This window comes from Streptomyces massasporeus, assembly GCF_014648995.1.
Lineage (GTDB): Bacteria > Actinomycetota > Actinomycetes > Streptomycetales > Streptomycetaceae > Streptomyces > Streptomyces massasporeus.
Genome location: NZ_BMSE01000003.1, coordinates 284,989 through 500,116, shown reverse-complemented (window position 1 = coordinate 500,116; position 215,128 = coordinate 284,989). Strand labels below are relative to the sequence as shown.

General features: G+C 71.9%; 191 protein-coding genes, 1 tRNA gene, 1 rRNA gene and 3 pseudogenes (1 of these 196 cut by a window edge). 119 read left to right on the top strand and 77 right to left on the bottom strand.

The window, feature by feature from the left end; all coding sequences use genetic code 11:
- Positions 1 to 143: 143 nt before the first annotated feature.
- The 3 genes from rrf to IE153_RS41350 all read left to right on the top strand — a co-directional run bounded on the left by rrf (position 144) and on the right by IE153_RS41350 (position 2,502).
- Positions 144 to 260 (top strand): 5S ribosomal RNA (gene rrf, locus IE153_RS11555).
- A gap of 233 nt (positions 261 to 493) precedes the next feature.
- On the top strand, positions 494 to 1,837 hold the full coding sequence (locus IE153_RS41355) for an RAD23 family protein (RefSeq protein ID WP_194532038.1): 1,344 nt from the start codon (positions 494 to 496) through the stop codon (positions 1,835 to 1,837).
- Positions 1,729 to 2,502, top strand: coding sequence for a tetratricopeptide repeat protein (locus IE153_RS41350; RefSeq protein WP_194532037.1), 774 nt, complete (start codon positions 1,729 to 1,731; stop codon positions 2,500 to 2,502). Before IE153_RS41355 ends, IE153_RS41350 begins: the two co-directional genes overlap by 109 nt.
- Before the next feature lie 82 nt (positions 2,503 to 2,584).
- On the opposite strand, the gene IE153_RS11545 is transcribed toward IE153_RS41350, so the two are convergent.
- Entirely contained in the window at positions 2,585 to 3,877 is a 1,293-nt protein-coding gene (locus IE153_RS11545; RefSeq protein WP_189589612.1) for a DUF1015 domain-containing protein, read from the bottom strand.
- A gap of 72 nt (positions 3,878 to 3,949) precedes the next feature.
- Between IE153_RS11545 and IE153_RS11540 the strand changes: the two genes are divergently transcribed.
- The 4 genes from IE153_RS11540 to IE153_RS11525 all read left to right on the top strand — a co-directional run bounded on the left by IE153_RS11540 (position 3,950) and on the right by IE153_RS11525 (position 8,094).
- Positions 3,950 to 4,981 carry an HAD hydrolase-like protein gene (locus IE153_RS11540; protein WP_189589611.1) on the top strand — a complete coding sequence of 344 codons (1,032 nt, stop codon included), beginning with the start codon at positions 3,950 to 3,952 and terminating at the stop codon, positions 4,979 to 4,981.
- Between the two features lie 142 nt (positions 4,982 to 5,123).
- Entirely contained in the window at positions 5,124 to 6,167 is a 1,044-nt protein-coding gene (locus IE153_RS11535; protein ID WP_189589610.1) for a FecCD family ABC transporter permease, read from the top strand.
- Positions 6,164 to 7,204: a FecCD family ABC transporter permease gene (locus IE153_RS11530; protein WP_189589609.1), complete on the top strand. Its 1,041-nt coding sequence runs from the start codon at positions 6,164 to 6,166 to the stop codon at positions 7,202 to 7,204. Before IE153_RS11535 ends, IE153_RS11530 begins: the two co-directional genes overlap by 4 nt.
- Positions 7,201 to 8,094 (top strand): ABC transporter ATP-binding protein, encoded by an 894-nt coding sequence (locus tag IE153_RS11525; RefSeq protein ID WP_189589608.1) that lies wholly within the window; start codon positions 7,201 to 7,203, stop codon positions 8,092 to 8,094. Before IE153_RS11530 ends, IE153_RS11525 begins: the two co-directional genes overlap by 4 nt.
- On the opposite strand, the gene IE153_RS11520 is transcribed toward IE153_RS11525, so the two are convergent.
- A complete protein-coding gene (locus tag IE153_RS11520; protein WP_189589607.1) occupies positions 8,078 to 8,425 on the bottom strand; it encodes a sterol-binding protein in 348 nt (115 codons plus the stop codon). The genes IE153_RS11525 and IE153_RS11520 overlap by 17 nt on opposite strands.
- A 42-nt stretch (positions 8,426 to 8,467) precedes the next feature.
- Here IE153_RS11520 and IE153_RS11515 point away from each other — a divergent pair, with 42 nt between their 5' ends.
- The 5 genes from IE153_RS11515 to IE153_RS11495 all read left to right on the top strand — a co-directional run bounded on the left by IE153_RS11515 (position 8,468) and on the right by IE153_RS11495 (position 13,711).
- Positions 8,468 to 8,743, top strand: a complete 276-nt coding sequence (locus IE153_RS11515) for a hypothetical protein (protein ID WP_189589606.1) — start codon at positions 8,468 to 8,470, stop codon at positions 8,741 to 8,743.
- A gap of 7 nt (positions 8,744 to 8,750) precedes the next feature.
- The gene (locus tag IE153_RS11510; protein WP_189589605.1) at positions 8,751 to 9,566 is read left to right on the top strand and encodes a TlyA family RNA methyltransferase; all 816 of its coding nucleotides are present in this window, start codon (positions 8,751 to 8,753) and stop codon (positions 9,564 to 9,566) included.
- On the top strand, positions 9,563 to 10,468 hold the full coding sequence (locus tag IE153_RS11505) for an NAD kinase (protein ID WP_031112347.1): 906 nt from the start codon (positions 9,563 to 9,565) through the stop codon (positions 10,466 to 10,468). Before IE153_RS11510 ends, IE153_RS11505 begins: the two co-directional genes overlap by 4 nt.
- A 170-nt stretch (positions 10,469 to 10,638) precedes the next feature.
- Positions 10,639 to 12,357, top strand: a complete 1,719-nt coding sequence (gene recN, locus IE153_RS11500; RefSeq protein ID WP_189589642.1) for a DNA repair protein RecN — start codon at positions 10,639 to 10,641, stop codon at positions 12,355 to 12,357.
- A gap of 211 nt (positions 12,358 to 12,568) precedes the next feature.
- Positions 12,569 to 13,711: a glycosyltransferase family 4 protein gene (locus tag IE153_RS11495; RefSeq protein WP_189589604.1), complete on the top strand. Its 1,143-nt coding sequence runs from the start codon at positions 12,569 to 12,571 to the stop codon at positions 13,709 to 13,711.
- A gap of 14 nt (positions 13,712 to 13,725) precedes the next feature.
- Here IE153_RS11495 and IE153_RS11490 read toward each other — a convergent pair whose 3' ends face one another.
- On the bottom strand, positions 13,726 to 15,369 hold the full coding sequence (locus IE153_RS11490; RefSeq protein WP_189589603.1) for a PucR family transcriptional regulator: 1,644 nt from the start codon (positions 15,367 to 15,369) through the stop codon (positions 13,726 to 13,728).
- Positions 15,370 to 15,517: 148 nt separating this feature from the next.
- On the opposite strand from IE153_RS11490, the gene IE153_RS11485 reads away from it, so the two are divergent.
- Positions 15,518 to 16,474, top strand: a complete 957-nt coding sequence (locus IE153_RS11485; protein ID WP_189589602.1) for an LLM class F420-dependent oxidoreductase — start codon at positions 15,518 to 15,520, stop codon at positions 16,472 to 16,474.
- 192 nt (positions 16,475 to 16,666) lie between these two features.
- Here IE153_RS11485 and IE153_RS11480 read toward each other — a convergent pair whose 3' ends face one another.
- Positions 16,667 to 18,469 (bottom strand): glycoside hydrolase family 15 protein, encoded by a 1,803-nt coding sequence (locus IE153_RS11480; protein ID WP_189589641.1) that lies wholly within the window; start codon positions 18,467 to 18,469, stop codon positions 16,667 to 16,669.
- Positions 18,470 to 18,997: 528 nt separating this feature from the next.
- Between IE153_RS11480 and pyrG the strand changes: the two genes are divergently transcribed.
- The 11 genes from pyrG (at position 18,998) to IE153_RS11425 (ending at position 32,235) form a co-directional block, all read left to right on the top strand.
- On the top strand, positions 18,998 to 20,656 hold the full coding sequence (gene pyrG / locus IE153_RS11475) for a CTP synthase (protein ID WP_189589640.1): 1,659 nt from the start codon (positions 18,998 to 19,000) through the stop codon (positions 20,654 to 20,656).
- A 94-nt stretch (positions 20,657 to 20,750) separates the two neighbouring features.
- Entirely contained in the window at positions 20,751 to 21,377 is a 627-nt protein-coding gene (locus tag IE153_RS11470) for an NUDIX domain-containing protein (RefSeq protein WP_189589601.1), read from the top strand.
- A gap of 318 nt (positions 21,378 to 21,695) precedes the next feature.
- Positions 21,696 to 23,735, top strand: a complete 2,040-nt coding sequence (locus tag IE153_RS11465) for a tetratricopeptide repeat protein (protein WP_189589600.1) — start codon at positions 21,696 to 21,698, stop codon at positions 23,733 to 23,735.
- Between the two features lie 137 nt (positions 23,736 to 23,872).
- Positions 23,873 to 24,997 (top strand): alanine dehydrogenase, encoded by a 1,125-nt coding sequence (gene ald, locus IE153_RS11460; RefSeq protein ID WP_179878801.1) that lies wholly within the window; start codon positions 23,873 to 23,875, stop codon positions 24,995 to 24,997.
- Between the two features lie 412 nt (positions 24,998 to 25,409).
- A complete protein-coding gene (locus IE153_RS11455; protein ID WP_078625596.1) occupies positions 25,410 to 26,537 on the top strand; it encodes a ParA family protein in 1,128 nt (375 codons plus the stop codon).
- Positions 26,522 to 27,100, top strand: coding sequence for a hypothetical protein (locus IE153_RS11450; protein ID WP_189589599.1), 579 nt, complete (start codon positions 26,522 to 26,524; stop codon positions 27,098 to 27,100). The genes IE153_RS11455 and IE153_RS11450 overlap by 16 nt, the downstream gene beginning before the upstream one ends.
- Positions 27,101 to 27,550: 450 nt before the next feature.
- Complete coding sequence (locus tag IE153_RS11445) at positions 27,551 to 28,612, top strand: segregation and condensation protein A (RefSeq protein ID WP_189589639.1); 1,062 nt, start codon at positions 27,551 to 27,553, stop codon at positions 28,610 to 28,612.
- Positions 28,609 to 29,295, top strand: coding sequence for an SMC-Scp complex subunit ScpB (scpB, locus tag IE153_RS11440; protein ID WP_189589598.1), 687 nt, complete (start codon positions 28,609 to 28,611; stop codon positions 29,293 to 29,295). Before IE153_RS11445 ends, scpB begins: the two co-directional genes overlap by 4 nt.
- The gene (locus IE153_RS11435) at positions 29,295 to 30,413 is read left to right on the top strand and encodes a pseudouridine synthase (RefSeq protein WP_031106757.1); all 1,119 of its coding nucleotides are present in this window, start codon (positions 29,295 to 29,297) and stop codon (positions 30,411 to 30,413) included. Before scpB ends, IE153_RS11435 begins: the two co-directional genes overlap by 1 nt.
- Positions 30,414 to 30,499: 86 nt before the next feature.
- Positions 30,500 to 31,219, top strand: a complete 720-nt coding sequence (locus IE153_RS11430; protein WP_189589638.1) for an NUDIX hydrolase — start codon at positions 30,500 to 30,502, stop codon at positions 31,217 to 31,219.
- A complete protein-coding gene (locus IE153_RS11425) occupies positions 31,216 to 32,235 on the top strand; it encodes an ADP-ribosylglycohydrolase family protein (RefSeq protein WP_189589597.1) in 1,020 nt (339 codons plus the stop codon). The genes IE153_RS11430 and IE153_RS11425 overlap by 4 nt, the downstream gene beginning before the upstream one ends.
- A 24-nt stretch (positions 32,236 to 32,259) precedes the next feature.
- Here the strand turns inward: IE153_RS11425 and IE153_RS11420 are convergent, their stop codons facing one another.
- Complete coding sequence (locus IE153_RS11420) at positions 32,260 to 32,700, bottom strand: Rieske (2Fe-2S) protein (RefSeq protein WP_189589596.1); 441 nt, start codon at positions 32,698 to 32,700, stop codon at positions 32,260 to 32,262.
- A gap of 180 nt (positions 32,701 to 32,880) precedes the next feature.
- Here IE153_RS11420 and aroH point away from each other — a divergent pair, with 180 nt between their 5' ends.
- From aroH to der, 5 genes are all read left to right on the top strand, one after another.
- Positions 32,881 to 33,243, top strand: coding sequence for a chorismate mutase (aroH, locus tag IE153_RS11415; RefSeq protein ID WP_031106761.1), 363 nt, complete (start codon positions 32,881 to 32,883; stop codon positions 33,241 to 33,243).
- Positions 33,240 to 34,325, top strand: coding sequence for a prephenate dehydrogenase (locus IE153_RS11410; protein ID WP_189589595.1), 1,086 nt, complete (start codon positions 33,240 to 33,242; stop codon positions 34,323 to 34,325). Before aroH ends, IE153_RS11410 begins: the two co-directional genes overlap by 4 nt.
- A gap of 116 nt (positions 34,326 to 34,441) precedes the next feature.
- Positions 34,442 to 35,122: a (d)CMP kinase gene (gene cmk / locus IE153_RS11405; protein WP_189589594.1), complete on the top strand. Its 681-nt coding sequence runs from the start codon at positions 34,442 to 34,444 to the stop codon at positions 35,120 to 35,122.
- Positions 35,119 to 35,766: a lysophospholipid acyltransferase family protein gene (locus IE153_RS11400; protein WP_189589593.1), complete on the top strand. Its 648-nt coding sequence runs from the start codon at positions 35,119 to 35,121 to the stop codon at positions 35,764 to 35,766. The genes cmk and IE153_RS11400 overlap by 4 nt, the downstream gene beginning before the upstream one ends.
- Positions 35,767 to 35,844: 78 nt before the next feature.
- On the top strand, positions 35,845 to 37,338 hold the full coding sequence (der, locus tag IE153_RS11395) for a ribosome biogenesis GTPase Der (protein WP_185009574.1): 1,494 nt from the start codon (positions 35,845 to 35,847) through the stop codon (positions 37,336 to 37,338).
- A 61-nt stretch (positions 37,339 to 37,399) separates the two neighbouring features.
- Here the strand turns inward: der and IE153_RS11390 are convergent, their stop codons facing one another.
- Together IE153_RS11390 and IE153_RS11385 are read right to left on the bottom strand one after the other, a co-directional pair.
- Positions 37,400 to 37,789: a hypothetical protein gene (locus IE153_RS11390; RefSeq protein ID WP_189589592.1), complete on the bottom strand. Its 390-nt coding sequence runs from the start codon at positions 37,787 to 37,789 to the stop codon at positions 37,400 to 37,402.
- 85 nt (positions 37,790 to 37,874) lie between these two features.
- On the bottom strand, positions 37,875 to 38,657 hold the full coding sequence (locus IE153_RS11385) for a DUF8842 C-terminal domain-containing protein (RefSeq protein ID WP_189589591.1): 783 nt from the start codon (positions 38,655 to 38,657) through the stop codon (positions 37,875 to 37,877).
- 544 nt (positions 38,658 to 39,201) lie between these two features.
- Between IE153_RS11385 and IE153_RS11380 the strand changes: the two genes are divergently transcribed.
- The gene (locus tag IE153_RS11380) at positions 39,202 to 39,834 is read left to right on the top strand and encodes a LysM peptidoglycan-binding domain-containing protein (RefSeq protein ID WP_189589590.1); all 633 of its coding nucleotides are present in this window, start codon (positions 39,202 to 39,204) and stop codon (positions 39,832 to 39,834) included.
- Between the two features lie 72 nt (positions 39,835 to 39,906).
- On the opposite strand, the gene IE153_RS11375 is transcribed toward IE153_RS11380, so the two are convergent.
- The 3 genes from IE153_RS11375 to IE153_RS11365 are packed head-to-tail and all read right to left on the bottom strand — an operon-like array spanning position 39,907 to position 43,978.
- Complete coding sequence (locus tag IE153_RS11375; RefSeq protein WP_189589589.1) at positions 39,907 to 40,548, bottom strand: ABC transporter ATP-binding protein; 642 nt, start codon at positions 40,546 to 40,548, stop codon at positions 39,907 to 39,909.
- Complete coding sequence (locus IE153_RS11370; RefSeq protein ID WP_189589588.1) at positions 40,545 to 43,502, bottom strand: ABC transporter permease subunit; 2,958 nt, start codon at positions 43,500 to 43,502, stop codon at positions 40,545 to 40,547. The genes IE153_RS11375 and IE153_RS11370 overlap by 4 nt, the downstream gene beginning before the upstream one ends.
- Entirely contained in the window at positions 43,502 to 43,978 is a 477-nt protein-coding gene (locus tag IE153_RS11365) for a hypothetical protein (protein ID WP_189589587.1), read from the bottom strand. The genes IE153_RS11370 and IE153_RS11365 overlap by 1 nt, the downstream gene beginning before the upstream one ends.
- 145 nt (positions 43,979 to 44,123) lie before the next feature.
- On the opposite strand from IE153_RS11365, the gene IE153_RS11360 reads away from it, so the two are divergent.
- From IE153_RS11360 to IE153_RS11350, 3 genes are read left to right on the top strand one after another with little or no spacing between them, the layout of a single operon-like run.
- Positions 44,124 to 44,687, top strand: coding sequence for an MTB12 C-terminal domain-containing protein (locus IE153_RS11360; protein ID WP_189589586.1), 564 nt, complete (start codon positions 44,124 to 44,126; stop codon positions 44,685 to 44,687).
- Positions 44,662 to 45,948, top strand: a complete 1,287-nt coding sequence (locus IE153_RS11355; protein ID WP_189589585.1) for an ABC transporter substrate-binding protein — start codon at positions 44,662 to 44,664, stop codon at positions 45,946 to 45,948. Before IE153_RS11360 ends, IE153_RS11355 begins: the two co-directional genes overlap by 26 nt.
- A gap of 38 nt (positions 45,949 to 45,986) precedes the next feature.
- Positions 45,987 to 47,027 (top strand): helix-turn-helix transcriptional regulator, encoded by a 1,041-nt coding sequence (locus tag IE153_RS11350; RefSeq protein WP_189589584.1) that lies wholly within the window; start codon positions 45,987 to 45,989, stop codon positions 47,025 to 47,027.
- Here the strand turns inward: IE153_RS11350 and ctaD are convergent.
- Positions 47,026 to 48,597: pseudogene (ctaD, locus tag IE153_RS11345) on the bottom strand (aa3-type cytochrome oxidase subunit I); the annotation flags it as partial. The gene IE153_RS11350 and the pseudogene ctaD sit on opposite strands and share 2 nt — an antisense overlap.
- A gap of 427 nt (positions 48,598 to 49,024) precedes the next feature.
- Between ctaD and IE153_RS11340 the strand changes: the two are divergent.
- Complete coding sequence (locus tag IE153_RS11340; protein WP_031108765.1) at positions 49,025 to 49,240, top strand: hypothetical protein; 216 nt, start codon at positions 49,025 to 49,027, stop codon at positions 49,238 to 49,240.
- Between the two features lie 76 nt (positions 49,241 to 49,316).
- Here IE153_RS11340 and IE153_RS11335 read toward each other — a convergent pair whose 3' ends face one another.
- The gene (locus IE153_RS11335; protein ID WP_189589583.1) at positions 49,317 to 50,312 is read right to left on the bottom strand and encodes a phosphatase PAP2 family protein; all 996 of its coding nucleotides are present in this window, start codon (positions 50,310 to 50,312) and stop codon (positions 49,317 to 49,319) included.
- Positions 50,313 to 50,539: 227 nt separating this feature from the next.
- Positions 50,540 to 51,763 (bottom strand): mannosyltransferase family protein, encoded by a 1,224-nt coding sequence (locus tag IE153_RS11330; protein WP_189589582.1) that lies wholly within the window; start codon positions 51,761 to 51,763, stop codon positions 50,540 to 50,542.
- Between the two features lie 263 nt (positions 51,764 to 52,026).
- On the opposite strand from IE153_RS11330, the gene IE153_RS11325 reads away from it, so the two are divergent.
- Both IE153_RS11325 and IE153_RS11320 read left to right on the top strand, forming a co-directional pair.
- Complete coding sequence (locus IE153_RS11325) at positions 52,027 to 53,628, top strand: MFS transporter (protein ID WP_189589581.1); 1,602 nt, start codon at positions 52,027 to 52,029, stop codon at positions 53,626 to 53,628.
- 682 nt (positions 53,629 to 54,310) lie between these two features.
- Entirely contained in the window at positions 54,311 to 55,501 is a 1,191-nt protein-coding gene (locus IE153_RS11320) for an acyl-CoA dehydrogenase family protein (protein ID WP_189589580.1), read from the top strand.
- A 52-nt stretch (positions 55,502 to 55,553) separates the two neighbouring features.
- Here the strand turns inward: IE153_RS11320 and IE153_RS11315 are convergent, their stop codons facing one another.
- A complete protein-coding gene (locus IE153_RS11315; RefSeq protein ID WP_030850887.1) occupies positions 55,554 to 55,994 on the bottom strand; it encodes a cell division protein SepF in 441 nt (146 codons plus the stop codon).
- A gap of 289 nt (positions 55,995 to 56,283) precedes the next feature.
- Between IE153_RS11315 and IE153_RS11310 the strand changes: the two genes are divergently transcribed.
- The 4 genes and pseudogenes from IE153_RS11310 to IE153_RS11295 all read left to right on the top strand — a co-directional run bounded on the left by IE153_RS11310 (position 56,284) and on the right by IE153_RS11295 (position 61,067).
- The gene (locus tag IE153_RS11310) at positions 56,284 to 57,531 is read left to right on the top strand and encodes a DUF5685 family protein (protein WP_189589579.1); all 1,248 of its coding nucleotides are present in this window, start codon (positions 56,284 to 56,286) and stop codon (positions 57,529 to 57,531) included.
- A gap of 85 nt (positions 57,532 to 57,616) precedes the next feature.
- Positions 57,617 to 58,434, top strand: a pseudogene (locus tag IE153_RS11305) (DUF1684 domain-containing protein).
- A gap of 239 nt (positions 58,435 to 58,673) precedes the next feature.
- Positions 58,674 to 59,579 (top strand): S1 family peptidase, encoded by a 906-nt coding sequence (locus tag IE153_RS11300; protein WP_031109251.1) that lies wholly within the window; start codon positions 58,674 to 58,676, stop codon positions 59,577 to 59,579.
- A 405-nt stretch (positions 59,580 to 59,984) separates the two neighbouring features.
- Positions 59,985 to 61,067, top strand: coding sequence for a S1 family peptidase (locus IE153_RS11295; protein ID WP_189589578.1), 1,083 nt, complete (start codon positions 59,985 to 59,987; stop codon positions 61,065 to 61,067).
- A 320-nt stretch (positions 61,068 to 61,387) separates the two neighbouring features.
- Here the strand turns inward: IE153_RS11295 and IE153_RS11290 are convergent, their stop codons facing one another.
- Positions 61,388 to 62,401: a DUF3533 domain-containing protein gene (locus IE153_RS11290; RefSeq protein ID WP_189589577.1), complete on the bottom strand. Its 1,014-nt coding sequence runs from the start codon at positions 62,399 to 62,401 to the stop codon at positions 61,388 to 61,390.
- Positions 62,402 to 62,555: 154 nt separating this feature from the next.
- Here IE153_RS11290 and IE153_RS11285 point away from each other — a divergent pair, with 154 nt between their 5' ends.
- Both IE153_RS11285 and IE153_RS11280 read left to right on the top strand, forming a co-directional pair.
- Entirely contained in the window at positions 62,556 to 66,083 is a 3,528-nt protein-coding gene (locus IE153_RS11285; protein ID WP_189589576.1) for a DNA polymerase III subunit alpha, read from the top strand.
- Positions 66,080 to 67,063: a DNA polymerase Y family protein gene (locus IE153_RS11280; protein ID WP_189589575.1), complete on the top strand. Its 984-nt coding sequence runs from the start codon at positions 66,080 to 66,082 to the stop codon at positions 67,061 to 67,063. Before IE153_RS11285 ends, IE153_RS11280 begins: the two co-directional genes overlap by 4 nt.
- A 16-nt stretch (positions 67,064 to 67,079) precedes the next feature.
- Here IE153_RS11280 and IE153_RS11275 read toward each other — a convergent pair whose 3' ends face one another.
- Positions 67,080 to 67,454 carry a cupin domain-containing protein gene (locus IE153_RS11275; RefSeq protein ID WP_189589574.1) on the bottom strand — a complete coding sequence of 125 codons (375 nt, stop codon included), beginning with the start codon at positions 67,452 to 67,454 and terminating at the stop codon, positions 67,080 to 67,082.
- Positions 67,455 to 67,533: 79 nt separating this feature from the next.
- On the opposite strand from IE153_RS11275, the gene IE153_RS11270 reads away from it, so the two are divergent.
- Both IE153_RS11270 and IE153_RS11265 read left to right on the top strand, forming a co-directional pair.
- On the top strand, positions 67,534 to 67,980 hold the full coding sequence (locus tag IE153_RS11270; RefSeq protein WP_189589573.1) for a MarR family winged helix-turn-helix transcriptional regulator: 447 nt from the start codon (positions 67,534 to 67,536) through the stop codon (positions 67,978 to 67,980).
- Between the two features lie 172 nt (positions 67,981 to 68,152).
- Positions 68,153 to 69,013, top strand: a complete 861-nt coding sequence (locus tag IE153_RS11265; RefSeq protein ID WP_189589572.1) for an esterase/lipase family protein — start codon at positions 68,153 to 68,155, stop codon at positions 69,011 to 69,013.
- Between the two features lie 107 nt (positions 69,014 to 69,120).
- On the opposite strand, the gene IE153_RS11260 is transcribed toward IE153_RS11265, so the two are convergent.
- Positions 69,121 to 70,143, bottom strand: a complete 1,023-nt coding sequence (locus tag IE153_RS11260; RefSeq protein ID WP_189589571.1) for a lytic polysaccharide monooxygenase auxiliary activity family 9 protein — start codon at positions 70,141 to 70,143, stop codon at positions 69,121 to 69,123.
- 180 nt (positions 70,144 to 70,323) lie between these two features.
- Here IE153_RS11260 and IE153_RS11255 point away from each other — a divergent pair, with 180 nt between their 5' ends.
- Complete coding sequence (locus IE153_RS11255) at positions 70,324 to 70,773, top strand: GNAT family N-acetyltransferase (RefSeq protein WP_189589570.1); 450 nt, start codon at positions 70,324 to 70,326, stop codon at positions 70,771 to 70,773.
- A gap of 30 nt (positions 70,774 to 70,803) precedes the next feature.
- Here IE153_RS11255 and IE153_RS42340 read toward each other — a convergent pair whose 3' ends face one another.
- Positions 70,804 to 70,938 (bottom strand): hypothetical protein, encoded by a 135-nt coding sequence (locus IE153_RS42340; protein WP_268251758.1) that lies wholly within the window; start codon positions 70,936 to 70,938, stop codon positions 70,804 to 70,806.
- Positions 70,939 to 71,077: 139 nt separating this feature from the next.
- Between IE153_RS42340 and IE153_RS11250 the strand changes: the two genes are divergently transcribed.
- Complete coding sequence (locus tag IE153_RS11250) at positions 71,078 to 71,710, top strand: class I SAM-dependent methyltransferase (RefSeq protein WP_189589569.1); 633 nt, start codon at positions 71,078 to 71,080, stop codon at positions 71,708 to 71,710.
- Here IE153_RS11250 and IE153_RS11245 read toward each other — a convergent pair.
- Both IE153_RS11245 and IE153_RS11240 read right to left on the bottom strand, forming a co-directional pair.
- A complete protein-coding gene (locus IE153_RS11245) occupies positions 71,669 to 72,169 on the bottom strand; it encodes a ribonuclease FAU-1 family protein (protein ID WP_189589568.1) in 501 nt (166 codons plus the stop codon). The genes IE153_RS11250 and IE153_RS11245 overlap by 42 nt on opposite strands.
- A complete protein-coding gene (locus tag IE153_RS11240; protein ID WP_189589567.1) occupies positions 72,150 to 73,079 on the bottom strand; it encodes a GNAT family N-acetyltransferase in 930 nt (309 codons plus the stop codon). Before IE153_RS11240 ends, IE153_RS11245 begins: the two co-directional genes overlap by 20 nt.
- Positions 73,080 to 73,150: 71 nt before the next feature.
- Between IE153_RS11240 and IE153_RS11235 the strand changes: the two genes are divergently transcribed.
- On the top strand, positions 73,151 to 73,519 hold the full coding sequence (locus tag IE153_RS11235) for a GntR family transcriptional regulator (RefSeq protein ID WP_031109570.1): 369 nt from the start codon (positions 73,151 to 73,153) through the stop codon (positions 73,517 to 73,519).
- Between the two features lie 174 nt (positions 73,520 to 73,693).
- Here IE153_RS11235 and IE153_RS11230 read toward each other — a convergent pair whose 3' ends face one another.
- From IE153_RS11230 to IE153_RS11205, 6 genes are all read right to left on the bottom strand, one after another.
- The gene (locus tag IE153_RS11230; protein ID WP_189589566.1) at positions 73,694 to 74,467 is read right to left on the bottom strand and encodes a DUF72 domain-containing protein; all 774 of its coding nucleotides are present in this window, start codon (positions 74,465 to 74,467) and stop codon (positions 73,694 to 73,696) included.
- 33 nt (positions 74,468 to 74,500) lie between these two features.
- Entirely contained in the window at positions 74,501 to 75,595 is a 1,095-nt protein-coding gene (locus IE153_RS11225) for a DUF5925 domain-containing protein (protein WP_189589565.1), read from the bottom strand.
- 76 nt (positions 75,596 to 75,671) lie between these two features.
- Complete coding sequence (locus IE153_RS11220) at positions 75,672 to 76,445, bottom strand: polysaccharide deacetylase family protein (protein ID WP_189589637.1); 774 nt, start codon at positions 76,443 to 76,445, stop codon at positions 75,672 to 75,674.
- A 25-nt stretch (positions 76,446 to 76,470) separates the two neighbouring features.
- Positions 76,471 to 77,469 (bottom strand): glycosyltransferase family 2 protein, encoded by a 999-nt coding sequence (locus tag IE153_RS11215; protein WP_189589564.1) that lies wholly within the window; start codon positions 77,467 to 77,469, stop codon positions 76,471 to 76,473.
- Positions 77,466 to 78,287: a glycosyltransferase family 2 protein gene (locus IE153_RS11210; protein ID WP_185009508.1), complete on the bottom strand. Its 822-nt coding sequence runs from the start codon at positions 78,285 to 78,287 to the stop codon at positions 77,466 to 77,468. The genes IE153_RS11215 and IE153_RS11210 overlap by 4 nt, the downstream gene beginning before the upstream one ends.
- 479 nt (positions 78,288 to 78,766) lie before the next feature.
- On the bottom strand, positions 78,767 to 79,972 hold the full coding sequence (locus IE153_RS11205; RefSeq protein ID WP_189589563.1) for a S8 family peptidase: 1,206 nt from the start codon (positions 79,970 to 79,972) through the stop codon (positions 78,767 to 78,769).
- A gap of 337 nt (positions 79,973 to 80,309) precedes the next feature.
- Between IE153_RS11205 and IE153_RS11200 the strand changes: the two genes are divergently transcribed.
- Positions 80,310 to 81,116: an SGNH/GDSL hydrolase family protein gene (locus tag IE153_RS11200; RefSeq protein WP_189589562.1), complete on the top strand. Its 807-nt coding sequence runs from the start codon at positions 80,310 to 80,312 to the stop codon at positions 81,114 to 81,116.
- 4 nt (positions 81,117 to 81,120) lie between these two features.
- Here the strand turns inward: IE153_RS11200 and IE153_RS11195 are convergent, their stop codons facing one another.
- From IE153_RS11195 to IE153_RS11180, 4 genes are all read right to left on the bottom strand, one after another.
- Complete coding sequence (locus tag IE153_RS11195; protein ID WP_229828965.1) at positions 81,121 to 82,758, bottom strand: serine/threonine-protein kinase; 1,638 nt, start codon at positions 82,756 to 82,758, stop codon at positions 81,121 to 81,123.
- 114 nt (positions 82,759 to 82,872) lie between these two features.
- Complete coding sequence (locus IE153_RS11190; RefSeq protein WP_189589561.1) at positions 82,873 to 84,477, bottom strand: HoxN/HupN/NixA family nickel/cobalt transporter; 1,605 nt, start codon at positions 84,475 to 84,477, stop codon at positions 82,873 to 82,875.
- Positions 84,474 to 86,093, bottom strand: coding sequence for a tetratricopeptide repeat protein (locus IE153_RS11185; RefSeq protein ID WP_189589560.1), 1,620 nt, complete (start codon positions 86,091 to 86,093; stop codon positions 84,474 to 84,476). The genes IE153_RS11190 and IE153_RS11185 overlap by 4 nt, the downstream gene beginning before the upstream one ends.
- Before the next feature lie 106 nt (positions 86,094 to 86,199).
- Positions 86,200 to 87,732, bottom strand: coding sequence for a DUF4331 domain-containing protein (locus IE153_RS11180; RefSeq protein WP_189589559.1), 1,533 nt, complete (start codon positions 87,730 to 87,732; stop codon positions 86,200 to 86,202).
- 227 nt (positions 87,733 to 87,959) lie between these two features.
- Here IE153_RS11180 and IE153_RS11175 point away from each other — a divergent pair, with 227 nt between their 5' ends.
- The 3 genes from IE153_RS11175 (at position 87,960) to IE153_RS11165 (ending at position 89,710) form a co-directional block, all read left to right on the top strand.
- Positions 87,960 to 88,502 (top strand): sigma-70 family RNA polymerase sigma factor, encoded by a 543-nt coding sequence (locus IE153_RS11175; RefSeq protein ID WP_030850800.1) that lies wholly within the window; start codon positions 87,960 to 87,962, stop codon positions 88,500 to 88,502.
- Positions 88,499 to 89,317 carry an anti-sigma factor gene (locus IE153_RS11170; RefSeq protein ID WP_189589558.1) on the top strand — a complete coding sequence of 273 codons (819 nt, stop codon included), beginning with the start codon at positions 88,499 to 88,501 and terminating at the stop codon, positions 89,315 to 89,317. The genes IE153_RS11175 and IE153_RS11170 overlap by 4 nt, the downstream gene beginning before the upstream one ends.
- A 126-nt stretch (positions 89,318 to 89,443) precedes the next feature.
- Positions 89,444 to 89,710 (top strand): hypothetical protein, encoded by a 267-nt coding sequence (locus IE153_RS11165; protein ID WP_030850794.1) that lies wholly within the window; start codon positions 89,444 to 89,446, stop codon positions 89,708 to 89,710.
- A 178-nt stretch (positions 89,711 to 89,888) separates the two neighbouring features.
- Here IE153_RS11165 and IE153_RS11160 read toward each other — a convergent pair whose 3' ends face one another.
- Entirely contained in the window at positions 89,889 to 90,671 is a 783-nt protein-coding gene (locus IE153_RS11160; protein ID WP_189589557.1) for an ABC transporter permease, read from the bottom strand.
- Complete coding sequence (locus tag IE153_RS11155; RefSeq protein ID WP_189589556.1) at positions 90,668 to 91,633, bottom strand: ATP-binding cassette domain-containing protein; 966 nt, start codon at positions 91,631 to 91,633, stop codon at positions 90,668 to 90,670. Before IE153_RS11155 ends, IE153_RS11160 begins: the two co-directional genes overlap by 4 nt.
- Positions 91,634 to 91,696: 63 nt before the next feature.
- Here IE153_RS11155 and IE153_RS11150 point away from each other — a divergent pair, with 63 nt between their 5' ends.
- Positions 91,697 to 92,422 carry a TetR/AcrR family transcriptional regulator gene (locus IE153_RS11150; RefSeq protein ID WP_189589555.1) on the top strand — a complete coding sequence of 242 codons (726 nt, stop codon included), beginning with the start codon at positions 91,697 to 91,699 and terminating at the stop codon, positions 92,420 to 92,422.
- A 24-nt stretch (positions 92,423 to 92,446) separates the two neighbouring features.
- Here the strand turns inward: IE153_RS11150 and IE153_RS11145 are convergent, their stop codons facing one another.
- The 3 genes from IE153_RS11145 to hmgA all read right to left on the bottom strand — a co-directional run bounded on the left by IE153_RS11145 (position 92,447) and on the right by hmgA (position 95,871).
- A complete protein-coding gene (locus IE153_RS11145) occupies positions 92,447 to 93,604 on the bottom strand; it encodes a type ISP restriction/modification enzyme (RefSeq protein WP_189589554.1) in 1,158 nt (385 codons plus the stop codon).
- Positions 93,605 to 93,698: 94 nt separating this feature from the next.
- Positions 93,699 to 94,448 (bottom strand): GntR family transcriptional regulator, encoded by a 750-nt coding sequence (locus IE153_RS11140; protein WP_189589553.1) that lies wholly within the window; start codon positions 94,446 to 94,448, stop codon positions 93,699 to 93,701.
- Between the two features lie 43 nt (positions 94,449 to 94,491).
- Positions 94,492 to 95,871 carry a homogentisate 1,2-dioxygenase gene (hmgA, locus tag IE153_RS11135; RefSeq protein WP_189589552.1) on the bottom strand — a complete coding sequence of 460 codons (1,380 nt, stop codon included), beginning with the start codon at positions 95,869 to 95,871 and terminating at the stop codon, positions 94,492 to 94,494.
- 154 nt (positions 95,872 to 96,025) lie between these two features.
- On the opposite strand from hmgA, the gene IE153_RS11130 reads away from it, so the two are divergent.
- From IE153_RS11130 to IE153_RS11080, 11 genes are all read left to right on the top strand, one after another.
- Entirely contained in the window at positions 96,026 to 96,622 is a 597-nt protein-coding gene (locus IE153_RS11130; protein WP_189589551.1) for a hypothetical protein, read from the top strand.
- On the top strand, positions 96,619 to 97,236 hold the full coding sequence (locus IE153_RS11125; RefSeq protein WP_189589550.1) for a TetR/AcrR family transcriptional regulator: 618 nt from the start codon (positions 96,619 to 96,621) through the stop codon (positions 97,234 to 97,236). Before IE153_RS11130 ends, IE153_RS11125 begins: the two co-directional genes overlap by 4 nt.
- 161 nt (positions 97,237 to 97,397) lie before the next feature.
- A complete protein-coding gene (locus tag IE153_RS11120; protein WP_189589549.1) occupies positions 97,398 to 99,665 on the top strand; it encodes a molybdopterin oxidoreductase family protein in 2,268 nt (755 codons plus the stop codon).
- Positions 99,666 to 99,800: 135 nt separating this feature from the next.
- Positions 99,801 to 101,243, top strand: a complete 1,443-nt coding sequence (locus tag IE153_RS11115; RefSeq protein WP_189589548.1) for a CitMHS family transporter — start codon at positions 99,801 to 99,803, stop codon at positions 101,241 to 101,243.
- Positions 101,244 to 101,265: 22 nt separating this feature from the next.
- Complete coding sequence (locus IE153_RS11110; protein WP_189589547.1) at positions 101,266 to 102,570, top strand: MFS transporter; 1,305 nt, start codon at positions 101,266 to 101,268, stop codon at positions 102,568 to 102,570.
- 100 nt (positions 102,571 to 102,670) lie between these two features.
- Positions 102,671 to 103,258: a hypothetical protein gene (locus IE153_RS11105; protein WP_438817912.1), complete on the top strand. Its 588-nt coding sequence runs from the start codon at positions 102,671 to 102,673 to the stop codon at positions 103,256 to 103,258.
- Between the two features lie 568 nt (positions 103,259 to 103,826).
- A complete protein-coding gene (locus IE153_RS42875; RefSeq protein WP_438817911.1) occupies positions 103,827 to 104,819 on the top strand; it encodes a class F sortase in 993 nt (330 codons plus the stop codon).
- A gap of 197 nt (positions 104,820 to 105,016) precedes the next feature.
- Positions 105,017 to 106,354: an ABC transporter ATP-binding protein gene (locus tag IE153_RS11095; protein ID WP_189589545.1), complete on the top strand. Its 1,338-nt coding sequence runs from the start codon at positions 105,017 to 105,019 to the stop codon at positions 106,352 to 106,354.
- A 122-nt stretch (positions 106,355 to 106,476) separates the two neighbouring features.
- Positions 106,477 to 107,865 carry an aldehyde dehydrogenase family protein gene (locus IE153_RS11090; protein WP_189589544.1) on the top strand — a complete coding sequence of 463 codons (1,389 nt, stop codon included), beginning with the start codon at positions 106,477 to 106,479 and terminating at the stop codon, positions 107,863 to 107,865.
- 19 nt (positions 107,866 to 107,884) lie between these two features.
- Positions 107,885 to 108,967, top strand: coding sequence for a Zn-dependent alcohol dehydrogenase (locus IE153_RS11085; RefSeq protein WP_189589543.1), 1,083 nt, complete (start codon positions 107,885 to 107,887; stop codon positions 108,965 to 108,967).
- Positions 108,968 to 109,160: 193 nt separating this feature from the next.
- Positions 109,161 to 110,618 (top strand): MFS transporter, encoded by a 1,458-nt coding sequence (locus tag IE153_RS11080; protein WP_189589542.1) that lies wholly within the window; start codon positions 109,161 to 109,163, stop codon positions 110,616 to 110,618.
- Here IE153_RS11080 and IE153_RS11075 read toward each other — a convergent pair.
- From IE153_RS11075 to IE153_RS11065, 3 genes are all read right to left on the bottom strand, one after another.
- A complete protein-coding gene (locus IE153_RS11075) occupies positions 110,607 to 111,575 on the bottom strand; it encodes a DMT family transporter (protein WP_189589634.1) in 969 nt (322 codons plus the stop codon). The genes IE153_RS11080 and IE153_RS11075 overlap by 12 nt on opposite strands.
- 475 nt (positions 111,576 to 112,050) lie before the next feature.
- The gene (locus IE153_RS11070) at positions 112,051 to 112,761 is read right to left on the bottom strand and encodes an ArsR/SmtB family transcription factor (protein ID WP_189589541.1); all 711 of its coding nucleotides are present in this window, start codon (positions 112,759 to 112,761) and stop codon (positions 112,051 to 112,053) included.
- Between the two features lie 57 nt (positions 112,762 to 112,818).
- Positions 112,819 to 113,469: a TetR/AcrR family transcriptional regulator gene (locus tag IE153_RS11065; RefSeq protein WP_189589540.1), complete on the bottom strand. Its 651-nt coding sequence runs from the start codon at positions 113,467 to 113,469 to the stop codon at positions 112,819 to 112,821.
- A 67-nt stretch (positions 113,470 to 113,536) separates the two neighbouring features.
- On the opposite strand from IE153_RS11065, the gene IE153_RS11060 reads away from it, so the two are divergent.
- Positions 113,537 to 114,688, top strand: coding sequence for an acyl-CoA dehydrogenase family protein (locus IE153_RS11060; RefSeq protein ID WP_189589539.1), 1,152 nt, complete (start codon positions 113,537 to 113,539; stop codon positions 114,686 to 114,688).
- Positions 114,689 to 114,735: 47 nt separating this feature from the next.
- Here the strand turns inward: IE153_RS11060 and IE153_RS11055 are convergent, their stop codons facing one another.
- A complete protein-coding gene (locus tag IE153_RS11055) occupies positions 114,736 to 115,080 on the bottom strand; it encodes a DUF6234 family protein (protein WP_189589538.1) in 345 nt (114 codons plus the stop codon).
- A 327-nt stretch (positions 115,081 to 115,407) separates the two neighbouring features.
- Here IE153_RS11055 and IE153_RS11050 point away from each other — a divergent pair, with 327 nt between their 5' ends.
- Both IE153_RS11050 and IE153_RS11045 read left to right on the top strand, forming a co-directional pair.
- Positions 115,408 to 115,659 carry a YiaA/YiaB family inner membrane protein gene (locus IE153_RS11050; protein ID WP_185009469.1) on the top strand — a complete coding sequence of 84 codons (252 nt, stop codon included), beginning with the start codon at positions 115,408 to 115,410 and terminating at the stop codon, positions 115,657 to 115,659.
- Positions 115,660 to 115,729: 70 nt separating this feature from the next.
- Positions 115,730 to 116,365, top strand: coding sequence for a TetR/AcrR family transcriptional regulator (locus tag IE153_RS11045; protein ID WP_097215719.1), 636 nt, complete (start codon positions 115,730 to 115,732; stop codon positions 116,363 to 116,365).
- 18 nt (positions 116,366 to 116,383) lie between these two features.
- Here IE153_RS11045 and IE153_RS11040 read toward each other — a convergent pair whose 3' ends face one another.
- Positions 116,384 to 116,845 carry a MaoC family dehydratase gene (locus tag IE153_RS11040; protein ID WP_184913200.1) on the bottom strand — a complete coding sequence of 154 codons (462 nt, stop codon included), beginning with the start codon at positions 116,843 to 116,845 and terminating at the stop codon, positions 116,384 to 116,386.
- Between the two features lie 109 nt (positions 116,846 to 116,954).
- Between IE153_RS11040 and soxR the strand changes: the two genes are divergently transcribed.
- On the top strand, positions 116,955 to 117,422 hold the full coding sequence (gene soxR / locus IE153_RS11035; RefSeq protein ID WP_189589537.1) for a redox-sensitive transcriptional activator SoxR: 468 nt from the start codon (positions 116,955 to 116,957) through the stop codon (positions 117,420 to 117,422).
- Here soxR and IE153_RS11030 read toward each other — a convergent pair.
- A complete protein-coding gene (locus tag IE153_RS11030; protein ID WP_189589633.1) occupies positions 117,379 to 118,146 on the bottom strand; it encodes a 3-keto-5-aminohexanoate cleavage protein in 768 nt (255 codons plus the stop codon). The two genes, soxR and IE153_RS11030, sit on opposite strands and share 44 nt — an antisense overlap.
- Before the next feature lie 75 nt (positions 118,147 to 118,221).
- Positions 118,222 to 118,824 (bottom strand): hypothetical protein, encoded by a 603-nt coding sequence (locus tag IE153_RS11025; protein ID WP_031107668.1) that lies wholly within the window; start codon positions 118,822 to 118,824, stop codon positions 118,222 to 118,224.
- A 263-nt stretch (positions 118,825 to 119,087) separates the two neighbouring features.
- Between IE153_RS11025 and IE153_RS11020 the strand changes: the two genes are divergently transcribed.
- Complete coding sequence (locus IE153_RS11020; protein ID WP_189589536.1) at positions 119,088 to 121,886, top strand: penicillin acylase family protein; 2,799 nt, start codon at positions 119,088 to 119,090, stop codon at positions 121,884 to 121,886.
- A gap of 53 nt (positions 121,887 to 121,939) precedes the next feature.
- Here the strand turns inward: IE153_RS11020 and IE153_RS11015 are convergent, their stop codons facing one another.
- Both IE153_RS11015 and IE153_RS11010 read right to left on the bottom strand, forming a co-directional pair.
- Complete coding sequence (locus IE153_RS11015; RefSeq protein WP_189589535.1) at positions 121,940 to 123,256, bottom strand: serine-threonine protein kinase; 1,317 nt, start codon at positions 123,254 to 123,256, stop codon at positions 121,940 to 121,942.
- Positions 123,257 to 123,347: 91 nt separating this feature from the next.
- Positions 123,348 to 124,583, bottom strand: a complete 1,236-nt coding sequence (locus tag IE153_RS11010) for an exo-beta-N-acetylmuramidase NamZ family protein (RefSeq protein ID WP_189589534.1) — start codon at positions 124,581 to 124,583, stop codon at positions 123,348 to 123,350.
- 466 nt (positions 124,584 to 125,049) lie between these two features.
- On the opposite strand from IE153_RS11010, the gene IE153_RS11005 reads away from it, so the two are divergent.
- The 3 genes from IE153_RS11005 to IE153_RS10995 are packed head-to-tail and all read left to right on the top strand — an operon-like array spanning position 125,050 to position 128,106.
- Positions 125,050 to 125,823 carry an SDR family oxidoreductase gene (locus tag IE153_RS11005; protein ID WP_189589533.1) on the top strand — a complete coding sequence of 258 codons (774 nt, stop codon included), beginning with the start codon at positions 125,050 to 125,052 and terminating at the stop codon, positions 125,821 to 125,823.
- On the top strand, positions 125,820 to 127,484 hold the full coding sequence (locus tag IE153_RS11000; protein WP_189589532.1) for a class I adenylate-forming enzyme family protein: 1,665 nt from the start codon (positions 125,820 to 125,822) through the stop codon (positions 127,482 to 127,484). Before IE153_RS11005 ends, IE153_RS11000 begins: the two co-directional genes overlap by 4 nt.
- A 28-nt stretch (positions 127,485 to 127,512) precedes the next feature.
- Positions 127,513 to 128,106: a TetR/AcrR family transcriptional regulator gene (locus IE153_RS10995; RefSeq protein ID WP_030848475.1), complete on the top strand. Its 594-nt coding sequence runs from the start codon at positions 127,513 to 127,515 to the stop codon at positions 128,104 to 128,106.
- A gap of 18 nt (positions 128,107 to 128,124) precedes the next feature.
- Here the strand turns inward: IE153_RS10995 and IE153_RS10990 are convergent, their stop codons facing one another.
- The 5 genes from IE153_RS10990 to IE153_RS10970 all read right to left on the bottom strand — a co-directional run bounded on the left by IE153_RS10990 (position 128,125) and on the right by IE153_RS10970 (position 133,785).
- The gene (locus IE153_RS10990) at positions 128,125 to 128,475 is read right to left on the bottom strand and encodes an STAS domain-containing protein (protein WP_229828964.1); all 351 of its coding nucleotides are present in this window, start codon (positions 128,473 to 128,475) and stop codon (positions 128,125 to 128,127) included.
- A 23-nt stretch (positions 128,476 to 128,498) separates the two neighbouring features.
- Positions 128,499 to 129,605, bottom strand: coding sequence for a cobalamin B12-binding domain-containing protein (locus tag IE153_RS10985; RefSeq protein ID WP_189589531.1), 1,107 nt, complete (start codon positions 129,603 to 129,605; stop codon positions 128,499 to 128,501).
- Complete coding sequence (locus tag IE153_RS10980) at positions 129,602 to 131,218, bottom strand: PP2C family protein-serine/threonine phosphatase (protein WP_189589530.1); 1,617 nt, start codon at positions 131,216 to 131,218, stop codon at positions 129,602 to 129,604. The genes IE153_RS10985 and IE153_RS10980 overlap by 4 nt, the downstream gene beginning before the upstream one ends.
- Before the next feature lie 312 nt (positions 131,219 to 131,530).
- Complete coding sequence (locus IE153_RS10975; protein WP_189589529.1) at positions 131,531 to 132,745, bottom strand: acyl-CoA dehydrogenase; 1,215 nt, start codon at positions 132,743 to 132,745, stop codon at positions 131,531 to 131,533.
- Between the two features lie 5 nt (positions 132,746 to 132,750).
- The gene (locus tag IE153_RS10970) at positions 132,751 to 133,785 is read right to left on the bottom strand and encodes a phosphotransferase family protein (RefSeq protein WP_189589528.1); all 1,035 of its coding nucleotides are present in this window, start codon (positions 133,783 to 133,785) and stop codon (positions 132,751 to 132,753) included.
- A 201-nt stretch (positions 133,786 to 133,986) separates the two neighbouring features.
- Between IE153_RS10970 and IE153_RS10965 the strand changes: the two genes are divergently transcribed.
- A complete protein-coding gene (locus tag IE153_RS10965; protein WP_189589527.1) occupies positions 133,987 to 134,937 on the top strand; it encodes an NADP-dependent oxidoreductase in 951 nt (316 codons plus the stop codon).
- An 84-nt stretch (positions 134,938 to 135,021) separates the two neighbouring features.
- Here the strand turns inward: IE153_RS10965 and IE153_RS10960 are convergent, their stop codons facing one another.
- The 4 genes from IE153_RS10960 to IE153_RS10945 form a co-directional block, all read right to left on the bottom strand.
- Positions 135,022 to 135,357 carry a DUF202 domain-containing protein gene (locus tag IE153_RS10960; RefSeq protein ID WP_097215707.1) on the bottom strand — a complete coding sequence of 112 codons (336 nt, stop codon included), beginning with the start codon at positions 135,355 to 135,357 and terminating at the stop codon, positions 135,022 to 135,024.
- Between the two features lie 353 nt (positions 135,358 to 135,710).
- Positions 135,711 to 136,103: a YidH family protein gene (locus tag IE153_RS10955; RefSeq protein ID WP_189589526.1), complete on the bottom strand. Its 393-nt coding sequence runs from the start codon at positions 136,101 to 136,103 to the stop codon at positions 135,711 to 135,713.
- 38 nt (positions 136,104 to 136,141) lie between these two features.
- Complete coding sequence (locus IE153_RS10950; RefSeq protein ID WP_189589525.1) at positions 136,142 to 136,657, bottom strand: NUDIX hydrolase; 516 nt, start codon at positions 136,655 to 136,657, stop codon at positions 136,142 to 136,144.
- A gap of 71 nt (positions 136,658 to 136,728) precedes the next feature.
- Positions 136,729 to 137,634 carry a DMT family transporter gene (locus tag IE153_RS10945; protein ID WP_189589524.1) on the bottom strand — a complete coding sequence of 302 codons (906 nt, stop codon included), beginning with the start codon at positions 137,632 to 137,634 and terminating at the stop codon, positions 136,729 to 136,731.
- A gap of 363 nt (positions 137,635 to 137,997) precedes the next feature.
- Between IE153_RS10945 and IE153_RS10940 the strand changes: the two genes are divergently transcribed.
- The 6 genes from IE153_RS10940 (at position 137,998) to IE153_RS10915 (ending at position 144,764) form a co-directional block, all read left to right on the top strand.
- On the top strand, positions 137,998 to 138,948 hold the full coding sequence (locus tag IE153_RS10940) for a hypothetical protein (RefSeq protein WP_189589631.1): 951 nt from the start codon (positions 137,998 to 138,000) through the stop codon (positions 138,946 to 138,948).
- A gap of 33 nt (positions 138,949 to 138,981) precedes the next feature.
- Positions 138,982 to 140,517, top strand: coding sequence for an APC family permease (locus IE153_RS10935; RefSeq protein ID WP_189589523.1), 1,536 nt, complete (start codon positions 138,982 to 138,984; stop codon positions 140,515 to 140,517).
- 111 nt (positions 140,518 to 140,628) lie between these two features.
- The gene (locus tag IE153_RS10930; RefSeq protein WP_189589630.1) at positions 140,629 to 141,354 is read left to right on the top strand and encodes a molybdopterin-dependent oxidoreductase; all 726 of its coding nucleotides are present in this window, start codon (positions 140,629 to 140,631) and stop codon (positions 141,352 to 141,354) included.
- Positions 141,338 to 141,961 carry a cytochrome b/b6 domain-containing protein gene (locus tag IE153_RS10925; protein ID WP_189589522.1) on the top strand — a complete coding sequence of 208 codons (624 nt, stop codon included), beginning with the start codon at positions 141,338 to 141,340 and terminating at the stop codon, positions 141,959 to 141,961. Before IE153_RS10930 ends, IE153_RS10925 begins: the two co-directional genes overlap by 17 nt.
- A 363-nt stretch (positions 141,962 to 142,324) precedes the next feature.
- The gene (locus tag IE153_RS10920) at positions 142,325 to 142,771 is read left to right on the top strand and encodes a hypothetical protein (RefSeq protein ID WP_189589521.1); all 447 of its coding nucleotides are present in this window, start codon (positions 142,325 to 142,327) and stop codon (positions 142,769 to 142,771) included.
- On the top strand, positions 142,761 to 144,764 hold the full coding sequence (locus IE153_RS10915; RefSeq protein WP_189589520.1) for a hypothetical protein: 2,004 nt from the start codon (positions 142,761 to 142,763) through the stop codon (positions 144,762 to 144,764). Before IE153_RS10920 ends, IE153_RS10915 begins: the two co-directional genes overlap by 11 nt.
- A gap of 22 nt (positions 144,765 to 144,786) precedes the next feature.
- Here the strand turns inward: IE153_RS10915 and IE153_RS10910 are convergent, their stop codons facing one another.
- The 4 genes from IE153_RS10910 to IE153_RS10895 are packed head-to-tail and all read right to left on the bottom strand — an operon-like array spanning position 144,787 to position 148,576.
- The gene (locus tag IE153_RS10910; RefSeq protein WP_189589519.1) at positions 144,787 to 145,812 is read right to left on the bottom strand and encodes an L-idonate 5-dehydrogenase; all 1,026 of its coding nucleotides are present in this window, start codon (positions 145,810 to 145,812) and stop codon (positions 144,787 to 144,789) included.
- 20 nt (positions 145,813 to 145,832) lie between these two features.
- Positions 145,833 to 146,597: an SDR family oxidoreductase gene (locus IE153_RS10905; RefSeq protein ID WP_189589518.1), complete on the bottom strand. Its 765-nt coding sequence runs from the start codon at positions 146,595 to 146,597 to the stop codon at positions 145,833 to 145,835.
- A 13-nt stretch (positions 146,598 to 146,610) separates the two neighbouring features.
- Complete coding sequence (locus tag IE153_RS10900) at positions 146,611 to 148,008, bottom strand: GntT/GntP/DsdX family permease (RefSeq protein ID WP_030848513.1); 1,398 nt, start codon at positions 148,006 to 148,008, stop codon at positions 146,611 to 146,613.
- Between the two features lie 49 nt (positions 148,009 to 148,057).
- Positions 148,058 to 148,576 (bottom strand): gluconokinase, encoded by a 519-nt coding sequence (locus tag IE153_RS10895; protein ID WP_189589517.1) that lies wholly within the window; start codon positions 148,574 to 148,576, stop codon positions 148,058 to 148,060.
- A gap of 138 nt (positions 148,577 to 148,714) precedes the next feature.
- Between IE153_RS10895 and IE153_RS10890 the strand changes: the two genes are divergently transcribed.
- Entirely contained in the window at positions 148,715 to 149,416 is a 702-nt protein-coding gene (locus IE153_RS10890; protein ID WP_189589516.1) for a FadR/GntR family transcriptional regulator, read from the top strand.
- Between the two features lie 3 nt (positions 149,417 to 149,419).
- Here IE153_RS10890 and IE153_RS10885 read toward each other — a convergent pair whose 3' ends face one another.
- Both IE153_RS10885 and IE153_RS10880 read right to left on the bottom strand, forming a co-directional pair.
- A complete protein-coding gene (locus IE153_RS10885; protein WP_189589515.1) occupies positions 149,420 to 149,794 on the bottom strand; it encodes a YchJ family protein in 375 nt (124 codons plus the stop codon).
- A 63-nt stretch (positions 149,795 to 149,857) separates the two neighbouring features.
- Positions 149,858 to 149,942 (bottom strand) — tRNA-Leu (locus IE153_RS10880).
- A gap of 196 nt (positions 149,943 to 150,138) precedes the next feature.
- On the opposite strand from IE153_RS10880, the gene IE153_RS10875 reads away from it, so the two are divergent.
- From IE153_RS10875 to IE153_RS42565, 3 genes are all read left to right on the top strand, one after another.
- Positions 150,139 to 151,464 carry a M20/M25/M40 family metallo-hydrolase gene (locus IE153_RS10875; protein WP_031108618.1) on the top strand — a complete coding sequence of 442 codons (1,326 nt, stop codon included), beginning with the start codon at positions 150,139 to 150,141 and terminating at the stop codon, positions 151,462 to 151,464.
- Between the two features lie 149 nt (positions 151,465 to 151,613).
- Entirely contained in the window at positions 151,614 to 151,847 is a 234-nt protein-coding gene (gene chpH / locus IE153_RS10870; RefSeq protein WP_030608446.1) for a chaplin ChpH, read from the top strand.
- 131 nt (positions 151,848 to 151,978) lie between these two features.
- Positions 151,979 to 152,836, top strand: a complete 858-nt coding sequence (locus IE153_RS42565; RefSeq protein WP_189589514.1) for a chaplin — start codon at positions 151,979 to 151,981, stop codon at positions 152,834 to 152,836.
- Positions 152,837 to 152,913: 77 nt separating this feature from the next.
- Here the strand turns inward: IE153_RS42565 and IE153_RS10860 are convergent, their stop codons facing one another.
- The gene (locus IE153_RS10860; RefSeq protein ID WP_030848528.1) at positions 152,914 to 153,102 is read right to left on the bottom strand and encodes a DUF5703 family protein; all 189 of its coding nucleotides are present in this window, start codon (positions 153,100 to 153,102) and stop codon (positions 152,914 to 152,916) included.
- 47 nt (positions 153,103 to 153,149) lie between these two features.
- Here IE153_RS10860 and IE153_RS10855 point away from each other — a divergent pair, with 47 nt between their 5' ends.
- Positions 153,150 to 153,872 carry a hypothetical protein gene (locus tag IE153_RS10855; RefSeq protein WP_189589513.1) on the top strand — a complete coding sequence of 241 codons (723 nt, stop codon included), beginning with the start codon at positions 153,150 to 153,152 and terminating at the stop codon, positions 153,870 to 153,872.
- A gap of 63 nt (positions 153,873 to 153,935) precedes the next feature.
- On the opposite strand, the gene IE153_RS10850 is transcribed toward IE153_RS10855, so the two are convergent.
- From IE153_RS10850 to IE153_RS10840, 3 genes and pseudogenes are all read right to left on the bottom strand, one after another.
- Entirely contained in the window at positions 153,936 to 156,560 is a 2,625-nt protein-coding gene (locus IE153_RS10850) for a helix-hairpin-helix domain-containing protein (protein WP_229828963.1), read from the bottom strand.
- Positions 156,557 to 157,543 carry an aldo/keto reductase gene (locus tag IE153_RS10845; RefSeq protein ID WP_189589512.1) on the bottom strand — a complete coding sequence of 329 codons (987 nt, stop codon included), beginning with the start codon at positions 157,541 to 157,543 and terminating at the stop codon, positions 156,557 to 156,559. Before IE153_RS10845 ends, IE153_RS10850 begins: the two co-directional genes overlap by 4 nt.
- Before the next feature lie 123 nt (positions 157,544 to 157,666).
- Positions 157,667 to 158,767 (bottom strand): annotated as a pseudogene (locus IE153_RS10840) (pectate lyase family protein); the annotation flags it as partial.
- A gap of 223 nt (positions 158,768 to 158,990) precedes the next feature.
- Here IE153_RS10840 and IE153_RS10835 point away from each other — a divergent pair.
- Both IE153_RS10835 and IE153_RS10830 read left to right on the top strand, forming a co-directional pair.
- On the top strand, positions 158,991 to 160,046 hold the full coding sequence (locus tag IE153_RS10835) for an LLM class F420-dependent oxidoreductase (protein ID WP_189589510.1): 1,056 nt from the start codon (positions 158,991 to 158,993) through the stop codon (positions 160,044 to 160,046).
- Between the two features lie 265 nt (positions 160,047 to 160,311).
- Positions 160,312 to 161,100, top strand: coding sequence for a ferritin-like domain-containing protein (locus tag IE153_RS10830; protein ID WP_189589509.1), 789 nt, complete (start codon positions 160,312 to 160,314; stop codon positions 161,098 to 161,100).
- 10 nt (positions 161,101 to 161,110) lie between these two features.
- Here the strand turns inward: IE153_RS10830 and corA are convergent, their stop codons facing one another.
- Positions 161,111 to 162,106 carry a magnesium/cobalt transporter CorA gene (gene corA, locus IE153_RS10825; RefSeq protein ID WP_189589508.1) on the bottom strand — a complete coding sequence of 332 codons (996 nt, stop codon included), beginning with the start codon at positions 162,104 to 162,106 and terminating at the stop codon, positions 161,111 to 161,113.
- A 61-nt stretch (positions 162,107 to 162,167) separates the two neighbouring features.
- Between corA and IE153_RS10820 the strand changes: the two genes are divergently transcribed.
- The 4 genes from IE153_RS10820 (at position 162,168) to mshC (ending at position 165,639) form a co-directional block, all read left to right on the top strand.
- Positions 162,168 to 162,854, top strand: coding sequence for a histidine phosphatase family protein (locus IE153_RS10820; protein ID WP_189589507.1), 687 nt, complete (start codon positions 162,168 to 162,170; stop codon positions 162,852 to 162,854).
- Between the two features lie 78 nt (positions 162,855 to 162,932).
- Positions 162,933 to 163,520 (top strand): DUF3090 domain-containing protein, encoded by a 588-nt coding sequence (locus IE153_RS10815; RefSeq protein WP_031103749.1) that lies wholly within the window; start codon positions 162,933 to 162,935, stop codon positions 163,518 to 163,520.
- The gene (locus IE153_RS10810; RefSeq protein ID WP_189589506.1) at positions 163,484 to 164,314 is read left to right on the top strand and encodes an SCO1664 family protein; all 831 of its coding nucleotides are present in this window, start codon (positions 163,484 to 163,486) and stop codon (positions 164,312 to 164,314) included. The genes IE153_RS10815 and IE153_RS10810 overlap by 37 nt, the downstream gene beginning before the upstream one ends.
- Before the next feature lie 95 nt (positions 164,315 to 164,409).
- Complete coding sequence (gene mshC, locus IE153_RS10805; RefSeq protein WP_189589505.1) at positions 164,410 to 165,639, top strand: cysteine--1-D-myo-inosityl 2-amino-2-deoxy-alpha-D-glucopyranoside ligase; 1,230 nt, start codon at positions 164,410 to 164,412, stop codon at positions 165,637 to 165,639.
- A 73-nt stretch (positions 165,640 to 165,712) separates the two neighbouring features.
- On the opposite strand, the gene IE153_RS10800 is transcribed toward mshC, so the two are convergent.
- The 6 genes from IE153_RS10800 to IE153_RS10775 form a co-directional block, all read right to left on the bottom strand.
- A complete protein-coding gene (locus tag IE153_RS10800) occupies positions 165,713 to 166,696 on the bottom strand; it encodes a PAC2 family protein (RefSeq protein WP_189589504.1) in 984 nt (327 codons plus the stop codon).
- A gap of 158 nt (positions 166,697 to 166,854) precedes the next feature.
- Positions 166,855 to 167,526 carry a FadR/GntR family transcriptional regulator gene (locus IE153_RS10795; protein ID WP_097215682.1) on the bottom strand — a complete coding sequence of 224 codons (672 nt, stop codon included), beginning with the start codon at positions 167,524 to 167,526 and terminating at the stop codon, positions 166,855 to 166,857.
- Positions 167,527 to 167,654: 128 nt separating this feature from the next.
- Positions 167,655 to 169,271 (bottom strand): glycerol-3-phosphate dehydrogenase/oxidase, encoded by a 1,617-nt coding sequence (locus tag IE153_RS10790; protein ID WP_189589503.1) that lies wholly within the window; start codon positions 169,269 to 169,271, stop codon positions 167,655 to 167,657.
- Between the two features lie 8 nt (positions 169,272 to 169,279).
- Entirely contained in the window at positions 169,280 to 170,818 is a 1,539-nt protein-coding gene (glpK, locus tag IE153_RS10785) for a glycerol kinase GlpK (protein ID WP_189589502.1), read from the bottom strand.
- Positions 170,819 to 170,903: 85 nt separating this feature from the next.
- Entirely contained in the window at positions 170,904 to 171,695 is a 792-nt protein-coding gene (locus IE153_RS10780; protein ID WP_189589501.1) for an MIP/aquaporin family protein, read from the bottom strand.
- 262 nt (positions 171,696 to 171,957) lie between these two features.
- Positions 171,958 to 172,731: an IclR family transcriptional regulator gene (locus IE153_RS10775; RefSeq protein WP_189589500.1), complete on the bottom strand. Its 774-nt coding sequence runs from the start codon at positions 172,729 to 172,731 to the stop codon at positions 171,958 to 171,960.
- Positions 172,732 to 173,033: 302 nt separating this feature from the next.
- Between IE153_RS10775 and metH the strand changes: the two genes are divergently transcribed.
- From metH to IE153_RS10755, 4 genes are all read left to right on the top strand, one after another.
- Positions 173,034 to 176,549: a methionine synthase gene (gene metH / locus IE153_RS10770; RefSeq protein WP_189589499.1), complete on the top strand. Its 3,516-nt coding sequence runs from the start codon at positions 173,034 to 173,036 to the stop codon at positions 176,547 to 176,549.
- Between the two features lie 158 nt (positions 176,550 to 176,707).
- On the top strand, positions 176,708 to 177,409 hold the full coding sequence (locus IE153_RS10765; RefSeq protein ID WP_189589498.1) for an HAD family hydrolase: 702 nt from the start codon (positions 176,708 to 176,710) through the stop codon (positions 177,407 to 177,409).
- A 409-nt stretch (positions 177,410 to 177,818) separates the two neighbouring features.
- Positions 177,819 to 179,423, top strand: a complete 1,605-nt coding sequence (locus IE153_RS10760; RefSeq protein ID WP_189589497.1) for an ABC transporter substrate-binding protein — start codon at positions 177,819 to 177,821, stop codon at positions 179,421 to 179,423.
- A 108-nt stretch (positions 179,424 to 179,531) separates the two neighbouring features.
- A complete protein-coding gene (locus IE153_RS10755; protein WP_189589496.1) occupies positions 179,532 to 181,115 on the top strand; it encodes an ABC transporter substrate-binding protein in 1,584 nt (527 codons plus the stop codon).
- Between the two features lie 71 nt (positions 181,116 to 181,186).
- Here the strand turns inward: IE153_RS10755 and IE153_RS10750 are convergent, their stop codons facing one another.
- On the bottom strand, positions 181,187 to 181,858 hold the full coding sequence (locus IE153_RS10750; protein ID WP_097215673.1) for a response regulator: 672 nt from the start codon (positions 181,856 to 181,858) through the stop codon (positions 181,187 to 181,189).
- Positions 181,859 to 181,912: 54 nt separating this feature from the next.
- On the bottom strand, positions 181,913 to 182,938 hold the full coding sequence (locus IE153_RS10745; protein ID WP_229828962.1) for a RecB family exonuclease: 1,026 nt from the start codon (positions 182,936 to 182,938) through the stop codon (positions 181,913 to 181,915).
- A 187-nt stretch (positions 182,939 to 183,125) separates the two neighbouring features.
- On the opposite strand from IE153_RS10745, the gene IE153_RS10740 reads away from it, so the two are divergent.
- From IE153_RS10740 to IE153_RS10730, 3 genes are all read left to right on the top strand, one after another.
- A complete protein-coding gene (locus IE153_RS10740) occupies positions 183,126 to 185,063 on the top strand; it encodes a site-2 protease family protein (protein WP_189589495.1) in 1,938 nt (645 codons plus the stop codon).
- Between the two features lie 38 nt (positions 185,064 to 185,101).
- A complete protein-coding gene (locus tag IE153_RS10735) occupies positions 185,102 to 186,004 on the top strand; it encodes a tRNA (adenine-N1)-methyltransferase (protein WP_031108685.1) in 903 nt (300 codons plus the stop codon).
- 318 nt (positions 186,005 to 186,322) lie between these two features.
- Positions 186,323 to 186,901 carry a hypothetical protein gene (locus tag IE153_RS10730; protein WP_189589494.1) on the top strand — a complete coding sequence of 193 codons (579 nt, stop codon included), beginning with the start codon at positions 186,323 to 186,325 and terminating at the stop codon, positions 186,899 to 186,901.
- A gap of 59 nt (positions 186,902 to 186,960) precedes the next feature.
- Here IE153_RS10730 and IE153_RS10725 read toward each other — a convergent pair whose 3' ends face one another.
- Entirely contained in the window at positions 186,961 to 187,266 is a 306-nt protein-coding gene (locus tag IE153_RS10725; protein WP_031108683.1) for a ferredoxin, read from the bottom strand.
- Positions 187,267 to 187,511: 245 nt separating this feature from the next.
- On the opposite strand from IE153_RS10725, the gene arc reads away from it, so the two are divergent.
- The 5 genes from arc to prcA all read left to right on the top strand — a co-directional run bounded on the left by arc (position 187,512) and on the right by prcA (position 193,413).
- Positions 187,512 to 189,278 (top strand): proteasome ATPase, encoded by a 1,767-nt coding sequence (gene arc, locus IE153_RS10720; protein ID WP_030848606.1) that lies wholly within the window; start codon positions 187,512 to 187,514, stop codon positions 189,276 to 189,278.
- A 234-nt stretch (positions 189,279 to 189,512) separates the two neighbouring features.
- Complete coding sequence (gene dop, locus IE153_RS10715; protein ID WP_356236037.1) at positions 189,513 to 191,024, top strand: depupylase/deamidase Dop; 1,512 nt, start codon at positions 189,513 to 189,515, stop codon at positions 191,022 to 191,024.
- Positions 191,025 to 191,202: 178 nt separating this feature from the next.
- Positions 191,203 to 191,421 carry a ubiquitin-like protein Pup gene (locus IE153_RS10710; RefSeq protein ID WP_185009365.1) on the top strand — a complete coding sequence of 73 codons (219 nt, stop codon included), beginning with the start codon at positions 191,203 to 191,205 and terminating at the stop codon, positions 191,419 to 191,421.
- 335 nt (positions 191,422 to 191,756) lie between these two features.
- Positions 191,757 to 192,602 carry a proteasome subunit beta gene (gene prcB, locus IE153_RS10705; RefSeq protein WP_189589493.1) on the top strand — a complete coding sequence of 282 codons (846 nt, stop codon included), beginning with the start codon at positions 191,757 to 191,759 and terminating at the stop codon, positions 192,600 to 192,602.
- 67 nt (positions 192,603 to 192,669) lie between these two features.
- Positions 192,670 to 193,413, top strand: a complete 744-nt coding sequence (gene prcA, locus IE153_RS10700) for a proteasome subunit alpha (protein ID WP_189589492.1) — start codon at positions 192,670 to 192,672, stop codon at positions 193,411 to 193,413.
- Positions 193,414 to 193,813: 400 nt separating this feature from the next.
- Here the strand turns inward: prcA and IE153_RS10695 are convergent, their stop codons facing one another.
- Positions 193,814 to 194,866 carry a LacI family DNA-binding transcriptional regulator gene (locus IE153_RS10695; protein WP_189589491.1) on the bottom strand — a complete coding sequence of 351 codons (1,053 nt, stop codon included), beginning with the start codon at positions 194,864 to 194,866 and terminating at the stop codon, positions 193,814 to 193,816.
- Positions 194,867 to 194,921: 55 nt separating this feature from the next.
- On the opposite strand from IE153_RS10695, the gene IE153_RS10690 reads away from it, so the two are divergent.
- From IE153_RS10690 to IE153_RS10610, 17 genes are all read left to right on the top strand, one after another.
- Positions 194,922 to 196,181, top strand: coding sequence for an MFS transporter (locus IE153_RS10690; protein ID WP_189589490.1), 1,260 nt, complete (start codon positions 194,922 to 194,924; stop codon positions 196,179 to 196,181).
- A 9-nt stretch (positions 196,182 to 196,190) separates the two neighbouring features.
- A complete protein-coding gene (gene pafA, locus IE153_RS10685) occupies positions 196,191 to 197,552 on the top strand; it encodes a Pup--protein ligase (RefSeq protein ID WP_031106199.1) in 1,362 nt (453 codons plus the stop codon).
- A 189-nt stretch (positions 197,553 to 197,741) separates the two neighbouring features.
- Complete coding sequence (locus tag IE153_RS10680) at positions 197,742 to 198,722, top strand: FKBP-type peptidyl-prolyl cis-trans isomerase (RefSeq protein WP_189589489.1); 981 nt, start codon at positions 197,742 to 197,744, stop codon at positions 198,720 to 198,722.
- A 56-nt stretch (positions 198,723 to 198,778) separates the two neighbouring features.
- A complete protein-coding gene (locus IE153_RS10675; RefSeq protein ID WP_189589488.1) occupies positions 198,779 to 199,150 on the top strand; it encodes an FKBP-type peptidyl-prolyl cis-trans isomerase in 372 nt (123 codons plus the stop codon).
- A gap of 128 nt (positions 199,151 to 199,278) precedes the next feature.
- Positions 199,279 to 200,256 (top strand): helix-turn-helix transcriptional regulator, encoded by a 978-nt coding sequence (locus IE153_RS10670; RefSeq protein WP_031106196.1) that lies wholly within the window; start codon positions 199,279 to 199,281, stop codon positions 200,254 to 200,256.
- A 17-nt stretch (positions 200,257 to 200,273) separates the two neighbouring features.
- Positions 200,274 to 201,350, top strand: coding sequence for a helix-turn-helix transcriptional regulator (locus IE153_RS10665; protein WP_229828961.1), 1,077 nt, complete (start codon positions 200,274 to 200,276; stop codon positions 201,348 to 201,350).
- A gap of 103 nt (positions 201,351 to 201,453) precedes the next feature.
- Positions 201,454 to 201,750, top strand: a complete 297-nt coding sequence (locus IE153_RS10660; protein WP_189589487.1) for a hypothetical protein — start codon at positions 201,454 to 201,456, stop codon at positions 201,748 to 201,750.
- 45 nt (positions 201,751 to 201,795) lie between these two features.
- On the top strand, positions 201,796 to 201,990 hold the full coding sequence (locus IE153_RS10655) for a G protein-coupled receptor family protein (RefSeq protein WP_097215657.1): 195 nt from the start codon (positions 201,796 to 201,798) through the stop codon (positions 201,988 to 201,990).
- Positions 201,991 to 202,248: 258 nt separating this feature from the next.
- Entirely contained in the window at positions 202,249 to 202,530 is a 282-nt protein-coding gene (tatA, locus tag IE153_RS10650; RefSeq protein ID WP_030848648.1) for a Sec-independent protein translocase subunit TatA, read from the top strand.
- Positions 202,531 to 202,577: 47 nt separating this feature from the next.
- Positions 202,578 to 203,540, top strand: a complete 963-nt coding sequence (gene tatC / locus IE153_RS10645; protein WP_189589486.1) for a twin-arginine translocase subunit TatC — start codon at positions 202,578 to 202,580, stop codon at positions 203,538 to 203,540.
- A gap of 31 nt (positions 203,541 to 203,571) precedes the next feature.
- Entirely contained in the window at positions 203,572 to 204,462 is an 891-nt protein-coding gene (locus tag IE153_RS10640) for a diacylglycerol kinase (protein ID WP_189589485.1), read from the top strand.
- A 56-nt stretch (positions 204,463 to 204,518) separates the two neighbouring features.
- Positions 204,519 to 207,368, top strand: coding sequence for a DEAD/DEAH box helicase (locus tag IE153_RS10635; RefSeq protein ID WP_189589484.1), 2,850 nt, complete (start codon positions 204,519 to 204,521; stop codon positions 207,366 to 207,368).
- 375 nt (positions 207,369 to 207,743) lie between these two features.
- Complete coding sequence (locus tag IE153_RS10630) at positions 207,744 to 209,384, top strand: sensor histidine kinase (RefSeq protein ID WP_189589483.1); 1,641 nt, start codon at positions 207,744 to 207,746, stop codon at positions 209,382 to 209,384.
- On the top strand, positions 209,381 to 209,788 hold the full coding sequence (locus IE153_RS10625) for a roadblock/LC7 domain-containing protein (RefSeq protein ID WP_030848665.1): 408 nt from the start codon (positions 209,381 to 209,383) through the stop codon (positions 209,786 to 209,788). The genes IE153_RS10630 and IE153_RS10625 overlap by 4 nt, the downstream gene beginning before the upstream one ends.
- A complete protein-coding gene (locus IE153_RS10620; protein WP_097215651.1) occupies positions 209,785 to 210,183 on the top strand; it encodes a DUF742 domain-containing protein in 399 nt (132 codons plus the stop codon). Before IE153_RS10625 ends, IE153_RS10620 begins: the two co-directional genes overlap by 4 nt.
- Entirely contained in the window at positions 210,164 to 210,784 is a 621-nt protein-coding gene (locus IE153_RS10615; RefSeq protein WP_031108857.1) for a GTP-binding protein, read from the top strand. The genes IE153_RS10620 and IE153_RS10615 overlap by 20 nt, the downstream gene beginning before the upstream one ends.
- Positions 210,785 to 210,845: 61 nt before the next feature.
- Positions 210,846 to 212,390 (top strand): cytochrome P450, encoded by a 1,545-nt coding sequence (locus IE153_RS10610; RefSeq protein ID WP_189589482.1) that lies wholly within the window; start codon positions 210,846 to 210,848, stop codon positions 212,388 to 212,390.
- Here the strand turns inward: IE153_RS10610 and IE153_RS10605 are convergent.
- Entirely contained in the window at positions 212,384 to 213,376 is a 993-nt protein-coding gene (locus tag IE153_RS10605; RefSeq protein WP_189589481.1) for an RluA family pseudouridine synthase, read from the bottom strand. The two genes, IE153_RS10610 and IE153_RS10605, sit on opposite strands and share 7 nt — an antisense overlap.
- Positions 213,377 to 213,592: 216 nt before the next feature.
- Here IE153_RS10605 and IE153_RS10600 point away from each other — a divergent pair, with 216 nt between their 5' ends.
- A complete protein-coding gene (locus IE153_RS10600; RefSeq protein ID WP_189589480.1) occupies positions 213,593 to 214,174 on the top strand; it encodes a GNAT family N-acetyltransferase in 582 nt (193 codons plus the stop codon).
- Between the two features lie 29 nt (positions 214,175 to 214,203).
- On the opposite strand, the gene IE153_RS10595 is transcribed toward IE153_RS10600, so the two are convergent.
- Together IE153_RS10595 and IE153_RS10590 are read right to left on the bottom strand one after the other, a co-directional pair.
- On the bottom strand, positions 214,204 to 215,046 hold the full coding sequence (locus tag IE153_RS10595; protein WP_189589479.1) for a siderophore-interacting protein: 843 nt from the start codon (positions 215,044 to 215,046) through the stop codon (positions 214,204 to 214,206).
- A gap of 79 nt (positions 215,047 to 215,125) precedes the next feature.
- Positions 215,126 to 215,128 carry the 3' end of a 5'-3' exonuclease gene (locus tag IE153_RS10590; RefSeq protein ID WP_229828967.1) on the bottom strand. 927 nt of this gene lie beyond the right edge of the window, so only the last 3 of its 930 coding nucleotides appear in the window; its start codon lies beyond the right edge, outside the window; the stop codon is at positions 215,126 to 215,128.

Sequence of the window (215,128 nt, the reverse complement as noted above, 5' to 3'; positions counted from 1 at the left end):
GGAGTTGACCGGTACTAATAGGCCGAGGGCTTGTCCTCAGTTGCTCGCGTCCACTGTGTTAGTTCTGAGACAACGAACAGTTGTCGGCTTTGAGCAGAACAAACAATTAAAGAGTGTGCTTGTTCGCTCGAAACCATTAGGGTTTCGGTGGTTATAGCGTAGGGGAAACGCCCGGTTACATTTCGAACCCGGAAGCTAAGCCTTACAGCGCCGATGGTACTGCAGGGGGGACCCTGTGGGAGAGTAGGACGCCGCCGAACAATCTTTGGAAGGACCCTTGGTCCCAGCGTTCAGCTGGGACCAAGGGTCCTTTTTGTTTTTGCAGTGCGCGCCGGGCACCCGGCTGCGCGAGAATGACTTGCGGTACCGAAGACAGGAGTCACCATGTCCACCAACTCTCCCGACGACCGACCGGAGCGCGACCAGCGGCGACGGGAGGGGGACCGGAGCGACCGCAACGACCGCGGCGGTCAGCGCGGGGGCCGCGGGGACCGTGGAGGCTTCCGCCGCGACGACCGGGGCGGCAACGACCGTGGGGGCTACGGACGTCGTGAAGGCGACCGCGGGGACCGCGGCGACCGCGGTGATCGCGGTGATCGCGGTGATCGCCCCGAGCGTGGCGAACGTGGCGGCTTCCGCCGTGATGACAGCCGTGGTGGTGACAGCCGTGGTGGTGACAGCCGTGGTGGTGACAGCCGTGGTGGTGGGTACGGCCGGCGTGACGACCGCGACCGCGGCGGCTTCCGTCGCGACGACCGGGGCGACCGTCCCCCCTTCCGGCGTGACGACCGCGACGACCGTGGTGAGCGTCGCGACGACCGGGACCGTGGTGGTTTCCGTCGTGACGACAACCGTGGCGGTGACAGCCGTGGTGGTGGGTACGGCCGGCGTGACGACCGTGACCGTGGACCGCGCAGGGACGACCGAGGCGACCGGCCTGCCTTCCGGCGCGACGACCGCGGTGACCGCCCCGCCTTCCGCCGTGACGACCGGGGCGACCGGCCTGCCTTCCGGCGCGACGACCGCGGTGACCGCCCCGCCTTCCGCCGTGACGACCGGGGCGACCGTCCCCCCTTCCGGCGCGACGACCGTCGGGATGACAGGCGGGACGACCGCCGTGATGACCGGCGTGGCGAGAGGCGTGACGGCGATCGCGGTGGGTTCCCCCGCCGTGACGACCGCCGCGACGACCGCCGTGACGACCGTGGTGGCTTCCGTCGCGACGACAACCGCGACCGTGGCTTCCGTAGCGACGACCGGGACCGTTCCAGGGACGGCGACCGCGGCTTCCGGCGTGACGACCGTGGTGGTTTCCGCGGCCGCGACGACCGCCGTGACGACCGCCGTGACGACCGCCGTGACGACCGACGCGACGAGCGGCGTGGAGACGACCGTGGGGAGCGCGGCGGATTCCGGCGCGACGACGCGGGTCGGGGCGGGCGCCCCGGCTTCCGGCGCGACGACGGCCCCCGCAGCGACCGTGGCGATTTCCGGCGGGACGACAACCGCGGTGACCGCGGTGACCGCGGTGGTTTCCGCGGACGTGACGACCGCCGTGACGACCGCGGCGGACGCGGTCCCCGACGGGATGACCGGGGCGACCGAGGCTTCCGGCGTGAGGGCGACCGGCGTGACGGCGACCGGGGCGGCTTCCGCGGTCGGGACGACCGGCGTGGTCCCGGCCGGTTCCGTGAGGAGCGGGAGCGGGACAGGGAGCCCATCAAGCGGCTGCCGATCCCCGAGGACGTCACGGGCGACGAGATCGACAAGGACGTACGGCAGGAGCTGCAGAGCCTGCCCAAGACGCTCGCGGAGGACGTCGCCAGGAACCTGGTGATGGTCGCGCGGCTCCTCGACGAGGACCCCGAGGGCGCGTACGGCTACTCCAGGGTGGCGCTGCGGCTGGCGTCGCGTGTCGCTGCCGTACGGGAGGCAGCCGGGTTCGCCGCGTACGCCAACCAGAAGTACGGCGAGGCGCTGGCCGAGTTCCGGGCCGCGAAGCGGATGACCGGGAACATCGACCTGTGGCCCGTCATGGCCGACTGCGAGCGTGGGCTCGAGCGGCCGGAGAAGGCGCTCGACATGGCCGGGGCGCCCGAGGTGCACAAGCTCGACAAGGCCGGCCAGGTCGAGATGCGGCTCGTCGCGGCCGGTGCGCGGCGGGACCTGGGGCAGCTGGACGCGGCCATCGTGACGCTGCAGAGCCCGGAGCTGGCCGCCAACGCCGTGCAGCCGTGGACCGCGCGCCTGCGCTACGCCTACGCAGACGCGCTGCTCGCCGCCGGACGGGAGAGCGAGGCGCGGGAGTGGTTCGCCAAGGCCGTCGAGGCCGACCGCGACGGCAGCACCGACGCCTCGGACCGGCTCGCCGAGCTTGACGGCGTGGAGTTCGTGGACGCCATGGCCGGCGACGCGGACGAGGTCGAGAACGACCAGGTCCCGGCTTCGGACACGCCGAAGGCCGACGAGGTCGAGGACGAGGGCGAGAACGACAAGGACTGACGTCCGTAGGAGAAGGGGCGGGATCCCGGCCGTGAGGCTTGGGGTCCCGCCCCTTCGTCATGTCGTAGCCGGCTTTCGCCTGTCAGAGATCCAGCGCCCGCAGTACCAGGCCCGTCGCCGGCTTCGGCCCGAACGAAGTCGACTTGCGGGGCATCGTGACGCCCTGGCGAGCCAGGTCGCGGACGACCTCCTCGCGGACCGGGTGCATCAGGACGGCCGTGCCGCCGTCGCGTTCCGCCTTCTCCACCGTGGCCGCCGTGTCGTGGATGTAGGCGATGTGGGCCGGGGAGTCCTCGGAGATGCGCCAGACGTGCTCAAGGAGCGTGGCGTGCAGGACCGTCGCGTCCAGGGTGCGCCAGGCGGCGGGGCGGTCGGCAGGGATCGTACGGGCCAGCAGGCCCGGATCCGGCTGGTCCACCAGGTGGAAGGCGCCGTCGCCGGCCAGCAGGAACGCGTTGCCGGCGCAGGCCGCGTCCGCGAGCGTGTCGAGGGCCTCGGCCAGCGGGACTTCGAGACGGCGCACGCGGAAGTGGCCTTCCAGGGCGGCCACGGCGTCACCGACCGGCAGGTCGTGCAGGAGGCGGTGGATGGCGCGGACCCGAAGGGGGTAGCGGGCCGTGTCGACGAGGAGGACCAGGCCGTGGTCCCACGGGCTGGGGGAGGGGTGCTCCGTGCGGAGTCGGCGGTAGGTCGCCCAGCGGTGGTGGCCGTCGGCGATGAGGGCCTGGTGCCGCGCCAGGTCCGACTGGATCGCGGCCAGGTCGTCGGGGTCGGTGACCGACCACAGACGATGGCTGAAACCGTCCTCCGTGGTGGTGGCGAGGAGTGGGGGCCGGTCGGCGGTGCGCTCGATCAGGTCCGCCGTGGTGGTCGTCGAGCTGTCACCCCGGTAGGTGAGCAGCAGGGGTTCGAGGTTGGCCGACGTGGCGCGCATGAGGGCGGCGCGGTCGGCGACGACGTGCGGCATGACGTCCTCGTGCGGCAGCACCACCTGCTCGGCGGGGTCGGAGACGCGCAGGGCGCCGATGATGCCGCGTTGCAGCATGCCGTTGCCGTCCTGCTGCTCGTAGACGTAGAGCCCGGGTTCCGGGTCGGTGGTCAGAACGCCCTCGGACAGCCAGCGGCGCAGGGTGTCGGCGGCCTGTTCGTTGCGGGCGCTGGGCGTCGCGGCCTGGGGGAGGATCAGGCGGACGATGTTGTGCGGGTCGGCGGACTCGAGGTGGTGCAGGCCGTCGGGGCGCACCACGACGTCGTACGGCGGGGATGTGACGGCGGCAAGGCTGCCGACCCGGTCGGGGTCGTAACGAAGGCCTCGGAACGGGGTGAGTTCCAGGCCTCGGTGCGCCGTTGCCTCCGAGTGACCTGCTGTCTTCATCAGGGCATCGTACGGCTGTCGGTGGCATGGGGGATGATCGGGGGAAAGCCGTCGAACGAGGAGCGATGCGGGATGAGCCGGAGCGTCAGGACGAGGCCCGAGGGCAGTGGGCAGGCCCTGAGCGAGGCGTACGACACGGCCCTGCTCGATCTGGACGGTGTGGTGTACGCGGGCGGGAACGCGATCGCTCACGCGGTCGAGTCGCTGGCGACGGCCCGGGAGGGCGGTATGCGCCTGGCGTACGTGACGAACAACGCGCTGCGGACCCCGGACACCGTGGCCGAGCATCTGACGGAGTTGGGGATACCGACGGGTGCGGAGGACGTCATCACCTCGGCGCAGGCGGTCGCGCGGCTGATCAGCGAGCAGGTGCCGCAGGGCGCCCGCGTGCTGGTGATCGGCGGTGAGGGGCTGCGGGTCGCGCTGCGCGAGCGCGGGCTGGTGCCCGTGGAGTCGGCGGACGACGATCCGGCGGCGGTGGTGCAGGGGTTCGGTGGTCCGGATCTGCCGTGGGGCCGGTTCGCCGAGGCGTCCTACGCGGTGGCGCGCGGTGTGCCGTGGTTCGCGTCCAACACCGACCTGACGATTCCGAGCGGGCGCGGGATCGCGCCGGGCAACGGAGCCGCGGTGGAGGTCGTGCGGATCGCCACGGGCGCGGAGCCGCAGGTCGCGGGCAAGCCGCTGCCTCCCATGCACCGGGAGACCATCCTGCGCACCGGTGCGCAGCGGCCGCTGGTGGTCGGGGACCGGCTGGACACGGACATCGAGGGCGCGTTCAACGGGGAGGTCGACTCGCTGCTCGTCCTGACCGGTGTGACCGACGGCGCGCAGCTGCTGGCCGCGCCGCCGCAGCACCGGCCGACGTATGTGGACGCCGATCTGCGCGGGATGCTCGGCGGTCAGCCGGACGTCGTCGGGGCCGGCGAGGGCGGGTTCCGGTGCGGCGGCTGGACGGCGACGTCCGGGTCGGACCGGCTGGAGCTCGACGGAGAGGGTGAGGCTCTGGACGGGCTGCGCGCGCTGTGTGCCGTGGCGTGGACGACGGCCGGTGAGGGTGTGTGTGAGCTGGACGGGGGGAAGGCGCTGGCGCGGCTGGGTCTCTGAGTGCCTGTCAGTGCCTGTCAGTGCTTGGGGTGCGGCTGCGCGGCCGGGTACTCGTCGGGCAGCCGTGGCCGAGCCAGGCCTCCCCGGGCCGGGTCGGGAATCCGAATCTTGCTCGAATGCGAGGGTAGGCTAACCTAACTGCGTGTTGGTCGAGAGTCCCCCCGAACAGCGCGCGGAGACCGCCCCCGCGCCCCCGACCCGACGGGCGGTCCGAGCCTTCGGGCTCCTCCTGTCCGTCGTGCTCCTCGTGCTCGTCGCGCTGGCGAGTATCGCGATCGGAGCGAAAGAGCTGTCGCTCGGGCAGGTCTGGCACGGCCTGTTCGTGGACTCGGGGACCTACGGGGACGTCGTCGTGGCGGAGCGGCTGTCGCGGACGCTGCTCGGGCTGCTCGCCGGCGCCGCTCTCGGCCTGGCCGGGGCGGTGCTGCAGGCCCTCACGCGCAACCCGCTGGCCGATCCCGGACTGCTCGGCATCAATGCGGGAGCGTCCGCCGCGGTCGTCACGGCCATCACGTACCTCGGGGTCACCTCGCTCAGCGGCTACGTCTGGTTCGCGTTCTTCGGCGCGGCCGCGGTCGGGGCGCTGGTCTGGTTCCTCGGTGGCAGCCGGGGTGCGACGCCGGTGCGGCTCGCGCTCGCCGGCACGGCCATCAGCGCCGCGCTGTACGGCTACCTCCAAGCCGTGATGATCATGGACGAGGCTGCGCTCGGCAAGATGCGCTTCTGGACGGTCGGTTCGCTGGCCTCGGCCACGAACTCGACCATCACGCAGGTCCTGCCGTTCCTGCTGGCCGGCACGGTCCTGGCCCTCGCCCTGGCCCGGCCGCTCAACGCCATGGCCATGGGCGACGACACCGCCAAGGCCCTCGGCGCCAACCTCAACCGCACGCGGGCGCTGTCCATGCTGGCCGCGACGGTGCTGTGCGGAGCCGCGACCGCCGCCTGCGGGCCGATCGTGTTCGTCGGGCTGATGGTGCCGCACGTCGTGCGCTCCTTCACCGGACCCGACCTGCGCTGGATCCTGCCGTACGCGGCGATCCTGTCGCCCGTGCTGCTGCTCGGCGCCGATGTCGTCGGCCGGATCGTGGCCCGGCCCTCGGAACTCCAGGTGGGCATCGTCACCGCGATCCTCGGCGGACCGGTGTTCATCTATCTCGTACGACGGCGGAGGACGGCGCAGCTGTGAAGACCACCAACCGTGCCGTGCGGACCCCGGGCGGGCTCTCGATACGCCTGGACGCACGGGCCGTCACCGTCGTGCTCCTGCTGCTCGTCACGGCGCTCGCGGCGAGTGTCGTGCTCATCGGCACCGGCGACTTCCCGATCCCGGCCGCCGACGTGCTGCGGACGCTGGTCGGCGAGGGCAATCCGGGCCAGGAGTTCATCGTCAACGAGCTGCGGCTGCCGCGGGTCCTGGTCGGGCTGCTGGTCGGCGCCTCGCTGGGACTCGGGGGCGCGCTGTTCCAGGCCATCTCCCGCAACCCGCTGGGCAGTCCGGACGTGCTCGGTCTCGGGCAGGGGGCGACGGCCGGCGCCCTCGCGGTGATCGTGCTGACCTCCGGCAGCGCCAACCAGGTCGCCGTCGGGGCGCTGGTGGGCGGCCTGGTGACCGGCCTCGCCATCTACGTGCTCGCCTGGAAGCGGGGGGTGCACGGCTACCGGCTGGTCCTGGTCGGCATCGGCGTCTCCGCGATCGTCACGGCCGTCAACGGCTATCTGCTGACCAAGTCCGACATCGTGGACGCGACCCGCGCGGTCGTGTGGATGACCGGGTCCCTCGACGGCCGGGACTGGGACCAGGTGTGGCCGCTGCTCGCACTGACCGCCGTGCTGGTGCCGCTCGTCCTCGTCAACGCGCGGGGGCTGCGGATGATGGAGATGGGCGACGACGTGTCGTACGCCCTCGGGGTGCGGGTCGAGCGGGTGCGGCTGCTGCTGATGGTGGCGGCGGTGCTGCTCACCGCGTCCGCCACCGCCGCGGCCGGCCCCGTCAGCTTCGTCGCGCTCACCGCGCCGCAGCTGGCCCGGCGCCTGACCCGCTCGCCCGGGCCGAACCTGCTGCCCTCGCTGTGCATGGGCGCCACCCTGCTGGTCGTCGCCGACTGGGTCTCGCAGCGGGCGTTCGGCTCCGAGCAGCTGCCCGTGGGCGTGGTCACCGGCGTGCTCGGCGGGGTCTACCTGCTGTGGCTGCTGGTCAGCGAGCGCAGGGCGGGCCGGATATGAGGGCCGGCAAGAGCGCCGAGAGCAGCACCAGCAGCGGACTGAACAACCGAAGGAGCCCCGTGAACCGCCTGTCCGCCGAGAACGTCACCCTCGCCTACGACCAGCGGGTCATCGCCGAGCACCTGTCGGTGGAGATACCCGACCAGTCGTTCACGGTGATCGTCGGCCCCAACGCCTGCGGCAAGTCGACGCTGCTGCGGGCGCTGTCGCGGATGCTCAAGCCGAGCGAGGGCCGGGTGCTGCTGGACGGGAACGTCATCCAGTCGATGCCCGCCAAGAAGGTCGCGCGGACCCTCGGCCTGCTGCCCCAGTCGTCCGTCGCGCCCGACGGCATCACGGTCGCCGACCTCGTCGGCCGCGGCCGCTACCCGCACCAGGGCATCCTGCGCCAGTGGTCGACGCAGGACGAGCGGGTCGTCCAGGAGTCCATGCGGCAGACGGGCGTCGCCGAGCTCGGCGACCGCTACGTCGACGAGCTCTCGGGTGGTCAGCGTCAGCGCGTGTGGATCGCCATGGCCCTCGCCCAGCAGACGCCGCTGCTGCTGCTCGACGAGCCGACGACGTACCTGGACATCCAGCACCAGATCGACGTCCTGGACCTGTGCGCCGAGCTGCACGAGGAGCAGGGGCGCACGCTCGTCGCCGTGCTGCACGACCTGAACCACGCCGCCCGTTACGCCACCCACCTCATCGCCCTGCGCGAGGGCCGGGTCATCGCCGAGGGCGCGCCGAAGGACATCGTCACGGCGGAACTGGTCGAGGAGGTCTTCGGGCTGCGCTGCCAGGTCATCGACGACCCGGAGACGGGCACACCGCTGGTCGTGCCTGCGGCCCGCAAGGCCCGGGCCGGGACCGCGGGCGGGAAGGTCGCGGCTACAGAAGCTTCCTGAGCTGGAGCAGGTCCCGCACGCCCGCGTGCAGCTTCACCCGGCCGGAGCCCCAGGCCTTGGCGAAGTGCAGCTCCCCGCCGACCAGGGCCACCAGGTCGTCGCCCGTCATGGCGAGTCTGATCTCGGCCCTGCCGGGCGGCGGCCCCGGCACGGTGTCGTGCACCTCGATCCGCCCGCCGCGCATCCGGCCGACGAAGGTGATGTCGAGGTCCGTGATGTGGCAGCTCACCGAGCGGTCCAGGGCCGCGGCGTCGCGGACGTCCCCTTCGGCGCGCTGCATGTTGTCCGAGAGCTTGTCGAGTGCGCTGCGGCACTCCTCGATCGTGGCCATCGCGGTCGACGGTACCGCAGCGGTTCGCGGTAGCGTCGGGGCATGGACGACGCAGTTCCCGAGGCCCCTCCGGCGGCGGAGGAGGAGCCGGCGTACGACCCCGCCGCCCCCGCTCCCCTGAACGTGCCCCGCACGCCCACCGGCGACGCCGAGGTGGACGCCGCCCTGGGCCGGCTCGGCGATGCGGACCACCTCGCCACGGACGGGCATGTCGAGGTGTACGAGGATGTACACCGGGGGCTGCGCGACGCGCTCACCGCGCTCGACGCCCGCCCGGGACCTCCGGCGCCCCCGACGCCGCCTGGACCTAGGAGCTGAACCGAACGTGGCAGGAGTCGCACGTCGCCGTCTGGACGCGGAGCTGGTCCGCCGGAAGCTCGCGCGCTCGCGTGAGCACGCCGCGCAGCTGATCGCCGCGGGGCGGGTCTCCGTCGGCAAGACCGTCGCGACCAAACCCGCCACGCAGGTGGAGACCGCGGCCGCGATCCTGGTGGCCCAGGACGACGGCGACCCGGACTACGTCTCGCGCGGCGGCCACAAGCTGGCCGGGGCGCTCGCCGTGTTCGGTCCGCAGGGGCTGCCCGTCGAGGGGCGCAGGGCGCTCGACGCGGGCGCCTCCACCGGCGGTTTCACCGATGTCCTGCTGCGGGCGGGCGCCGCCCACGTCGTCGCCGTGGACGTCGGATACGGACAACTCGCGTGGTCCCTCCAGAAGGATGAACGCGTCACCGTCAAGGACCGTACGAACGTACGCGAGTTGACGCTTGAAGCGATCGATGGGGAGCCAGTGGATCTTGTCGTGGGGGATCTGTCCTTCATCCCGCTCGGGCTGGTCCTGCCCGCCTTGGTGCGGTGCGTGAAGCCGGACGCCGACCTGGTGATGATGGTCAAGCCGCAGTTCGAGGTGGGGAAGGAGCGCCTCGGCAGCGGGGGAGTGGTACGCAGCACCCAGCTGCGGGCCGAAGCGGTTCGGGGGGTGGCCGAGAAGGCCTGGGGGCTGGGGCTCGGGGTGAGGGGCGTGACGGCCAGTCCGCTGCCCGGGCCGTCGGGGAATGTCGAATACTTCTTGTGGCTGCGGTCCGGGGCACCGGCACTGGACCCGGCCGAGGCAGACCGTGCAGTGGCGGAGGGGCCGCGTTGACCGAGAACCGAGCTCGTACTGTTTTCCTGCTCGCCCACACCGGCCGGCCCGCGGCCGTGCGCAGTGCCGAGCTCGTGGTGAAGGGGCTGCTGCGCTCCGGTCTGGGCGTGCGCGTCCTGGAGGCCGAGGCGCGGGACCTGCCCCTGCCGGCGGAGGTGGAGCTGGTCAAGGAGGCCACTCCGCAGTGCCTCGACGGGTGCGAGCTGCTCATCGTGCTGGGCGGCGACGGCACGCTGCTGCGCGGCGCCGAGTTCGCGCGGGCCTCGGGCGTGCCGATGCTCGGCGTCAACCTCGGGCGCGTCGGGTTCCTCGCGGAGGCCGAGCGGGACGACCTCGACAAGGTCGTCGACCGGGTGGTGACCAAGGCGTACGAGGTCGAGGAACGGATGACCGTCGACGTCGTCGTGCACCGCAACGGGGACATCGTGCACACGGACTGGGCGCTGAACGAGGCGGCCGTGCAGAAGGTGTCCGCCGAGCGGATGCTGGAGATCGTCCTGGAGATCGACGGGCGGCCGGTGACGGGCTTCGGCTGCGACGGGATCGTCTGCGCGACGCCCACGGGGTCGACGGCGTACGCCTTCTCCGCGGGCGGGCCGGTGGTGTGGCCGGAGGTCGAGGCGCTGCTGATGGTGCCGATCTCCGCGCACGCGCTGTTCGCGAAGCCGCTCGTGACATCGCCGGATTCCGTGTTGGCTGTGGAGGTTCTGCCCCACATTCCGCCGGGTGTGCTGTGGTGCGACGGGCGGCGGACCGTGGAGTTGCCGCCGGGAGCGCGGGTGGAGGTCCGGCGGGGGGCTGTACCGGTGCGGCTGGCGCGGCTGCATCACGCGTCCTTCACGGACCGGCTGGTGGCCAAGTTCGCGCTGCCTGTTTCCGGGTGGCGGGGAGCGCCTCACTAGCGGTTTGTGGGGGTGGTTCCGCTTCGTCGGCGGGTGCGGGTGGATTGTGGCTGTTCGCGCAGTTCCCCGCGCCCCCAAGGAAGGGGCGCCGCCACACTCGTGGGTGACAAGAGTGGGCCAGTCGCAATCCGTGGCTAGGACCTCGTAAGGTCGTGTCCGTGCTGGAGGAGATGCGGATACGGTCGCTGGGCGTGATTGACGACGCCGTGGTCGAGCTGTCGCCCGGGTTCACCGCGGTCACGGGTGAGACGGGTGCGGGCAAGACCATGGTGGTCACCAGCCTGGGGTTGCTGCTGGGCGGGCGGGCCGACCCCGCGCTCGTGCGGATCGGGGCCGGCAAGGCCGTCGTGGAGGGGCGGATCACCGTTCCCCGCGATGCCACGGCCGCGGTACGCGCCGAGGAGGCTGGGGCGGAGCTCGACGACGGGGCCCTGCTGATCAGCCGTACCGTTTCCGCCGAGGGGCGCTCGCGGGCGCACCTGGGCGGGCGCAGCGTGCCCGTGGGCGTGCTGGCCGAGCTCGCCGACGAGCTGGTGGCCGTGCACGGGCAGACCGACCAGCAGGGGCTGCTCAAGCTGTCCCGGCAGCGGCAGGCGCTCGACCGGTACGCGGGCGACGCGGTCGGCGGACCGCTGGCCAAATACGGCGAGGCGTACAAGCGGCTGCGGGCCGTCTCCGCCGAACTCGACGAGATCACCACCCGGGCGCGTGAACGGGCCCAGGAGGCCGACCTGCTGCGCTTCGGGCTCGACGAGATCGCCGCCGTCGAACCCCGCGCCGGTGAGGACGTGGAGCTGGCCGAGGAGGCCGAGCGGCTCGGGCACGCCGAGGCGCTGGCGTCCGCCGCCGCGGCCGCGCACGCCGCCCTCGCGGGCAACCCGGAGGACCCGGAGGGCGTCGACGCCGGGACGCTCGTCGCGGGCTCCCAGCGGGCCCTGGACGCCGTACGGTCGCACGATCCGGCGCTGGCCGCGCTCGCGGACCGCATCGGGGAGATCGGGATCCTGCTCCGCGACGCGGCGGGGGACCTGGCGGGCTATGCCGACGACCTGGACGCCGATCCGCTGCGGCTTTCGGCCGTCGAGGAGCGGCGGGCCGCGCTCACCGGGCTGACGCGCAAGTACGGCGAGGACATCGCCACCGTGCTGGCATGGGCCGAGCAGAGCGCCGCCCGGCTGACCGAACTCGACGGCGACGACGAGCGGATCGGGGAGCTGACCGCCGAGCGGGACGCCCTGCGGTCGGAACTGGGCGGGCTGGCGCAGGCGTTGACGGATGCCCGGACGGAGGCCGCCGAGCGGTTCGCCGCAGCCGTGACCGCCGAGCTGGCCTCCCTCGCCATGCCGCACGCACGCGTGTCCTTCGACATCCGGCAGACCGAGGACCCCGAGGGCGTCGAGGTCGGCGGCCGTCCGGTCGCCTACGGTCCCGCCGGCGCCGACGAGGTCGAGCTGCTGCTCGCCCCGCACCCGGGCGCGCCGCCCCGGCCGATCGCCAAGGGCGCGTCCGGCGGCGAACTGTCGCGGGTGATGTTGGCCGTGGAGGTCGTGTTCGCGGGGACGGACCCCGTGCCGACGTACCTCTTCGACGAGGTCGACGCCGGGGTCGGCGGCAAGGCGGCGGTCGAGATCGGCCGACGGCTCGCACGGCTGGCGAAGAGCGCGCAGGTCGTGGTCGTGACGCACCTGCCCCAGGTGGCCGCCTTCGCCGACCGGCAGCTGCTGGTGGAGAAGACCAACGACGGGTCCGTGACCCGCTCGGGCGTCAAGGTCCTCGAGGGCGAGGACCGGGTTCGGGAGCTGTCCCGCATGCTCGCCGGCCAGGAGGACTCCGAGACGGCCCGGGCGCACGCGGAGGAGCTGCTCGCGGCGGCCCGGGCGGACGGCTAGCAGTCAGCGGCGCACCGGCGGCGGTGCGGCACGGCCGGGCGGGTCGCCCGAATTTCACTCGTGTGGGTGACCCGGTCCGGCGCATTCCCCCGCTGCCGCGCCCCGCTGTCGCGCCGCTGGGGTTCCGGCGTTCCCGGAACCCCCGTATGTCCTGGCATCCTTGGCGGAGTACGCGTCGTGACCGCCCGACCCGAACCAGGAGCCCGGCCACGTGACCCCCGTGAGCAGCCCCTCACCGCACGGCCAGTTGCCGCTGCGCACCGTGCAGGTGCTGGGCGGAGGCAATGCCGCCAGCAGTGCGCATGTGCGCTCGCTGGCCGCGGGGCTCGTCGCGCGGGGCGTGAAGGTCACGGTGTGCGCCCCTTATGAGGCCGACCGCGCCTATGACTTCAGCGGTGTCGGGGCCGACCACGTGCACGTGCCGCGCAGCAGTGACCCGGTGTCGGTGGCGGCCCTGCGGGCGGCCTGCGCCAACGCCGATCTGGTGCATGCGCACGGACTGCACGCCTCCTTCCGCACCGTGCTGGCCCTCAGCGGCCGGCGGGTGCGGACCCCGCTGGTCGTGACGTGGCACGACCGGGCGCACGCCGACGGCGCGCGTGCCCACATGCTGCGGGTCCTGGAGCGCAGGGTCGTGAAGGCGGCCACCGTCGTGCTGGGCACGACCTCGCCGCTCGTGGACCGGGCCCGGCTCACCGGCGCGCGGGACGCACGGCTCGCGGCCGTCGCGCTGCCCGGCCCCCGCAGGCCCCTCGAACCCGACGACCCCGACCGGCTGCGGCCCAAGGTGCGTGCCGAACTCGGCGCCATCGGACGGCCCTTGCTGATCGCCGTCGGCTCCCTGGAACGGCACCGCGGATACGACGTGCTGCTGGACGCCGCGCGCGCCTGGCGCCGGCTCGATCCCGTGCCCCTGGTCGTGATCGCGGGGGAGGGGCCGCTGCGCGGTGAACTCCAGGGGCGGATCGAGGAGGAGGGGCTGCCGGTCCGGCTCATCGGGCGCCGCGACGACGTCACCGACCTGCTCGCCGCCGCCGACCTCGCCCTGCTGCCGAGCCGCTGGGAGGCGCGCTCCGTCCTCGCCCAGGAGGCCCTCCACGCGCGCGTGCCGCTCGTCGCGACGAACGTCGGCGGCATCCCCGAACTCGTCGGCGACGCGGCCGAACTCGTCCCGTACGGGGACGCGAAGGCCCTCGCCGAATCCGTCGTACGGCTCCTCGGCGACCGGGCCCGCCGGGACACGCTGACCGCCAAGGGCGCCCGGCAGGCGGCCAGCTGGCCGACCGAGGACGAGACGGTCGCCCAAGTGCTCAGCGTGTACGACGAGTTGACCCAGCCCCGGCCCCTCCCGTAGCAGCCCCGGCAGCCCTACGGGACGTGTCTGCGGGCCCGCAGGGCCAGGCTCAGGGCCAGGACCGTCTGCGGGTCGTCCAGGTCCGTCCCCAGCAACTCCCCGATGCGCGCCAGCCGGTTGTACAGGGTCTGCCGGTTCAGATGCAGCTCCCGGGCCGTCTCCGCCTTGCGCCCGGCGTGGGCGAGGTAGGTCGTCAACGTGGGCAGCAGCGGCGGCCGGGAGCGGCGGTCGTGCTCCAGGAGCGGGCCGAGGGCCCGGTCGACGAAGGCCGCCAGGTCCGGATGGTCGCGCAACCGCCACAGCAGCAGGTCGATGTCGAGGCGGCGGGCGTCGTACCAGGGCCGGTCCGGCAGACCCTGCGCCGCCGTGGCCGTCTCGGCCGCGTGCCGCAGCCCCGAGGCCACGGCCGGCCAGCCGCCGGCCGTCCCCACGACCACCACGGGCGGCTGTCCGCCCGGCCGCGGCATCCCCGCCCGGCCCACGCCGGCCCGCAGCGCCGCCGCGACCCGGTCCGCGACAGCGGCCCGCTCCGATTCCGCCCGCAGCCCGAGCAGCACCAGCACCCGGCTCTCCACCGGCCGCACGCCCAGCAGCACCGGCACCCCCACCGACGCCAGCTCCTCCGAGAGGGCCCGGGCCAGCACCGCCCAGCCGCCACCGGGGGACAGGGCGTCCCCGAGCCGCATCACCACCGGCAGCAGCGGCCCTTCGCCCGGCCGGAAGCCCAGCACTCGTGCCTGCGCCGGGGCGTCCTCGGCCGTCACCCGGCCCTCGGCGAGGTCGGTGAGGAAGTCGCCCCGCCCGCGCGCCGCCAGCTCCTCCTCCTGGCGGGCCTGCATCAGCACCACGGCCAGGATGCCCGCGGCCCGCTCGGCCGCCATCCGGTGCACCGGCGCCTGGGGCGTGCGCACGGGCAGCAGGACCAGACGCGCCCGGACGCCCCCGCTGCCGGGCCCGCCGCCCGGCACGTCCACCAGCACCGATCCCGCGAGCGGCGGCTCGTCCTTGTGCTGGCCGCGCAGCCCCTCCCACACCTGGAGCGGGTCCGCGCCCTCGGGACCGGCCCCGGCCGCGTACAGCAACTGCCCGTCCGCCGTCTCCAGGAACACGGGATTTCCGGCGAAGTCGGCCAGGATGCCCAGCACCTGGGGCACACCGCCGCCGCCCAGCACGGCCTGTGTGCACCGCCGGTGCACCTCCTCGGCCCGCTGGAGCAGGGCGTAGTGGCCGTTGACGATCTCGGTGTGGACCTCCTCCGTGACCGTCACGAACGGCACCTCGCGGTGCAGCTGGACCAGTGGCAGCCCGGCCGCGCGTGCCGTGTCGACGAGGGCCGCGGGCAGCCGGGTGAAGCGCGGACCGAGCTCCACGACCAGGGCCGCGATGCCGCGCTCGGCCAGGGTGCGCACGAACGCCCGCTGCTCGGCGGGGCGGGTGCCCAGGCCGTAGCCCGTGGTCAGCAGGAGCTCGCCGCCCTTGAGCAGGGAGGCGATGTGCGGCACCTCTCCGGCGTGCACCCAGCGCACGGTCCGCCCGAGCCGCTCCGCGCCCGCCAGCACCTCGGGCAGCCCGCTGCGCAGCCCCGGCAGCTCCAGCGCCCGCTGCACGGTGATCCCGGCGCCCTGGGTGTCGTAACCGCTGTCCGTCCCGCTGTCCATGTGCCGGACGCTACCCGCGCGGGTGCCTCCCGGACATCTCCGGACGGGCACCGGGACGATCACTTCCCGGATCCCGCGGTGGATCTCTCCGGACCACGGCGTGGATCTCCCCGGAATACCGCGTGCTCGACCGGGTACGGGCGCCCCCATGGACATGAGTGTGGTCGCGGTGGGGCGGGAGGACGACGGTCCGGTCGAGGAGCCGCTGCGGGTCGCGGTGCTCGCCGACCGGCTCGGGTACCGGGAGGTGTGGGCGGGCGAGGGACCCACGTGGGACTCGTTCGTCCTGGCGACGGCGATCGGCGCCGCCACCGAGCGGGTCGCGCTGACCGCCGGGCCCGTGCCGGTGTCGGTGCGCGACCCGCTGACCATCGTCCGGGGCGCCGCCTCCACCGCGGCCGTCACCGGCCGGCCCGTCGGCGTGGCCCTGGGCACCTCCAGCAAACGCGTCGTCGAGGGCGTGCACGGCCGGCCGCGCACCCGGCCCGCCGCCGCCCTCGCGGAGTCGGCGGCGACCGTACGGGCGCTGATGCACGGCACGCCCGGCGAGCCGATCGTGCCCGGCAGCGGCTTTCCGCGCCGGCTGCCGCCGCCCGGAGGCACGGTCACCGTCGCCGCGTTCGGGGAGAAGGCGGTCGCCGCGGCCGTCGCGCACGCCGACCGGATGCTGCTCGACATCGTCTCGCCCGAGCAGGTCCGGATGCTGCGGGAGCGGATGCTCGCCGCCGCCGAGAAGGTGGGCCGCACGCCGCCGAAGCTGGCCGCCTGGCTGCCCGCCGCCGTGGACCCGGAGCCGGAGTCGCTCACCCAGGTTCTGCGCAGCGTCGTCGGCTATCTCGCCGTGCCGGGCTACAGCGACATGTTCGTCGACGCGGGGTTCGCCGAGGTCGTCGAGCTGGCCGCCAAGGGCGCCGACGCCGACACCCTGCTGCGGGCCCTGCCACCCGAGGCCGCCGGCACGGTCGCCCTCGTCGGCGACACGGACACCGTCCGCGTCCGCATCGCCGCCTACGCCGAGGCCGGACTCGACGAGATAGCCCTCGTTCCGGCCACGGCCGGGGATCCGGCGGGGGAACGCACGCTCACGGCCCTCAGGCCGGAGTGAGGCCCGCGAGGCCATGGCGAGGCCCCGCGAGGGCCGGAGTGGCACACCTGCCAGGGCCGGAGTGCGGCCCGCGATGAAGGCCGCAGTGAGGCGGGGGCCCCGCGAGGGCCGCGGTGAGACCCCTGCGAAGACCGGCGTGCCACACCGGCGAGGGGACGGAGTGAGGCCCCGGCCCTCCGCGGGCCGCCCCGCTCAGCCGCCGTACGCGCCCGAAGCCGTCAGACGCAGAGCCGTGTCGATGAGCGGCACATGGCTGAAGGCCTGCGGGAAGTTGCCCACCTGGCGCTGCAGGCGTGGGTCCCACTCCTCGGCCAGCAGACCGAGGTCGTTGCGCAGGGACAGCAGCTTCTCGAACAGCTTGCGGGCCTCGTCCACGCGGCCGATCATCGCCAGGTCGTCGGCCATCCAGAACGAGCAGGCCAGGAACGCGCCCTCGTCGCCGGGCAGACCGTCGACGTTCTCGTCGCCGCTGGTGGTCGGGTAGCGCAGGATGAAGCCGTCCGACGTGGACAGCTCACGCTGGATCGCCTCGATCGTGCCGATGACCCGCTTGTCGTCCGGCGGCAGGAAGCCCATCTGCGGGATCAGCAGCAGGGAGGCGTCCAGCTCCTTCGAGCCGTACGACTGGGTGAAGGTGTTGCGCTCCTTGTCGTAGCCCCGCTCGCACACGTCCCGGTGGATGTCGTCGCGCAGCTCGCGCCAGCGCTCCAGCGGGCCGTCCGCGTCACCGGACTCGATCAGCTTGATCGTGCGGTCGACCGCGACCCAGGCCATCACCTTGGAGTGCACGAAGTGGCGGCGCGGGCCGCGCACCTCCCAGATGCCCTCGTCCGGCTCCTGCCAGTGGTCCTCCAGGTAGCGGATCAGCTTCAGCTGGAGCAGCGAGGCGTAGTCGTTGCGTGCGAGGCCCGTCATGTGGGCCAGGTGCAGGGCCTCGGTGACTTCGCCGTACACGTCCAGCTGGAGCTGGTGGGCCGCGCCGTTGCCGACCCGGACCGGGCCGGAGTTCTCGTAGCCCGGCAGCCAGTCCAGCTCCGCCTCGCCGAGCTCGCGCTCGCCGGCGATGCCGTACATGATCTGCAGGTTCTCCGGGTCGCCGGCCACCGCCCGCAGCAGCCACTCGCGCCAGGCGCGGGCCTCCTCGCGGTAGCCGGTGCGCAGCAGCGAGGACAGCGTGATCGCCGCGTCGCGCAGCCAGGTGTAGCGGTAGTCCCAGTTGCGGACGCCGCCGATGTCTTCCGGCAGGGAGGTGGTCGGCGCGGCGACGATGCCGCCGGTCGGGGCGTACGTCAGGGCCTTCAGCGTGATCAGCGAGCGGACCACGGCCTCCCGGTAGGGGCCGTGGTACGTACAGTGGTCGACCCACTCGCGCCAGAAGTCCTCCGTCGCCTCCAGCGACTGCTCCGGCTCCGGCAGCGGCGGCGGCTCCTTGTGCGAGGGCTCCCAGGAGATCGTGAACGCGATCCGGTCACCCGGCGCGACCGTGAAGTCCGCGTAGGTCGTCAGCGACTTGCCGTAGGTCTCCGCGTATGTGTCGAACCACACGGAGTCGGGGCCCGCCACGGCGACCGTGCGCCCCTCGTGCTTGTGCACCCACGGCACCACCCGCCCGTAGGAGAACCGCATCCTGAGCGCCGAGCGCATCGGCACCCGGCCCGAGACGCCCTCCACGATCCGGATCAGCTGCGGGGCGCCGTCACGCGGCGGCATGAAGTCCGTCACCCGGACCGTGCCCCGCTGGGTGTCCCACTCGGACTCAAGGATCAGCGAGTCGCCCCGGTAGCTGCGTCGCGCGGCGGTGGGTGGCTGCTGGTCGGAGGCGTACGCGGGGCCCAGCCGCCAGAATCCGTGCTCCTCGGTGCCCAGCAGGCCGGCGAAGATGGCGTGCGAGTCGAAGCGGGGCAGGCACAGCCAGTCGACTGTGCCGTCCCGGCAGACCAGAGCGGCGGTCTGCATGTCTCCGATGAGTGCGTAGTCTTCGATGCGCCCGGCCACGTGCAACTCCAGTCGAACGGCCACGTCACCCCACGAGGGGGCTGTCGCTAGTGCGGTCAAGGGGGGGTTTCAGCAGGTCTTGCGTTGCGTCATTGAGCGATGAAGCAAAACAGGTCACTCAGCCGTGATGCAAAGCGCCAATTGTTGCTCAACGAACCGACGAGCTCACGTTGTTCCGGTGCTTACGGGCGGGGGGTGGTGCCGTTGGGCCGGACGGGCTCGGCAGCGAGTGTCCGAGCAGGATACGACGCACGCAGATGATCCGGGTGCCCGTCCAGGCAAGGTGGGTACGCCGAACGAGTGAGCAAGGGGTGAGGGACCGGTGACGGTGATCGTCTCCGTGTCGGGATGTGTGCGGAGCGTGGCCGGAAGCCGTCGCCCCGCGGCGCTGATACGCTGGTAGCCCGTGGACCGGTGGGCCCCTTCCCGACAGGGAACCCCCGAACCGCAGCGACGGCGCCCCGGAGTTTTCCGGCAGGCAGCCGCACCGCACCCCCAGACCGCGACCACGGGAGCCCCGTCTTGGCCATGCCGCCCGCCGCTTTTCGTAATTCGACGACCAAGCACATCTTCGTCACCGGGGGTGTCGCCTCCTCGCTCGGCAAAGGCCTGACGGCCTCCAGCCTCGGCATGCTGCTCAAGGCCCGCGGTCTGCGCGTCGTGATGCAGAAGCTCGACCCGTACCTGAACGTCGACCCCGGCACGATGAACCCCTTCCAGCACGGTGAGGTGTTCGTCACGAACGACGGCGCCGAGACCGACCTGGACATCGGCCACTACGAGCGTTTCCTCGACCGCGACCTCGACGGTTCCGCCAACGTCACCACAGGTCAGGTGTACAACACCGTGATCGCCAAGGAGCGGCGCGGCGAGTACCTGGGTGACACCGTGCAGGTCATCCCGCACATCACCAACGAGATCAAGCACCGCATCCGCCGCATGGCGACGGACGAGGTCGACGTCGTGATCACCGAGGTCGGCGGCACGGTCGGCGACATCGAGTCGCTGCCGTTCCTGGAGACCGTCCGGCAGGTCCGTCACGAGGTCGGCCGTGACAACGTCTTCGTCGTCCATATCTCGCTCCTGCCGTACATCGGCCCCTCGGGTGAGTTGAAGACGAAGCCCACCCAGCACTCGGTTGCGGCCCTGCGCAACATCGGTATCCAGCCGGACGCGATCGTGCTGCGCTGCGACCGCGAGGTGCCCACCGCTATCAAGCGGAAGATCTCGCTGATGTGCGACGTCGACGAGGCCGCCGTCGTGGCCTGCCCCGACGCCCGCTCGATCTACGACATCCCGAAGACCGTGCACGGCGAGGGCCTGGACGCCTACGTCGTCCGCAAGCTGGACCTGCCGTTCCGCGACGTGGACTGGACGACCTGGGACGACCTGCTCGACCGCGTCCACAACCCCGACCACGAGATCACCCTCGCCCTGGTCGGCAAGTACATCGACCTGCCCGACGCCTACCTGTCGGTCACCGAGGCGCTGCGCGCCGGCGGCTTCGCCAACAAGGCCCGCGTCAAGATCAAGTGGGTCACCTCCGACGACTGCAAGACCCCGGCGGGCGCGGCCCAGCAGCTCGGCGACGTCGACGGCATCTGCATCCCCGGCGGCTTCGGCGACCGCGGCGTGCTCGGCAAGGTCGGCGCGATCAAGTACGCCCGCGAGAACAAGATCCCGCTGCTCGGCCTCTGTCTCGGCCTGCAGTGCATCGTGATCGAGGCCGCGCGCAACCTGGCCGACATCACCGACGCCAACTCCACCGAGTTCGACCCGGCCACCGGCCACCCCGTCATCTCCACCATGGCGGAGCAGCTCGACATCGTCGCCGGTGAGGGTGACATGGGCGGCACCATGCGGCTCGGCATGTATCCGGCGAAGCTGGCCGAGGGCTCGATCGTGCGCGAGGTGTACGACGGCAAGGAGTACGTCGAGGAGCGCCACCGGCACCGCTACGAGGTGAACAACGCCTACCGTGCCGAGCTGGAGAAGACGGCGGGCATCCAGTTCTCCGGCACCTCCCCGGACGGCAAGCTCGTCGAGTACGTCGAGTATCCGCGCGACGTCCACCCGTACCTGGTCGCCACGCAGGCCCACCCGGAGCTGCGCTCCCGGCCGACGCGTCCGCACCCGCTGTTCGCCGGGCTCGTCAAGGCCTCGGTCGAGCGGAAGACTTCGAAGTAACACACCAGTTGTACGGTGGCCGGGGTGCATCCCTTCAAAGGGTGTGCACCCCGGTTTCGTTTCGGCAGGTCGCGCGGCACGTGGAAGGACAGGCATGACGATCAAGGACACCCCGGAGGAGTGGGAGATCCGGGCGACGGAGACCCCCTTCACGGGCAACAAGACCTCCGTGCGCACCGACGACGTGGTCATGCCCGACGGCACGGTGGTCGGCCGGGACTACCAGGTCCACCCCGGCTCCGTGGCCGTCCTCGCCCTCGACGAGGCCGACCGTGTGCTGGTCCTGCGCCAGTACCGCCACCCCGTCCGCCACAAGCTGTGGGAGATCCCGGCCGGACTGCTCGACGTCCCCGGCGAGAACCCGCTGCACGCCGCGCAGCGCGAGCTGTACGAGGAGGCGCACGTCAAGGCCGAGGACTGGCGGGTGCTGACCGACGTCTACACCACGCCCGGCGGCTGCGACGAGGCCGTCCGGATCTTCCTCGCGCGCGATCTGTCCGAGGCCGAGGGCGAACGCTTCGCGGTCGAGGAGGAAGAGGCGGACATGGAACTCGACCGGGCGCCGGTGGCGGACCTCGTCCGGGGTGTCCTGGCCGGCGAGCTCCACAACAACTGCCTCGTCGTGGGCGTGCTGTCCCTGGTCGCCGCGCGCGATGGCGACGGCCTGGACGCCCTGCGTCCGGCACAGGCGCCCTGGCCGGCGCGTCCGTTCGAGGCGTAGGCGCTCCGTTCGAGGCGTAGGCGCTCCGCTCGGGGCGGTGCGAGGGGTGGGTGCCGCGACGGTCGTCCGTCGTGTGCGGCGTCGTCGTGGCCGGTCGCGCCCACGCGGCGGAGCCGCAGATCAGGCACAGCCCCGCGCCCCTTTCGGGGCGCGACCTCCCGCTGTCGGTCCTACGATCTGCTGATCCGATCGGGGGAACTGGTCGTCCCGCCCGCCGTGCTCCACCCGGGACGTTGCAGAGCGTGAACTAGGCTCTGTGGCACGCCCGAACCGGAGTCCCGGCGGGCTCGCGTGTGCGGTGGGACGGGAGTGTGGCCCGTGACGGATCAGGTCGTGGAGACAGGCGACGTGCGGCCGACCGGGCGCACTGCCGGGGAGATCGAGTTCCTGGGCCGCACACGGGAGTTGAAGGAACTGCGCGCCGACATCGAGCGTGCCGGACTGGACACCCTGGCCGGCCGCAAAGCCCCCCGCGCGCGCGTGCTGCTCATCGCCGGCCGGCCCGGCTCGGGCCGCACCGCACTCGCCGAGGAACTCGTCCGGCAGGTCGCGGACCGTTACCCCGACGGGGTACTGCGCGCAAGCCTCACCGAACCCGACGGCACCCCCGTCCCCGTCGGACGCGCTGCCCGGGACCTCCTCACCGTCCTGGACGAGCAGGCACCGGCCGGGGCCTGCGAGGACGACCTCACCGACGCCCTGCGCACCTCCCTGGCCGACCGCCGGGTCCTGCTCCTGCTGGACGACGCGGCCGATGCCGAGCAGGTCGACGCCCTGCTGCCCGACACACCGGACTGCCTCGTCGTCGCGGTCTCCGAAGGCCCGCTGACCGGCATCTCCGACGTCCGCCCCTGCACCCTGGGCGGTCTGGACGCCAAGTCCGGGGTGGAGCTGCTGACCCGTCACACCGGCTCGGTCCGCATCACCGTCGACCCCCGGGCCGCCGAGGGCCTCGCCGAGGAGTGCCAGGGGCAGCCCGCCGCGCTGATGCTGGCGGGTGGCTGGCTCGCGGCCCGCCCCAAGGCCGCCGTCTCCGACCTCGCCAAGCAGCTGCGCGCCGAGGACACCGAGGGCACCGCCCTGACCCGGGTCTTCCGGCTCGCCCACGCCGCCCTGCCCGCGACCGCGGCCCGGATGCTGCGCCTGCTCGCCCTCGCCCCGGCCGGGCTGGTCGACCCGCAGACGGCCTCCGCCCTCGTCGGGTCCTCGGTCGGCAGCGCCCGCACCCTCCTCGACGACTTCGTCGCCCTGGGCTTCCTGCACGCGGTGGACTCCCCGCTGCCGCAGTACGAGGTGCCCGGCTGCCTGCACCCGCAGCTGCGGATCCTCGCCGAGCACCACGAACGCCCCGCCGAGCTCCAGCTGGCCCGCGCCCGCATGCTGGAGCGGACCGTGCGGCTGCTCCAGGCCTGCCGGGCCATCACCGAGACCGACAGCCCCCAGGCCCGCCAGAAACTCCTCGACATGCCGCGCGCCCTGCGCTTCCCCACCCCGCGGGCCGCCGCCGACTGGCTGCGCCTGACCCGGCCCGCCCTGCTGGCCTCGGCCCGGCTCGCGGTCGCCGACGGCGAGCTCGACACCCTGGCACGACGGCTCATGTCCCAGCTGGTCCGGGCGATGGCGGCGCACATCGGCACCCAGGCCGCCGCGCCCGACCTCTATGACATCCACCGTATGGTCCTCGGCATCGCCGAGCGCCGGAACCTGCCCCGCGAGCGCGCCGCCGCCCTGCTGAACCTTGGCGACCTCGACGCCCGCACCGGCCGAACGGCCGACGCGCTGACGCGCTACCGCGCCGCGCTGGACGCCGGGCGCGAGGTGAACGACCCCTACGCGACCGGCCGCGCGATGGAATCCGTAGGCGGCGCGCACCTGGACCTCGGCGACTTCGACCGGGCCGCCGACTGGTTCGGGCGCGCCCTGGTCGAGCGGCTCGCCCGGGACGAGCGCGCGGAGGCCGCCCGGCTCTACGGGCGGATCGCCGCCGCCCACACCTTCGCCGGCCGCTACGGCGAAGCCATGCGGAACTGGCGCGCGGCGATCGCCGGACACCGCAAGAACGGCGACCTGGCCGCCCAGGCGCGGGCCCTGAGCGAGCTGGCACGGGTCCAGGAGTACGCGGGCCGCCCGGAGGAGTCGCTGCGCACCTGCCGGGAGGCCGTGGAGTGGGCCCGGCGCGCGGAGGATCCGCGGTTGCAGGCGGCCCTGCACCTGCGGGTCGCCGACACCCTCGAACACCTCGGTGACCCTGCCTCGGCAGCGCTGCACCGGGGCGCCGCCGAGCGGATTCTCGGCGACTCAAACCTTCAAAATGACCCTGACGCCTGCGAAATCCGTACCGCATCAGTCGAAGATTGATGCAATGAAAGGCTAGACAGCGAGAACACCTTCATTAGACTGGCTCTGCCGCACGTTCTCCTGCGGTCTCTCCCGGTGTGCCCGTGCGTGCCCGGGTATGTCTTAGTAAGACCCCCATACCCTCTGAGCCAAGGACCGTGATCGACGTGAAGGTCGGCATCCCCCGCGAGGTCAAGAACAACGAGTTCCGGGTGGCCATCACCCCCGCCGGCGTGCACGAGCTGGTGCGCCATGGCCACCAGGTCGTCATCGAGCGCGACGCCGGCGTCGGCTCCTCGATCACGAACGAGGAGTACGTCGCCGCCGGCGGGCGGATCCTGGACACCGCCGACGAGGTGTGGGCCACCGCCGACCTGCTGCTGAAGGTCAAGGAGCCCATCGCCGAGGAGTACCACCGCCTCCGCAAGGACCAGACGCTCTTCACCTACCTGCACCTGGCCGCCTCCAAGGAGTGCACGGACGCCCTGCTGGAGTCCGGCACCACCGCCATCGCCTACGAGACCGTCGAGCTGCCCAGCCGCGCGCTGCCGCTGCTCGCCCCGATGTCCGAGGTCGCGGGCCGGCTGGCCCCGCAGGTCGGCGCCTACCACCTGATGCGCGCCAACGGTGGCCGGGGTGTGCTGCCCGGCGGCGTCCCCGGCGTGCTGGCCGGCCGCGCCGTCGTGATCGGCGGCGGTGTCTCCGGCTGGAACGCCGCGCAGATCGCCATCGGCATGGGCTTCCACGTGACCCTGCTCGACAAGGACATCAACAAGCTCCGCGAGGCGGACAAGGTCTTCGGCACGAAGATCCAGACCGTCGTCTCCAACGCCTTCGAGCTGGAGAAGGCCTGCCTGGAGGCCGACCTCGTCATCGGCGCCGTGCTGATCCCGGGCGCCAAGGCCCCGAAGCTGGTCACCAATGAGCTCGTCTCGCGGATGAAGCCCGGAAGTGTCCTTGTCGACATCGCGATCGACCAGGGCGGCTGCTTCGAGGACTCCCGCCCGACCACCCACGCCGAGCCGGCCTTCCGAGTCCACAACTCGGTCTTCTACTGCGTCGCCAACATGCCCGGCGCGGTGCCGAACACCTCCACCTACGCGCTGACCAACGCGACGCTGCCGTACATCGTCGAGCTGGCCAACCACGGCTGGGCGGACGCGCTGCGCCGCGACCCGGCGCTGGCCAAGGGCCTCAACACGCATGACGGCAAGGTCGTTTACCGCGAGGTCGCCGAGGCGCACGGCGTGGAGCACGTGGAGCTGACCTCGCTGCTCGGCTGAGCCCCCACAGCCGCAAAGTCGGCTAAGTGACCAACCGGCAAAGGCGATACGTCAACCCCGGTCGTCAACGCCGCGCACCCGGCCGGACCTTGCCGACAAGGTCCGGCCGGATGTGTGTATGGTCACTTCGCGATTCTCGCGCAACTCGCCTCGAACGTAACCCTTCAACCGATTCGCACACCGGTGAAACCTGCCGTGCGACGGCCGTACGCCCTTGACAGCGGGATGTTTCATTGCCGACACATCGGGCCGGGTCCGGCGGATTGTGTTGCTGCGGACGCCCGACACGCCATAGAGTCGCCAGCTGTCGGCATGGTGCCACGCTGACCTGTCTAGAAGTTTCCTGGTCACCAAGGAGGTAAGACGACTTGTGAATGAGTCGACATTTACTCCCGGGGGTGGCCAACCAGGAATGCCTGCACGGGACCAGGAGCCCGCGGGATTCGCGGCTGTCGGCTCCGTCGCTGTGCGCACCTTCGCAGCCCACCAGAGTCAGCAGGCGACTCACACAGCACACCAGAAGATGGATGGCCATCACGTGAACGCCATGGCCGGCGACGGAAGTGGCGCGCCCCACAACCACTTCGCCGACTACGACGAACTGCCCGAGGGGCACTTCTACGACCCCGACGCGGAGTACGAGCCCGATCCCGAGTACGCGGCCACTCTCGCGCCCGACGCGGCCAGACAGCGCCGCGAGCGCGTCGGCCCGACCGGGCGTCCGCTGCCGTACTTCCCGATCCCGGGCCCGCTGCCCGAGCACGGACCCGCGAAGATCATCGCGATGTGCAACCAGAAGGGCGGCGTCGGCAAGACCACGTCGACCATCAACCTGGGTGCCGCGCTCGCGGAGTACGGACGCCGGGTCCTGCTCGTGGACTTCGACCCGCAGGGCGCGCTGTCGGTCGGACTCGGTGTCAACCCGATGGAGCTCGACCTCACCGTCTACAACCTGCTCATGGAGCGGGGGATGGCGGCCGACGAGGTGCTGTTGAAGACGGCGGTCCCCAACATGGACCTGCTGCCCAGCAACATCGACCTGTCGGCGGCCGAGGTCCAGCTCGTCTCCGAGGTCGCCCGTGAGTCGACGCTGCAGCGCGCCCTGAAGCCGCTGCTGCCCGACTACGACTTCATCGTCATCGACTGCCAACCCTCGCTCGGCCTGCTCACGGTGAACGCCCTGACGGCCGCGCACAAGGTGATAGTGCCTCTGGAGTGCGAGTTCTTCGCGCTGCGTGGTGTGGCCCTGCTGACGGAGACCATCGAGAAGGTCCAGGAACGGCTCAACCCGGAGCTGGAGCTCGACGGCATCCTCGCCACGATGTACGACTCGCGCACGGTGCACAGCCGTGAGGTGCTCGCGCGTGTGGTCGAGGCGTTCGACGACCACGTCTACCACACGGTCATCGGGCGCACGGTCCGCTTCCCGGAGACCACGGTCGCCGGTGAGCCGATCACCACGTACGCCTCCAACTCCGTCGGTGCCGCCGCCTATCGCCAGCTCGCCAGGGAGGTGCTCGCCCGGTGTCACGCCGAGTGAGTCTGCCGGGGGCCGACGAACTCTTCCGTACGACAGGGGGGATGGCGCTTCAGTCGTCCCAGCCCAGGCGTCAGGCCAACGGCGACGCCCGGGTGCCCGCTCCGGCGGGGGAGGGCGACGCGGCGGCCGCGGCCGCGGAGGACGCGCCGCAGTCGGTGCCCGCGCAGGGCGGTGACGGTGAGGGTCCGGAGCACGTCGCGGCGGACGCGGAGCCGGCCGAGGCCGGGGAGGCCCACAGCCGTTCCGCGGCCGCCGAGCGCTCCGGCTCCGCCCGTCAGCAGACGGCGCAGGAAGGTTCTGCCGCAGGGGCCGGGCCCCGCAAGCGCGGTCGGAGTCCCTCGCGCCGCCCGAGCGGCCGTGAGCGGCACGACGAGAAGATCACGGTGTACGTGTCGGCCGAGGAACTCATGGACCTCGAGCACGCCCGTCTGGTGCTCCGCGGCGAGCACGGCCTGGCCGTGGACCGCGGACGCATCGTCCGCGAGGCGGTCGCGGTGGTCCTCGCCGACCTGGAGTCGCGCGGAGACGCCAGCATCCTGGTACGACGACTGCGCGGGCGGTAGCGGTAGCCTGCGGGGGCCATGACCTCGAACGCTTCCCCACCTCCCCCCGGCGGCCCGGCCGGCCGCCGGCGTGCGCTGGGGAGGGGGCCGGAGGCTCCGTCGGCTGAGCCGAGCGAGGCCGAGCCGCCCACCTCACCGGAGGAAGCCGGCCCCGCTGCTCTGCCGGTCGAGCGGACCGGGACCGAGGCGGCCGAGTCGCCCGGGCCCTCCGTGGATGGTGACGGGACGGCTTCGCCGGTCGAGCCGCGGGCGGAGACGGTCCCGTACGGGGCGTCGCCCGCGGGTGAGAGCGTCGCGCCCGCGGGGCTCGCTGCTCCGGTGGCCGAGCCGGGTTCCTCGCCCCACAGCTCCGGGCCCGTGACCGAGCGGGCCGGATCCCTGAAGGCCACGGCCCCCGGGCCGGTGGACACGGCCGGGCCCATGGCACTGCCTGCGGAGGCCGCCGGGCCCATGGCGCTGCCTGCGGACGTGGTCGAACCCATCGAGCCGACCGCGGACGCGGCCGGGCCGGTGGCGCCGCCTGCGGACCCGGCCGGGCCCGTCGCGCCGCCTGCGGACGCGGCCGGGACTGTGGTCGTGGGGGAGGCGAGCGGGAGTGGTGCCGAGGCGCGGGCCGCCGATGTGGTGACCGTGTCCGAGGGGTCTTCCGCATCCGCCCCGAGCCCCATGCCCCCTGCCGGTAACACCGACGCGTCGGTTGACGACGGGGTCTTCAAGGTTCGGCTCGCGAACTTCGAGGGGCCCTTCGATCTGCTGTTGCAGTTGATCTCGCGGCACAAGATGGACGTCACCGAGGTCGCGCTGTCGAAGGTGACCGACGAGTTCATGGCCCACATCCGGGCGATGGGGCCGGACTGGGACCTGGACGAGACGACCGAGTTCCTGGTCGTCGCCGCCACCCTGCTCGATCTGAAGGCCGCGCGGCTGCTGCCCGCCGCCGAGGTCGAGGACGAGGGCGATCTCGCGCTGCTCGAAGCACGGGACCTGTTGTTCGCCCGGCTGCTGCAGTACCGCGCCTACAAGCAGATCGCCGACATCTTCAGCGGGCGGCTCGACGACGAGGCCCGGCGCTACCCCCGTACCGTCGGCCTCGAAGCGCACCACGCCGAGCTGCTGCCCGACGTCGTCATCAGCATCGGGGCGGAAGGATTCGCCAAGCTCGCCGTGAAGGCGATGCAGCCGCGGCCCAAGCCGCAGGTCTACGTGGACCACATCCACGCCCCGCTGGTCAGCGTGCAGGAGCAGGCGCAGATCGTCGTGGCCCGGCTCAGGGAGCTCGGCGAGGCCGGCTTCCGGGACCTCGTGGCGGACACCGACGACACCCTGACCGTCGTGGCGAGGTTCCTCGCCCTGCTGGAGCTGTACCGCGAGAAGGCCGTCGCGCTGGAGCAGGAGACCCCGCTCGGGGACCTGCTCGTGCGGTGGACCGGCGGGGACGGGGACGAGACCCCGACCGTGACCGACGAGTTCGACCGGCCGCCCGAGCCGCCGAAGGAGGAGAAGAAGGCGTGAGCGAGCTGACGACCGACCTGCCGGCCGGTCCGCGTACCGTCGCCGACCTCGATCTGAAACCGGCCCTGGAGGCCGTCCTCATGGTCGTGGACGAGCCCGCGACCGAGGAGCACCTCGCGAAGATACTGGAGCGGCCGAAGCGGCAGATCGCCGACGCCCTGCGCGAGCTGGCCGACGAGTACACCGTCCAGGGCCGCGGTTTCGAGCTGCGGTACGTCGCGAACGGCTGGCGCTTCTACACGCGGGCCGCCTACGCCCCGGCCGTCGAGCGCTTCGTCCTGGACGGCCAGCAGGCCCGCCTCACCCAGGCCGCCCTGGAGACCCTGGCGGTCGTCGCCTACCGGCAGCCGGTCAGCCGCAGCCGGGTCTCGGCCGTCCGCGGAGTCAACTGCGACGGTGTCATGCGCACCCTCCTCCAGCGCGGTCTGATAGAGGAGGCGGGCACGGAACCCGAAACAGGTGCGATCCTGTACAGGACGACGAACTACTTCCTGGAGCGGATGGGCCTGCGCGGTCTGGACGAGCTCCCGGAGCTCGCGCCCTTCCTCCCGGAGGCGGAGGCGATCGAGGCCGAGACCCAGGAAGGCGTACCGTCGTTCGACCCGGACGCGCCTGACGACGACGTGCCGGGCAGCCCGGTGAGCCCGGGGACCCACGACGAAGACGACCAGACGGAACTTTGATGCGAAGCAGCAGCGGCAGGAACAGCAGCGGAAACAACGGCGGGAGCCGTGGTGGCAACAGCGGCGGCCGCGGCGGGAGTGGTGGTGGTCGCGGCAACTTCCGCGGCGCCGGCAACAACCGCGACGACAAGCAGGGCAGTGGCCGTCCGAAGAAGCCGCGCCCGGAGGAGCGCCGCTACGACGTGGGCCCCGGGGCGACCAAGGACGGCCCCAAGGCCGGGCGTGGCGGCGCGGCCCGCGGTGGCGCCAAGGGCGGCCCCAAGCAGCCCCAGAAGCCGGGGCGCACGGCCCCGGCGCGCCCCCGTGAGTACGAGGCGCAGATCGAGGAGCGCAACCGCGACCGGTACGCCGGGAAGAAGGAGGTCAAGCTCCCGAAGACCTTCCCCGGCGCCGAGCAGGAGGGCGAGCGGCTGCAGAAGGTCCTCGCCCGCGCGGGCTTCGGCTCCCGGCGCTCCTGTGAGGAGCTGATCGAGCAGGCCCGCGTCGAGATCAACGGCGAGATCGTCCTGGAGCAGGGGCGGCGTGTCGACCCGGAGAAGGACGAGATCAAGGTCGACGGCCTGACCGTCGCCACACAGAGCTACCAGTTCTTCTCGCTCAACAAGCCCGCCGGTGTCGTGTCCACCATGGAGGACCCGGAGGGCCGGCAGTGCCTCGGTGACTACGTCACCAACCGTGAGACGCGGCTCTTCCACGTCGGCCGGCTCGACACCGAGACCGAGGGCGTCATCCTGCTCACCAACCACGGCGAGCTGGCCCACCGGCTGACCCACCCGAAGTACGGCGTGAAGAAGACCTACCTCGCGCACATCGTCGGGCCCATCCCGCGTGACCTGGGCAAGCAGCTCAAGGACGGCATCCAGCTGGAGGACGGCTACGCCCGCGCGGACCACTTCCGGGTCGTCCAGCAGACCGGCAAGAACTACCTCGTCGAGGTCACCCTCCACGAGGGCCGCAAGCACATCGTGCGCCGGATGCTCGCGGAGGCCGGTTTCCCGGTCGACAAGCTGGTCCGGGTCTCCTTCGGGCCGATCACCCTGGGCGACCAGAAGTCGGGCTGGCTGCGGCGGCTGTCCAACACGGAGGTCGGCATGCTGATGCAGGAGGTCGACCTCTAGAGGCCGGACCTCTCCGAGGGCTTGTGAGCGACCCGCACCCCCTTTATAGTCGCACTGACTATTAAAGGGGGTGTTCGGTGTTCGCCATGAACGGCTACGACAAGTACGCCCACGAGCCCTTCGCCGTCACCGTCGACCTCGCCGTGTTCACCCTCCGGGAGGGCGCGCTGCACGTGCTGCTCGTCGAGCGCGGGCAGGAGCCGTACGCCGGGCACTGGGCGCTGCCCGGCGGATTCCTGCAGCCGGACGAGTCGGCGGAGACGGCCGCCCGGCGTGAACTCGCCGAGGAAACAGGCCTGTCCGACGTCTCGGGGCTGCATCTGGAGCAGCTGCGGACCTACAGCGAGCCCGGCCGAGACCCCCGGATGCGGGTCGTCTCGGTCGCCTTCGCGGCGCTGCTGCCCGACGCCCCCGAGGCGCACGGCGGCAGCGACGCGGCGCAGGCCCGCTGGGTGCCGTACGCCACGGCGGGGCCGCTCGCCTTCGACCACGACCGCATCCTGGCCGACGCCCACGACCGCGTCGGAGCCAAGCTCGAGTACACCTGCCTCGCCACCGCCTTCTGCGCGCCCGAGTTCACCCTCGGCGAGCTCCAGCAGGTCTACGAGACCGTGTGGGGCACCGAGCTCGACCGGCCCAACTTCCGGCGCAAGGTGCTCGCCACGCCGGGCTTCGTCGCACCCGTTCCCGGCGCCGCGCGACTGACCGGCGGCCGCGGCAAACCCGCCGCGCTGTACCGCGCCGGCACCGCCACCGCCCTCCACCCGCCTCTCCTCCGGCCCGCCCGGGAAGGACGCCCCGCATGACCACGCTCGTCCACAAGCAAGCCGCCACCGGAGCGCTGACGGGCCTGGCCCTCGGCGACGCGCTGGGCTATCCCACCGAGTTCGACGACGTCCCCGCGATCCTCGCCAAGTGCGGGCCATGGCGGGAGATGGAGCTGCCGAAGCGCGCCATGGTCTCGGACGACACCCAGATGACACTGGCGCTGGGTCACGCGGTGCGGACCGCGATGGACCGCGGGGTGCTTGCCCCGCTGCGACTGGTGCGGCCCCTGCGCGAGGAGTTCGTGAACTGGTACCAGTCCCCGGAGAACAACCGGGCTCCGGGCCGCACCTGCATGAAGGCCTGCTACCTGCTGAAGGACGAATCCCGCCCCTGGCAGGACGCCAGCCAGACCGAATCCAAGGGCTGCGGTGCCAACATGCGCGTCGCGCCGCTGGGCCTGGTGTCCGGCCTGAGCGACGAACAGCGCGCGGGTGCCGCCCAGTTGCAGTCCGCCCTCACCCACGGGCACCCCACCGCGCTCGCCGCGTCCGACCTCACCGCGCACGCCGTACGCCTGCTCGCGCAGGGTGCGGAGCCGACCGGGCTGATCGGCCTGCTCCGCTCGTACGCCCTGGAGAACCGCGGCCACTACCACGAGCGCTGGCTCGGCGACCTGTGGCGGCGGGCCGGGGACCCCGGCCCCGGGCAGTTCATCGCGCGCGGCTGGGACGAGTGCCTGGAGGTCCTCGAACGGCTCCAGCACGCCGTGCGCACCGTCTCGCCGGAGACCGACCCCTGTCTGGCCACCGGCGAGGGCTGGATCGCCGAGGAGGCCCTGGCGACCGGGCTGCTGTGCTTCCTGCTCTTCGTCGACGAACCGGTGACCGCCCTGCGTCGCGCCGCCTGCACCGCCGGCGACTCGGACTCGATCGCCTGCCTGACGGGCGCCTTCGCGGGCGCCTACCTGGGCGCGGAGGCCTGGCCCACCGAATGGGCCGACCGCATCGAGTACCGGACCGACCTGCTCACTCTCGGGGCGCTGTGGGACGCGTGACGCCGCGGCCCCGGTCGCGGACCCTCACGTCAGGCGAACCGAGTTCCCCTCCACCGTGATCTTCTCGGCGGGCAACGGCCGGGTCGCCGGGCCGTGCGCCACCGCGCCGTCGGCGACGCGGAACTTGCTGCCGTGGCAGGGGCAGTTGATGGTGCCGTCGGAGACGGTGGACACCAGGCAGCGCTGGTGGGTGCAGATCGCCGAGAAGGCCTTGAACTGCCCCTGCTCCGGCTGGGTCACCACGACTTCTTCGTCCTTGAAGATCTTGCCGCCGCCGACCGGGATCTCGTCGATGTTCGCCAGGACCTGGCCGGCGGGCCCGCTCGTCGCGTCCCCGCCGGTGGGGGACTGTGTCGACGTGGAGCCGCTGTCGTCTCCTCCTCCGCCGCAGGCCGTGACGAGCGCCGCCGCGCCGGTCGCGCCCGTCGCGAGGAGAACCGTGCGGCGCGTGGTCTCGTAGGTCATGTCGTCACTCCGAAAGTGCCAAAGAGGGGTGAATCGGAAATTTCCATCATCTTGGCACTGAACCTACCCAAAGAGGCCGATCCTGGCGTCTCACCGGGCGGGCGCCGCGCACCCGGGCCGCCCGGGCTGACTAGGCTGGTCGGACGTAGAGCGACACGCACGTCAGCAAGGAGCATCGCCGTGGCGGTACGAGCGGTCCGGGGCGCCGTCCAACTCGAACGGGACGAGGCCGGGCACATGGACGAGCAGGTCGGAGCCCTGCTCACGGAGATCCTGGAGCGCAACGATCTCGCCGCCGACGACCTGATCAGCATCTGGTTCACGGCCACGCCCGACCTGCACAGCGACTTCCCGGCCGCCGCCGCCCGCAAGCTGGGCATCGTCGACGTGCCCCTCATCTGCGCCCAGGAGCTGGACATCGAAGGCGCCATGCCGCGCGTCGTCCGGGTCCTCGCGCACATCGAGTCCGACCGGCCCCGCGCCGACATCGCCCACGTCTACCTCGGTGCCGCCGCCGCCCTGCGCAAGGACATCGCCCAGTGAGGACCGCACTCGTCATCGGCACCGGCCTGATCGGGACGTCCGCCGCCCTGGCCCTGTCCCAGCGGGGCGTCACCGTGCACCTCGCCGATCCGGACCCGGAGCAGGCTCGTACGGCGGCCGCCCTCGGCGCCGGCACGGACGAGGTGCCGGACGGGCCCGTCGACCTCGTGATCGTCGCCGCCCCGCCCGCGCACGTGGCGGACGTGCTCACCGACGCCATCAGCCGCGGTGCCGGACGCGGCTACCTCGACGTCGCCAGCGTGAAGGGAGGGCCGCGCCGCGAGCTGGAGGCACGCGGCCTCGACCTGTCCGCGTACATCGGCTCGCACCCCATGTCGGGCCGTGAGAAGTCCGGACCGCTGGCCGCGACCGGCGATCTCTTCGAGGGCCGCCCCTGGGTGCTGACCCCGACCCGGGACACCGACACCGAGGTGCTGAACCTCGCCCTCGAGCTGGTCTCGCACTGCCGGGCCGTGCCGGTCGTCATGGACGCCGACGCCCACGACCGTGCCGTCGCCCTCGTCTCCCACATGCCCCACCTGGTCTCCAGCCTGGTCGCCGCGCGGCTGGAGCACGCCGAGGAGTCCGCCGTACGGCTGTGCGGGCAGGGCATCCGGGACGTGACGCGGATCGCCGCCTCCGACCCCCGGATGTGGATCGACATCCTCTCCGCGAACCCCGCGCCGGTCGCCGACCTGCTCACGGACGTCGCCGCCGACCTGGAGGAGACCGTGCGGGCCCTGCGCGCCCTGCAGTCCTCCGACGACCACAAGCGCCGCGAGGGCGCCGGCGGTATCGAGGACGTGCTGCGGCGCGGCAACGCCGGGCAGGTCCGCGTCCCCGGCAAGCACGGCTCCGCGCCCCGGGCCTACGAGGTCGTGGCCGTGCTCATCGACGACCAGCCGGGACAGCTGGCCCGGATCTTCGCCGACGCGGGCCTGGCCGGCGTCAACATCGAGGACGTACGGATCGAGCACGCCACGGGGCAGCAGGCCGGTCTGGTGCAGCTGATGGTGGAGCCGAAGGCGGCCCCGGTCCTGAGCGCCGCGCTGCGGGAGAGGGGCTGGGCGCTCCGGCAGTAGGCGGGACGCAGGGGGCCGGCCGACGCGCGGCCGGACGAGTGACGCGAACCCAGTAACCTTGTGCGGGGCACTCTCGCCCTCACCCCCGCCGAGCCCGGTCCAGGAAGGTCCCCACTGTGGAAAGCGCCACGCCAGTGATTGTCGCCATCGACGGCCCCGCCGGCACCGGCAAGTCGAGCACCTCGAAGGCCGTGGCGGCCCAGCTCGGGCTGAGCTATCTGGACACCGGCGCCCAGTACCGGGCGATCACCTGGTGGATGGTGAGCAACGGCATCGACATAGACGACCCGTCCGCCATCGCCGCCGCCGCGGGCAAGCCCGAGATCGTCTCCGGCACCGACCCGGAGGGCCCGACCATCACGGTCGACGGCGTGGACGTGGCCGGTCCGATCCGCACCCAGGAGGTCTCCTCCAAGGTCAGCGCGGTCAGCGCGGTGCCCGAGGTGCGCACCCGGATCACCGAGCTGCAGCGCTCGATCGCCGCCTCCGCCGAGCAGGGCATCGTCGTCGAGGGCCGGGACATCGGCACGACCGTGCTGCCGGACGCCGACCTCAAGATCTTCCTCACCGCCTCCCCGGAGGCGCGTGCCGCCCGCCGCAGTGGCGAGCTGAAGGGCTCCGACGTCCACTCCACCCGCGAGGCCCTGATCAAGCGGGACGCCGCCGACTCCAGCCGCAAGGCCTCCCCGCTCGCCAAGGCGGACGACGCCGTCGAGGTGGACACCACCGAGCTCACGCTGGCCCAGGTCATCGAGTGCGTCGTCACCCTCGTCGAGGAGAAGCGGGCCGGAAAGTGACCGAGCTGCCTTCGGCGCGGGGTGCCGAGGTCGGGCGGCGCATCGGCGTCGGCCTGATGTACGGGCTGTGGAAGCCGCGTGTGCTCGGCGCCTGGCGGGTGCCCGCGAGCGGCCCGGTGATCTTCGCGGTCAACCACTCCCACAACATCGACGGTCCGATGGTCATGGGTGTGGCGCCCCGGCCGACCCACTTCCTGATCAAGAAGGAAGCGTTCATCGGACCGCTGGACCCCTTCCTGCTCGGCATCGGGCAGGTGAAGGTCGACCGCGACACCACCGACCGCACGGCGATCACCCAGGCGCTCGGCGTCCTGGCCGAAGGCGGCGTGCTCGGCATCTTCCCGGAGGGCACCCGGGGCGAGGGCGACTTCGCGTCGCTGCGCGCCGGCCTCGCGTACTTCGCGGTGCGCAGCGACGCTCCGATCGTCCCGGTGGCCGTGCTGGGAAGTTCCGACAAGCCCGGACGGTTGATAAAGGGGCTGCCTCCGCTGCGCTCCCGCGTCGACGTCGTCTTCGGAGAGCCCTTCGAGGCGGGCGACGGCAGCGGCCGCCGGACGCGCAAGGCGCTGGACGAGGCGACCGGGCGCATCCAGAAGCAGCTCGCGGCCCACCTGGAAAACGCCAGGCGCCTCACCGGGCGCTAGACGACACTGAGTAGTGGATCAGCCCGGAACAGCGGGTACTCCACCGACCACCACGATGAACGACGAGGTACGGACTTCATGAACGACCACATCCAGCCCGACGGCTCGGACGCGTCCGAGGGCGCGCTCGAGCATGACCACGGGGCGCTCGGCGACGCCGAGTTCGCGGAGTTCATGGAGCTCGCCGCGGAGGAGGGCTTCGACCCCGAGGACGTCGAGGGCGCCATCGAGGCGGCGGGCCACGGCCCGCTGCCCGTGCTCGCCGTCGTCGGCCGCCCCAATGTCGGCAAGTCGACTCTGGTGAACCGGATCATCGGACGCCGCGAAGCCGTCGTCGAGGACAAGCCCGGCGTCACCCGCGACCGCGTCACCTACGAGGCCGAGTGGGCCGGCCGCCGCTTCAAGGTCGTCGACACCGGAGGCTGGGAGCAGGACGTCCTCGGCATCGACGCCTCCGTCGCCGCCCAGGCCGAGTACGCCATCGAGGCCGCCGACGCGGTCGTCTTCGTCGTCGACGCCAAGGTCGGCGCCACCGACACCGACGAGGCCGTCGTCCGGCTGCTGCGCAAGGCCGGCAAGCCGGTCGTGCTGTGCGCCAACAAGGTGGACGGCCCGAGCGGCGAGGCCGACGCCTCCTACCTGTGGTCGCTGGGCCTGGGGGAGCCGCACCCGGTCTCCGCACTGCACGGCCGAGGCACCGGCGACATGCTCGACCAGGTCCTCGAAGTGCTCCCCGAGGCGCCGCGCGAGACGTTCGGCGGGGGCGGCATCGGCGGCCCGCGCCGCATCGCCCTGATCGGACGCCCGAACGTCGGCAAGTCCTCGCTGCTGAACAAGGTGGCGGGCGAGGAGCGCGTCGTCGTCAACGAGCTGGCGGGCACCACCCGTGACCCGGTCGACGAGCTGATCGAACTCGGCGGCGTCACCTGGAAGTTCGTCGACACGGCGGGCATCCGCAAGCGCGTCCACCTCCAGCAGGGCGCTGACTACTACGCCTCGCTGCGCACGGCGGCCGCCGTCGAGAAGGCGGAGGTCGCGGTCATCCTGATCGACGGCTCCGAGTCCATCTCGGTGCAGGACCAGCGGATCGTCACCATGGCCGTCGAGGCGGGCCGCGCGATCGTCCTCGCCTACAACAAGTGGGACACCCTCGACGAGGAGCGCCGCTACTACCTGGAGCGGGAGATCGAGACCGAGCTCGGCCAGGTCACGTGGGCGCCGCGGGTCAACGTCTCGGCGCGCACCGGGCGGCACATGGAGAAGCTGGTCCCGGCGATCGAGACGGCCCTGGCGGGCTGGGAGACCCGGGTCCCGACGGGCCGGCTGAACGCCTTCCTCGGTGAGCTCGTCGCCGCCCACCCGCACCCGGTCCGGGGCGGCAAGCAGCCCCGCATCCTGTTCGGCACGCAGGCGGGCACCAAGCCGCCGCGGTTCGTGCTGTTCGCCTCCGGCTTCATCGAGGCCGGTTACCGGCGCTTCATCGAGCGCCGCCTGCGCGAGGAGTTCGGCTTCGACGGGACGCCGATCCACATCTCCGTGCGGGTGCGCGAGAAGCGCGGCAAGAAGAAGTAACGCGAGAACACCGGAAAGGGCGGCCCCGACGGGGCCGCCCTTTCCGGTGTCCGCTTCTCGCTCAGACGCCGCGCCGCCCCGGCGGCAGCCCGGCGGGCACGTAGTGCATCCCCGTGCCGTGCGAGCCGATGGTGCCGACGCGCTGCCACTGCGGCTGCTGCCCGGCGGCATGACGGGCGCTCTGGGCGCCCGCGCTGTAGGCGCTGTACGAGCTGCCGTACGACCCGCCCCCGTACGAGCCCGAACCGTGCGGGGTGTTCCCGAAGGCGGTGAAGCCCAGCTTCTCCTCGCCGCTGCGATCGCCGGGCAGTGCGCGGAAGGACTTGACGTACTCGGTGTAGAGCGCGTCGTAGATCGGCGTGGCCGATGGGCCGCCCTGGGAGTCCTGAGCCGATCGCGCGGACGGGATCGGCGAGAAGGAGTGGCGGCGGGGAACGTCGTATTCGTGCACGTATGTCCAAACGACCCCGCGGGTCAAGGGATGCGGCCCTGGTACGGCTTTCGCGGGTGTAGGGGCTGCGCGGGTGACGCGGGGCTCAGGTGCCGGCCAGCGGCAGCGCCGAGGCGACCAGCTTGCCGTTGGCCGCCGCCTTGTCCAGCGCGTCCCGCAGCAGGTCCTCGCGCGGCTGACGGCCGACCGAGCCGACGGGCGCGGCGAACATCAGCACCTGCTGGTGCTTGTTGGCGGCCGCGCGCCAGGGGTCGGTCACCTGGAGCGGCTGGTGCGCCTGCCACCAGGCCACCGGCTGGCCGCCGTTGCTGCCCGGCTGGAGCACCGCGTGCAGCTGGCCCACGGCGAGCAGCACCGACCAGCCGTGCAGCACCGGCGGTACGGCGGACAGGTCGGTCAGGGGCATGAAGCCCTGCTCGATGAGCAGCGGCAGGAATTCGTCGCCGGCCCCGGTCGTGCCGGGCCGGGCGATGGGCCCCGTCGGCTCCACCACCAGGGCCGGGTGCAGCTCCCCGCCGATCAGGACGAGCCCGCTGGTCACGCCGAGCACCGCCTGCTCGGGCACCATCTTGTCGGGCTCCAGGTCGACGGTGTCGCCGGTGATGGACTTCACGGCGCCCCGCAACTGCTCCTCGGTGACCTGCACGACCTGCGAGGGCAGGCAGCCGGCGTGGGCGAAGGCGAGGACGGCGGTCTCGTCCCCGATGAACAGGACGGTGCTGGTGCGCTCCTGCTCCGAGTCGCCCGGAGTGCGGCACGACGTGCAGTCGTAGCTGCCCGGAGCGGTCTCTCCGGCGAGCAGGCGGTCGGCTTCTTCGTCGCCGATCTCGGCGCGTACCTCGTCGCTGACGTCGAGCATGCGCGGCACGGGTGGCTCCCTCGGGGATGCGGTGCGTGGCAAAGCCGGGTGGCTCCCGGCCCGTGGTCCGGGTAGGTCCCGGCTCATGAAGAAGACAACGGGCGATCTGTGGCGGGAGTCACGCCCCAGGGCGAATGGAATCGAACCAACCAGCGCACAGGGTCACGCTCGGAGCGGAATCCCGCACTCACCGTCAACTCGCCGTTGTGGCAAGGGTCTTGAGAGGGTGAAGTGGGTCACAGATCGTCGGGAGGGTGGGCCGACAAATCCGGAAATCCGCGAATGAAGTGGGTGTCCGGAAATAGCCGTTACCCGAGGTATTACCGAACTGGCCTGCCAGGACGGGCGACTGGTTGATGGAAGCCGCCGGCCTCCTTAGATTCCTCCGCCGTGTGCAACGAGCACCGCTCGGGTACGTCCACCGGCCGCCGGGTTCCCAGGAACCGGGCGCAGTACCGCTCCGGTGGACGGGGCGAGCGCGACCCCCGCGCCCCATGGCGCGGGAGCAGCGCTCCGCCTTGGGGGAAGCCCGGGTGTTCCGAGAGGGACCTACATGTCCGAATGTGCCGATACCACTCGCTCCACCGCCCGGAAGAACCAGGTTCGAACGACGGCGGTCCTCGCCGGGGCCGCACTGCTCGCGCCCCTCGGACTGCTGGCCGCGACCGGAAACGCCGCGGCGGCCGACAGCGGAGTGTGGGACCGCATCGCCCAGTGCGAGAGCGGCGGCGACTGGCACATCAACACCGGCAACGGCTACTACGGCGGACTCCAGTTCGCCCCCTCCACCTGGAACGCCTACGGCGGCACGGCCTACGCGCCCACCGCCGACCGGGCGAGCAGGTCCCAGCAGATAGCCGTCGCCACCAAGGTCCAGCGCGCCCAGGGATGGGGCGCCTGGCCGACCTGCTCGGCACGCGCCGGGGCGAGCGGCGGCGCACCCGCAGCCGACCCGGTCACCTCCACCCAACAGGCCCCGGCGAAACCGTCGAAGGCGCCGGCGCGTTCCACGGAACACGCGGACCGCGGCTCCTCCCGCGGTGACTACACCGTCCGCCGGGGCGACACGCTGAGCGGCGTCGCCGCCCGGCACGGGACCACCTGGCAGCGCCTCTATGCCGCCAACAAGGCCGCCATCGGCGGAGATCCCGACGTGATCGTGCCCGGCCTGCGCCTCGAGTTCTGAGCCGCTGCTCCCCCTCGCCGGGACACGGGCCCCGTCCGGTCGACCGACCGGGCGGGGTCTCGGCGTCCCGGATCACCCCTCGAGCTCACCCGCCTCCCCGGCGAACACGACGGCCCCGCGGCGCAGTTCGTAGACGATCGCGGGCCTTCCCCGCAGGGCGGGCGGCAGCCGCTGCTCGGCGACCACCACGCACGCGTCGAGCGCGCCCAGCAGCGCGTACGTCCGGGCCGCGACCGCGGGCGACATGCCCTGGGCGGGCTCGTCGACGAGCACCACGCGCGCCCGGGCGAGCAGCGCCCGGGAGAGGGCGAGCATCCGCTGCTCCCCGCCGGAGAGAGTGCCGGCGCGCCGCTGCAGCAGGGGCCGCAGCTGCGGGTAGGCGTCGAGGGCCACGGCGGGGTCGCGCGCGGCGAGTTCGAGGTTCTCGCGCACGGTGAGCGAGCCGAACACGGCCCGCCGCTCCGGCACCAGGCACATGCCGCGCCGGGCGCGTTCGTAGGCGGGTACGCGGGTCACGTCGGCGCCGTCCCACAGCACCGCGCCGCCCGACAGGGGCACCGTGCCCGCCAGGGCGCGCAGGGCGGTGGTGCGGCCGGAGCCGTTGCGGCCCAGCAGCACGGTGAGGCCCGGGCCGGGGGCGGTGAGGCCGACGCCGTGCAGGGCCTCCAGGGGGCCGTAGCGCACGCGCGCGTGGCGCAGGGCGACGGTCGTCATCGGCCGGCCTCCGGCTCCAGGGCGTCCAGGACCCGTGCGGGCGGGCCGGAGGCGACGATCCGGCCCGCGGCCATCACGTGCACGACGTCGGCGAGACCGGCCACCAGATCCAGGTCGTGCTCCACGACGAGGAGAGCCGTGCCCTCGGCGGCCAGCGCCTTCAGGACCCGGGCCAGGGCGGACACCTCGGCGGTGTCCAGACCCGCGGCGGGTTCGTCGAGGAGGAGGACGCGGGGGCTGCCCGCGAGGACCCGGGCCAGTTCGACGCGGCGCAGCGTCCCGGTGGGCAGCCCGGCGGCGGGCAGCGCGCGCACGGGGCCGTCGAGGCCGAGCAGCCTGAGGGTGCGCTCCACGGCGCCCGGGTCGGTCACCCGCCCCTGCTCGGCACCCACCCGCACGTTCTCGGCCACGGTCAGCGTGGGGAAGACGGCCAGTTGCTGGAAGGTGCGTGCGACACCGAGCCGGGTGCGGGCGTGGGCGGGCAGCGCGGTGATGTCCCGCCCGCCGAGCCGCACCGTCCCGCGCGCGGGCTGCAGCGTCCCTGCCAGACAGTGGAACAGGGTGCTCTTCCCGGCCCCGTTGGGCCCCACGACCGCCGTGACCCGGCCGGGGGAGAGGTCCAGATCCACCCCGTCGAGGGCGGTGAAGCGGCCGTAGTGCGCGTGGAGGTGGCGGGCGGTGAGAAGGAGACCGGCGGGCGCGGTGGCGGTGGTCGGTCCCGTGGACGAGGGCGCGCCGCCGCCGGGCGCCGCCGGGCGCGGCCGAGGGCCGGAAGAGGGGCCGAGGGTCGTGCCGGCCCGGGTGGCGGAGGAGGGCCCGGACGTCTCTGGCGTCGCCTCCGCCCTGGCGGCTGCGGAGGAGCCGGGTGGCTCGGGGCCCCTCTCGGGCCCTCCGGCCGACGGGTGGCCGTCGTTGCTCGGCAGGTGGGTGGCGGCACGGCCCGACGGGCCGCGTCCCGAACGGCCCGCGTCGCCCCGCGGGACCGATCCGCTCACGTCGCCCCGGAGTCCGCGTCGGCCCCCCGCTCCCGCGCCCTGCGCCCCGCGTGTCACGCCCGTCGCGCCGCGCGGCACCGGTGCCCTGCGGACCGTCTCCGGCGCCGCCGGGCGCAGCCTTCCGCGGGCTCGGGCCCCCACCGCCGTCAGGGCCGGGACGCGGCGCGGCCGCAGGCGTTCCGCCGCGGTGCGCAGGGCCTCGTACGGGCCGCCGGGGAAACGGCCCACCAGGATCGCCAGGATGCCGATGAGGGCCGCCGCGAACCCGCCGCGGGTGCCCGCGTCCAGCCCGACCAGGAGAGCCGCCGCGGCGAGGGCGCCGAGCGTGCTGTCGGCGCCCAGCACCACCACCGCCGCGAACCACAGCAGGCCCCGCACGGGGTCGTAGGCGGCGGCGTCGAACGCACGCAGGCCCATGCCGAGCATGCCGCCGCCCAGCGCGGCCAGCGCGGCGCCCGCGACGAAGGCCAGCAGCTTCAGGGAGGGCACGCCGACGCCCGCCGCCTGCGCGCCCCGCTCGTGATCCCGCATGGCGGCCAGGGCCCGGCCCGTCCGCCCCCGGCGCAGCGTGTGCGCCGCCAGCAGTGCGACCGCGAGCAGCAGCAGCTCCAGGACGTAGTAGGCCCGGTCCCCCTCGAAGCCCGCGGGGCGGCCCAGCGACAGGCCCGCGGTGGCGTACGGCTGGGCGAAGACGAAGCGGCTCACCCCCACCCCGACCGCGAACGTCGCCAGTGCCAGCGCCAGGCCCCGGCGGCCGATCGCCGGCCAGCCCGTCAGCAGACCGAGCGGCGCCACCAGGACCACCGCCACCGCGAGAGCGGCCAGTTCCGGCAGCGCGGGCAGCCCCGGGAAACGGCCCGCCGCCAGCAGGGCCGTGAACAGGGCGCCCAGGCCCGCGTACGCCGCCTGCCCCAGCGAGATCTGCCCGCCGCGGCCGGTGACCACCACCAGGGACAGCAGGATCACGGCCAGCGCCGGGACCTGGACCGAGGTGTGCAGGTCCCGGCCGGCGAGCCCCAGCGGCAGCAGGAACAGCACGAGCACCACGATCCAGGCACCCGGAGGGGTCGGCACACACGCCGTGGCCGTGCGGGGCAGCGCGTCCCGCTCCCCGACGCCCGGCAGGACCAGGGCCGCGATCAGCAGCGCGACGACGAACAGGTTCGTGCCGGCCGCCTGGAGCAGCGGCTCGGCCCAGCCCGAGGGGTGCAGCCGGGTCAGCTGGCTCTGCGCCACCCCGATGCCCAGCGCGACGACCACCGCGAGGGTCAGACTCCGCATCCGGGCGGCCACCGCGACCGCGACGACCTCCATCACGAGCAGCGAAAGACCGTACGGGTCGAGCCGCACGTACGGCGCCAGCAGCACACCCGTCAGACCGGCCGTGAACGAGCCGAACGCCCACCCCGTGGCCGCGACCCGGTCCGCGTCGATGCCGCCCAGCTCGGCGAGCCGCCGGTCGTCGACCACGGCTCGCAGCTCCCGCCCGAACCGCGTCCGGTGGACCACCGCCGCGACCCCGGCGGCCAACACCAGCACCACCGCCAGCTGCCCCCACGGCTCGTCCGGCACCAGCACCGGCGCGTCGTCCCGCGCCCCCTGCCCCCACAGCAGCGCCGCCCCGCCCACCAGCAGCACGAACACCCCGATGGACGCCACCAGCGTCTGCGCCGGATCACCGCCCAGGACCGCCAGGGGCCGGAACACGAACCGTTCCAGGACCACACCCAGCCCCGGCGCCAGCACCAGCAGCGTCACCGCCGCCCCGAGCCACAGCGGCCAGCCCCACTCGACCACGCACTGCCGCAGCACGTACGCGCACACCATCGCGATCGCGCCGTGCGCGAAGTTCAGCACGCCCGTCGCGCGGTACGTCACGATCAGGCCGATCCCGGTCAGCGCCGCCGCACTGCCGACCGAGAGCCCGGCGAGCGTGAGGTCGTACGTCAGCGAGGACATCAGTCGGCTTCTTCGGCCGGCTCGCAGATCGGGCACGGATCCAGCTCGCCGCCGGCCACCAGCTCGGAGTCCACCGGGACCGCCTCCGCCTTGCCCGCGACCAGCGGGCAGTCCGCGCGGTGCCACAGGGTGCCGCCCGGCACCATCAGCAGGTCGCCGCTGACCGCGAGCGGCGCGAGCGCGGCCCGCCCGGTCTCCTCCGGCCCGGCCGGCCCGTCCTCCACCAGCAGGCCGTACAGCTCCTCCACGCGCCGGGCGGCGATCGACTCCCGGCCGCGGGCCAGCAGCACCGCCCCGGCGATGATCAGCGCGCCGCCGGGGATCGTGCAGGAGGCCAGGTAGGGCAGCTGCCGTTCGGCGTAACGCTCGCCGGAGACTCCGTACCAGCCGACGACGCACAGCACCGCGCCGGCGGCCAGGGCCGCCCAGCCGGCCCACAGGACGGGATGCACGGTCCGCAGTCGGCTGGTCCGCATCGCTGGCTCCCACACGTCGGAATCGGCTGTGCGTGCGTCGGGCTGCCTGTTCAAGTCCGCCGATCGCTTGCACTATGCCCTGTGGAAGCTGACCCTGAAAGCACCGGGCGCGCATGGCCCGGACCGACACCCGGTGGTGAGCCAGATGGTTCTCGGCAGCGACCTCAAGCGGGGGAACGCGACGGGGGGTCCACGCACCGCGGGACGGGGCACGGCGATCGCAGCCGCCCTGGTTCTGGCCTTGGCCCCGGCCCTCGCGGCATGCAGCGACGACTACGGCGGCGGCAGCTCGAGCACCCCGCCCACACCGACCTCGGAGCGCACCACGAGCGCCCCGGCCAGCGCACCGGCGGACCGGGCCGCGGCGGAGGCGGAGGTCAGGCAGAACTGGGAGAAGTTCTTCGATCCGAAGACCTCGACCGAGGAGAAGCAGGCCATCCTGCAGAACGGCGACCGGATGGGCCCGGTCCTCCAGGCCTTCAGCGGCGACGAGCGCGGCGGGCAGGTCCAGGCGAAGGTCACCAAGGTCGAGTTCACCTCGGCGACGGAGGCGGAGGTGACGTACACGCTCACCCTGAAGGGGGCCACCGCTCTGCCGAACGCCTCCGGGACAGCCGTCGAGGAGGAGGGCACCTGGAAGGTGTCCGTCAAGGCGCTGTGCTCGCTGGTGCAGATGAGCGGCAATGGGTCGCCGGTCCCGGGTTGCTGAGATTCTCGTCGCCGTCCTGCTGCTCGCCCTGAGCGCGGCCTGCGGCAGCCGGCTCCCGGAGAGCGACTTCGAGCACGACGACCGCACCCCCGCGCCCCGCGACGCCACGCCCCTGCGGGTCGGCATCATCACCAGCGCCACCAGCCCGGTCGGCGGCAGCGCCTTCACCGGCCCGCGCGACGGCGCCCGGGCCTTCTTCGACCGGCTCAACGCGCGCGGGGGCGTCGACGGGCGCCGGGTCGAGGTGCGCACGTGCGACGACGGCGGCAGCGGCGTGGGCAACAACGAATGCGTGCACAAGCTCGTCGAGGAGGACGAGGTCGTCGCCCTGGTCGCCACGACCGCCCTGGACTACGCGGGCGCCTCCCGCGTCTCCCGCGCGGGCGTCCCCGACATCGGCGGCCAGCCCATCGGCACCGCCTACGACGCCTACCCGCACCTCTACGGCATCTACGGCAGCCTCGCCCCCCGCGACGGCACCCCCGGCTGGGACGGCACGCTGTACGGCGGCACCGAGGTCTACCGCTACTTCAAACGCGAGCACGGCGCCCGCACCGCCGCCGTCGTCTCCTACAACCAGTCCGCCTCGGCCGCCTATGCCCGGCTCGTCGAACGCGGCCTGCGCGCCGAGGGCTACAAGGTCGTCACCGAGCAGGTCGACTTCGCCCTGCCCAACTTCCGCGCCGTCGCCGCCGACCTCAAGGAACGGGGCGCCGACCTGGTGTTCGACGCCATCGACGGGCACGGCAACGCCCGGCTCTGCCAGGCCATGGACGAGGCCGGCGCCCACGTCACCGCCAAGGTGACCAACGTGCAGAACTGGACGTCCACCGTCGCCGACGACTACAAGGACGCCCCGCGCTGCCGCAACGCCCTGTGGGCGACCGGCGCCAGCCGCAACTTCGAGGACACCGCCCACCCGGCCGTACGGGAGTTCCGCGAGGCGACGAAGGACCTGAAGACGCACTCCCAGTGGCAGCTGGAGGGGTGGGCCGCCGCGCGGTGGTTCACGGACGCGGCGACGTCCTGCGCGGCCACGGGCATCACGCGCGCGTGCGTCGACGCCCACATGAACCGCAGCCAGGGCTACACCGCCGGAGGACTGCTGCTCCCCGTCCGCTTCGACCGCCTGCCCGAGCCCCCGAGGACCAGCCGGACCTGCCTGTCGGTGGCCCGCTGGCAGGACGGCGAGGGCTGGGTCGGGCAGGGGGACATGAACCGCACCTGCTTCACCGTCCCGCAACTGGCCTACGCGCCTTGAGGACAACAGCTGTCCGCAAGGCCTGACAGACTCGCCCCATGTTGGAGACCTCGGCCCGCCTGCTGCGTCTGCTGTCCCTGCTCCAGGCCCACCGCGAGTGGTCCGGCGCCGACCTGGCCGGCCGGCTCGGCGTCAGCGCCCGCACCCTGCGCCGGGACGTCGACCGGCTGCGCGAACTCGGCTACCCGGTCAACGCCAGCCCCGGCACCGGCGGCGGCTACCAGCTCGGCGCCGGAGCCGAACTGCCGCCGCTGCTCCTGGACGACGACGAGGCCGTCGCCGTGGCGGTCGGACTGCGCACCGCCGCCGGACAGGGCATCGACGGCATCGGCGAGACCTCGGTACGCGCCCTCGCCAAGCTGGAGCAGGTGCTGCCGAACCGGCTGCGCCGCCGCGTGGGCGCCCTGAACGCCGTCACCGTGCCGATGCTGCGCAGCACGCTGCCCTCCTCGGTCGACCCGGCCGTGCTCACCGAACTCGCCCACCTGTGCCGGGACGCCGAACGGCTGCGCTTCGAATACCGCGGCCACGACGGCACCCCCACCCGCCGCAGCGTCGAGCCGCACCGCCTGGTGTGCACCGAACGCCGCTGGTACCTGGTCGCCTGGGACCTCGACCGCGACGACTGGCGTACGTTCCGCGTGGACCGCGTCACGCCCAGGCCCCCGCACGGGCCGCGCTTCGTGCCGCGCGACCCGCCGGCCGAGGACCTGGCCGCCTACGTCTCCCAGGGCGTCTCCACACGCGCGTACGCCACCCACGCCCTCGTGCGGCTCCTGGCGCCCCTGGAGGAGGCCGTCCAGCGCATCTCGCCCTCCGCCGGGGTGCTGGAGGCGGAGAGCGCGGACACCTGCCTGTTGCGCTGCGGCGCCGGCAGTCTCGATGTGATGGTCATCCACGTGATGATGCTGGGCTTCGACTTCGAGGTGCTGGAGCCGGTCGAGCTGGTCGAGGCGATCAGGAGGACTCGGGACCGGCTTGATGGCGCTCTGGCTCGGGCTGCGCAGTCACCGCCGCGTACTGCGGATGGTGCAGGTCGAACGCCGGGGACTCGGAGCGGATCCGGGGCAGCGTCGTGAAGTTGTGCCGCGGCGGCGGGCACGAGGTCGCCCACTCCAGGGAACGGCCGAAGCCCCAGGGGTCGTCGACCTCGACCTTCTCGCCGTACTTGGCGGTCTTCCACACGTTGTAGAGGAACGGCAGCGTCGAGATGCCGAGCAGGAACGCACCGATCGTCGACACGGTGTTGAGCGCGGTGAACCCGTCCGCGGCGAGGTAGTCCGCATACCGGCGGGGCATGCCCTCGGCGCCCAGCCAGTGCTGCACCAGGAACGTGGTGTGGAAGCCGACGAACAGCGCCCAGAACTGGATCTTGCCGAGCCGTTCGTCGAGCATCTTCCCGGTGAACTTCGGCCACCAGAAGTAGAAGCCGGCGAAGATCGCGAAGACGACCGTACCGAAGACGACGTAGTGGAAGTGCGCGACCACGAAGTACGAGTCCGTCACGTGGAAGTCCATCGGCGGCGACGCCAGGATCACCCCGGTCAGCCCGCCGAACAGGAACGTCACCAGGAAGCCCGTCGCCCACAGCATCGGCGTCTCGAAGGACAGCGAGCCCTTGAGCATGGTGCCGGCCCAGTTGAAGAACTTCACACCCGTCGGCACCGCGATCAGGAAGCTCACGAAGGAGAAGAACGGCAGCAGCACCGCGCCCGTGGCGAACATGTGGTGCGCCCACACGACCATCGACAGGCCCGTGATCGCCATCGTCGCGCCGACCAGCGTCAGATAGCCGAACAACGGCTTGCGGCTGAAGACCGGGATGATCTCCGTGATGATGCCGAAGAACGGCAGCGCGATGATGTACACCTCGGGATGGCCGAAGAACCAGAACAGGTGCTGCCACAGGATCGCCCCGCCGTTGGCCGCGTCGAAGACCTGCGCGCCGAACCGCCGGTCCGCCTCCAGCACCAGCAGCGCCGCCGCGAGCACCGGGAACGCCATCAGGATCAGGATCGATGTGAACAGGGTGTTCCACACGAAGATCGGCATCCGGAACATCGTCATGCCCGGGGCGCGCATCCCGATGATGGTGGTGATGAAGTTGACCGCGCCGAGGATCGTGCCGAAGCCCGACAGCGCGAGCCCCATGATCCACAGATCGGCCCCGAGACCCGGCGAGCGCTCCGCGCTGTTGAGCGGGGCGTAGGCGAACCAGCCGAAGTCGGCGGGCCCGGAGGGCACCAGCAGCGAACCGAGCACGATCAGCCCGCCGAACAGGAACAGCCAGTACGACAACATGTTGAGCCGCGGGAAGGCGACGTCGGGCGCGCCGATCTGCAACGGCATCAGCTCGTTCGCGAAGCCCGCGAAGCTCGGTGTCGCGAACAGCAGCAGCATGATCGTGCCGTGCATCGTGAACGCCTGGTTGAACTGCTCGTTGTCGATGATCTGCAGGCCCGGGCGGGCGAGCTCGGCGCGCATCAGCAGCGCCATCACCCCGGCGATCAGGAAGAACAGGAACGACGTGACCAGGTAGAGATGGCCGATCTTCTTGTGGTCCGTCGTCGTCAGCCAGTCGACCACCACCCGTCCGTGCCGCGTGCGCGGTACGGAGGGCGCCGCGGCCTGTACGGTCTGCGTCCCCATCGCTCGCTCGCCCCTTCGCTCATCGCGTGCCGGGCCCGCCGCAGCCCGCGCCCCACCTGCCCGCGAGCTCACGCCATGATGCTCGCGTCACCGCGCGCTCCGACAGGGGGCGTACCGGCCTCTCGGCGCCGAAGCCATGCATTTCCCGTACCGCGCCGACGCCGCCGAGCCGGTGCGGCACCGGAAAGGAATGGAGCCTCACCGGCACTTCTCCCGGCACTTTCCGCCGGGCTTTTCCATGAGCTCATGTGACACGCGGGAATTGCGATCGAATGCCTGCGGAAGGCGTACGGAACCGCTCGTCCGTGTGACGGGTGATGCCCGAAACTCCTGTCGTGATCTTGTGACAGAAGCGTGACCGGAGGCGGACAGTGACCGGCCGGGCCCCGGACTTCCGCGCTCGCCGGGCAGGACATAGCGTGGCGGCATGGCACCGACTCCGACACCTCCCACGGAACCCGACGACAGCCCGGACACCTACGTCGGCCTGGAGGCCGGCCGGGCCGAACGCCTCGCTCGTGAGCGCGGCTGGCCGACGGTGCGCGCGCTGCCGTCCGGGGCGATCATCACCATGGAGTACCGCGTGGGCCGGCTGAACTTCGAGGTCAAGGGCGGCCGGGTGGCGCGGGCCTGGAAGGGCTGAGACCCGGCGAAGGCCCCGGTTCCGCAGCGGAACCGGGGCCTTCGCCATGCCGGACAGGGTGCGCGCCGTCCCGTGGTCAGCCGCCCGTCACGGGGCGGGCCGACGGGGTCGAGCCGCGCGGGTGGCGCTCCGGGTGCGGCGGGCGACGGCTGCCGGCCGGGGTGGTCGGCGTGCGCTCCGAGCGAGTGGTGTGCGGGCCCGGCGCCAGGTAGACCGGGGCCCGGGGTGAGTGGGCCGCGACGTCGTCACGGTCGGCCGGCACCGGCGTGACCAGCACGGGCGGCGCACCGGCCGGGGCGGCCGGGGTGCGGCGCCGACGGGCCCGCAGACGGTCGCGCAGGTCGAAGATCGCGTCCTCGGCACGGGCGATCAGCGGCTCGAACCACGGCAGACCGAGCAGGATCAGCAGACCCGCGGTCCAGCCGAGGAGCACATCGCTCAGCCAGTGCGTACCGAGGTAGACGGTGGCCATCCCGACGCCGAGCGAGGTCACCGCGGACACGGCGGACAGCCAGCGCTGCGCTCTCGCGCTGGACGCCAGGTAGGCCAGGATTCCCCAGGTCACCACGGCATTCGCGGTGTGACCGCTCGGAAATATATCGCCGCCGAGCCACATCTCGTTCGAGCCGATCGTGGTCGCGTAGTGCGGTCCCAGGCGCCCCATGCCGTACTTGGCCGCGCCGACCGTGATGTTCAGCAGCAGCAGTGAGACGCCGAGCGCGAGCAGCGGCCGCAGGGTGTGCTGCCGCCAGGAGCGCCAGCCCAGCCAGGCCGCGACCATCACGGCGGTCGGGCCGCGCTGGCCGAGGACCACGTAGTAGTCGACGAACCAGTGGATCTCCGACCACTGCTGGTACGGGCGGAAGAACATGACCTGCCAGTCGAGCCGGACCAGCCAGGACGTGATCACCACGGCCCACACGATCGCGCCGTAGAAGGCCAGGGTCGCCGCGAAGAGCACGATGCGGTGCCTGCTCATCTTCGGCACATCGATGTGGGCCGGTCGTTCCGGCTCACGGTCCAGCCGGGCGAACACCCGGTCCAGACGGGTGAGCTTCGGTTCGGTACGCACCCAATCGACGTTACAGCGAGTGAGCTCAGATCCCGGGCGAATCAACGGCTTTGTGATGACGATGTGATGTGGGATTCCTCTCAGGAGGGGGTTTATTTCCAGCGAATCTGTAATCGTCGGCCGCCGTGGCCTTCAATTCCTTTGATCATTCCGGATGGGGGTTTTATTGCGCTTTTGAATTCGTTCACCGGGGCATGGCGCGGAATTCCCCTCGCGCTCACAGCGGGTCAGGGGGGACCGGAGCCGTTCAGCCAGAACGCCCCGTACACCGCGGAGGCCACCGCCACGACCCCGAGCACCGCCGCTGACCTGCGGATACGCGCTCCGGCCAAGGCCGGCGCGAGAGGCAGGAGCAGGGGGAAGGCGGGCAGCAGAAGACGCGGTTTCGAGCCGAAGTAGCTCGACGCGCACAGGGCCAGCACGGTCACGACCCCCGTGTAGACCAGCAGCGGCAGCGGCTGGCGCTGACGTACTCCGGTCACATACAGCCAGATGACTGACGCGACCCCGATGATCAGCCCCATACCGGCCAGAGCCGCCGGGAACGACGTGAACTTGTCGGCGACGAACCGGGCGAAGGCCCAGCCGCCGTCGAAGCCGTTGCGCCATCCGGCCTGGACGTCCAGATAGCCCAGCGGGCCCGTGCCGGTGTGGTGCCCGACCCAGAGCACGTAGCCGGCGGTACCGAGCGGCGCCAGGACCATGCCGAGGATCCGCCGGAGCCGGGTACCGGGGCCGGCCGGGGCTTCCGGGCCGGGCGGGGCGTCGGGGGCGTCCTGCGTGTTCCGGGAACCCGCGGCGGCCGCGCGGCTGTCCCGTGCGAAGGAGGCCAGCGCCGCCACCCACACCGCGGCCACCACGGCCAGTCCCACCGGACGGGTCAGTCCCGCGAACAGGGCCAGCGTGCCCGCCGTCACCCAGCGGCCGGTCAGCACCGCGTACAGCGACCATGCCGCGAGCGCCGTGAACAGGGACTCGCTGTACGCCATCGACTGCACGATCCCGACCGGCAGCACGGCCCACAGCAGCACCGCGCACACCCCGGCCCGGCGGCCGTACACACGGTCCGCCACCGCGAAGATCCCCCAGGCCGCGGCGAGCGAGGAGACCAGGCTGACGAGGAACCCGCCGTCCGCGTACGACAGCGGAGACACCGCCGCCACCAGCCGCTCCAGCCAGGGCAGCAGCGGGAAGAACGCCAGGTTCGAGTGCACGTCCCCGTTCGCCAGCCGCACCTCGTAGCCGTAGCCGAGCTCGGCGACCCTGACGTACCAGAGCGCGTCCCAGCGGGCGGTCAGCAGCGTGTACGCGCTCTTGTCCCGCGCCGCGCTCCACAGGAACAGGGCCAGCAGGCCCAGGGCGCGGACGGCCACGTATCCGGCGAGCGCCGGGGCCGCCCGGCGCAGCGCCCCGGCGCGGGTCGGAGCCGCGCGCGTCTCAAGATCCGTCACGCGCCCGATTATCGACCCGGGCCGGAACCATCCGGTCGGCCGGGGCGTGGACGACGTAGGAGGTTGTGGCGTACGCCACAACCTTCCGCCGGAGGTGTGAGAGGTCCGCCACTGGTCTCCGTCGAGGACTCGCGTACTCTGACGTGTCACTCGCTTTTCGTTTGCGCGGGCCGGGGACCACCGCTCCTCTCCGGCCGAGTCGCGGGGGCGTCCCCCACCCCGTGAGCCCGCCGATCGCGAGGAAGCTTCTGGGAGGTACGTACATGTCCGGGACGACCACGGCCGCCGCTGCGCTGCGCCGTCGGGCGGCCGGGGCCGGTGCCAACCGCTGGGTGGTGCTCGTCGTCCTCTGCGTCAGCCTGCTGCTGGTCGCCGTCGACGCCACCGTGCTGCACGTGGCGGTCCCCGCCGTCACCGAGGACCTGAGGCCCGGCGGAATCGAGCTGCTCTGGATCGTCGACGTCTACCCACTGGTCTGCGCCTCGCTGCTGATCCTGTTCGGCACGCTGGGCGACCGCGTCGGCCGCCGAAGAGTCCTGCTCCTCGGATACGCGCTGTTCGGCGTCGCCTCCGGCCTCGCGGCCCTGGCCGACAGCGCCCAGGTGCTGATCGTGGCGCGGGCGCTGCTCGGCGTGGGCGGCGCGATGATCATGCCCGCGACCCTCTCGATCCTGCGGCAGGTCTTCCCGGACCGGCGCGAACGGGCGCTCGCGATCGGCATCTGGAGCGCCGTGGCCGCGGTCGGCGCGGCGGTCGGTCCGCTGCTCGGCGGCTTCCTGCTGGAGCACTTCTGGTGGGGCTCGGTGTTCCTCGTCAACATTCCGTTGATGCTGGTCAGCCTTCCGGTAGGACGACTGCTGCTGCCCGAGTCGAAGGGTGACGGCAGGGGCCCCTGGGACGTGGTCGGTGCCCTGATGGCGGCGGCCGGGCTGTTCGGTGTCGTGCTCGGCGTGAAGCGGCTCGGCAGCGGGGAGTCCCTGGGCAGCCTGCTCACCGTGCCGTCGCTGGTGGTGGGCGCCGCGCTGCTGGCCGCCTTCGTACGGCGGCAGCGGCGGCGGGCATATCCGCTGGTGGACCTCAAGATGTTCGCGCGACCGGCGTTCAGCACGTCCGTCGGATGCATCGTGCTGGCGATGCTCGCGCTGGTGGGTCTGGAACTGATCGCGGCGCAGTACCTGCAGCTGGTGCTCGGGCTGTCGCCGCTGGAGACCGGGCTGCGGCTGCTGCCGCTGACATTCGCGGCGATGGCGGCCGGGCTGGCCGGGGCGCGGATGCTGCGGCGGTTCGGGCCACGGCGGATGGTGTGCGCCGGGTTCTGCCTCACGGCGTTCGCGGTGGTGCTGCTGACGGCGCTGGGCCGGACCGACGACTGTGCGCTGATGGTAAGCGGGTTCGTCCTGCTCGGCTTCGGGCTGGAGACGACGCTCTTCGGGGCGTACGAGTCGATGCTGAGCGAGGCGCCGCAGGAGCAGGCCGGTGGGGCGGCGGCGATCGGGGAGACGTCGTACCAGCTCGGCGCGGGGATCGGGATCGCCCTGCTCGGCACGGTGATGAACGCGGCCTACGCGCCCGGGCTGTCCGGGGTGCCCGGGGTTCCGGCGTCGGCGTCCTCCTCGGCGGGGCATTCGCTGGGGGAGGCGTACGAGGTCGCCGCGCAGCTGGGCGGGTCCGCCGGTGCCGCGCTGCGGCATGCCGCCCGGGACGCGTTCGTGCACGGGCTGCATGTGACGTTGCTGGTGAGTGCGGGGTTGTTGGTGCTCGGGGCGGTGATGGCGTTGCGGTTGCCGCGGGCCATGCAGTGCGAGCCGGGACCGGTGGAGCTCCCTGCCCCCAGGGACGCGGCGGAGTCACGCGTCTCGGTCTGACGCCCTGGTGTCGCCCACCCACGCGCCACCCGTGACTGCCGACCGAGAGGCTGGGGTCGCCCGTCGGGGCACCGCGCCGTCGGCGGCTTGCGGTGGGAGGGCTGCGGGGGCGGGCCGTCTGCGGGGGCGGGCCGTCTGCCTCGGACTGCGGCTGGGAGCCGGGACCGGGCTGTGCGCGGGAGAGGCTGGTGCGCGCTGGCCCCGGGGGAGGCAGATGTGCGCTGGGCCCGGGGGAGGCTGGTGCGCGCTGGGCCCCGGGGAGGCTGGGGCGAACGCGGCGGGGCTGCCTGGTACGGCACCGGCACCCGGTGTTCGGCGCACGGCGCCGCACTCGGCCCCGGCCGGGCCGGCCTGCTCGCCGGAACACCGCATTCGGCCTGGAATCCGGCGCCCGGCGTCTGGTGCGGCACCGGCGCCCGGCGTCGGGTCGTGGCACCAGCGCCGGCACCTGGTGATCGGTGCACCACGCCGCACCCGGTCCCGGTCCCGGTCCCGTCGTCGGGCTGATCTGTGTCCGTCACTCGCTGTTTCCTTGATCCACGGCTCTCGGATGTCCGCGGTGTGGTGGTGGCCACTGGCGAGTTCCGCTCACAGGTGGCAGCTATGGGTGGTGCGTGGGTGGGCGGACGTCGTAGCGTCTTGGCTAGCGGTGCTAGTTAAAGAGTCTCGGAGGGTGTCGATCATGTCCCGTTCGTCCAAGCTGCCTCCCTTCGATCCCGTCGATCCCCTCGGCCTGGACGACCTGCTGGAGCCGGAGGACCTCGGGATCAGGGACACCGTGCGGGCCTGGGCCGCCGACCGGGTGCTGCCGTACGTCGCCGAGTGGTACGAGAAGGGGGAGCTGCCGGGGATCCGGGAGCTGGCCAAGGAGCTCGGCGGTATCGGTGCCCTCGGGATGTCCCTGGAGGGGTACGGCTGCGCCGGCGCGTCAGCCGTGCAGTACGGGCTCGCCTGCCTGGAGCTGGAGGCCGCCGACTCCGGCATCCGCTCCCTCGTCTCCGTGCAGGGCTCCCTGGCCATGTACGCGATCCACCGCTTCGGCAGCGAGGAGCAGAAGCAGCAGTGGCTGCCGCGTATGGCCGCCGGCGAGGTCATCGGCTGCTTCGGGCTCACCGAGCCCGACCACGGCTCCGACCCCGCCGCCATGCGGACGCACGCCAAGCGCGACGGCTCCGACTGGATCCTCAACGGCCGCAAGATGTGGATCACCAACGGGTCGGTCGCCGGCGTCGCCGTCGTGTGGGCGCGGACCGAGGACGGGATCCGCGGGTTCGCGGTGCCCACCGACAGCCGCGGGTTCTCCGCTCCCGAGATCAAGCACAAGTGGTCCCTCAGGGCCTCCGTCACCAGCGAGCTCGTGCTCGACGACGTGCGGCTGCCCGCCGAGGCCGTCCTTCCGGAGGTCACCGGCCTGCGCGGACCCCTGAGCTGTCTGTCCCACGCCCGGTACGGAATCGTCTGGGGCGCCATGGGCGCGGCCCGCAGCAGTTTCGAGACCGCGGTCGACTACGCGAAGTCGCGGGAGCAGTTCGGGCGGCCCATCGGCGGTTTCCAGCTCACCCAGGCCAAACTCGCCGACATGGCGGTCGAACTGCACAAGGGGATTCTGCTCGCCCATCATCTGGGGCGGCGGATGGACGCCGGCCGCCTGCGTCCCGAGCAGGTCAGCTTCGGCAAGCTCAACAACGTCCGGGAAGCGATCGAGATCTGCCGCACGGCCCGGACCATTCTCGGCGCCAACGGGATCTCGCTCGAATACCCCGTGATGCGGCACGCGACCAACCTCGAGTCGGTGCTCACCTACGAGGGCACCGTCGAGATGCACCAGCTCGTGCTGGGCAAGGCGCTCACCGGACTCGATGCCTTCCGGTAGGCCGGTCCGGTAATCCCTGCGCGAGGAGGCAGGGCCGGTGAGCGGCCCTGCCTCAGCTCTGGTTGAAGAAGCCGTCCGTGCGGTGCCCGGCCGGATCGCCGTTGACGATCTCCGTGTTCGCCGGGGTCAGCAGGAACACGCGCGTCGACACTCTCTCGATCGAACCGCGCAGGCCGAAGATCAGCCCGGCCGCGAAGTCGACCACACGCTTGGCGTCGGAGGCCTCCATGGCGGTGAGGTTCATGATGACCGGCACGCCCTCGCGGAACAGCTCGCCGATGGCGCGTGCGTCCCGGAAGCTGTCCGGGGTCACCGTGCCGATGCGGCGGCCCTTCTCCTCGGCCACGTCCGAGGCCACCTTGACGCGCGGATCGGTGACCCAGGCTTCCCCGGGCTCGTTTCCGTCGGAGTAGTCGTCGTCGTCGTAGTAACGCTCGTCTTCGTTGTCGTCGACGAGGCCAAGCCAGGCACTTGCCTTGCGTACCGATCCCATGGACGCCTCCTCTCACAGCGGTCTTTCTGCTTTCCGCATCCCTATGGTCGTCCATGATGCGGATGGCGCGCCAAGTGGATAGACGCCGCACGGGGGGTTTGTGACGGTACTGGTGCACAGCGAATCCGTCGAGAGTCCGTGTGTCCCAAGGGCCGTTTCCCAAACGGCTGCTGACTGTGAGTGAAATATGATTCTTCTCGGCGTACGGGTGACAGCCGGGGCGTACGGGTGAATGCGGGGCCGGTACGATGCCGCAGCTCAACGTCGTCATGGAGTTCGGGGGAGCGTCGTGTTCGGAATCGTCAGGCCTTGTAGACACCGGCTCGGGGAGAAGCTCACCAGCCAGTGGATGGCGCATTTGTGCGGGCTTTGCCTCGCATTGCGCGGCGATCATGGGCAGTTCGCCCGGATTGTCACGAACTATGATGGGCTGCTTGTCTCTGTTTTGACGGAGGCTCAGGCGAAGACGGGCGGCGGTGGCCGGCGTACGGCCGGGCCGTGCCCGCTACGCGGCATGCGCACCGCCTCCGTCGCGCACGGCGAGGGTGCCCGGCTCGCGGCGGCGGTGTCCCTGGTGCTGGCCTCGGCGAAGGTGCGCGACCACGTCACCGACGGTGACGGGCTGTTGGCCCGCAAACCGGTGGCGCGTGCCGCGCGCCGGGTCGCCGTGAGTTGGGACACGGCCGGTGCGCGGACCGGCTCCGCTGTGGGATTCGACACCGCGCTCCTGGTCGACGCCGTGGACCGGCAGGCCGGGATCGAGGCGCTGGCCGGGCCCGGGACGCCGCTCCTGACCATCACCGAACCGACCGAGACCGCGACCGCCGCGGCCTTCGCGCACACCGCGGTCCTCGCCGGCCGGCCGGACAACGCCGGGCCGCTCGCCGAGGCCGGGCGGCTCTTCGGGCGGCTCGCGCATCTGCTGGACGCCGTGGAGGACCTGCACGCTGATGCCGCGTCAGGCGCCTGGAACCCGATCGCCGCGACCGGCACCTCACTGATGGAGGTCCGGCGGCTGGCCGACGACGCGGTGCACGGCGTGCGGCTCGCGCTGCGCGACGCCGAGTTCACCGACGCGCAGCTCGTGCATCTGCTGCTCGTGCACGAACTGCGGCGCTCGGTCGACCGCGCGTTCGGCACGGTGCCGGTCTGCGCCTCCCACCAGGGCGGCGGACCCCACGGACAGCAGCCGCCGGGACCGTACGGGCAGCAGCCGCAGGGGCCCTACGGCTCCCCGCAGCACCCGTACGCGGGCGGTGGCGGGAATCCGTACACCGGTGGGGGAGGGGCGTACGGCGGCGACGGATTCGGCGGTGGATTCGGTGGCGGTGGCTACGGTGGGGGCGTTCCGGCGCCCCAGCCGCCCCGCCGGCGTGGGTTCTGGGCGGGCTGCGGGATGTTCTGGCTGCTGTGCTGCACCTGCAAGATGTGCTGCGCCAAGGAGTACGAGGGGCCGTGGTCCCGTAAGAAGCGCGAGGGCGTCTGCCGGGACTGTGACTGCGACGGGTGCGACTGCTGCTGCCCCTGCGACGGCTGACCCCGGCTGACCCGTTCGCGACCGTCGGCCCCGCGATCGCCGGCCCTACGACGGTCGGCCCGTCCCATGTGGCAGGGTCGGCCGTATGGCGACGGACGCTTCCGAGGACTGGCAGCGGTGGCACGAGCGACGCGTCGCGACGGTGTCGGCGCCGTACGGACCCCTCGCGCTCATCGGCACCCTCCCCCAGTGCCTGAACGGCCTGGGGGCACCCCCAGGCTCGAGGACTATCCGGACGGTCGACTTCCGGACATCCCCGGGTCCTGGCGGGCCGACGGCCACGCGGTGGTGCTGACCGCCCCCGAGGCGGACGGACTCACCGTGGACGGACAGCCCTTCGGCGGCGAGGTGCGGCTCGCGGCCGACCCGGGGCCCGCGAGCGAGGCCCGGGTGGCGTACGGGGAGCGGCGGCTGGTCGTGCTGGTGCGCGAGGGGGCGTGGGGCGTGCGGGACTTCGATCCGGAATCCTCCGCACGCCGGGCGTTCGACGGACTGCGCGTCACGCCGTACGACCCGCGCTGGGCGGTGCCCGGGCGCTTCACGCCGTACGACACCGGCCGTACTACGGTCCGGGTGCCGAACGCCGACGGGCGGGAGCGCGGGCTCGGGCCCGGCGGGGAACTGGTCTTCGAGCTGGAGGGGCGGGAGCTGAGCCTTCAGGTGTCGCTCCAGGGCGACGGCTCGCTGTGGGCCGTGTTCGCCGACGCCACCAGCGGGAGCGGCAGTTACCGCTTCCGGTTCCTGCACCCCGCCGCGCCGGACGCCGAGGGGCGTACGACGGTCGACTTCAACCGCGCGCTGCTGCCGCCGTGCGCCTTCGCCGACCACTTCGTCTGCCCCTTCCCGCCGCCGGGGAACACGCTGGACGTCGAGGTCGCGGCGGGGGAGCGCACGACGGCGTGACGTTGGGGCGGGGGTGCGGAGGCCGGCCGGGGGCGGCCGGGGGGCGGCTCAGTAAAGAACACTCAAAGGTTGAAGTCCGAAAGGCACTCTTGCGCCGACCGGCCGTTCGGCCGAATACTCCCCCTCAGCGCTTGTCAGGGGCACGGCGTGTTCGGAATCCGGACAGCCGGCCTCAGGCTGCGCCTCACGGGCCCGAAACCCCACGAGGGCCCCCGACTTCCTTTGTGGAGGAACGAAAAGTGAGGATCAAGCGCACCACCCCTCGCAGTGGCATTTCGAGACGGACCCGGCTGATCGCCGTTTCCACCGGCCTCGTTGCCGCCGCAGCGATCGCGATCCCCAGCGCGAACGCGTCCGACGCCCCCACCACCTTCAGCGCCGCCGAGCTCAAGAGCGCCAGCGGCTCGTTGCTGAAGGCCGACATCCCGGGTACCGCCTGGGCCGTCGACAGCAAGACCAACCGCGTGCTCCTGACCGTGGACAGCACGGTCACGCAGGCCGAGATAGCGAAGATCAAGCAGCAGGCCGGCGGCAACGCCGACGCGCTCACGATCAAGCGCACCCCGGGCAAGTTCAACAAGCTCATCCAGGGCGGTGACGCCATCTATGCGAGTAGCTGGCGCTGCTCCCTCGGCTTCAACGTCCGTGCCAGCAACGGCACCGAGTACTTCCTGACCGCCGGTCACTGCACCGACGGCGCGGGCACCTGGTACTCCAACTCCGGCCGCACCACGGTCATCGGCTCCACCGCCGGCTCCAGCTTCCCGGGCAACGACTACGGCCTCGTGCGCTACAGCGGGTCCGTCAGCCGTCCCGGTACCGCGAACGGCGTGGACATCACGCGCGCGGCCACCCCGAGCGTGGGCACCACCGTCATCCGCGACGGCTCCACGACCGGTACGCACAGCGGTCGTGTCACGGCCCTCAACGCCACCGTCAACTACGGCGGCGGGGACATCGTGTCCGGCCTGATCCAGACCACGGTCTGCGCCGAGCCCGGTGACTCCGGCGGCTCGCTCTACGGCAGCAACGGCACGGCGTACGGTCTGACCTCCGGCGGCAGCGGCAACTGCTCCTCCGGTGGCACGACGTTCTTCCAGCCCGTCACGGAGGCCCTGAGCGCCTACGGCGTCAGCGTCTACTAGGTCGTCCGCCAGGTCCCCGGCGGCAGTTCGCAGCACTTCACGGCTCATCGCCCCCGCGCGCGACGCGTGCGGGGGCTTCGTGTTGTTTGCGGGGGTTCGGGCTGTGTGCGGGCGGCTCTTCGAACCGGCCGTCAAGGGGGCGAAATTCAGCCACGTGTAGACCTCACAGAGTGGGCACACATTACTCGCGCGTAATGTTTGCAGTGTGAACGCGCGGGAGTTGGGTCCGATTTGATCGCGGACGGTCAATATGACGGGGCGTGCGAAGCGCTGTCTACGCGCGTCTCGAACTCACCCTTGTGTGCTCCCCGTTGTCCTCGGAATAGTGGGCGCTCGTCAACGAAGCCTTCCGGCTCGTGAGGTCCCCACAACCTCTCGCGCCGACCCCCCACAGGAGGACAGAAGTTGAAGCACCGACGCATACCCAAGCGGCGTGCAGTCGTGGCAGGCGCGGGCATGGCCGCGCTGGTTGCCGCGGGAGTGACGTTCCAGACCGCGAACGCCAGTGAGACCCCTGAGGCCTCCGCACCCCGGACCCTGTCGGTCACGGCGGCCGGAAAGCTCGCCTCGACGCTGGCCGAGGACCTCGGTGGCGACGCGGCCGGGACGTACTACGACACGAAGAGCAAGAGCCTCGTGGTGAACGTGCTCGACGAGGCCGCCGCGCAGGCCGTCGAGAAGGCGGGCGCCAAGGCGAGAGTCGTGGCCAACTCCCTCGCCGAGCTCAAGAGCGCCCGCAGCACGCTGAAGCAGGACGCGACGATCCCGGGCACCGCCTGGGTGACCGACCCGACGACGAACAAGGTCGTCGTGACCGCCGACCGCACGGTGTCCAAGGCCGAGTGGACGACGCTGACGAAGGTCGTGGACGGGCTCGGGGCGAAGGCCGAACTCAAGCGGTCGAAGGGGGAGTACAAGCCCTTCATCGCCGGTGGCGACGCGATCACCGGTGGCAGCGGGCGCTGCTCGCTGGGCTTCAACGTGGTCAAGGGCGGCGAGCCGTTCTTCCTGACCGCCGGGCACTGCACCGAGGGCATCTCCACGTGGTCGGACTCCAGCGGCAAGGAGATCGGCACCAACGCGGACTCCCAGTTCCCGGACAACGACTACGGGCTGGTCAAGTACACCGCGGAGGTTGCTCACCCGAGTGAGGTGAACCTGTACAACGGGTCCACCCAGAAGATCTCGGGTGCGGCGGACGCGACCGTCGGCATGGCGGTGACCCGGAGCGGGTCGACCACGCAGGTGCACGAGGGCAAGGTCACGGGGCTGGACGCCACCGTGAACTACGGCAACGGCGACATCGTGAACGGGCTGATCCAGACCGACGTGTGCGCGGAGCCGGGTGACAGTGGCGGGTCGCTGTTCTCGGGCGACAAGGCGGTCGGGCTCACGTCCGGTGGCAGCGGTGACTGCACCTCGGGCGGGGAGACGTTCTTCCAGCCGGTGACCGAGGCGCTGTCGGCGACCGGGACCGAGATCGGCTGACGCTCGGAGTTTGTGGAGCCCTGCCCCTTGTGAGGGGTGGGGCTTTCCGCTGTGTGTGGCGGGCTGTGGGGGTGCGCGTGCGTTTCGGGTGGCGCCGGGTGGGGGGTGTGTGCGTTTCGGGTGGCGCCGGGTGGGGGTTGCCGCCTGCGCCTTGGCGTTGGGTGTGGGTCGGGGCCGCGCCGGGGGGTGTCCGTCCTCGGAACGGCGCGATGGACCTTCATACCGACTGACTGTCCGTTGACGCGCCAACCGCTGCGGGCGGACACCCCCCGACACGGCCCCTTCTCGCCGTACGCGGGTGCGGGTCGTCGTTGGCTGGGTTACGTCGCGTTTGCGCGCCTTCTTACCGTGGCCGCCGCCAGGGTGATCGCCGTTCCCGCCACCGCCCACGCTGTCAGGACCAGGAGTGATGCCGTCATCGCGTTGTTGTCGAAGTAGGCGATGGAGCGCGTCGACCAGGTGCCGGCGCCCGGGGGGAGGGCTGGGCCGATCGCCTTCCAGAAGGGTGGGAGGAGGGGCGGGGGGAGGGCGCCGCCCGCGCTGGGGTTGCCGAGGATGACCACCAGCAGGATGACCAGGCCGATGCCGATCGTGCCGAAGACGCCCTGGAGGGCGAGGGTGGCCGCGCCCACGGCGAAGATGATCAGGGTGCCCAGGCCCCAGAGGGCCGCGGTGCTGCCCGGCAGGGCGTCCAGGATCGGGCCGGTGATGAGGGCTCCGCCGAGACCGCCGGTGATCGCGACCAGGGCCATGACCGCCAGGCGGATCGCGGCGCGGGTGGGGTTGGAGGGTTTCGCCCCGGCGCTGATGGCCAGGGCCGCGGCGCCCAGGTAGCCGCCCACGCACCAGCCGATCACCAGGTAGAAGGACGAGAGTCCGTTGGGGTCGTGGGGCGCGGACGGGATCACGTCGATCGTCCGGATCGTGCGCCGCTCGGACTTCTCCAGGGTGGTGACGAGGGCTGTCAGCGTGGTGGAGAGGACCCTGCCGCCGCCGGAGGCGACCAGGAGGGTGTCGGTGCTGCCCCTGGGATCGATGATCAGGGCCGCGTCGATGTCGCGCTGGGTGAGCTGGTTCCGTGCCGTTGCCTCGTCGGGCAGGGCGCGAGGGTCCAGGGGGGAGCCGGGGAGGCGTTCGAGTCGGGTGATCGTCTGTGCGGCCGCGGCCTGGGGGGCGACGAGACCGAAGGGCACGTCCTTGGGTTTCGGGTCGTGCAGCGCTCCCACGTACGAGGCGATGAACAGCAGCTGGAGCGCGATCACACCGACGATGAGCAGGGTGGCCCGCGGGGTGACGGCGTCTCTCACCTCGGCGAGGAACGAGCTGTGCGGCATGCCTCCACGGTCGGGGGATATGGGGTGTTTCCGCAGGTGGGGCGGGGCCGAACGGATGTCGCACATACATTCGAGGATGGGGGTATGGTGGGGGTGAGGTAGTTGGGAACAGATGTTCGAGAGCTGGTGTGGCTCACGAGTACGGGAGGTGCGTGTGCCGGGCTTCACGCATCTGCACACCGTCTCCGGGTTCTCGTTGCGCTATGGAGCCTCGCACCCGGAGCGGCTGGCCGAACGTGCCTCCGAGCGGGGCATGGACGCCCTGGCGCTGACCGATCGCGACACGCTCGCCGGTGCGGTCAGGTTCTCGAAGGCCTGCGGGAAGGCGGGAGTCCGGCCGCTGTTCGGGGTCGATCTGGCGGTGGCGGGCACGGAGCCCGGGGTTGAGCGGCGGCGGCGGACGCCGGTGCGGGGTGGTGCCTTTGTCGACGAGTCGGCTCCCCGCGTGACCTTTCTTGCCCGGGACGGTGCCCGGGGGTGGGGGGAGCTGTGCCGGCTCGTCTCGGCTGCCCATGAAGGGGAGGGGACGCCCCTGCTGCCCTGGGGGCGCAATCATGCCGAGGGGCTGACCGTGCTGCTCGGGCCCGCATCGGACGTCGGGCGCGCCCTGGCCGCGGGGCGGCCCGACCGGGCGGCGCGGCTGCTCGTGCCCTGGCGGGAGGTCTACGGCGACGGCCTGCGGCTGGAGGCCGTCTGGCACGGCCGGGAGGGGACGGGGCCGGGGTCGCTGCGGCTGGCCGCCCGTACCGTCGGGTTCGCCGCCGAGCAGCGCATCCGGCCCGTGCTCACCAACGCGGTGCGGTACGCCGACCCGGGGCTCGGGCCGGTCGCCGACGTGCTGGACGCCGCCCGGCGGCTGGTGCCCATCGACCCGGCCAAGGGGCTGGACTCCGGTGCGGCCTGGCTCAAGGGCGCCGGGGACATGGTCGGTGTGGCGGAGCGGATCGTGGAAGCCGCGGGGTTCCGTCGGGAGACCGCTCACCGGCTGGTGGAGCAGACGGAGGCCACGGCCGCCGAGTGCCTGGTCGACCCCGAGGACGATCTAGGGATCGGCACCGTCCACTTTCCCGAGCCGCATCTGGTCGGCGCGGGGCGCCGCACCGCCCAGCGGACGCTGGCCTCGCGGGCGGCGGCCGGGATGGTGCTGCGCGGGTACGACCGGCGGCCGGAGTACTGGGAGCGGATGCACCACGAGCTGGACATCATCGCCCACCACGGATTCGCCTCCTACTTCCTGACCGTCTCCCAGGTGGTGGAGGACGTACGGACGATGGGCGTCCGGGTCGCCGCCCGCGGGTCCGGGGCCGGGTCGCTCGTCAACCATCTGCTCGGTATCGCGCACGCCGACCCGATCGAGCACCGGCTGCTGATGGAACGCTTCCTGTCGAAGGAACGGGTCGTGCTGCCCGACATCGACATCGACGTGGAGTCCGCGCGCCGGCTGGAGGTCTACCGCGCGATCATCGGCCGGTTCGGCACCGAACGGGTCGCGACGGTCGCGATGCCGGAGACGTACCGCGTGCGGCATGCGATCCGGGATGTGGGCGCCGCCCTGTCCATGGACCCGGCCGAGATCGACCGGGTCGCCAAGTCCTTTCCCCATATCCGGGCGCGGGACGCCCGTGCGGCGCTGGAGGAACTGCCCGAGCTGCGCGCGCTGGCCGGGGAGAAGGAGAAGTACGGGAGGCTGTGGGAGCTGGTCGAGGCGCTGGACGCCCTGCCGCGCGGGGTGGCCATGCATCCGTGCGGGGTGCTGCTGTCGGACGCCTCGCTGCTCGCGCGTACGCCGGTCATGCCGACCAGTGGCGAGGGCTTTCCGATGTCGCAGTTCGACAAGGACGACGTCGAGGACCTCGGGCTGCTGAAGCTCGATGTGCTGGGTGTGCGGATGCAGTCGGCCATGGCGCACGCGGTGGGGGAGGTGGAGCGGGTGTCGGGGGTGAGGGTCGATCTGGACGCCCTGCCGCCGGGGGATCCGGAGACGTACCGGTTGGTCCAGTCCACCGAGACGCTCGGGTGCTTCCAGATCGAGTCGCCCGGTCAGCGGGATCTGGTCGGGCGGCTCCAGCCGGCCACGTTCCACGACCTCGTCGTCGACATCTCGCTGTTCCGGCCCGGGCCGGTCGCCGCCGACATGGTGCGGCCGTTCATCGAGGCACGGCACGGGCGGGCGCCGATCCGTTATCCGCACCCTGATCTGGAGGGGCCGCTGCGGGACACGTACGGGGTCGTCGTCTTCCACGAGCAGATCATCGACATCGTCGACATCATGACCGGCTGCGGGCGCGGCGAGGCGGACCGGGTGCGGCGCGGGCTGTCGGACGCTGAGTCCCAGGCGCGGATCAAGGTGTGGTTCGCGCAGCACGCGGGGGCGAACGGCTATGACGCGGAAACGATTCAGCGGACCTGGGAGATCGTCGAGGCCTTCGGTTCGTACGGATTCTGCAAGGCGCACGCGGTCGCCTTCGCCGTGCCGACCTACCAGTCGGCGTGGCTGAAAACGCATCACCCTGCCGCCTTCTATGCCGGGCTGCTGACGCATGATCCCGGGATGTACCCGAAGCGGCTGCTGCTGGCGGACGCGCGGCGGCGGGGGGTGCCGGTGCTGCCGTTGGACGTGAACGCGTCGGGAGTCGCCCACCGTATCGAACTGGTGTCCGGTAAATGGGGGCTGCGGTTGGCCCTCTCCGATGTCCACGGCATCAGCGAGGCCGAGGCGGCGCGGATCGCCGAGGGGCAGCCGTACGACTCGCTGGTCGACTTCTGGGAGCGGGGTCGGCCCAGTCGTCCGCTGGCCCAGCGGCTCGCGCAGGTGGGAGCGCTGGACGCGTTCGGCGCCAACCGCCGTGATCTGCAACTGCATCTGACCGAGCTGCACCGGGGCGCCCGGGGCGGGGGCGGTGGCCAGTTGCCGTTGGCCGGAGGGCGCAGGACCGCGCCGGCCGGGCTGCCCGACCTCACCTCCTCGGAGCGGCTCAGCGCCGAGCTGGGCGTGCTGTCCATGGACGCCTCGCGCAATCTGATGGACGACCACCGTGTCTTCCTCGACGAGTTGGGCGTCGTCTCGGCGCGCCGGCTGCGCGAGGCCCGGCACGGGGAGACCGTGCTGGTCGCGGGCGCCAAGGCGGCCACCCAGACGCCGCCGATCCGGTCCGGCAAGCGCGTCATCTTCTCCACCCTGGACGACGGCACGGGCCTGGTCGACCTCGCCTTCTTCGACGACTCCCACGACGCCTGCGCCCACACCGTCTTCCACTCCTGGCTGCTGCTGGTGCGCGGGGTGGTGCAGCGCCGCGGCCCGCGCAGCCTCAGCGTGGTGGGCGCCGCCGCATGGAACCTCGCGGACCTGCTGGAAGTGCGCCGGGAGGAGGGGCTGGAGGGGGTCGCGGCCCGGCTGGCCGGACCCGGCCCCCGTGATTCAAGCGAGGAGGGTTCCGGCGCCGGCGGTTCCGGCGACGGCGGTTCCGGTGACGACGGCGAGGGAGCCGTGCGGCGGCGGCTCGCCGGGTCGGACGGTGCGCCCGCGCCGACGGGTTCCGCGGCCGAGGGTCCGATGGAGCAGCGGAAGATCCGCATGTCCACGGGGTACGAGATGCACCCCTGGGCCGATCTGCGTCCGGCGGGCGAAGGACCCGCGAACACAAGGAAGTTGTGGCACCAGAGTCCGGGGAGTGCGGGATGACCATCCTCTGCGTACGTTTCCAGCTGCCTCCGGCGAGCGAGGCGGATCTGCCCCATCTGCTCGGGATGCTCGAGGAGTTCACCCCCGTCGTCCAGGCCCTGCCACCGGACGGGGCGCTGGCCGACCTGCGCGGTGCCGAGAGATACTTCCGGCGGGACGCCGTCGAACTGGCCTCGGTGATCCGGGTGCGGTCGCTCGCGCTGCACGGCGTCGACTGCGTGATCGGGGCCGGGCCCGGGCCGATGCTGGCACGGATGGCGCTGCGCGACGCGGCCCCCGGGGTGACGCGTACGGTGCCCGACGAGCCGGACGCCATCGCGGAGTTCCTCGCGGATCAACCCGTCGCCGCGCTGCCCGGTGTGGGCACCGCGACCGCTCGCACACTGGGCGACTACGGCCTCGACACCCTCGGCCGGGTCGCCGCCGCGCCGCTGTCCACGCTGCAACGGTTGATCGGCGCGAAAGCCGGCCGTGAGCTGCGCGAGAAGGCGAACGGCGTCGACCGCGGCCGGGTGGTGCCGAACGCCGTCTCCCGGTCCCTCGCGGCGGAACGCCCCTTCGGGCGCGACGAGCTGGACCCGGAGCGGCACCGCCGGGCGCTGCTGTCGGCCGCCGAGGAGATCGGCGCCCGGCTGCGCGCCCTGGAGAAGGTCTGCCGCACGCTCACCCTCACCGTGCGCTACGCCGACCGGTCCGCCACCACCCGCAGCCGCACCCTGACCGAACCGACCGCGCACTCCCCGGCACTGACCAGGGCCGCGTACGGCATGTACGAGGCACTCGGGCTGCAGCGGGCCCGGGTGCGGGCCATCGCCCTGCGCGCCGAGGGGCTCGACCCCGCCGACCAGGCCTCCCACCAGCTGACCTTCGACCCGGTGGACGAGAAGGTCCGCCGTATCGAGGAGATCGCGGACCAGGCGCGGGCGAAGTTCGGTCCGCGGGCGGTGATGCCCGGGGGACTAGGGGGGAGGGCGGCGTAGCTCCCTCCCTGTGACGTCAGTTGGCCCACGGCGGCACGATGCGGGTGCCGTCGGCCAGCCGTGCCTCCAGGCCGACGGAGGTGGTGACCCAGGAGTACGCGGTCCGGTCGGTCGGGTTCTCGACGGTCAGGGTGGCGCCGGGGTTGATGATCACCGTGTCGCCCGCGGCGATCCGCTCGGTGTGGCCGTCGAGGGTGATCAGCAGCTCGCCGTCGAGCAGATGGAAGATCTCCTCCCGGCTGACCGTGTGCGCGGGCGCCTTGAGGCCGGGCGGGATCTCACCGCGCCAGGCGCAGAGCTCCTTGCTGCCGCTGCCCGGGGTGGCGTACGAGACGAAACGGGCGCCGTGGATCTCGTGGACGACGGCTTCGGACGATCGGACGATGGGCACGATGCCTCCAAGTGGTCAAGTAGCTTGACTATATAGTCAAGCTACTTGACCGTCACGTCAAGGGTGTTTCAATGCATGCGTGCAGAACTCCGAGGCCATGGCCCTGTCCGCCGCCCTGCTCGCCGTCGCCGGCGGGCTCACGCAACGCATCCACGAGGGCGTGCTCGCCCGCGGTTTCGAAGGGGTGCGACCCGCGCACGGCTTCGCCTTCGCCCGGCTCGCCCCGGACGGCGCCACGGTCACCGACCTCGCCGCCCACCTCGGGGTGACCAAGCAGGCCGCGAGCCAGCTCGTCGACGAGATGGTGCGCAAGGGATACGCCGAGCGGCGGCCGCACCCCGAGGACGCGCGGGCGCGGCTGGTCGTGCTGACCGAGCGGGGGTGGGCCTGCACCCGGGCCGCGGAGGAGGCGGCCGCGGAAGCCGTGCGGGAGTGGGGAGCCCTGCTGGGGGAGCGGGAAGTGCGCTCGCTGGGTCGGCAGTTGCTGCGCATCGCGCCGCACGGGCCCATCCGGCCTGCCTGGTGAAGGCGTGTCGGCCGGAGTCTCGCGCGCCGGTTACCACCGCGAGTTTTTACTGACGCGTAACTTCCCAGTTTGACTACTCGCCCGTAACTTGACGAGTGAACAGCATCCTCGTGATCCGGATCACAGGGCCCCGTGCCGTCGCATCCCCCTTGAGCCGCAAGGAGATCACCCGATGCTGCCCTGGAAGCGAGTGCTCAGACCCCTGTCCGCGCTGCTGCTGACCGCCGCCGCCCTCACCGTCCCCGCCGCCACCGCCCAGGCCGCCGGCGCCCCGAGCTCCGGCTGGAACGACTACTCCTGCAAGCCGTCCGCCGCCCACCCCCGCCCCGTCGTCCTCGTCCACGGCACCCTCGGGAACTCCGTCGACAACTGGCTGGGCCTCGCCCCCTACCTGAAGGTCCGCGGCTACTGCGTCTTCTCCCTCGACTACGGCCAGTTGGAGGGCGTCCCCTTCTTCCACGGCCTCGGACCCGCCGAGAAGTCCGCCGGGCAGCTGAAGGACTTCGTCGACAAGGTGCTCGCCGCGACCGGAGCCGCCGAGACCGACGTCGTCGGGCACTCTCAGGGCGGCATGATGCCCCGCTACTACCTGAAGTTCCTCGGCGGAGCCGCCAAGGTGAACGCCCTGGTCGGCATCGCGCCCAGCAACCACGGCACCGACCTGAACGGATTCACCGAGCTGCTGCCCTACTTCCCGGGCGCGGCGGACCTGCTGTCGAAGAACACCCCCGCCCTCGCCGACCAGGTCACCGGCTCCGCCTTCCTCACCAAGCTCAACGCGGGCGGCGACACCGTGCCCGGCGTGCGGTACACCGTCATCGCCACCCAGTACGACGAGGTGGTCACGCCGTGGCGCAGCCAGTACCTGAACGGGCCGGACGTGCGCAACGTCCTGCTCCAGGACCTGTGCTCCGTCGACCTGTCCGAGCACGTGGCCGTCGGGCTGCTGGACCGGGTCGTCTTCCACGAGGTGGCCAACGCCCTCGATCCGGGGCGTGCCACGCCCACCACCTGCCTTTCGGCCTTCGAATGACACGTGTCACCCGTTGACGTGTCGCCCGTTGACACGTGCCAGGGAAACGTTTCGGGGCCTGTCCGGCCTGAGCCGCCGGACAGGCCCCGGGTCGTGGGGCGGTGAGGTCAGCGGCCCTGTCGGCCGCCGCTCACCGTCCGGCGCCTGGCCGAGAGGAACAGCGCCGAGGCGCCCAGGGCCAGCGCCGCCGCGCCGCCGATCGCGACGTACGGGGTGGTGCTGTCACCGCCGGTCTCGGCGAGGTTCTCCGTGGCACCGGCCGCCTCGGGCCGGTTGGGCGCGGGCGCGGCGGCCTTCGGCCGGTTCGGGGTGCTCTCCTTCGGAGCCGCGGCCGGCTCCGCCGAGGTGCTGGGGTCGTTGTCGCCGTGCCCGTGGTGCTCGACGGTCGACTTGGCGTTGCCGTCCTTGATCTGCTTCTCGCTGGGAGCGGAGGCGGACGGGGCCGGAGCGGCGCCGCCTGCCGCACTGCCGGCGCCGCCTGTCGCGCCGCCACCGCCACCGAAGCTGACGTCCGAGCAGGAGTAGAACGCCTCCGGGCTGTCCGACCGCTGCCAGACCGCGTACAGCAGGTGCTTGCCGGAGCGCTGGGGCAGGGTGCCGGAGAAGGTGTAGAAACCGCCGGCGGCGGCCGGGTCGGTGGACGTCGCGACCGGCTTCGCGAGATCCAGGTCCTTCCAGGCGAGCGGCTTGGCCGGGTTGTAGCCGGGCTTGGTGATGTAGACCTTGAAGGTGCCCTTGTGAGGGGCCGTCACGCGGTACTTGAAGGTGTGCGAGCCGCTGCGGACGCCGGTCGCGGGCCAGTCGGCGCGGGGGAGGTCGAGCCCCTTGAACTCCGCGTTGTTCGCGCTGCAGAGCTTGCCGTCCGGTATGAGCTGCTGGTGCCGACCGCCCGCGTCGCCGATGCGGATGCCGTTCCAGTCGTAGAGGGCCTGGGTGCCGCCCGCCGCGACCGCCGCCTTGCACGCGGCCGACTTCGGGCTCTCGGGGCCCTCGGCGTAGCACTGCGAGACCCGGCTGACCGGGTCGCCCATCGAACCGTGCGCGGCGGCCGGGGCGGCGGTCAGCGCGGTCAGGGCGAGCGGGAGGCTGCCGAGGGCTGCGACGGTGGCCACCTGGCGACGTGCGGGCATGCGGGAACTCCTCGAACGGTTCATGGGACAGGTCCGGGCCCGGGTGGGCCGGATCCCGTGGGGTGATCCGAAGCTAGCCCGTGAGAACCGTGAAATCGCCTGCTGAGGGCGGGTGGAGGAGATCCTTATGGCCCGCTTAAGGGAGTGTTCGGACTGGCATCAGGTAGGTACCGTCGCGGCATGGCAGACGAGGACATCCGGCCGGCCGGGGCCGCCGACGTACCGGTCGTCGCGGACGTGATCGACGCGGCCTTCCGCCCCTACATCGCGCGCATCGGGCGGGTTCCGCAGCCCATGGAGGAGGACCACGCGGCGAACGTGGCCGCGGGCAAGGTGTTCGTGACGGGCGATCCCGTGACCGGGCTCGTCGTGGTCGAGGCGTTCGCGGACCATCTCTTCCTCGACATCATCGCCGTCCACCCCTCCGCGCACGGCGGGGGAGTGGGGCGGCGGCTGCTGCGGTTCGTGGACGCACACGCGCGTGCGCTCGGGCTGCCCGAGGTCAGGCTCTACACGAACGCGCTGATGTGGGAGAACCAGAAGATCTATCCGAGATACGGCTACGAACTGGTGGAGCGTCGGATGGACGGGCCCTACGACCGCGTCCACTACCGCAAGCGGCTGCTCTGAGGCGTGCGTCTCATGATCGGTACCGGCCGTTCAGGCGTCCGGCCACCAGGTGCGGGCGATGTCCTTGCGGACCTCCGGGCGCCCCGCGGGGCACTCGTCGGCCTCTTCACGGATCCGGCGGAGATCCGTCTTCTTCAGGGGCTTCTGCACGGTCACACGGCGCATGGCTGCCTCCTTAAGGGGCTACCGGGTTCCGCGTTCTCACGGGGGTAGACCTTTCGGGGGAGAGTTACTCATCGCTCCTGGTCTGTCAGTGGCGGCAGTCACGATTCGAGTGTCAGTGGCGGGTGTCACTCTTGGGCCCATGACCAACGTGGACTGGGACTCCGAGGCCGCCTCCTTCGACGAGGAGCCGGACCACGGCCTACGTGACCCCGAGGTGCGCCGCGCCTGGGCCGGACGGCTGCGCGGCTGGCTGCCCGGGCGGGCGGGAGACGTCCTCGATCTCGGCTGCGGCACCGGCAGCCTGTCACTCCTCGCGTCCGAGCAGGGTCACCGGGTGACGGGCGTGGACCTCTCCCCGGCCATGGTGGCGCTCGCCCGGGAGAAGCTCGCCGGGCGCGACGCGGTGTTCCTCGTGGGGAACGCCGCCTCACCGCCGGTCGGGGAGCAGCGCTTCGACACCGTGCTCGTCCGGCACGTCCTGTGGGCCCTGCCCGACCCCGGCCGCGCCCTGAGGCACTGGCGCGGGCTGCTGCGGCCGGGCGGGCGGCTCGTGCTGGTCGAGGGCGTGTGGGGCGGCATCGAGCCGGTCGGCATACCCGCCGAGCGGCTCACCGCACTGCTCGACCCGATCGCCGGACCGGTGCGTGTGGAGCGGCTCTCGGACGACCCGCTGCTGTGGGGCGGGGAGGTGACGGACGAGCGGTACGCGGTGGTCGCCGAGATCCGCCCGTCAGGCCAGGAGCGCGGTGAACCCGCCGCTGCGGGCCAGTGACTCCAGTTCGTCGAGCGCGGCCAGGGCGGCCCGCGCCGCCTCCGGATCCGACGCGCCGAGACCGCTCTCGGCGAACTCGTCCTCGTCCAGGCGCCGCACGTCCGTGCCGTCCGCGGAGCGCCACAGGTCCAGGTCGAGATCCTCCACGACCAGCTCCGGGCCGGAGCGCCGCGCGGGGCGGGTGACGTCGCAGTACCAGCCCTTCAGCGCGCCCGCGGCGGAGCGGACCTCCTTCACCGCGTACCAGCGGTCGCGCCAGTAGTACTCCGTGAAGACGTCCCCGGGCTCGAAGCGCACGAACCCGAAGTCGCGGACGCCGGAGCCCGCCCAGGGTGCGCGGACCGCCACACGCGTCCCGTCGTCCGCCAGCAGCTCACCGGTGTAACGAATCTTGGTACGGCCCGCCTTGACGAGCACGACCTCCAGCCGCGCGGGCAGGTCAGCCGAGTTCGCGGACATAGCGCACCTCCTTCGCGCAGATCTCGTAGCCGAACCACTTGTTGATGGCGATCATCGGCTCGTTGCCGGTGTCGTTGCCGGTGAACGCCTGCGTGCATCCCGCCGCGCGGGCGCGGTGCAGGGAGTCGTTCTTGGCGAGCTTCGCCAGGCCCCGGCCGCGGAACTCCCGGGCGGTGCCGGTCATGGCCGTGGCATAGCGGGACGCGCCGTCGGTGTACGCCACGCTGAACGCGGCGGGCCGGCCGCCGACGACCGCGACCGTGGTCAGATCGCGGTTCAGGAGCGGGTGCTTCCAGTGCTCCTCGAGCCAGGCCTCGTAGTCGGTGAACTCGACGTCGATGTCGCTCGGTTCGTCCGTCGACGTCGCCGCGTCCAGTTCGAACATCGGGCGCGGGTCGTCCGCGAAGTCGGCGGCCGTGCGCAGCTCGACGCCGGAGGGGACGTCCGCTCGGGGCGGCAGCGTGCCCGTCGCCAGGTCCAGGCGCAGGAACCAGGCGGAACGGCTGGCCCGGAAGCCGTGCCGCTCGGCGAAGGCGCGGTTGTCCGGCTCGTCCAGCACCCAGGCGAACAGCTTCGTGACGCCCAGGCGCCCCAGGCGCTCCTCGGCGGTGCGCAGCAGGAGCGAACCGGCGCCGCGGTTCCTGCGGTCGGGGCGCACATAGATGTTGGCCGAGCCCTGGCCCGGTTCGGGACTGTCGTGGGCGACGCTGACCTGGGCGGTGCCGATGATCTCACCGTCCTCCTCGGCGACGAGCTGCCCGAAGTGGGCGTCGGGGTGGACGTGCGTCAGGGTGTGCACCACGGACTCGGGTGTGGAGAGCATGTACGGCAAGGCGAGGCGGCGGGTGTCGGAGAACCCCTCGGCATCGGCTCGGACGTCGGGGCGCAGGTCGCGCACGATCACGGTCATGGAGGCGCACGCTACGCGTGGAGCCGACCGGGGTGCCTCTCATTTTCCGCCGGGTGCGCGACAATCGGCCTGTGACCTTGAAGATCGACATCGACGACAGTGCCCCGCCCTACGAGCAGGTGCGGGCGCGGATCTCCGAGCAGGCGCGGTCGGGTGCCCTGCCGGTGGGCTACCGCCTGCCGACCGTGCGAGGGCTGGCCGAGTCGCTGGGCCTCGCCGCGAACACGGTCGCCAAGGCGTACCGGGCGCTGGAGGCGGACGGGGTGATCGAGACGCGGGGCCGCAACGGCACGTTCGTGGCCGCCGCCGGCTCGGCGGCCGACCGCGAGCTGGCCTCGGCCGCGCAGGCCTATGCGGAGCGCGCCAGGAGGCTCGGGCTCACGGAGGCCGATGCGCTGGCGGCGGTACGCGATGCCCTGCGGGCGGCTTACGGGGAGTAGGGCGTCGGGCTTGCTGCTCGGGTTCGGTTGTCGTCCGGGTACGGGCCGGTGGGGCTTGTTCGCGCAGTTCCCCGCGCCCCTAGAGGGCGTCGCCCTAGGGGCGCGGGGAACTGCGCGACCGGCCACAACGGCGCCGCAGTCGGCGTACGGCCTTCCGCGGCGGAGAAGATCGGTTCAGCCGGCCCGCGTCAGACGGCCCGGCGTCCGCGTGATGTCCAGCCCCGCAGACCTCCCCGCCCGTGCGAACGCCATCGCGTCCTCCACCGCCGCGCCGCCCGGGTCGTTGTTGAAGTACGCGTGGACGTCCTCGCCGCCGGACCACGTCGTGGCGATGCGGTCGAGCCAGGTGGCCAGCGAGCGGCGGCCGTAGCGGGGCCAGGGGTGGGCGCGGCCCTGGTGGAAGCGGACGTAGCCCCAGTCGGTGGTGCGCCACAAGGGGGTCGCCGGGCGGGCCAGGATGTCGGCCCAGCACAGGGCGGCGCGCCGGGACTCCAGGACGCGGCGGACCTCCGGTGTCCACCAGGAGTCGTGGCGCGGCTCGACCGCGACCCGCGTCGAGGCCGGGAAGCAGGCCAGGCACGCGTCCAGCAGGCCCGGGTCGGCGCGCAGGGTGGGCGGCAGCTGGAGCAGGACCGGGCCGAGCCGGTCGCCGAGACCCGCCGCGTGGCTCATCAGGCGGCGCACCGGCTCCTCAGGGTCCTTGAGCCGCTTGATGTGGGTCAGATAGCGGCTGGCCTTGACCGCCACGACGAAATCCCCGGGCACCCGCCCCCGCCAGTCCTCGAACGTCTCGCGCGCGGGCAGCCGGTAGAAGGCGTTGTTGATCTCGACGGTGGCGAAGTGCCGCGTGTACTCCTCCAGCCAGAGCCGCACCGGCAGCCCGGACGGGTACAGGACGTCCCGCCAGTCCTTGTACTGCCATCCGGACGTGCCGACGAACAGGGTCATACACCCATCAAAACACCGGTGGGTGTGGACCTCCTACAGATACAGGCCCGCGTCGACGCCCCCGCGCGGCTCCGGCAGGGACGTCGGGGACGTGCCCCGGCGCAGCGCGTAGAGCTCCGCCAGCGTCGCGCCCTCGCGGCCGACGCCCTCCTCCTGGCCCAGCCAGGTCACCGCCTCGCGGCGGGTCAGCGGACCGACCTCGATCCGGGCGAGGCAGCGGCCCGGGCGGACCACGGCCGGGTGCAGGCGCTCGAGGTCCTCGTTGGTCGTGACGCCGACCAGGACGTTGCGGCCCTGGCCGAGCAGGCCGTCCGTCAGGTTCAGCAGCCTCGACAGGGCCTGGCCCGCCGTGTGCTTGGCCTCGCCGCGGATCAGCTCGTCGCAGTCCTCCAGGAGCAGCAGCCGCCAGCGGCCCTTGCCCGTGGCGTCCTCCTCGCCGATGGCGATGTCCATGAGGTAGCCGACGTCGGAGAAGAGCCGCTCGGGGTCCAGGACGCAGTCCACCTGGCACCAGTCGCGCCAGGACCGGGCCAGCGTCCGCAGCGCCGAGGTCTTGCCGGTGCCCGGCGGGCCGTGCAGCAGCAGGAGCCGGCCCGCGATGTCCTCGGGGGTCGTCTTCATCAGACGGTCCATGGCGTCCGCCACCGGCGCGGTGTAGTTGGACCGGACCTCGTCCCAGGTGCCCGCCGCGATCTGACGGGTGGTGCGGTGCGGGCCCCGGCGTGGGGAGACGTACCAGAAGCCCATCGTGACGTTCTCCGGCTGCGGTTCGGGCTCGTCCGCCGCGCCGTCCGTGGCCTGGTCGAGGATCTTCTTCGCGAGGTCCTCGCCGGTCGCCGTCACCGTGACGTCGGCGCCACGGTTCCAGCGGGAGACCAGCAGCGTCCAGCCGTCGCCCTCGGCGAGCGTCGCGCTGCGGTCGTCGTCCCGGGCGACGCGCAGCACCCGGGCGCCGGGCGGCAGCAGCGTCGCACCGGACCGCACGCGGTCGATGTTCACCGCGTGGGAGTACGGCTGCTCGCCCGTCGCGAAGCGGCCGAGGAACAGCGCGTCGACGACGTCGGACGGGGAGTCGGAGTCGTCGACGTTGAGCCGGATCGGCAGCGCCTCGTGCGGGTTTCCAGACATGCCCGCCATGATCCGGCACGGGGACGCCGCGTGCACCCGGTTTCCAGGTGCACGCGGCATGTCGCCCCCGTGCAGGTCAGCCCACGGAGCGGGAGACCAGCCGGCGAGCCTGCCGAACCCTGCGGACGACGGCGTACCCCTTGGTCAGGACACGGTCCCCGGCGAACGTACGGGCGATCGCACGGCCCTCGACGACCCGCTCGAACTCCTCGATCTCCGTGCTGCGGCGCACCGTCACCCGCCGCAGCGCGTACGGCCCCTGCGCGCGCCGCGCGAGGCCGTTGCCGACGGCGAGGGCCTGGGCGTAGCCCGTCTCGCGCACCGCCTGCCGGACCCGGCGGCTGGAGTAGCCGTAGGGGTAGGCGAACGAGGCCGGGACGGTGCCCAGTTGGTCCGAGACGATCTCCTTGCAGTGGATCAGCTCGAACCGCAGGGTGGCGTCGGAGACCTGGTCGAGCTGCGGGTGGCTGTGGCTGTGCCCGCCGATCTCGACGCCCGCCGCCGCGAGTTCGCGCACCTGGTCCCAGTCCAGCATGGTGTCCAGGCCGCCGCCGGTGTCGTACGGCCCCCGGAGCCACCCGGTCGAGACGAACAGGGTGGCCGGGAAGCCGTGCTTGGCGAGCGCGGGGAGGGCGTGCCGGTGCACGCCCTCGTAGCCGTCGTCGAAGGTGATGAGGACGGGCCGCTCGGGCAGCGCGCGGCCGGAGCGCCAGCACGCCGCCAGTCCGGCCGTGGTGACCGGCGTGAGACCCCGGTCGGCGAGCACCGCCATCTGCTCGGCGAACGCCTCCGGGGTCACCGACAGGGCGCGGGTCGCCTCGTTCGGGTCGGTCGCCACCGCGTGGTACATGAGGATCGGTACGCGTGCGTCGGCGTCACTCACGGGCCGCCACCTCCACCTCGGGTACCCGGAACGTGGTCCCGCCCCGGCGCGCCCGGACGCTGCCGACGACGTAACCGCCCGCCGCCGTCAGCACCCCGGCCACGATCGCCCCCGCCCGGCCCGCCCCGCCCGGCCGGGCCAGCAGGGCGTCCCGCAGACCGCGGGCCACCCCGGCCGGCAGGACCCGGGTGGCGTACCGGCGCTCCGACTCCAGGCCCTTCTCGGCGCCGACGCTGCGCGCCACCAGCGCCTTGGACAGGCCCTCGGCGTAGGTGCGGGTGCGGAAGTAGCGGAAGTGCTCACGGATCTCGGGCACCCGGTGGTGGATCACCGCCCGGTCGTCGATCAGCAGCACCGCGTCGGGCCGGGCCCGGCTGAGGCGGATGCACAGTTCCGTCTCCTCGCAGCCCAGCGGGCGTTTGTCGCCGTCCCGGCCGATGCCGGTGGCGAAGCCGCCCGCCGCGTCGAAGGCGCTGCGGCGGAACGAGGCGTTGCCGCCGAGCACGTTGCGCACCCGCACCCGGCCGCGCGGCAGGCCCCGGTACGTGCAGCCCACCACCCAGTCGAACTCCTCCGGGAACCAGTCCGGCCGCCGCCCCGACGCCCAGACCGGCATCGTGCGCCCGCCCACCGCCATCACCCGGTCGTCGGTGTACGCCTCGGCGAAGTGCCGCAGCCAGTCGCGCTCGGCCACGGCGTCGTCGTCGAGGAAGGCCACGATCTCGCCGCGGGCCGCGGCGATGCCGGTGTTGCGGCCGGCGGACAGGCCGCGGGGGCCCGCGTTGGCGAGCACCCGCACCACGGCGTCGTCGGAGGACTCCTTGTACTCCTTGGCCAGCCGCTCCCGGAGCGTCTCGTTGTGATCGACGACCAGCAGCGTCTCCAGGGCCGGACGTGACTGCGCGTGGACCGAGGAGACCGCGGCGAGGATGTCCTCCCAGCGGTCCTCGGTGTACGCGCAGATCACGACGGAGATGCCGGGACTGCTCAAGACACCTCTCCCCGCATCGCGTCCAGCATCGGAGACTGGGGCGAACGGCGGCGCAGCGCACGGCGGTTGGAGCGCTCCTGAAGGATCACCCGGAGCACGCGCAGTCCGTCCCGCACGGCCCGCAGATTGCTGACGCCGTGGATGCGGAGGTACTCGTGGCTCGGGATCTCCTGCACCTTCAGCCCGGCCTTGACGACGCGGATGTTCATCAGGGTCTCGACCTCGAAGCCGGTGCAGTCGAGGTCGATCTTGTCGAGGCAGTGCCGCCAGAACGCGTTGTAGCCGTAGCAGAGGTCGGTGTAGCGGGCGCCGAACTTGCGGTTGACGACCGTGCACAGCGCCCAGTTGCCGAGCTTGCGGATGAAGGTCATGTCGTCGGTGCCGCCGCCGTTGGCGAAGCGGGAGCCCTTGGCGAAGTCCGCGCCGGAGACCAGGGCGGAGACGTAACTGAGGATCTCGCCCCCGTCCGCCGATCCGTCCGCGTCGACCATCACGATGATGTCGCCGGTGCAGGCCTGGAACCCGGTGATCAGGGCGTCGCCCTTGCCCTTGCCGCGCTGCTCGACGACCTTCACCTCGGGCCACAGCTCGCGGGCCACCTGGACGGTGTTGTCGGTGGAGTTGCCGTCGACCAGGACCACTTCGTGTATCCAGTCGGGCAGGGACTTGAAGACGTACGGAAGGTTCTCCGCCTCGTTCATGGCCGGGATGACCACGCTCACCGGCGGCGCGATGGCCAGGTGTGAGGAGACGGGCCGGTACTTCCCGGCGACCGGCGGATGCTGCTCCGCGGCGGCCGGCTGCAGAACTGAGCTCATGAGTCTGGTCCCTCTCGTCCGGTGGACCGCCCCCCCAGGGCAGTCCGGATCCAATCCGGTTCGAAAGGGGGGTTCTCACTCGAGGCACGCCGACATGGAACTTCGGGCACGCCGGGTGAGCTGGCAAAGCTGGCCGGCCGCGAAAACGGCAGCCGACCGCGCGGCACGGCCCGGTCACCACGTGCGGTCACCGAGCACGGCACCCCCCTACCGCGCCCCGCGCCGGTTCGTCGCGGTCCTTGAGCCCTCCCCTAGAGCCGCGTACTGACGGACCGATGCGGGTGAGATGTATGACGGTATTGACGATTGAACCCGTATGGCAAGACCTGGAACGGCCGCTCACGTTTTTGTTGGTTTGGCCGTTGCGTCAGACGCCTTGTGCGACGCAAGTTGCACGTTCCCGTCCCATAAACATGCGTTCCCCGGAGGCGATCAGGGCCTCCGGGGAACACGTGTTCAGGTGCCGGTGCGAACGTCGGTCACTGCACGATCTGCAGCAGCCGGTTCGGCGAGCCGGAACCCGCGCTGGTGACCTTGCCGGTGACGGCGCCGTTCACCAGGGCCGTGGCGACCTGGGCCGGGGTGGACGAGGTGTGACCGGCCAGGTAGACCGCCGCCGCGCCCGCGACGTGCGGGGTCGCCATCGAGGTGCCGGAGATGGTGTTGGTCGCGGTGTCGCTGGTGTGCCAGCCGGCCGTGATGGAGGAGCCGGGCGCGAAGATGTCCAGGGCGGAGCCGTAGTTGGAGTAGCTCGCCTTGGCGTCGGTGCTGGTGGTGGCGCCGACCGTGATGGCCTCGGCGACCCGGGCGGGGGAGGACGAGGAGGCGGTGGTGCTGCTGTTGCCCGCGGCGACGGCGTACGTGACACCGCTGGCTATGGAGTTGCGGACGGCCGTGTCCAGGGTGGCGGAGGCGCCGCCGCCGAGCGACATGTTGGCGACCGAGGGGCCGGAGTGGTTCTGCGTGACCCAGTCGATGCCCGCGATCACACCGGCCGTGGTGCCGGAGCCGCTGTTGTTCAGCACCCGCACCCCCACGATCTTCGCCTTCTTGGCGACACCGTAGGTCGTGCCCGCGATCGTGGTGGCCACATGGGTGCCGTGGCCGTTGCCGTCGGAGGCGTTGTTGTCGCCGTCGACCGCGTCGTAGCCGTGTGAGGCACGGCCGCTGATCTGCTGGTGGGTGATGCGCACACCGGTGTCGATCACATAGACCGTCACACCGCTGCCCGCGCTGTCCGGGTAGGTGTAGGTGCCGGACAGCGGGAGCGAGGCCTGGTCGACGCGGTCCAGGCCCCAGGGGGCGTTCGTCTGGGTGGCGGCGAGCGTGACGCGCTGGTTCTGCTCGACGGAGGCCACCGCCGGGTCGGCGGCGAGCTGCCTGGCCTCGGCGGCGGAGAGGGTGGCGGAGTAGCCGTTCAGTGCCTTGCCGAACGTCTTGTCGACCGCCCCGCCGTACTCCTTCACCAGACCCTTGCCCGCGGCCGAGGACGCCTTCAGGCCCGCGCTCTTCTTGAGCGTGACGAGGTAGCTGTCCTTGATCGCGGTCGGGGCGTCCGCGGCGAGCACCCGGCCCTCGGCGGGTGCGGCCTGGGCGGGAAGCGTGGTGAGCCCGCCCACGAGGGCGGCGGTCGCCAGCGAGGTGAGGGCGGCGAACCCGAGTCTCTTGCTGCGCAGTTGTGCCATTACGAGGGAGTCCTCCTCTAGGCGGCGCGCGCCTGGGTGGGGCGCGCGTCATGTGGGGGATGTGCGCGTGCTCGCGCACACGGGCCGGGGAGCGTCGCGTTCCGCTCCCGGCCGGAGTAAAGCGTCAGCCAACTACCGGCGTAGAACAAGAGAGTTGAGAATCCGTCAATAAATTTGTCATGTCCGCGCAACAGGGGAGGTGGATGCGTAACACAACCCGTCGTGAACAGGCCACGTGAAGCCGGGAAGAGCCGAAAAGGCTTGGCATGGACACTTCCTGTCAACACGCGTAGCTGCTACGACGGTTATGGCAGAGATCCTGCTAAAGGGAGGTTCCATGAGACGTTCCCGACTTGTCGTCCTCGTGAGCTCGCTCCTCCTCGCCGTCGGCACCGCCCTCACCGGGGCAGCGACGGCGCAGGCGTCCTCACTCGCTGCAACTGGCGGCTATGTGGCGCTCGGTGACTCCTATTCCTCGGGAGTCGGAGCCGGCAGCTACATCAGTTCCAGCGGCGACTGCAAGCGCAGCACCAAGGCCTACCCCTACCTCTGGGCCGCCGCCCACTCACCCTCGACCTTCGACTTCACCGCCTGCTCGGGCGCCCGAACGGGTGATGTTCTGGCGAATCAGCTCACCCCGCTCAGCGCCTCCACCGCCCTCGTCTCGATCAGCGTCGGCGGCAACGACGCCGGATTCGCCGACGTCATGACGACCTGCGTGACCCAGTCCGACAGCTCCTGCGTCTCCCGCATCAACACCGCCCGCGCGTACGTCGACTCCACGCTGCCCGGCAACCTCGACGGCGTGTACTCGGCCATCCGCTCCAAGGCCCCCGCCGCCCGGGTCGTCGTCCTCGGCTACCCCCGCTTCTACAAGCTCGGCGCCACCTGCCTCGGTCTGTCCGAGACCAAGCGCAAGGCCATCAACGACGCCTCCGACCACCTCAACACCGCCATCGCCAAGCGCGCAGCGAACCACGGCTTCGCCTTCGGCGACGTACGCACCACCTTCACCGGCCACGAGATCTGCTCCGGCGACTCCTGGCTGCACAGCGTCAGCTGGCTGAACATCGGCGAGTCGTACCACCCGAAGGCACCCGGCCAGTCGGGCGGCTATCTGCCCGTGCTCAACAGCAACGACTGACCGCTCAGCCGGAGTCCGAATCCGGATTCGACTCCGGATCCGAGCCCGAGTCCGGGTCCGTGCCGGAGGGAGAAGGGGAGGCCCCGCCCGTCGGGGTCTCCGTCTCGCACGTCACCGAGAACGGCACCGACTCGGACGTCGTCCGCACCGGCTCGCGCACCTCCACGCTGATCTCGTTCTCGAACGTCCCGCTCTCCGCCTCGGTCGTCACCCGCACCGTGTCCCGCTTCGAACGGCCGCCGCCCTCCGCGAACGACAGCGTCTTCCAGCCCCCGTCGAGGACCTGGCCGTCCTGGGTCACCCAGCGGTAGCTCACCTCGGCCGGCAGCCGGCCCACCGTGAGCGTCGCCGTGAACTCGGGCGCCTGGGCGTTCGGCGGCGGACACGGGCCCGCATAATCCGTACGCCTGCCCTGAAGGGCGACCCGCACCGACTGCGGCGGCGGACTGCTCTCCTTCGACTCGCTCGGGGTCGGCGACGGGCTGGACTTCTCCTTCCCGGTGCTGCGCGGCGGGCTCTTGATCGCCGTGGGCGTACCGTCCCCGGCGCCCTGGTCGTTGCCGTCCGAACCGTCCCCGTTGTTCAGCAGCGCGTACGTCAGCCCGCCCACCGTGAGCGCCAGCGCGATCACACCCGCGACCAGCACCCGCCCGGTCCTGCGCTCCCCGTCCCGGCCGGTGGCCCTCGTGGTCGCGGTCGACCCGGACGACGCCGGACGGCCCGGGAACGGCATCGGGGGCGTGGGAGCGGGCTCGGGGTGGCCCACGACCGTCGGCGGGAACGGAACCGCCCGCGTGGTGTCCGCACGAGGCGAACCCCCTGCGGCGACGATCCGCAGATCCTCCTCGGCCCGCTCGGGCGGCAGCCGCTGCTCCGGATCCTTGCGCAGCAGCCCCTCGATCACCGGGGCGAGCGGCCCCGCCCGGTACGGCGGCGGCAACTCCTCGTCGACGATCGCCCGCAACGTGCTCAGCGGGGTGTCGTGGCGGAAGGGGGAGTGGCCCTCGACCGCCGCGTACAGCAGCACCCCGAGCGACCACAGGTCCGACTCCGGGCCCGGCGTACGGCCCAGCGCCCGCTCCGGGGCGAGGAACTCGGGCGAGCCGATGACCTCCCCGGTCATGGTCAGCGCCGAGCTGCCCTCGACCATGGCGATGCCGAAGTCGGTGAGCACGATCCGGCCGTCGTTCGAGATCAGCACGTTGGCCGGCTTCACGTCGCGGTGCAGTACCCCGGCCTCGTGCGCGGACCGCAGCGCGGCAAGCACCTCGGCGCCGATGTGCGCGGCGCGCTGCGGTGCCATCGGGCCCTCGGCGTCGAGGACCTCGGCCAGGGAGAGGCCGCGGACCAGTTCCATGACGATCCACGGCCGGCCGTCGTCCGTGGCCACGTCGTACACGGTCACCACGTTGCGGTTGGCGACCCGGGCCGCCGCCCACGCCTCCCGCTCCAGTCGCGCGTACATCCGCTGCACGTCGTCGCCCGCCAGGCCGGACGGGGCGCGCACCTCCTTGACGGCGACCTCGCGGTGCAGCACCTCGTCGCGGGCGCGCCACACCGTTCCCATGCCGCCCTCGCCCAGCGGTGCCAGGAGCCGGTAGCGGCCCGCGATCACACGCTCATGGCCCGGTTCTTCGAACACGGCGCCCCCATTCGCAGCCGGGCGAAATCTTCATGGGGTGTGTCTTCCCCATGAGGTCGGTTTTCCTCACGACGTCCGCTTTTCTCCTGACACCCGATGTCTCACGAACGTAACTCAGCCGAGTGCGGATGCCGCCCCCTTGAACACCAGTCCGGCGCCGAGAACCACCACGGCGAAGGCCGAACCGAGCGGTGCGGTGCGGCGCACCAGGGCCGCCATCGGGCCCCCCGTCCAGCGGGGGCGCCGGTCCAGGAGCCGGGTCATGCCGCTGCCCGCCTTGACGACGGCGTACCCGGCGGCCGTGAGGGTGAGCGCCAGTCCGACGCCGTACGCGACGACGAGGAGCAGACCGAACCAGGCCTGCCCGAGGGCGGCGGCGCCGACCAGCACCACCACGGCGGACGGGCTGGGCACGAGGCCGCCCGCGAAGCCCATGAGGATCGTGCCGCGCAGGGTGGGGGCGATGGCGTGGCTGTGGGTGGAACCGCCGTGGGTGTGCTCGACCGTGTGGGGGTGGGAGTGGGGGTGGCTGTGATCGTGCGGGTGGTCGTGGCTGTGCTTGTGGTCGTGGTCGTGCTTGCCGTGATGGCCGTGGTCGTGGGTGTGGCCGTCGTGGTCGTGGGTGTGGCTTCCGTGGCCGTGAGGGTGGCCGTGCTGATGACCGTGCGGGTGGTGGGTGTGCGCGCGGTTGCGCAGGGCGCGGCGGACCAGGCTCGCGCCCGCCAGCGTCACCAGGAGGCCGCTGGCGACGCCGAGCCAGGCGATCACCGAGGGCGCCGCCGCCGAGCCGGCCGTGACCAGCAGGCCCAGGGCGACCACGCCCAGGGTGTGCGTGATGGTCACCGAGGCGGCCATGGGCAGGACGTCCTTCATCCTCGCCTGGCCGCCCCGGGCGGCCGCCGTCGCGGCCATGATGGTCTTGCCGTGGCCGGGGGCGAGCGCGTGCATCGCACCCAGGACGACGGCGATGAGCAGGGCCAGCGCGGCGAAGCCGGCGGTGAGGTCCTGCCGGGCCACCAGGTCGTCCAGGGCGCGCGTCCAGCGGTCCGCGCCGCGCGGGAGCACGGAGGCCGCGGGGGCGTCCGACTCCTCCTCGGCCAGGGCGGCGCCGCCGGGGCGCACCCGCAGGGCGGCCGATGCGGTGTCGGCCGGGGAGGACAGCAACTCCTCCGGGTAGCTGGTCAGCTCGTCCGATATCGACTTCTCCGGCACGTCCGAGGCCGCGAGCGTCATACGGTCGCCCCGCGCCGTGATCTCCCGCCAGCCCGGGCCGGTCGAGGCACCCGCGCCGCGGAAGCCGAGGGACAGGGTCTTCTCGCCCGACGGGAGCGGCGCGGTCAGCTCGCACTCCACACGGAGGGTGTCGAGCCCCGCCTGCCCGGGCCGCACGCGCGCGTGGCTGCGCTCGGCGGTGAGGGCGACCGCGCGTCCGTCGACGGTCGCGCGGCTGTCCTCGGCGGCCGTGGCGCACCGCTCGCGGGCCCACATGGCGATGCCCAGCCTCTCGATGTCCGGCCCGGCCTGGGTCGCCGGGATCTCGGCGAGGTCCTCGACGTGATGGACGCGCAGCTCGCCGGGGGCCGCGACCAGGCCGTCGTAGCGGTTGACGGTGAAGTTGCCCAGCGGGTGGGCGCTCGCCGTGGCGGCGGGCAGCAGGGTGAGCGCGCAGGCGGCCGTGAGGACGGCGGCGCCGGACGCGAACAGCCGGCGCAGGGTCACCGGTTCCCCTCCAGGTCCTTGAGTGCGGTACGGGCCTCACGTGCGCCGAGCGGCGAGAAGCCGGGGTTCAGGTCCAGCGCGGCCTTCAGGTGCGTGCGGGCCTCGCGCTTGTCGCCGGTGGCGCGCTCGATGACGCCGCGGTGGTAGAGGAAGACGGCGTTGCGGTAGCCGGTGGCGGTCGCCCGGCGGGCGTACGGCAGGGCCTCCTCGTCCCGGCCGTTGACGTGCAGGGCCCAGGCGAGGGCGTCCGCGGTGTGCACGCTGTGGCGGCGGTCCCACTCGGCGCGGGCGGCGCGCAGGGCCTCCTTCTCGTCGCCGTGGTCGGCGGCGGCCAGGGCCGTCTCGAGGTCGGTGTTGGCGCCGCCGGCGCGGGCGAGGGCCGTCCAGGCGTCGACGAGGGCGTACTGGTCGCCGGCCTTCGCCCGGTCGCCGTCGGCGCCGCGGTCCTCGTACAGCTCGCCGAGGGCGACGAGCGGGCCGGGGAGCGGGAACCGGCCGACGACCTGCTCCAGCCCCCGCACGGCCGCCGTCCGCTCCCCGCTCGCGGCCTGGGCGCGGGCGCGGCCCTCCAGGGCGGGCAGGTACGCGTCGTCGGCGGCGAGGGCACGGGCGTAGTGGTCGAGGGCCGTCTTGTACTCGCCCTGGTTCCAGTCGAGTTGGCCGAGGGCGGTGGCGACGTACGCGACGTCGGCCGGCGCGTGCGCCGAGCTCAGGGCGCGCTCCAGCACCTCACGCGCCGTGCGGACGTCGCCGCGCAGCTCGCGCACGTACGCGTACCGCGTGAAGACGGGGATCCCGGGGCGCCTGTCGTCGGCGGTGTCGGCGGCCTTCGCGGCGTCGTCGTACCGGCCGAGTTCGACGAGGGCGTCGATACGGGTGCACAGGGCGCGTTCGTTGTAGGGGTTCTGCTTCAGGGCCCGGTCGGCGTGGGTCAGGGCGCCGGGGAAGTCGTGCCGCGCGGCGGCGAGGGCGGCCTGCCCCGCCAGGGCCTGGTCGTTGCCGGGCTCCAGCCCGAGGGACCGCTTCAGGGCGCGCTGCGCCTGCGGATACCGGGAGGGGTCGCCCTTCGTGCGGGCCTGCTCGACGTAGGCGATCCCGAGGGTGGCCCAGCTGCCGAAGTCCTTGGGCTGGGCCCGGAGATGCTTCTGCAGGGAGGCGATTCCCGCGTCGAGATCCCCCCGGGCGAGATCGCCGGGCGACAACGCCCCGGCCGCCGAGACGGCGTCGACCCCGGCCCCGCGGTCCTGCCCACCCCCGGCCGCGATGGCCCCACCGGTCACCGCGACCGCCAGCAGCACGGCACACCCCGCCAGATGCAGAGCCCGCCACCGCCGCCCCCCGTCGGCGGCCCGCCGCACCGCGACGACCCGCTGACCGGAGTCGGCCTCGGCCTTGTCCCCTTTCTCTTCCTTGCCCTCGGCCTCGACGTCGGCCTTGCCCTCGGCCTCGACGTCGGCCTTGCCCTCGGCCTCGACGTCGGCCTTGCCCTCGGCCTCGCCTTCGCCGGCCGGAGGAGGGGTGCGCGCGTCGTCACCGGCGCAGGGCTCCGGGGCCGTCGACGGCGCGTGGTCGTCGTCGGGCCTCTCCGGTGTGCTGTCGGTCGTACGCGGAGGCATGACCTCTCCTCGATCGGATGTGCTGGTGGGGGAGTGGAGTCGGCGGCGCGGCCCGCGCCGTGGGGGACGGGGAACGGGCCGCGCCGGTTCGTGAGTGCGGAGCGGGTCAGTAGGCCCGGTTCCGCATGCGGCGCCACCACATCAGGGCCGCGCCGATCAGGACGATGCCGCCCGCCCCGGCGCCCGCGGAGGCGGCCATCAGGCGCGTGTCGTCCGAACCCTCGGCGCCGGCCGGCTGGAGGGCGTCGCCCAGCTGGCTGCGGACGTCGTTGCCGCCGTCCACGCCCTTGGCGAGCGGGCCGCGCGAACCCTCGGTCGGCAGGGCCACGTACGGGAAGGACTTCTCGAACTTCTTGTCGTTCTTGTCGACCGCGTCACCGAGGTCGTTCTTCGCGCCCAGCAGTTCGCCCTCGACGACCTGGAGCGAGGCGTCGATCACGTCGTCGCTGAGGCGACGGCCGTTCGGGAAGCCCGCGTTGTCACCGTCCAGGACGCCCAGCCGCTTGGGCTTGGCGGCCGGCTTGATGGACGTGTTGAGCCGCAGCTGCTCCGACGGCGTCACGTGCGGCGGCTGGTTGAGGTCCTTGACGCCCTTGAGGAAGACGTCGACCAGGTCGTTGCGCGGCTCGGCCGGCGCCGGGATCTTGTAGATCGCCTCGATGAGCTTGGGCAGCTCCGGGTTGGTGACGTTCTCCAGGAACTCGGCGTCGTCCCGCGGCGTGGACGCGTTGAACTTGTCCTTGTCCTTCAGCGGGTTGACGACCTCGTTCACCAGCGGGTTGCCCAGGCGCGACACCTGGGAGAAGTAGCCCTTGGCGTTCTTGCGCTGGGTCGTCGACCAGACGCCGACGACCGGCTGCTCGTGCGACTCGGTGATGAAGCTGTTGGGCACCTGGAGGGCGATCGAGTTGACGTTGTAGCCCTTGAGGGTGTCGTTGCCGACCTCGGAGAGGTTCCCGCCGTACAGCAGGTCGAAGACGCGCAGGTCCAGGAAGAACGGGTCGTCGGCCTGCCCGGCGAACGTCTGGGCGCCCCCGGCGAGTTTGTGGACCGCCTGCTTGCGCAGGGTGTGGTAGTCCGGCATCGACGCCTTGCCCACGTTCGACGGCGCCACCGGCACGTCGTCGGCGACCTTGGTCTTCGACACGGCCTTGAGGTTCTTCAGCTTGATCAGTTCGAGGTCGTACGTCTGCGTGATGTTGAGGTCGGGGTCGTCGAGGCTCTCGACCGGGCCCGTGTTGTAGAGGAACGTCTTGTCGTTCTTCGTATGAGTCTTGAACGTGTACCGGAACAGCAGGTCTTCCTGCGCGTCCCCGTTGCTGTCGATGCGCAGGTCGTACTGGGCGTCCTCGGCGAACGGGAAGAAGTTGGGCCCGCCGGCCGGTTCCTCGAAGGGGATCCAGTTCGCGACGATGGTCGTCGTGTCCGGCTTGTCCGGGCTGACGAACGCGTACACGTCGGTGTTGTCGTACTGCGGGGTCCCCGAGATCAGCGGGGCTTCGCGGTGGCTGGAGGCGGAGGCCTCCTCAGGGGCCAGCGCGGTCACACCGGCGGCGGCGAGCCCGCCGGTGGCCAGCGCACCACAGATCACGGTCGCGATGCTCCGGCGCCCCGCGCCGGTCCTGAAGGTAGGTGTCATGCCGTCCGTCCTCGGTGCCAACTTGCCTGACACACGCCATTCGGAGTGGTCGGCAGAGCGGATTGGTCGAATCTCAAACGTTCTTACGGCGAGTGGGGAAAGTTGTTTCATCGCCGGGCGACCCGCGTTTTCGGCGCGCTGATCCGTAACACCGTCCGGAGGTGTGTGCGTTGCGAATGCCTCGCGTGAGGGGACAGGCCCGGTGCGGCCTCGGAGAGGGGGACCGAGTGGAGGCGGACGAGCTGCTGCTGCTCGTGGCAGGTGGGGACCAGAAGGCGTTCGAGGAGCTGTACGGAGTGGTGTCCGGCCCGGTGTTCGGACTCGTACGGCGCGTGGTGCGCGACCCCGCCCAGTCGGAGGAGGTGGCTCAGGAGGTGCTGCTCGAACTGTGGCGCTCCGCGGCGAAGTTCGACCCCGGCCGGGGCAGCGCGATGTCCTGGATCCTCACCCTCGCCCACCGCCGCGCCGTCGACCGGGTCCGCAGCGCCCGGGCGGCCGGGGAGCGCGAGCAGCGCGAGGCACTGCGCGCGAACCAGCCCGCCTTCGACCAGGTCACTGAGGAGGTCGAGGCCGGCCTCGAACGCGAGTGGGTGCGCCGCTGCCTGGACCGGCTCACCGTGCTGCAACGCCAGTCGGTCACCCTCGCCTACTACGAGGGCTACACGTACCGTGAAGTGGCCGAGCAGCTCTCCCTGCCGCTGGGCACCGTCAAGACGCGCATGCGGGACGGGCTGACCCGGATGCGCGAGTGCCTGGGAGGAGTGGCATGAGCCTCTTCCGCCGCGAGGACCTTCACTCGCTCGCCGCGCCCTACGCGCTGGACGCCCTCGAACCCCCGGAGCGGGTCCGCTTCCGGAAGCACCTTCGGGACTGCGACCGCTGCGCCGCCGAGGTGCGCGCCCTGACCGAGGACGCCGTCCGGCTCGCCTGGTCCACCACCGCCCCGCCCCCGGCCGCGCTGCGCGACCGGGTCATGCTCGCCGTACGGACGACTCCGCAGGACCCGGCGCCCCAGGGCGCGGCGCGTGAGCCGGCCCGGACGCGGGCGACGCAGCTGCCGCCGCACGTCTGGGGCAACCAGCCGCCGCCACGGCAGCGGCAGCGGCGCCGGATCCCGCTGTTCGTGCCCTTCGCCACAGCCACCGCCGCCGCGGCCCTCGTCGTCGCCTCGCTGTTCGCCGTGCAGGCGAACCGGACCCAGGACCGGCTGACCGCCGAGCAAGATCGGTCACGTGAGATCGCCCACGTTCTGGCAGCTCCGGACGCCCGTGCGAGCAGTGGCCGGGACGGCCGGGGCCGCACCATCGGAGTGGTCGCTTCGGCCACGGAGGGGAGCGCGGTGATCACCCTCGGCGGATACGGAACGCCCACGGGCGGCCGCGTGCACCAGTTGTGGCTCATGCGCCCGGGCGCGCAACCACGCTCCCTCGGGCTCTTCGAGGGCGACACGCCCCTGGTCGCAACGGGTTTGGGCACCTCCGCGACGTCACTGGCCGTGACCGTCGAGCCCGGCGGGGGATCGTCGCAGCCCACTACCCAGCCGATCGTCCAACTCGCCCTGAAATCTGTTGGATTCGGAGAGTAATCGGAGATACATCGTCAACCCCCTTATGGGGAAGGTGAATCCTGTGACCGCGATACACGAGTGCCCGGACGGGGCGATAGGGTTAACCTGCCCGGGCCGGGTGGACTCGTACGGGTGGGGAGTGACATGGATCAGATAACAGTGCGCAGCAGGGCCAGGGTCCCTGCGATCACCTGCGGGAGCAGCGCGACCAGTTCGCGCCTCGACCGCCACCTCTCGGTGCTGGGCGGCCCTGCCGTCCCCCAGCGGGAGACGGTCGAGGCGACCTCGCTGATGCGGGAACTGACCGCGCGTCAGCCGCACGACCGCAGTGGCAGGGGCGCGCGCGTGCGTCGCGTCTCGCTCTTCGCGCCGCTGCGCCGACTGCGCCGCTCGCTGTTCGGCAGCAGGTAGGGGTCCGCGCTCGGGCGGTCACACCGCCCCTGGCGCAGCGCTGCGACACTCGTCGTCCGTCATCCCCGCGGCTTCGCAGCGACGCCAGGTGTGTTCCCGAGCGCGGCACGCCCCCTGTCGGTGCCTCATCCCCGCCCGGCAGTGACCGGGGGCCACGTCCGCGGCTCAGGCCGCCCGTTCACCGCTCCCCGTGCGCGTACTGGCGCACGGCCAGCGGCACGAACACCCCGAGCAGTACGGCGCACCACAGCAGCGACCCCGCGACCGGGTGGGCCACCGGCCAGGCCGCCCCGTCGGGCACCGGCGCGTTGCCGAAGAGGTCCCGCAGGGCCGTGGCCACCGCGCTGATCGGATTCCACTCCGCGACCGTCCGCAGCCAGCCCGGCAGCCCGCTCGTCGGGATGTAGGCGCTGGACAGCAGCGGCAGCAGGAAGGTCGCACCGCCCAGCTGACCGGCCGCCTCCTCGTTGCGGGTGAGCAGGCCGAGGTAGATCCCGGCCCAGGTGCACGCGAAGCGGAACAGCAGCAGCAGCGCGAACGCCCCCAGAGCCGCGAGCGGGCTGCCCTCGATCCGCCAGCCCACGGCGAGGCCCACCAGCAGGAACGGCACGGTCCCCGCGGCCGTGGCCACGAGGTCCGCCGCGGCCTGCCCCAGCGGCACCGCCGCCCGGCTCATCGGCAGCGTACGGAAGCGGTTCGTCACGCCCCGGTGCGTGTCCCCGGCCGCCTGGAACATGCCGGTCATGATCCCGCCCGAGGCGGTCGCCACCAGCAGGCCCGGCACCAGGAACGACCGGTACGCCTCGCCCGGTACCGCCAGCGCGCTGCCGAAGACGTAGCCGAAGAACAGCAGCATGCTGATCGGCATGACCTGGGTGAGGATCAGCAGCCCCGGGTTGTTCCGCATCCGCAGCAGCTGGCGGCCCAGCATGGCGGTCCCGTCGTACGCCAGCATGCTCATGCGGCACGCTCCTTCTCGTCGGTCGTCTCGGTCGAGGTCTCCGTCAGGCGCAGGAACACGTCGTCGAGGGTCGGCGGGCGCAGGCTCACGTCGAGCAGTGGCACGCCCGCCGTGTCCAGGGCGCGCACCAGCAGCGGGATCGTGAGCGTCGGGTCCTTGCTGACCGCGCCGACGGCGTTGCGCTCGTGGTCGAACGACGGCTGCGCGCCCGTCAGCCGGTCGAGTACGGCCGCGGCCCTCGCGAGCACGTCCGCGTCCGGCACGACGACCTCGGCGTGCGCCCCGACGAGCGACTTGAGCTGTGCCGGGGACCCGGTGTGCGCGACCCGGCCCCGGTCCACCAGAGCGATGTCGTCGGCCAGTTGGTCGGCCTCCTCCAGGTACTGGGTGGTGAGCAGCACGGTCGTGCCCTCGGCGGTCAGGCCGCGCACCACGTCCCAGATGAGGGTGCGGCTGGCCGGGTCGAGGCCGGTCGTCGGCTCGTCCAGGAACAGCACGTCGGGGCGGCGGATCAGGCTCGCCGCGAGGTCCAGGCGGCGGCGCATGCCGCCGGAGTAGGTGGACGCGGGACGGTCGGCGGCCTCGGCCAGGCCGAAGCGGTCGAGGAGGTCCGCGGTCCGGGCGGCCGGGCCGCGCACCCGGTGCAGCCGGCCGAACAGCTGGAGGCTCTGGCGCCCGGTGAGGTCCCCGTCGATCGAGGTGTCCTGCCCGGTGACACCGATCCGGGCGCGTACGGCGGCGGGCTCGCGAACGAGGTCGTGCCCCGCGACCCGGGCGGAACCCGCGTCCGGCCGCAGCAGCGTCGTCAACAGCCGTACGGCCGTCGTCTTGCCCGCCCCGTTCGGCCCGAGGACCCCGCAGACCGTCCCCTCGGCGATCGCGAGGTCCAGCCCCCGCAGGGCATGGACCTCCCCGAACCGCTTCTCCAGACCTTCACTAAGTACAGCGTACGTAGAAGTCATGGCATGACCATAGCGCACTACGTACGCTGTACGTAACTAGGATGGTGGTCGAGGTGATGATCGATGGCGGGCCGAGCGGCCGTACCCGAAGTGATCTGGGCGCGCCCCGAGCGCACCGGCCGCGGGCCGAAGCCGGCGTTCACCCGCGCCGACATCGCGGCGGCGGCGGTGCGGATCGCCGACGCGGACGGGCTGGACGGGGTGACGATGCGCCATGTCGCCACCGAACTGGGCTGCGGCACCATGTCGCTGTACAACTACGTCCCCCGCAAGGAGGACCTGTACGAGCTGATGATCGACGCCGTCGGCGCCGAGCACGAGATGTTCGAGCCCACCGGCGACTGGCGCGCCGACATGCTCCGCAACGCGGAGGAGACGCGCGCGATCATGTACCGCCACACCTGGGTGCCGCGTCTGATGCCGGGGGTGTTCGGCTTCAGCCCCAACACCCTGCGCTACTTGGAGCACTGCCTGGCCTGTCTCGAACCGCTCGACGTGCCGGCCGGCACGAAGACGGAACTGATCGCGCTCCTCAACGGCGTCGTGACGACCTACACCGGGAACGAGATCGCGACCGCAGAGCGCACCCGCTCGATGCCGTGGACGGCGGAGGAGGAGAACGCGGTCCGCATGGCCTATCTCGGCAGCCAGATCGCCACCGGCGCCTATCCGCGGATGACGGCGGCCTTCACGGAGCAGAGCGGGCCGGTCGACCTGGAGGCCGTGTTCAGACGGGCGCTCGAACGCGTCCTGGACGCCTTCGACCCCGAGTCGCGCCAAAGCGGCTAGCGCGGCCTAAAGCAGCTGGCGCGGCTAGAGCAGCGCCAGTTGCCCCTCGGGGCCCTCCTCGGGCCCCTCCAGCACCGACGCCGGGCGGCGGGCCGCGCTCGGCACCGGGAGGACGCCGGCCTTGCCCAGCTCCGACGCCGTGACCGGGTCGGGGAGCTCCGGCTCCTCCAGCGGGCGCAGTTCGGCCAGGAGCGCGAGGACGGTGACCAGCTCCAGCAGCTCCGACGTCCAGACCTGGGGCCAGGTGGCGGGACGGATCGCCGCCAGCGTGCCCGGCTCGGGGACGGCGACGCGGGTCGCGAACCACTGCTCCAGGACGCGCACTCCGCCCACCTCGAAGTCCCAGGCCTGCGGCGGCACCGGGGAGATGCGGCCCTCGTCCAGGAACAGGGCCTCCTCGTCCCGGTCGTAGCGCAGCGTCACGGGCCGGGAGGGCAGCGGAGCGCGGACATAGGGACGGCGGCCGCCGGGCAGCTTCGGGCGTTCGCCGTCACGGAGCATCAGCCACAGCATCCGGTGCCCCAGCTCCAGACCCCGCTCCCACGCGTCGGCGTCCCCGGTGAGCGGGACGGTGAGGTCCGGGCGGGCCGTGGCCGTGATCCAGGCGAGCACGTCCAGCGGCGCCGGGGCGCTGCCCAGCCTGCCGCCCAGGTGCTCCAGCAGACCCGGGGCCAGATTCGGCTCGCCGCCGCCCGGGCGGCGGAACAGCGGGCGGACCCGGCCGGGACGGAGCAGCGGGAGCAGCGAGGTGACGAACAGGGGAGGGGCGGCCCCGGGCGCCTCCACCACGAAGACCTGCCGCCCGTCCGCCACCCGCCACAGCTCCGGGCGGGCCGCGTCGATCAGCCGCTGGTCGGGGATCAGCCACTGCTCGTCGTAGGGCGCGAGCAGCACGCGCACCGGCTCCGGGCAGGGCCCCGAGGCGCGCACCAGCTTCTCCGTGCCGCCGCTGCCGCTCCGGCCCGGCAACCGGCCGACCGCCGTGTGCAGCGTGCGCGACCGCGTCGGCTCGAACAGCGACTCGCGGTCGGGGCCCTCGGCCTTGACCAGGGCGTCCCAGCGGGCCTTCAGGGACCCCGCGTCGGGGGCCGCCGGCCAGCCCCGGCCGAGCCGCGGCGGTGCGACGGACCACGGCATGAGGTCCGCCAGCAGCGGAGCGTCGTCGTGCGTCACGCTGGGCATCGTACGACGTATCCAGCGCCCCTGAGGGGCGCGGGGAACGGCGCCACCGGCCCCCACCGGCGCGCCGACGGACGCGGTGCTTCCAGCGGAGCGCTCACGTGGCGTCCAGGGTCACCGTGAAGGAGAACCGGTCCCCCCGGTAGTGGATGACGGCCACGTCCAGAGGCCGTCCGTCGGCGTCGTACGTCACCCCGGTGTAGTGCAGGATCGGGCTCAGCAGGGGGACTTGGAGCAGCTTCGAGGTCTCCGGGTCGGCCAGCCGCGCCTCCACCGTGTCCGTGATGCGGCTGATGTCCGCCCCCACCGCGTCCCGCAGCACCTTGGTCATGGGCCACCGGACGAGGTCGTCCAGGTCGATCCGCGCGGCCAGTTCGGGGCGCACGTAGTTGCGGGCGTGGTTCGTCGGCTCACCGGTCTTCTCGTCGCTGCGCAGCCGGTGGTACGTCGACACCTCCCGGACATCCGGGAAGAACTCGGCGAGTTCGCCCGGCACGGACGCGCTGCCGTGGTCCAGCAGTTCGGTCGTCATGCCGGACTGCTGGGCCACGATGGCGTCCACCGAGCCGAGCAGGCGCACCGGGGAACCCCGGCGCGCGTGCGGCTCGATGAACGTGCCCCGCCTGCGGTGGCGCGAGATCAGCCCCTCGTCCTCCAGCTCCTTCAACGCCTGCCGCATCGTCAGCACGCTCACGCCGTAGTGCCCGGCCAGCTGCTCCTCGGTGGGCAGCCGCAGCGGGTCCTGGGGCGAGCGGCCGAGGATCGAGGCGCGCAGCGACTGCGACACCTGGTACCACAGCGGCAGCTTGCGGTTCAGGACGATGGAATCCGGGGCGAAGGAGGTCACGGGCCATCCGTACCGGTAGGAAATGATCAGTGCAAGGGGCCCCCTAGGGGCGGAAGTGCCGCTCCAGGCCCTGCCAGACGTCGTCGTAGCGCTGCTGGAGGTGTTCCGCGCGTGCCGCGTGCGGGGTGAGGGTGAGTGGCCAGCGCGTCTCGAACATGAACGCCAGACCGTCGTCGATCTTCTGTGGCTTCAGCTCCGCGGCGCTCGCCCGGTCGAACGTCTCCCGGTCCGGGCCGTGCGCCGACATCATGTTGTGCAGCGAACCGCCGCCCGGCACGAAACCCCCCTTTCCGGCCGTCTTCGCGTCGTACGCGCCCTCGATCAGGCCCATGTACTCGGTCATCACGTTCCGGTGGAAGTACGGCGGCCGGAACGTGTCCTCGCCCACCAGCCAGCGCGGCGCGAACACCACGAAGTCGACACCGGCCAGCCCCGGGGTGTCCGACGGGGACGTCAGCACCGTGAAGATCGACGGGTCGGGGTGGTCGTAGGTGATGGTGCCGAGCACATTGAAGCGCCGCAGGTCATAGACGTACGGCACATGGTTGCCGTGCCAGGCGACGACGTCGAGCGGGGAGTGGTCGTAGGTGGCCGTCCACAGGTTGCCGCAGAACTTGTTCACCACCTCCACCGGGCCCTCGACGTCCTCGTACGCCGCCACCGGTGCGCGGAAGTCCCGGGGGTTGGCGAGCCCGTTGGCGCCGATCGGACCCAGGTCGGGGAGGCGGAAGGGGGCGCCGTAGTTCTCGCACACATAGCCGCGGGCCGTCGGGCTCTGCCCGCCGTCGGACGCCGTGTCCAGGAGCTCCACACGGAAGCGGACCCCACGGGGAACGAGCGCCACATGTCCCGGCTCCACATGGAGCAGCCCGAACTCGGTGTGCAGCAGCAGCCCGCCGCGCTCCGGGACGATCAGCAACTCTCCGTCGGCGTCGCTGAACACCCGGTCCATCGAGGCGTTGGCCGAGTAGAGGTGCACGGCGATGCCGGTCCGCTGGGTGGCGTCACCGTTGCCGCCCAGGGTCCACAGGCCCGCCAGGAAGTCGGTCTCGGGCGCCGGGTCGGGCAGCGGGTTCCAGCGCAGGCGGTTGGGGTCGGGCACGGTCTGGGTGAAGGGGGCGGTGCGGATCGAGCCGCTGTGGGTCCGGGTGAACGCCGGGTGCGCCGCCGAGGGGCGGATCCGGTACAGCCACGAGCGGCGGTTGTGCGCCCGCGGTTCGGTGAACGCCGAACCGCTCAGCTGCTCCGCGTACAGCCCGAGCGGGGCCCGCTGGGGCGAGTTGCGGCCTTCGGGCAGCGCGCCCGGGACGGCCTCCGAGCTGTGCTCGTTGCCGAAGCCGGAGAGGTAGGTCAGCCCTTCGGCGGTCTTCCGCGCTCCTCCAGGCTCGAACCCGCTCGCGCGGGTGGTGCCCCCATCGCCCATGATCGCTGCTCCCTTGCCGTTTGATTCCTATGCAGTACCGTAGGATTGCGATTTCCCCGACGCAAGAGGGGCGCGCGGCATCCTCTCGACGGATGACCTGAACCCGACTTGAGAACGATCCGCCGGGCCGGACGTGTGTTCTACGCTCCCGGACATGACGTGGACACGGAGACCCCTTGCCGCGCTCGCGGTCTGTGTCCTCCTGCTGGCCGGATCCGCGGGCTGCGGCTCCGGCGACGCCCGGGAGGGTGCCGGGTCGGCGACACCGGTGGGCAAGATCCTTGAGGACCGGGACCAGGAGGGGCGGCCCTATCGCGAGGTCGGCCAGGAGGAGGCCCCCGACGTCGGCATCGAGGTGCAGCCCGACGCCGCCGGCGGCTGGGACGTGCGCCTGAGCGTGCGGAACTTCCGCTTCTCTCCGGCCGGTGCGGCGGCCCGCGCGGTGGCCGGACGGGGTCTCGCGCGCCTCTTCGTCGACGGCCGTCCCGTCGCCCGGCTGCGCGCCTCCGCCTACCGCCTGGACACCCGCCTCGTGCCGCGCGGCACCCACCGCGTCACGGCCCGCCTCTACGCCGACGACGGCACCGTGTGGGCGGTGGACGGAAAGCCCGTGGAGAGCACGGCCGACATCACGTCCTCGGAGCCCGGCCCGGGCGTCTCGCCGGACACGGCCTCCCGGCGCAAGGCCCGGACGCAGGGCGCGGGCACCGGGGGGCGAGGTTCACCCGGCCGCGCCGGAGGGGCATCATGAAGCCCGTGCCCCCCGCGACATCGCTCCGTCGTGCGCCCGTGCAGCGGCGCAGTGCCGAACGTCTGACCCGGATCCTCGACGCCTGCGCCGATCTCCTCGACGAGGTCGGCTACGACGCCCTGAGCACCCGTGCCGTAGCCCAGCGGGCCTCGGTCCCGATCGGTTCGGTCTACCGCTTCTTCGGCAACAAGCGCCAGATGGCCGACGCGCTGGCGCAGCGCAACCTGGAGCGGTACACCGTGCGCGTCACCGAGCGCCTGCGGCAGACCGGTGAGAACGAGGGCTGGCGCACGGCCATGGACGTCGTGCTCGACGAGTACCTGGAGATGAAGCGCACCGCGCCCGGCTTCTCCCTCGTCGACTTCGGCAACCAGATCCCGGTCGGTGCCCGCGCCGAACCCAACCGCCGCGTCGCCGACCGCCTCACCGAGCTCCTCTCCGGATACCTGGACCGCGAGCCCGACGAGAATCTGCGCCGCGTCTTCCTCATCGCCGTCGAGACCGCCGACACCCTCGTGCACCTGGCATTCCGGGTCGCGCCGGAGGGGGACGAGCGGATCATCGACGAGGCCCGGGAGATGCTGCGGGCCTATCTGGCCCGGGTGCTCGACTGACCTGGATCCCCCGAGGGTCTCCGCTGCCCGACCGACCGAATCCCCCGAGGGTCTCCGCTGCCCGACCGACCGAATCCCCCGAGGGCCTCCCCACCGTGCATACCGGTCGGTATGCTCGGGCGCGTCAGCGCGTCACCGTAGCCGCCGCCCCGGGAGGACCCGTGTCCCGCACCGCCCTGCGTATCTGCCCCCTGTGCGAGGCCACCTGCGGCCTGACCCTCACCATCGAGGGCACGCGCGTCACCCACGCCCGCGGTGACCGCGACGACGTGTTCAGCCAGGGCTTCATCTGTCCCAAGGGCGCCTCCTTCGGGGCCGTCGACTCCGACCCCGACCGGCTGCGCACCCCGCTCGTGCGACGGGACGGCGAGCTGCGCGAGGCCACCTGGGAGGAGGCCTTCGACGCGGTCGCCGCCGGCATCCGGCCCGTCGTGGAGCGGCACGGCCCGAACTCCGTCGGGGTCGTCCTCGGCAACCCCAACGTGCACACCATGGCCGGTGCCCTCTACCCGACCGTCCTGCTCGCCGGGCTCGGCACCCGCAGCATCTTCACCGCCTCCACGGTCGACCAGATGCCCAAGCACGTCTCCAGCGGCCTCCTCTTCGGTGACGCCAACGCCATCCCGGTGCCCGACCTCGACCGCACCGACCATCTGCTCCTGATCGGCGCCAACCCGCTGGAGTCCAACGGCAGTCTGTGCACCGCCCCCGACTTCCCCGGAAAGCTGAAGGCCCTCAAGGCCCGCGGCGGCACCCTCGTCGTGATCGACCCGCGGCGCACCCGCACCGCGAAGCTCGCCGACCGGCACGTTGCCGTCCGGCCCGGCACCGACGCGCTGCTGCTGGCGGCGATGGCCCAGGTGCTCTACGACGAGGGCCTCGTCGACCCGACGCCGCACGTCCAGGGCATCGAGGAACTCGCCGGTGAACTGAGGGAGTTCACGCCCGAGGCGGTCGCGGAGGCCTGTGACGTCGAGGCCGGCGTCATCCGCACCCTCGCCCGCGAGCTGGCCGCCGCCCCCACCGCCGCCGTCTATGGCCGGATCGGCAGCTGCACCGTCCCGCACGGCACCCTGGCCAGCTGGCTCGTCGACGTCCTGAACATCCTCACCGGCAACCTCGACCGGCCCGGCGGCGCGCTCTTCCCGCAGGCCGCCACCGACAAGACCCCGCGCCCCGCCGGACCCGGCCGCGGCTTCGCCCTCGGGCGCTGGCACTCCCGGGTGAGCCGGCACCCCGAGGCGAAGGGCGAACTGCCGCTCTCCGCCCTCGCGGAGGAGATCGACACCGCCACCGAGGAGGGCGAGCCGGTGCGCGCCCTGATCGCCGTCGCCGCCAACCCCGTGCTGTCCGCGCCCGACGGCGACCGCCTCGACAAGGCCCTCGACTCGCTCGACTTCATGGTCAGCGTCGACCCGTACCTCAACGAGACCTCGCGCCACGCCGACGTGGTCCTGCCCCCGCCCCCGCCCTCCCAGAGCCCGCACCACGACTTCGCCTTCAACACCCTCGCCGTGCGCAACCAGGTCCGCTACACCCGCCCCGCGATCCCCCTGGAACCCGGCCGCATGGCGGAGACGGAGATCCTGGCCCGGCTGATCCTGGCCGTCACCGGCATGCACGGAGCCGACCCGGCGGCCGTCGACCACATGGTCATCGACCAGACCCTCGGCAAGGCGGTGAAGGAGCCGCACTCGCCGGTCCACGGCGGCGACCCGCGCGAGCTCGCGGGCCGGCTCACCGGCGACACCGGCCCCGAGCGACGGCTCGACATGATGCTGCGCCTCGGCCCCTACGGCGACGGCTTCGGCGTACGACCGGACGGGCTCAGCCTGGAGAAGCTGCTCGCGCACCCGCACGGCATCGACCTCGGCCCGCTCGAACCCCGCCTGCCGCAGCCCCTGAAGACCCGCAGCGGCCGGGTGGAGCTGCTGCCCGGCCCGATCGCGGACGACCTGCCCCGCCTGCGCGCGGCCCTCGCCGAACGCCCCGAGGGACTCGTCCTGGTCGGCCGCCGTCATCTGCGCTCCAACAACAGCTGGATGCACAACGTGCCCGCCCTCACCGGCGGCTCGAACCGCTGCACCCTGCACATCCACCCCGAGGACGCCGAGCGGCTGGGCGTGCAGAACGCGGAGCCGGTGCGGGTGAAGGGCGCCGGGGGAGAGGTGACGGTGAAGGCCGAGGTCACCGACGCGGTCCGCCGGGGTGTGGTGAGCCTGCCGCACGGCTGGGGCCACGACCGTCCCGGCACCCGCCTCAGCCACGCCTCGACCGACCCCGGCGTCAACGTCAACCAGCTCCTCGACGGCCGTCTGCTCGACCCGCTGTCGGGCAACGCGGTTCTCAACGGCGTACCCGTCGAGGTCGCCCCCGGGACCGCGCCGGAATCCCCCGCAGTGACCGAAAAGCTCACCGCTCTGACCTGAGCAAAGCTGTGACCAGCAGTTTTGCGCTTATTGCTCGCACGTCAACGTCTTGTTAACGCTGCTTGAACGCACCTAACGTCTCGGACACCGCCGGCCCTGGTGGGATGTTCAAGGGCGAACGTTAGGTATCCACTCATGCTGACCATCCTCGGCTTCGCCATGATCGCGACCTTCCTGGTCCTGATCATGATGAAGAAGATGTCGCCGATCGCGGCGCTCGTGCTGATTCCCGCGCTGTTCTGCGTGTTCGTCGGCAAGGGCGCCCACCTCGGCGACTACGTCCTCGACGGCGTGACCGACCTCGCCCCCACCGCGGCGATGCTCATGTTCGCGATCGTCTACTTCGGCGTGATGATCGATGTCGGTCTCTTCGACCCGATCGTCCGCGGCATTCTCAAATTCTGCAAAGCCGACCCGATGCGGATCGTCGTCGGCACCGCCGTGCTCGCCGCGATCGTGTCGCTGGACGGCGACGGCTCGACGACCTTCATGATCACCGTCTCGGCGATGTACCCGCTGTACAAGCGCCTGAAGATGAGCCTGGTCGTGATGACCGGTGTCGCCGCCATGGCCAACGGCGTGATGAACACCCTTCCGTGGGGCGGCCCGACCGCCCGCGCCGCGACCGCGCTGAAGCTCGACGCCAGCGACATCTTCGTCCCGATGATCCCGGCGCTCCTGGTGGGCCTGCTCTTCGTCTTCGTCCTCTCCTACGTCCTCGGTGTGCGCGAGCGCCGGCGGCTGGGCGTGCTGACGCTGGACGACGTGCTGGAGGAGGAGAAGGAGACCGAGACGGTCCTCGTCGGTTCCGGCGGCTCCGGCGACGGCAAGGTCTCCATGCGCAAGGGCGCCGCGGCCGGTGCGGGTGGCACGGGCTCCGGCACGGACGCTCCCGAGGGCGCCAAGGACTCCGCTGACTCCGCTGACGACGACGGCTTCCAGGGCCTCGACCCGAACCGGGAGACCCTGCGCCCCAAGCTCTACTGGTTCAACGCGCTCCTCACGGTCTCCCTGCTCACCGCCATGATCATGGAGTGGCTGCCGATCCCGGTGCTGTTCCTGATCGGCGCCGCGCTCGCCCTCTCCGTGAACTTCCCGCACATCCCCGCCCAGAGGGCCCGCCTGGCCGCCCACGCCGACAACGTCCTGAACGTCTCCGGCATGGTCTTCGCCGCCGCCGTCTTCACCGGCGTCCTCCAGGGCACCGGCATGGTCGACCAGATGGCCAAGTGGATGGTGGACGTCATCCCCGGCAGCATGGGCCCGCACATGGCCCTCGTCACCGGCATCCTGAGCCTGCCGCTCACGTACTTCATGTCGAACGACGGCTTCTACTTCGGTGTCCTGCCCGTCCTGGCCGAGGCCGGTGCCGCGCACGGGGTCACCCCGCTGGAGATGGCCCGCGCCTCGCTGGTCGGCCAGCCGCTGCACATGTCCAGCCCGCTCGTGCCGGCCGTCTACGTCCTGGTCGGCATGGCCAAGGTGGAGTTCGGCGACCACACCAAGTTCGTCGTGAAGTGGGCCGCCCTCACCTGCCTGGTCATCCTCGGCGCGGGCATGCTGTTCGGGATCATCTAGCCACCCCATGGAGGACGTCGTCGTGAGGCCCGGTGGGAACCGCGGCTGGCTGCTCCGCCTCGTCATCGCCTTCAGCTTCGCGCAGGGGGCGGTGTCGATGGCCCGGCCCGCCGTCTCCTACCGGGCCCTCGCGCTGGGCGCGGACGAGCGCGCGATCGGTGTGATCGCCGGTGTCTACGCGCTGCTGCCCCTGTTCGCCGCCGTGCCCCTGGGCCGCCGCACCGACCACGGACGCTGCGCGCCCCTGCTGCCGGTCGGTGTGGTGCTCATATCGGGCGGCTGCGCCCTCAGCGGCGTCGCCGGCTCCCTGTGGACGATGGCCCTGTGGAGCGGGGTGATGGGCCTCGGGCACCTGTGCTTCGTCATCGGCTCCCAGTCCCTGGTCGCCCGCCAGTCCGCGCCGCACGAACAGGACCGTAACTTCGGCCACTTCACCATCGGCGCCGCCCTCGGCCAGCTGGTCGGCCCGGTCGCCGCGGGCGCGCTGATCGGCGGCGGCGACATGGCCGGCAGCAGCGCGCTGGCCCTGATCGTGGCGGGTGCGACGGCGGCGGTCGCGTTCACCTCGCTGTGGCGCATAGAGCACCGCCGTGCGGCGTCCGCGTCCCGCCCGGACAAGGGCGACCGGATCCCGGTCGGGGGCATCCTGCGCACCCGGGGGGTGCCGGCGGGCATCTTCATCAGCCTCGCCGTGCTGTCCGCGACGGACATCCTGACCGCGTACCTGCCGGTGGTCGGCGAACACCGGGGCATCGCGCCGTCCGTGATCGGCGTCCTGCTCAGTCTGCGCGCCGCGGCGACGATCGCCTGCCGCATGGTGCTCACGCCCCTGCTGCGGCTGCTCGGCCGGACCCTGCTGCTGACCCTCACCTGTCTGCTCGCCGCCCTGCTCTGCGCGGGCATCGCCCTGCCGGTGCCGGTGTGGGCGCTCGGCCTGCTGCTGGCCGCGCTGGGCTTCTGCCTGGGGGTCGGTCAGCCGCTGTCCATGACGACGGTCGTCCAGGCCGCCCCCGACGACGCCCGCTCCACGGCGCTGGCCCTGCGCCTGACCGGCAACCGGCTCGGCCAGGTCGCCGCGCCCGCCGCGGCGGGACTGATCGCCGGAGTCGCGGGTGTGGCGGCGCCGTTCGTGATGCTGGGCGTGCTGTTGCTGCTGTCGGCCGGGGTCGCGGTGCGGTCGCCGAGGGAGCCGGCGGCGCCGGAGGAGACGGGCGACCCTGATGAGCCGGACGAGCCCGACGCTTCGGAGGAGGCGGGCGGCGAGGTTCCCGAGGCACGCAGAGGCCTCAGGCGTGGGGTGTCGCTGCGCCGGAAGAGCGATATCTGACGCGTCGTAGGGCGGTGCGGCGGCCTTTTCGACCGTGAGGTGACAGAGAGTCAGGTGACGAGGTGTTTGTATGTAAATCATCTGACTTGGAGGCATGTTCATGCCCGTCGTACCCCTCGCGCGTCGTGCCGGCACCCGCACCGCCGTCCTCGCCGCCCTCACCCTCGCAGGGACCGCCCTGAGCGGGGTGTCCGCCGTCGCCGCTCCGATCCCGGGGGACAACGGAGACGTCAAGATCCACGCCAGCACGACGGCCGCGGCCAATCAGCGCAACGACCCGAAGGTCTGCGACTTCTACCTCGCCGCGTTCAACTTCGACGCGGGCGAGAGGGTCAACTGGACCATCCAGACCCAGCCCGAGGTCCCGGGCGGGGCCACGCGCACCGGCACCTTCACCGCCGACGCGACCGGCGCGGGCCGTACCACGGCCGTCGACCTGCCCAACGGGCAGTACAAGCTGACGTGGCTCACCGACCAGGCCCACGGCGCGGGCAAGTTCAAGGTGTTCAAGGTCGACTGCCCGACCTCGAAGCCGACCACGCCGGTCGGCGGCCCGCCCGCGGGCGGTGGCGGCATCGCCCGCGGTGAGGCCTTCACGCCGGTCACCGGCGCGGCCGCGGTCGGCCTGGCCGCCGTCGCCGGGACGGTCTGGTTCCGGCTCCGTCGCCGCCCCGATGGCGCCGCGTAAGGCACGATCCGCGGAACGCTCCACCCCCCGGCCGGGACGGGGCGGGGACGCGCTCGGTCCCGACGCCGGGCCGGAGCGGCGGAGTGGAGGCGGTGCCGGACCCGGCGCCGCCTCGGCGGTTCGGCGTGGCGGCGGTTCGGCGGTTCGGCGTGGAGCCGGTTCGGGCGTCGGTGTCGGAATCGGTTCGGGTTCCGGTTTCGGTTCCGCCGGCGCGCCGGCGGGGCGGCGCGGGGGAGGGGCCGGGGCTGCGGCTGCTCCGCCGGGCCGACGGGGTGCTGCCGCCGGCCTCGGGGCCCGGGGCGCCGGTTCGGGTGCCGCATCCACCGCCGCTCCGGTGCGTCGGCGTGGGCCTGGTGCTGCCGATGTTCCGGGGTTTCGCCGGGGGGCCGGCTCTGCTGCGGACCCCCGGGCCCGGCGTGGTTCCGGCTCCGGTGCCGGTTCCGGAGCCGTCCCGGCGGGGCGGTACGCAGCTGCCCCCGGCGCCCCTGGCACCCCCGGCGCGTGGCCCCCACGGCGCCGTAGGCCCTGGCGCCGGAGGCGTGCCTATCGGCTGACGCGGACGATCGTGGTGGCCGTTTCGCTGCTGGTGGTGGTCGGCGTCTCCTGGGACAGGGGCGAAGACCCCGGCGGCACGGTCACGGCCCTCCCGCCGGACTTCACCACGGCCGCCCACCCGGCGGGCTCCGGCACGGGGACGGCCGCCCTGCCCGGGGCGTCCGGCGCAGGCGACGCTGCCCTGCCCGGGGCCTCCGTCGCAGGTGAGGCCGCCCTACCGCGCCCCTCGGGCACCGGCACCGGCGCCGCTGCTCGGCCGGCCGACCCCCACGCCCCCGCCGGCCCCCGCACCGGCCCACCCCGGCCCCCCGCATCCCCTGCGCCCCCGGCCCGCGCCCCCGGGCCCGTCGGCAAAGCCCCCCGCACCCAAGGGCCTCGGCCCCCGGACGGCGGCGTCATCAACACCCCCCGGAGTCCAGCGCCCCGCACCCCCAACCCCGCCACGCCCCCGCCCCACCCCCGACCCGCAGCCGCCGCTCCCCGCCCCGCTCCCAAGCCCGCCGCCCCCGCCGTCCGCAAGCCCCGCCCCGCGGCAGGCCCCCGCCCCCTGCCCCGCTCCCGGGCCACCCGCCTCCTCATCCCCTACCTCCGCCTCGACGCCCCGGTCATGGACCTCGGCCTCGACCGCGACCGCCGCCTCACCGCACCGCCGGACGACGACCCCAAGCTCGTCGGCTGGTACCGGCACGGCGCCTCGCCCGGCGAGCAGGGCACCGCCGTGGCCGTCGGACACCTGGACACGGACAGCGGACCGGCCGTCTTCGCCGGGCTGCCCGAGCTGAAGCGGGGCCGGATCGTCAAGGCCCGCCGCGCCGACGGGCGGATCGCCGTCTACACGGTCGACAACATCAGGTCGTACGAGAAGGCGCACTTCCCCAGCCAGGAGGTGTACGGCGCCCGGGGCCGTCCCGAGCTGCGCCTGATCACCTGCGGCGGCAGCTACGACCGCAGGAAGGGCTACTCCGGGAACGTGGTCGTCTTCGCCCACCTCACCGGCATCCGCTGACCCGGACCGCTCCCGGCCGACGGCCTGACCGGACCGTCGGCCTTCTCACCAGATGGACCGAAGCCCCCGATCTTGTCCGGTGTCTTCCCCAGGCCGCACACATTCCGTTAACTTCCGTGACCCACAGCCCCGTACGACCCGCACGGGGCTTCCGACCGCGGAGCACCAGCGCCCTGATGACCCCTCGGGGGCACCTCATGACACGCGCCATCTCCCTGCACGATGTGAGCAAGTCCTACACGCGGGGCGCCCGCGTGGTGGACCGGCTGTCGCTGGACATCACGCCCGGCGAGTTCCTCGTGCTGCTCGGCCCGTCCGGCTGCGGCAAGTCCACCGTGCTCAGAATGATCGCCGGGCTGGAGGAGATCGACGAGGGCCGACTGCTGCTCGACGGCGAGTACGCCAACGACCTGCCGCCGTCCGGCCGGGACATGGCGATGGTCTTCCAGAACTTCGCCCTGTACCCGAACATGACCAGCCGCGCGAACATCGGGTTCCCGCTGCGCATCGAGGATCCGGGCGCGGACCCCCGACCGCGGGTCGACGCCACCGCCCGCATGCTCGGCATCGAGGACCTCCTCGACCGGCTGCCCGGCCAGCTCTCCGGCGGCGAACGCCAGCGGGTCGCCATGGGCCGGGCCATCGCCCGCCACCCCTCCGCGTTCCTGATGGACGAGCCGCTGTCCAACCTCGACGCCAAGCTCCGCACCCATCTGCGGGCCGAGATCTCCCGGCTCACCCAGGAGCTGGGCGTCACCACGATCTACGTCACCCACGACCAGGCCGAGGCCATGTCGCTCGGCGACCGGGTCGCCGTGCTGCGCGGCGGTGTGCTCCAGCAGGTCGACAGCCCCCGCGTGGTCTACGCGCTGCCCAGCAACGTCTTCGTCGCCGCGTTCATCGGCACCCCGCGCATCAATCTGCTGCGCGGCCTGGTGCGTGCCCCGCTCGACGGGGCGATGACCATCAGCCTGGGCAAGCAGTTCCTGCGCCTGCCCGAGCCGCTCTCCCTGGACCACCAGCTGCTGCGCGTCCAGCAGGGCCGCGAGGTCATCGTCGGGCTGCGCTCCGAGGCCGTCCGGATCGCCAAGCACAGCGCGGCCCGCCCCGGCGAGGTGCCGATCACCGGCCTGGTCGAGCACGTGGAGTTCCAGGGGCACGAGATCCTCGTCCACTTCGACACGGGCTCCAGCCCCGCCGTCGTCCCCGAACTGGAGGCCCCGCGCCCCCGCCCCGGACGTCCCGCCCGGCGGCGCCGCCGCGACGGCTCGGTGCTCACGCGGCTCCGGGAGCGGTCCGGGGCCGGGCGGGCCGGACCCGTGATCGCCCTGGACCACCCGGAGCCCGCCGCCGTCCCCGCGACCGCCGAAGCGCGCCTGCCCGGCGATCTCATCGTCCGCACCACCCCGGACCTGGCCCTCCGGCACGGCATGCAGGTGCCGCTCCTCGTGGACCTCGCCCACCTCTTCATCTTCGACCAGCACGGCGACCGGATCTGCCCGCACCCGGACCGGCTGCCCGACCTGGGGGAGTGAGGAGCGGCACATCCGGGGGTGACCGTCCGCGTGCTCTGATGACCGGTGGTGTCTGGCGCCAGAAAACTATCGTCGCTAGTTTATGTGCCGGACGACGACGCCCCGCCCCCGGAGGAAGCGCGATGAAGGCACACGACGGCATGTACATCGACGGCGCCTGGCGCCCCGCCGCCGGCCAGGACGTGATCGAGGTCGTGAACCCGGTCGACGAGCAGGTCATCGGCACGGTCCCGGCGGGCACCGCCGAGGACGTCGACGCCGCCGTACGGGCCGCCCGCGCCGCCCTGCCGGACTGGGCCGCGACCCCGCCCGCCGAGCGCGCGGCGCGCCTGGCCGCGCTGCGGGACGTGCTCGTGACCCGCGCCGACGAGATCGCCGAGACCGTCACGGCCGAACTCGGCTCCCCGCTGAAGTTCTCGCAGGCCGTCCACGCGGGCGTGCCGATCGCGGTGGCGGGCTCCTACGCCGAGCTCGCGGCGACGTACGCCTTCGAGGAGAAGACCGGCAACTCGGTCGTGCACCAGGAGCCGGTCGGTGTCGTGGCCGCGATCACGCCCTGGAACTACCCGCTGCACCAGATCGTCGCCAAGGTCGCCCCGGCCCTCGCGGCCGGCTGCACGGTCGTGGTGAAGCCCGCCGAGGACACTCCGCTGGTCGCCCGGCTGTTCGCCGGCGCCGTGCACGAGGCCGGGCTCCCGGCGGGCGTCTTCAACCTGGTCACCGGCCTCGGCCCGGTCGCGGGACAGGCCCTCGCCGAGCACCCGGGCGTCGACCTGGTCTCCTTCACCGGCTCCACCGCCGTCGGACGGCAGATCGCCGCGATCGCCGCCGGGCAGATCAAGAAGGTCGCCCTGGAACTGGGCGGCAAGTCGGCCAACGTCATCCTCCCGAGCGCCGACCTGGCCAAGGCGGTCAACGTCGGCGTCGCCAACGTCATGTCCAACTCCGGGCAGACGTGCAGCGCCTGGACGCGGATGCTGGTCCACCGCGACCGCTACGACGAGGCCGTCGAGCTCGCCGCTGCCGCCGCCGCCAAGTACGGCGACCGCATCGGCCCGGTCGTCAACGCCAAACAGCAGGACCGGGTGCGCGGCTACATCGAGAAGGGCGTGGCGGAAGGCGCCCGCCTGGTCGCCGGCGGCCCCGAAGCCCCGCGCGAACAGGGATACTTCGTCGCCCCGACCGTCTTCGCCGACGTCACCCCGGACATGACCATCGCGCAGGAGGAGATCTTCGGCCCGGTCCTGTCGATCCTGAAGTACGAGGACGAGGAGGACGCCCTGCGCATCGCCAACGGCACGGTGTACGGCCTGGCCGGCGCCGTCTGGGCCGGTGACGAGGCCGAGGCGGTGGCGTTCGCGCGCCGGATGGAGACCGGTCAGGTCGACATCAACGGCGGCCGCTTCAACCCGCTCGCGCCCTTCGGTGGCTACAAGCAGTCCGGCGTGGGCCGCGAACTCGGCGTGCACGGCCTGGCCGAGTACCTCCAGACCAAGTCCCTCCAGTTCTAGTCAGGGAGTCCCTTCCGTCATGGCTGTCCGCGCCGCCGTCCTGCCCGCCATCGGCTCCCCGCTGGAGATCACCGGCATCGACCTGCCCGACCCCGGACCCGGCCAGGTCCGCGTCCGGCTCGCCGCCGCCGGGGTCTGCCACTCCGACCTGTCCCTGTCCGACGGCACCATGCGCGTGCCCGTCCCCGCCGTCCTCGGCCACGAGGGCGCCGGCACGGTCGTCGCCGTCGGCGAGGGCGTCGGTCACGTCTCGCCCGGCGACGGGGTCGTCCTCAACTGGGCCCCGTCCTGCGGCGCCTGCCACGCCTGCTCGCTCGGTGAGGTGTGGCTGTGCGCCAACGCCCTCAGCGGCGCCGCCGACGTCTACGCCCGCACCACCGAGGGCACCGACCTCCACCCCGGCCTGAACGTCGCCGCGTTCGCCGAGGAGACGGTCGTCTCCGCGTCCTGCGTCCTGCCGGTCCCGGACGGCGTCCCGCTGACCGACGCGGCCCTCCTCGGCTGCGCCGTCCTCACCGGCTACGGCGCCGTCCACCACTCCGCCCGGGTCCGGGCCGGCGAGACGGTCGCGGTGTTCGGCGTCGGGGGAGTGGGCCTCTCCGCCCTCCAGGCCGCCCGGATCGCGGGTGCCTCGAAGATCGTCGCGGTGGACGTGTCCGCCGAGAAGGAAGAGCTGGCCAGGGCGGCGGGCGCCACCGACTACGTCGTCGCCTCCGACACCACCGCCCGTGAGATCCGCGGCCTCACCGGCAAGCAGGGCGTCGACGTCGCCGTGGAGTGTGCCGGACGCGCGGTCAGCATCCGCGCGGCCTGGGACTCGACCCGGCGCGGCGGCCGCACCACGGTCGTCGGCATCGGCGGCAAGGACCAGCAGGTCACCTTCAACGCCCTGGAGATCTTCCACTGGGGCCGCACCCTCTCCGGCTGCGTCTACGGCAACTCCGACCCGGCTCAGGACCTCCCGGTCCTGGCCGAGCACATCCGGGCGGGCCGCCTCGACCTGAGCGCGCTGGTGACCGAGCGCATCTCCCTGGACGGCATTCCGGCGGCCTTCGAGAACATGCTCGCGGGCAAGGGCGGACGGGCCCTGGTCGTCTTCTAGCCCCGGCTCCGACGCACCCCGGCCATCTCGCGAGGCCGGGGTCTTCGGCATGTCCGGGCCCGCGGTCGATGCCAAGTACAGGCAAAACTCCTGGTGCGCGACCCGTTGACGGGCATACCGTCCGGTCAGTACGTTCCCCGGAACTCGAGCCACCCCCCGTTCCGTCCCCCGCACCCCCCGGAGCGTGCACCGCATGGACACGGCACCTTCCGCTCAGCCCGTCACGACCACGCCCGCCGTCGGCAACCGCCGACGGGTGGCCACCGCGGCGGCGCTCGCCTCGGCCGTCGAGTGGTACGACTACTTCGTCTTCGGCATCGCCGCCGCCCTCGTGCTCGGCGACCTCTACTTCCCCGCCGGCAGCGCCACGGCAGGCGTCCTCGCCTCGTTCGCGACCTTCGCCGTCGGCTTCCTCGCCCGCCCCATCGGCGGCATCGTCGCCGGCCACCTCGGCGACAAGCGCGGCCGCAAGCCGATGCTCGTCCTCGCGCTCACGCTCATGGGCGTGTCCACCACGGCCATCGGCCTGCTGCCGACCTACGACACGATCGGCGTGGCCGCCCCGATCCTGCTCGTCCTGCTCCGGGTCGCGCAGGGCGTCGCCGTCGGCGCCCAGTGGGGCGGCGCGATGCTCCTGGCCACCGAGTACGCCCCCGAGGGCAAGCGCGGTGTCTACGGCAGCGTCGTCCAGCTCGGCGTCCCCATCGGCGTCGTCACCGCCAACACCGTCTTCCTGCTGGCCGGAGCCCTCACCACCGACTCGGCGTTCGCGGCCTGGGGCTGGCGCGTGCCGTTCCTGGTCGGGCTGCTGGTCCTCGCCCTCGCCTGGTACATCCACACGCGCGTCGAGGAGACCCCGGCGTTCCGCGAGGCCGAGCGGGCGCTCGCCGAGCAGGAGAAGACCGAGCAGAGCTCGCCGCTGCGCACGATCCTGCGCGGCCACCTCGGCACCGTGTTCCTGGCCGGCGGCTCCTTCGCCGTGAACACCGCCACCTTCTACATCCTCATCACCGGCGTCCTCGACTACACGACCCGCGAGCTGGACATGAAGAAGAGTGCGGTGCTCACCGTCTCGCTCTGCGTCAGCCTCACCCAGCTCGTACTGATCCCGGCAGCCGCGGCGCTCTCCGACCGCGTCGGCCGCATCCGGATCTACGCCCTCGGCGCGGCCGGCATCGCCCTGTGGGCCGTACCGCTCTTCCTGCTGATCGACACGGGCTCACTGCTGTGGCTCGCGGTCGGCACGTTCGTCGCCAGCTGCTTCCTGAGCATCATGTACGGCCCCCAGGCCGCCCTCTTCGCCGAGCTGTTCACGCCGGAGATGCGCTACACCGGCGCCTCTCTCGGCTACCAGATCGCGGCCGTCGCGGGAGGCGGGCTCGCACCCTTCATGATGGTGCTGCTGCTGGAGGCGACGGGCACGTCGATGGCGGTGTCCGGGTACATCGTCGCGCTCTCGGTGATCGCCCTGGTGTCGATCAAGATCCTCGCGGACCGGGCGCGCGCGGTGGAGCCGTCGGCGGCCGCCGAGTCCGGGTCGAACGCCGAGACGGAGACGAGCGCCGAGACAGAGACGACATCGGAGCCGGAGACGAAGTCGGAGCCGCAGATGAAGGCCGAGACGGAGACGAAGGCCGAATCAGCGGGCTGAGTCCTCGGCCTCCTCGGGCCGTGGCTCCGGAACCGCTCCCGGAGCCGCGGCCCGCGCCGCCGCCCGCGACCTCGACCGGGACACCGCCACACCGGCCAGGCACAGCACACCGCCCACCAGCGTGAGCACCCCCGGCACCTCGCCGAGGAACAGCCACGACATCAGGACGACCAGCGCGGGTGCCGCGTACGTCGTCGCGCCCATCTTGCTCGCGGTCGTGCGGGACAGGGCGTATGCCCACGTCGTGAAGGCCAGCGCGGTCGGGAAGACGCCCAGGTAGACCATGTTGAGCGTCGCCGAGGCGGGCGCCGACGCGGCCTCCTGGACGAGCTGCCCCGCGAACGGCAGGCACAGCACCGCGCCGACCAGGCAGCCGAACGTCGTCACCTGCAGCGGGCTCGCCGTGCCCAGTGCCGGCTTCTGCGCCACGACACCACCGGCGTACGCGATCGCCGCCAGGAGGCACAGCACCACCCCGAGCACCGAGGAACCGCCCTCGCCCGACATCGACAGACCCACCGTCACGGCACCGGCGAACGACACCGCCATCCCCGCCAGCAGCCGCGGCGGCATCGGGTCGCCGAGCAGCCGGGCCCCGAGCAGGGCGATGAGGATCGGCCCGGTGTTCACGACCAGGGCGGCCGTACCCGCGTCGACCTGCTGCTCGCCCCAGTTGAGGGCGACCATGTAGAAGCCGAACCACAGCAGCCCCGATATCGCGATGCCGCGCCAGGCCGAGCGCGGCGGCAGCCCCTCCCGCCGCAACAGGCAGATCACCCCCAGCGTCAGCGCCCCGGCCAGCAGCCGCCCGAGCGCCAGCGCACCCGGCGAGTACGCGTCACCAGCGCTGCGGATCGAGACGAAGGCGGAGGCCCACAGCACGACGGTGACCGCGGCCGCACCGGCGGCCAGCAGCTCCGCCCGCCGGGCGGGAGGGGACGGGGAGGTGTTCGACATCATGCTCCAGAGGCTAGGAGGGGGAGGGGGCCGGAAGCTCGCGGATTTCGGACGGTGCACCAGCCGCGGCCGGAAAGCCGCCGGGGCGGTCGGAGGGGTTGCCGTGCCGGGGCAGGTCGGGGTGCTGTGTGTGGTCGGAGGGCGTGGTGCCGGGGCTGATCGGGGTTCTGCGGGTGGTCGGAGGGCGTGGTGCCGGGGGTTGCAGAGCCCTGCGCGGCGGGGAGCGGTGCCGGGGTTCGCCGGGGCGCCGTGCGTGGTCCAAGAGGCGTGGTGCCGGGCCAGAGGGGGCGTCGTGCCGGGCCGGAAGCGGCGTCGTGCCGGGTCGGTCGGGTTGTCATGCCGGGCCGGAGGGGCGTGCTGTCGGGCCAGAGGGGGCGTCATGCCGGGTCGGTCGGGTTGTCGTGCCGGGCCGGAGGGGCGTGGTGCCGGGCCAGAGGAGGGCATGGCGCCGGGTCGGACCCGGAGCCGTGCGGGGCTATCGCAACGCCACCGCCTCCACCCCCAGCAGATCCCACAGGGCCCGTTCACCGGCCGCCGTCACCTTCACGGCCCGCTCCGAGCCGATGCGCACGCACCAGCCCGTGTCCAGGGCGTGCCGGCACAGGGCCGCGCCCGCGACGCCCGCCAGGTGAGGGCGGCGTTCGGTCCAGTCGAGACAGGCCCGGGCCAGGGGACGACGGCCCCGCCGCTCCAGGCCGATCCCGGCCGACGCGAACCACGCCAGCCCGGCGTCGGTGAGCGCGAACCCCGTCTCCTGCTCCAGCAGCCCGCGTGCCGTCAGCGCGTCGGTGACCGCGATGCCGAGCCGCCCGGCGAGATGGTCGTAGCAGGTGCGGCCCCGGGCCATCGCCGAGCCGGCGCTCGACTCCCGAAGATTCCGCGGCCGTACGGCCGCGCCCGGAGAGACCTGGGCGGCCAGGTCCTCCACCAACTGGGCGACGCGGGTGTCGGCCAGCCGGACGTACCGGTGGCGGCCCTGGCGCTCCTCGGCGAGCAGCCCGCCCGCGACGAGCCGGCCCAGATGCTCGCTCAGCGTCGACGCGGCCACGCCCGCGTGCCGTGCCAGCTCGCTCGCGGTCCAGGCCCGCCCGTCCAGCAGCGCCAGCAGACACGCGGCCCGGGTCTCGTCGGCGAACAGCGCGGCGAGCCGTGCCAGGGCCGTCGCCTGCGGGTCCCTCGTCGTCATGCCCCCAGCATGGAACACGGACGGTTCGGCCACCGCCGAAGTGTCCGTGGCGTGGCCCTACGCCGTGCGCCGCACCTGCTCGTACTGCCGCGCCAGCCCGTCGAGCAGGGCCGTCAGCCCGGTCTCGAAGGCGCGCTCGTCGATCTTCTCCTGCTGCTCGGCGAGGAGATGGGCCTGCTGGAGATGGGGGTAGTCGGCGGGGTCGTAGGCGCTCGCGTCGTCCACGAAACCCCCGGCGAAGGATCCGAGCGCGGAGCCCATCACGAAGTACCGCATCAGCGCGCCGATGGACGTGGCCTGCGCCGGCGGCCAGCCCGCGGCGACCATCGCGCCGTAGACGGCGTCCGCGAGGCGCAGTCCGGCCGGGCGGCGGCCGGGACCGCGGGCCAGCACCGGCACGATGTTCGGGTGGTCGCGCAGGGCGGCCCGGTAGGAGACGGCCCAGTCGTGCAGCGCGGTCCGCCAGTCCCGGCCGTCCTGGAACATCGACAGGTCCACCTGGCCGCTCACGGAGTCGGCGACCGCCTCCAGGATCTCGTCCTTGGTGCGGAAGTGGTTGTACAGCGAGGGCCCGCTGACGCCCAGTTCGGCGGCGAGCCGCCGCGTGGAGACGGCGGCCAGACCCTCCGCGTCCACGAGCGCGCGGGCCGTCTCGACGATCCGGTCGGTGCTGAGCAAGGGCTTGCGCGGTCGGGCCATGGCGCACATAGTAGGGCTGCACGGCAAAACTAGCAGTGCTAATTTAAAGGTACGGCTTTCAATGGGGTGACCTGTGGTGAATCTGGAGCTCAGTGAGGAGCAGAGCGCGGCCCGGCAGCTCGCGCGGGACTTCGTGGAGCGCGAGATCACCCCGCACGTCGTCGCGTGGGACCGCGCCGAGGAGGTCGACCGGGCGATCGTGAAGAAGCTCGGCGAGGTCGGCTTCCTGGGCCTGACGATCGACGAGGAGTACGGCGGCTCCGGCGGCGATCACCTCGCGTACTGCCTGGTCACGGAGGAGCTGGGCCGCGGCGACTCATCGGTGCGCGGCATCGTCTCGGTCTCCCTCGGGCTGGTCGCCAAGACCGTCGCCGCCTACGGGAGCGAGGAGCAGAAGCGCCGCTGGCTGCCCGGGCTGACGTCCGGCGCGTCGGTCGGCTGCTTCGGCCTGACCGAGCCGGGCACGGGCTCGGACGCGGGCAGTCTCGCGACCCGGGCGGTACGGGACGGTGACGACTACGTCCTGGGCGGCACCAAGATGTTCATCACCAACGGCACCTGGGCCGACGTCGTCCTGCTCTTCGCCCGCTCCACGGACGCCCCCGGCCACAAGGGCGTCTCCGCCTTCCTCGTCCCCACCGACACGCCCGGCCTGACCCGCCGCACCATCCACGGCAAGCTCGGGCTGCGCGGCCAGGCCACCGCCGAACTCGTCCTGGAGGACGTGCGCGTACCGGCCTCCGCCCTGCTGGGGGAGGAGGGCAAGGGCTTCTCGATCGCCATGTCGGCCCTCGCGAAGGGCCGGATGTCGGTCGCGGCGGGCTGCGTGGGCATAGCCCAGGCCGCCCTGGACGTGGCCGTGCGGTACGCGGGGGAGCGCGAGCAGTTCGGCAGGACCATCGCCCACCACCAGCTCGTCCAGGAGCTGCTCAGCGACATCGCCCTCGACGTCGACGCCGCCCGCCTGCTCACCTGGCGGGTCGCCGACCTGATCGACCGGGGGCAGCCGTTCGCCGTGGAGTCGTCCAAGGCCAAGCTGTTCGCCTCGGAGGCCGCCGTCCGCGCCGCGAACAACGCGCTCCAGGTCTTCGGCGGCTACGGCTACATCGACGAGTACCCGGCGGGCAAGCTGCTGCGGGACGCCCGGGTGATGACCCTCTACGAGGGCACGAGCCAGATCCAGAAGCTGGTCATCGGGCGGGCACTGACGGGGGTTTCGGCCTTCTGAGCCGCCGTCGCCGTCCGCCTCGTGCCGCGGTGCCCCAGCCGCCGGCCCTACCGGTCGGTCACGGGGTCCGGTGGGGCGCAGGGCGTCCCGGCCCTCGTCGGGCAAGTCGGCAGCGGTGCCGGGTGGGCGCGCTCGTACTCCGCGTGCCAGGCCGTGATCGTGAAGAGCAGCGCCATGGCTGCGATGAGCAGTTGGACCGCTCCCGCGTAGGGGTGTGCCGTGCGCAGGAAGACCGCGGCGACCACGAGGACCCCCAGTGTGAACCCGCCGAGCCAGAGGACAGGTACCCAGTCCATCGCGGGTGCCCCGGATCGCTCATCGGCGCGGCCCCATCCACGGACGCTCAACGACAGCCCCAGCAGGATGGCGACCGGGATTTCGATGAGCAGCACGATCAGACTGACGCAGCCCCCCGCGAACCCGTCGCCTCGCGAAACCGAAGGCCCGCCGGGGCGGCACCGGGGCGTCGGTGAGTGCGGGCTCGGCTCGACGTTCATGACCACAGTTTCGAAGGCCGAGCCGTGCCCCGCACTGCGGTTCACCAGGCCGCAATCGAGTCGTGTCCGACCTGAACACCCACGGCCGACGCGGGTGTGACGGCCAGGCGCTCCGGGATCACCGCCGAACGCGACCGGAGCGGACCGTGAAGAACAAGCTGAGTACCCGTCTGAGTACCACGGCGGATGTGGCGCGGGCCACGTCCGCCGATGCTTTCCCCCATGAGTGACACACCGGGCAAGCAGCAGAACACGGCCGCCTTCTACGGCCAGGCCGTCGCCTCCTTCGCCGTCGCCATGGCGGCCACCGCCATCGGCATCTACCAGCTGAGCGCCGACGCCTGGGTGCGGGCCTTCCTCGCCATCGCCGTCCTGTACCTGGTCACCTCGGCCTTCACTCTCTCCAAGGTGATCCGGGACCGGCAGGAGAGCGCAGGGGCGGCCCCCTCGTACGCCCCCTACGAGAAGCGCTGAGCGGCCACACTAAGCGCTCGCTCACCTTCGGCGGTATGGTGTTGCTCCTGCCAGTGGAGAGGGGCGAGCGATGAGTACGGCGGAGGAGACGGCCGGCGGCGAGGCGCAGGCGTGGGGCGAGGTCACGCCCGACGCGGCGCGGCGGCTGCTGGTCGCCGCGGTGGAGGCCTTCGCCGAGCGTGGCTACCACGCCACGACGACCCGCGACATCGCGGGCCGAGCCGGGATGAGCCCGGCGGCGCTCTACATCCACTACAAGACCAAGGAAGAGCTGCTGCACCGCATCAGCAGGATCGGGCACGAGAAGGCCCTGGAGATCCTGCGGACGGCGTCCCGGCGCGAGGGCAGCCCCACCGAGCGGCTCGCCGACGCGGTGAGCTCCTTCGTGCGCTGGCACGCGGGCGGGCGCACCACCGCGCGGGTCGTGCAGTACGAACTCGAATCGCTCGGGCCCGACGCCCGCGCCGAGATCCTCGCGCTCCGGCGCCAGGTCGACGGCGAGGTGCGCGGGATCATCGAGGAGGGCACGCGCTCGGGCGAGTTCGAGGTCATCGACGTGCACGGTACGACGCTGGCCGTGCTGTCCCTCTGCATCGACGTGGCGCGGTGGTTCAACGTCGACGGGCCCCGGACGCCGGAGCAGGTCGGCGAGTTGTACGCCGACCTCGTACTGCGGATGGTCGGGGCCCGGGGTGCGGCGGCCTGAGGTCCGGGAGCCGAAGCCTCAGAGGTAGTAGCGCGCCACGGACTCGGCGACGCAGACCGGCTTGTCGCCGCCCTCGCGCTCGACGCTGAAGGCGACGGCCACCTGGACGCCGCCCGGCACCTCGTCGACGGCGCTGATCGTCGCGGTGGCGCGCAGACGGGAGTTCACGGGGACCGGGGCGGGGAAACGCACCTTGTTCGTGCCGTAGTTGACGCCCATCTTCACGCCCTCGACGGCGATCAGCTGCGGCCCGAAGAGGGGCAGCAGCGACAGGGTCAGATAGCCGTGCGCGATCGTGGTGCCGAAGGGGCCGGCGGCGGCCTTCTCCGGGTCGACGTGGATCCACTGGTGGTCGCCGGTGGCCTCCGCGAAGAGGTCGATCCGCTTCTGGTCGATGTCGAGCCAGTCGGTGTACCCCAGTTGTTCGCCCACCGCCGACTTCAGGTCGTCGACGGACGTGAAGATCCTCGGCTCTGCCATGTCTTCCAGGCCTCTCGTGTGCAGGGGGTCTGCGCGCTCAATCTCTAAGCGACTGCTTAGCATGGTCGGCCGTGGGGGCTGTGTCAACGGACTCGGTAGGGTTCGAGGGGTGCCCCAGATTCCAGAGAAGATCCATGAGCTCACGGTCGGCCAGCTCGCGGCGCGCAGCGGCGCAGCCGTCTCGGCCCTGCACTTCTACGAGTCCAAGGGCCTGATCGGCAGTCGCCGGACCTCGGGCAACCAGCGCCGCTACTCGCGTGACACGCTCCGCCGGGTCGCCTTCATCCGGGCCGCGCAACGGGTCGGCATCCCCCTGGCGACGATCCGTGAAGCGCTCGCGGAACTCCCCGAGGAGCGCACGCCCACCCGGGAGGACTGGGCGCACCTCTCCGAAGTCTGGCGCACCGAACTGGAAGAGCGCATCAACCAGCTGAACCGGCTGCGGGATCACCTAGCCGACTGCATCGGCTGCGGCTGCCTCTCCCTCGAATCCTGCGTCCTGTCCAACCCCGACGACGTCTTCGGTGAACGCCTCACGGGTTCCCGCCTGATGGTCGACCGGGGCGGTCGCGGGTAACGCCCGCCCGGCTCGCTCCGTACTCCGCCAGCCCGGCCGCGACCAGGTGCGCGTTCGACCCCGCACGTTCCCCGTCCGGCAGGACCAGGACGTCCTCCAGCCCGATCCGCGTGGCCAGGCCCAGCCGGCCCGCGAGCCGCAGCACCGGCCAGGCGCCCCCGTCCTCGCCGTGCAGCAGCACCGGGCGTCCGTGCGCCGTCCCGATCGCGGACAGCAGCGCCCGCGCGGAGGACGCGGCGGCCGAGGGGTCCGTGTCGGTCACCTCCGCCAGGGCCCTCAGGACCTTCGGCCCGAGCGGTGAGACCGCGAACCTCTCGGCTCCGTCCGTGCCCGACCAGATGCCGGCCTCCACACCCACCCCGAGCTCCATGAGCAGCGCGGCCGTCTCCTCCGCCCCCGGCTCGTGCCAGTTGACCGAGGCGTGGTCGGGCAGCACGGTCCAGTCGCGGATCCGCCGCAGCCGGGCGGCGGGGTCGGGTTCGGCCCACGCGCCCGTGGTCACGCCCACCGGTACCGGCACCCGCTCCCGGATCGCCGACAGCACCGGCGCGAGCACCCGCGGCGACAACGTGTCCTGTCCGCAGGGCGTCTTGGGGTGGACATGGATGTCCGTCGCTCCGGCGGCGACGGCCTCGGCGGCCGAGTCGGCGATCGACTCGGGTGTCAGCGGCACGGCCGCACCGTCAGCGGCCGTCCGTGAACCGTTCAGGCACACCTGCATCATGGTGTCGATGGTGCCAGTCACCACCGACATTGGGGGTGCGGCATCCCCGGCGCACCCCCCGCGCACCCGCATCCGTCAAGCCGACACCAACAGCCTCGTCCGCCGGGCGTACGCCAGCGACTCGGGCGTGAGCACGGGGCGCGGCACCAGGATTCCGCAGTCCGTGCAGACCGGACCGGACGAGGGTTCGTGGTCCAGGTCGTACCTCCACACCAGCCGCTGCCCGTCGCACACCGGGCACTCCGAGCCCGGCTCGCGCTCCAGCGCGGCGATCAGCCGGCGCAGCACCTCGGCCAGCGGTTCACGGGGATGGACCGCCGGATCGTCGCACCACGCCACACCGAAGCCGCCCCAGGTCAGCCGGTGCCAGTCGTCCACGCTGCCCGGCCTGCGCAGCCCGTCGTGCTTCTCCTTCTTGCGGCGCTCGGCGAACTCGACCTCATAGGCCAGCCAGACCGCCCGCGCCTCCTCCAGTTCGTCCAGTGCGGCCACGAGCCGCACCGGATCGGGGGAGCGGTCCTCGGGACCGAACCCCGCCCGGGAGCAGAGGTGGTCCCAGGTCGCCCTGTGTCCGTAAGGCGCGAACCTCTCAAGGCACTTGCGCAGCGAATAACGCCGCAAGGCCAGATCGCACCGCGGATCGCGGACCTGTCTCGCCAGACTCCGGAAACCCGCCATCGTCCTGCACCTCCGTCACACCTGCACCTGTAATCCGGTCACTTCGGCGTCGTCGTACGGACGTCGCCGAATAGACGTATCGACAAGCGAATCGGCTCCATCCGATTTCAAATGGCCTCCATAAGCGGCCCGAAGAGGCTCGCGAGTCGACTGCCGTGATCCGTGTGCCTGTTGTGCTGACTTCAAAAAGTGACGCTTGTTCATCTTCAAGCCGGGGGATACCGGCGGTAACATCCCGCCCACCCCCGTCGGGAGGAGCCCCCATGCCACGGCGTGCCCCACGCACCGTTCTCGACAGAATGAGAACTCCCAGCGGAATCCCCGGGTTCCTGAAGACAGCATCGGTATGCACCCTGATCGCAGGTCTCTTGTCGCCGCTTGCCCCGGCTGCCGCTTCGGAAACAGCGGCAGCGCAGGTCACCGCCGCGGCGAACGACCACTGCGGCAACCAGTGTTCGGACATCCTCCCGCCCGGCCAGAACGGCAACGCCACCCTCGCCCAGATCCTCCTCAACCAGGCCTTCGGCACCCAGCCCGAGCACGCCGAGGACCAGCTCGGGCCCTACGTCAGCCTGGCCAAGGGCTACCCCGGCCTCACCAATGACAAGATCAACAACTTCTTCAACGACGCGTCCTTCGGGGTCCCCGCCGACCAGGTCGCCTCCAGCGTCAAACCCGCCGGACGCGGTGACGTGACGATCGTCCGGGACAAGAAGACCGGTGTGCCGCACATCACCGGTACCACCAGATACGGCACGGAGTTCGGCGCCGGCTATGCGGCGGCCCAGGACCGGCTGTGGCTGATGGACGTCTTCCGGCACGTCGGGCGCGGTCAGCTGACCTCCTTCGCGGGCGGTGCGCCCTCCAACCAGGGACTCGAGCAGCAGTTCTGGCGGCACGCCCCGTACAGCGAGGCCGATCTGCAGGCGCAGATCGACAACGCCGTGGCCACCAACGGCGAACGCGGACAGCAGGCCCTCGCCGACGCCAGGGCCTACCTCGACGGCATCAACTCCTACATCGACGCCTCCGACAGCGGGCGCACCTTCCCCGGTGAGTACGTACTCACCGGGCACAAGGACTCAGTCACCAATGCCGGAACCATCGAGCACTTCAAGATCACCGACCTGGTCGCGCTGGCCTCCGTCATCGGCGCGCTGTTCGGCTCCGGCGGAGGCGGCGAGGTGAACAACGCCCTCTCGCTCCTGGCCGCCCAGGAGAAGTACGGGGTCACCGAGGGCACCAAGGTCTGGGAGTCCTTCCGGATGCGCAACGACCCGGAGGCCGTCCTCACCCAGCAGGGCGGCAGCTTCCCGTACGGCACCAAGCCGGCCGACCCGCAGGGCGCGGCCCTGCCCGACGCCGGCTCGGTGGAGCCCGAGCCGCTCGTGTACGACCGCACCGGCAGTGCCACGACCGCCGGTGCGACCCGTGCGTCCGGCGACGCCGCGAAGGCCGCCCGGTCCTCCGCCAAGCGCGGCATGTCCAACGCCCTCGTGGTCGGCGGCGAGCACACCGCCAGTGGCCACCCCGTCGCCGTGTTCGGCCCGCAGACCGGCTACTTCGCCCCCCAGCTGCTCCTGCTCCAGGAGATCCAGGGCCCGGGCATCAGCGCCCGCGGCGCCTCCTTCGCGGGCCTGAGCATGTACGTCGAGCTCGGCCGCGGCCAGGACTACGCGTGGAGCGCCACGACCTCCGGCCAGGACATCATCGACTCCTACGCCGTCGAACTGTGCCAGGACGACCACCACTACCTGTACCGCGGCACCTGCACGCCGATGGAGAAGATCGAGCAGAGGAACGCCTGGAAGCCCACGGTCGCCGACGGCACCGCGGCCGGCTCGTACACCATGCGCGTCTGGCGCACGAAGTACGGCCCCGTCGAGTACCGCGCGACGGTCGGCGGCAAGAAGGTCGCCTACACCACCCTGCGCTCGTCCTTCATGCACGAGGCCGACTCCATCATCGGCTTCCAGATGCTGAACGACCCGGACTACGTCAAGGGCCCGGACACCTTCCAGAAGGCCGTCCAGCACATCAACTACACCTTCAACTGGTTCTACGCCGACTCCGAGCACACCGCGTACTACAACAGCGGCGACAACCCGGTCCGCGCGTCCGGTGTCGACGCCGAGTTCCCGGTGTGGGCGCGGCCGGCGTACGAGTGGCGCGGCTGGAACCCGGCGACCAACACCGCCGACTACACCCCGCCCTCCGCCCACCCGAACTCCACCGACCAGGACTACTACGTCTCCTGGAACAACAAGCAGGCCAGGGACTACACGACCGCGCCCTGGGGCAACGGCTCGGTCCACCGCGGCAACCTCCTCGAGGACCGGGTGAAGAAGCTGGTGCAGCAGGGCGGGGTGACCCGGGCCGCCCTGGTGAAGGCCATGGCCGACGCCGCACTGGCGGACCTGCGGGCCGAGGACGTCCTGCCCAAGCTCCTGAAGGTCGTCACCAGCTCCCCCGTCACCGACCCGGCCGCGTCGGCCGCCGTCGGCAAACTCCAGGCCTGGGTCGCCGCCGGCGGCAAGCGCACGGAGACCGCCGCCGGCTCGAAGAAGTACGCCGACGCCGACGCGATCCGCATCCTGGACGCCTGGTGGCCGCTCCTGGTCAAGGCCGAGTTCGAACCGGGCCTCGGCAGCGACCTCTACACGGCAGTCACCGCCAACCTCCCCGTCGACGAGTCCCCCTCGGCCGCGCACGGCCCGACCGGCTCCCACGCGGGAAGCTCCTTCCAGTACGGCTGGTGGAGCTACGTCGACAAGGACATCCGCACGGTCCTCGGTGAGCAGGTGAAGGGTCCGCTGGCCCGCACGTACTGCGGCGACGGCGACCTCGGAGCCTGCCGGGACACCCTCATCGGCACCCTGAAGCAGGCGGCCGCGAAGACCGCGGCCCAGGTCTACCCCGGCGACGACGTGTGCGCGGCGGGCGACCAGTGGTGCGCCGACTCGATCAACCACCGCACCCTCGGCGGAATCAAGCACGGCAAGATCGGCTGGCAGAACCGGCCGACCTACCAGCAGGTCGTGGAGTTCACCTCACACCGGTGACCACCTCACACCGGTGACCACCTCACACCGGTGACGCGTGAACCGGTGGCGGGTCAGCGCACGCGGCCCGCCGCCAGCACCAGCCGGGCCAGCTCCGCGTGCAGGATGTCGCTGTGCGCACCGGCCGGCGGCCCGCCGCGTCGGACCACCGCGGCCGCGTCGACGTTCACGCACCCCGAGGCGGGCAGTCTCGCCTCCAGGGCCTCGGCCAGGGTGTACGCGCGCGTGCCCGGCACCGCCTGCACCCCGTCGTGGCCCATCGCGCCCCACTTGACGCCCAGGGCCCGCCCCGTGTCCAGTTCGCCGGCCGACCGGCTGTCGCCCGCCATCCGCGAGGCCAGCGGGTACATCGTCCCCAGGGCCGCGTCGTGCCGGGAGTGGCAGCACACCAGGGGCCCGTCGACGCGGTTCTGCTGCCCCTGGAGCACCCCTCCGGCCCGGGCGTCGTGCGGCAGCCGGGCCGCGAACGCGTAGTGCGAGAAGGCCCCTTGGAGCAGCGTCACCGACTTCACCGTGCGCACGCCCTCGGGCAGGCCCCGCAGCGCGAACGACACCAGCCGCGCGCCGAAACTGTGCCCCACCAGGTGCACCCGCACCGTCGGAGCCGCCTTCGCGAGCTGCCCGACGACCCGGCCCAGACCCCGCTCCCCGACGGTTCCCGCACGCCGCTTCATCGCGTAGTACGTCGCCTGCCGCAGCAGTTCGTGCGCACCGTCCCAGGGGTTGGGGATCCTGAATCCCTCCTGCGCCCCGGCCGCTTCGAGCTCCGCCAGTGCCCGCGCGAACTCCTCGCAGGCCGCCGCCGACGACCCGGCGAACATCTCCGGCTCGCTCTGCGGCACGCCCTCCGCCACCGTGTCCGCCGCGAACAGGGCCTGCGGCCCGGGCGCCACCACCTCCACCAGCGTCCGCACCAGCCGCCCGAACTCCTCCAGTTCGGCCTCCTCCGGCGGCTGCTGCTCTAGCAGCCGGGCGATCTGGTCGACCAGGATCGCCCGGCCCGGGAACGTCTCCAGCAGCGCGTGCCGGGTGTCCTTGTCCAGCACCGGACGCCTCGCCGGCTCGGCCGCCACGGCCCGCGGGAAGTCCGGGATCGGCTCGTCCGAGAACCGCATCGCCGGCCACAGCACCCCGACGTATCCGACCCGGGCCGCCGGAGCCAGCCGCGGCACGGGCGCGAGGAAGCGGTCGTAGAGGCGGGTCGCGCCCGAGCGGTCGGTGTTCCAGCCGTGCGCGAAGACGATCAGATCGCGCACGCCCCGCTCCCGCACCCCGGCGAGCAGCCGGTCGCGCCCGCGGTCCCCGGGGTCCCCGTCCGCGTCGAAGGTCAGCTCCCAGTAGGGAGTCACACTCATCGCCGGATCCGCCATGACAGGCCCCCTGGTCCCCGGGTGACGCCACGATGTGGCGCATCGTCCTGCCAACGGGGGAGCTTGGCCATACGTCACGGGCGCATTCGCCTCAGCGGTAGAGCAGGTACGTCCGCCGCGTCCTGCGGAACGCCGCCAGATCCCCCTGCCACCCCGCCACCACCTCGTCGGTGGCCGCGCCCGCGTCGATCATCGTCCGCACGCGGGTGGAGCCGGTGAGCTTGTCGATCCAGTTGTCCGGGCGCCAGGCGAAACCGCTCCAGACCTGCTTGGCGGTGACGAGCAGGGCGATCCCCGTGCGGACCGGATCGAAGGCCGCCCGGTCGTGCACATGGACCTGCACACCGCCGATCGTCTTCCCCTGGAACTTCGAGAAGGTGGGCGCGAAGTAGGCCTCCCTGAACCGGACCCCGGGCAGGGCGAGTTCGTTCGCCGCGGCCGCCCAGCGCCGGTCGACGCCCTCCGCGCCCAGCAGCTCGAACGGCCGGGTGGTGCCGCGCCCCTCCGACAGGTTCGTGCCCTCGAACAGACACGTCCCCGAGTACACCAGGGCCGTCTCCGGCGTCGGCATGTTCGGGCTCGGCGGCACCCAGGGCAGCCCGGAGGCGTCGTAGAAGTCCGAGCGCCTCCAGCCCGACATCGTCACGGTCTCCAGCGGTACGGCCTCGGTCAGGAACTCCCCGTTGAACAGCCGCGCCAGCTCGGCGACGGTCATCCCGTGGGCCTGTGAGACGGGCTGCCGCCCGACGAACGTGGCGAACTCCTTGTGCAGGACCGGGCCGAGGGCCGCGCGGCCGGTCACCGGGTTCGGCCGGTCCAGTACGACGAACCGCTTGCCGGCGAACTGGGCGGCCTCCATGCAGTCGTACAGCGTCCAGATGTACGTGTAGAAGCGGGCGCCGACGTCCTGGATGTCGAAGACGACCGTGTCCACACCGGACGCGGTGAAGATGTCCGCGAGCGCCCGGCCGCTCTTGAGGTACGTGTCGTAGACGGGCAGGCCGGTCGCCGGGTCGTCGTAACGGCCCTCGGAGCCGCCGGCCTGGGCGGTACCGCGGAAGCCGTGCTCCGGGCCGAAGACGGCGGTGAGGTCGACACGGGTGTCGGCGTGCATGACGTCGACGATGTGACGGGCGTCGCGGGTGATGCCGGTGGGGTTGGTGACGATGCCGACCTTCTGGCCGTCGAGCAGGGAGTAGCCGTCCTGGGCGAGTCGTTCGAAGCCGGTGCGCAGTCGCCTGCGGCGCTGGGCGGCGGACGCGGTGGACGTGGCCGATACGGCTGCCGCCGTGGCGGTGGTGATGACGGCTCGTCTGGAAGGGCGCATAGGGTGACCTCCTTGAGCGGGGACGGTCGGCATGGGCACGGTATGCGCTCCCGCGGGTCGTGGGGAGGCCGCGGGCCGCCTGTGGCTTGTCGCGCAGTTCCCCGCGCCCCTTTCGGGGCGTTCCCCGCGGCCCTTCTTGAGCGGGGACGGTCGGCATGGGCACGGTATGCGCTTCCGCGGGTTGTGGGGAGGCTGCGGGGCGGGTGTGGCTTGTCGCGCAGTTCCCCGCGCCCCTTTCGGGGCGTTCCCCGCGGCCCTTCTTGAGCGGGGACGGTCGGCATGGGCACGGTATGCGCTCCCGCGGGTTGTGGGGAGGCTGCGGGGCGGTGTGGCTTGTCGCGCAGTTCCCCGCGCCCCTTTCGGGGCGTTCCCGCGGCCCTTTCAAGGGCGCGGGCGGCACCCCTTCCCTGGTACATACCGACCGGTTAGTCTGGCGCCATTGCCTGAGCCGCGATTGAGGAGACCGATGGTGGGAGCCTTTCAAGAGGCCGGAGTCGTTGTCACGGGGGCCGGCGGCGGGATCGGGGCCGCGCTCGCCCGGCGGTTCGCCGCCGAAGGGGCCCGGGTCGTCGTCAACGACCTCGACGCCGAGCGGGCCAAGCAGGTCGCGGACGACATCGGCGGCATCGCGGTGCCCGGCGACGCCTCGGCGATCGTCGCCGACGCCCGCGACGCGCTCGGCGGGACCGTCGACGTCTACTGCGCCAACGCCGGTGTCGCCGCCGACGGCATCGCACCCGGGCAGCCGCTGGACGAGAAGGCGTGGGCCCTGTCCTGGGACGTGAACGTCATGGCTCATGTGCGGGCCGCGCAGGAACTGCTGCCCGCCTGGCTGGAGCGCGGCAGCGGCCGGTTCGTCTCCACCGTGTCCGCCGCCGGGCTGCTCACCATGATCGGCGCCGCGCCCTACGCCGTCACCAAGCACGGCGCGCTCGCCTTCGCCGAGTGGCTCTCCCTGACGTACCGGCACCGGGGCGTGAAGGTCCACGCGATCTGCCCGCAGGGCGTCCGCACCGACATGCTCGCCGCCACCGGCAGCGCGGGCGACCTCGTGCTGCGGCCGACCGCGATCGAGCCGGAGGACGTGGCGGACGCGCTGCTCCAGGGCATCGAGGCCGACCGCTTCCTGATCCTGCCGCACCCCGAGGTCGCCGCCTACCACCAGGCCCGGGCCGGTGACCCCGACCGGTGGCTGTCCGGCATGAACCGCATCCAGCAGCAGTGGGAGGAGGCCCGGTGACCGAGTCCCGTTACGCGGCCAAGCCCTGGCTCGGCCTGCTCAGCGACGCCCAGAAGGGCGCGATCAGCCCGGCCGGCTCCCTCGTGCACGCCCTGCGCGCCGCCGTGGCCGAGACGCCCGGCAGCGACTTCCTGGCCTACTTCGACGGCCGGCTCACCTACCGGGAGGTGGACGAGCTCAGCGACTCCGTGGCCGGGCACCTCGCGGCCCGCGGTCTCCGGCGCGGCGACCGGGTCGCGGTGCTGCTGCAGAACTCCCCGCACTTCGTGCTCGCCCTGCTGGGCGCGTGGAAGGCGGGCGCGGTCGTCGTGCCCGTCAACCCGATGTACAAGTCGGGCGAGGTGGCCCACGTCCTGAAGGACGGCGAGGTCGCCGCGCTGATCTGTTCGGACCGGGCCTGGGATTCGTATCTGCGCGAGACGGCGGCCGACTCGCCGGTGCGGATCGTGCTCACCGGGTGCGAGCTGGACTTCCAGAGCCGCGACGACGCGCGCGTGCTGACCTTCGAGCGCCTGCCGCAGGCCCCCGACGCCGACGACCTGGTGACCGTGGCACGGGCCGGACACAAGGCGCCCGAGGACCGTGATCCCAGCCCCTCCGACATCGCGCTGATCAGCTACACCTCCGGCACGAGCGGCACGCCCAAGGGCGCCACCAACACGCACGGCAACATCATGTACAACGCCGAGCGGCAGCGGACCGGCCTCGGTCTGCCCGAGCGGCCCGTGTACTTCGCGCTGGCGCCGCTGTTCCACATCACCGGCATGGTCTGCCAGTTCGGCGCCTGCCTGAACAGCCGGGGCACGCTCGTGCTGGCCTACCGCTTCGAGTCGGGCGTGGTGCTGGACGCGTTCGCCGAGCACCGCCCGCACTACACCGTCGGACCGTCCACGGCCTTCATGGCGCTGGCGGCTCACCCCTCCGTCACCCGCGACCACTTCTCCTCCTTCCGGGTGATCTCCTCCGGCGGCGCCCCGCTGCCGCCCGCCCTGGTGGAGAAGTTCCGGGCCGGCTTCGGCCCGTACATTCGCAACGGCTACGGACTGACCGAGTGCACCGCGCCCTGCGCCTCCGTGCCGCCCGGTCTGGAGGCGCCGGTCGACCCGGTGTCCGGGACCCTCGCCGTGGGACTGCCCGGCCCCGACACGGTCGTACGGATCGTCGACGACGCCGGCGAGGAGGTGCCCTTCGGGGAGCAGGGCGAGATCGTCGTCCGGGGGCCGCAGGTCGTGCCCGGCTACTGGCGCCGCCCCGACGCCACCGCCGAGACCTTCCCCGGCGCCGAACTGCGCACCGGCGACATCGGCTTCATGGACGAACAGGGCTGGCTCTACGTCGTCGACCGCAAGAAGGACATGATCAACGCCTCCGGCTTCAAGGTGTGGCCGCGCGAGGTAGAGGACGTCCTCTACACGCACCCGGCGGTGCGCGAGGCCGCCGTCGTCGGCGTGCCCGACGGGTACCGCGGGGAGACCGTCAAGGCGTACATCAGCCTGCGGCCGGACGCCGACACGGACCCGGATGCACTCGCCGCCTACTGCAAGGAGAGACTGGCCGCCTACAAATATCCGCGCCAGGTGGAGATCCTCCCGGACTTGCCGAAGACGGCCAGTGGGAAGATCCTCCGGCGGGAACTGCGTTCCCGTACGCAAGGCAACTGACAGCAGAACGGAAAGGCAGGTGGCGGCAGTGCCCAGGACCACGGACTCGGACGGCACGCCCGTGCCTCAGCGGCTCCTGGCCGCCGCCACCCGGCTCTTCGCCGAGCAGGGCTACGACCGCACCTCGGTGCAGGAGATCGTCGAGGCGGCCGGCGTCACCAAGGGGGCGCTGTACCACTACTTCGGCTCCAAGGACGACCTGCTGCACGAGGTGTACGCGCGCGTCCTGCGCATCCAGCAGGAGCGGCTGGACGCCGTGGCCGGTGCCGACGAGCCGGTGGAGAAGCGGCTGCGGGCCGCGGCCGCGGACGTCGTGGTGACGACCATCGAAAGCCTCGACGACGCGATGATCTTCTGGCGCTCCATGCACCACCTCAGCCCCGAGAAGAACAAGCAGGTCCGCGCCGAGCGCCGCCGCTACCACGAACGCTTCCGCGCGCTCGTGGAGGAGGGACAGGAGTCCGGCGTCTTCTCCAAGGCGACCCCGGCGGACCTCGTGGTCGACTACCACTTCGGCTCGGTCCACCACCTGTCGACCTGGTACCGCCCCGACGGGCCCCTCACGCCCCAGCAGGTCGCGGACCACCTGGCCGACCTGCTGCTGCGCGCCCTGCGCCCGTAGCGGCCGTCCCGCCCCGCCTCAGGTGCGGCCGTGGCGGCTCCCGGCGGACGTCCCGGACCGCTGAGGGTTCGTCAGGTACTCGTAGGTGCCGGTGAGTTCGAGCAGGCGTCGCAGCGCCGGGCCCACGCCCTCCAGGCGGAAGGCGATGCCGTCCCGGCCGGCGGAGCGGTGGATCTCGAGCAGGGTCGACAGCCCCATGGAGTCGACCAGCTCCAGCTCCCGGCAGTCCAGGTGCAGGTCCGTGACCTCCCGGCGGCCGTCGAGGGCGGTCCGCACCCGCCGGAGCAGTTCCCCGCAGGTGTCGTAGTCCAGATCGCCGGTGAGGGCCAGTCGCACGGTGTGCGGGCCGGTGCCGAAGGAGGTGGTCACGGAGTTCGTCCAGCGTGTCGGGGTCAGGGGCGGGAGGCGAGCGCGGTGCGCCCGGCATCGAGGAGCCGGCGGGCGCGGGGGAAGTCGTGCAGCTGCTCCTCCAGCAGGTCCAGGCACGGCAGCAGCGAGCGCGCCGGCACGCGCCGGGCGGTGAGCACCTCGGCGGTCCAGGTGAGGAAGCCGGTGAAGATCTCGTCGGAGTCGACGTACAGGGCGGCCGTCAGGAAGTTGACGATGTGGGCGATGTCCTCGGCGGTGCGCTCACGCTGTTCGTCGCCGTAGTCCCGCATCGCGGGGATGTGCTGTTCGAGGCGCTGGAAGGTGTCGCGCACCAGTCGGGTGGAGGACCTGGCGACCAGTGTGTACTCCTGGTCGCCCAGGTGCGGCAGATCGTCGATCGCCTGGTGGGCGGGCACCGGCCGGGTCAGCGAACCGGCCGCGAGCCGGTCCGCCGCCGCGCGGGCGTCGGGTGCCCAGGCGTCGGCCCCCAGGAGGCGGGCGTAGCGACCGTCGGCGCCGAAGGCGAGACCACCGGCCATGACCGGGGTGCCGGCGGCCTGGACTGCGGTGATCGCACTGTGCGCGAGAGGCAGCCGGGTGGGCAGCGAACTCGACAGGCACACCGCGTCCGGCCCGGTGCGGTGGATGTGGCTGATCAGATGGGCGGTGGGGACCTGCGCGCCGAGGTAGTCCACCCGCCAGCCGCGCAGCCGCAGCGTCTCGGACACCAGGCGCGCGGGCAGGGCGTGCCACTCCTGGTCCACGCAGGCGACCGTGATCCGGCCCCGGCTGTTCGCCGGACGCCGGGCCGACAGGACGGCGATGATCCGGTCGTTGATGGCGGTGGCGGCGTGCTCGTCGGCCACGCTCATGCGGTTGGCCGCCCATTCGAGGCCGACCTTGTGCTGCACGGCGCCGATGACGTCCAGCAGCACCGACTCGGGCTCGAGACCCGCGGCCAGGGCGTCGGTGACGACGTCGACGGCCGCGTACTCGTCTCCCGTGCGGACGGCGGCCCACAGCTTGTCCGCCCAGGGAGCGGACGCGGCGTCGTCGTGCGGCACGCAGAGGCGGGCGCCGACGCCGTGGCGGCCCGGCCCGTCGTCGATGTCGGCGATGCGTGCGGTCATGCCGTGTACCTGCCCCGGGTCGCCCCGTCCACCGCACTGAGGTGGGCACCGCGCGGTGCGGTGATGGCCAGGACGGCGATGTCGTCGTGGCGTCCGTCGCCGATCCACTGCGAGGTGACCATCTGCACGCGCTCCACGACCGCCTCCGCGGGCATGCCGGCGCACTCGGCCGCCGCGCGCTTGAGGCGCTGGTCGCCGAACATGGTGTCGCCCAGCGGGCCGCCCCTGGCCTCGGTGACGCCGTCGGTGAACAGCAGGCAGGTTTCCCCCGGCGCCAGCCGGACCCGGGCGGTGCGCGAGGTGATGGCCGGCAGCACGCCGATCAGGGTGCCGCCCGTGTCGGCCTCCTCCACGGTGCCGTCCCGCCGGATGATCAGCGGCGCGGGATGCCCGGCCGACGTGAGCCTGAGGGCCACCTCACGCTCCTCCCGGCGGACCGAGGCCACCACGAGGGTGGCGAAACGGGTGTGGTGGCTGGTGCGCATGGCGTTGTTCACGAGGCGCAGCATTTTGGCGTGGTCGTCGGCCATGGGCAGCAGCGCGTGCAGCGTGTTGCGGATCTTGCCCGTGAGGACCGCGGCCTCCAGCCCCTTGCCGGCCACGTCCCCGAGCACGACGAGGGTCTCGGGGGAGTCCTCGCCGGGCGGGTGGACGTCGTAGAAGTCGCCACCGACGCGCTCCGTGTCCTTGCTGGCCCGGTAGCCGCCGGCGAACTCCACGCCCTCCGTCTGCCGCAGCGTGGGCGGCAGGAGTTCCCGCATGAGGGTGTCGGAGATCGAGTTCTGTTCCGCGTAGAGGCGGGCGGCCGACATCGCCGCGCCGGCCCGGGCGGCGAACAGCCCGGCCAGCGACTCCTCCGCCTCGCTGAACGCGTCCTGCTGCGCCCGGCGCAACAGGATCAGCGCCCCGGCCGGAACGCCGAGCCCCGGCAGCGGTGTGATCACCAGCGAGCCGACCTCGCCGAACCCCGCCGGGATCAGCCAGTCCGGGGCCGTCGCGGGGTCTATCCACCGTGAGGGCACCGGCGGGAAGCCCCGCAGCGCCTCGGCGAGTCCCGGCACGGAATCCGGCGCCTCGGACACGGTGCTGCGGGTGAGCTCGCCGCGCTGGTCGCAGGCGACCACCGGCAGTGTCCGGGCGGCGGTGGGGGCGATGACCAGCGCGGCATCGGCCAGATGCTCGGTGGCCAGGCGGGCCGTGACCTCCATGCACCGTTCCAGGTTCAGCGAGGCCAGCAGAGCGCTGGAGGCCTCGGTGAGGAACCGGGTGCGTGCGCGCTCGGCCTCCAGCTCCGCCGACGCGGAGCGGTAGGCGGTCTCCTCCATCAGCCACCAGACCGTGCGGCCGTCCGCCGCGACGGAGGGATGCGCCGAGAACGACCGGTCGCCCACCGTCCCGGTGACGGGGACCGGCCGGGTCCGGTCAGCGGCGGCGAGCCAGGTGGGGGAGGGCAGCGGCCGACCGACGCGCGCCGTGGGCAGCAGCGTGCCGGCCACGGCGTTGAGCTCCGCGACGTGCCCGTCCGCGTCCAGGACCACCACCGGGCAGGGGGCGGAGGCGACGCTCACCGTGCTCACCGCACCGGTGCGGGGCCTGGCCGGGGAAGAAGTCATGTACGGGGCCCCTACGCGTGACCCACACCTCACTTTGCGAAGACTGAATGTTCTCGATGCACAGTCCCGCAGTCCGGGTGCGTGGTGCAACCACCGGGCTCGCACAGGGCCCGGCGAAGGAGGGATCCGCGTCGCATTCGCCCCCGAAACAGGGTCCCTACCCAGACGGCCGGTCACGAGACCGTGCGAAGTTTCACATCCCGTCCACACCCCGGGCGGCCGCATCCGTCCGTCGACGGGAGGGGGCGGCCGGGGAAGCCCCCGCCGCCCCGGCCGCCCGCAGCACGTCACACGTACCGCTTCACTGGCACGTCACACGTACCGCTTCAATTCCCGCCGCGCCAGCGACCGCTGGTGCACCTCGTCCGGCCCGTCCGCGATCATCAGCGTCCGCGCCCCCGCGTACAGCTCCGCCAGGGGGAAGTCCTGGCTCACCCCACCGGCACCGTGCAGCTGGATCGCCCGGTCGAGGATGTCCACCACCGCCCGCGGCGTGGCGATCTTGATGGACTGGATCTCGGTGTGCGCACCGCGATTGCCCACCGTGTCCATCAGCCACGCGGTCTTCAGCACCAGCAGCCGCAGCTGCTCCACCGTCACCCGCGCGTCCGCGATCCAGTTGTGGACCACGCCCTGCTGAGCCAGCGACTTCCCGAACGCGGTCCGGGACACGGCCCGGCGGCACATCAGCTCGATGGCCCGCTCCGCCATGCCGATCAGCCGCATGCAGTGGTGGATCCGCCCCGGCCCGAGCCGCGCCTGCGCGATGGCGAAACCGCCGCCCTCCTCACCGATCAGGTTCGACGCCGGCACGCGCGCGTGGTCGAAGATCACCTCGGCGTGACCGCCGTGGTAGTGGTCCTCGTACCCGAACACCTGCATGGCCCGCTTGATGGTGACGCCCGGGGTGTCGCGCGGCACCAGCACCATCGACTGCTGGCGGCGGATGTCCTCCCCGTCCGGGTCGGTCTTGCCCATCACGATGAAGATCTTGCAGTCGGGGTGCATCGCCCCGGAGATGTACCACTTGCGGCCGGTGATGACGTACTCGTCGCCGTCCCGCTCGATGTGGGTGGTGATGTTGGTGGCGTCGGAGGAGGCCACCTCCGGCTCGGTCATCGCGAACGCCGAGCGGATCTCGCCGGCAAGCAGCGGCTCCAGCCACTGCTTGCGCTGCTGCTCGTCGCCGAACTGGGTGAGCACCTCCATGTTCCCGGTGTCGGGCGCCGCGCAGTTGGTCACCGTCGGCGCCAGCTGCGGGGAGCGGCCCATGATCTCGGCGAGCGGCGCGTACTGGAGGTTGGTGAGCCCGGCCCCGTACTCGGAGTCCGGCAGGAAGAGGTTCCACAGACCCTGCCTGCGGGCCTCGGCCTTCAGCTCCTCCACCACGGGCACGGTCTCCCACGGGGAGGCGAGCCGCTCGCGCTGCTCGTCAGCGACCGCCTCGGCGGGATAGACGTACTCGTCCATGAAGGCGAGGAGCTTGCCGCGCAGCTCTTCGGTGCGCGCGTCATAAGCGAAGTCCATGTGGATCAGCCCTCCTGGAGGCCTTCGTGGAGCGTGGTCAGTCCGTGCCGGACGAAGACGGGGACGAGGTCGCCGATGCGGTCGAAGCCGCGCCCGACCGTCTGGCCCAGCGTGTAGCGGTAGTGGATGCCCTCGAGGATCACGGCGAGCTTGAACCAGGCGAACGCCGTGTACCAGGAGACCGCGGAGACGTCGCGCCCCGAGCGCGCGGCGTACCGCTCGATCAGTTCCGACGGCGCCGGGTGCCCGGGCGCCTCGGCGGTCGTGGAGACGGGGGACTCGGGCATGCCGAGCGGCATGCTGTACATGACCAGCAGGCCGAGGTCGGTGAGCGGGTCGCCCAGCGTCGACATCTCCCAGTCGAGGATCGCCTTGATCTGGTCGTCCTCGCCGATCAGCACGTTGTCGAGCCGGTAGTCGCCGTGCACGACGGCCGGGGCGGGGGAGTCGGGCAGCTCGCGCCCGAGGGCGGCGTGCAGCTCGTCGATGCCGTCCAGGTCGCGGTTGCGCGAGGCGTCCAGCTGCTTGCCCCAGCGCCGCAGCTGCCGGTCCAGGAAGCCCTCGGGCCGTCCGAAGTCGGCGAGACCCACCTCGCCCGGGTCGACCGCGTGCAGCTCCACCAGCGTGTCGACCAGGTTCAGCACCGCGCCCCGGGTCCGCTCCGCACCGAGCGGGAGGAGCTGGTCGGCGGTGCGGTAGGGGGTGCCCTCGACGAACTCCATGACGTAGAACGGCGATCCGAGCACCTCCTCGTCCTCGCACAGCAGCACCGGCTCCGGCACCGGCACGGCGGTCGGGTGCAGGGCGCTGATCACCCGGTGCTCGCGCTTCATGTCGTGCGCGGTGGCCAGGACGTGGCCGAGCGGGGGCCGTCTGACGACCCACCGGGAGGTGCCGTCGGAGACCGCGTAGGTGAGGTTCGACCGTCCGCCCTCGATCAGCCGGCCGGACAGCGGGCCGGTCACCAGGCCGGGCCGCTCGCGGTCGAGCAGGCCGCGCAACCGTTCGAGGTCGAGTCCGGGCGGGTGGTCGGGGCTCATGCGTCGCTCCTACGGGCGGGGTGGACAGGTACCCGACTCATGATGCCGACCGGTCGGTATGTCGTCCAGAGCGGGGCCGAAACGTGATCGGAGCCACGATAGGCCGACGACGCCCCACGGGAGGCGGCCGGGGAGGTTTCGGCCGGTTCGTTCAGGCCATCCGGCTTGCGAGGCGCCCGACGAGCCCGGAAGGTCAGAGCCATGAAGGCCATCAGCTACTCACGGTACGGCGGACCCGAGGTGCTGGCGTTCGGCGAGGTCCGCGATCCGAAGGTCGGCCCTGACGCGGTGCTGGTGAAGGTGCGGGCGGCGGCCGTGAACCCCGTCGACTGGAAGGCCCGCGAGGGGTACCTCGACGGGATCCTCGCCCCCGTCTTCCCCGTGGTGCCCGGCTGGGACGTCTCGGGCGTCGTCGTACGGCCCGGCGTGGCCGTCTCGGAGTTCGACGTCGGGGACGAGGTCATCGGGTACGTGCGCGAGGACTTCCTCTCCCGCGGCACCTTCGCCGAGTACGTGGCCGCGCCCCTGCGCACCCTCGCCCGCAAGCCGCGCAACCTCTCCTTCGAGGCGGCGGCCGGGCTGCCACTGGTCGGGCTCACCGCGTACCAGGTGCTGACCAAGGTGCTCCAGGTGAAGCGGGGCGAGACCGTCCTGGTGCACGCCGCGGCCGGGGGCGTCGGCTCGATCGCCGTGCAACTCGGCGTCCACCTCGGTGCCCGGGTGATCGGTACGGCGAGCGAGCCCAACCACGACTTCGTGCGGGGTCTCGGCGGGGAGCCGGTGGTGTACGGCGAGGGCCTCGGCGAGCGGGTGCGCGGGCTGGCCCCTGAGGGGGTGGACGCGGTGTTCGACACGGTGGGCGGGGACGCGCTGAAGGTGTCGGCGAACCTGCTGGCCCCCGAGGGCCGACTGGCCTCGATCGCCGACAACGACGTCGTGATCTACGGCGGCCGCTACTACTTCGTGCGCCCCGACGCGCAGGACCTCCAGCACCTGGCCGACCTCGCGGAGCAGGGCGTGGTGAGCGTGCACGTCGACGAGACGTTCCCCCTGGAGCGGGCTGCGGACGCGCACCGGCTGAACCAGGAGGGCCGCACCCGCGGCAAGATCGTGGTGACGGTGGACTGGGGGAGCGAGGGCGAGGGCGAGTGAGGAACCACGCCCTGGAGGGCCGGTGAGGAATGGGCCGCCCTGGAGCACGAGGGCGGCCCCGCACACCGCCTTACCCGGGGCGTCCTAGAGCACGAGGGCGGCCCCGCACACCGCCATCGCCACCGTGCACAGCACCGCGGCCGCCGCGTGCCGGGGGGCGAACGCGGCGGGGCTCGGGGCGGTCGAGAGGGTGTGGATGCGCCGGTGGGCGACGCGCAGGAAGCCCAGCCAGAGCACACAGCACAGCGCGCACGCGACGACCCCGGCCGCCGACGCCCCACCGTGCAGCACGGTCTTCACCGCGAGCACGGCGACGACCGTGCCCGACAGCGTCGTACGCCGCCACGCGAGCCGGGTGCGCTCGGGCTGCAGCCCGGGATCGCGGTCGGGATCCCGCGGCCGGGGCGCCGGGGCGCTCACCGCTCGCTCCCCGCGAGTACGGCGACGCCCGTGTCCGACGGCGTCGTGCGCCGGGTCCTGATGGGCTGCACTCCGGGATCACGGTCGGGGTCCCGCGGCCGGGGCGCCGGGGCGCTCACCGCTCGCTCCCCGCGAGTACGGCGACGCCCGTGTCCGACGGCGTCGTGCGCCGGGTCCTGATGGGCTGCACTCCGGGATCACGGTCGGGGTCCCGAGGCCGGGTGGCCGGGGCGCTCACCGCTCGCTCCCCGCGAGTACGGCGACGCCCGTGTCCGACGGCGTCGTGCGCCGGGTCCTGATGGGCTGCACTCCGGGATCGCGGTCGGGGTCCCGCGGCCGGGTGGCCGGGGCGCTCACGCCTCCCACCCCACGAGCACCACCACGACCATGGCGACGGCCACGACCGCGACCACCAGGCTCAGCAGCGCCGGGAACCGGGACACCGGCAGGTCCTCGCCCCGGCGCATGGCCCGTTCGCAGCGCACCCAGTGGTTGACCGCCCGCAGGGAGCACAGCACGCCCGCCGCCAGCAGCGCGAGAGCCAGCCCGACCCGCCAGGCCCAGCGCAGGTCCGGCAGGAACTGGTCCACGGCGAAGCCGCCGCCGATCAGCGCGAGCGCGGTGCGCAGCCAGGCCAGGAAGGTGCGTTCGTTCGCCAGCGAGAACCGGTAGTCGGGCGTCTCGCCGTCCTCCCGTACCTCCGCGGGCGCGAACCACAACCGGACGTTCCGTACGAACTCGATCACGTGCGCGACCCTACCCGGGCGCCCGGTCCGCCTCCGCTTCAGCCGGCCGACCGGAACGCCTTGAGCCGCTCGTACGCCGCCAGCCCGTCCGGCACCCACTCCCAGTCGGTCAGGCGCCGCTCGACCTCCGCCTCGGAGAGGAAGTCGTGCCAGGCCACCTCCTCGACCTGCGGCTGCACCGGGAGCTCGCAGGAGACGTCGTAGACCGCCGACCACCAGGTCCGGCCGGCGCCGTCGTCGTAGAGGAAGGTGAAGAGGTGCCGCGGCTGCGGCAGGCCGCTCACGCCCAGCTCCTCCTCGGCCTCGCGCAGGGCCGCCGTGTCGTAGGACTCGCCCGCGCCGACGACTCCGCCGACGAACATGTCGTGGAGGGAGGGGAAGACCAGCTTGGTCGGGGTGCGCCGGTGCACGAAGATCCGGCCCTCGGTGTCCCGGGCCTGGATGAACACGCAGCGATGGCGCAGTCCCCGGGCGTAGACCTCGCCGCGCGGGCACTGCCCGACGACCCGGTCGTTCTCGTCGACGATGTCGAGGATCTCGTCAGCAGCGCTCATGTCCTCATCCAAGCAGGACACGCGCCCCGGGCGATCCCGGCAGGACACGCGCCCCGGCGGTGCGAGGCTCGTCAGGGTGAGGCGGGGCTGACCGCGGGCGTGGCCACCCGGGCCCGCTCCGGAGCCCCGTGCGGCATCGCCGGATGCAGACCCAGCAGCACGATCCCGGCGACCACCGCCAGCAGACCGCCGGCCTCCCAGCTCAGCGCCACCGCGTCGGTGCGCAGCCGGTCGCCCAGGAAGCCGACTCCGCAGACGATCCCGGCGAGCGGCTGCGCCGCGGTCAGGGCGGGCAGGGACTTGCGCAGGGACGCGGTCTCGAACGCGCTCTGCACGAGGACCAGACCGGTGACGCCCAGCGCCAGCACCGCGTACGGCTCCCAGCCCGTGAGCAGCTCGGCGAAGCCGCCGTCGGCGACCTTCTGCCCGCTGACCCTGGTCAGTGCGTCCTGCACGCCGTAGAGCAGCCCGGCGGCCAGGGCCAGCAGCACCGGGCCGGAGCTCAGCCGGGACCGCTTGCCGTGGGTCGTGAGGAGCAGGGCGAGCCCGATCATGACCCCGATGATCAGCCACTGCCGCACCGGGTCGGCCGTCGCGGCGCCGCCCTCCGGCCGGCCCGCCACGATGAACGCGGTCACACCGCCCGCCAGCAGGAAGAGGCCCGCCCAGCCCTGGCGGCCGAGCGGCTGCCGGGTCTGCTTGCGGGAGAGGGCGAGCGCGAAGAGCAGGTTCGTCGCCAGCAGCGGCTCCACCAGCGACAGCTCGCCCTGCCCCAGGGCGGCGGCGCCGAGCCCCATGCCGACCACCATCAGCGCGATGCCGCCGAGCCAGCGGGGCACCTTCACGAGGTCGATCAGCAGGCGGAAGGAGAGGAAGTCGCTCAGCGGGGCCCGCTGAGCCGCGTTCTGCTGGAGGACGAAGCCGAAGCCCAGACAGCAGGCGGCGCCCAGGGCGAGCGCCAGTACTAGAACCGACACGCGGTGTACCTCGATCGTCAGGTCGGGTCACGGTTGCGTAGGGGCCGACTGTACCGGCCGGCTCCGCCCGGCGCGCCCGTACGTCATGCCATCGTCGGGGGCGACGGCAGCCCGCGCTATGACGTACGTCACAAAGGGCGAAACGGAAAAATCGGATGCCCGTCACGCCCGTCTCTCGTGTCCCTTGGATCACAATTCCCTCACAAGTAGCACCAGTTGACGCGTGTAACGCCCTGGCGGCCCTTGACGACGACCATTGGCTGGGGGTTGGCTGTGCGTGATCAGTTCATGGCAGTGCGCACATCCGCGCTCCCCCTGTCGCCGTGAGCCGGAACACAAGAAGAGCGCGTGAGGAAGTTCGCGGTGTCCCCACCCCCGCCTCCCCTCGGCCGTGGCCGCAGACGTGCGGCGCAGGCCTTCGACGAGGCCCTCGACGACGCCGAGCTCGTGGCCGCCCGTGCCGCACTGGCGCAGGGCCGCTGGCAGAACGCCCGTTCCCTCCTGGTCCACACCGGGGACGACTGGGACCGGCGCGGCCACCGCGTCACCGTCCTCGCCCGCGAGTCCTACTGCGCCGCGTGGGCCCGGGAGTGGCTGCTCGCGGAACCCGAGTCCGCCGACGCCTCCGTGCTGCTCGCCCTCGCCCAGGTCCGGCGCGCCCTGCACGGCAAGGCGAAGCCGGCCCGGGCCCGCGAGGCCTGCCGGACCGCCGCGACCCGCGCCCCCGCCGACCCCACCCCCTGGCTCGGCCTGCTCATGCTGGACTGCGCGGTCGGCGCCGACCAGGACGTGGTCCGCGGCTTCGAGGCGGTCCGCGCCCGCTATGCCGACCACCACCACGCCCACCATCTGATGGTCGGCCGGCTCGCCGCCCGCCGCACCGAGGCCGGTCCGGACCCGCTGCACGAGGTCTACGACTTCGCCAACTGGGCCGCCGAAGAGGCCCCCGCCGACTCCCCCCTCGCGATCCTGCCGGTCATCGCGCACACCGAGCGGTACCGCGTGCTGGCCGCCGCCGGGCACACACCCGCCGACCCGGCCGCCTCCGGCCACTGGACGGGCCGCCGTGCCCGGCAGGTCATGAAGGCCGCCTTCGACTGGTGGCTGGAGTGGGAGCTGGAGGGGCACCCGCGGCGGCTGATCGACCTGAACTTCCTCGCCCACGCCAAGTTCTGCGAGGGGCGGGGCGCCGAGGCCGCCGCCCTGTTCCACCGGATCGGCCGCCACGCCACCCCGGCGCCCTGGGCGTACCCGGACCGCGACCCGCACACCGCTTTCGCCGCCGCCCGCGCCGGCGCGCTCGGCACGACCTGACCCCCCGACCCGAAGAGTGAGGACGCTCCCCCGATGACCACGGACCGTTCGAGAACGAGCCCATCCGCCTCCGGCGGCATCAGTACGTTCAAGGGGCAGGAGCGCGCCCTGCGCGCCGACCGGCTCGGCACCGGGGGCCTGCTGCTCTCCGTCCTCGCCGCGACCGCCCCGCTCATGGTCGTCGCAGGTGTCATGCCCACCACATTCGCGGTGATGGGCATCGTCGGCCAGCCGCTGCTCTTCGTCCTCCTCGGCGTCGTCCTGATCCTGTTCAGCGTCGGATACGCCGAGATGAGCCGCCACGTCCACAACGCGGGCGCCTTCTACGCGTACATCTCCCGCGGCCTCGGCGGCACCGCCGGCGCGGCCGCCGCCCTGGTCGCCCTGGTCGCCTACAACGCGCTCCAGGTCGGCATCTACGGCATCTTCGGCTTCGAGGTCTCCGGGCTCTTCGCCACCTACGCCGACCTGGAGATCGCCTGGTGGATACCGGCGCTCGTGGCCGCGCTCGCCGTCGGGCTGCTCGGCTGGCTGAAGATCGACGTCAACGCCCGCGTGCTCGGCGTGCTGCTGGTCATCGAGGTGCTCCTCGTCGTGATCTTCGACATCGCCGCCCTCGCCGACCCCGGCAAGGAGGGCCTGTCGCTGCACGCCTTCAACCCCGACACGCTCACCGGCGCGGGCGTCGGCACCGCGCTGTGCTTCTGCATCGCCGCCTTCCTCGGCTTCGAGCAGGCCCCCGTCTACGCCGAGGAGACCAGCCGCCCGCACGTGCTGGTGCCGCGGGTGATGTTCTTCGCCGTCGGCGGGGTCGCCGTCTTCTTCGCGCTGAGCTCGTGGGCCCTCACCGTCGCCACCGGCCCCTCCGCCATCGTCGGCACGTCCCAGAAGCAGAGCGCCGGGCTGCTGTTCTTCCTCACCGAGTCCCGGCTGGGCGGCACCTTCACCGACGTCCTGCACGTCCTGTTCGTCACCGGCATGTTCGCCGCGCTGCTCAGCTTCCACAACGTCGTCGCCCGCTACGCCTTCGCCATGGGCCGCGAGGGGCTGCTGCCGGCCGCCTTCGGCCGCACCAGCGGCAGCAGCGGCGCCCCGGGCACCGGCTCGCTGCTCCAGACCGTCGTGGCCGTGGTGGTCGTGGCGGCCTTCGCCGTCGCCGACGACAAGCCGGCCGGCGACCCGACCGCGCCCGTCCTGCACCTGTTCACCTGGTTCGGCAACATCGGCGCCCTCGGCGTGATCGTGCTGATGGCGGCGGCGTCCCTGTCCGTCGTCGTCTTCTTCGTCCGCCGCGGCGCCGCCGGCGCCCAGGCCTGGCGGCTGGTCACGTCCGCACTGGCGGGCATCGCCCTGCTGGTGATCGCCGGCTACACGGTGAAGGACTTCGAGGTGCTGGTCGGCGCCGGCCCCGGCTCCTCACTGAGCTGGGTGCTGCCCGGCACCATCGGCATCGCGGCCCTCGCCGGTGTGGTCCTCGGCCTGGTGCTGCGCGCCCGCGCCCCCGAGAAGCACGCCCGGATCGGCCTCGGCAACGAGGCGTTCCAGCTCGACAAGGCGGCCTCCTCCTGACGCGGCCCGCGTGAGAAGTGGTGACGGAAGTCTGACGAGCACCCGCGATCCCTGTCGTACCGGGACCGCGGGTGTTCGAATGAGAACGTGAACCAGGACGTACCCAAGGGTGTGAACGACGAGCACCCCGAAGAGCGAAGCACCCCGATCGGCCGCCGCGTCTTCCTCGGCACCCTCGCCCTGGGTGCCGCGGGCGTGGTCGCAGCACCCCCGCTGCAACGCGGCCTGGAGGCCTTCCTCGGCGGAGCGGCCGACAAGGACCCCACCGGCCTGACCGGCCTGCTCCCCAACGGCGGCGGCTTCCGCTATTACTCGGTCGCCTCCTCCGTCCCGCGCAAGAACGCCGGCAGCTACCGCCTCACCGTGGACGGCCTGGTCGACCGCCCCACGACCTACACCCTCGACGACCTCAAGGCCCTGCCCCAGACCCGCATGGTCCGCGACGTCCAGTGCGTCACGGGCTGGCGCGTCCCCGACACCCCCTTCGAGGGCGTACGACTGTCCCGGATCCTGGACGCCGCCCGAGTCCGCCCCACGGCCAAAGCCATCCGCTTCACCTGCTTCGACGGCACGTACACCGAGAGCCTCACCCTCGGCCAGGCCCGCCGCGCGGACGTCCTGGTCGCCCTGCGCATGCAGGACAAGGACCTCGGCCACTCCCACGGCGGCCCGGTCCGCCTCTACGTGGCGCCCATGTACTTCTACAAGTCCGCCAAGTGGCTCTCCGGCATCACCGTCACCGACGAGGTCCGGCCGGGCTACTGGGAGGAGCGCGGCTACGACGTCGACGCCTGGGTGGGCCGCTCGAACGGACGCGACGATGACCCTACGAGCTGACACACCGCCGGTCACGGCCGACGTGCGCCGCTTCACCACGCTGCAGCGCTGGACCCACCGCACCACGGCCGTCCTGATGGGCATCTGCGTCGTCACCGCGGCCTGCCTCTACATCCCCCAGCTCGCCGAACTCGTCGGCCGCCGCGCCCTGGTCGTCACCCTGCACCAGTGGGCCGGCCTCGCCCTGCCCGTCCCCGTCCTGGCCGCCCTCGCCTCCCGGGCCTTCCGCGCCGACCTCGGCCGCCTCAACCGCTTCGGCCCGCACGACCGCACCTGGCTGCGCGCCGCCCTGCACCGCGACAAACGCCGGCCGTCCCGCCCCGCGGCCAAGTTCAACGCCGGCCAGAAGCTCTACGCGGCCTGGATCGCCGGCGCCACCCTGGTCATGCTCGCCACGGGCCTGATGATGTGGTTCACCCACCTCACCCCCCTGCTCTGGCGCACCAGCGCCACCTTCGTCCACGACTGGCTGGCCCTGACCATCGGCATCGTCCTGGCCGGCCACATCGGCATGGCCCTGGCGGACCCGGAATCCAGGAGGGGCATGCGCACCGGTTCGGTGAGCCGGGAGTGGGCGGAACGCGAACATCCGCTGTGGCGGCCGTGATCCGCAGCGGTCAGGAGCGGGACCGACCAGACCGGAGTGGCTTCTGGGACGAGAGCAAGTTTGTTGCACGCAGGGTGACTGTGTGGATACATTCGGCCTCCTGAGCGACTTGCTCGAAGTCCCCGCGTTGTGCGGAACGGCTCCTCGGCGTACGGCAGTTGATCGCCGAGCAACCGTCCCGCTTGCCGTACGGAAGGCACGACGACCCCGTCCTGCCTGTCCCCAGACGGATGGCGTGCGGCTCGAACGGCACCAGACGCCCCCGGAGCGACAGTCCGAGGGCCGACACGGGTGGAGGTCGGCGGCCTGCATGTGCGCGCTCTCGCTCGGTCGGGCGTCCACGCCCGACGGACCGACGCAGACATGTCGATGCCCGGCATCGGCCCCGGCTTCCTGGAGTGCCGTTCCATGCCCACGCCCTCACCCGACGACGTGCCCATCACGCTCGCCGACGGCGAGATCCGCCTGATCACAGGCGTCCTCCAACAGGCCGCGGCCGAGTGCTCGGCGGTCACCGCGCCCGCCGAACAGTCCGATGCCCCACTGGGCGGCGTCACCCTGGGGCGCCTGGCCCTGCACTGGAGCGACGTCGTGGGGCAGCGGCCCCTGCTCGGCGGGACCGGGCTGACGAGCGTCACCCAGAATCGGGAGGCCTGGTACCAGGTCCGCGCCGCGCTCAGCGACCACGCCGCCCAGGTTTCGCGCACCCTGGAACTCGACGGCACCGTCGCCGTGGACCGCGCGCGGCATCGCGCGCACGACGCCCTGCTGCTGGCGGACCGGATCGCGGAGGCGTCCCATGGCTGGTGAGCACACCATGGCCGAGATCCCCGCGATCAACGGTTCCGGAGCCGACGTCGAAGTCGGCTGGCAGCCCGCTCAGTGGCCGCTGCCCCGGGTCGCCGCGGTCGACAACCTGGCGGACGCGCTCTCCGCGAAGGGATTCACCCAGGGAGCCGTCCGCGCCCTCTCCCAGGCGGCCGTGCGCCCCGACGAACTCCGGCGCAAGCTGTCCGAGCCGGCCGAACTGCGGGTGCAGGGCGGTACGTTGCTGATCGCCGAGACCCGGCTGTGGTCGGCCGCCGTGGTCCCGCATCCGGCCAACCCCAGGGAGTACGGCCGCCGCAGCTACGCCTTGGGAGGAGCGGCCGCGAGCCTGCGCGTGCTGCCCGAGCCCACGTCGAGCCGAGAGGGTCTCGCCGAGCTGGAGATCCTGGTCGAGAGCCCGCACACCCTCGCCCAGCGACTGGAGGACGCCCAGGGCCGGCTGGCCAGAGAGAACCCTCTTGGGGAGGACGTGGCCGTCGACGGCGTGCTGCAACCGCTCACCGTCGTGCCCATGACGGTCCGGCACCGCGACGGCCACCGCTCCGCCCCCTTGCTGATCGCGGCCGACGGCTCCAGCCGGATCAGCGCGGTGCATGACCTCCTCGGCTACGCGCCGTCGAAGGTCGCGTACGAGTGGAGCAGTGACCGGCGGCTGTTCCGTAGGGAGGTCAACCGTTGGATCCGGCTGGTCCAGCAGCAGGGCTGGGAGCACCTCAGCGATTCGGAACAGCAGAAGGTGCGCGTCCTGACCGTGCCCACCCGGGTGGTGATCGGGTTCCGGCCCAACGAACGCAGCAACCTTCCCTTCCACACCGCCGTACGGAACTTCATCGGCCTGACTCACATCCGCCCGCCCAAGCCCTACGGCTCCGCCGTGGAGAACGAGGCGAAGGCCGACGCAGTGCTCGACGCCCTGGCCCAGCCCACCCGCACTCGCCCGGCCCGCATCACCGAGCTGGAGAAGCAGTGGTTCGCCGGGGTGATCAGCCATGACGAGGCCGTCGAGGAGGGCTTCAGTCCGTACCGGGACGTGCGCGCTGCGGAAATCGTGCGCTCCGTGCTCGGCGGCAGCGCCAAACGCCGGGTCAACGACGGCATCCGGTCCCTCACCGCCAAGCAGAAGCCCACCCGGGAGGACCGGGTGGACATCGCCGTCGAGCTCACCATCCGCCCCTACCGAACCGAGATGAACGACCTTCAGCAACTGGTCCGCCCACGCCGTGCCGTGCTCCAGCGGGCCTACCGGCTCAAGGAGATCGAGCAGCACCTGAAGGCGGACCTGAGGCTGGAAGGCGCCCCCGAGGACGGCCCGTCGCTGGAGCGGCTGCGGGACGAGGCACTGGAGGAGGTGGAGTCCGGCCTCGGTGACAGTGGCGAACTGGGACCCGCGCAGACCGAGTTGGCGGTCAAGTCCTGCTACTACATGGCCGTCGCCGACCCCATGGCGTTGCAACGCGAGGTGTTCGGCGGGCCGGGGCACGAGGACGACCGCAGCCCGGCGACCGTGCTGCGCGCCATGCTCTCGCGGAGCCGCGGCGTGTACCAGGCGTACGAGGTCGTCCGCGCGGGGCGCTGCCACGAACCCCTCTACGAGGTCGACGAGAAGGGCGCCCCGGTTCTCACGAGCTGGGGTGAGCCGCGCAAGCTCACCGACACGCTCGTCCGCCACACCTACAACGGTGAGCCCACCACGGACGTGGCCCAGAGCACCGGTTACCAGGCGGCCAGTCGGCGCTGGGCGGACGTCCGCGTCAAGGTCGAGGAGCTGACCAGGGCCGTCACGGCCATGGAGGCCGTGCCCGTCGACGAGGGCGGCCACAGCCTCGTCCAGCGCGAAGGCTGGGACACCGGTCAGATCACCGAGCTGCGCCGCATCCTCGACCGCAGCGACCGACGCCTGGCCGCCTGGGCCGACGTCTACGAGCTGAACAAGGAGGCCGCCCAGGAACAGGCGGAGGCCGAACAGGAGCCGTGACCGGCGGCCCGGTGACCGGCGGTCAGCTCCCGAAGTCCAGCAGCACCTTGCAGGACCGGCTGCGGTCCGCCGCCAGTGTGAACGCGGACTCCGCGTCTCGGGCCGGGACCACCGCGCTGATCAGTTCGTCGAAGAGGGGCTCGGCCGTGAGCAGGGTCAGCGCCTCGTCGAACTCGCCGTCGAAGCGGAACGCGCCCCGCAGTTCGATCTCCCGGCTCACCACCAGGTTCCCGGCGAAGGGGCTCGGTCCGGGCGGCAGCATGCCGAGCTGGACGAGGACCCCGCCGCGCCGCACCAGGCGGAGGCAGGTGTCGAGGCCAGCGGCGACGCCGGAGGCCTCGACGGCCGCGTCGACCTCCGCGGGCCATCCCCGATCCGTGGGGTCGTCGGCCCGTACGAGGGTGTCGGCGCCTGCGGCCGAGGCGTAAGCCAGGGCGGCCGGGAGCAGGTCCGTCACGGTCACCCGAGCGGCACCCGCGGCCTTGGCCGCCGCGACCACCAGACAGCCGATGGGGCCGGCGCCGGTGACTAGAACATGCCGGCCCCGGACGTCCCCGGCCCGCCGCAACGCGTGCAGCGCCACCGACAGCGGTTCGGCGAGTGCCGCCCGCCGCAGGTCGAGCCCGGCCGGCAGGGGCCGCACCTGCTCGGCGGGTACGACGACCTGGGCGGCGAAACCGCCCTGGACGTGCGGGAAGCGGGCCGCGCTGCCGAGGTAGCGCGTGTCCCGGCACACGTTCCGCCGACCGTCGGCGCACTCCGGGCACATCCCGCAGGGAGTCGCCGGGTGCACCGCGACGGCCGTGCCGAGAGGGGGGCCTGACGCGCCGTCACCATAGGAGAGGGTCGTCCCGACCACCTCGTGCCCGAGCACCATCGGCTCCCGCAGCCGGAAGTCGCCGACCCCGCCGTGCCGCCAGTAGTGCAGATCGGACCCGCACACCCCGCCGTACCGCACGGCGACCAGCGCCTGACCCGGTCCGGGCCGCGGCTCCGGCAGCTCCGCCACCCGCAGATCGCCCGGACCGTGGATCACACACCCCAGCATCACAGCCGCCTCCCGGCAGGTCACAGCACGCTCGTCATACCGCCGTCGACATACAGCACCTGCCCGCTGACGAAGTCCGCCGCGGGGGAGGCGAGGAACAGCACCCCGCCCACCAGGTCCTGGGTACGGCCCCAGCGCCCGGCCGGAGTACGGCGCCGCACCCAGGCGCTGAACTCCTCGTCCTCCACCAGCGGCCGGGTCAGCTCCGTCTCGATGTAGCCCGGGCCCAGGCCGTTGACCTGCACCCCGTACGGCCCCCAGTCCGCGCACATGCCCTTGGTGAGCATCTTCAGAGCGCCCTTGGTGGCGGCGTACGGCGCGATCCCGGGCCGCACCACCTCGCTCTGCAGGGAGCAGATGTTGATGATCTTCCCGTGGCCGCGTTCCGTCATCCGGCGCGCCGCCTCCCGGCCGACCAGGAAGGCACTGGTCAGGTTGGTGTCCAGGATCCGATGCCAGTCGGACTCCCCGAACTCCAGCAGCGGGGCGCGCAGTTGCATGCCCGCGTTGTTGACGAGGATGTCGAGCGGGCCCACCCGCTCCTCGACCTCGGCGACCCCCGAGGCCACCGATGATCCGTCGGTCACGTCGAACGCGGCCGTGTGCACCCGGTCGCCGGGCAGCTCGGCGGCGGCCTCGGCGAGCCGGTCCTTGTCACGTCCGTTCAGCACGACCGTGCAGCCGGCCTCCGCCAGACCGCGCGCGAGTGCGAGTCCGATGCCCCGGCTGGAGCCGGTGACCAGGGCCGTACGGCCGCCGATGTCGAAGAGGGGATGAGCCGTCATCGCCGAGGCACTCCTAGATCACGAGGGACAACAGCAGGACCAGACCGCCGGCGACCACCGAGATGATCGTCTCCATGACGGACCAGGTCTTGATGTTCTGACCGACGCTCAGCCCGAAGTACTCCTTCACCATCCAGAACCCGGCGTCGTTGACGTGGCTGAAGAACAGCGAGCCGGCGCCGATGGCCAGGACGAGCAGAGCGGCGTGCGTGGTGGACATGTCCGCCGCGAGCGGGGCGACCAGACCGGCCGCCGAGACCGTGGCCACCGTCGCCGAACCGGTCGCGAGCCGGATCACCACCGCGATCAGCCAGGCCAGCAGCAGCGCGGGGATGGCCCAGTCCTCGGAGATGTCCAGGACCATCTGCCCCACGCCCGTGTCGATGAGTGTCTGCTTGAAGCCGCCGCCCGCGCCGACGATCAGCAGGATGCCCGCGATCGGCATGAGGCTCTTCTCGACGAGCGGCGAGATCCGCTCCTTGGAGAACCCGGCGGGCCGCAGCAGCGTGAAGATGCCGACCAGCACCGAGGCGAGCAGAGCGATCATCGGGGCGCCGATGACGTCGAAGACACGCTGCACCGGGTTCTCGGGATCGTCCACGACGATGTCGACCAGGGCCTTGGCGAGCATGAGGATCACCGGGAGCAGCACGGTGAAGAGCGTGGCGCCGAAGCCGGGACGCTTCTCGAGGTCCTCGGAGGCGCGCTGCGGGATCATCTTCTCGGGGGCCGGGACGTCGACCCAGCGAGCCGCGTACTTGGAGAACACCGGCCCGGCGATGATCACCGTGGGGATGGCGACGAGAACGCCGAGCGCCAGCGTCACACCGAGGTCGGCCCCGACGGCGTCGATCGCGACCAGCGGACCGGGGTGCGGCGGCACCAGGCCGTGCATCACGGACAGGCCCGCGAGCGCCGGGATGCCGATGCGCATCAGCGAGTAGTTGCCGCGCTTGGCGACCATCAGCACGACGGGGATCAGCAGCACGATGCCGACCTCGAAGAACAGCGGCAGCCCGATCACGGAGGCGATCAGCACCATCGCCCACGGCATCGACCGCCCGCCGGCCTTGGCGAGGATGGTGTCGACGATCTGGTCGGCCCCGCCGGAGTCGGCGAGCATCTTGCCGAGGATCGCCCCGAGGGCGATCAGCACACCGACGCCGGCGACCGTGGAGCCGAGGCCGGCGCTGAAGCTGAGCAGCACCTTGTCCAGGGGCGCCCCGGCGATCGCGCCGAGCGCCAGTGACCCGATGGTCAGCGACAGGAAGGCGTGCAGCTTGAACTTCGTGATGAGCAGGACGATGACGGCGATGCCCGCCAGGACGGCGATGCCCAGCTGAGCGTGGCCGGCCGAGGTGATCGGCTCGGGTGCGTCCGCTGCCAGCATCTCGACGCTGAGTCTGGTCACGGTGGGTTCCCTTGCGTTGGGGAGAAGGGGAGGGGGAAACCGCCAGGGGCTACTGGACGGGCTCGGGGAGGTCATGCAGGGCGTGCACCGCCCGCTCGGTGATCTCCTCCGGGCCGCCCGCGACGTCCACCTCGACTCCCGCCTCGTCCGCCGCGAGGGGCTGGAGCGTGGCGAACTGGGAGTCGAGCAGCGCCGTGGGCATGAAGTGCCCCTGCCGGTGCGACATCCGGTCCTCGATCAGCGCGCGGTCACCCGTGAGATGCACGAAGACCACACCCGGCGCGGCGGCCCGCAGCCGGTCGCGGTACGACCGCTTCAGTGCCGAGCAGCTGACGACCCCGCCGAGCCCGGCCCGCCCGTGCGCCCACGCGCCGATGGCGTCGAGCCAGGGCAGGCGGTCCTCGTCGGTGAGCGGGGTCCCGGCCGACATCTTGGCGATGTTGGCCTGCGGGTGGAAGTCGTCGCCCTCGGCGTACGGAACGCCGAGCCGGGCCGCGAGCAGGGGACCGATGGTGGTCTTGCCGGTGCCCGCTACGCCCATGACCACGACGACATGGGGGGTGTTCATCGCTGCCTCACTGTCTGCTGTCCGAGGTCGACACGTGATGTCGACGCCACTGAAACCCATTAGGTACGACGAATTCAAGAGGCCGTGATGAATAAGTCTGACTTTTTGTCTCCGTGATCTACCCCGTACGCTGAGTGCATGAGCGCAACGGGCCGGGGGCTGCACGGCCGGGTACTGGACACCCTCGGCCCCGAGATCACGGCGGGTGAGTACCCGCCGGGCAGCGTTCTGCGCACCGACGAGCTCGCCCAGCGTTTCGACGTGTCGCGCTCCGTGATGCGCGAGGCGGTCCGTGTCCTGGAGTCCATGTACCTGGTCGAGTCCCGCCGCCGCGTCGGCGTGACGGTCCGCCCGAAGTCCGAGTGGAACGTCTACGACCCGCAGGTCATCCGCTGGCGCCTGGCCGGAGCCGACCGCCCCGGGCAGCTGCGGTCCCTCACGGTGCTGCGCTCGGCGATCGAACCGGTCGCGGCCGGCCTCGCCGCCCGGCACGCCACCGCCGAGCAGTGCGCCGAGCTCACCGAGTGCGCCCTCGGCATGGTCGCCCACTCACGCGGTCACAAACTGGAGGGGTACCTCCACCACGACGTCGCCTTCCACCGCGTCGTCCTCGTCTCCTCCGGCAACGAGATGTTCGCCCGCCTCGGCGACGTCGTCGCCGAGGTCCTGACGGGCCGCACCCAGCACGACGTGATGTTCGAGGACCCCGACCCGGCCGCCGTCACCCTGCATGTCCAGGTCGCCGAGGCCATCCGCGAGGGTGACGCCGCCCGGGCGGAGGAGCTGACCAGGGAGATCACGGTCGGCGCCCTCCAGGAACTCGACATCCTGGCGCCGTAGCGGCTACGCCGGGCACTCTCCGTCGACATACACCCAGGCCCCGTCGACCCGCTCGAACCGGCTCAGCTCGTGCAGGGACCCGCCCCGGTACGACGCCCGGAACTCCACGGTGCCGGTGGTGTGGAAAGCGGACCCCTCGCTCGCCCCCAGGACCTCCAGCCCGGTCCACCGCATTCCCGGATCCAGCTCCAGCCGCCCCGGCCGCGTCCGCGGATGCCACGTCCGCAGCAGATACGCGACGTCCCCCTGCACGAACGCGCAGTACCGCGACCGCATCAACGTCTCGGCGGTCGGCGCGGCGGCGGCCCCGGAGTGGAACCGGCCGCAGCACGCCTCGTAGGCCTGGGGGAGCCCGCACGGGCAGGAACGGCTCGTCATGGTCACCTCTCCGGGAAACGCCTGAGGGCCGTGACCTCGCGGTCACGGCCCTCAGGCTTCATGTGTCCGAGGGGGGACTTGAACCCCCACGCCCGATAAAGGGCACTAGCACCTCAAGCTAGCGCGTCTGCCATTCCGCCACCCGGACAAGGTGTCTGTCGCGCGGGTTCTCCCCGCGGCGACGACGTAAACATTACCAGGCTTTCCGGGGTGGCCGATCACCCCCCGTCCGCACCCCGGCGAGGCGTGAACGGCGTGTGACGGGCCGGGAGCGCTCTTGGGGTGCGGGCCCGGGAGAGAGAGGATGAGGGGGACCCACCAGCAGTGACACCGGGAGGAAGCACGTGAGCGAGACGGACACGGCCAGGAGCGTCACCGGCGAGGACGAGGTCGTGGACCTCTGCCGCGAGCTGATCCAGATCGACACCAGCAACTACGGCGACCACTCGGGTCCGGGCGAGCGCAAGGCGGCGGAGTACGTCGCCGAGAAGCTCGCCGAGGTCGGGCTCGAACCGCAGATCTTCGAGTCCCACCCGGGCCGGGCCTCCACGGTGGCCCGGATCGAGGGCGAGGACCCCTCCCGGCCCGCGCTCCTCATCCACGGCCACACCGACGTCGTACCGGCCAACGCGGACGACTGGACGCACCACCCCTTCTCCGGCGAGGTCGCCGACGGCTGTGTGTGGGGCCGAGGGGCCGTCGACATGAAGGACATGGACGCGATGACCCTGGCGGTCGTCCGCGACCGGTTGCGCAGCGGGCGCAAGCCCCCGCGCGACATCGTCCTCGCGTTCCTCGCCGACGAGGAGGCCGGTGGCACGTACGGCGCCAAGCACCTCGTGCGCAAGCACCCCGAGCTGTTCGAGGGCGTCACCGAGGCGATCAGCGAGGTGGGCGGGTTCTCTTTCACCGTCAGCGAGCAGCGGCGGCTCTACATGATCCAGACGGCCGAGAAGGGCATGCACTGGATGAAGCTCACCGTGGCCGGCACCGCCGGGCACGGATCGATGATCCACCGGGACAATGCGATCACCGAGCTGTCGGAGGCCGTCGCGCGGCTCGGGCGGCACAAGTTCCCGGTGCGGGTCACCAAGACCACCCGCGCCTTCCTCGACGAGCTCGGCGACGCGCTCGGCACCGAGCTCGACCCGGAGGACATGGAGTCGACCCTCGTCAGGCTCGGCGGCATCGCCAAATTCATCGGCGCGACCCTGAGCAACACGGCCAACCCGACGCAGCTCGGCGCCGGTTACAAGGTCAACGTCATCCCGGGCGAGGCGACCGCCCACGTCGACGGACGGTTCCTGCCCGGCCACGAGGAGGAGTTCCTGGCCGACCTCGACCGGATCCTCGGCCCGAACGTGCGCCGCGAGGACGTCCACGCCGACAAGGCCGTGGAGACCACCTTCGACGGGGCGCTCGTGGGGGCGATGCAGTCCGCGCTGCTGGCCGAGGACCCGACCGCCAAGGCGATCCCCTACATGCTCTCCGGCGGCACGGACGCCAAGTCCTTCGACGACCTGGGCATCCGGGGCTTCGGCTTCGTGCCGCTGAAGCTGCCGCCGGAGCTGGACTTCGCCGGCATGTTCCACGGTGTGGACGAGCGAGTGCCGGTGGAGGGCCTGCAGTTCGGCGTGCGGGTGCTCGACCGCTTCATCGACCTGTCCTGAGCCACCCCTGCGAAACGCCGGTATTCGGTCGCGTGTGCGGAATCGACTGGGAAGAGTGAATGCGACCATAAGCTCGTAGCCTCATTACTCCCTCCTCGTTACAGGTAATGCGATCGCAAGATGGGTCGCTTTGCCAACTAGGAGGAATAATGATCAAGAAGGTCGTCGCTGCTGCGGCTGCCACCGGTGGGCTGGTTCTCGCGGGCGCGGGCCTGGCCGTCGCCGACTCGGGTGCTCAGGGTGCCGCCGTGCACTCCCCGGGCGTCCTGTCCGGCAACGTTGTCCAGGTGCCCGTTCACGTCCCGGTGAACGTCTGCGGCAACACGGTCTCCGTGATCGGGCTGCTGAACCCCGCCTTCGGCAACACCTGCATCAACAAGTGATGCCTTCCCCTCGCTGAGGGGAGTTCCAAGCCATCGGTCCCGGAGTGCGTGCCATGCGCTCCGGGACCGAACGCTTCTTTCAAGGAATTCGAGAAGAATTCGAGACAGGGTCGAAGGCAGGTATTCAGCAAATGCGACAGGCTACCCGCAAGGGTCTGATGACCGTGGCGGCCGCGACCGGCGTGATCGCCGCCGCGGGCGGCTCCGCTCACGCCGACTCGGGCGCCCAGGGTTCGGCGTCGGGCTCGCCCGGCGTACTGTCCGGAAACTCGGTGCAGGCGCCGGTGTACGCGCCGGTCAACGTGTGCGGGAACACGGTCAACGTCGTCGGCGTGCTCAACCCGTCGGTGGGCAACTCGTGTGCCAACAAGGGCGGTGGATCGTCGGCGGGGGGACATGGCGGCCATGGTGGTCACGGCGGCTCCCACGCCGGTGGGCACGCCACCGACTCGCCCGGCGTCGGCTCGGGCAACCACGTCCAGGCGCCGGTCCACGTGCCGGTGAACGTCTGCGGCAACAGCGTCGACGTCATCGGCGTCGGCAACCCCAGCACGGGCAACGACTGCTCCAACGGCGGCGGCCACCACGGCACCCCGCCGGGCGGCGGCCACGAGACCCCGGGCAAGCCGGGAAACCCTGGCACCCCCGGAAACCCGGGGAACCCCGGTAACCCGGGCGATCCCGGCACGCCCGGCAACCCGGGTCACCCAGGCAACCCTGGTCACCCGGGCAACCCTGGTCACCCGGGCAACCCCGGTGAGCCCGGTCACCCCGGCACCCCGGGCACCCCGCCCTCCACGGGCAGCGAGACCCCGGGCGGCTCCTCGCACGGCAACAAGCCGGGCGGCCAGTTCGTCACGCAGCCCGACGGCGACGCCCAGCTCGCCAGCACCGGCAGCGATCTGCCGCTCGGTCTCGCCCTGCCGGCCGGCGCGGGCGCGCTGCTCGCGGGCGCGATCCTCTACCGCAAGGCCCGCGCCTCAGCCTGACCCCCCGCACACGGAGCGGGCCCCGCTGCAGCGGGGCCCGCTCCGTCATGTGCGTTCTCCCAGTGCCCCGTCCCCGCTCACCACGTGGCCCGCACCTGGCGGATGATCCGCCGGCGCAACCGCACCTTGCGGCTGCCGTCGCGCAGCAGGGTCAGACGGTGCAACTCCCAGTGTCCGTACTCCGCGTGGTCCGTCAGCAGACGTGCCGTCTCCTTGCGGGAGACCCCGCGGGGGACGTACACGTCGACAAATTCGTATTCCGGCATCGCATCTATTGTGCGGGCTGGGGCCCGGTACGGATAGCGTCTGCACTATGTCTGATGCTGCGCAGCCCACCGCTGCCGAGGTACGCGCCGCCGCCGAGGCGGTCAAGACCGCGCTCGACCGCCACCTGGCCGCGGTCGAACGCAGGTCGGGGGAGGACGACCCGGCCGTGTTCGAGGCGTTCAACCAGCTGGCCGCGGCCGCAGAGGTGTACGACGAACTGCTCTACGACCGCTACGACGAGGTCACGCCCTTCGAGATCCCCGGTGCGGAGGACGCGCTGCCCCCGTACACGGGCCCCGAGGAACCGAACGCGCTGAGTGTGCTGATCCGTCGTGACTACGCCGTCGCCGAGCCGCAGCGCCTGCTGGCGCACGCCGAGCGGATCGAGGCGGCGGAGGGCGATGACGGATCCCCGGCCTCCGGGACCGTGCACGGCGCGCTGGGGCTGCTGTTCGGCGAGTTCGAGCCCGACGAGATCGCGTCCCGGCACAAGGAGTTCGGTCTGGAGGAGGGCGACTCCACGCTCTGGGTGACGGCGGCGGAGGAACCGGCCGAGCCCGGCGAGTGGCTGGAGGCGCCGTTCGAGCAGGTCGATCCGCAGCAGGTGGTCTGCCGCTTCGACGTCAGCGCCGTCTTCGACGACGAGATCGACGATGTCGACGACGAGGACGAAGAGGACGACGCGGACGGCGACGATCTCGAGGACGAGCTCGACAGCGACCTGGACGAGGACGAGGACCTGGAACCGCTGGACGCGGACCGCCGCTGAGTACGCACGACGGCGACCACGGGGGTGGTGGTCAGGGGCCCGGGCCCCTGACCACCACCCCCGTCACGTGCCGCTGATCTGCGGCGCGAGCAGCACCGGAAGCCTGGTCGTGCGCGGCTTCGCCGGGACCTCGGCCACGGCCCGGGGCAGTGCCTGTTCCACCCCGTGCACCACGGACAGATGCCGGTCGGCCCGCCCGAACGCCGTGTACACCCACGGCCTGCTGAGTGCCTGCGCCGCATCGCCGGGCAGCACCACGACCACCGCGGGCCACCGGCTCCCCACGGCCTGGTGTGCGGTCAGCGCCCATCCGTGCCGCACCGACTGCTCCACCCGCTCCTTCGGTACGACGACGGTCTCGCCCTCGCACGACAGGTGCAGTCCCTCGGCGTCCGCCGTCACCACCCGGCCCGGCAGCGCACGCCCCGGGGCGGGGGAGTGGACGATCCGGTCACCGGGGTCGAAGCCGCCGAAGCGGCCCGGGCCCGGATTGAGCCGTTCCTTCAGGGCCGCGTTGAGCGCACGCGTTCCGACGGCGCCGCCGTGCCCGGGCGTGATCACCTGGGTTTCCTCGGCCGGTACACCGATCGCCCGGGGCACCGAGTCCGCGACGAGCTGCACCGTCCGGTGCACGGCCTCGCCCGCGTCCCGCACCGGCACGATCACGACCTCCTTGCCGGGGGCGTCGACCTGGTTCAGCTCGCCGATGCCGATACCGGAGACCAGCTCGCCCAGCGGCCCCGGATCCGGCCGCCGCGAGGCCACCTGGGGGCAGATCCGCGCCGCGAGCAGATCCGCGAACACCCGCCCCGGCCCCACGGACCACAGCACCGCCGGATCCCCGGCCAGCACCAGCCGCGCCCCGTCCGGCAGCGACTCGGTCAGCAGAGCCGCCGTCTCGACATCCAGCTGCGGTGCGTCGAGCACGACGAGCAGATCGAGATCGAGGGCCCCGTCCGCATCCCGGCCGGGCCCTTCGGCGCCGGCGAGCAGCCCGGAGACGGTGGCGACGGGAGAGTCGCCCGGTCCGGCGGGGGGCCCGTCGGCTCGCTCGGGGACGTCCGCCGCCTGGCCGGACCGCCGTAGCAGGGCCGCGAAACGGCTGCGGCCGATCGGGCCGTGCGCGGCAGCCCAGGCCCGCAGTCCGAGGGTCCTCGCGGCGTTCAGCAGTGCGGCGGGCTCGGCCAGGGACGCCTCCCCGCCGGTGTGCAGCACCAGGCCCTGGCCGGCCACCGCGCGGATCAGCTCCGCCGTCGACCCCTGGGCCGCGGCGGCCGCCCGCTCCCAGTCCTCGGCCGAACCGTCCTGCTTGGGCACCGAGTTCACGAGCCGGGCCAGGCCGTCGGCCAGGCTCTCCTCCGCCATCGCGTACCGCTCGAGGCCGACCAGGACGCGGACCGGACGCTCCACGTCCTCCTCGTCCCCTTCCGCGGCCGTCGCGGCCGGGGCACCGGCTTCCTCCTCCAGGGCGTCCTGGAAGACCAGCGCCTCCCCCTCCGCGATCGCGTCCTGCACGGCGCTCTCGGGCTCGGGAACACCGCGCTGGGCCAGGGCGGCGAGGAGCGCCGGCATCTCCAGGGCCGTGTGCCCCGCCAGCGCAGCCTGCTCCAGGAGCCAGCCGGTGACGGCCCGGCCGCGCCGCTCGTCGTCCGGCCCGCACTCGGCACCGAGCAGGGAACGCGCGAATCCGTCGGCCTGCTCCGGCCGCACGCCGGCGGTCCGCAGCAACTGCCAGGGGTCGGCGCGCAACTGTTCGTCCGCACCCTCGCCGAGTGCCGCGGCGACCTGCGGTGCGAGCACCTCCGGAGCACCGCCCTCGGCCAGCACCCGCCGTACGGCCTGGACCGCCTCCGGCGCGGGAGCCGCCGACGCGGCGGCGGGCTGGGGCGCCACCGGCTGCGGGCGCCGCTCCGGCTCGGGCGCGGAGCGCCGGGGGGCCGGCCGGGGCTCCTCGAACACCGTGGCCACCGGCTTCTCGCCGCTCTCGACGGCCCGTACGGCCGCGAGCAGGTCGGCGGCCTTGCCGCTCAGCTTGGTGCCGCTCTCGATCGGCGCCTTCTTCTCGGCCTTGCGCTGCTCGATGCGCTCCCGCTCGGCCTGCTGGGCCCGCAGCTCGGCCTCGGCCTCGGACACCTGCCCGACGCCCGCTTCGGCAACCTCGCCTTCGGACTTCTGCCCGGCCTCGGCGTCGGCACCCTCGGCTTCGGACACCTGCCCGGCGTCCGCTTCGGCGGCCTCGCCTTCGGACGCCTGCCCGGCGTCCGCTTCGGCGCCCTCGCCTTCGGACTTCTGCCCGGCCTCGGCGTCGGCACCCTCGGCTTCGGACGCCTGCCCGGCGTCCGCTTCGGCGGCCTCGCCTTCGGACACCTGCCCGACGCCCGCTTCGGCGCCCTCGCCTTCGGACTTCTGCCCGGCCTCGGCGTCGGCGCCCTCGCCTTCGGACTTCTGCCCGCCCTCGCCTTCGGACTTCTGCCCGGCGTCCGCTTCAGGGCCCTCGGTCTCGGACGTCTCCCCGGCGCCCGCGTCGGCGGTTTCCGCCTCGGTGCCCTGCCCGCCATCCTCCACCCCAGCCGCCTCCCCGGCGCCCTCCGTCTCGGTGCCCTGCCCGGCATCCTCCGCCCCAGGGCCCTGCTCGGTGCCCGGCGTCCCCGGCTCGGTGTCCTCCGTGGTCTCGGGCTCCGTGCTCACAGCGTGCTCCAGTCGTGATCGGGATAGCGGTGCACGGGCGCCGACACATCGTCGAGCGCCCGGCAGATCTCGTCAGGAAGACTAAGGGTCTCCACTGACAATGCCGCCGTGAGCTGCAGTGCGTTGCGCGCGCCGACGATCGGGGCGGTCACGCCGGGCCGGTCGCGCACCCACGCCAGGGCGACGTGCAGCGGCGTCACCGCGAGCCCGTCGGCCGCGGTCGCCACGGCGTCCACGATGCGGCTCGCCGTGTCGTCGAGGTACGGCGCGACGAAGGGCGCGAGATGCTCCGACGCACCGCGTGAGTCCGGCGGCATCGTGTCGCCCCGGTACTTGCCCGTCAGCACCCCGCGCCCGAGCGGCGAGGACGGCAGCAGGCCTATGCCCAGGTCCAGCGCGGCCGGCAGCACCTCGCGCTCGACACCGCGCTGGAGCAGGGAGTACTCCAGCTGCGTACCGGCCACCCGGGTCCGGATGCCGGGAGCCGCCAGCTGCCAGGTCGCGGCCCTGGCCAGCTGCCAGCCGCAGAAGTTGGAGACGGCGGCGTAGCGGGCACGCCCGCTGGAGACCGCCAGGTCGAGGGCCTGGAGGGTCTCCTCCAGCGGGGTGTCCGGGTCGTACGCGTGCACATGCCACAGGTCGACGTAGTCGGTGCCGAGCCGTGCCAGCGAGGCGTCCAGCGCGGAGAGCAGATGGCCGCGGGAGCCGTCGAAGCGGCGGTCCGGGTCCGGCACACTGCCGGCCTTGGTCGAGATGACCAGGTCACGGCGCGGCACCAGGCCGTCCATGAGCCTGCCGAGGAGGTACTCGGCCTCACCGTCGCCGTACACGTCCGCGGTGTCGACGAGGGTCCCGCCCGCTTCCCAGAACGTCTTCATGAGGTCCGCGGCGTCATGCTCGTCGGTGCCCCGCCCCCAGGTCAGGGTGCCGAGCCCGATCCGGGACACACGAAGGCCGGTGCGGCCGAGATGCCTCTGCTCCATGAACGCCGAGATTACTGGCCAGAACCTACGGTGTGGGTGGCTGCGGACCACGGATTTCCGAGGACGGGGCGGGGGCGGGACCGTGACCCCGCGCGATCCGGTGGTGCCGGGAGCGCTCGGCTAGCACCTGCCGTCCGACACCTGAAGGCCCTTTCCGGCGCCCGCGGTTCGGCTCACGACGGCCGGCACGCAGGCGGCGGCGTCCGCCCCGAACGCGTACGGGATGGCGACGGTGGTGTTCGACTTGGGGTCCGGTCCGGCCGGATGGTTCTCGCTGCCGGGACCGGACCAGGTCACGTTGTCGAAGATGTTGCCGCCGACCTGCCAGTATCCGGCCTCGTCGGTGTAGAACGTGCCGAGGACGTCCTTGGAGTCCTCGAAGTAGTTGTTGTCCACCTTGGCGCGGGCGCCCGCGCGGGAGTTGATGCCGGACTCGTTGAGGCGCACGTAGTGGTTGTTGTAGAGGTGCGCGATGCCGCCGCGCAGCAGTGGGGCGCGGGAGTCGATGTTCTCGTACCGGTTGTGGTGGTAGGTGATGTAGCCGTTCGACCGGTCGCTCTCGCTGTTCCCGACCAGGCCGCCGCGGCCGGAGTTGCGCAGGACGCTGTAGGACAGGGTCACGTACTGGGTGTTGTCCTTGAGGTCGAACAGGCCGTCGTAGCCCTCCGACTCGCCGCCCGACGCCTCCAGGGTGGTGTGATCGATCCAGACGTTGCGGACGTTGCGCTCGATGCCGATGGCGTCCCCGCCGTTGGACGTGGGGGAGCCCGACTTCTTGACGTTCCGGACGGTCACGTTCTGGACGATGATGTTCTTGGATTCGCGGATGTGGATGCCCAGTTGATCGAAGACGGCGCCGCTGCCGACCCCGACGAGGGTCACGTTGCTGACCTTCTTGAGCTCGATCACGCCGTCGGCGGTGTCGCAGCCGGCGCCGGAGACCTTCTTGGTGTTGGCGTGGTTGATGGTCCCGGTGACTTCGATGGTGATCGGGGTGCTGGTGCTCGCCCGGCCGCAGAGGGCCTGGTGGATCGCCGTTCCCGTCGTCGCCCGGACCGTCTGGCCTCCGGCGCCGCCGGTGGTTCCGCCGTTCTGGGTCGCGTAGCCGGTGGCGCTGCCGGTCGCCGCCGACGCCTCGGGGATCGACACGAGGGTGCCGGTCGCGGCGGCGAGGGCCATCGTGGCCAGGACCGTGGGGAGTCGCAGGGGGAGTGCTCGCTTCATCGGTGCCTCTCCGTTCGACTGCGGAAGGTGGAGGGGGGAAAGCGCTTTCTCGCGAAAGGTATGGACTCGTCGTGGACGCGTCAATGGTCGCGTCCATGATTCCTGTTCACTCATCTAAACGACTGACCGGCACGACCGACCGACTGCGGCCGTGTACCTCGCCCCGGCCTCCGCGCTAAGGTGCCCGCACAAGGCACGTTACTGATCAGTAAGGGGATGCGGCATGCAGCTCGGTATCAACCTCGGCTACTGGGGTGCCGGAATGGACGCGGACAACCTGGCCGTCGCCCAGGAGGCCGACCGGCTCGGATACGCCGTCTGCTGGGCCGCCGAGGCCTACGGCTCCGACGCCGCCACGGTACTGAGCTGGGTCGCCGCCCAGACCGAGCGCATCGACGTCGGCTCCGCCATCTTCCAGATTCCGGCCCGCCAGCCCGCGATGACGGCCATGACCGCCGCCACCCTCGACTCCCTCTCCGGCGGCCGCTTCCGCCTCGGCCTCGGCGTCTCCGGCCCGCAGGTCTCCGAGGGCTGGTACGGCGTCAAGTTCGACAAGCCGCTCGCCCGCACCCGCGAGTACGTCGAGATCGTCCGCAAGGCCATGACCCGCGAGCGGCTGTCCTACGAGGGGCAGCACTGGACGCTGCCCCTGCCCGGCGGCCCCGGCAAGCCGATCAAGCTGACCGTGCACCCCCAGCGCGAGCACATCCCCCTGTACATCGCAGCGATCGGCCCGAAGAACCTCGAGCAGACCGGCGAGATCGCCGACGGCGCCCTGCTGATCTTCCCGTCCGCCGAGCACCTCGAGGACACCACGATCAAGTACCTGCGCGCCGGGCGCGAGAAGGCCGGCAAGACCCTCGACGGGTTCGACGTCTGCCCGACCCTGCCGCTCGCCGTCGGCGACGACAAGGACGTGTCCACGCTGGCCGACACCTTCCGCCCCTACACCGCGCTCTACGTCGGCGGCATGGGCAGCCCCAAGCAGAACTTCTACAACCAGCTCGCCCGGCGCATGGGTTACGAGCAGGAAGCCGCCGAGATCCAGAGCAAGTACCTCTCGGGCGACAAGCAGGGCGCCGCGGCCGCCGTACCGCACGACCTGATCGACAAGACGACCCTGCTCGGTTCCGTGGACCGGATCGCGGACCGGATGAAGGCCTACGCCGCGGCCGGGGTCACCACCCTGTCCCTCGCGCCGGCGGGCTTCACGCTCGACGAGCGGCTCGCGTCCCTGCGGGCCGGCACCGAGGCCCTGGAGCGCGCCGGGCTCGCCTGAACCGGCCGGGAGTTTTCAGCGGCCGTGGTGGGGGCTCGGGGGTCTTCCCCGCCACGGCCGTCAGGCAGAACAACGCGTGGGGCCCCCTGCGGTTACGGCACAGCGGCCCCCACCCGGCCCGGCGCGCCTGCCCCCGCGTCCTCCATTCGGCGGAGTTGTCCCTCACACCTGTTGCAGCACCCCCCGCCCCGCACTTGACTCGTTGTTCGCGGAACCTGCGGGAAAGCCGCAGTACGCCCACGCGCGCGCGGGAGAGGTGCCCACGATGCTTTCGGCCAAGAGTCTGTTCCAGGAGATCCTCGACAACGACGAGTCCTTCGCCCTGTTCTGCTCCATCGCCGCGAGCGGCGAGACCCAGGGCGGCTGGGAGAACGCCCGCATCGCCGCGCTCGTGCCCGAGGCCGAGCGCGACCTCGCCCCCAAGATCAGCCGGCACGGCGCCGACGAGGACAAACACGGCCGGATCTTCAACGCCCTGATGAAGAAGCGCGGACTCGACCCCGTCCCGGTCCCGCCGGAGACCGACTACACCATGCTCCTGGAGAAGAACGGCATCGGCCTCGCGCACGAGCAGCTGAACCGCGACGAGCGGCTCACGGTCCAGGACATCGTCACCTACCTCTCGCACAGCAGGGTCACCGAGCAGCGCGCCTCGGAACAGATGGACCTGCTGCGCAAGCACTTCGCCGACCACCCCGACATCGGCCGCGCGGTCAAGCAGATCTCCAACGACGAGGACAACCACCTCGCCTACTGCCACGAGGAACTGCTGCGCTTCGCCTACGCGGGCCACGGCAGGGTCATCCAGCGCACCCTGCGCGAGTGCGCGCTGGCCGAGATCCGGATCTACCGCGACGTCAGCCTCGCCGTCATGGCGCACATGGGCCGCATCCTCGGCTGGTCCAAGGCCAAGTCGGCGGTGCTCGCGGCGGGCATCCACGCGGTGTACGCCTACGAACGCATGGGCGGCTGGCGCCGGATGGTGTCGCTGACGACACCCGAGCGCCGCAACGCCCTCGGCGGTCCCGCGACCCCGGAGCCCGAGTTCGCCTGAGCCGGTCCGGTTACAGCCACCCCCGGCGCTTGAACAACCGGAAGACCATCAACTCCAGGACGGCCATCAGGGCGATCAGCGCCGGATAGGACCAGACCCAGCGCAGCTCGGGCATGTGGTCGAAGTTCATGCCGTAGATCCCCGCGAGCATCGTGGGGATCGCGGCCATGGCCGCCCACGCGGAGATCTTCCGCATGTCGTCGTTCTGCCGGACGCTCATCTGCGCCAGGTGCGCCGAGAGGATGTCCGACACCAGCCGGTCCAGGTTCTCCACGGAGTCGTTCACACGCGTCAGGTGGTCGCTGACGTCGCGGAAGAACGGCCGGGCCCGGTCGTCCACGAACGGCACGGCCACACCGGACGACGCCGTCCCCGCCAGCCGGCTCATCGGCGGGGCCAGCGGCCCGGTCGCCCGGCGGAACTCCAGGACCTGCCGCTTGAAGTCGTAGATCCGGGACGCCGTGTTCCGTGAGCCCCCGCCGTCCGGCGAGAACACCTCCGCCTCCAGGCCCTCCAGGTCGGTCTGCAACTCGGTCGCCACGTCCAGGTAGTGGTCGACGGTCGCGTCGGCGACCGCGTACAGCACGGCCGTGGGGCCCTTGCCGAGCAGCTCCGGCTCGTGCTCCAGCCGGTGCCGTACGGCCTTGAGCGGTGAGCCCTCGCCGTGCCGGACGGTCACCACGAACGAGTCACCCAGGAAGATCATGATCTCGCCGGAGGAGACGGTGTCGCTCTGCGGCTCGTACGCCACCGGCTTCAGCACCACGAACAGAGAGTCGTCGTACACCTCCAGCTTGGGCCGCTGGTGGGCCTTCAGGGCGTCCTCGACGGCCAGCGGGTGCAGCCCGAACTCCCGGGTCACATGGTCGAACTCGGCCTCCGTCGGCTCGTGCAGCCCGATCCACACGAACCCGCCCGCCGTGCGGGCCTCACCCAGGGCGTCGGAGAGGTCCTCGGGCCCCTCCGACCGCTGTCCGTCGCGGTAGATGGCACAGTCGACGATCACGAAGCGAGTCTCCCGTCACTCGAACGACACCGCACGCGCGCGTGCGCCTACGCTGGAGCGCATGCCCACGCTGATCCTGGTCAGGCACGGACGCTCCACCGCCAACACCGAGGGACTCCTCGCCGGCTGGACGCCCGGCGTCGCCCTCGACGAGCGCGGCGCCGCCCAGGCCGCCGCGCTCCCCGGGCGGCTGGCCGAACTGCCCCTCGCCGAAATCGTCACCAGCCCGCTCCAGCGCTGCCAGGAAACCCTCCGGCCGCTGCTTCAGGCCCGGCCGGACCTGAGCCCGCACACCGACGAGCGCATCGGAGAGTGCCACTACGGAGACTGGTCCGGACGCAAGCTCGCCGAGCTCAAGGACGAGCCCCTGATGGAGGTGGTGCAGGCTCATCCGTCCGCGGCGGCGTTCCCCGGCGGGGAGTCCATGCGGGCCATGCAGACGCGCGCCGCCGAGGCCGTACGCGAGTGGAACGCGCGCGTGGAGCGCGACCACGGCGCCGACGCCGTCTACCTCATGTGCTCGCACGGCGACATCATCAAGTCGCTCGTCGCCGACGCACTCGGACTTCACTTGGACCTCTTCCAGCGGATTTCCGTTGAACCGTGTTCCATCACCGCGATCCGCTACACACGACTGCGACCGTTTCTCGTCCGCCTCGGTGACACGGGCGACTTCACGTCCCTGGCGCCGCGCGAGGAACCGCCGGGCGGCGAGGCCGAAGTCGGGGGTGGTGCGGGCGCACCGTGATCGTTCGCCGCAGTAGGGTGAAGCGGTCGCAGCAGTGCCGTGCTCACACGGTTCCCACGATCCCCATGGAGACAGGACGTGTCCCGTCAGGTGTTCCTCTACGACCATCCGGAGCGTTTCGTGGCCGGTACGGTCGGACTGCCCGGGCGCCGCTCGTTCTTCCTCCAGGCCACCGCAGGCTCCCGGGTGACCAGCGTGGCCCTGGAGAAGACGCAGGTCGCAGCGCTCGCCGAACGCATGGACGAACTGCTCGACGAGGTCGTACGCCGTAGCGGCGGCAGCGCCCACGTCCCCGCCGTCGCGCCGTCGGACACCGACACGGCGCCGCTGGACACCCCCATCGAGGAGGAGTTCCGGGTCGGCACCATGGCGCTGGCCTGGGACGGCGACGAGCAGCTCATGATCGTCGAGGCGCAGGCGCTCGTGGAGCTCGACGCGGAGTCCGAGGAGGACCTCGCCGAGGCCGAGGAGCGGCTGCTCCAGGACGAGGAGAACGGGCCGCCGATGCTGCGGGTCCGGCTCACCGGCACGCAGGCCCGGGCCTTCGCCAAGCGCGCCCTCGACGTCGTCAACGCCGGGCGGCCGCCGTGCCCGCTGTGCAGCCTCCCGCTCGACCCGGAAGGACACGTATGTCCGCGCCAGAACGGATACCGCCGCGGAGCGTGACGCCCCCACCGGACGCCGCCGGGCTGCTCGCCCGCGGTGAACTGACCGTACGCGGACGCATCCGTGAGGCCTCCAACGCGGCCCTGTACTGCACGGTGTCCTACGACGGCCAGGAGGCGGCCTGCATCTACAAGCCGGTCGCGGGGGAGCGGCCGCTGTGGGACTTCCCCGACGGGACGCTGGCCCAGCGCGAGGTCGCCGCGTACGAGGTCTCCGAGGCCACCGGCTGGGGCCTCGTGCCGGCCACCGTGCTGCGCGAGGGTCCCTACGGCGAGGGCATGTGCCAGCTGTGGGTCGAGGTGACGCCCGAGGCGGAACTGCTCGCCCTGGTCGACGGCGAGGAGCCCGAGCCGGGCTGGAAGGCGATCGGCTTCGCCGAGGTCGGCGAGGGGCGCACCGCGCTGCTCGTGCACGCCGACGACGAACGGCTGCGGCGGCTCGCGGTCCTCGACGCGGTCATCAACAACGCCGACCGCAAGGGCGGGCACCTGCTGCCCACCGGCGGAGGACGGCTGTACGGCATCGACCACGGGGTCACGTTCAACGCCGAGAACAAACTGCGGACCCTGCTGTGGGGCTGGGCGGGGGAGGCCCTCACCGAGGAGGCCGTCGGCGTCCTCGAAGGCCTCAGGAAGGGGTTGGCCGAGGGCGGTCCGCTCGCCGCGCGGCTCGAACCGCTGATCACCGGCGCCGAGATCGACGCCACCCGCGCACGCGTCGGCGCCCTGCTCGCCTCGGGGACCCACCCGGAGCCGAGCGGTGAGTGGCCGGCGATTCCCTGGCCGCCCGTGTAGCAGCACAGGCACCCGGAACACCGCAAGAACGCCTTCTCGGCCGTGTGGCCCGCTCCCATTCGTATATGGAACTTCAGTCCGGTTAGGCTCATGGCATGCATGCCTGGCCCGCTTCCGAGGTCCCCGCCCTGCCTGGTCAGGGCCGCGACCTGAGGATCCACGACACCGCGACCGGCGGTCTTGTCACCCTCGACCCCGGTCCCGTCGCCCGTATCTACGTCTGTGGCATCACCCCGTACGACGCCACGCACCTGGGACACGCGGCGACCTACAACGCGTTCGACCTCGTGCAGCGCGTGTGGCTCGACACCAAGCGGCAGGTTCACTACGTCCAGAACGTCACCGACGTCGACGACCCGCTCCTGGAGCGGGCGCAGCGCGACGGCCTCGACTGGGCCGCGCTCGCCGAGAAGGAGACGGCCCTCTTCCGCGAGGACATGACGGCCCTGCGGATGCTGCCGCCGCGGCAGTACATAGGCGCCGTCGAGGCCATACCCGGGATCGTCCCGCTCGTCGAGCGGCTCCGGGACATGGGCGCGGCCTACGAACTGGAGGGGGACGTCTACTTCTCCGTCGAGTCCGACCCGCACTTCGGCAAGGTCTCGAACCTCGACGCCGCGGCGATGCGGCTGCTGTCCGCCGAGCGCGGCGGCGACCCCGACCGCCCCGGTAAGAAGAACCCGCTCGACCCGATGCTGTGGATGGCGGCCCGCGCGGGCGAGCCCAGCTGGGACGGCGGATCGCTCGGGCGCGGACGGCCCGGCTGGCACATCGAGTGCGTGGCCATCGCCCTCGACCACCTCGGCATGGGCTTCGACATCCAGGGCGGCGGCTCCGACCTCGCCTTCCCGCACCACGAGATGGGCGCCTCGCACGCCCAGGCCCTCACCGGCGAGTTCCCCATGGCCAAGGCGTACGTGCACGCCGGCATGGTCGCCCTGGACGGCGAGAAGATGTCCAAGTCCAAGGGCAACCTGGTCTTCGTCTCCAAGCTCCGGCACGACGGCGTCGACCCGGCCGCCATCCGGCTCGCGCTGCTCGCCCACCACTACCGCGCCGACTGGGAGTACACCGACCAGGTCCTCCAGGACGCCGTCGAGCGGCTCGGCCGCTGGCGGGCCGCCGTGTCCCGGCCCGACGGGCCGCCGGCGGAGGCGCTCGTCGACGAGATCCGCGAAGCCCTCGCCGCCGACCTGGACGCGCCGGCCGCGCTCACCGCGGTCGACCGCTGGGTCGCGCTCCAGGTGCGGAGCGGCGGTACGGACATCGGCGCGCCCGGGGTGGTCTCCCGGGCGGTGGACGCGCTGCTGGGTGTAGCGCTGTAGCCAGAGCGAGAAGTACGCAGAGGGGCGTCTCCCGGCCGGGAGACGCCCCTCTTGGCTGTTTGCTGCCGTGTCCTCAGTCGTCCGACGACTCGTCGTCGTCCGTGCCCGGCTTCGGCGGCTTGGGCGGGCGGGTGCGGCCGCTGGGGTTGTCCCGCAGGTACGACGTGCTGTCGCTGCCGTCCGCCGTGGCGTGACCGCCCGGCGCGGGCGGTCCGCCGCCGTCGTGGCGCCGCAGATAGCGCTCGAACTCCCGGGCGATGGCCTCGCCGGACGCCTCCGGCAACTCGGCGGTGTCCCGGGCCTCCTCCAGCGACTGGACGTACTCGGCCACCTCGCTGTCCTCGGCGGCCAGCTGGTCCACGCCGACCTGCCAGGCGCGCGCGTCCTCGGGCAGCTCGCCCAGCGGGATGCGCACGTCGATCAGGTCCTCCAGGCGGTTCAGCAGGGCCAGCGTGGCCTTCGGGTTCGGCGGCTGCGACACGTAGTGCGGCACCGCCGCCCAGAGCGACACGGCCGGGACGCCCGCGTGCGTGCACGCCTCCTGGAGGACGCCGACGATGCCCGTGGGGCCCTCGTACTTGGTCTCCTCCAGATCCATGCGGCGGGCCAGGTCCGGGTCGGACGTGGTGCCGCTGATCGGGACCGGACGGGTGTGCGGGGTGTCGCCGAGCAGGGCGCCCAGGACGACCACCAGTTCCACGCCCAGTTCGTGCGCGAAGCCGAGCAGTTCGTTGCAGAACGACCGCCACCGCATGGACGGTTCGATGCCCCTCACGAGGACGAGGTCGCGCGGCTTCTCGCCGCCGACCCGGACCACCGACAGCCTGGTCGTGGGCCAGGTGATCTTGCGGACGCCCGCTTCCAGGAACACCGTGGGGCGGTTCACCTGGAAGTCGTAGTAGTCCTCGGCGTCCAGCGCCGCGAAGACCTCGCCCTTCCATTCCCTGTCCAGATGCGCGACCGCGGTGGAGGCGGCGTCGCCGGCGTCGTTCCAGCCCTCGAACGCGGCCACCATGACCGGGTCGACCAGCTCGGGAACCCCCTCGAGCTCGATCACCCAGCGCCTCCTTCCGACGTGCCCTCGCTTGACCACCCAACCTTACGGCGTGCCGCGGGGGCGCCCGCAGCCCCCTTGCAGGGGGAGTGCCCCCATCACTGCCCCGCGATCCGCCCCTGAACACCCCGGATTCATCCGAGCGGTCCGTGAGGCCCTGGTCACAGCGTGGAGCGCAGCCACTGCTCCACACTCGCGATGTGCACGGTCGCCCACGAACGGGCCGCCTCGGCGTCCCGGTCGCGCAGCGCGGCGAGGATCGCACGGTGCTCGCGCAGGGTGCGGGCCACGGCGTCCTCCTGCGTGAGGCCGCGCCAGATCCGGGCCCGGGTGGTGGGGCCCGACAGCCCGTCGAGCAGCGAGCACAGCACGGAGTTGCCCGAGCTGTGCACGATGCCCCGGTGGAACTCCAGGTCGCAGGCGACCAGATCCTCCACCGACGGGGCCTCACCGAGCTTGTCCAGCTGGGCCGTCAGCGCGTCCAGCTGCTGCTCGCTGATCCGCACGGCCGCCATCGCGGTCGCGGCCGGCTCGAGGATGCGGCGCACGGCGAGGAATTCCAGGACCGTGTCGTCGCGGTGGAAGTCGACGACGAAGCTCAGCGCCTCCAGCAGGAGTTGCGGGTCGAGGCTGGTGACGTACGTGCCGTCGCCCTGCCGTACGTCCAGGATCCGGATCAGTGACAGGGCACGCACGGCCTCCCGCAGGGAGTTGCGGGACAGCCCGAGGTCGGCGGCGAGTTCGCTCTCCTTGGGCAGCCGGTCGCCCGGGCGCAGCGCGCCGGAGACGATCATTCCCTTGATCTTCTCGATCGCCTCGTCGGTGACTGCCATGGCCGGCCTCCCAGTGCGTTCAAGACCTCCGACGTATCAGGTCATTATGCGGGCGCGGGAACGCGGAAGGGGCGGCTCCGTCGGCGTGGAACCGCCCCTTCCGGATCATGGATCCCCCGGACCCGCGCCTACTTCTTGTCGAGCAGGTCCTGCACCTTGGCGCGGACGTCGTCCGTGGCGAGGCCGCGGATCGTCAGCGTCGTGCGGCGGCGCAGCACGTCGTCCTGCGTCTCGGCCCACTCGTGGTCCCGGGCCCAGACGACCTGTGCCCAGATCTCCGGGGCGTCGGGGTGGACGCGCTCGGCGAGCTCGGGGCTCTCGTTGGCCATGCGGGCGATGTCGAAGGCCAGCGAGCCGTAGTGCGTGGCCAGGTGCTTGGCCGTGTCGGCCGCCATGCGCGGGCCGGGCGCCGGCCGGTCGGTGAGCAGCCGGTGGGCGACCGCGCGCGGGTTGGCGATGCCGGGCAGCGGCAGCTTCTTCGGCAGCGCGCTGATCGGCTCGAAGTCGTCGCCCAGCGGGTGGCCCGGCAGCGTCTCCAGCTTCTTCATGATCGTGCGGCCGATGTGCCGGAAGGTGGTCCACTTCCCGCCCGCGATGGACAGCATGCCGCCCCGCCCCTCGGTCACCACCGTCTCGCGCTTGGCCTTGGCGGTGTCGCCGGGGCCGCCCGGCAGCACCCGCAGACCGGCGAAGGAGTACGTGATGAGGTCGCGGCTGAGCTGCTGGTCGCGGACCGAGAAGGCGGCCTCGTCGAGGATCTGGGATATGTCCTGCTCGGTGACCGAGACGTCCGCCGGGTCACCCTCGAACACCTCGTCGGTGGTGCCGAGCAGCAGCATGTCCTCCCAGGGGAGGGCGAAGGTGATGCGGTACTTGTCGATCGGGGTGGCGAGCGCGGCCTTCCAGGGGGAGGTGCGCTTGAGGACCAGGTGCGCGCCCTTCGACAGGCGGATGGACGGCGCCGCGTTCGGGTCCTCCATCTTGCGCAGGTGGTCGACCCACGGACCGGTCGCGTTGAGCACCAGCCGGGCGCTGACGCCGAACTCGTCGCCGGACAGGCGGTCCTTCAGGTCGGCGCCGGTGACACGGCCCTGCGTGAAGCGCAGGCCCGTCACCTCGGCGTGATTCAGGACGACCGCACCCGCCTCGACGGCCCCGCGGACCGTCATCAGCGCCATGCGGGCGTCGTTCATCTGGTCGTCGCCGTAGACGGCCACGGCCTTGAGATTCTCGGTGCGCAGCTCGGGCACGTCCTGCGCGGCCTTGGCCGGCGACAGCAGGTGCCCGACGCCGTCACCGAACGCGGAGAGCGCGGAGTAGGCGAAGACGCCCGCGCCGAGCTTCGCCGCGCCGTGCGGCCCGCCCTTGTACACGGGGAGGTAGAACGTGAGCGGGTTCGCCAGGTGGGGAGCCACCTGGCGGGAGACCGCACGGCGCTCGAAGTGGTTCTCCGCCACCAGCTTCACCGCGCCGGTCTGCAGGTAGCGCAGACCGCCGTGGAGGAGCTTGGAGGAGGCGGAGGACGTGGCGCCGGCGAAGTCACCGGCGTCCACCAGAGCCACCCTGAGGCCGGACTGCGCGGCGTGCCAGGCGGTGGAGATGCCCAGGATGCCGCCGCCGATCACGAGAAGGTCGTACGACGCCTTGGAGAGCTGCTCCCTGGTCTCGGCTCGGCTCGGGTTCGAGCCGGAGGCCGGGTGCGTCCCCAGGGCAGGCACGGACTGCAGGGTGGACTTGGTGGTCATGCTGTTTCTTACTCCTCGTCCTCGAGCCAGCCCATGGTCCGCTCGACGGCCTTGAGCCAGTTCTTGTACTCACGGGCGCGGGTCTCCGCGTCCATGCGGGGGGTCCACTCGGCGGCCCGCCGCCAGTTGGCGCGCAGGTCGTCGGTGCTGTTCCAGAAGCCGACGGCGAGGCCGGCGGCGTAGGCGGCGCCGAGGCAGGTGGTCTCGGCGACCATCGGGCGCACCACGGGGGCGTCCACGAAGTCGGCGAGGGTCTGCATCAGCAGGTTGTTGGAGGTCATGCCGCCGTCGACCTTCAGGGCGGCCAGCTCCACGCCGGAGTCCTTCGTCATGGCGTCGGCGATCTCCCGCGTCTGCCAGGCGGTCGCCTCCAGGACGGCGCGCGCGAGGTGCGCCTTGGTGACGTACCGGGTCAGGCCGGCGATCACACCGCGGGCGTCGGAGCGCCAGTACGGGGCGAACAGCCCGGAGAAGGCCGGCACGAAGTAGGCGCCGCCGTTGTCCTCGACCGACAGGGCGAGGGTCTCGATCTCGGCAGCGGTGGAGATGAGGCCCATCTGGTCGCGCATCCACTGCACCAGCGAACCGGTGACCGCGATCGAGCCCTCCAGGGCGTAGACCGTCTTCTGGTCGCCGATCTTGTAGCCGACGGTGGTCAGCAGGCCGCTGTAGGAGTTGATGATCTTGTCACCGGTGTTCATCACCATGAAGGTGCCGGTGCCGTAGGTCGACTTGGTCTCGCCCTCGGCGAAACAGGTCTGGCCGAACAGGGCCGCCTGCTGGTCGCCGAGCGCCGAGGCGACCGGGATGCCGCCGAGCAGGTCGCCCAGCTTCCCGCCGGTGATCTCGCCGTAGACCTCGGCGGAGGAGCGGATCTCGGGCAGGATCTGCTGCGGGACGCCGATGGACTCGCAGATCTTGTCGTCCCACTGCATGGTGTGCAGGTTCATGAGCATCGTGCGCGAGGCGTTGGTGACGTCCGTGACGTGCTTGCCGCCGTTGACACCACCGGTCAGGTTCCAGATGACCCAGGTGTCCATGGTGCCGAAGAGGATGTCGCCCGCCTCGGCGCGCTCCTTCAGGCCGTCGACGTTGTCGAGCAGCCAGCGGGCCTTGGGGCCGGCGAAGTAGGAGGCCAGGGGCAGGCCCGTCTCGCGGCGGAAGCGGTCCTGGCCGACGTTGCGGCCGAGCTCGCGGCAGAGGGCGTCGGTGCGGGTGTCCTGCCACACGATGGCGTTGTGGACGGGCTCACCGGTGTTCTTGTCCCACAGCACGGTCGTCTCGCGCTGGTTGGTGATGCCGATGGCCTTGATGTCGTCACGGGTGATGCCGGCCTTGGCGATCGCTCCGGCCACGACCTCCTGGACATTCGTCCAGATCTCGGTGGCGTTGTGCTCGACCCAGCCCGGCTTCGGGAAGATCTGCTCGTGCTCCTTCTGGTCGACGGAGACGATGCGGCCGTCCCGGTCGAAGACGATGCAGCGGCTGGAGGTGGTGCCCTGGTCGATGGCGGCGATGAAGGGGCCGGCGGTGTGCGCGTCGGTCACTGTGTCTCCTGGAAAGTTCCGTGTTTATGGGGCTTTACGTACGGCGCGTGCCGAGAGTTTCGCGAAGCGGCGGTAAATGCCGCTCCTAGGCGAACGCGACGTTGTAGATGCCTGCGGCGATGGCCCCGCCGATGAGCGGGCCGACCACCGGAACCCAGGCGTAGCCCCAGTCGGAGCCGCCCTTGTTGGGCAGCGGCAGCAGGGCGTGCACGATGCGCGGACCGAGGTCACGGGCCGGGTTGATCGCGTACCCCGTCGGACCGCCGAGGGACAGGCCGATGGAGACCACGACGAGCGCGGTGATCAGGGCGCCCAGGTTGCCCAGGCCGTTGCCCTTGTCGTTCAGGCCCTGGGTGAGCACGGCGAGCACCAGCACGATGGTGCCGATGACCTCCGTGGCGATGTTCTGCCAGGCGACACGGACCTCGGGGCCGGTGGAGAAGACGCCCAGCACGGGGCCGGCGCCCTTCTCCCGGGCCTCGACGGCCTTGGCCGTGTCCTGCGCACCCGGACCGCCGACTATCTCGCGGTCGGTGAGGTGGGCGTGGAACTGACCGTAGTAAGCGATCCAGACCAGAGCGGCACCGATCATGGCGCCCAGGATCTGACCGGCCCAGTAGACCGGGACGTTCTTCCAGTCGCCGTCCTTGATCGCGAGGGCGAGGGTGACGGCCGGGTTCAGATGGGCGCCGGAGAGCGGCGCCGAGGTGTAGACGGCCGTGAGCACCGCGAAGCCCCACCCGAAGGTGATGGCGAGCCAGCCGGCGTTACGAGCCTTGGAGGCCTTCAGCGTGACGGCGGCACAGACGCCGCCGCCGAGGAGGATGAGTATGGCGGTACCGATGGTCTCGCCGATGAAGATGTCGGAGCTGGACACCCGCGACTCCTTTGTCCTACGTCCAGGGAAGTTCGATACCGGCCTGGCGTTGTCACACTCTAGCGCGTATTGCCGGTAGCTGTTCGACAATGTCGACCGATGGACGGGAGTCTTGCTTCGGCGTTACGAGCACGTCAAGGGCTGTGTTGTCGAAAATACGATCGTTACTGATCGCTGCGGTCCCAAGGATCTTTGCCGCAGGTGAGCGCGGACATGCCGAGGACCGGAACGCCGTACGGCGCCCCGGTCCGCTCGTGTGCCGTCAGAACCGCCCGGCGCCCAGGTCCCGCGAGACCGCGCGGGCGCAGTCCCGCACCGCCGCGATCAGCTCCGGCCGCAGCGCTCCCTCTTCGTCGGACCGGCACAGCCGCTCCACGGCGCCGGTGATGCCGACCGAGCCGACCGGCATGCGCCGCCGGTCGTGGATGGGGGCGGCGAGGGACGCCACGCCCTCCCAGGTCTCCTCCACGTCCGCCGCGTACCCCCGCGCGCGCGTGACGTCGAGGATGTGCTCGAAGCCCTCCGGCTCGCACACGGTCCGGTCGGTGAACGCCTTGCGGTCGGCCTCCAGCGCCTCGCTGTGCGCCACCGGGTCGTAGGCGGACAGCACCTTGCCCAGGGCCGTGGAGTGCAGCGGCTGCATGGCGCCGATCTCCAGCACCTGCCGGCTGTCGTCGGGCCGGAAGACGTGGTGCACGATCAGCACGCCCTGCTGGTGCAGGACGCCCAGATAGACGCTCTCGCCGCTGGAGCGGGCCAGGTCGTCGGTCCACACCAGGGCGCGCGCCCGCAGCTCGTGCACATCGAGGTAGGTGGTGCCCAGGCGCAGCAGCTCGGCGCCCAGCTGGTAGCGCCCGGAGGTGTCGTCCTGCTCCACGAAACCCTCCTGCTGGAGGGTGCGCAGGATGCCGTGGGCGGTGCCTTTGGCCAGGCCCAGCGACGAGGCGATGTCCGACAGGCCGAGCCGCCGCTCGCCGCCCGCGAGCAGCCGCAGCATCGCGGCCGCCCGTTCGAGCGACTGGATGTTCCGTGCCATCGCCGTACTGCCTCCGTCCCCTTCGACCGCCGACAAGCGGCACCACAGCCGTCGTTCGGCAATGTCGAACACTACCGGTCGATGTCGACCTCTCGCTAATGGCAGGACGCCATTTTTGCGCCACCGGTGGCCGATACGTCGCCCGGCCGCCCATCCGGCACCACCGGAGTCCGCCCCGTGGACGTGCTGCCCATCCAAGCCCACTCCCGGTTACGCTGGCGCGGTGCGCCCATCCCGGATGCCCTCCGGCTGTCCGGGAAGCCGCAAAGCCGACAGCCGTCGCATCCGAGGGAGCCCTTTTCATGGCCTCGTTGCCGCCGACCCCTTCCGCAGACAGCCGGGCCCGTGTGTCCGCGCTCCGAGAAGCCCTGGCCACCCGCGTGGTCGTGGCCGACGGAGCGATGGGCACCATGCTCCAGGCGCAGGACCCCACGCTCGAGGACTTCGAGAATCTCGAAGGCTGCAACGAGATCCTCAACCTGACGCGCCCGGACATCGTCCGTTCGGTCCACTCCGAGTACTTCGACGTCGGTGTGGACTGCGTGGAGACCAACACCTTCGGCGCCAACCTCACCGCCCTCGGCGAGTACGACATCCCCGAACGCGTCACCGAGCTGTCCGAGGCCGGTGCCCGGATCGCGCGCGAGGTGGCCGACGAGTTCACCCGCAGCACCGGGCAGCAGCGCTGGGTGCTCGGCTCGATGGGACCCGGCACCAAGCTGCCCACCCTCGGCCACACCACCTTCGGCGCCATCCGGGACGCCTACCAGCAGAACGCCGAGGGCCTGCTCGCCGGCGGCGCCGACGCGCTGCTCGTGGAGACCACCCAGGACCTGCTCCAGACCAAGGCCTCCGTCATCGCCGCCCGCCGGGCCATGGAGGCCACCGGCCAGTCCGTACCGCTGATCGTCTCCGTCACCGTCGAGACGACCGGGACCATGCTGCTCGGCTCCGAGATCGGCGCGGCCCTGACCGCGCTGGAGCCGCTCGGCATCGACATGATCGGCCTGAACTGCGCCACGGGCCCGGCCGAGATGAGCGAGCACCTGCGCTTCCTGTCCCGGCACTCGCGCATCCCGCTGTCCTGCATGCCGAACGCGGGCCTGCCGGTGCTGACCAAGGACGGCGCGCACTACCCGCTGACCGCGCCCGAGCTGGCCGAGGCGCAGGGCACCTTCGTCCGGGACTACGGTCTCTCCCTCGTCGGCGGCTGCTGCGGCACCACCCCCGAGCACCTGCGCCAGCTGGTCGAGCGCGTCCGGGACACCGCCCCGACCGAGCGCGCCCCGCAGCCCGAGCCGGGCGCGGCCTCCCTGTACCAGTCCGTGCCGTTCCGGCAGGACACCTCCTACCTGGCCATCGGCGAGCGCACCAACGCCAACGGCTCGAAGAAGTTCCGCGAGGCCATGCTGGACGCCCGCTGGGACGACTGCGTGGAGATGGCCCGCGACCAGATCCGCGAGGGCGCGCACATGCTCGACCTGTGCGTGGACTACGTCGGCCGCGACGGCGTCGCCGACATGGAGGAGCTGGCCGGCCGCTTCGCCACCGCCTCCACCCTGCCGATCGTGCTGGACTCCACCGAGGTCGACGTCATCCGGGCCGGCCTGGAGAAGCTCGGCGGCCGCGCGGTGATCAACTCGGTGAACTACGAGGACGGCGACGGCCCCGAGTCCCGCTTCGCCAAGGTCACGGCCCTGGCCGGGGAGCACGGTGCCGCCCTCATCGCGCTCACCATCGACGAGGAGGGCCAGGCCCGCACCGCCGAGAAGAAGGTCGAGATCGCCGAACGGCTCATCGAGGACCTGACCGGCAACTGGGGCATCCACGAGGAGGACATCCTCGTCGACTGCCTGACCTTCACCATCTGCACCGGCCAGGAGGAGTCCCGCAAGGACGGCATCGCCACCATCGAGGGCATCCGCGAGCTCAAGCGGCGCCACCCGAAGGTGCAGACCACGCTCGGCCTGTCCAACATCTCCTTCGGCCTCAACCCGGCCGCCCGCATCCTGCTGAACTCCGTCTTCCTCGACGAGTGCGTCAAGGCCGGACTGGACTCGGCGATCGTGCACGCGTCGAAGATCCTTCCGATCGCCCGCTTCAGCGAGGAGGAGGTCCAGACCGCCCTGGACCTCATCCACGACCGCCGCGCCGAGGGCTACGACCCGCTGCAGAAGCTCATGCAGCTGTTCGAGGGCGCCACCGCCAAGTCCCTCAAGGCCGGCAAGGCCGAGGAACTGGCCGCCCTGCCGCTGGACGAGCGCCTGAAGCGGCGCATCATCGACGGCGAGAAGAACGGCCTCGAGGCGGACCTCGACGCGGCCCTGACGGAGCGGCCCGCGCTCGACATCGTCAACGAGACCCTGCTGGACGGCATGAAGGTCGTCGGCGAACTGTTCGGCTCCGGCCAGATGCAGCTGCCGTTCGTCCTGCAGTCCGCCGAGGTCATGAAGACGGCCGTCGCCCACCTCGAACCCCACATGGAGAAGACCGACGAGGCCGGCAAGGGCACCATCGTGCTGGCCACCGTGCGCGGCGACGTGCACGACATCGGCAAGAACCTCGTCGACATCATCCTGTCCAACAACGGCTACAACGTCGTCAACCTCGGCATCAAGCAGCCGGTTTCCGCGATCCTGGAAGCCGCCGAGGAGCACAAGGCCGACGTCATCGGCATGTCCGGACTGCTGGTGAAGTCCACGGTGATCATGAAGGAGAACCTGGAGGAGCTCAACCAGCGCGGCCTGGCCTCCGGCTATCCGGTCATCCTGGGCGGCGCCGCCCTCACCCGCGCCTACGTCGAGCAGGACCTGCACGAGATCTACCAGGGCGAGGTCCGATACGCCCGCGACGCCTTCGAGGGCCTGCGCCTGATGGACGCCCTCATCGGCGTCAAGCGCGGCGTGCCCGGCGTGAAGCTCCCCGAGCTCAAGCAGCGCCGGGTCAGGGCCGCGGCCCCGGCCGCCACCGAGGAGCGCCCCGAGGAGGGGCACGTCCGCTCCGACGTCGCCACCGACAACCCCGTCCCCGAGCCGCCCTTCCGCGGCACCCGCGTCATCAAGGGCATCCAGCTCAAGGAGTACGCGAGCTGGCTCGACGAGGGCGCCCTGTTCAAGGGCCAGTGGGGTCTGAAGCAGGCCCGCACCGGCGAGGGCCCGTCCTACGAGGAGCTCGTCGAGAGCGAGGGCCGGCCCCGGCTGCGCGGCCTTCTGGACCGGCTCCAGACGGAGAACATGCTGGAGGCGGCCGTGGTCTACGGCTACTTCCCGTGCGTCTCCAAGGACGACGACCTGATCATCCTGGACGAGCAGGGCAACGAACGCACCCGCTTCACCTTCCCGCGCCAGCGCCGCGGCCGTCGCCTGTGCCTGGCCGACTACTTCCGCCCGGAGGAGTCCGGAGAGACCGACGTCGTCGGCCTCCAGGTCGTCACCGTCGGCTTGCGCATCGGCGAGGAGACCGCGCGGCTCTTCGAGGCCAACGCCTACCGCGACTACCTCGAACTGCACGGACTGTCCGTGCAGCTGGCCGAGGCGCTCGCCGAGTACTGGCACGCACGCGTGCGCTCCGAGCTCGGCTTCGCCGGCGAGGACCCCGACGAGATGCAGGGCATGTTCGAGCTGAAGTACCGGGGCGCCCGCTTCTCCCTCGGCTACGGCGCCTGCCCCAACCTGGAGGACCGGGCCAAGATCGCCGACCTGCTCGAACCGGAGCGCATCGGCGTCGAGCTGTCCGAGGAGTTCCAGCTGCACCCCGAGCAGTCCACGGACGCCATCGTGATCCACCACCCGGAGGCGAAGTACTTCAACGCCCGCTGAGCCTCAACGCCCGCTGAGCTCAACGTCCGCTGAGCCTCCCACCGGGCACACGGGCCAAAAGAGGCGCTTCGAGCGCGCACGACGTAGACTGGTCGGTCCACCGCAGGCCGGTTCCCCTCGTGGGAGCCGGCCTGAACGTCCCTCAAGGAGGTACGTGGATGACCAGTACGGTCCCCGCGCTCGGAACCCGCACAGCCGAAGGATCGGCCCTCCAAGCCGTGCTCCTCGACATGGACGGCACCCTGGTGGACACCGAGGGCTTCTGGTGGGACGTCGAGGTCGAGGTCTTCGCCTCCCTCGGTCACACACTCGACGAGTCCTGGCGGCACGTCGTGGTCGGCGGCCCCATGACCCGCAGCGCGGGCTTCCTCATCGAGGCCACCGGCGCCGACGTCCCCCTCGACGAGCTCACCGTGCTCCTGAACAACGGCTTCGAGGCCCGCATCGACCGCGCCCTGCCGCTGATGCCGGGCGCCGGACGGCTGCTCGCCGAGCTGTACGAGTACGAGATCCCCACCGCCCTCGTCTCCGCCTCCCACCGGCGCATCATCGACCGGGTGCTGACCTCGCTCGGTGCCCACCACTTCAGCCTGACGGTGGCCGGCGACGAGGTGCCGCGCACCAAGCCGCACCCCGACCCGTATCTGGCCGCCGCCTCCGGGCTCGGCGTGGACCCGGTCCGGTGTGCCGTCATCGAGGACACCGCGACGGGGGTCGCCGCGGCCGAGGCCGCAGGCTGCCAGGTCGTGGCCGTGCCCTCCGTGGCCCCCATCGCCCCGGCCCTGCGCCGCACGGTCGTGAGCTCCCTCGAAGAGGTCGACCTGACATTTCTGCACGGGCTGATGACGGAAATGCGCTAGGCGTTCACCCAGCGTGCAGCGGTGTTAGGGCGGTAATTCCGAAGGCGAATTCGGACCGCGACGGACGATCGAATTCCCGTACCTTCGAACCCGTTTACGCGTGTGACGTTCCCCACGCAGTCCGGGGTCGACAGTCGATCCGGCGTGTGCTGCGCACCCCCTCCAGGGGGCCGTGGGCGTGACCTTGTGTCCCGATTGATGGAACGCTGTACCAAAGCTTCCGCTGTCGGGCCTTCGGTCTGTCCACGCCCGGTTCCGCAGCGTGATGGGTGCTCAACTCCGGTGGCTGCGAACCCTCCTGCCGGCCCCGACTAATCTCGTCGCGAGAACATCGCCCCACCCCCGTGATCCGCTGCGCCACCCCTGCATGCCGGGTACACGGAGTCGACAGCTCTGGAGAAACTCGAGCATGAACCGCAAGACTTTGGTGCTGCCGGCCGTGATCGGCCTGCTCGCGCCGGTGCTCGCCGCCTGCGGCGGGTCCGACAGCGGGAGCGGCGACAGCGGCGCGATCGTCGTCGGCACCACGGACCGGTTCACCGCCTCGAAGGACGCCCCCGCGCCCCTCGATCCCGCCTACGCCTACGACGTCGGCACCTGGAACATCCTGCGCCAGACCGTGCAGACTCTGATGATCCAGCCGCGCGGCGAGGGCGAGCCCGTGCCGGAGGCCGCCGAGCGGTGCGGCTTCACCGACACCGGCAACGAGCGCTACGCCTGCACCCTGCGCGACGGCCTGACGTTCGCAGGCGGCAACGCTGTCACGGCGGCCGACGTGAAGTACTCCATCGACCGCGCCCGGTCCCTCAAGGCCGACAGTGGCGTGTTCGCGCTGCTGTCCACCATCGACACCGTCGAGACGCAGGGCGACCGCGAGGTCATCTTCCACCTGAAGACCGCCGACGCGACGTTCCCGTACAAGCTGTCGACCCCGGTCGCCGGCATCGTCGACCCCGACGACTACCCGAAGAACAAGCTGCGCGACGGCTTCGACCTGGAGGGTTCCGGCCCGTACACGCTCAAGGCCGACGTCGAGGACGGCGAGCTGGTCAAGGCCGAGTTCACCAAGAACCCCGACTACAAGGGGACCCTCAAGGTGAACAACGACAAGGTCGACATGGTCTCCTTCAAGGACGCCGACGCCATGGGCGAGGCGCTGGACAAGGGCGACATCGACCTGATGACCCGCGCCATGTCGCCGGATCAGATCCGCAAGCTCTCGGGCGACGCGGACACCGACGTCGACCTCGTCGAGATGCCCGGCCTCGAGATCCGCTACCTGGGCTTCAACACCGACGCCCCGACGGTGAAGTCCAAGGCCGTGCGCCAGGCCATGGCCCAGATCGTCAACCGCAGCGAACTGATCTCCAAGGTCTACGGCTCCCAGGCCGAGCCGCTGTACTCGCTGGTCCCGGCCAGCGTCACCGGCCACTCCAACTCGTTCTTCAACAAGTACGGCGAGCCGAACGTCACCAAGGCCCGTTCCCTGCTCAACCAGGCGAACATCACCACGCCCGTGAAGCTGACGCTGCACTACACGACCGACCACTACGGCCCGGCCACCAAGAAGGAGTTCGAGGTCCTGCGCGAGCAGCTGAACTCCAGCGGGCTGTTCGACGTCGACATCAAGGGCACTCCCTGGGACACGTTCCGCCCGGCCGAGAAGAAGGGCGAGTACGACGTCTACGGCATGGGCTGGTTCCCGGACTTCCCGGACGCCGACAACTTCCTGGCGCCGTTCCTCGACGCGGACAACACCCTCGGCTCGCCGTACGACAACAGCCGGATCCGCAACACCCTGATCCCGGAATCCCGCCGTGAGGCGGACCGGCTGTCCGCCTCCTCCAGCCTGACGGACATTCAGGACATCGTCGCCGGCGACGTGCCGGTGCTGCCGCTGTGGCAGGGCAAGCAGTACGTCGCCGCTCGCGACGACGTCACGGGTACCGCCTACGCGCTCAACTCCGCCTCGACGCTCCAGTTGTGGGAGCTCGGGCGGGGCGTGAGCGGCTGACGCACCCGCTGGATCCCCGGGGCCTGTGACCGCGGCCCCCGGGGAGCCGTGCCCCGGAGCCAGGGACATGCTCCGGGAGTTCTCGAGAACCGACGACAAGGCACACACGTGAAGATACGCAACCAGTGGCCGGTCCTGCCCATCGTGGCGGGCCTCGCCTCCGGACTGCTGACCGGCTGTGGCACGGAGAGTGGAGACTCCGCGGGGGACGGCTCCAACGTGGTGGTGGGGATGTCCGACGACGTCCTGGCCACCGACCCGGCCTCCGGCTACGACCCCGGCTCCTGGCTGTTGTTCAACAACGTCTTCCAGTCCCTGCTGAGCTTCCCCAAGGGCGCCACGGAACCGCAGCCCGAGGCGGCCGAGAACTGTGCGTTCACCGACACGCAGACCACGGTCTACACGTGCACGCTCAAGGACGGCCTCAAGTTCAGCAACGGTGACGAGCTCACCTCCGAGGACGTCAAGTTCTCCTTCGACCGTATGCTGAAGATCAACGACCCCGACGGGCCCGCGATCATGTTCCCCATGCTGGACAAGGTCGAGACGCCGGACGACAAGACGGTCGTCTTCCGCCTCAACACGGCCGACGCCACCTTCCCGAGCAAGATCGCCTCCGGCGCCGGCTCCATCGTCGACCATGGCCAGTACGACGCGGACGGGCTCCGCAAGGACGGCGAGGCGGTCGGCTCCGGCCCCTACAAGCTCGACTCGTTCGACGACGGCCAGGCGGTCTTCTCCGTCAACGAGAACTACAAGGGCACCGCCAAGGTGAACAACACCGGCGTGACGCTCAAGTTCTTCGACGGGGACCAGACGGCCCTGAAGCAGGCCATCCAGAACGGGGACGTCGACATCGCCTACCGCGGTCTCACCGCGGGCGACATCGCCGAGACCGAGAAGGCCGACGACGGCACCGGTGTCGAGGTCGTCGAGGGCAGCAGCGCCGAGGTCCAGCACCTGGTGTTCAACATGGACGACCCGGTCGCCGGCAAGCTCGGCGTCCGCAAGGCCATCGCCCACCTGCTCGACCGCGAAGCCCTCATCAAGGACGTCTACCAGGGCACCGCAACCCCGCTGTACTCGATCATCCCGGCCGGTATCGCGGGCCACAACACGGCCTTCTTCGACACCTACGGCGCCCGCCCGTCCAGGGCGAAGGCCCAGGCCGCGCTCCGCGAGGACGGCATCGACGGCAAGGTGAAGCTGACCCTCTGGTCGACCCCGTCCCGATACGGTCCCGCCACCGACCAGGAGCTGAACGCCATCGCCGGCCAGCTCAACGCCAGCGGACTGTTCGACGCCGACGTCAAGTCCGTCTCCTTCGGCCAGTACGAGAAGGACATCGCCGCCGGCAAGTACGGCGTCTACGTGAAGGGCTGGGTGCCCGACTACCCGGACGCCGACAACTTCACGGCCCCCTTCTTCGGCAAGGGCAACGTGCTGAGCAACAACTACGACAACGGCGCGATCACCGGTTCGCTCATCCCGCGCACCGCCGCCCTGACCAACCGGGCCGCCACGGACAAGGAGTTCGGGGAACTGCAGGACATCGTCGCCGACGAACTCCCCGTCCTGCCGGTGTGGCAGGCTAAGCAGTACGCGGTCGTCCGCGACGGCGTCTACGGCCTGGAGTACTGCCTCGACGCGTCGACGGTCTTCCGCTTCTGGGAGCTCAGCAAGGACGCCTGACGCACCGATGTGAAGAAGGGCGCCCCCCGCTCGGCGGGGGGCGCCCTTCTTCACATGCCGGCTCGCGGCCGCTATTGCGCGCCGGGGCGCACCAGCCCGCTCTCGTACGCGTACACCGCCGCCTGGACGCGGTCGCGCAGGCCCAGCTTGGTCAGCACATGCCCCACGTGCGTCTTGACGGTGGTCTCGCTGACGAACAGGTCGGCGGCGATCTCCGCGTTGGACAGCCCGCGCGCCACCAGCTTCAGCACCTCGACCTCGCGGTCGGTGAGCGTGTGCAGCGTGTCCGGCACCGGCTCCTCACCGGAGGGCAGATGCGTGGCGTACTTGTCGAGCAGCCGGCGCGTGATGCTCGGCGCGAGCATCGCCTCGCCCGAGGCCACGACCCGGATCGCCTGCACCAGTTCGTTGGCGGGCGCGTCCTTCAACAGGAACCCGCTGGCGCCGGCGCGCAGCGCCTCCACCACGTACTCGTCGAGATCGAACGTGGTCAGCACCAGCACCTTCGCCGGGCCGTCCCGCCCCGGACCGGTGATCTGCCGGGTCGCCTCCACACCGTCCATCCGCGGCATACGGATGTCCATCAGAACCACATCGGGCTGAAGCGCACGCACCTGGTCGAGTGCCTGCAGTCCGTCACCGGCCTCCCCGACGACCGCGATGTCCTGCTCGGCCTCCAGGATCATCCGGAAGCCGGTACGGAGCAGCGGCTGGTCGTCGACCAGTAGGACGCGGATGGCCACGTAAGTCTCCTTCGCTAGTCCGGGCCCATTCTGCCCTGCGCGGGCACGCCCGACTCAGCCGCCCTCACCCGGCGCCGGCTGCACCGGCAGCTCCGCCGCTCGCACCGGCAGCGGATAGGGCGGGGGAGTACCGCCGAACTCCGGGCAGTGGGCCTGGTGGTCGCACCAGCCGCACAGCTTCGTGGGGCGCGGCCGCCAGTCGCCCGTCTCGGTGGCCAGCCGGATCGCCTCCCACAGCGCCAGCAGCTTGCGCTCCACCCGCTCCAGATCGGCGAGGACCGGGTCGTACGTCAGCACCTGGCCGCTGCCGAGGTAGACCAGCTGGAGCCGCCGGGGGATCACGTTCTTCAGCCGCCACACCACCAGGGCGTAGAACTTCATCTGGAACAGGGCACCCTCGGAGTACTCGGGCCGGGGCGCCTTCCCCGTCTTGTAGTCGACGATCCGGACCTCGCCCGTGGGAGCCACGTCGACCCGGTCGATGATGCCGCGCAGCCGCAGCCCGGACTCCAGCTCGGTCTCGACGAACAGCTCCCGCTCGGCCGGCTCCAGACGGCTGGGGTCCTCCAAGGTGAACCAGCGCTCGACGAGCTGCTCCGCCTCGCCCAGCCAGCGCGCCAGCCGCTCGCCCTGCGGATCGTCGGCGAACAGCTCCACGACCTCCGGCCGCGTCTCGCGCAGCCGGTCCCACTGGCCGGGGATCAGCGACTTCGCCCGGGGCGGCGTGCGCTCGGCGGCCGGGGCGTCGAAGAGCCGCTCCAGGACCGCGTGCACCAGCGTTCCCCTCGTCGCCGCCTCGCTCGGCTTCTCGGGCAGCCGGTCGATGACCCGGAAGCGGTAGAGCAGCGGGCACTGCATGAAGTCACTCGCACGCGAGGGGGACAGCGAGGCGGGCGCTATGGCGGTGGTCCCGGTCACGAGGTCGCTCACGGCGGCGGTCTCGGCCGCCGCCTCCGCCACCGTCCGCGCGTCCGCCGCCGTCTCCACTGCCGTCTCCGCGGGCCCGGCCGGGACCGCCGGTTCCTCCGCCGCGGCCCGATTGCTGTCGGGCCGCGGCGCGCCCTCGGTGCTCGTCTCCATGCCCCAGACCATACGGCCCGCCACTGACAGTGACCCAGCCGTGTTCCGTGGGGGAAGCCGGGAGAGGAGGTCGACGTACGGGAAACACAGGGGTGCCGGGGCGGAACGCACCGCGACGGACGCATACCATCGACTCGAGACCTCCCGTCCGGCAGGCGCGGGAGACGCTTCGATCGAGGGGACACCGGTGGACGAGAGCGGCGGGCGCGGGCGGCCGCGGTCCGGCAAGGACGAGTCGGCCGAGCGCCACGCGGGGCCCGCGGCCCGGGCCGCCGAGCCGACCCCCGCCGACGAACAGCCCACGGACGAGCGCCCCTTCACCCCTGAACAGCCCACCCCGGCCCCGGAGCCGACCGGCCCGGCCACGCCCGCGGACACCCCGGCGACCCCTTCGGACGCCCCGCGGGACGACTCGGCGGCGGACCGCCCGACGCGGGGTGACGAATCGCCCGCCGAGCCCGACGCGAACCGTCGTCCGGAGGGCGACCCGCACCCCGACCGCGCCGACGCCGAGAACCCGCACACGGCCCCCACCGACGCCGCCGTACCGGCACCCGCCGTAGGCGAGCGCGACGGCGGTGACGCGCCGGAAGGGGACACCCACCCCGACCGCGCCTCCGCCGACGACCGGCACACGGCACCGGCCCCCACCGACGCCGACGTACCGCAGACGGCACCCGCCCCCGGCGAGCGCGACGGCGGCGACGCGCCGGAGGGGGACACGCACCCCGACCGCGCCTACGCCAGCGGCCCGCACTCGGCCCCCGCCCCCGGCCGGCCCGAGGCGGACCGCCTGCACAAGGCACACGCCCCGGCCCCCGGCTCCGGTGACCACAACCGCCCGCAGCAGCCCTCGGCCCCCGCCCCGGGCACCGGCCACCCGAACCACCACCCCGCCCCGTCCACCCCCACCGACGGCGACCGCCACCTCGCCCACTCCGCCGACGGCAAGGGCCCCGCCCCCCAGCGGCCGGAGCCCCGGGGCGGGCTGCTCATGGGCCGGCCCTTCGGCGTGCCGGTGTACGTCGCGCCGAGCTGGTTCCTCGTCGCCGCGCTGATCACCTGGGTGTTCGGCGGCCAGCTGGAGCGCGTGCTGCCCGAGCTCGGCGCCGCCCGCTACCTGGTCTCCCTCTTCTTCGCGGTCGCCTTCTACGCCTCCGTGCTCGTCCACGAACTGGCGCACACCGTCGCCGCCCTCCGCTTCAAACTCCCGGTCCGCCGCATCCAGCTCCAGTTCTTCGGCGGCGTCTCCGAGATCGAGAAGGAGGCCGAGACCCCCGGCCGGGAGTTCGTGCTGGCCTTCGTCGGGCCCCTGCTCTCCCTCGTCCTCGCCGGCGTCTTCTACGGCGCCGCGCAGACCGTGGAACCCGGCACCGTCCCCGGCGTCCTGCTCGCCGGCCTGATGATCTCCAACCTCATCGTGGCCGCCTTCAACCTCCTGCCCGGCCTTCCCCTCGACGGCGGCCGCATGCTCCGCGCCGTCGTCTGGAAGATCACCGGCAAGCCGATGAAGGGCACCATCGCCGCCGCCTGGGTCGGCCGCGCCCTCGCCGTCTCCGTGCTCATCGGACTGCCCCTGCTGACCCAGTCCGGCGCCCTCGGCACCGACGCCGTCGACAACGTGGGCATGGACACCGTCCTCGACGCCCTGCTCGCCGCGATCCTCGCCGCGATCATCTGGACCGGCGCCGGCAACAGCCTGCGCATGGCCCGCCTGCGCGAGCACCTCCCCGAGCTGCGCGCCCGCGCACTCACCCGCCGCGCGGTCCCCGTCGAGTCGGACACCCCGCTGTCCGAGGCGCTGCGCCGCGCCAACGCCGCCGGGGCCCGCGCCCTGGTCGTCGTCGACCCCGATGGCAAGCCCCTCTCCCTCGTCCGCGAGGCCGCCATCGTCGGCGTGCCCGAACACCGCCGTCCCTGGGTCGCCGTCAGCGGCCTCGCCCAAGACCTCACCGACGGCATGCGCGTCTCGGCGGAGCTCTCCGGCGAGGAACTCCTGGACGCCCTGCGCGCCACCCCGGCCACCGAATACCTCGTGGTGGAGGAGACCGGCGAGATCTATGGCGTCCTGTCGGCGGCCGATGTGGAGCGTGCCTTCGTGAAAGCGATGGCGAGGCCCTCCTAGTGGTCGGTGGCCCTCTCCGGGGCCGGTAGGCTGGTCACATGTCCGAACCGACCGGTGCCGCCCGCAGGCGCGGGCCCTTCAAGGTCGGGGACCAGGTTCAGCTGACCGACCCCAAGGGCCGCCACTACACGTTCACGCTCGAGGCCGGGAAGAACTTCCACACCCACAAGGGTTCCTTCCCCCACGACGAGCTGATCGGCGCTCCCGAGGGCAGCGTTGTCCGCACCACGGGGAACGTCGCCTACCTCGCGCTGCGCCCCCTGCTCCCCGACTACGTCCTGTCCATGCCCCGCGGCGCCGCCGTGGTCTACCCCAAGGACGCGGGGCAGATCCTGGCCTTCGCCGACATCTTCCCCGGCGCACGCGTCGTGGAAGCGGGCGTCGGCTCCGGCTCGCTCAGCAGCTTCCTGCTGCGGGCCATCGGCGACCAGGGCATGCTGCACAGCTACGAGCGCCGCGCCGACTTCGCCGAGATCGCCCAGGCGAACGTCGAGCGCTACTTCGGCGGCCCGCACCCCGCCTGGCAGCTCACCGTCGGCGACCTCCAGGACAACCTGTCCGACGCCGACGTCGACCGCGTCATCCTCGACATGCTGGCTCCCTGGGAGTGCCTGGAGGCCGTCTCCAAGGCGCTCGTCCCCGGCGGCATCCTGTGCTGCTACGTGGCGACCACCACCCAGCTCGCCCGGACCGTCGAGTCCATCCGCGAGATCGGCTGCTTCAACGAGCCGAGCGCCTGGGAGTCGATGATCCGCAACTGGCACATCGAGGGCCTGGCCGTCCGCCCGGACCACCGGATGATCGGCCACACCGGCTTCCTGCTCACCGCGCGCCGCCTCGCCGACGGCGTCGAGCCGCCCATGCGCCGCCGCCGCCCCGCCAAGGGCGCCTACGGCGAGGACTACGCAGGTCCCAACGCCGACGGCGGCGCCGGCCGCTGAGGCGGCCCGTCACCGCGTCCAACGCACCGGCGCCGTGCCGGAGTTCCCGGATCCGTACCGGAACTCCGGCACGGCGCCTTTCCGTTGCCGCCCGGGGTGAACCCTCACCCGACGCCGTTGACCTGCCGCGCGGACCGCGCGGGCCCACGACGCGGTGAGCGGGAGCCGGGCCCGCACAGGCCCGCTGACACGGCGGCAGGAACCGCAACCCTTCAGACTTCCCCGGCGCAGGACGTGCACACCCCGCCGTTCCCTCGCGGTGTGACGTGTGGCACCATGCTGGCCACCCCACCGGCACAGCCTCAGGAGACCCTCCTAGTGCAGTCTTCCGCCGTCCCGGAGCTCGCCCACACCCACACTCGTCCCATCCACTGGCTCGCCACCGCGACCGCCGTCGCGGGCGTCGTGGCCTTCTCCTCGGTCCTGCAGCCCGGCGCGGCGACGGCGGCCCAGCCGGCCGCTCCCGAGACCAAGAGCGCTCCGGCGCACATGACTCCGCCCGACCCGGCCGCGGTGACGTTCCCGATCGAGTGCGGCCCGGTGAAGGCTGTCGTGCAGAAGCGGGCTTCCGGCGACCTCGACGGCGACGGCAGGCCCGAGACGGTGGCCGTGGTCCACTGCGACTCGCCGATGGGCACCCCGCCGGACGGCGTGTACGTCCTGACGCGCGACGCCGACGGGGGCAAACCCCGCGTCGTGGCCACCCTGCTCGACCCCGAGGACGGCACCACTGTCAGCGACTTCGCCGTTCGCCACGGCGCCGTCACAGCAACGCTCCTCGGCTACTCGTCGGCCGACGTGCCGCGTTGCTGCCCCGACGAGAAGAGCGACGCGAAATGGCGTTGGCACGGCGGCTCGTTCGTCCGCTCGACCCCGGCCGGGGCTCGCAGCGTGTGAGACGCATGCGACGGCGCGTGTGAGATATCAGACAGTGGTGACGGAACGTAGAGAAGGAGTCACTCTGCGTCCGGTCCGTAGACCTCGGTCCTGTCCGAAACCCGTCGCACGTGGATGCAGTCGCCCGGACACTCCTTCGCGGAGTCGATCACGTCCGTGAGGAGCGGCAGCGGAACGGGCGTTGTCGCACCCTTGTCCTGGAGCAACTCGTCGTCGGCACTCTTCACATAGGCCAGACCGTCGATGTCCAGCTCGAACACCTCGGGCGCGTACTGGGCGCAGATGCCGTCGCCGGTACACAGGTCCTGGTCGATCCAGACCTCCAGCGCCTCGCCGTCGACCCCGGCCACCTGCTGCACGCTCATCTCTCCTGCCGTTTCTCCGCCGAGCCGTATCGGGAATCCGGCCAGCTCTGGCGGGTGTTGAACAGTTCGACCCTACCTCCGGCTGGGTTCCAATCATGTTCGCTGGGTATTCCCCTGGCGTGAGGGAGAGCGCAAGGGTGAAGATCGGACACACCCCGACCGTCTTTGTGATCTAGGGGTTTCAATCGACACCCGCCCAGGTAGGGTCTGGAAGCGTCCAGCTCCCCTTGGAGGAGGTGAGGACCGTGGCAGCCCACGACGACGACATGAACCGCGGCATCCGCCCGGGACGCGGGTCCGACGACCCGGCCGGGCAGATCGCCTACCTTGAGCAGGAGATCGCCGTCCTGCGACGTAAGCTCGCCGACTCTCCGCGACACACGAGGATTCTCGAAGAGCGGATCGTCGAGCTGCAGACCAATCTGGCCGGCGTGTCCGCACAGAACGAGCGACTCGCCAACACGCTCCGTGAGGCACGTGACCAGATCGTGGCCCTCAAGGAGGAAGTCGACCGGCTCGCGCAGCCGCCGGCCGGCTTCGGGGTCTTCCTGACGGCGAACGAGGACGGCACCGCCGACATCTTCACCGGCGGCCGCAAGCTCAGGGTGAACGTCAGCCCCAGCGTCGAGCTCGAGGAGCTCCGGCGCGGCCAGGAAGTAATGCTCAACGAAGCGCTCAACGTGGTCGAGGCCATGGAGTACGAGCGCGTCGGTGACATCGTCACCCTCAAGGAGATCCTCGAGGACGGCGAGCGGGCCCTCGTGCTCGGGCACACCGACGAGGAGCGGGTGGTACGGCTCGCCGAGCCGCTGCTGGACGTGAACATCCGGCCCGGTGACGCCCTCCTGCTCGAACCCCGCTCGGGCTACGTCTACGAGATCGTTCCGAAGAGCGAGGTCGAGGAACTCGTCCTCGAAGAGGTCCCCGACATCGGCTACGAGCAGATCGGTGGTCTCGGCGGCCAGATCGAGGCCATCCGGGACGCCGTCGAGCTCCCCTACCTCTACCCGGACCTGTTCAAGGAGCACGAACTGCGGCCGCCGAAGGGCGTCCTGCTGTACGGGCCCCCCGGATGCGGCAAGACGCTCATCGCCAAGGCCGTGGCCAACTCGCTGGCCAAGAAGGTCGCCGAGGTGACCGGCCAGGCCGCCGGCAAGAGCTTCTTCCTCAACATCAAGGGCCCCGAGCTCCTGAACAAGTACGTCGGTGAGACGGAGCGGCAGATCCGCCTCGTCTTCCAGCGGGCCCGTGAGAAGGCCAGCGAGGGCACCCCCGTCATCGTCTTCTTCGACGAGATGGAGTCCCTCTTCCGCACCCGTGGCTCCGGTGTCAGCTCGGACGTGGAGAACACCATTGTCCCGCAGCTGCTCGCCGAGATCGACGGTGTGGAGGGCCTGCAGAACGTGGTCGTGATCGGCGCCTCCAACCGTGAGGACATGATCGACCCCGCCATCCTGCGGCCCGGCCGGCTCGACGTGAAGATCAAGATCGAGCGTCCGGACGCCGAGGCGGCCAAGGACATCTTCGGCAAGTACCTCACGGAGCGCCTCCCGCTGCACGGCGACGACCTCGCCGAGCACAGCGGCTCCAAGGCCACCACGGTCCAGAGCATGATCCAGACGGCCGTGGAACACATGTACGCCGAGTCCGAGGAGAACCGCTTCCTGGAGGTCACCTACGCCAACGGTGACAAGGAAGTCCTCTACTTCAAGGACTTCAACTCCGGCGCCATGATCGAGAACATCGTCGGCCGCGCCAAGAAGATGGCGATCAAGGACTTCCTCGAGAAGAACCAGAAGGGCCTCCGCGTCTCCCACCTCCTCCAGGCCTGCGTGGACGAGTTCAAGGAGAACGAGGACCTGCCGAACACCACCAACCCGGACGACTGGGCCCGGATCTCCGGAAAGAAGGGCGAACGGATCGTGTACATCCGTACGCTCATCACCGGAAAGCAGGGTGCGGACACCGGACGCTCCATCGACACGGTGGCGAACACCGGTCAGTACCTGTAAAAGGCAGGGCGGCTGCGGGTGCCCTCGGCGGGTACCCGCAGCCGACTGTTTTTCAGGCCACGGCTGGAGCAACGCAATGACGCAAATGATCTCCCCACCAGCGCAAAGGCGTTCTAGGCTCTTCCGTACCGCCGAGTCGCGCAGTGCGGGGACGGGCACCGCACACGCAACCGAGCGCCAGCGGTATCTGAGTGGCGCCCACGACCGAGGGTGCCGCCGGGCAAGGAGGGCCGCATGACCGTACGGCGAGTAATGGGCATCGAGACGGAGTACGGGATCTCCGTCCCCGGCCACCCCAACGCCAATGCCATGCTCACCTCGTCCCAGATCGTGAACGCCTACGCGGCGGCGATGCACCGGGCCCGCCGGGCCCGCTGGGACTTCGAGGAGGAGAATCCGCTGCGGGACGCGCGAGGCTTCGACCTCGCCCGCGAAGCCGCGGACTCCAGCCAGCTCACCGATGAGGACATCGGCCTGGCCAACGTGATCCTCACCAACGGTGCACGGCTCTACGTCGACCACGCACACCCCGAGTACAGCTCCCCCGAGGTGACCAATCCCCGGGACGCCGTCCTCTGGGACAAAGCCGGCGAGCGGATCATGGCAGAGGCCGCGGAACGGGCCGCTCAGCTGCCCGGTGCCCAGCCGATCCACCTGTACAAGAACAACACCGACAACAAGGGCGCGTCCTACGGCACGCACGAGAACTACCTGATGAAGCGGGAGACCCCCTTCTCGGACATCGTGCGCCACCTGACGCCGTTCTTCGTCTCCCGCCAGGTCTTCGCCGGAGCCGGCCGCGTCGGCATCGGCCAGGACGGGCACGAGCACGGCTTCCAGCTCAGCCAGCGGGCCGACTACTTCGAGGTCGAGGTCGGCCTCGAGACGACGCTCAAGCGCCCGATCATCAACACCCGCGACGAGCCGCACGCGGACGCCGAGAAGTACCGGCGCCTGCATGTGATCATCGGCGACGCGAACCTCTCGGAGATCTCGACCTACCTCAAGCTGGGCACGACCTCGCTGGTGCTGTCGATGATCGAGGACGGTTTCATCGCCGTCGACCTGGCCGTCGACCAGCCCGTCCGCACGCTCCACCAGGTCTCGCACGACCCGTCGCTGAAGCGCCTGATCACGCTCCGCAGCGGCCGCACGCTCACGGCGGTCCAGTTGCAGATGGAGTACTACGAGCTGGCGCGCAAGTACGTGGAGGAGCGGTTCGGGGCCGACGCCGACGACCAGACCAAGGACGTCCTGTCCCGCTGGGAGGACACCCTCACCCGTCTGGAGCACGACCCGATGAGTCTGGCCGGGGAGCTGGACTGGGTCGCCAAGCGGGAACTCATGGAGGGCTACCGGCGCCGGGACAACCTCGACTGGGACGCGGCGCGACTGCACCTGGTCGACCTCCAGTACGCGGACGTACGGCCCGAGAAGGGCCTGTACAACCGTCTGGTGGCCCGCGGGCGCATGAAGCGGCTGCTGACCGACGCGGACGTGGAGCGGGCCCGTACGGTGCCGCCGGAGGACACCCGGGCGTACTTCCGCGGCCGCTGCCTGGAGCAGTACGCGGACGACGTCGCGGCGGCCTCCTGGGACTCGGTGATCTTCGATCTGCCGGGCCGGGACTCGCTGCAGCGGGTCCCAACCCTGGAACCGCTTCGCGGAACGCGTAATCACGTCAAGGAGCTCCTGGACCGCTGCCGCACCGCGGAAGACCTGGTCAGGGTCCTGTCGGGCGGGTGAACGCGTTGAGCGGGTACTCGTCGGGAACCGGCCGGACAGGGTGGAAAAGCCCTGGTCCGGGAATCATCGAGGTGGCCCCCGTACGTTGGAGCAACTGCGGGGCCATTGTCAGACCCGGCGAGTAGGGTCTGATCTTGACCGAGCAACTGTGTCGGGCGAACCGAGCGGGGTGAGGGATATGGCGACCAAGGACACCGGCGGCGGACAGCAGAAGGCCACCCGGTCCACCGAGGAGGTCGAGGAGCAGACTGCGGAGACGCAGGGCTCCGAGGACCTCAAGGAGCGTCAGGAGAAGCTGAGCGACGACGTGGACTCGGTCCTGGACGAGATCGATGATGTGCTCGAAGAAAATGCCGAGGATTTCGTGCGCTCCTTCGTTCAAAAGGGTGGCCAGTAAGGCGCCTGAGCCTTCACTCCGAAGGTGAACGGGGTGCGTGGTGACGGACGAGCCGGGCGCGGAGCGCTGCGCGCGGGGTGGTGCACGACCTGATGCCCCGTGTGCGGCGCTCCGGGCGTCGGTGGGCTGCGGAGCCCGCCGGCCCGCCCGTGTGTGCGCGGCGCGCAAGTGCGGCGCCGCCCCGGCGGAGTTGGTCCCGCCGGGCATGTGGATCACCGCCGAAGGACGGGTAGGGTCCGAGGCATACCGAGCCCCCGGTGGCAACCGGACCGGGGTTGTTCCAAGGATCGGCCCGACGTCACAGGGCGGGCTGTCGCATACGTGGAAGGAATCGCGTGGAAGCCAACACTCGTAGCACCGGGCGTCTACCAGCTGCCTTCCTGACGCCAGGGTCCTCCTCCTTCATGGACTTCCTGTCCGAGCACCAGCCGGAGATCCTGCCCGGCAACCGGCAACTGCCCCCCACCCAGGGCGTGATCGAGGCACCGCACGGGACCACGATCGTGGCCGTGACGTTCCCCGGTGGTGTGGTCCTCGCCGGTGACCGGCGGGCCACGATGGGCAACGTCATCGCGCAGCGGGACATCGAGAAGGTCTTCCCGGCCGACGAGTACTCGGCGGTGGGCATCGCCGGCACGGCGGGCCTGGCCGTGGAGATGGTGAAGCTGTTCCAGCTGGAGCTGGAGCATTTCGAGAAGGTCGAGGGCGCCCAGCTGTCCCTCGAGGGCAAGGCGAACCGGCTGTCGACGATGATCCGCTCCAACCTCGGCATGGCCATGCAGGGCCTGGCCGTGGTGCCGCTGTTCGCCGGGTACGACGTGGACCGCGGCAAGGGCCGGATCTTCTCCTACGACGTCACCGGCGGCCGCTCCGAAGAGCACCACTACGCGGCCACCGGCTCCGGGTCGATCTTCGCTCGCGGTGCGATGAAGAAGCTCTTCCGGGACGACCTCAGCGAGGCCGAGGCCACCACACTGGTGATCCAGGCGCTCTACGACGCGGCAGACGACGACTCGGCGACCGGTGGTCCCGATGTCGCCCGCCGGATCTATCCCATCGTCACCGTGATCACCGACGACGGCTTCCGCCGGCTCACCGAGAACGAGGCGTCCGAGATCGCGCGCTCGATTCTCGAGCGGCGGCTGGAGCAGCCCGACGGGCCGCGGGCCGCGCTGCTGTAGCGGCGATCGTCTTCGTGAGGGTGGTCCAGTGAACCGACGGAATCTTCCAGAGAGGGACGGATAACCGGTGTCGACGCCGTTCTATGTCTCACCCCAGCAGGCCATGGCCGACCGGGCGGAGTACGCCCGGAAGGGCATCGCCCGTGGTCGCAGCCTGGTCGTGCTGCAGTTTGCCGACGGCATCGTGTTCGTCGGCGAGAACCCGTCCCGTGCGCTGCACAAGTTCAGCGAGATCTACGACCGGATCGGCTTCGCGGCCGCCGGCAAGTACAACGAGTACGAGAACCTGCGGATCGGCGGCGTGCGCTACGCCGACCTGAGGGGTTACACCTACGACCGGGACGATGTGACGGCCCGGGGCCTGGCGAACGTGTACGCGCAGACGCTGGGCACGATCTTCTCGAGCGCGGCCGAGAAGCCGTACGAGGTGGAGCTGGTCGTCGCCGAGGTCGGGGAGACGCCCGAGGGCGACCAGATCTACCGGTTGCCGCACGACGGTTCCATCGTGGACGAGCACGGCTCGGTCGCGGTGGGCGGCAATGCCGAGCAGATCAGCAGCTATCTGGACCAGCGCCATCAGGAGGGCATGACGCTGGCGGAGGCGCTGAAGCTGGCGGTGCAGGCGCTGTCCCGTGACACCAACGGCAGCGAGCGGGAGATCCCCGCGGAGCGGCTCGAGGTGGCGGTGCTGGACCGCACCCGGCCGCAGAAGCGCAAGTTCAGGCGGATCAGCGGGCCTCAGCTGTCCCGTCTGCTCGCTGCGGGTGCCGCCGGCGGTGATGTGGAGGGGGCGTCGGAGGACGCCGAGTAGTTCTGACGTGGTGTGACGCGCTCCGGTCGGTGGTTTGTGGCCGGGGCGCGTCCGCTGCTTCTGGCGCCGGTGGGGGTGCGTGTTCGTTTCACCTGGAGGTGGGTGGGGGTGCGCGTTCGCTTCGCCTGACCGTGGGGTGTGGGTCGGGGCCGCGCCGGGGGGTGTCCGTCCTCGGAACGGCGCGATGGACCTTCATACCGACTGACTGGCGTTGACGCGCCAACCGCTGCGGGCGGACACCCCCCGACACGACCCCTTGCGTGGTCCGGCGGGTGCGGGAGCGTCGTGGCCCGCCCAGCCGCGGGCATGCGTGCCGCTGGGGGCGGCACGGGTGGGCGCAGCGGCACCCCGTTCCGCCGGGCTGCGGACCCACCGGCCCCCGCGGCAACGGCCCCCACAGTCAACGCGGTGGGGCCGTGGAGCTTCGTACCATCAGCTGTACCGGGATGTCCCCGCTCTCGGGGGCGCGGTCCTCCAGGACGGCCAGCAGGGCCCGCATGCCGTGCTCGCCGAAGAGCTCGGCGTCGAGGTGGACCGTGGTCAGCTCCGGGTCCATGGCCGTCGCGAGGGCGAGGTCGTCGACGCCGGTGACCGACAGGTCGTCCGGGATGCGCAGTCCCAGACGGCGGGCCGCCTTGTACGTGCCGGCCGCGAGCTGGTCGTCGTCGCAGATCACGGCGGTGGGGCGAGCGCCGGGAGCCGAGAGCGCCGCCTCGGCGGAAGCCACGGCCCCCTCGATGGAGATCGGGGCCCGGGCCGTGCGGACCGACGTGCCCGGTACCTCCGCCAGCCTCGCCGCCAGCTCCCGGGCGCGTACCTCGAAGGTCCAGGAGGGGACGTCCGCCGCCAGGTGGATGAAGCGGCGGTGGCCCAGGGACAGCAGGTGCTCCGCGACCTGGCGGACGCCGTCGGCGATGTCCAGGTTCACCGTCGCCGCGCCCAGGCTCCCGGCCGGGTCGCTGTCCAGCATCACCAGGGGGAGCGCCTCGCCGCGGATCGCGGTCAGCGCGTCGGCGGCCATGGACGAGGCGATGACGCCGTCCAGTGCGGCCTGCGCCGAGGCGAAGGGGTCGCGGGCGGGACCGATGCCCTCGGGGGAGGGGTACAGGACCACGCCGAAGCCGTGCTCGGCCGCGACGCGGGCGGCGCCGGTGTAGACGCCGGCGAAGAACTCCGTGGTGAGGGCGGGGACGACCAGGAGGACCGTGCGGGTACGGCCCAGGCGCAGGTTGCGGGCGGCCAGGTTCGGGCGGTAGCCCAGGTCGCGGGCGGCCTCGCGGACGCGCTCGGCGGTCGCCTCGGAGACCCGGCCGCGCCATTTGTCGCCGAGGACCAGGGACACGGCTGCCTGGGAGACGCCGGCGGCCTGGGCGACGTCCCGGCTCGTGGGGCGGGTGCTGCCTCGTGCCACCGTCGGCCTGCTCCTTCGTCTGGACTCGTGAACAGCGGACATGGTACGTATGGAAACCGAAGTTATACGTACAACCTTAGGCGGGGACGGCGGGGACATGGCCACGGGATACCTGGAGATCCTTCGGGCGCGGCACGCCGCCCGACTGCTCGTCGGCACGCTGGTCGGCCGGATGCCCAACGCCACGGCCGCTATCGCGATCGTGCTGTTCGTCCGGGCGGAGGGCGGCACGTACAGCCTGGCGGGGGCGCTGGCGGCCGTCTACGGCGTCGCCAACGCCGTCGGGCAGCCCGTGCTGGGCAGGATCGTGGACCTGCGCGGGCAGCCGCGTGTGCAGCTGCCGGCGGCCGTCCTCTCCGCGCTCGCGATGGCCCTCTTCGCTTTCTGGGGCATCGGGTCGCTGCCGCTCGCCTACGCGGCCGTCGCCGGAGCCGGGCTCTTCACGCCGCCGCTGGAGGGCGGGCTGCGGGCGCTGTGGCCCTCCGTGCTGCGCCGGGAGGACCAGGTGCACACGGCGTACGCCATGGATGCCGTGGCCCAGGAGGTGATGTTCACCGTCGGGCCGCTGCTCGTGACGCTGTGCACGTCCCTGTGGTCGGCCCAGGCCGCGCTGCTCGTGCTGAACGTGATCGGGGTGCTGGGGGCGCTGTCCGTCGTCGTCTCGCCGCCCTCGCGTGCCTGGCGGTCGGCGCCGCGGGAGGCGCACTGGCTCGGCGCGCTGCGCTCGGCGGGACTGCTCGCGCTGCTGGCGGCGTTCCTGTTCATCGGGATGGCGCTCGGATCCATCACGGTCGCCTCGGTGCCCTACGCGGACGCCCACGGGGGCGACGCCGTGTACGGCTGGCTGATGGCGGCCCTGGGATTCGGTGCGCTGGTCGGCGGCACCCTCTACGGGGCCCGGCAGTGGGCCGGTGAGCCCGCGCGGCGACTCCAGGTGCTGGTGGGCCTTCTGGTGGTGTGTTACCTCCCGCTGATGCTCATGCCGGACGCGGTGCCCATGGTGGCGCTCACCGCGCTCGCCGGGGTCTTCCTCGCGCCCGCCATCGCCTGCGCGTTCGTCCTGGTCGACCGTCATGCGCCGCGGGGCACGGTCACCGAGGCGTTCTCCTGGCTGGTGACGACGTTCACCGTGGGCCACTCGGTCGGAGCGGGCGTCGCGGGGCCCGTCGTCGAGGCGGGCGGGGCCCTGTGGGGCTTCGCCGTGCCGGGTGTCGCCGGTGGCGTGTCTCTGCTGGTTTTGACCGCCACAGGACGGGTAGTCGCAGCTCCCGGCCAGGGAGCGGTTGTTGTGTCCGGTTCGGAAAATGATCCAAACCGTGCCCCCGAACCCCGTTTCAGTTCAGGGGATCGGGCGTAATGTTCCCTCATGGACCGCCGCATTTTCGGGCTGGAGAACGAGTACGGCGTCACGTGCACGTTCAGGGGACAGCGCCGCCTGTCTCCTGACGAGGTGGCGCGGTACCTCTTCCGCCGTGTCGTGTCATGGGGCCGCAGCAGCAATGTCTTTCTGCGAAACGGCGCCCGCCTCTATCTCGACGTGGGATCGCATCCGGAATACGCGACACCGGAATGCGACAACGTGACCGAACTGGTCACCCACGACAAAGCAGGCGAGCGCATTCTCGAAGGACTCCTGGTGGACGCCGAACGACGCCTGCACGAGGAGGGAATCGCGGGCGACGTCTACCTCTTCAAGAACAACACCGACTCGGCGGGCAACTCCTACGGCTGCCACGAGAACTATCTGGTCGCCCGGCACGGGGAGTTCTCCCGACTCGCGGACATTCTGATTCCGTTCCTGGTCACCCGGCAACTGCTCTGCGGTGCCGGCAAGGTGCTGCAGACGCCGCGCGGCGCCGTGTACTGCGTCAGCCAGCGAGCCGAACACATCTGGGAGGGCGTCTCCTCGGCGACGACCCGCTCCCGGCCCATCATCAACACGCGTGACGAGCCGCACGCGGACGCCGAGCGCTACCGCCGCCTGCACGTCATCGTGGGCGACTCCAACATGTCCGAGACGACCATGCTGCTCAAGGTCGGGGCCACCGACTTGGTGCTGCGCATGATCGAGGCGGGCACCGTGATGCGGGACCTCACCCTGGAGAACCCGATCCGGGCGATCCGCGAGGTCAGCCACGACATCACGGGTCGCCGCAAGGTGCGCCTGGCCAGCGGACGCGAGGCCTCTGCCCTGGAGGTACAGCGCGAGTACTACGAGAAGGCCCTGGACTTCTGCGAGCGCCGGGGCATCCGCACCGGCACCGTCGAGCAGGTCCTGGAGCTGTGGGGCCGCACCCTGGACGCGATCGAGGCCGAGGACCTCGACCGTATCGGCACCGAGATCGACTGGGTCATGAAGTACAAGCTCATCGAGCGGTACCGCGCCAAGCACAACATGACCATGTCGCACCCGCGGGTCGCGCAGATAGACCTCGCCTACCACGACATCCACCGTCGTCGTGGCCTGTACTACCTGCTCGAGAAGAAGGGCCAGGCGGCCCGTATCTGCAACGACTTGAAGATCTTCGAGGGCAAGTCCGTTCCGCCGCAGACCACTCGGGCCCGGCTGCGCGGCGACTTCATCCGGCGGGCCCAGGAACAGCGCCGTGACTTCACGGTCGACTGGGTCCACCTCAAGCTCAACGACCAGGCCCAGCGGACCGTGCTGTGCAAGGACCCGTTCCGTTCCGTGGACGACCGGGTGGAGAAGCTGATCGCCGGAATGTGAGCCTGGTCCGGCCCTTCCGAATGCCGATGTCCGGAGGTTTTCACACCTTCGGGCATCGGCCTTTTCCGGCCCGGCTCCGGCCGCGGGGAGCGGCCCGGACGACGTCGTGTCGCGGGGTGAGGCGAGTGCGGAGCGTGTACGCCGTAGAGTGGCGCCCATTGCCCCCCACTCCCGATCCCAGTTGGACTGATGAACTACAACACGAAACGACTCGTGGCCGCGCTGCTGGCCGTTCCCGCCCTGTTGTTCACCGCCGCGTGCGGATCGGACGACGGGAACAACGGTGAAGCGGCCGGAGGCGTCGCCGAGATCAAGGGGAAGGTCGGGGCGAAGCCCGAGATCTCCGTGCCCAAGGACGGCAAGCCGTCCGACAAGACCGTGGTCAAGACGGTCTCGGCGGGCAGCGGAACCCCGATCAAGGGCTCCGACTTCGTCCGGCTGGACTGGACCGTCGAGAAGTGGGGCGGTGACCAGGAACTCGGCGGCACCTGGGCCGCGGGGGCGACGGGTGACAAGGCGCCCCGTCGGCAGTCCATCGAGCAGATCGGCAAGCCGAGCCAGCAGCTTCCGGAGAAGGTCCTCGACGCGGTGAAGGGCAAGAAGCCCGGCAGCCGCATCCTGGTGCAGGGCACCGCGGGCGATCTGATCGGCCAGAGCCTGAACACCTCCTCCGGGATCTCCGCCAAGGACGTGCTGATCTGGGTGGTCGACCCGGTCGGCGCCGCGAGTGTCGACGTCAAGGCCGAGGCCAAGGGTGAGCAGGCGCCGTCCGAGCCGGGCATGCCCGAGGTGAAGTCCCCGTCGCAGAAGGCCGCGGTCATCACCGTCCCCAAGGGCGAGAAGGCTCCCAAGGACCTCAAGGAGCAGGTGCTGATCAAGGGCGACGGCAAGAAGGTCGAGGCCGGCCAAGGCCTCATCGCCCAGTACACCGGGGTCAAGTGGGAGGACGGCAAGAAGTTCGACTCCTCCTGGGACCACGGCGGCGCCACCGCCTTCCAGATCGGCAACGGCTCCGTGGTGGCAGGCTGGGACAAGGGCCTCGTCGGCAAGCACGTGGGCGACCGGGTGCTGCTGGTGATCCCGCCCTCGCTGGGCTACGGCGCGAGCCCCCAGAGCGAGCTGGCCAAGAACACACTGGTCTTCACGGTGGACATCCTCGGCACGGTCTGACCCGGCCGGTCTGTGAGACTGTCCCCGACGCAGGTCACGTAACAAGGAGAGATGAAGTGAGCATCGACAAGCCCGAGATCGACTTCCCGGGCGGCGAGCCCCCGGCGGACCTCGAGATCAAGGACATCTGGGAGGGCGACGGCCCGGTCGCGCAGGCCGGCCAGACCGTCACCGTGCACTACGTGGGTGTCTCCTTCAGCACGGGCGAGGAGTTCGACGCCAGCTGGAACCGCGGCACCCCGTTCCGCTTCCCGCTGGGCGGCGGCCGTGTCATCAAGGGCTGGGACCAGGGCGTGCAGGGCATGAGGGTCGGCGGCCGCCGCCAGCTGACCATCCCCGCCCACCTCGCCTACGGCAACCAGAGCCCGTCGCCTCTGATCAAGGCCGGCGAGACGCTGATCTTCGTGGTCGACCTGCTCGGGGTCTGAGCAAGCTCCGACAGACTCGATCATGTGGGGCCCATGCCTGTTCGGGCATGGGCCCTCGGCTTTTGCCGTGCCACCGTGTGGCGGTACGGTCATCGCTCGTAAGCACCATAGGGAGGCGAAGCGCGTCGATGGCCATTGCCAAGGCCGAGCGGCTGATGAACCTGGCGCTGTGTCTGCTCGGGACACGCCGGCCGCTCAGCAAGCGTGAGCTGCGCGACTCCATCGAGGCCTACGTCGAGGCCTTCGGGCCGGGCAACGGCGCGACCGGCTCCGATGATTCCTTCAACCGTATGTTCGAGCGCGACAAGGACGACCTGCGCGAACTCGGGCTGGTCATCGAGACCGTCGAGAACCTCGACGGCGAGGTCGGCTACCTGGCCCGCCGTGACAGCAACCGCCTCCCGCCCATCACCCTGGACGCCGAGGAGGCCGCCGCCCTCGGGCTCGCCGCCAAGGTCTGGCAGCAGGCCCGGCTCGCCGGAGCGGCCAGCGGCGCCCTGCAGAAGCTGCGTGCGGCCGGACTCCCCGAGGACGTCGACCCGTACGGGTCGCACGGCGCGCTGGAGCCGCGCATTCCCGTGCACGAGGCCGCGTTCGAGCCGCTGATGCTGGCCTGCCGGGACCGCCGGCCCGTCGCCTTCGACTACCGCAAGGCCACCGCGGCCCACCCCGAGCAGCGGCACGTGGAGCCGTGGGCGCTGGAGTGCTGGCGGGGCCACTGGTACCTGGCGGGCTGGGACCGCGACCGGGGCGCCGAGCGGGTCTTCCGGCTGTCGCGGATCACCGGCAAGGTCCGCTCGCGCGGCGGCCGGTACACCGCTCCCGTACCGGACGTCGTCACCGTCCGGGAGACCGTGGCGAGCTGGGCCGGCGAGGTCGCCGACCGCTCGGCGCGGATCCGGCTGCGTGCCGGCGCGGGGTACCCCCTTCGGGCGAAGGCCACCTCCGTCCGGGAACTCGGCGACGGCTGGGACGAGTTGGAGATTCCGTACGGCCACGGGCTGGACGCCTGGCTGGTGGAGTTCGGGCCGGACGTGGTCGTCCTGGAGCCCGCGGAGCTGCGGGCCGACGTGGTGGACCGGCTGCGGGCCGTGGCCAAGGGCTGAGGGGGAGCGGAAAGACAGTGGCAGGCAAACCGGTCAGGCCCGTGAACGCCATCGACCAGACCCGGCGGATGCTCTCGCTGGTGACGTATCTGAAGGAGCGCCCCGGAGCCCGGGTCGAGGACGTCGCGCGCGCCTTCGGCATCAGCGAGGACGAGCTGGTCTCCGACCTCGACGTGCTGCCCATGTGCGGCACCAGCTTCCGCGGCGGCGACCTGCTCGACATCGACACCGACGGCGAGCGCATCTGGTGGCACAACCCGGCCGCCCTGGCGGCGGAAGCGGCCGAACCGCTCAGACTCGCCGCGGACGAGGCCACCGCCCTGCTCGTCGCCGCCCGGGCGGTGTCCACGCTGCCCGGACTGCGCGAGAGCGACCGGCAGGCGCTGCTGCGCGCGACGGCCAAGGTGGAGACGGCGGCCGGCGAGGCGGCGGGCGCCAGCTCGCGTCTGTCGGTGACCTTCGAGTCCGAGGGCGGCGTCTTCGCGGACGTCGACCGGGCGATCGCCGAGCGCCGCAGGCTGTGGATCCGCTACTACTCGCCCGCGCGCGACGAGCTCACCGAGCGGGAGATCGACCCCATCCGCCTGGTGAGCGTCGGGCACACCTATGTCGAGGCCTGGTGCCGCCGCTCCGAGGCGCGCCGCACCTTCCGGCTCGACCGGGTCGCCGAGATCAAGATTTTGGACGAGCCGTCGGCGCCGCCCGAGATCGAGCTGCGGGACCTGTCGGAAGCGCTGGTGCAGCCCGCGGCCGAGGACCCGGAGGTCGTGGTCGAGGTCGGGCCCGGCGGCCGCTGGGTCGCGGAGTACTACCCGCACGACAGTGCGGATGAGCTGCCGGACGGCGGACTGCGTATCACTCTGCGGACCCCCGACCCGGCGTCGCTGCGGCGCCTGGCCCTGCGGCTCGGGCGGGACGGCCGGATCGTCTCGCCGCCGGAGCTCGCCGACAGCGCCCGCCAGGCGGCCCGCGAGGCGCTGACGGCGTACGACGGGATCGAGGCGGCGCGGACGACGCGCGTCGTGGAGGCCGACGCGCGCGAGCAGCACGCGGCGCACGCGGTTCCGGACGGGCCGGGCGACGGACCCGAGTGAGCCGCGGGCGCCCCTCGGGGTCCATGGCCGGGCAGGGCCGCCGGACCGCGGCACCGGGCGTGGCGCCCCGGAGGCGAACGACCCCAGAAAGAGGAGCGAGGGCTTGAACGAGTCGGCGACGTCCGGTGGTGTCGGGGACATGACGGTGGAGTCCGCGTTCGCCGGAATGAGAAGCGTGACCCCGGTCGTGTTCAGGGCGGGCTGCCCCGACTGCCGCGGGTCCTTCGAGCTCGCCGCGGGCGCCCTGCGCCTGGCCATCGGCGCCACGAACCGCACCACCTTCTACTCCTTCACCTGCCCGCAGTGCGGTGCGTCGGTCCGCAAGCCGGCGGGGGAGCGGATCGTGGAGCTGCTCACCGGCGGCGGTGTGCGGACCCTGCGGCTGCACTCCACCGTCTAGAGGGTCGGGGCGTTCGCCCGTTCAGGAAGGTCTAGGCTCGGCGTCATGTTCTGGCCGATGTTCGCGGTTGCTGTGGGTTTCGTGGGTCTCGTCGTGCTCGGGGTGCTCGCCGTGCGGGTCTTCGTGGAGGCACAGCGGCTGGGCAGGCAGGTCACGGACTCGGCCCGCCGTATCAACCGGGCCGCCGAGGACCTGGAGCGGGCGGCGGAGACCGCGGCCCGATCCGTGGACGCTCTGTGAGCCGGCCGGGCGTCGGCCATGAGTTGCTTTTGGGACACTTCGCCCTGTCACCTCGGCGGTTCGTACAGGTACGCTGCTGGTCGCGGCCCGGTTAACGAGGCACTGGTCGCGGACGGGAGTACGCACAGGGGATGCAGAGGGATTGCCTCACGTTTACCCCCGAGCGTTACGATCGCTGCCAACACGATCGTTCGGACATGTGTCCGACCGGTCGGACAGCACCCCACCACAGCCGCCTCGGTGAGAAGGTAAAGACTTATGTTCGGAAGGCTCGGAGCCCCCGAGATCATTCTCATCCTCGTCGTCATCATCCTGCTGTTCGGCGCGAAGAAGCTTCCGGACATGGCTCGGTCGCTCGGCAAGTCCGCCCGCATCCTCAAGAGCGAGGCGAAGGCGATGAAGGACGAGAGCAAGTCCTCCACGACCCCGGCGGGCCCGCCCAACACCGACGAGTCCTCGCAGCGCACCATCCAGGCAGCGCCCGGTGACGTGACCAGCTCGCGCCCGGTCAGCGAGCCCACGGACACGACCAAGCGCTGACGCAGGGCCGGTGACCTCCGGCCCGCCGCACGAGATGGGAACGTGGGTTGCTGAAGTCTGCCCGCAAGCAGGAGAGGGATCCCGAGGGGCGCATGCCCCTCGCGGAGCACCTTCGCGAGCTCCGCAACCGGCTCGCCAAGGCGATGCTGGCGATCGTCGTCGTCACGGTCTTCGCCGCCTTCTTCTACAACGACATCATCAACTTGATCACCAAGCCGATCCTCGACTCGGTCGGCTGTGACAAGACCTTCGCGGAGCTGGCCCAGTCGCAGCCGGGTACGAAGCCCTGTGCGCAGATCACCATCAACGGCCTGCTCACCCCCTTCACGCTGGCGCTGAAGGTGTCGCTGATGGCCGGTGTCGTGCTGGCCTCGCCGATCTGGCTCTACCAGCTGTGGGCCTTCGTCGCCCCGGGCCTGCACCGGCACGAGAAGAAGTACGCCTACGCCTTCGTCGGCACGGGCGCGCCGCTGTTCATCGTCGGCGCGTACTTCGCGTACACGGTGCTCCCCACCACGGCCAAGGTGCTCCTGGAGTTCACCCCGGGCGGCACGTCCAACCTCCTTCCGCTGGACGACCTGCTCGACCTGGTCATGCGGATGGTGCTCGTCTTCGGCCTCTCCTTCGAGCTGCCGCTGCTGCTGGTCATGCTCAACCTCACCGGGGTACTGACCGGCCAGCGCATGCTCGGCTGGTGGCGCGGCATGATCATGGGCATCACGGTCTTCGCGGCCATCGCCACCCCCAGCACCGACCCGCTGACCATGCTGGCGCTGGCGGCGCCGATCTGGATCCTGTACTTCGCAGCCGTCGCCTTCTCCCTGGTCAACGATCGCCGCAAGGCCCGACGCGAGGCCCTCGGCCCCGCCGACGACGAGGCCTCCGAGCTGGATCTCACCCCCGACGACATCGGCGAGATCGAGCCCGTGACCACCAGCCGGGCCGCCCTGCCCGAGCAGGCGAGCTCGGACCGCTCGGACCGGGTCAACGGTTATGACGACGTGACCTGAAGATCGACGGACAGCTCATAGGGTCGGTCCCGTGACCAGCGAGATCACCCTCTTCGTCAACCCCACCGCGGGCCGCGGCCGGGGCGCCCGCGCGGCGCAGCCGGCCGCTTCCGCGTTGCGGGCGGCCGGCTTCTCGGTGCGGACGGTCCTCGGGGAGGACGCCACGGACGCCCTGGTCCGCGCGCGTGCCGCCGTCGAGGCCGGCACGGGCGCGCTGATCGCCGTCGGGGGCGACGGGATGGCGGCCCTCGCGCTGCGGGCGGTCGCGGGCACCCGCACCCCGCTCGGCCTGGTCGCCGTCGGAACCGGCAACGACTTCGCCCGCGCCCTCGGCCTGCCCGTGCGGCAGCCGGCCGCCGCGGGCCGCATGATCGCCGACGCCCTCAAGTGCGGCCGGATCCGCGACATCGACCTCGGGCAGGTCGGCGACCGCTGGTTCGGCACGGTCCTCGCCTCCGGCTTCGACTCCCGCGTCAACGACCGCGGCAACCGCATGCGATGGCCCACCGGCCGCCTCAAGTACGACCTGGCGATGATCGGCGAACTCGCCGGGTTCCGTCCCGTCCCGTACCGGATCCGGCTCGACGACGACGAGGTCCTGGAGGTCGAGGCGACCCTCGTGGCCGTCGGCAACGGCTCCTCCTACGGCGGCGGCATGCGGATCTGCCCCGGCGCCGACCTGACCGACGGACTGTTCGACGTCACGGTGGTCGGGGACTGCAGCCGCACCACACTGCTGCGGGTGTTCCCGAGGGTGTACCGGGGGACGCACGTCGACCACCCCAAGGTGACCGTGCTGCGGGCGACCCGCGTCGAGATCGCCGCCGAGGGCGTCACCGGCTACGCCGACGGGGAGCCGCTCGGTCCGCTGCCGCTCAGTGCGCGCTGCGTGCGCGGGGGCGTGCGGGTCGTCGGTCCCTGAGGTCCGCTGCCCCTGAGCTGCGCCGATCCCTGGTTTCACAGGAACGGATCCGGATAATGATCGTCCTGTTGTCAGTGCGGCCCGGTACGCTCGAAAGCACGATGACAGAGGACCTCTCACCGGCCGAGCGGTACGCGGCAGCCCGCCTGCGGGCAGCCGAGCAGGCCACCGCGCTCGCGGGCTTCCGCGAGATGTACGACTTCGGTCTCGACCCCTTCCAGATCGAGGCCTGCCAGGCGCTCGAAGCGGGGAAGGGCGTGCTCGTCGCGGCGCCCACCGGCTCCGGCAAGACGATCGTCGGCGAGTTCGCCGTCCACCTCGCCCTCCAGCAGGGCAAGAAGTGCTTCTACACGACACCCATCAAGGCGCTGTCGAACCAGAAGTACGCCGACCTGTGCCGCCGCTACGGCGCGGACAAGGTGGGCCTGCTCACCGGCGACAACAGCGTCAACTCCGAGGCGCCGGTGGTCGTGATGACCACCGAGGTGCTGCGGAACATGCTGTACGCCGGTTCCCAGACCCTCCTGGGTCTCGGATACGTGGTCATGGACGAGGTGCACTACCTCTCCGACCGGTTCCGGGGTGCCGTGTGGGAAGAAGTGATCATTCACCTTCCCGAGTCGGTCACGCTCGTCTCGCTCTCGGCGACCGTGTCGAACGCCGAGGAGTTCGGCGACTGGCTCGACACGGTCCGCGGCGACACCGAGGTGATCGTCTCCGAGCACCGGCCCGTGCCGCTGTTCCAGCACGTGCTGGCCGGGCGGCGGATGTACGACCTGTTCGAGGAGGGCGAGGGCCACAAGAAGGCCGTCAACCCCGACCTCACGCGCATGGCGCGCATGGAGGCGAGCCGGCCGTCGTACCAGGACCGGCGGCGCGGCCGGTCCATGCGCGAGGCCGACCGTGAGCGCGAGCGCCGGCAGCGGTCCCGGATCTGGACGCCGAGCCGGCCCGAGGTCATCGAGCGGCTCGACGCCGAGGGGCTGCTGCCCGCCATCACCTTCATCTTCAGCCGCGCCGCCTGCGAGGCCGCCGTCCAGCAGTGCCTGCACGCGGGACTGCGCCTCAACGACGAGGAGGCGCGGGAACGAGTCCGCACCCTGGTCGAGGAGCGCACCGCCTCCATCCCGACCGAGGACCTGCACGTCCTCGGCTACTACGAGTGGCTCGAGGGCCTGGAGCGCGGCATCGCCGCCCACCACGCGGGCATGCTGCCGACCTTCAAGGAGGTCGTCGAGGAACTCTTCGTGCGCGGCCTGGTCAAGGCCGTGTTCGCGACCGAGACCCTCGCCCTCGGCATCAACATGCCCGCCCGCTCGGTGGTGCTGGAGAAGCTCGTCAAGTGGAACGGCGAGCAGCACGCGGACATCACGCCGGGCGAGTACACGCAGTTGACGGGACGCGCGGGGCGACGCGGCATCGACGTCGAGGGCCACGCCGTGGTGCTGTGGCAGCGCGGCTCCAGCCCCGAGCACCTCGCGGGCCTGGCCGGCACGCGCACCTACCCGCTGCGGTCCAGCTTCAAGCCGTCGTACAACATGGCGGTCAACCTGGTCGAGCAGTTCGGGCGGCACCGCTCGCGTGAGCTGCTGGAGACGTCCTTCGCGCAGTTCCAGGCGGACAAGTCGGTCGTCGGCATCTCCCGGCAGGTGCAGCGCAACGAGGAAGGTCTGGAGGGCTACAAGGCCTCCATGACCTGCCACCTCGGCGACTTCGAGGAGTACGCAAGGCTGCGCCGCGAACTGAAGGACCGGGAGAACGAGATCGCCCGGCAGGGCGCGGCACAGCGGCGCGCCGAGGCCGCCGTCGCGCTGGAGAAGCTGAAGCCCGGTGACGTCATCCACGTGCCCACCGGCAAGTACGCCGGCCTGGCGCTGGTGCTCGACCCGGGCCTGCCCGCGGGCCGTTCGAACGGCCACCGCGGCTTCGAGCACCACGACGGGCCGCGCCCGCTGGTGCTGACCGCCGAGCGGCAGGTGAAGCGGCTGGCGTCGATGGACTTCCCGGTCCCCGTCGAACCGCTGGAGCGGATGCGGATCCCGAAGTCCTTCAACCCCCGCTCCCCGCAGTCCCGTCGGGACCTCGCGTCGGCGCTGCGCACCAAGGCCGGGCACATCCCGGCCGAGAAGCACCGCAAGCGGCGCTCCCAGGCGGCCGACGACCGTGAGATCGCCCGGCTGCGGACAGCGCTCCGCGCTCATCCCTGCCACGGCTGCAACGACCGTGAGGACCACGCCCGTTGGGCCGAGCGGTACCACCGGCTGCTGCGCGACACCTCGCAGCTGGAGCGGCGGATCGAGGGCCGCACGAACACGATCGCCCGGACGTTCGACCGCATCGTGGCGCTGCTGACCGAGCTGGACTACCTGCGCGGCGACGAGGTCACCGAGCACGGCAAGCGGCTCGCGCGGCTGTACGGCGAGCTGGACCTGCTCGCCAGCGAGTGTCTGCGCGCGGGTGTCTGGGAGGACCTGGGCCCGGCCGAACTGGCCGCGTGCGTCTCGGCGCTGGTGTTCGAGGCGCGGGCCGCGGACGACGCGATGGCGCCGAAGGTGCCGTCCGGGAAGGCCAAGGCCGCGCTGGGCGAGATGGTGCGGATCTGGGGGCGGCTGGACGCGCTGGAGGAGGACTTCCGGATCACCCAGACCGAGGGGGTCGGGCAGCGCGAGCCCGATCTCGGCTTCGCCTGGGCCGCGTACGAGTGGGCCTCAGGGAAGGGGCTCGACGAGGTGCTGCGCGAGGCGGAGATGCCGGCGGGGGACTTCGTGCGGTGGTGCAAGCAGGTCATCGACGTGCTCGGGCAGATCGCGGCGGCTGCTCCGCAGGGGTCCAGTGTCGTGAAGAACGCGCGTAAGGGCGTTGATCTGCTGCTGCGGGGGGTTGTCGCCTACTCGTCGGTGGGGTGACCGTTTGCTGCGCGGGTGCCGGCCGTAGGTCGTTGCTCGCGCAGTTCCCCGCGCCCCCAAGAAGGACGTCGTACCGAGGCCCATTCACCCGTCACGGTGAGTGGGCTTTCGTATGCCTGTACGTCGTCACGCAGCGCATTCGAACGATGTCGCAGCGTGTAAACGACCGAGCGTACTATCCCTTCGCGTCCGGTTTCCGGCAGTTGCTGAATATGACACGGCGATGATCCGGTCGGACTAAGCTCGCCCGCAGCGCACCGGCTTGAGATGAATTCGTGCGCTTGTTCCCCAATGTGTGGAAGATCCCGACAGCTTCATGACATACCCCCCTGCAAGTCCCCCCGAACCTCAGTCGACTCCTGTCAGAAGGCCCACATGGTGAGTGTTCAATCCCCTCCAAGTCGCCGTGAACTCCCCTACGCGCGCGTGCTGTTGCTGCCGGCCATAGTCATGGCCGCGGCGACCGGAGCCGCCGTCGCCCTGGTGGCGGAGCCGGCCCGGGGCGCCGTCGGCTGGTGTGGCGGCGTCGCCACCGCGCTGGTGCTCGCGACGGCGGCCGAGGCGGTGCGCCGCGGCCGTGCGCTGCGCAACCAGCGTGCGGAGCACGCCCGGCACAGCGCGCATCTGGAACAGCGGATCGGCGCCCACGAGAACGATCTGGTCCGCTTCTCCCGGGAGCTCGTCCCCGCCGCGCTCGACCTGCTGCGCACCGGAGAATCCCCCAGGGAGGTGATGCGCAAGCTCGGCCTCGCCAACCCCGCCTTCCGCGACCTGCCCGCCCCGCAGGCCGAGACGCTGCTGACCGTGCTCAAGATCGTCGACCGCGAAGTGACCATGCGCGACGCGGCCGCGCGCTCCTTCGTCAGTGTCGCCCGGCGCGTCCAGGCGATCATCCACCAGCAGGCCGAGGAACTCCGGGAGATGGAGGAGGACCACGGCCGCAACCCCGAGGTCTTCGACGACCTGCTGCGCATCGACCACGGCAACGCCCTGATCGGCCGCCTGGCCGACTCCGTCTCCGTCCTCGGCGGCGGCCGCCCCGGGCGGCAGTGGCCCGAGCCGGTGTCCCTGTACAGCACCCTGCGCGGCGCCATGTCCCGCATCCTGGAGTACCGGCGCATCCAGCTGTCCTCCATCGCCAAGGTCAGCGTCAAGGGCATCTACGTCGAGCCGGTCATCCACGCCGCCGCCGAGCTCCTCGACAACGCCACGCGCTACTCGCCGCCGCAGACCAAGGTGCACGTCACCGCCACCGAGGTGCAGACCGGCGTCTGCATCGAGATCGAGGACGGCGGCGTCAACCTCAACGAGGAGGCCCGCGCCCGGATCGAGGGCATGCTGGAGGCCGCCAAGGCCGGCGTCGACCTCCAGGACATCGGTGAGCACCCGCGGCTGGGACTGGCCGTCGTGGGCCGCCTCTGCACGGCGTACAACATGCAGGTCTCGCTGCGCGCCTCCGCGTACGGCGGCGTCCGGGCCATCCTCATCGTGCCGAGCGAGATGATCACCCACGAGCCCGGTGTCGGACTCGCCCACGGCATCGGCGCCACCGGCATCCCCATGACGGTCGGTATCCCCGAGGGCCCGAAGCGCGCGCCGAAGAGGCGCCGCCCCACCAGCCCGAAGATTCCCGCCACGGTCTCCATGGAGGACGACGACGTCCCCGAGGTCACCGAGTGGACCGCGAACGGCCTGCCGCAGCGCCGCAGCAAGGTGAAGATGCCCCTCGCCGAGCGGCTCGCCCAGCAGGCGGCCAACGAGAAGGCCGACCGGGAGGCCGCCGAACGGGGCGAGTTCAACCCCTGGGCGACACCGGAGCCCGAGCCCAAGTCATGGCACGACATGTCGTCCCCCGACGCCCCCGGCAAAGGTCTCGAAGCCTTCTGGGAGGGGCTCAAGCAGGGCATCGAACCCGGCACCCACCCGACCGACTTCATCCGGAACCCGACCAAGTACCTGCACCTGATCAACGACCCGGCCCCCACCGAGGCCGACGACGAGGGGGACCTCAAGTGATCCAGCAGCGAGGCAACTTCGACTGGATGCTCAAGCAGCTCGCCGACGGCGTACCGGGCATCGAGATGATCGTGGTGCTCTCGGCCGACGGTCTGCGCATCGCACGCTACGGCGGCGAGCCGGACGCGGCCGACCGGGTCGCCGCGGCCTGCGCCGGCCTGCAGTCCCTCGCGGGCAGCATCTGCCAGGAACTCACCGTGGGCGACGGCGAGATGAAGCTCGTCATGATCGAGATCGACCGCGGCTACTTCTACCTCATGGGCGCGGGCGCCAATGCCTTCCTCGCGGTGCTCTCCGACGTGCGGTGCGAACCCGGCCGGATGAGCGCGATGATGCGCGACCTGGTCGTCCGGATCGGCGGCCACCTCACCAGTCCGCCCCGGCGGAACGGGCAGATCGTATGACGCCTCCCCAACGCCAGAGGCGCGACCTCGTCCCGGAACCGGCCACGCCCCAGGAGGGCGACGGCAAACCCGGCAACCCGGAGCGGATGTACGTGGTGGCCGGCCCGGACGGTGAACGGGCCGAGCTCGACCTGGTGACGTTAATCGTGGCGCGCGCCACGGACCCGCCGCCGTCCGCCTCTCCCGAGCAGGCGGCGCTGCTCCGACTCTGCGCCGCCCCCCTGTCCGTGGCCGAGCTGTCGGCCTACCTCCACCTGCCGTTCAGCGCGATGGGCGTGCTGCTCACCGAGTTGCTGACGGCGGAACTGGTGCAGGCGCGCGCCCCGATCGTCCGCAAGGCGCGCTCCGACCGTTCCCTCCTCGAAGCGGTGATGAATGGACTTCAACGGCTCTGACACCATCCCGGGCCCCCGGGCCGAGGACCAGCTGCCCCACACGGCACAGGCCGCGGCCAAGATCGTGATCGTGGGTGGCTTCGGCGTCGGCAAGACGACCATGGTCGGCTCGGTCAGCGAGATCACACCGCTGACCACCGAGGAGACCATGACGCAGGCCGGCATCGGTGTCGACGACAACTTCGGCTCCGCGTCCAAGACGGCCACCACCGTGGCCATGGACTTCGGCCGGATCAGCATCACCGAACAGCTGGTGCTGTACCTCTTCGGCACGCCCGGCCAGCAGCGCTTCTGGTTCCTGTGGAACGGCCTGTTCGAGGGCGCGCTCGGCGCGGTGGTACTGGTCGACACCCGGCGGCTGGAGGTCAGCTTCGATGTCATGGGGCGCCTGGAGGAGCGCGGCGTGCCGTTCGTGGTCGCCATCAACTCTTTCCCGGACGCCCCCCGTTACGCCATCGAGGAGCTGCGCACGGCCCTCGACCTCACGCCGGACATCCCGATCATCGAGTGCGACGCGAGGCGGCGCGCCTCCAGCCGCGACGTCCTGATGACGCTCATGCGCTTCCTGCACTCGCTCGCCATGACGGGCTCGCTCACCTGATCCGTGTCCGTCCACCCCGCCCTTCCCCCCATGACACCTGGAAAGCTTCGGAGCGATCACTGTGACGCCTGAATCCCACGCCCCGACCAGCACGGACGACGACCTCCGGCCCGGCCCGCCCCCCGGCTGCCCCGCGCACGGCCTCGGGCCCGGGGGACTGCACCGGCTGCACGAGGCGGAGGACCTCGGAGCGCTGTACGAGCAACTGCGGGAGCAGCACGGTCCCGTGGCGCCCGTGCTGCTCCACGACGACGTGCCGATGTGGATCGTCCTCGGCCACGCCGAGAACCTGCACATGGTGCGCTCGCCCTCGCAGTACTGCCGGGACAGCCGGATCTGGACCCCGCTCAGGGAGGGCCTCGTCAAGCCCGACCACCCGCTGATGCCGCACATCGCCTGGCAGCCCATCGCCTCGCACGCCGAGGGCGACGAGCACAAGCGGCTGCGCGGCGCGGTCATGGGCGCCATCTCCACGATCGACTTCCGCAGCCTGCGCCGCTACATCAACCGCAGTACGCAGGTGATCGTCAACCGGTTCTGCGAGGCGGGCGAGGCGGACCTCGTCAGCCAGTTCACCGAGCACCTGCCGATGGCGGTGATGTGCGAGATCCTCGGCATGCCCGACGAGTACAACGACCGGCTCGTCGAGGCCGCCCGCGACGCGCTCAAGGGCACCGACACCTCGCTCGCCAGCCACTCCTACGTCATGGAGGCCCTGAGCCGGCTCACCGCCATCCGCCGCGCGCAGCCGGAGGAGGACCTCGCCAGCTACCTGATCACGCACCCGGCCCGGCTGAGCGACGACGAGGTGCGGGAGCACCTGCGCCTGGTGCTCTTCGCCGCCTACGAGGCCACCACCAACCTGCTGTCCAACGTGCTGCTCACGGTGCTGATCGACCCGCGCTTCCGGGCCCAGCTCAACGGCGGCCAGATGACGGTGCCGGAGGCGGTGGAGCAGTCGCTGTGGAACGAACCGCCGTTCAGCACGGTGTTCGCCTACTTCGCCAAGCAGGAGACCGAGCTGGGCGGGCAGCGCATCCGCCGGGGCGACGGGCTGCTCTTCGCGCCGCTCCCGGCCAACGTCGACCCGCGGGTACGGCCGGACCTGAAAGCCAGCATGCAGGGCAACCGCTCCCACCTCGCCTTCGGCGGCGGACCGCACGAGTGCCCCGGGCAGGACATCGGCCGCTCCATCGCCGACGTGGGCGTCGACGCGCTGCTGATGCGGCTGCCGGACGTGGAACTCGACTGCGACGAGGAGGAGTTGCGCTGGACGGCGTCCATCGCCTCCCGGCACCTGGTGGAACTGCCGGTGCAGTTCGCGCCCAAGCCGCCGCAGGACGTGCAGGAGGTGCCCAGCCACAAGCCGGTCGCAGCCCAGCGCTCGGACTGGCAGATCGGCATCGCGCAGCCGCAGGCCGCACCGGCCGCGGCGCAGCCCCAGCCGGTCGCCGCACAGCCGCAGCCCCAGCCGGTCGCCGCACAGCCGCAGCCGGACCCGGTGCAGCCCCAGCCGATGCCGGTGCCGGGGCAGCCCGCCGTCGCGGAACCGGTTCGCCGCAAGGGTGTCTGGCAGCGGTTCCTGAGCTGGTGGCGCGGCTACTGACCGACTGACGGGCCGTCGCACCCGCCGGCGGCCCACCGGTCGTACGACGCCCAGGCCGCGAGCACCCGGCCGCTGCGGAACCGGTGCTCCGCGCCCGTAACCGGGTCGGTGAACTCCACGGACCGCGCCAGCAGTTGGAGCGGACGGCGGAAGTCGCCGGCCGGCACGGGCGCGGTCACCTCCGGGTAGAGCGGGTCGCCGAGGATCGGCACGCCCAGCGCGCTCAGGTGCACGCGCAGCTGGTGCGTCTGCCCGGTGGCGGGCGTGAGCCGGTACCGGGCGAGTCCGCGGGGCCCGCCGGGGTGTTCGCGGTGCTCGACCAGCTCGACACGGCTCACGGCGTTGGGCTCGCCCGGAACCTCCCGGGCGGTGAGCACCCCGCGCTCCTTCACGATCCGGCTGCGGACGGTCCGGGGCAGGGCGAGAGCGGGGTCGTACGGGGCGACGGCCTCGTAATCCTTGCGGATCCGGCGGTCGCGGAACAGCGACTGGTACGCCCCACGCTCCTCCGGGCGCACCGTGAACAGCACGAGTCCCGCGGTGAGGCGGTCCAGCCGGTGCGCCGCGGTGAGCTCGGGGAGGTCCAGCTCGCGGCGGAGCCGGGCCAGCGCGGTCTCGGCGACGTGGCCGCCGCGCGGGGTGGTGGCGAGGAAGTGCGGCTTGTCGGCGACGACGATGTGCTCGTCCCGGTGCACGACCTGCACCGGGAAGGGCACCGGCACCTCGTCGGGCAGGTCCCGGTGGAACCACACGAACATCCCCGGCACGAAGGGCGCGTCGGCCGCCACGGGCCGTCCGTCCGCCCCGACGATCAGGCCCGCGTCGAACATGCCGTCGACGACTCCCGCACCCGCCCCCGAGAGCCGCTCCACCAGGTGCGCGCGCACCGTGCCCCACGCCCCCGCGGCGGGCAGCCGCACGCGCACCGGATCCACCCCGTGGCGCTGCGGCAGGGGAGAGGGCGGGATGCGGGTCTTGCGTCTCATCGCGGCCCAGCGTACGAGGCGGGAGTGCGGGGGCGGAAAAGCCTGGTCCGCGGGGGCGGACAACCCCAGTGTGCGGGGGCGGAAGATTCGGCGTGCGTGGGCGGAAGACCAGGTGGCGGGGACGGGGGTCCCAGGTGTGTGGGGACGAAAGGCCCCGGTGTTCCGGGGCGGAAAAATGACGGGGACCGCCCGGCCGGCCCTTGTCAGGATGCGGGCATGCCGTTCCTCATCAGCCCGGTCCTGACCGCCGGGACTCTCGCGGACCGACCGCAACCGACTCTCCCCGCCGACGGCGGGCTCGTGCTGCGCCCCTGGCGGGCCGGGGACGCGCCCGCGGTGTACGAGGTCTTCCAGGACCCCGTGATGCATCAGTGGCACGCCCGGGCCGCGGACTCCGTGGCGGAGGCCGGTGAGTGGATCCAGGCCTGGCACCAGGCGTGGGAGGGGGAGCGGGAGGCGCACTGGGCCGTGGCCGACGCGGCGTCCGGAGAGCTGCTGGGCAGGGTCGCGCTGCGCGAGCTACGGCTCGACGACGGAACGGCGGAGGTGGCGTACTGGACCGCCCCGCAGGCACGGGGCCGGGGCGTCGCCGCCCGCGCCACGACCGCGCTCACCCGCTGGGCGCTCGACGAGCTCGGCTTCCACCGCCTGGAACTCCTGCACGCCGTGCGCAACGAGGCGTCCTGCCGCGTCGCCTCCCGGACCGGCTTCGCCCTGGAGGGCACCAAGCGCAGTGCGGTCCTCCAGCCGGACGGATGGCACGACATGCATCTGCACGCGCGGATCCGGGGGGAGTGAGCCGAGGCCCGCGCGCCGGAGGGCCGAGCTCAGGCCGCGGAGACGCTCTCCTGCTCCGCCTCGATCCGGGCGTTCCACTCGCGCTTGGAGGCCTGCCAGCCGTCCTCGTTGTGGCCCTTGCGCCAGTAGCCGGAGATCGAGAGGTCCTCGCGGGCGACCCGGCGCTCCACGCGGAGCAGATGGCGCAGCTGCTTGACGAAGTGCGCCTCGCCGTGGACGAAGGCGTGCACCCGGCCCTCGGGGAACTCCAGGTTCCGGACGGCCTCGACCAGCGCCTCACCCAGGGGCCGCGCGCCGCGGTGCAGCCAGGTGACGTCCACGTCCGAGTCGATCTTCTGCTCCTCCTCGGAGCCGGAGACCTCCACGAAGGCGTACGCCCTGGCCCCGCGCGGCAACGCCTCCAGGGCGCAGGCGATCGCGGGCAGCGCGCTCTCGTCGCCGACGAGCAGGTGCCAGTCGGCGTCCGGGTCGGGCGTGTACGCCCCGCCGGGTCCCATGAAGCGCACGGTCTCGCCCGGCCGGACGCGTACGGCCCACGGACCGGCCAGGCCCTCGTCACCGTGGATGACGAAGTCCAGCGTCAGCTCGCGGTGCTCGGCGTCCCACTGGCGGACCGTGTAGGTCCGGGTCACCGGCCACTGCTCGCGCGGCAGCTCGTCCTTGACGCGCTGCAGGTCGAAGGGTTCCGGGTAGGTGACGCCCGCGGGCGGGAACAGCAGCTTCACGTAGTGGTCGGTGCACGTGCCCGCCGTGAAGTCGGCGAGGCCCTCGCCGCCGAGCACCACGCGCTGCATGTGCGGGGTCAGCCGCTCGGTGCGCACAACCTGCGCGGTGTGGAGCCTGCGCGGCTGGCGGCCCGGTCGCTCTGCCATGAGGACCTCCCTGTCTCACATAGTTAGGGTAACCTAAGTTAGCACCCCGCCCCCACTTCACACCTCTTGTGGTGAGAGATCA

Excerpts from the sequence above, each read along its gene's own strand:
- IE153_RS42340 (WP_268251758.1), bottom strand. The coding sequence starts at position 70,938 with ATGCGCCGTGTGACCGTGCAGAAGCCCCTGAAGAAGACGGATCTCCGC.
- IE153_RS10620 (WP_097215651.1), top strand. The coding sequence starts at position 209,785 with ATGACGCCTCCCCAACGCCAGAGGCGCGACCTCGTCCCGGAACCGGCC.
- IE153_RS10765 (WP_189589498.1), top strand. The coding sequence starts at position 176,708 with ATGACCAGTACGGTCCCCGCGCTCGGAACCCGCACAGCCGAAGGATCG.
- IE153_RS11350 (WP_189589584.1), top strand. The coding sequence starts at position 45,987 with ATGTTGGAGACCTCGGCCCGCCTGCTGCGTCTGCTGTCCCTGCTCCAG.
- pafA (WP_031106199.1), top strand. The coding sequence starts at position 196,191 with ATGGACCGCCGCATTTTCGGGCTGGAGAACGAGTACGGCGTCACGTGC.
- tatA (WP_030848648.1), top strand. The coding sequence starts at position 202,249 with ATGTTCGGAAGGCTCGGAGCCCCCGAGATCATTCTCATCCTCGTCGTC.
- IE153_RS10860 (WP_030848528.1), bottom strand. The coding sequence starts at position 153,102 with ATGCCGGAATACGAATTTGTCGACGTGTACGTCCCCCGCGGGGTCTCC.
- IE153_RS11435 (WP_031106757.1), top strand. The coding sequence starts at position 29,295 with ATGCGAAGCAGCAGCGGCAGGAACAGCAGCGGAAACAACGGCGGGAGC.
- IE153_RS11070 (WP_189589541.1), bottom strand. The coding sequence starts at position 112,761 with ATGACGACGAGGGACCCGCAGGCGACGGCCCTGGCACGGCTCGCCGCG.
- IE153_RS10830 (WP_189589509.1), top strand. The coding sequence starts at position 160,312 with ATGCTTTCGGCCAAGAGTCTGTTCCAGGAGATCCTCGACAACGACGAG.
- IE153_RS11370 (WP_189589588.1), bottom strand. The coding sequence starts at position 43,502 with ATGTCCTCGCTGACGTACGACCTCACGCTCGCCGGGCTCTCGGTCGGC.
- IE153_RS11065 (WP_189589540.1), bottom strand. The coding sequence starts at position 113,469 with ATGTGCGCCATGGCCCGACCGCGCAAGCCCTTGCTCAGCACCGACCGG.
- chpH (WP_030608446.1), top strand. The coding sequence starts at position 151,614 with ATGATCAAGAAGGTCGTCGCTGCTGCGGCTGCCACCGGTGGGCTGGTT.
- IE153_RS11360 (WP_189589586.1), top strand. The coding sequence starts at position 44,124 with ATGGTTCTCGGCAGCGACCTCAAGCGGGGGAACGCGACGGGGGGTCCA.
- IE153_RS11180 (WP_189589559.1), bottom strand. The coding sequence starts at position 87,732 with ATGACACCTACCTTCAGGACCGGCGCGGGGCGCCGGAGCATCGCGACC.
- IE153_RS11545 (WP_189589612.1), bottom strand. The coding sequence starts at position 3,877 with ATGAAGACAGCAGGTCACTCGGAGGCAACGGCGCACCGAGGCCTGGAA.
- IE153_RS11375 (WP_189589589.1), bottom strand. The coding sequence starts at position 40,548 with ATGACGACCGTCGCCCTGCGCCACGCGCGCGTGCGCTACGGCCCCCTG.
- IE153_RS11250 (WP_189589569.1), top strand. The coding sequence starts at position 71,078 with ATGACCAACGTGGACTGGGACTCCGAGGCCGCCTCCTTCGACGAGGAG.
- IE153_RS11075 (WP_189589634.1), bottom strand. The coding sequence starts at position 111,575 with ATGTCGAACACCTCCCCGTCCCCTCCCGCCCGGCGGGCGGAGCTGCTG.
- IE153_RS11290 (WP_189589577.1), bottom strand. The coding sequence starts at position 62,401 with ATGCCGCACAGCTCGTTCCTCGCCGAGGTGAGAGACGCCGTCACCCCG.
- IE153_RS10910 (WP_189589519.1), bottom strand. The coding sequence starts at position 145,812 with ATGCTGGGGTGTGTGATCCACGGTCCGGGCGATCTGCGGGTGGCGGAG.
- IE153_RS10695 (WP_189589491.1), bottom strand. The coding sequence starts at position 194,866 with ATGTCCGCTGTTCACGAGTCCAGACGAAGGAGCAGGCCGACGGTGGCA.
- IE153_RS11240 (WP_189589567.1), bottom strand. The coding sequence starts at position 73,079 with ATGACCGTGATCGTGCGCGACCTGCGCCCCGACGTCCGAGCCGATGCC.
- IE153_RS11320 (WP_189589580.1), top strand. The coding sequence starts at position 54,311 with ATGTCCCGTTCGTCCAAGCTGCCTCCCTTCGATCCCGTCGATCCCCTC.
- IE153_RS10905 (WP_189589518.1), bottom strand. The coding sequence starts at position 146,597 with ATGACGGCTCATCCCCTCTTCGACATCGGCGGCCGTACGGCCCTGGTC.
- IE153_RS10920 (WP_189589521.1), top strand. The coding sequence starts at position 142,325 with ATGTCGATGCCCGGCATCGGCCCCGGCTTCCTGGAGTGCCGTTCCATG.
- IE153_RS11105 (WP_438817912.1), top strand. The coding sequence starts at position 102,671 with ATGCCCGTCGTACCCCTCGCGCGTCGTGCCGGCACCCGCACCGCCGTC.
- IE153_RS11205 (WP_189589563.1), bottom strand. The coding sequence starts at position 79,972 with ATGGCACAACTGCGCAGCAAGAGACTCGGGTTCGCCGCCCTCACCTCG.
- IE153_RS10925 (WP_189589522.1), top strand. The coding sequence starts at position 141,338 with ATGACCCTACGAGCTGACACACCGCCGGTCACGGCCGACGTGCGCCGC.
- IE153_RS11145 (WP_189589554.1), bottom strand. The coding sequence starts at position 93,604 with ATGCCCAGCGTGACGCACGACGACGCTCCGCTGCTGGCGGACCTCATG.
- IE153_RS11445 (WP_189589639.1), top strand. The coding sequence starts at position 27,551 with ATGGCGCTGCCTGCGGACGTGGTCGAACCCATCGAGCCGACCGCGGAC.
- IE153_RS10935 (WP_189589523.1), top strand. The coding sequence starts at position 138,982 with ATGACCACGGACCGTTCGAGAACGAGCCCATCCGCCTCCGGCGGCATC.
- IE153_RS10680 (WP_189589489.1), top strand. The coding sequence starts at position 197,742 with ATGAACTACAACACGAAACGACTCGTGGCCGCGCTGCTGGCCGTTCCC.
- IE153_RS11010 (WP_189589534.1), bottom strand. The coding sequence starts at position 124,583 with ATGCGCCCTTCCAGACGAGCCGTCATCACCACCGCCACGGCGGCAGCC.
- IE153_RS11315 (WP_030850887.1), bottom strand. The coding sequence starts at position 55,994 with ATGGGATCGGTACGCAAGGCAAGTGCCTGGCTTGGCCTCGTCGACGAC.
- IE153_RS10710 (WP_185009365.1), top strand. The coding sequence starts at position 191,203 with ATGGCGACCAAGGACACCGGCGGCGGACAGCAGAAGGCCACCCGGTCC.
- IE153_RS11340 (WP_031108765.1), top strand. The coding sequence starts at position 49,025 with ATGGCACCGACTCCGACACCTCCCACGGAACCCGACGACAGCCCGGAC.
- IE153_RS11165 (WP_030850794.1), top strand. The coding sequence starts at position 89,444 with ATGGATCAGATAACAGTGCGCAGCAGGGCCAGGGTCCCTGCGATCACC.
- IE153_RS11255 (WP_189589570.1), top strand. The coding sequence starts at position 70,324 with ATGGCAGACGAGGACATCCGGCCGGCCGGGGCCGCCGACGTACCGGTC.
- IE153_RS11185 (WP_189589560.1), bottom strand. The coding sequence starts at position 86,093 with ATGCCTCCGCGTACGACCGACAGCACACCGGAGAGGCCCGACGACGAC.
- IE153_RS11210 (WP_185009508.1), bottom strand. The coding sequence starts at position 78,287 with ATGAGCTCAGTTCTGCAGCCGGCCGCCGCGGAGCAGCATCCGCCGGTC.
- IE153_RS10595 (WP_189589479.1), bottom strand. The coding sequence starts at position 215,046 with ATGGCAGAGCGACCGGGCCGCCAGCCGCGCAGGCTCCACACCGCGCAG.
- IE153_RS11170 (WP_189589558.1), top strand. The coding sequence starts at position 88,499 with ATGAGCCTCTTCCGCCGCGAGGACCTTCACTCGCTCGCCGCGCCCTAC.
- IE153_RS10855 (WP_189589513.1), top strand. The coding sequence starts at position 153,150 with ATGTCTGATGCTGCGCAGCCCACCGCTGCCGAGGTACGCGCCGCCGCC.
- IE153_RS11045 (WP_097215719.1), top strand. The coding sequence starts at position 115,730 with ATGAGTACGGCGGAGGAGACGGCCGGCGGCGAGGCGCAGGCGTGGGGC.
- IE153_RS10615 (WP_031108857.1), top strand. The coding sequence starts at position 210,164 with ATGGACTTCAACGGCTCTGACACCATCCCGGGCCCCCGGGCCGAGGAC.
- IE153_RS11540 (WP_189589611.1), top strand. The coding sequence starts at position 3,950 with ATGAGCCGGAGCGTCAGGACGAGGCCCGAGGGCAGTGGGCAGGCCCTG.
- IE153_RS11095 (WP_189589545.1), top strand. The coding sequence starts at position 105,017 with ATGACACGCGCCATCTCCCTGCACGATGTGAGCAAGTCCTACACGCGG.
- mshC (WP_189589505.1), top strand. The coding sequence starts at position 164,410 with ATGCATGCCTGGCCCGCTTCCGAGGTCCCCGCCCTGCCTGGTCAGGGC.
- metH (WP_189589499.1), top strand. The coding sequence starts at position 173,034 with ATGGCCTCGTTGCCGCCGACCCCTTCCGCAGACAGCCGGGCCCGTGTG.
- IE153_RS11160 (WP_189589557.1), bottom strand. The coding sequence starts at position 90,671 with ATGAGCATGCTGGCGTACGACGGGACCGCCATGCTGGGCCGCCAGCTG.
- IE153_RS11520 (WP_189589607.1), bottom strand. The coding sequence starts at position 8,425 with ATGGCCACGATCGAGGAGTGCCGCAGCGCACTCGACAAGCTCTCGGAC.
- IE153_RS10820 (WP_189589507.1), top strand. The coding sequence starts at position 162,168 with ATGCCCACGCTGATCCTGGTCAGGCACGGACGCTCCACCGCCAACACC.
- IE153_RS10655 (WP_097215657.1), top strand. The coding sequence starts at position 201,796 with ATGTTCTGGCCGATGTTCGCGGTTGCTGTGGGTTTCGTGGGTCTCGTC.
- IE153_RS11280 (WP_189589575.1), top strand. The coding sequence starts at position 66,080 with ATGACCATCCTCTGCGTACGTTTCCAGCTGCCTCCGGCGAGCGAGGCG.
- IE153_RS10775 (WP_189589500.1), bottom strand. The coding sequence starts at position 172,731 with ATGGCACGGAACATCCAGTCGCTCGAACGGGCGGCCGCGATGCTGCGG.
- IE153_RS10760 (WP_189589497.1), top strand. The coding sequence starts at position 177,819 with ATGAACCGCAAGACTTTGGTGCTGCCGGCCGTGATCGGCCTGCTCGCG.
- IE153_RS11225 (WP_189589565.1), bottom strand. The coding sequence starts at position 75,595 with ATGTCTGGAAACCCGCACGAGGCGCTGCCGATCCGGCTCAACGTCGAC.
- hmgA (WP_189589552.1), bottom strand. The coding sequence starts at position 95,871 with ATGGGCGATGGGGGCACCACCCGCGCGAGCGGGTTCGAGCCTGGAGGA.
- IE153_RS11525 (WP_189589608.1), top strand. The coding sequence starts at position 7,201 with ATGAGGGCCGGCAAGAGCGCCGAGAGCAGCACCAGCAGCGGACTGAAC.
- IE153_RS10950 (WP_189589525.1), bottom strand. The coding sequence starts at position 136,657 with ATGAGCGCTGCTGACGAGATCCTCGACATCGTCGACGAGAACGACCGG.
- IE153_RS11425 (WP_189589597.1), top strand. The coding sequence starts at position 31,216 with ATGACCACGCTCGTCCACAAGCAAGCCGCCACCGGAGCGCTGACGGGC.
- IE153_RS10795 (WP_097215682.1), bottom strand. The coding sequence starts at position 167,526 with ATGGCAGTCACCGACGAGGCGATCGAGAAGATCAAGGGAATGATCGTC.
- IE153_RS10745 (WP_229828962.1), bottom strand. The coding sequence starts at position 182,938 with ATGGAGACGAGCACCGAGGGCGCGCCGCGGCCCGACAGCAATCGGGCC.
- IE153_RS11265 (WP_189589572.1), top strand. The coding sequence starts at position 68,153 with ATGCTGCCCTGGAAGCGAGTGCTCAGACCCCTGTCCGCGCTGCTGCTG.
- IE153_RS10810 (WP_189589506.1), top strand. The coding sequence starts at position 163,484 with ATGTCCGCGCCAGAACGGATACCGCCGCGGAGCGTGACGCCCCCACCG.
- IE153_RS11200 (WP_189589562.1), top strand. The coding sequence starts at position 80,310 with ATGAGACGTTCCCGACTTGTCGTCCTCGTGAGCTCGCTCCTCCTCGCC.
- recN (WP_189589642.1), top strand. The coding sequence starts at position 10,639 with ATGCGGATACGGTCGCTGGGCGTGATTGACGACGCCGTGGTCGAGCTG.
- IE153_RS11040 (WP_184913200.1), bottom strand. The coding sequence starts at position 116,845 with ATGGCAGAGCCGAGGATCTTCACGTCCGTCGACGACCTGAAGTCGGCG.
- IE153_RS10885 (WP_189589515.1), bottom strand. The coding sequence starts at position 149,794 with ATGACGAGCCGTTCCTGCCCGTGCGGGCTCCCCCAGGCCTACGAGGCG.
- IE153_RS11365 (WP_189589587.1), bottom strand. The coding sequence starts at position 43,978 with ATGCGGACCAGCCGACTGCGGACCGTGCATCCCGTCCTGTGGGCCGGC.
- IE153_RS10835 (WP_189589510.1), top strand. The coding sequence starts at position 158,991 with ATGCAGCTCGGTATCAACCTCGGCTACTGGGGTGCCGGAATGGACGCG.
- pyrG (WP_189589640.1), top strand. The coding sequence starts at position 18,998 with ATGCCGCCCGCCGCTTTTCGTAATTCGACGACCAAGCACATCTTCGTC.
- IE153_RS10790 (WP_189589503.1), bottom strand. The coding sequence starts at position 169,271 with ATGACCACCAAGTCCACCCTGCAGTCCGTGCCTGCCCTGGGGACGCAC.
- IE153_RS42565 (WP_189589514.1), top strand. The coding sequence starts at position 151,979 with ATGCGACAGGCTACCCGCAAGGGTCTGATGACCGTGGCGGCCGCGACC.
- IE153_RS11005 (WP_189589533.1), top strand. The coding sequence starts at position 125,050 with ATGGTGGGAGCCTTTCAAGAGGCCGGAGTCGTTGTCACGGGGGCCGGC.
- IE153_RS11220 (WP_189589637.1), bottom strand. The coding sequence starts at position 76,445 with ATGTACCACGCGGTGGCGACCGACCCGAACGAGGCGACCCGCGCCCTG.
- IE153_RS10845 (WP_189589512.1), bottom strand. The coding sequence starts at position 157,543 with ATGGAGCAGAGGCATCTCGGCCGCACCGGCCTTCGTGTGTCCCGGATC.
- IE153_RS11090 (WP_189589544.1), top strand. The coding sequence starts at position 106,477 with ATGAAGGCACACGACGGCATGTACATCGACGGCGCCTGGCGCCCCGCC.
- IE153_RS10970 (WP_189589528.1), bottom strand. The coding sequence starts at position 133,785 with ATGAGCCCCGACCACCCGCCCGGACTCGACCTCGAACGGTTGCGCGGC.
- IE153_RS11050 (WP_185009469.1), top strand. The coding sequence starts at position 115,408 with ATGAGTGACACACCGGGCAAGCAGCAGAACACGGCCGCCTTCTACGGC.
- IE153_RS11245 (WP_189589568.1), bottom strand. The coding sequence starts at position 72,169 with ATGTCCGCGAACTCGGCTGACCTGCCCGCGCGGCTGGAGGTCGTGCTC.
- IE153_RS11080 (WP_189589542.1), top strand. The coding sequence starts at position 109,161 with ATGGACACGGCACCTTCCGCTCAGCCCGTCACGACCACGCCCGCCGTC.
- IE153_RS10965 (WP_189589527.1), top strand. The coding sequence starts at position 133,987 with ATGAAGGCCATCAGCTACTCACGGTACGGCGGACCCGAGGTGCTGGCG.
- IE153_RS11115 (WP_189589548.1), top strand. The coding sequence starts at position 99,801 with ATGCTGACCATCCTCGGCTTCGCCATGATCGCGACCTTCCTGGTCCTG.
- IE153_RS10605 (WP_189589481.1), bottom strand. The coding sequence starts at position 213,376 with ATGAGACGCAAGACCCGCATCCCGCCCTCTCCCCTGCCGCAGCGCCAC.
- IE153_RS11490 (WP_189589603.1), bottom strand. The coding sequence starts at position 15,369 with ATGGACAGCGGGACGGACAGCGGTTACGACACCCAGGGCGCCGGGATC.
- IE153_RS10895 (WP_189589517.1), bottom strand. The coding sequence starts at position 148,576 with ATGAACACCCCCCATGTCGTCGTGGTCATGGGCGTAGCGGGCACCGGC.
- IE153_RS10635 (WP_189589484.1), top strand. The coding sequence starts at position 204,519 with ATGATCGTCCTGTTGTCAGTGCGGCCCGGTACGCTCGAAAGCACGATG.
- IE153_RS11430 (WP_189589638.1), top strand. The coding sequence starts at position 30,500 with ATGAACGGCTACGACAAGTACGCCCACGAGCCCTTCGCCGTCACCGTC.
- IE153_RS11355 (WP_189589585.1), top strand. The coding sequence starts at position 44,662 with ATGGGTCGCCGGTCCCGGGTTGCTGAGATTCTCGTCGCCGTCCTGCTG.
- IE153_RS11420 (WP_189589596.1), bottom strand. The coding sequence starts at position 32,700 with ATGACCTACGAGACCACGCGCCGCACGGTTCTCCTCGCGACGGGCGCG.
- IE153_RS11015 (WP_189589535.1), bottom strand. The coding sequence starts at position 123,256 with ATGGCGGATCCGGCGATGAGTGTGACTCCCTACTGGGAGCTGACCTTC.
- IE153_RS10600 (WP_189589480.1), top strand. The coding sequence starts at position 213,593 with ATGCCGTTCCTCATCAGCCCGGTCCTGACCGCCGGGACTCTCGCGGAC.
- IE153_RS10980 (WP_189589530.1), bottom strand. The coding sequence starts at position 131,218 with ATGACTTCTTCCCCGGCCAGGCCCCGCACCGGTGCGGTGAGCACGGTG.
- IE153_RS10985 (WP_189589531.1), bottom strand. The coding sequence starts at position 129,605 with ATGACCGCACGCATCGCCGACATCGACGACGGGCCGGGCCGCCACGGC.
- IE153_RS10735 (WP_031108685.1), top strand. The coding sequence starts at position 185,102 with ATGTCCGAACCGACCGGTGCCGCCCGCAGGCGCGGGCCCTTCAAGGTC.
- IE153_RS11020 (WP_189589536.1), top strand. The coding sequence starts at position 119,088 with ATGCCACGGCGTGCCCCACGCACCGTTCTCGACAGAATGAGAACTCCC.
- IE153_RS11325 (WP_189589581.1), top strand. The coding sequence starts at position 52,027 with ATGTCCGGGACGACCACGGCCGCCGCTGCGCTGCGCCGTCGGGCGGCC.
- IE153_RS10890 (WP_189589516.1), top strand. The coding sequence starts at position 148,715 with ATGAGCGCAACGGGCCGGGGGCTGCACGGCCGGGTACTGGACACCCTC.
- IE153_RS10975 (WP_189589529.1), bottom strand. The coding sequence starts at position 132,745 with ATGGACTTCGCTTATGACGCGCGCACCGAAGAGCTGCGCGGCAAGCTC.
- IE153_RS11485 (WP_189589602.1), top strand. The coding sequence starts at position 15,518 with ATGGACATGAGTGTGGTCGCGGTGGGGCGGGAGGACGACGGTCCGGTC.
- IE153_RS10725 (WP_031108683.1), bottom strand. The coding sequence starts at position 187,266 with ATGAGCGTGCAGCAGGTGGCCGGGGTCGACGGCGAGGCGCTGGAGGTC.
- IE153_RS11230 (WP_189589566.1), bottom strand. The coding sequence starts at position 74,467 with ATGACCCTGTTCGTCGGCACGTCCGGATGGCAGTACAAGGACTGGCGG.
- IE153_RS10915 (WP_189589520.1), top strand. The coding sequence starts at position 142,761 with ATGGCTGGTGAGCACACCATGGCCGAGATCCCCGCGATCAACGGTTCC.
- IE153_RS11470 (WP_189589601.1), top strand. The coding sequence starts at position 20,751 with ATGACGATCAAGGACACCCCGGAGGAGTGGGAGATCCGGGCGACGGAG.
- der (WP_185009574.1), top strand. The coding sequence starts at position 35,845 with ATGAACGACCACATCCAGCCCGACGGCTCGGACGCGTCCGAGGGCGCG.
- IE153_RS11125 (WP_189589550.1), top strand. The coding sequence starts at position 96,619 with ATGAAGCCCGTGCCCCCCGCGACATCGCTCCGTCGTGCGCCCGTGCAG.
- IE153_RS11150 (WP_189589555.1), top strand. The coding sequence starts at position 91,697 with ATGGCGGGCCGAGCGGCCGTACCCGAAGTGATCTGGGCGCGCCCCGAG.
- IE153_RS11455 (WP_078625596.1), top strand. The coding sequence starts at position 25,410 with ATGCCTGCACGGGACCAGGAGCCCGCGGGATTCGCGGCTGTCGGCTCC.
- IE153_RS11130 (WP_189589551.1), top strand. The coding sequence starts at position 96,026 with ATGACGTGGACACGGAGACCCCTTGCCGCGCTCGCGGTCTGTGTCCTC.
- IE153_RS11155 (WP_189589556.1), bottom strand. The coding sequence starts at position 91,633 with ATGACTTCTACGTACGCTGTACTTAGTGAAGGTCTGGAGAAGCGGTTC.
- IE153_RS10690 (WP_189589490.1), top strand. The coding sequence starts at position 194,922 with ATGGCCACGGGATACCTGGAGATCCTTCGGGCGCGGCACGCCGCCCGA.
- IE153_RS11380 (WP_189589590.1), top strand. The coding sequence starts at position 39,202 with ATGTCCGAATGTGCCGATACCACTCGCTCCACCGCCCGGAAGAACCAG.
- IE153_RS11030 (WP_189589633.1), bottom strand. The coding sequence starts at position 118,146 with ATGATGCAGGTGTGCCTGAACGGTTCACGGACGGCCGCTGACGGTGCG.
- IE153_RS11515 (WP_189589606.1), top strand. The coding sequence starts at position 8,468 with ATGGACGACGCAGTTCCCGAGGCCCCTCCGGCGGCGGAGGAGGAGCCG.
- IE153_RS11085 (WP_189589543.1), top strand. The coding sequence starts at position 107,885 with ATGGCTGTCCGCGCCGCCGTCCTGCCCGCCATCGGCTCCCCGCTGGAG.
- IE153_RS11260 (WP_189589571.1), bottom strand. The coding sequence starts at position 70,143 with ATGCCCGCACGTCGCCAGGTGGCCACCGTCGCAGCCCTCGGCAGCCTC.
- IE153_RS11025 (WP_031107668.1), bottom strand. The coding sequence starts at position 118,824 with ATGGCGGGTTTCCGGAGTCTGGCGAGACAGGTCCGCGATCCGCGGTGC.
- IE153_RS10630 (WP_189589483.1), top strand. The coding sequence starts at position 207,744 with ATGGTGAGTGTTCAATCCCCTCCAAGTCGCCGTGAACTCCCCTACGCG.
- IE153_RS10670 (WP_031106196.1), top strand. The coding sequence starts at position 199,279 with ATGGCCATTGCCAAGGCCGAGCGGCTGATGAACCTGGCGCTGTGTCTG.
- dop (WP_356236037.1), top strand. The coding sequence starts at position 189,513 with ATGACCGTACGGCGAGTAATGGGCATCGAGACGGAGTACGGGATCTCC.